The sequence below is a fragment of the Limnohabitans sp. Jir61 genome, assembly GCF_003063545.1.
Classification (GTDB): Bacteria; Pseudomonadota; Gammaproteobacteria; order Burkholderiales; family Burkholderiaceae_C; genus Limnohabitans.
In genome coordinates this window covers 1-230,686 of record NZ_NESD01000003.1, presented here as the reverse complement: position 1 = coordinate 230,686, position 230,686 = coordinate 1, and the positions used below count along the sequence as shown (strand labels likewise).

222 protein-coding genes, 2 pseudogenes and 1 riboswitch are annotated in these 230,686 nt (G+C 54.1%); of the genes and pseudogenes, 120 read left to right on the top strand and 104 right to left on the bottom strand.

Features of this window, described 5'->3' with window-relative positions; all coding sequences use genetic code 11:
* Positions 1-99: 99 nt before the first annotated feature.
* The 12 genes from B9Z35_RS10920 to B9Z35_RS10865 all read left to right on the top strand — a co-directional run bounded on the left by B9Z35_RS10920 (position 100) and on the right by B9Z35_RS10865 (position 10,708).
* On the top strand, positions 100-1,056 hold the full coding sequence (locus B9Z35_RS10920; RefSeq protein WP_108283726.1) for a 2-hydroxyacid dehydrogenase: 957 nt from the start codon (positions 100-102) through the stop codon (positions 1,054-1,056).
* A 101-nt stretch (positions 1,057-1,157) separates the two neighbouring features.
* Positions 1,158-2,540 (top strand): ABC transporter substrate-binding protein, encoded by a 1,383-nt coding sequence (locus B9Z35_RS10915; RefSeq protein WP_108283725.1) that lies wholly within the window; start codon positions 1,158-1,160, stop codon positions 2,538-2,540.
* Positions 2,541-2,655: 115 nt separating this feature from the next.
* On the top strand, positions 2,656-3,516 hold the full coding sequence (locus tag B9Z35_RS10910) for a carbohydrate ABC transporter permease (RefSeq protein WP_108283724.1): 861 nt from the start codon (positions 2,656-2,658) through the stop codon (positions 3,514-3,516).
* Positions 3,513-4,355 (top strand): carbohydrate ABC transporter permease, encoded by an 843-nt coding sequence (locus B9Z35_RS10905; RefSeq protein ID WP_108283723.1) that lies wholly within the window; start codon positions 3,513-3,515, stop codon positions 4,353-4,355. The genes B9Z35_RS10910 and B9Z35_RS10905 overlap by 4 nt, the downstream gene beginning before the upstream one ends.
* 12 nt (positions 4,356-4,367) lie before the next feature.
* Positions 4,368-5,423: an ABC transporter ATP-binding protein gene (locus B9Z35_RS10900; protein WP_108283722.1), complete on the top strand. Its 1,056-nt coding sequence runs from the start codon at positions 4,368-4,370 to the stop codon at positions 5,421-5,423.
* A gap of 2 nt (positions 5,424-5,425) precedes the next feature.
* A complete protein-coding gene (locus B9Z35_RS10895; RefSeq protein WP_108283721.1) occupies positions 5,426-5,935 on the top strand; it encodes a gluconokinase in 510 nt (169 codons plus the stop codon).
* Positions 5,932-6,702 carry a glucose 1-dehydrogenase gene (locus B9Z35_RS10890; RefSeq protein WP_108283720.1) on the top strand — a complete coding sequence of 257 codons (771 nt, stop codon included), beginning with the start codon at positions 5,932-5,934 and terminating at the stop codon, positions 6,700-6,702. The genes B9Z35_RS10895 and B9Z35_RS10890 overlap by 4 nt, the downstream gene beginning before the upstream one ends.
* Positions 6,703-6,712: 10 nt before the next feature.
* Positions 6,713-7,768, top strand: a complete 1,056-nt coding sequence (locus tag B9Z35_RS10885; protein ID WP_108283719.1) for an L-idonate 5-dehydrogenase — start codon at positions 6,713-6,715, stop codon at positions 7,766-7,768.
* Complete coding sequence (locus tag B9Z35_RS10880) at positions 7,765-8,148, top strand: hypothetical protein (RefSeq protein ID WP_108283718.1); 384 nt, start codon at positions 7,765-7,767, stop codon at positions 8,146-8,148. The genes B9Z35_RS10885 and B9Z35_RS10880 overlap by 4 nt, the downstream gene beginning before the upstream one ends.
* 2 nt (positions 8,149-8,150) lie before the next feature.
* Positions 8,151-8,918 carry a FadR/GntR family transcriptional regulator gene (locus tag B9Z35_RS10875; protein WP_108283717.1) on the top strand — a complete coding sequence of 256 codons (768 nt, stop codon included), beginning with the start codon at positions 8,151-8,153 and terminating at the stop codon, positions 8,916-8,918.
* A gap of 21 nt (positions 8,919-8,939) precedes the next feature.
* Complete coding sequence (gene denD, locus B9Z35_RS10870) at positions 8,940-9,959, top strand: D-erythronate dehydrogenase (RefSeq protein ID WP_108283716.1); 1,020 nt, start codon at positions 8,940-8,942, stop codon at positions 9,957-9,959.
* Positions 9,956-10,708 carry an SDR family NAD(P)-dependent oxidoreductase gene (locus B9Z35_RS10865; RefSeq protein ID WP_108283715.1) on the top strand — a complete coding sequence of 251 codons (753 nt, stop codon included), beginning with the start codon at positions 9,956-9,958 and terminating at the stop codon, positions 10,706-10,708. The genes denD and B9Z35_RS10865 overlap by 4 nt, the downstream gene beginning before the upstream one ends.
* 12 nt (positions 10,709-10,720) lie before the next feature.
* On the opposite strand, the gene B9Z35_RS10860 is transcribed toward B9Z35_RS10865, so the two are convergent.
* From B9Z35_RS10860 to def, 4 genes are read right to left on the bottom strand one after another with little or no spacing between them, the layout of a single operon-like run.
* Entirely contained in the window at positions 10,721-11,059 is a 339-nt protein-coding gene (locus B9Z35_RS10860) for an AzlD domain-containing protein (protein ID WP_108283833.1), read from the bottom strand.
* Positions 11,060-11,064: 5 nt separating this feature from the next.
* Entirely contained in the window at positions 11,065-11,802 is a 738-nt protein-coding gene (locus tag B9Z35_RS10855) for an AzlC family ABC transporter permease (RefSeq protein WP_108283714.1), read from the bottom strand.
* Positions 11,803-11,811: 9 nt separating this feature from the next.
* Complete coding sequence (fmt, locus tag B9Z35_RS10850; RefSeq protein ID WP_108283832.1) at positions 11,812-12,780, bottom strand: methionyl-tRNA formyltransferase; 969 nt, start codon at positions 12,778-12,780, stop codon at positions 11,812-11,814.
* Positions 12,781-12,806: 26 nt separating this feature from the next.
* On the bottom strand, positions 12,807-13,313 hold the full coding sequence (gene def / locus B9Z35_RS10845) for a peptide deformylase (protein WP_108283713.1): 507 nt from the start codon (positions 13,311-13,313) through the stop codon (positions 12,807-12,809).
* Between the two features lie 74 nt (positions 13,314-13,387).
* Between def and B9Z35_RS10840 the strand changes: the two genes are divergently transcribed.
* The 3 genes from B9Z35_RS10840 to B9Z35_RS10830 all read left to right on the top strand — a co-directional run bounded on the left by B9Z35_RS10840 (position 13,388) and on the right by B9Z35_RS10830 (position 15,684).
* A complete protein-coding gene (locus B9Z35_RS10840) occupies positions 13,388-13,891 on the top strand; it encodes a DUF6803 family protein (RefSeq protein WP_199219813.1) in 504 nt (167 codons plus the stop codon).
* 106 nt (positions 13,892-13,997) lie between these two features.
* Entirely contained in the window at positions 13,998-15,140 is a 1,143-nt protein-coding gene (gene dprA / locus B9Z35_RS10835) for a DNA-processing protein DprA (protein ID WP_108283831.1), read from the top strand.
* A gap of 61 nt (positions 15,141-15,201) precedes the next feature.
* Positions 15,202-15,684, top strand: coding sequence for a DUF494 domain-containing protein (locus tag B9Z35_RS10830; RefSeq protein ID WP_108283830.1), 483 nt, complete (start codon positions 15,202-15,204; stop codon positions 15,682-15,684).
* Positions 15,685-15,699: 15 nt separating this feature from the next.
* Here B9Z35_RS10830 and B9Z35_RS10825 read toward each other — a convergent pair whose 3' ends face one another.
* From B9Z35_RS10825 to B9Z35_RS10755, 15 genes are all read right to left on the bottom strand, one after another.
* Positions 15,700-16,617, bottom strand: a complete 918-nt coding sequence (locus B9Z35_RS10825; RefSeq protein WP_108283711.1) for a branched-chain amino acid ABC transporter permease — start codon at positions 16,615-16,617, stop codon at positions 15,700-15,702.
* The gene (locus B9Z35_RS10820; RefSeq protein ID WP_108283710.1) at positions 16,617-17,504 is read right to left on the bottom strand and encodes a branched-chain amino acid ABC transporter permease; all 888 of its coding nucleotides are present in this window, start codon (positions 17,502-17,504) and stop codon (positions 16,617-16,619) included. Before B9Z35_RS10820 ends, B9Z35_RS10825 begins: the two co-directional genes overlap by 1 nt.
* 51 nt (positions 17,505-17,555) lie before the next feature.
* Entirely contained in the window at positions 17,556-18,788 is a 1,233-nt protein-coding gene (locus tag B9Z35_RS10815; RefSeq protein ID WP_108283709.1) for an ABC transporter substrate-binding protein, read from the bottom strand.
* 24 nt (positions 18,789-18,812) lie between these two features.
* Entirely contained in the window at positions 18,813-19,517 is a 705-nt protein-coding gene (locus B9Z35_RS10810; RefSeq protein ID WP_108283708.1) for an ABC transporter ATP-binding protein, read from the bottom strand.
* Entirely contained in the window at positions 19,514-20,278 is a 765-nt protein-coding gene (locus tag B9Z35_RS10805) for an ABC transporter ATP-binding protein (RefSeq protein ID WP_108283829.1), read from the bottom strand. Before B9Z35_RS10805 ends, B9Z35_RS10810 begins: the two co-directional genes overlap by 4 nt.
* 190 nt (positions 20,279-20,468) lie before the next feature.
* Positions 20,469-21,425: a protein translocase subunit SecF gene (gene secF, locus B9Z35_RS10800; RefSeq protein ID WP_108283707.1), complete on the bottom strand. Its 957-nt coding sequence runs from the start codon at positions 21,423-21,425 to the stop codon at positions 20,469-20,471.
* Between the two features lie 12 nt (positions 21,426-21,437).
* Positions 21,438-23,291: a protein translocase subunit SecD gene (gene secD, locus B9Z35_RS10795; RefSeq protein ID WP_108283706.1), complete on the bottom strand. Its 1,854-nt coding sequence runs from the start codon at positions 23,289-23,291 to the stop codon at positions 21,438-21,440.
* A 28-nt stretch (positions 23,292-23,319) separates the two neighbouring features.
* Positions 23,320-23,649: a preprotein translocase subunit YajC gene (yajC, locus tag B9Z35_RS10790; RefSeq protein ID WP_108283828.1), complete on the bottom strand. Its 330-nt coding sequence runs from the start codon at positions 23,647-23,649 to the stop codon at positions 23,320-23,322.
* A gap of 86 nt (positions 23,650-23,735) precedes the next feature.
* Positions 23,736-27,275 (bottom strand): indolepyruvate ferredoxin oxidoreductase family protein, encoded by a 3,540-nt coding sequence (locus B9Z35_RS10785; RefSeq protein ID WP_108283705.1) that lies wholly within the window; start codon positions 27,273-27,275, stop codon positions 23,736-23,738.
* Between the two features lie 127 nt (positions 27,276-27,402).
* Positions 27,403-27,690 (bottom strand): Bor family protein, encoded by a 288-nt coding sequence (locus B9Z35_RS13145; protein WP_108283704.1) that lies wholly within the window; start codon positions 27,688-27,690, stop codon positions 27,403-27,405.
* 16 nt (positions 27,691-27,706) lie between these two features.
* Positions 27,707-27,994, bottom strand: coding sequence for a Bor family protein (locus B9Z35_RS10775; RefSeq protein WP_108283703.1), 288 nt, complete (start codon positions 27,992-27,994; stop codon positions 27,707-27,709).
* Positions 27,995-28,051: 57 nt separating this feature from the next.
* Positions 28,052-29,245 (bottom strand): murein transglycosylase A, encoded by a 1,194-nt coding sequence (locus B9Z35_RS10770; RefSeq protein WP_108283702.1) that lies wholly within the window; start codon positions 29,243-29,245, stop codon positions 28,052-28,054.
* An 82-nt stretch (positions 29,246-29,327) separates the two neighbouring features.
* On the bottom strand, positions 29,328-29,963 hold the full coding sequence (locus tag B9Z35_RS10765) for a response regulator transcription factor (protein ID WP_108283701.1): 636 nt from the start codon (positions 29,961-29,963) through the stop codon (positions 29,328-29,330).
* Positions 29,964-29,967: 4 nt separating this feature from the next.
* The gene (locus tag B9Z35_RS10760) at positions 29,968-31,968 is read right to left on the bottom strand and encodes a nitrogen regulation protein NR(II) (protein ID WP_233246553.1); all 2,001 of its coding nucleotides are present in this window, start codon (positions 31,966-31,968) and stop codon (positions 29,968-29,970) included.
* Entirely contained in the window at positions 31,968-36,017 is a 4,050-nt protein-coding gene (locus tag B9Z35_RS10755) for a YhdP family protein (protein ID WP_233246552.1), read from the bottom strand. The genes B9Z35_RS10760 and B9Z35_RS10755 overlap by 1 nt, the downstream gene beginning before the upstream one ends.
* Here B9Z35_RS10755 and glnE point away from each other — a divergent pair, their 5' ends adjacent.
* The gene (gene glnE / locus B9Z35_RS10750; protein WP_108283827.1) at positions 36,018-38,762 is read left to right on the top strand and encodes a bifunctional [glutamate--ammonia ligase]-adenylyl-L-tyrosine phosphorylase/[glutamate--ammonia-ligase] adenylyltransferase; all 2,745 of its coding nucleotides are present in this window, start codon (positions 36,018-36,020) and stop codon (positions 38,760-38,762) included.
* On the opposite strand, the gene rfaE2 is transcribed toward glnE, so the two are convergent.
* Positions 38,763-39,269: a D-glycero-beta-D-manno-heptose 1-phosphate adenylyltransferase gene (gene rfaE2 / locus B9Z35_RS10745; RefSeq protein ID WP_108283698.1), complete on the bottom strand. Its 507-nt coding sequence runs from the start codon at positions 39,267-39,269 to the stop codon at positions 38,763-38,765.
* Positions 39,270-39,281: 12 nt separating this feature from the next.
* Positions 39,282-40,229 carry a cobalamin-dependent protein gene (locus tag B9Z35_RS10740; RefSeq protein ID WP_108283697.1) on the bottom strand — a complete coding sequence of 316 codons (948 nt, stop codon included), beginning with the start codon at positions 40,227-40,229 and terminating at the stop codon, positions 39,282-39,284.
* An 86-nt stretch (positions 40,230-40,315) separates the two neighbouring features.
* On the opposite strand from B9Z35_RS10740, the gene B9Z35_RS10735 reads away from it, so the two are divergent.
* The 6 genes from B9Z35_RS10735 to B9Z35_RS10710 are packed head-to-tail and all read left to right on the top strand — an operon-like array spanning position 40,316 to position 45,534.
* Positions 40,316-40,912 (top strand): glutathione peroxidase, encoded by a 597-nt coding sequence (locus B9Z35_RS10735; protein WP_199219812.1) that lies wholly within the window; start codon positions 40,316-40,318, stop codon positions 40,910-40,912.
* Complete coding sequence (locus B9Z35_RS10730; RefSeq protein WP_108283695.1) at positions 40,909-42,201, top strand: NAD(P)/FAD-dependent oxidoreductase; 1,293 nt, start codon at positions 40,909-40,911, stop codon at positions 42,199-42,201. Before B9Z35_RS10735 ends, B9Z35_RS10730 begins: the two co-directional genes overlap by 4 nt.
* A 4-nt stretch (positions 42,202-42,205) precedes the next feature.
* Complete coding sequence (locus B9Z35_RS10725) at positions 42,206-43,006, top strand: DUF1365 domain-containing protein (protein WP_108283694.1); 801 nt, start codon at positions 42,206-42,208, stop codon at positions 43,004-43,006.
* A 19-nt stretch (positions 43,007-43,025) separates the two neighbouring features.
* The gene (locus B9Z35_RS10720) at positions 43,026-44,255 is read left to right on the top strand and encodes a cyclopropane-fatty-acyl-phospholipid synthase family protein (protein ID WP_108283693.1); all 1,230 of its coding nucleotides are present in this window, start codon (positions 43,026-43,028) and stop codon (positions 44,253-44,255) included.
* 17 nt (positions 44,256-44,272) lie between these two features.
* Positions 44,273-45,058, top strand: a complete 786-nt coding sequence (locus B9Z35_RS10715) for an SDR family oxidoreductase (RefSeq protein WP_108283692.1) — start codon at positions 44,273-44,275, stop codon at positions 45,056-45,058.
* 26 nt (positions 45,059-45,084) lie between these two features.
* A complete protein-coding gene (locus B9Z35_RS10710; protein WP_108283826.1) occupies positions 45,085-45,534 on the top strand; it encodes a nuclear transport factor 2 family protein in 450 nt (149 codons plus the stop codon).
* A gap of 87 nt (positions 45,535-45,621) precedes the next feature.
* Here the strand turns inward: B9Z35_RS10710 and B9Z35_RS10705 are convergent, their stop codons facing one another.
* Positions 45,622-46,236, bottom strand: a complete 615-nt coding sequence (locus B9Z35_RS10705; protein ID WP_108283691.1) for a glutathione S-transferase family protein — start codon at positions 46,234-46,236, stop codon at positions 45,622-45,624.
* Positions 46,237-46,319: 83 nt separating this feature from the next.
* On the opposite strand from B9Z35_RS10705, the gene purB reads away from it, so the two are divergent.
* Positions 46,320-47,723 (top strand): adenylosuccinate lyase, encoded by a 1,404-nt coding sequence (gene purB / locus B9Z35_RS10700; RefSeq protein WP_108283690.1) that lies wholly within the window; start codon positions 46,320-46,322, stop codon positions 47,721-47,723.
* 4 nt (positions 47,724-47,727) lie between these two features.
* Positions 47,728-48,288: a YaeQ family protein gene (locus B9Z35_RS10695; RefSeq protein WP_108283689.1), complete on the top strand. Its 561-nt coding sequence runs from the start codon at positions 47,728-47,730 to the stop codon at positions 48,286-48,288.
* 45 nt (positions 48,289-48,333) lie between these two features.
* Here the strand turns inward: B9Z35_RS10695 and B9Z35_RS10690 are convergent, their stop codons facing one another.
* A complete protein-coding gene (locus tag B9Z35_RS10690) occupies positions 48,334-48,795 on the bottom strand; it encodes a DUF3717 domain-containing protein (RefSeq protein WP_108283688.1) in 462 nt (153 codons plus the stop codon).
* Between the two features lie 79 nt (positions 48,796-48,874).
* Between B9Z35_RS10690 and B9Z35_RS10685 the strand changes: the two genes are divergently transcribed.
* Positions 48,875-49,234, top strand: coding sequence for a phage holin family protein (locus tag B9Z35_RS10685; RefSeq protein ID WP_108283687.1), 360 nt, complete (start codon positions 48,875-48,877; stop codon positions 49,232-49,234).
* Here B9Z35_RS10685 and B9Z35_RS10680 read toward each other — a convergent pair.
* Entirely contained in the window at positions 49,187-50,788 is a 1,602-nt protein-coding gene (locus B9Z35_RS10680) for a M48 family metalloprotease (RefSeq protein ID WP_233246549.1), read from the bottom strand. The two genes, B9Z35_RS10685 and B9Z35_RS10680, sit on opposite strands and share 48 nt — an antisense overlap.
* Before the next feature lie 46 nt (positions 50,789-50,834).
* Here B9Z35_RS10680 and moaC point away from each other — a divergent pair, with 46 nt between their 5' ends.
* Positions 50,835-51,311, top strand: a complete 477-nt coding sequence (gene moaC, locus B9Z35_RS10675; protein ID WP_108283686.1) for a cyclic pyranopterin monophosphate synthase MoaC — start codon at positions 50,835-50,837, stop codon at positions 51,309-51,311.
* An 11-nt stretch (positions 51,312-51,322) separates the two neighbouring features.
* On the opposite strand, the gene B9Z35_RS10670 is transcribed toward moaC, so the two are convergent.
* From B9Z35_RS10670 to sucC, 5 genes are all read right to left on the bottom strand, one after another.
* Entirely contained in the window at positions 51,323-52,105 is a 783-nt protein-coding gene (locus B9Z35_RS10670; RefSeq protein WP_108283685.1) for a glycosyltransferase family 2 protein, read from the bottom strand.
* 14 nt (positions 52,106-52,119) lie between these two features.
* Positions 52,120-53,793, bottom strand: coding sequence for a PglL family O-oligosaccharyltransferase (locus tag B9Z35_RS10665; RefSeq protein ID WP_108283684.1), 1,674 nt, complete (start codon positions 53,791-53,793; stop codon positions 52,120-52,122).
* Between the two features lie 77 nt (positions 53,794-53,870).
* Positions 53,871-54,383, bottom strand: coding sequence for a pilin (locus B9Z35_RS10660; protein ID WP_108283683.1), 513 nt, complete (start codon positions 54,381-54,383; stop codon positions 53,871-53,873).
* Positions 54,384-54,510: 127 nt separating this feature from the next.
* On the bottom strand, positions 54,511-55,407 hold the full coding sequence (gene sucD, locus B9Z35_RS10655; RefSeq protein WP_108283682.1) for a succinate--CoA ligase subunit alpha: 897 nt from the start codon (positions 55,405-55,407) through the stop codon (positions 54,511-54,513).
* 10 nt (positions 55,408-55,417) lie between these two features.
* A complete protein-coding gene (sucC, locus tag B9Z35_RS10650) occupies positions 55,418-56,578 on the bottom strand; it encodes an ADP-forming succinate--CoA ligase subunit beta (protein WP_108283681.1) in 1,161 nt (386 codons plus the stop codon).
* Positions 56,579-56,750: 172 nt separating this feature from the next.
* Between sucC and argC the strand changes: the two genes are divergently transcribed.
* Positions 56,751-57,668 carry an N-acetyl-gamma-glutamyl-phosphate reductase gene (gene argC / locus B9Z35_RS10645; protein ID WP_108283680.1) on the top strand — a complete coding sequence of 306 codons (918 nt, stop codon included), beginning with the start codon at positions 56,751-56,753 and terminating at the stop codon, positions 57,666-57,668.
* Between the two features lie 50 nt (positions 57,669-57,718).
* On the opposite strand, the gene B9Z35_RS10640 is transcribed toward argC, so the two are convergent.
* From B9Z35_RS10640 to recA, 3 genes are read right to left on the bottom strand one after another with little or no spacing between them, the layout of a single operon-like run.
* Positions 57,719-58,264, bottom strand: a complete 546-nt coding sequence (locus B9Z35_RS10640; RefSeq protein ID WP_108283679.1) for a hypothetical protein — start codon at positions 58,262-58,264, stop codon at positions 57,719-57,721.
* Between the two features lie 56 nt (positions 58,265-58,320).
* Entirely contained in the window at positions 58,321-58,824 is a 504-nt protein-coding gene (gene recX, locus B9Z35_RS10635; protein WP_233246548.1) for a recombination regulator RecX, read from the bottom strand.
* Positions 58,825-58,846: 22 nt separating this feature from the next.
* Positions 58,847-59,968: a recombinase RecA gene (recA, locus tag B9Z35_RS10630; protein WP_108283678.1), complete on the bottom strand. Its 1,122-nt coding sequence runs from the start codon at positions 59,966-59,968 to the stop codon at positions 58,847-58,849.
* Between the two features lie 141 nt (positions 59,969-60,109).
* Here recA and B9Z35_RS10625 point away from each other — a divergent pair, with 141 nt between their 5' ends.
* The 5 genes from B9Z35_RS10625 to ahpF all read left to right on the top strand — a co-directional run bounded on the left by B9Z35_RS10625 (position 60,110) and on the right by ahpF (position 65,251).
* Positions 60,110-60,619, top strand: a complete 510-nt coding sequence (locus B9Z35_RS10625; RefSeq protein WP_108283677.1) for a MarR family winged helix-turn-helix transcriptional regulator — start codon at positions 60,110-60,112, stop codon at positions 60,617-60,619.
* Positions 60,620-60,654: 35 nt separating this feature from the next.
* On the top strand, positions 60,655-61,329 hold the full coding sequence (locus tag B9Z35_RS10620; protein ID WP_108283676.1) for a response regulator transcription factor: 675 nt from the start codon (positions 60,655-60,657) through the stop codon (positions 61,327-61,329).
* Positions 61,330-61,344: 15 nt separating this feature from the next.
* On the top strand, positions 61,345-62,787 hold the full coding sequence (locus tag B9Z35_RS10615) for a sensor histidine kinase (protein WP_108283675.1): 1,443 nt from the start codon (positions 61,345-61,347) through the stop codon (positions 62,785-62,787).
* Positions 62,788-62,925: 138 nt separating this feature from the next.
* On the top strand, positions 62,926-63,489 hold the full coding sequence (ahpC, locus tag B9Z35_RS10610; RefSeq protein ID WP_104796950.1) for an alkyl hydroperoxide reductase subunit C: 564 nt from the start codon (positions 62,926-62,928) through the stop codon (positions 63,487-63,489).
* 196 nt (positions 63,490-63,685) lie between these two features.
* A complete protein-coding gene (ahpF, locus tag B9Z35_RS10605) occupies positions 63,686-65,251 on the top strand; it encodes an alkyl hydroperoxide reductase subunit F (RefSeq protein WP_108283674.1) in 1,566 nt (521 codons plus the stop codon).
* A 60-nt stretch (positions 65,252-65,311) separates the two neighbouring features.
* Here the strand turns inward: ahpF and B9Z35_RS10600 are convergent, their stop codons facing one another.
* Genes B9Z35_RS10600 through B9Z35_RS10590 form a run of 3 tightly spaced genes read right to left on the bottom strand, consistent with a single transcriptional unit; the run spans position 65,312 to position 66,961 of the window.
* Positions 65,312-65,509 (bottom strand): hypothetical protein, encoded by a 198-nt coding sequence (locus B9Z35_RS10600; protein ID WP_108283673.1) that lies wholly within the window; start codon positions 65,507-65,509, stop codon positions 65,312-65,314.
* A 28-nt stretch (positions 65,510-65,537) separates the two neighbouring features.
* Positions 65,538-66,338 carry a biotin--[acetyl-CoA-carboxylase] ligase gene (locus B9Z35_RS10595; protein WP_108283672.1) on the bottom strand — a complete coding sequence of 267 codons (801 nt, stop codon included), beginning with the start codon at positions 66,336-66,338 and terminating at the stop codon, positions 65,538-65,540.
* A 5-nt stretch (positions 66,339-66,343) separates the two neighbouring features.
* Positions 66,344-66,961: an SET domain-containing protein gene (locus B9Z35_RS10590; RefSeq protein WP_199219811.1), complete on the bottom strand. Its 618-nt coding sequence runs from the start codon at positions 66,959-66,961 to the stop codon at positions 66,344-66,346.
* A 109-nt stretch (positions 66,962-67,070) separates the two neighbouring features.
* Here B9Z35_RS10590 and B9Z35_RS10585 point away from each other — a divergent pair, with 109 nt between their 5' ends.
* The 3 genes from B9Z35_RS10585 to metW are packed head-to-tail and all read left to right on the top strand — an operon-like array spanning position 67,071 to position 71,809.
* Positions 67,071-70,028 (top strand): DNA topoisomerase III, encoded by a 2,958-nt coding sequence (locus B9Z35_RS10585; RefSeq protein WP_108283671.1) that lies wholly within the window; start codon positions 67,071-67,073, stop codon positions 70,026-70,028.
* Positions 70,029-70,034: 6 nt separating this feature from the next.
* Entirely contained in the window at positions 70,035-71,231 is a 1,197-nt protein-coding gene (locus tag B9Z35_RS10580; protein WP_233246547.1) for a homoserine O-acetyltransferase, read from the top strand.
* Positions 71,228-71,809 (top strand): methionine biosynthesis protein MetW, encoded by a 582-nt coding sequence (gene metW / locus B9Z35_RS10575; protein WP_108283670.1) that lies wholly within the window; start codon positions 71,228-71,230, stop codon positions 71,807-71,809. Before B9Z35_RS10580 ends, metW begins: the two co-directional genes overlap by 4 nt.
* An 84-nt stretch (positions 71,810-71,893) precedes the next feature.
* Here the strand turns inward: metW and B9Z35_RS10570 are convergent, their stop codons facing one another.
* Together B9Z35_RS10570 and B9Z35_RS10565 are read right to left on the bottom strand one after the other, a co-directional pair.
* The gene (locus B9Z35_RS10570; RefSeq protein WP_108283669.1) at positions 71,894-72,637 is read right to left on the bottom strand and encodes a 16S rRNA (uracil(1498)-N(3))-methyltransferase; all 744 of its coding nucleotides are present in this window, start codon (positions 72,635-72,637) and stop codon (positions 71,894-71,896) included.
* 2 nt (positions 72,638-72,639) lie between these two features.
* Positions 72,640-73,779, bottom strand: a complete 1,140-nt coding sequence (locus tag B9Z35_RS10565) for an aminoglycoside phosphotransferase family protein (RefSeq protein WP_370444126.1) — start codon at positions 73,777-73,779, stop codon at positions 72,640-72,642.
* A gap of 93 nt (positions 73,780-73,872) precedes the next feature.
* Here B9Z35_RS10565 and B9Z35_RS10560 point away from each other — a divergent pair, with 93 nt between their 5' ends.
* The 3 genes from B9Z35_RS10560 to rsmA are packed head-to-tail and all read left to right on the top strand — an operon-like array spanning position 73,873 to position 78,434.
* On the top strand, positions 73,873-76,341 hold the full coding sequence (locus B9Z35_RS10560; protein WP_233246546.1) for an LPS-assembly protein LptD: 2,469 nt from the start codon (positions 73,873-73,875) through the stop codon (positions 76,339-76,341).
* 8 nt (positions 76,342-76,349) lie between these two features.
* Positions 76,350-77,663: a peptidylprolyl isomerase gene (locus tag B9Z35_RS10555; RefSeq protein WP_158268142.1), complete on the top strand. Its 1,314-nt coding sequence runs from the start codon at positions 76,350-76,352 to the stop codon at positions 77,661-77,663.
* Positions 77,664-77,675: 12 nt separating this feature from the next.
* Positions 77,676-78,434, top strand: coding sequence for a 16S rRNA (adenine(1518)-N(6)/adenine(1519)-N(6))-dimethyltransferase RsmA (rsmA, locus tag B9Z35_RS10550; protein WP_108283667.1), 759 nt, complete (start codon positions 77,676-77,678; stop codon positions 78,432-78,434).
* A gap of 251 nt (positions 78,435-78,685) precedes the next feature.
* On the opposite strand, the pseudogene B9Z35_RS10545 reads toward rsmA, so the two are convergent.
* The 7 genes and pseudogenes from B9Z35_RS10545 to B9Z35_RS10515 all read right to left on the bottom strand — a co-directional run.
* Positions 78,686-79,075: pseudogene (locus B9Z35_RS10545) on the bottom strand (barstar family protein); the annotation flags it as partial.
* Positions 79,076-79,252: 177 nt separating this feature from the next.
* Complete coding sequence (locus B9Z35_RS10540; protein ID WP_108283665.1) at positions 79,253-81,562, bottom strand: NADP-dependent malic enzyme; 2,310 nt, start codon at positions 81,560-81,562, stop codon at positions 79,253-79,255.
* Positions 81,563-81,713: 151 nt separating this feature from the next.
* Positions 81,714-82,844, bottom strand: coding sequence for an FAD-dependent oxidoreductase (locus B9Z35_RS10535; RefSeq protein ID WP_233246545.1), 1,131 nt, complete (start codon positions 82,842-82,844; stop codon positions 81,714-81,716).
* Between the two features lie 48 nt (positions 82,845-82,892).
* Positions 82,893-83,072, bottom strand: a complete 180-nt coding sequence (locus tag B9Z35_RS10530; protein ID WP_108283663.1) for a rubredoxin — start codon at positions 83,070-83,072, stop codon at positions 82,893-82,895.
* A 33-nt stretch (positions 83,073-83,105) separates the two neighbouring features.
* Complete coding sequence (locus tag B9Z35_RS10525) at positions 83,106-83,594, bottom strand: rubrerythrin family protein (protein WP_108283662.1); 489 nt, start codon at positions 83,592-83,594, stop codon at positions 83,106-83,108.
* 400 nt (positions 83,595-83,994) lie between these two features.
* The gene (locus tag B9Z35_RS10520) at positions 83,995-85,395 is read right to left on the bottom strand and encodes an aminopeptidase P N-terminal domain-containing protein (RefSeq protein ID WP_108283661.1); all 1,401 of its coding nucleotides are present in this window, start codon (positions 85,393-85,395) and stop codon (positions 83,995-83,997) included.
* 16 nt (positions 85,396-85,411) lie between these two features.
* Complete coding sequence (locus tag B9Z35_RS10515) at positions 85,412-86,197, bottom strand: nucleotidyltransferase family protein (RefSeq protein ID WP_199219810.1); 786 nt, start codon at positions 86,195-86,197, stop codon at positions 85,412-85,414.
* Positions 86,198-86,325: 128 nt separating this feature from the next.
* Between B9Z35_RS10515 and tkt the strand changes: the two genes are divergently transcribed.
* The 3 genes from tkt to gap (B9Z35_RS10500) all read left to right on the top strand — a co-directional run bounded on the left by tkt (position 86,326) and on the right by gap (B9Z35_RS10500) (position 90,664).
* Positions 86,326-88,398, top strand: coding sequence for a transketolase (gene tkt / locus B9Z35_RS10510; RefSeq protein WP_108283660.1), 2,073 nt, complete (start codon positions 86,326-86,328; stop codon positions 88,396-88,398).
* A 118-nt stretch (positions 88,399-88,516) separates the two neighbouring features.
* A complete protein-coding gene (gap, locus tag B9Z35_RS10505; RefSeq protein WP_108283659.1) occupies positions 88,517-89,524 on the top strand; it encodes a type I glyceraldehyde-3-phosphate dehydrogenase in 1,008 nt (335 codons plus the stop codon).
* Between the two features lie 141 nt (positions 89,525-89,665).
* A complete protein-coding gene (gene gap, locus B9Z35_RS10500; RefSeq protein WP_108283658.1) occupies positions 89,666-90,664 on the top strand; it encodes a type I glyceraldehyde-3-phosphate dehydrogenase in 999 nt (332 codons plus the stop codon).
* Positions 90,665-90,851: 187 nt separating this feature from the next.
* On the opposite strand, the pseudogene B9Z35_RS10495 reads toward gap (B9Z35_RS10500), so the two are convergent.
* A pseudogene (locus tag B9Z35_RS10495) lies at positions 90,852-91,403 on the bottom strand (TMEM165/GDT1 family protein); the annotation flags it as partial.
* A 188-nt stretch (positions 91,404-91,591) separates the two neighbouring features.
* Here B9Z35_RS10495 and B9Z35_RS10490 point away from each other — a divergent pair.
* Positions 91,592-92,794, top strand: a complete 1,203-nt coding sequence (locus B9Z35_RS10490; protein ID WP_108283656.1) for an ammonium transporter — start codon at positions 91,592-91,594, stop codon at positions 92,792-92,794.
* 193 nt (positions 92,795-92,987) lie between these two features.
* Entirely contained in the window at positions 92,988-93,461 is a 474-nt protein-coding gene (locus B9Z35_RS10485) for an RNA-binding protein (RefSeq protein ID WP_108283655.1), read from the top strand.
* A gap of 46 nt (positions 93,462-93,507) precedes the next feature.
* On the opposite strand, the gene lptC is transcribed toward B9Z35_RS10485, so the two are convergent.
* The 8 genes from lptC to rpmH form a co-directional block, all read right to left on the bottom strand.
* Entirely contained in the window at positions 93,508-94,164 is a 657-nt protein-coding gene (lptC, locus tag B9Z35_RS10480; RefSeq protein WP_233246544.1) for an LPS export ABC transporter periplasmic protein LptC, read from the bottom strand.
* Positions 94,161-94,715, bottom strand: a complete 555-nt coding sequence (locus tag B9Z35_RS10475) for an HAD family hydrolase (protein WP_108283654.1) — start codon at positions 94,713-94,715, stop codon at positions 94,161-94,163. Before B9Z35_RS10475 ends, lptC begins: the two co-directional genes overlap by 4 nt.
* Positions 94,715-95,728: an SIS domain-containing protein gene (locus B9Z35_RS10470; RefSeq protein WP_108283653.1), complete on the bottom strand. Its 1,014-nt coding sequence runs from the start codon at positions 95,726-95,728 to the stop codon at positions 94,715-94,717. The genes B9Z35_RS10475 and B9Z35_RS10470 overlap by 1 nt, the downstream gene beginning before the upstream one ends.
* Before the next feature lie 25 nt (positions 95,729-95,753).
* A complete protein-coding gene (gene mnmE / locus B9Z35_RS10465) occupies positions 95,754-97,193 on the bottom strand; it encodes a tRNA uridine-5-carboxymethylaminomethyl(34) synthesis GTPase MnmE (protein ID WP_108283817.1) in 1,440 nt (479 codons plus the stop codon).
* Positions 97,194-97,260: 67 nt separating this feature from the next.
* Complete coding sequence (yidC, locus tag B9Z35_RS10460; RefSeq protein WP_108283652.1) at positions 97,261-98,970, bottom strand: membrane protein insertase YidC; 1,710 nt, start codon at positions 98,968-98,970, stop codon at positions 97,261-97,263.
* Positions 98,967-99,230, bottom strand: coding sequence for a membrane protein insertion efficiency factor YidD (gene yidD / locus B9Z35_RS10455; protein ID WP_108283651.1), 264 nt, complete (start codon positions 99,228-99,230; stop codon positions 98,967-98,969). The genes yidC and yidD overlap by 4 nt, the downstream gene beginning before the upstream one ends.
* The gene (locus B9Z35_RS10450) at positions 99,227-99,628 is read right to left on the bottom strand and encodes a ribonuclease P protein component (RefSeq protein WP_108283816.1); all 402 of its coding nucleotides are present in this window, start codon (positions 99,626-99,628) and stop codon (positions 99,227-99,229) included. The genes yidD and B9Z35_RS10450 overlap by 4 nt, the downstream gene beginning before the upstream one ends.
* Positions 99,629-99,664: 36 nt before the next feature.
* Positions 99,665-99,799, bottom strand: a complete 135-nt coding sequence (rpmH, locus tag B9Z35_RS10445) for a 50S ribosomal protein L34 (protein WP_005798102.1) — start codon at positions 99,797-99,799, stop codon at positions 99,665-99,667.
* Positions 99,800-100,002: 203 nt separating this feature from the next.
* Here rpmH and dnaA point away from each other — a divergent pair, with 203 nt between their 5' ends.
* The 3 genes from dnaA to gyrB all read left to right on the top strand — a co-directional run bounded on the left by dnaA (position 100,003) and on the right by gyrB (position 105,388).
* Complete coding sequence (gene dnaA / locus B9Z35_RS10440) at positions 100,003-101,415, top strand: chromosomal replication initiator protein DnaA (RefSeq protein WP_108283650.1); 1,413 nt, start codon at positions 100,003-100,005, stop codon at positions 101,413-101,415.
* A gap of 232 nt (positions 101,416-101,647) precedes the next feature.
* Positions 101,648-102,754 carry a DNA polymerase III subunit beta gene (gene dnaN, locus B9Z35_RS10435; protein ID WP_108283649.1) on the top strand — a complete coding sequence of 369 codons (1,107 nt, stop codon included), beginning with the start codon at positions 101,648-101,650 and terminating at the stop codon, positions 102,752-102,754.
* Between the two features lie 69 nt (positions 102,755-102,823).
* Positions 102,824-105,388, top strand: a complete 2,565-nt coding sequence (gyrB, locus tag B9Z35_RS10430; RefSeq protein ID WP_108283648.1) for a DNA topoisomerase (ATP-hydrolyzing) subunit B — start codon at positions 102,824-102,826, stop codon at positions 105,386-105,388.
* Here the strand turns inward: gyrB and B9Z35_RS10425 are convergent.
* From B9Z35_RS10425 to B9Z35_RS10415, 3 genes are all read right to left on the bottom strand, one after another.
* Positions 105,385-105,870 carry a Spy/CpxP family protein refolding chaperone gene (locus tag B9Z35_RS10425; protein WP_108283647.1) on the bottom strand — a complete coding sequence of 162 codons (486 nt, stop codon included), beginning with the start codon at positions 105,868-105,870 and terminating at the stop codon, positions 105,385-105,387. The two genes, gyrB and B9Z35_RS10425, sit on opposite strands and share 4 nt — an antisense overlap.
* Before the next feature lie 114 nt (positions 105,871-105,984).
* The gene (locus B9Z35_RS10420) at positions 105,985-106,848 is read right to left on the bottom strand and encodes a pirin family protein (RefSeq protein WP_108283646.1); all 864 of its coding nucleotides are present in this window, start codon (positions 106,846-106,848) and stop codon (positions 105,985-105,987) included.
* Positions 106,845-107,039, bottom strand: a complete 195-nt coding sequence (locus B9Z35_RS10415; RefSeq protein WP_108283645.1) for a cation transporter — start codon at positions 107,037-107,039, stop codon at positions 106,845-106,847. The genes B9Z35_RS10420 and B9Z35_RS10415 overlap by 4 nt, the downstream gene beginning before the upstream one ends.
* A 33-nt stretch (positions 107,040-107,072) precedes the next feature.
* Here B9Z35_RS10415 and B9Z35_RS10410 point away from each other — a divergent pair, with 33 nt between their 5' ends.
* From B9Z35_RS10410 to B9Z35_RS10370, 9 genes are all read left to right on the top strand, one after another.
* Positions 107,073-109,382 (top strand): cation-translocating P-type ATPase, encoded by a 2,310-nt coding sequence (locus tag B9Z35_RS10410; protein WP_233246542.1) that lies wholly within the window; start codon positions 107,073-107,075, stop codon positions 109,380-109,382.
* 166 nt (positions 109,383-109,548) lie between these two features.
* Entirely contained in the window at positions 109,549-111,588 is a 2,040-nt protein-coding gene (gene mnmG, locus B9Z35_RS10405; protein ID WP_108283643.1) for a tRNA uridine-5-carboxymethylaminomethyl(34) synthesis enzyme MnmG, read from the top strand.
* 89 nt (positions 111,589-111,677) lie between these two features.
* Positions 111,678-112,298: a 16S rRNA (guanine(527)-N(7))-methyltransferase RsmG gene (gene rsmG, locus B9Z35_RS10400; RefSeq protein ID WP_370444129.1), complete on the top strand. Its 621-nt coding sequence runs from the start codon at positions 111,678-111,680 to the stop codon at positions 112,296-112,298.
* A gap of 30 nt (positions 112,299-112,328) precedes the next feature.
* The gene (locus tag B9Z35_RS10395) at positions 112,329-112,943 is read left to right on the top strand and encodes a LysE family translocator (RefSeq protein ID WP_108283641.1); all 615 of its coding nucleotides are present in this window, start codon (positions 112,329-112,331) and stop codon (positions 112,941-112,943) included.
* A 27-nt stretch (positions 112,944-112,970) separates the two neighbouring features.
* Positions 112,971-113,768: a ParA family protein gene (locus B9Z35_RS10390; RefSeq protein ID WP_108283640.1), complete on the top strand. Its 798-nt coding sequence runs from the start codon at positions 112,971-112,973 to the stop codon at positions 113,766-113,768.
* Between the two features lie 44 nt (positions 113,769-113,812).
* Positions 113,813-114,364: an alpha/beta hydrolase gene (locus B9Z35_RS10385; RefSeq protein WP_108283815.1), complete on the top strand. Its 552-nt coding sequence runs from the start codon at positions 113,813-113,815 to the stop codon at positions 114,362-114,364.
* Complete coding sequence (locus B9Z35_RS10380; RefSeq protein WP_108283639.1) at positions 114,354-115,274, top strand: ParB/RepB/Spo0J family partition protein; 921 nt, start codon at positions 114,354-114,356, stop codon at positions 115,272-115,274. The genes B9Z35_RS10385 and B9Z35_RS10380 overlap by 11 nt, the downstream gene beginning before the upstream one ends.
* Before the next feature lie 5 nt (positions 115,275-115,279).
* Positions 115,280-117,034 (top strand): ATP-binding protein, encoded by a 1,755-nt coding sequence (locus tag B9Z35_RS10375; protein WP_108283638.1) that lies wholly within the window; start codon positions 115,280-115,282, stop codon positions 117,032-117,034.
* A complete protein-coding gene (locus B9Z35_RS10370) occupies positions 117,031-118,794 on the top strand; it encodes an ATP-binding protein (RefSeq protein ID WP_108283637.1) in 1,764 nt (587 codons plus the stop codon). The genes B9Z35_RS10375 and B9Z35_RS10370 overlap by 4 nt, the downstream gene beginning before the upstream one ends.
* Here the strand turns inward: B9Z35_RS10370 and B9Z35_RS10365 are convergent.
* Complete coding sequence (locus B9Z35_RS10365) at positions 118,763-120,190, bottom strand: FAD-binding oxidoreductase (RefSeq protein ID WP_108283636.1); 1,428 nt, start codon at positions 120,188-120,190, stop codon at positions 118,763-118,765. The genes B9Z35_RS10370 and B9Z35_RS10365 overlap by 32 nt on opposite strands.
* A gap of 107 nt (positions 120,191-120,297) precedes the next feature.
* On the opposite strand from B9Z35_RS10365, the gene B9Z35_RS10360 reads away from it, so the two are divergent.
* Positions 120,298-120,861, top strand: a complete 564-nt coding sequence (locus B9Z35_RS10360; protein WP_108283635.1) for a cob(I)yrinic acid a,c-diamide adenosyltransferase — start codon at positions 120,298-120,300, stop codon at positions 120,859-120,861.
* A 622-nt stretch (positions 120,862-121,483) separates the two neighbouring features.
* On the opposite strand, the gene B9Z35_RS13165 is transcribed toward B9Z35_RS10360, so the two are convergent.
* The gene (locus B9Z35_RS13165) at positions 121,484-121,702 is read right to left on the bottom strand and encodes a PDZ domain-containing protein (protein WP_108283634.1); all 219 of its coding nucleotides are present in this window, start codon (positions 121,700-121,702) and stop codon (positions 121,484-121,486) included.
* Between the two features lie 131 nt (positions 121,703-121,833).
* Between B9Z35_RS13165 and B9Z35_RS10350 the strand changes: the two genes are divergently transcribed.
* A complete protein-coding gene (locus B9Z35_RS10350; RefSeq protein ID WP_108283633.1) occupies positions 121,834-123,324 on the top strand; it encodes a hypothetical protein in 1,491 nt (496 codons plus the stop codon).
* Positions 123,325-123,385: 61 nt separating this feature from the next.
* On the opposite strand, the gene B9Z35_RS10345 is transcribed toward B9Z35_RS10350, so the two are convergent.
* A complete protein-coding gene (locus B9Z35_RS10345) occupies positions 123,386-123,757 on the bottom strand; it encodes a hypothetical protein (RefSeq protein ID WP_108283632.1) in 372 nt (123 codons plus the stop codon).
* Positions 123,758-123,903: 146 nt separating this feature from the next.
* The gene (locus tag B9Z35_RS10340; RefSeq protein ID WP_108283631.1) at positions 123,904-124,260 is read right to left on the bottom strand and encodes a hypothetical protein; all 357 of its coding nucleotides are present in this window, start codon (positions 124,258-124,260) and stop codon (positions 123,904-123,906) included.
* A gap of 250 nt (positions 124,261-124,510) precedes the next feature.
* On the opposite strand from B9Z35_RS10340, the gene B9Z35_RS10335 reads away from it, so the two are divergent.
* Entirely contained in the window at positions 124,511-125,698 is a 1,188-nt protein-coding gene (locus B9Z35_RS10335) for a hypothetical protein (RefSeq protein ID WP_108283630.1), read from the top strand.
* Between the two features lie 457 nt (positions 125,699-126,155).
* Here the strand turns inward: B9Z35_RS10335 and B9Z35_RS10330 are convergent, their stop codons facing one another.
* On the bottom strand, positions 126,156-127,367 hold the full coding sequence (locus tag B9Z35_RS10330) for an integrase arm-type DNA-binding domain-containing protein (protein WP_108283629.1): 1,212 nt from the start codon (positions 127,365-127,367) through the stop codon (positions 126,156-126,158).
* A 119-nt stretch (positions 127,368-127,486) separates the two neighbouring features.
* Between B9Z35_RS10330 and B9Z35_RS10325 the strand changes: the two genes are divergently transcribed.
* From B9Z35_RS10325 to B9Z35_RS10310, 4 genes are read left to right on the top strand one after another with little or no spacing between them, the layout of a single operon-like run.
* A complete protein-coding gene (locus B9Z35_RS10325; protein ID WP_146178987.1) occupies positions 127,487-127,741 on the top strand; it encodes a hypothetical protein in 255 nt (84 codons plus the stop codon).
* 2 nt (positions 127,742-127,743) lie between these two features.
* Positions 127,744-129,024, top strand: coding sequence for an HlyD family type I secretion periplasmic adaptor subunit (locus B9Z35_RS10320; protein WP_199219809.1), 1,281 nt, complete (start codon positions 127,744-127,746; stop codon positions 129,022-129,024).
* Positions 129,025-129,074: 50 nt separating this feature from the next.
* Positions 129,075-130,487 carry a coniferyl aldehyde dehydrogenase gene (locus B9Z35_RS10315; RefSeq protein WP_108283627.1) on the top strand — a complete coding sequence of 471 codons (1,413 nt, stop codon included), beginning with the start codon at positions 129,075-129,077 and terminating at the stop codon, positions 130,485-130,487.
* The gene (locus B9Z35_RS10310) at positions 130,484-132,040 is read left to right on the top strand and encodes an alkaline phosphatase (RefSeq protein WP_108283626.1); all 1,557 of its coding nucleotides are present in this window, start codon (positions 130,484-130,486) and stop codon (positions 132,038-132,040) included. The genes B9Z35_RS10315 and B9Z35_RS10310 overlap by 4 nt, the downstream gene beginning before the upstream one ends.
* Before the next feature lie 3 nt (positions 132,041-132,043).
* Here B9Z35_RS10310 and B9Z35_RS10305 read toward each other — a convergent pair whose 3' ends face one another.
* The 4 genes from B9Z35_RS10305 to B9Z35_RS10290 all read right to left on the bottom strand — a co-directional run bounded on the left by B9Z35_RS10305 (position 132,044) and on the right by B9Z35_RS10290 (position 136,735).
* A complete protein-coding gene (locus tag B9Z35_RS10305; protein WP_108283625.1) occupies positions 132,044-132,724 on the bottom strand; it encodes an ABC transporter ATP-binding protein in 681 nt (226 codons plus the stop codon).
* On the bottom strand, positions 132,721-133,515 hold the full coding sequence (locus B9Z35_RS10300) for an ABC transporter ATP-binding protein (RefSeq protein ID WP_108283624.1): 795 nt from the start codon (positions 133,513-133,515) through the stop codon (positions 132,721-132,723). The genes B9Z35_RS10305 and B9Z35_RS10300 overlap by 4 nt, the downstream gene beginning before the upstream one ends.
* On the bottom strand, positions 133,512-135,461 hold the full coding sequence (locus tag B9Z35_RS10295) for an ABC transporter permease (protein ID WP_108283623.1): 1,950 nt from the start codon (positions 135,459-135,461) through the stop codon (positions 133,512-133,514). Before B9Z35_RS10295 ends, B9Z35_RS10300 begins: the two co-directional genes overlap by 4 nt.
* A 68-nt stretch (positions 135,462-135,529) precedes the next feature.
* On the bottom strand, positions 135,530-136,735 hold the full coding sequence (locus tag B9Z35_RS10290) for an ABC transporter substrate-binding protein (protein ID WP_370444125.1): 1,206 nt from the start codon (positions 136,733-136,735) through the stop codon (positions 135,530-135,532).
* A gap of 140 nt (positions 136,736-136,875) precedes the next feature.
* On the opposite strand from B9Z35_RS10290, the gene B9Z35_RS10285 reads away from it, so the two are divergent.
* From B9Z35_RS10285 to B9Z35_RS10270, 4 genes are all read left to right on the top strand, one after another.
* Positions 136,876-138,432, top strand: coding sequence for a DUF4118 domain-containing protein (locus tag B9Z35_RS10285; RefSeq protein WP_108283622.1), 1,557 nt, complete (start codon positions 136,876-136,878; stop codon positions 138,430-138,432).
* A gap of 5 nt (positions 138,433-138,437) precedes the next feature.
* Positions 138,438-139,136: a response regulator gene (locus B9Z35_RS10280; protein WP_108283621.1), complete on the top strand. Its 699-nt coding sequence runs from the start codon at positions 138,438-138,440 to the stop codon at positions 139,134-139,136.
* Between the two features lie 85 nt (positions 139,137-139,221).
* A complete protein-coding gene (locus B9Z35_RS10275; RefSeq protein ID WP_108283620.1) occupies positions 139,222-141,123 on the top strand; it encodes a potassium transporter Kup in 1,902 nt (633 codons plus the stop codon).
* Positions 141,120-141,386 (top strand): HPr family phosphocarrier protein, encoded by a 267-nt coding sequence (locus B9Z35_RS10270; protein WP_108283619.1) that lies wholly within the window; start codon positions 141,120-141,122, stop codon positions 141,384-141,386. Before B9Z35_RS10275 ends, B9Z35_RS10270 begins: the two co-directional genes overlap by 4 nt.
* 92 nt (positions 141,387-141,478) lie before the next feature.
* Here the strand turns inward: B9Z35_RS10270 and B9Z35_RS10265 are convergent, their stop codons facing one another.
* Complete coding sequence (locus B9Z35_RS10265) at positions 141,479-143,326, bottom strand: phosphoenolpyruvate carboxykinase (GTP) (RefSeq protein ID WP_108283618.1); 1,848 nt, start codon at positions 143,324-143,326, stop codon at positions 141,479-141,481.
* Between the two features lie 212 nt (positions 143,327-143,538).
* Entirely contained in the window at positions 143,539-145,476 is a 1,938-nt protein-coding gene (recQ, locus tag B9Z35_RS10260; RefSeq protein WP_108283617.1) for a DNA helicase RecQ, read from the bottom strand.
* Between the two features lie 34 nt (positions 145,477-145,510).
* Between recQ and B9Z35_RS10255 the strand changes: the two genes are divergently transcribed.
* The 3 genes from B9Z35_RS10255 (at position 145,511) to B9Z35_RS10245 (ending at position 148,298) form a co-directional block, all read left to right on the top strand.
* Positions 145,511-146,554 (top strand): homocysteine S-methyltransferase family protein, encoded by a 1,044-nt coding sequence (locus B9Z35_RS10255; protein ID WP_108283616.1) that lies wholly within the window; start codon positions 145,511-145,513, stop codon positions 146,552-146,554.
* Between the two features lie 74 nt (positions 146,555-146,628).
* Entirely contained in the window at positions 146,629-147,930 is a 1,302-nt protein-coding gene (locus B9Z35_RS10250) for an amidase (protein WP_108283615.1), read from the top strand.
* Between the two features lie 122 nt (positions 147,931-148,052).
* Positions 148,053-148,298, top strand: coding sequence for a hypothetical protein (locus tag B9Z35_RS10245; protein ID WP_108283614.1), 246 nt, complete (start codon positions 148,053-148,055; stop codon positions 148,296-148,298).
* Here B9Z35_RS10245 and B9Z35_RS10240 read toward each other — a convergent pair.
* Positions 148,292-148,750 carry a DUF4377 domain-containing protein gene (locus tag B9Z35_RS10240; RefSeq protein ID WP_108283613.1) on the bottom strand — a complete coding sequence of 153 codons (459 nt, stop codon included), beginning with the start codon at positions 148,748-148,750 and terminating at the stop codon, positions 148,292-148,294. The two genes, B9Z35_RS10245 and B9Z35_RS10240, sit on opposite strands and share 7 nt — an antisense overlap.
* 58 nt (positions 148,751-148,808) lie before the next feature.
* A riboswitch (S-adenosyl-L-homocysteine riboswitch) is annotated at positions 148,809-148,903 on the top strand.
* Between the two features lie 50 nt (positions 148,904-148,953).
* Here B9Z35_RS10240 and metH point away from each other — a divergent pair.
* Positions 148,954-151,677 carry a methionine synthase gene (gene metH, locus B9Z35_RS10235; RefSeq protein WP_370444128.1) on the top strand — a complete coding sequence of 908 codons (2,724 nt, stop codon included), beginning with the start codon at positions 148,954-148,956 and terminating at the stop codon, positions 151,675-151,677.
* Positions 151,678-151,732: 55 nt separating this feature from the next.
* Here the strand turns inward: metH and B9Z35_RS10230 are convergent, their stop codons facing one another.
* Positions 151,733-152,374 (bottom strand): NrsF family protein, encoded by a 642-nt coding sequence (locus B9Z35_RS10230; protein WP_108283611.1) that lies wholly within the window; start codon positions 152,372-152,374, stop codon positions 151,733-151,735.
* Positions 152,371-152,925 (bottom strand): sigma-70 family RNA polymerase sigma factor, encoded by a 555-nt coding sequence (locus B9Z35_RS10225; protein ID WP_255416692.1) that lies wholly within the window; start codon positions 152,923-152,925, stop codon positions 152,371-152,373. The genes B9Z35_RS10230 and B9Z35_RS10225 overlap by 4 nt, the downstream gene beginning before the upstream one ends.
* Before the next feature lie 142 nt (positions 152,926-153,067).
* Between B9Z35_RS10225 and B9Z35_RS10220 the strand changes: the two genes are divergently transcribed.
* The 6 genes from B9Z35_RS10220 to B9Z35_RS10195 all read left to right on the top strand — a co-directional run bounded on the left by B9Z35_RS10220 (position 153,068) and on the right by B9Z35_RS10195 (position 157,047).
* Positions 153,068-153,313, top strand: a complete 246-nt coding sequence (locus B9Z35_RS10220) for a hypothetical protein (RefSeq protein WP_108283609.1) — start codon at positions 153,068-153,070, stop codon at positions 153,311-153,313.
* A gap of 27 nt (positions 153,314-153,340) precedes the next feature.
* The gene (locus tag B9Z35_RS10215) at positions 153,341-154,186 is read left to right on the top strand and encodes a DUF692 domain-containing protein (protein WP_108283608.1); all 846 of its coding nucleotides are present in this window, start codon (positions 153,341-153,343) and stop codon (positions 154,184-154,186) included.
* Positions 154,165-154,836 (top strand): DUF2063 domain-containing protein, encoded by a 672-nt coding sequence (locus B9Z35_RS10210; protein WP_199219808.1) that lies wholly within the window; start codon positions 154,165-154,167, stop codon positions 154,834-154,836. Before B9Z35_RS10215 ends, B9Z35_RS10210 begins: the two co-directional genes overlap by 22 nt.
* A gap of 86 nt (positions 154,837-154,922) precedes the next feature.
* Positions 154,923-155,438 carry a DoxX family protein gene (locus B9Z35_RS10205; RefSeq protein ID WP_199219807.1) on the top strand — a complete coding sequence of 172 codons (516 nt, stop codon included), beginning with the start codon at positions 154,923-154,925 and terminating at the stop codon, positions 155,436-155,438.
* Positions 155,439-155,587: 149 nt separating this feature from the next.
* On the top strand, positions 155,588-156,313 hold the full coding sequence (locus B9Z35_RS10200) for a DUF692 family multinuclear iron-containing protein (protein ID WP_108283607.1): 726 nt from the start codon (positions 155,588-155,590) through the stop codon (positions 156,311-156,313).
* A complete protein-coding gene (locus B9Z35_RS10195; protein WP_108283606.1) occupies positions 156,307-157,047 on the top strand; it encodes a DUF2063 domain-containing protein in 741 nt (246 codons plus the stop codon). The genes B9Z35_RS10200 and B9Z35_RS10195 overlap by 7 nt, the downstream gene beginning before the upstream one ends.
* Here B9Z35_RS10195 and B9Z35_RS10190 read toward each other — a convergent pair.
* Positions 157,041-158,612, bottom strand: coding sequence for a YifB family Mg chelatase-like AAA ATPase (locus tag B9Z35_RS10190; protein ID WP_108283605.1), 1,572 nt, complete (start codon positions 158,610-158,612; stop codon positions 157,041-157,043). The genes B9Z35_RS10195 and B9Z35_RS10190 overlap by 7 nt on opposite strands.
* A gap of 210 nt (positions 158,613-158,822) precedes the next feature.
* On the opposite strand from B9Z35_RS10190, the gene B9Z35_RS10185 reads away from it, so the two are divergent.
* The 5 genes from B9Z35_RS10185 (at position 158,823) to glcF (ending at position 163,980) form a co-directional block, all read left to right on the top strand.
* Entirely contained in the window at positions 158,823-159,599 is a 777-nt protein-coding gene (locus B9Z35_RS10185; protein WP_108283604.1) for a TorF family putative porin, read from the top strand.
* Between the two features lie 30 nt (positions 159,600-159,629).
* The gene (locus tag B9Z35_RS10180; RefSeq protein ID WP_100133666.1) at positions 159,630-159,968 is read left to right on the top strand and encodes a P-II family nitrogen regulator; all 339 of its coding nucleotides are present in this window, start codon (positions 159,630-159,632) and stop codon (positions 159,966-159,968) included.
* Between the two features lie 14 nt (positions 159,969-159,982).
* Positions 159,983-161,380, top strand: a complete 1,398-nt coding sequence (locus B9Z35_RS10175; protein WP_108283603.1) for an ammonium transporter — start codon at positions 159,983-159,985, stop codon at positions 161,378-161,380.
* Between the two features lie 176 nt (positions 161,381-161,556).
* Positions 161,557-162,720 carry a glycolate oxidase subunit GlcE gene (gene glcE, locus B9Z35_RS10170; RefSeq protein WP_108283811.1) on the top strand — a complete coding sequence of 388 codons (1,164 nt, stop codon included), beginning with the start codon at positions 161,557-161,559 and terminating at the stop codon, positions 162,718-162,720.
* Between the two features lie 15 nt (positions 162,721-162,735).
* On the top strand, positions 162,736-163,980 hold the full coding sequence (glcF, locus tag B9Z35_RS10165; protein ID WP_108283602.1) for a glycolate oxidase subunit GlcF: 1,245 nt from the start codon (positions 162,736-162,738) through the stop codon (positions 163,978-163,980).
* Positions 163,981-164,021: 41 nt separating this feature from the next.
* Here glcF and B9Z35_RS10160 read toward each other — a convergent pair whose 3' ends face one another.
* The 3 genes from B9Z35_RS10160 to lplT are packed head-to-tail and all read right to left on the bottom strand — an operon-like array spanning position 164,022 to position 166,733.
* Positions 164,022-164,507, bottom strand: coding sequence for a glutathione peroxidase (locus B9Z35_RS10160; protein ID WP_108283601.1), 486 nt, complete (start codon positions 164,505-164,507; stop codon positions 164,022-164,024).
* Entirely contained in the window at positions 164,504-165,421 is a 918-nt protein-coding gene (locus tag B9Z35_RS10155) for a DMT family transporter (protein ID WP_108283600.1), read from the bottom strand. The genes B9Z35_RS10160 and B9Z35_RS10155 overlap by 4 nt, the downstream gene beginning before the upstream one ends.
* Before the next feature lie 4 nt (positions 165,422-165,425).
* Entirely contained in the window at positions 165,426-166,733 is a 1,308-nt protein-coding gene (lplT, locus tag B9Z35_RS10150; protein WP_108283599.1) for a lysophospholipid transporter LplT, read from the bottom strand.
* Positions 166,734-166,833: 100 nt separating this feature from the next.
* Between lplT and alr the strand changes: the two genes are divergently transcribed.
* Positions 166,834-167,940, top strand: a complete 1,107-nt coding sequence (gene alr, locus B9Z35_RS10145) for an alanine racemase (RefSeq protein WP_108283598.1) — start codon at positions 166,834-166,836, stop codon at positions 167,938-167,940.
* Between the two features lie 27 nt (positions 167,941-167,967).
* Here alr and B9Z35_RS13105 read toward each other — a convergent pair whose 3' ends face one another.
* Positions 167,968-168,105 carry an aldolase/citrate lyase family protein gene (locus B9Z35_RS13105; protein WP_255416693.1) on the bottom strand — a complete coding sequence of 46 codons (138 nt, stop codon included), beginning with the start codon at positions 168,103-168,105 and terminating at the stop codon, positions 167,968-167,970.
* A 307-nt stretch (positions 168,106-168,412) separates the two neighbouring features.
* Here B9Z35_RS13105 and B9Z35_RS10135 point away from each other — a divergent pair, with 307 nt between their 5' ends.
* The 7 genes from B9Z35_RS10135 to B9Z35_RS10105 all read left to right on the top strand — a co-directional run bounded on the left by B9Z35_RS10135 (position 168,413) and on the right by B9Z35_RS10105 (position 176,179).
* Positions 168,413-171,103: a response regulator gene (locus B9Z35_RS10135; protein ID WP_158268141.1), complete on the top strand. Its 2,691-nt coding sequence runs from the start codon at positions 168,413-168,415 to the stop codon at positions 171,101-171,103.
* A 40-nt stretch (positions 171,104-171,143) separates the two neighbouring features.
* Positions 171,144-172,520: a DNA repair protein RadA gene (gene radA / locus B9Z35_RS10130; RefSeq protein WP_108283596.1), complete on the top strand. Its 1,377-nt coding sequence runs from the start codon at positions 171,144-171,146 to the stop codon at positions 172,518-172,520.
* Positions 172,521-172,579: 59 nt separating this feature from the next.
* Complete coding sequence (locus tag B9Z35_RS10125) at positions 172,580-173,011, top strand: glycerate kinase (protein ID WP_108283595.1); 432 nt, start codon at positions 172,580-172,582, stop codon at positions 173,009-173,011.
* A gap of 87 nt (positions 173,012-173,098) precedes the next feature.
* Positions 173,099-174,040 carry a branched-chain amino acid transaminase gene (locus B9Z35_RS10120; RefSeq protein WP_108283594.1) on the top strand — a complete coding sequence of 314 codons (942 nt, stop codon included), beginning with the start codon at positions 173,099-173,101 and terminating at the stop codon, positions 174,038-174,040.
* A gap of 45 nt (positions 174,041-174,085) precedes the next feature.
* A complete protein-coding gene (locus tag B9Z35_RS10115; protein ID WP_108283593.1) occupies positions 174,086-174,289 on the top strand; it encodes a zinc-finger domain-containing protein in 204 nt (67 codons plus the stop codon).
* On the top strand, positions 174,273-175,334 hold the full coding sequence (waaF, locus tag B9Z35_RS10110; protein ID WP_255416690.1) for a lipopolysaccharide heptosyltransferase II: 1,062 nt from the start codon (positions 174,273-174,275) through the stop codon (positions 175,332-175,334). The genes B9Z35_RS10115 and waaF overlap by 17 nt, the downstream gene beginning before the upstream one ends.
* Before the next feature lie 17 nt (positions 175,335-175,351).
* Complete coding sequence (locus B9Z35_RS10105) at positions 175,352-176,179, top strand: glycosyltransferase family 2 protein (protein ID WP_108283591.1); 828 nt, start codon at positions 175,352-175,354, stop codon at positions 176,177-176,179.
* 2 nt (positions 176,180-176,181) lie between these two features.
* Here B9Z35_RS10105 and B9Z35_RS10100 read toward each other — a convergent pair whose 3' ends face one another.
* The 5 genes from B9Z35_RS10100 to B9Z35_RS10080 form a co-directional block, all read right to left on the bottom strand.
* On the bottom strand, positions 176,182-177,195 hold the full coding sequence (locus B9Z35_RS10100; protein ID WP_108283590.1) for a glycosyltransferase family 9 protein: 1,014 nt from the start codon (positions 177,193-177,195) through the stop codon (positions 176,182-176,184).
* An 8-nt stretch (positions 177,196-177,203) separates the two neighbouring features.
* Positions 177,204-178,208, bottom strand: coding sequence for a nitronate monooxygenase family protein (locus B9Z35_RS10095; RefSeq protein WP_108283589.1), 1,005 nt, complete (start codon positions 178,206-178,208; stop codon positions 177,204-177,206).
* A gap of 19 nt (positions 178,209-178,227) precedes the next feature.
* Positions 178,228-179,466, bottom strand: coding sequence for a HAMP domain-containing sensor histidine kinase (locus tag B9Z35_RS10090; RefSeq protein ID WP_108283588.1), 1,239 nt, complete (start codon positions 179,464-179,466; stop codon positions 178,228-178,230).
* A gap of 4 nt (positions 179,467-179,470) precedes the next feature.
* Entirely contained in the window at positions 179,471-180,178 is a 708-nt protein-coding gene (locus B9Z35_RS10085; protein ID WP_108283587.1) for a response regulator, read from the bottom strand.
* Between the two features lie 63 nt (positions 180,179-180,241).
* Positions 180,242-181,615, bottom strand: coding sequence for an MFS transporter (locus tag B9Z35_RS10080; RefSeq protein WP_108283586.1), 1,374 nt, complete (start codon positions 181,613-181,615; stop codon positions 180,242-180,244).
* A 35-nt stretch (positions 181,616-181,650) separates the two neighbouring features.
* Between B9Z35_RS10080 and B9Z35_RS10075 the strand changes: the two genes are divergently transcribed.
* The gene (locus B9Z35_RS10075; protein ID WP_108283585.1) at positions 181,651-182,478 is read left to right on the top strand and encodes a M48 family metallopeptidase; all 828 of its coding nucleotides are present in this window, start codon (positions 181,651-181,653) and stop codon (positions 182,476-182,478) included.
* Positions 182,479-182,846: 368 nt separating this feature from the next.
* Here B9Z35_RS10075 and B9Z35_RS10070 read toward each other — a convergent pair whose 3' ends face one another.
* The gene (locus B9Z35_RS10070; RefSeq protein ID WP_108283810.1) at positions 182,847-183,485 is read right to left on the bottom strand and encodes an MBL fold metallo-hydrolase; all 639 of its coding nucleotides are present in this window, start codon (positions 183,483-183,485) and stop codon (positions 182,847-182,849) included.
* 49 nt (positions 183,486-183,534) lie between these two features.
* On the opposite strand from B9Z35_RS10070, the gene B9Z35_RS10065 reads away from it, so the two are divergent.
* From B9Z35_RS10065 to B9Z35_RS10050, 4 genes are all read left to right on the top strand, one after another.
* Entirely contained in the window at positions 183,535-184,287 is a 753-nt protein-coding gene (locus B9Z35_RS10065; protein ID WP_108283584.1) for a MipA/OmpV family protein, read from the top strand.
* A 40-nt stretch (positions 184,288-184,327) separates the two neighbouring features.
* On the top strand, positions 184,328-184,885 hold the full coding sequence (locus B9Z35_RS10060; RefSeq protein ID WP_108283583.1) for a hypothetical protein: 558 nt from the start codon (positions 184,328-184,330) through the stop codon (positions 184,883-184,885).
* Between the two features lie 5 nt (positions 184,886-184,890).
* Positions 184,891-185,817, top strand: a complete 927-nt coding sequence (locus B9Z35_RS10055) for a hypothetical protein (RefSeq protein WP_108283582.1) — start codon at positions 184,891-184,893, stop codon at positions 185,815-185,817.
* A gap of 83 nt (positions 185,818-185,900) precedes the next feature.
* Entirely contained in the window at positions 185,901-186,290 is a 390-nt protein-coding gene (locus tag B9Z35_RS10050; RefSeq protein ID WP_108283581.1) for a hypothetical protein, read from the top strand.
* Between the two features lie 29 nt (positions 186,291-186,319).
* Here the strand turns inward: B9Z35_RS10050 and B9Z35_RS10045 are convergent, their stop codons facing one another.
* The 9 genes from B9Z35_RS10045 to B9Z35_RS10010 all read right to left on the bottom strand — a co-directional run bounded on the left by B9Z35_RS10045 (position 186,320) and on the right by B9Z35_RS10010 (position 194,163).
* Complete coding sequence (locus B9Z35_RS10045) at positions 186,320-188,125, bottom strand: hybrid sensor histidine kinase/response regulator (RefSeq protein WP_108283580.1); 1,806 nt, start codon at positions 188,123-188,125, stop codon at positions 186,320-186,322.
* A 15-nt stretch (positions 188,126-188,140) separates the two neighbouring features.
* Positions 188,141-188,782 carry a response regulator transcription factor gene (locus B9Z35_RS10040; protein ID WP_108283579.1) on the bottom strand — a complete coding sequence of 214 codons (642 nt, stop codon included), beginning with the start codon at positions 188,780-188,782 and terminating at the stop codon, positions 188,141-188,143.
* A gap of 104 nt (positions 188,783-188,886) precedes the next feature.
* Positions 188,887-189,207: a winged helix-turn-helix domain-containing protein gene (locus B9Z35_RS10035; RefSeq protein WP_158268140.1), complete on the bottom strand. Its 321-nt coding sequence runs from the start codon at positions 189,205-189,207 to the stop codon at positions 188,887-188,889.
* Between the two features lie 193 nt (positions 189,208-189,400).
* Entirely contained in the window at positions 189,401-189,631 is a 231-nt protein-coding gene (locus B9Z35_RS10030) for a hypothetical protein (protein WP_108283577.1), read from the bottom strand.
* An 81-nt stretch (positions 189,632-189,712) separates the two neighbouring features.
* On the bottom strand, positions 189,713-190,057 hold the full coding sequence (locus tag B9Z35_RS12930) for a hypothetical protein (protein WP_146178986.1): 345 nt from the start codon (positions 190,055-190,057) through the stop codon (positions 189,713-189,715).
* Positions 190,058-190,311: 254 nt separating this feature from the next.
* Positions 190,312-190,494, bottom strand: a complete 183-nt coding sequence (locus B9Z35_RS10025; protein ID WP_108283576.1) for a hypothetical protein — start codon at positions 190,492-190,494, stop codon at positions 190,312-190,314.
* Positions 190,495-190,803: 309 nt separating this feature from the next.
* Positions 190,804-192,327 (bottom strand): hypothetical protein, encoded by a 1,524-nt coding sequence (locus tag B9Z35_RS10020; protein ID WP_108283575.1) that lies wholly within the window; start codon positions 192,325-192,327, stop codon positions 190,804-190,806.
* 69 nt (positions 192,328-192,396) lie between these two features.
* Complete coding sequence (gene panD, locus B9Z35_RS10015; RefSeq protein WP_108283574.1) at positions 192,397-192,801, bottom strand: aspartate 1-decarboxylase; 405 nt, start codon at positions 192,799-192,801, stop codon at positions 192,397-192,399.
* A gap of 81 nt (positions 192,802-192,882) precedes the next feature.
* Positions 192,883-194,163, bottom strand: a complete 1,281-nt coding sequence (locus B9Z35_RS10010) for a TIGR03862 family flavoprotein (RefSeq protein WP_255416689.1) — start codon at positions 194,161-194,163, stop codon at positions 192,883-192,885.
* A 50-nt stretch (positions 194,164-194,213) separates the two neighbouring features.
* Between B9Z35_RS10010 and B9Z35_RS10005 the strand changes: the two genes are divergently transcribed.
* The 9 genes from B9Z35_RS10005 (at position 194,214) to B9Z35_RS09970 (ending at position 200,493) form a co-directional block, all read left to right on the top strand.
* Positions 194,214-195,047: an urease accessory protein UreD gene (locus B9Z35_RS10005; protein ID WP_108283573.1), complete on the top strand. Its 834-nt coding sequence runs from the start codon at positions 194,214-194,216 to the stop codon at positions 195,045-195,047.
* Positions 195,048-195,193: 146 nt separating this feature from the next.
* The gene (locus B9Z35_RS10000) at positions 195,194-195,496 is read left to right on the top strand and encodes an urease subunit gamma (protein WP_108283572.1); all 303 of its coding nucleotides are present in this window, start codon (positions 195,194-195,196) and stop codon (positions 195,494-195,496) included.
* A gap of 5 nt (positions 195,497-195,501) precedes the next feature.
* Positions 195,502-195,666 (top strand): hypothetical protein, encoded by a 165-nt coding sequence (locus B9Z35_RS12990; protein WP_158268139.1) that lies wholly within the window; start codon positions 195,502-195,504, stop codon positions 195,664-195,666.
* 12 nt (positions 195,667-195,678) lie between these two features.
* Positions 195,679-196,014, top strand: coding sequence for an urease subunit beta (locus B9Z35_RS09995; RefSeq protein ID WP_108283571.1), 336 nt, complete (start codon positions 195,679-195,681; stop codon positions 196,012-196,014).
* Positions 196,014-197,756 carry an urease subunit alpha gene (ureC, locus tag B9Z35_RS09990; RefSeq protein ID WP_108283570.1) on the top strand — a complete coding sequence of 581 codons (1,743 nt, stop codon included), beginning with the start codon at positions 196,014-196,016 and terminating at the stop codon, positions 197,754-197,756. Before B9Z35_RS09995 ends, ureC begins: the two co-directional genes overlap by 1 nt.
* Before the next feature lie 9 nt (positions 197,757-197,765).
* Complete coding sequence (gene ureE, locus B9Z35_RS09985; RefSeq protein ID WP_108283569.1) at positions 197,766-198,323, top strand: urease accessory protein UreE; 558 nt, start codon at positions 197,766-197,768, stop codon at positions 198,321-198,323.
* Positions 198,295-199,020 carry an urease accessory protein UreF gene (locus tag B9Z35_RS09980; protein ID WP_233246541.1) on the top strand — a complete coding sequence of 242 codons (726 nt, stop codon included), beginning with the start codon at positions 198,295-198,297 and terminating at the stop codon, positions 199,018-199,020. Before ureE ends, B9Z35_RS09980 begins: the two co-directional genes overlap by 29 nt.
* Positions 199,017-199,670, top strand: a complete 654-nt coding sequence (ureG, locus tag B9Z35_RS09975) for an urease accessory protein UreG (RefSeq protein ID WP_370444124.1) — start codon at positions 199,017-199,019, stop codon at positions 199,668-199,670. Before B9Z35_RS09980 ends, ureG begins: the two co-directional genes overlap by 4 nt.
* A 46-nt stretch (positions 199,671-199,716) precedes the next feature.
* Positions 199,717-200,493 (top strand): hypothetical protein, encoded by a 777-nt coding sequence (locus tag B9Z35_RS09970; protein WP_108283567.1) that lies wholly within the window; start codon positions 199,717-199,719, stop codon positions 200,491-200,493.
* A 5-nt stretch (positions 200,494-200,498) separates the two neighbouring features.
* Here the strand turns inward: B9Z35_RS09970 and B9Z35_RS12985 are convergent, their stop codons facing one another.
* The 3 genes from B9Z35_RS12985 to B9Z35_RS09960 are packed head-to-tail and all read right to left on the bottom strand — an operon-like array spanning position 200,499 to position 201,828.
* Positions 200,499-200,669 (bottom strand): hypothetical protein, encoded by a 171-nt coding sequence (locus B9Z35_RS12985; protein ID WP_158268138.1) that lies wholly within the window; start codon positions 200,667-200,669, stop codon positions 200,499-200,501.
* A 38-nt stretch (positions 200,670-200,707) separates the two neighbouring features.
* A complete protein-coding gene (locus tag B9Z35_RS09965; protein WP_108283566.1) occupies positions 200,708-201,028 on the bottom strand; it encodes a hypothetical protein in 321 nt (106 codons plus the stop codon).
* Positions 201,029-201,036: 8 nt separating this feature from the next.
* Positions 201,037-201,828, bottom strand: a complete 792-nt coding sequence (locus B9Z35_RS09960; protein WP_108283565.1) for an exodeoxyribonuclease III — start codon at positions 201,826-201,828, stop codon at positions 201,037-201,039.
* An 11-nt stretch (positions 201,829-201,839) separates the two neighbouring features.
* On the opposite strand from B9Z35_RS09960, the gene pyrE reads away from it, so the two are divergent.
* Positions 201,840-202,535 carry an orotate phosphoribosyltransferase gene (gene pyrE, locus B9Z35_RS09955; protein ID WP_108283564.1) on the top strand — a complete coding sequence of 232 codons (696 nt, stop codon included), beginning with the start codon at positions 201,840-201,842 and terminating at the stop codon, positions 202,533-202,535.
* Positions 202,536-202,610: 75 nt separating this feature from the next.
* Positions 202,611-203,948, top strand: a complete 1,338-nt coding sequence (locus B9Z35_RS09950; RefSeq protein ID WP_108283563.1) for a HEAT repeat domain-containing protein — start codon at positions 202,611-202,613, stop codon at positions 203,946-203,948.
* A gap of 107 nt (positions 203,949-204,055) precedes the next feature.
* On the opposite strand, the gene B9Z35_RS09945 is transcribed toward B9Z35_RS09950, so the two are convergent.
* The 6 genes from B9Z35_RS09945 to gatC are packed head-to-tail and all read right to left on the bottom strand — an operon-like array spanning position 204,056 to position 210,162.
* The gene (locus tag B9Z35_RS09945; protein ID WP_108283562.1) at positions 204,056-205,363 is read right to left on the bottom strand and encodes a TRAP transporter large permease; all 1,308 of its coding nucleotides are present in this window, start codon (positions 205,361-205,363) and stop codon (positions 204,056-204,058) included.
* Positions 205,360-205,836 (bottom strand): TRAP transporter small permease, encoded by a 477-nt coding sequence (locus B9Z35_RS09940; RefSeq protein ID WP_108283561.1) that lies wholly within the window; start codon positions 205,834-205,836, stop codon positions 205,360-205,362. Before B9Z35_RS09940 ends, B9Z35_RS09945 begins: the two co-directional genes overlap by 4 nt.
* A gap of 2 nt (positions 205,837-205,838) precedes the next feature.
* Positions 205,839-206,861, bottom strand: coding sequence for a sialic acid TRAP transporter substrate-binding protein SiaP (locus B9Z35_RS09935; protein ID WP_108283560.1), 1,023 nt, complete (start codon positions 206,859-206,861; stop codon positions 205,839-205,841).
* 26 nt (positions 206,862-206,887) lie between these two features.
* Positions 206,888-208,363, bottom strand: a complete 1,476-nt coding sequence (gene gatB, locus B9Z35_RS09930) for an Asp-tRNA(Asn)/Glu-tRNA(Gln) amidotransferase subunit GatB (protein ID WP_108283559.1) — start codon at positions 208,361-208,363, stop codon at positions 206,888-206,890.
* Between the two features lies 1 nt (position 208,364).
* On the bottom strand, positions 208,365-209,846 hold the full coding sequence (gene gatA, locus B9Z35_RS09925; RefSeq protein WP_108283558.1) for an Asp-tRNA(Asn)/Glu-tRNA(Gln) amidotransferase subunit GatA: 1,482 nt from the start codon (positions 209,844-209,846) through the stop codon (positions 208,365-208,367).
* A 10-nt stretch (positions 209,847-209,856) separates the two neighbouring features.
* Positions 209,857-210,162, bottom strand: a complete 306-nt coding sequence (gatC, locus tag B9Z35_RS09920; RefSeq protein WP_108283557.1) for an Asp-tRNA(Asn)/Glu-tRNA(Gln) amidotransferase subunit GatC — start codon at positions 210,160-210,162, stop codon at positions 209,857-209,859.
* 92 nt (positions 210,163-210,254) lie between these two features.
* On the opposite strand from gatC, the gene B9Z35_RS09915 reads away from it, so the two are divergent.
* From B9Z35_RS09915 to mrdA, 4 genes are read left to right on the top strand one after another with little or no spacing between them, the layout of a single operon-like run.
* Positions 210,255-211,298 carry a rod shape-determining protein gene (locus tag B9Z35_RS09915; RefSeq protein WP_108283556.1) on the top strand — a complete coding sequence of 348 codons (1,044 nt, stop codon included), beginning with the start codon at positions 210,255-210,257 and terminating at the stop codon, positions 211,296-211,298.
* A 4-nt stretch (positions 211,299-211,302) separates the two neighbouring features.
* Entirely contained in the window at positions 211,303-212,223 is a 921-nt protein-coding gene (mreC, locus tag B9Z35_RS09910) for a rod shape-determining protein MreC (protein WP_108283555.1), read from the top strand.
* Positions 212,220-212,750 (top strand): rod shape-determining protein MreD, encoded by a 531-nt coding sequence (gene mreD, locus B9Z35_RS09905; protein WP_108283554.1) that lies wholly within the window; start codon positions 212,220-212,222, stop codon positions 212,748-212,750. Before mreC ends, mreD begins: the two co-directional genes overlap by 4 nt.
* A complete protein-coding gene (mrdA, locus tag B9Z35_RS09900) occupies positions 212,747-214,840 on the top strand; it encodes a penicillin-binding protein 2 (RefSeq protein ID WP_108283553.1) in 2,094 nt (697 codons plus the stop codon). The genes mreD and mrdA overlap by 4 nt, the downstream gene beginning before the upstream one ends.
* A 31-nt stretch (positions 214,841-214,871) precedes the next feature.
* Here the strand turns inward: mrdA and B9Z35_RS09895 are convergent, their stop codons facing one another.
* The 3 genes from B9Z35_RS09895 to B9Z35_RS09885 all read right to left on the bottom strand — a co-directional run bounded on the left by B9Z35_RS09895 (position 214,872) and on the right by B9Z35_RS09885 (position 219,471).
* On the bottom strand, positions 214,872-215,630 hold the full coding sequence (locus B9Z35_RS09895; protein WP_108283552.1) for a TSUP family transporter: 759 nt from the start codon (positions 215,628-215,630) through the stop codon (positions 214,872-214,874).
* Between the two features lie 226 nt (positions 215,631-215,856).
* Positions 215,857-217,578 carry a GMC family oxidoreductase gene (locus B9Z35_RS09890; RefSeq protein ID WP_108283551.1) on the bottom strand — a complete coding sequence of 574 codons (1,722 nt, stop codon included), beginning with the start codon at positions 217,576-217,578 and terminating at the stop codon, positions 215,857-215,859.
* Positions 217,579-217,959: 381 nt separating this feature from the next.
* Complete coding sequence (locus tag B9Z35_RS09885; RefSeq protein WP_108283550.1) at positions 217,960-219,471, bottom strand: CoA-acylating methylmalonate-semialdehyde dehydrogenase; 1,512 nt, start codon at positions 219,469-219,471, stop codon at positions 217,960-217,962.
* Between the two features lie 106 nt (positions 219,472-219,577).
* Here B9Z35_RS09885 and B9Z35_RS09880 point away from each other — a divergent pair, with 106 nt between their 5' ends.
* A complete protein-coding gene (locus B9Z35_RS09880) occupies positions 219,578-220,528 on the top strand; it encodes a LysR family transcriptional regulator (protein ID WP_108283549.1) in 951 nt (316 codons plus the stop codon).
* Between the two features lie 12 nt (positions 220,529-220,540).
* On the opposite strand, the gene B9Z35_RS09875 is transcribed toward B9Z35_RS09880, so the two are convergent.
* Positions 220,541-221,287, bottom strand: coding sequence for an SDR family oxidoreductase (locus B9Z35_RS09875; RefSeq protein ID WP_108283548.1), 747 nt, complete (start codon positions 221,285-221,287; stop codon positions 220,541-220,543).
* Positions 221,288-221,402: 115 nt separating this feature from the next.
* Here B9Z35_RS09875 and B9Z35_RS09870 point away from each other — a divergent pair, with 115 nt between their 5' ends.
* A complete protein-coding gene (locus B9Z35_RS09870; RefSeq protein WP_108283547.1) occupies positions 221,403-222,086 on the top strand; it encodes a dienelactone hydrolase family protein in 684 nt (227 codons plus the stop codon).
* A 38-nt stretch (positions 222,087-222,124) separates the two neighbouring features.
* On the opposite strand, the gene hemB is transcribed toward B9Z35_RS09870, so the two are convergent.
* Positions 222,125-223,135 (bottom strand): porphobilinogen synthase, encoded by a 1,011-nt coding sequence (gene hemB / locus B9Z35_RS09865; protein WP_108283546.1) that lies wholly within the window; start codon positions 223,133-223,135, stop codon positions 222,125-222,127.
* 212 nt (positions 223,136-223,347) lie between these two features.
* Here hemB and B9Z35_RS09860 point away from each other — a divergent pair, with 212 nt between their 5' ends.
* The 9 genes from B9Z35_RS09860 to B9Z35_RS09820 form a co-directional block, all read left to right on the top strand.
* Positions 223,348-223,779 (top strand): CopD family protein, encoded by a 432-nt coding sequence (locus B9Z35_RS09860; protein WP_108283545.1) that lies wholly within the window; start codon positions 223,348-223,350, stop codon positions 223,777-223,779.
* A gap of 15 nt (positions 223,780-223,794) precedes the next feature.
* A complete protein-coding gene (locus B9Z35_RS09855; protein WP_108283544.1) occupies positions 223,795-224,892 on the top strand; it encodes a VanZ family protein in 1,098 nt (365 codons plus the stop codon).
* Positions 224,893-224,901: 9 nt separating this feature from the next.
* Positions 224,902-225,237, top strand: a complete 336-nt coding sequence (locus B9Z35_RS09850; protein WP_108283543.1) for a ferredoxin — start codon at positions 224,902-224,904, stop codon at positions 225,235-225,237.
* 3 nt (positions 225,238-225,240) lie between these two features.
* Complete coding sequence (locus B9Z35_RS09845) at positions 225,241-225,864, top strand: alpha/beta hydrolase (protein ID WP_108283542.1); 624 nt, start codon at positions 225,241-225,243, stop codon at positions 225,862-225,864.
* Positions 225,865-225,979: 115 nt separating this feature from the next.
* A complete protein-coding gene (locus tag B9Z35_RS09840) occupies positions 225,980-227,104 on the top strand; it encodes a D-alanyl-D-alanine carboxypeptidase family protein (protein ID WP_233246561.1) in 1,125 nt (374 codons plus the stop codon).
* A 129-nt stretch (positions 227,105-227,233) separates the two neighbouring features.
* A complete protein-coding gene (gene rpsL / locus B9Z35_RS09835) occupies positions 227,234-227,611 on the top strand; it encodes a 30S ribosomal protein S12 (RefSeq protein ID WP_057674148.1) in 378 nt (125 codons plus the stop codon).
* Between the two features lie 194 nt (positions 227,612-227,805).
* Positions 227,806-228,276 carry a 30S ribosomal protein S7 gene (gene rpsG / locus B9Z35_RS09830; RefSeq protein WP_108283540.1) on the top strand — a complete coding sequence of 157 codons (471 nt, stop codon included), beginning with the start codon at positions 227,806-227,808 and terminating at the stop codon, positions 228,274-228,276.
* A gap of 15 nt (positions 228,277-228,291) precedes the next feature.
* Positions 228,292-230,394 (top strand): elongation factor G, encoded by a 2,103-nt coding sequence (fusA, locus tag B9Z35_RS09825; RefSeq protein ID WP_108283539.1) that lies wholly within the window; start codon positions 228,292-228,294, stop codon positions 230,392-230,394.
* 132 nt (positions 230,395-230,526) lie between these two features.
* A partial coding sequence (locus tag B9Z35_RS09820) for a GTP-binding protein (protein ID WP_233246560.1) occupies positions 230,527-230,686 on the top strand: 160 nt, incomplete at its 3' end.

The window sequence follows — 230,686 nt, the reverse complement described above, 5'->3', positions numbered from 1 at the left end:
TCGCTGTTACTGGTTTCCCCGAGTTAGCTCTCAGGCTTAGCGAGCATATTATGGTATGACGATTGAATCTCAACCCCGTGAAAGCCCTAGGAGCCTACCTTGTCCCACATTGACGTGTTGTCTGTCACCAAACTCTCGCCACTGCTTGAGCCCCAACTGCGCGCTGTTTTCAATTTGCACGACCGTGTGCACGAAACCGATCCCGCCGCCTTCGCCAAAATTGCACCCAGCATTCGCGGCATTGCAGCCAGTGGCGAATCCAAAGTACCCGCCAGTCTGATTGCGCAATTGCCAGCACTGGAAATCATTTCCGTCTTCGGCGTGGGCTACGACGGCGTAGATGTGGCGGCCGCCAAGGCCCGCAATGTCATGGTCACGCACACACCAAATGTGCTCAACGACGATGTGGCTGACTTAGCCATCGGCCTCATGCTGGCCGCTGCGCGCCAACTGCCTGCGGCAGATCGCTATGTCAAAGAAGGGCAATGGCCCAACGGCCCCATGCCATTGGCGCGCAAGGTCTCGGGCGCACGACTGGGCATCGTGGGCATGGGCCGCATTGGGCAAGCCATCGCACAGCGAGGCTTGGCGTTCAATATGTCCATCGCCTACACCGCACGCAGCGCCAAGGCCGACATCCCGTATCAATATTTCCCCAACCCCACCGCCCTGGCTGCAGAGTGCGATTACTTGGTGGTCATCACACCTGGGGGCGCTGCCACTCGCAAGCTCATCAATGCAGAAGTGTTGCAAGCCTTGGGCACCAAAGGTATTTTGGTCAACGTGGCGCGAGGTTCAGTGGTGGATGAAGCTGCATTGATTGAGGCGCTACAAAACGGCGTGATTGGTGGTGCAGGCTTGGATGTGTTTGAGTCAGAACCCCATGTGCCCGAAGCGCTGCGTGCTTTCCCACATGTGGTGCTGGCGCCGCATATTGGCAGCGCCACCAGCCAAACGCGCCAAGCCATGGCTGACTTGGCATTTAACAACCTGAAGTCCCATTTTGAAGGCCATGCGGTATACACGCCTGTGCCTGAATGCGCACACAAGGGTTAACCCAAAACATGCGGGTAAATCCGCATTTTTGGATCATCCAATCATCATACGATAGCACCAAGGTCATACGAACCTTGTCCTAAAAACTCAGGAGACAAACGATGAAATTGAAAACTTGGCTGACAGGCGCAATGGTCGCTGCAGGCTTGGTGACGGCCGTTGGCCCAGCCATGGCTCAAGAGAAATTGACGGTTTGGTGGGTGAAAGGCTTCTACAAAGCGGAAGACGACGCTTTGTTCGTGGCCATCAAAAAGTTTGAAGAGAAAAACAAGGGCATCAAGATCGAACTCTCGCAGTACCCGATCCAAGACATGATTCCCAAAACCGTGGCTGCGCTGGACTCAGGCAACCCACCTGATGTGGCCTACGCAGACGTATACGACTTCCAAGTGACCGCGAAATGGGCCTACGACGGCAAGCTCGAAGATGTGTCGAGCATCCTCGACAAAATCACCAACAAGTTCGAGCCTAACGCGCTGTCGACCACCTTCTTGTACAACAACCAAACCAAGACGCGTGCTTACTATGCTTACCCCATCAAGCAGCAGACCATGCACATTGAGTATTGGAAAGACATGCTGGCCGATGCAGGCTACAAAGAGAGCGACATCCCCACCGACTGGAAAGGTTACTGGGACTTCTGGTGCTCCAAAGTACAAACGGGCTACCGCCAAAAAACAGGCAAGCGCGCATTTGGCACAGGCTTCCCAATGGGCGTGGACTCGAGTGACTCGTTCTTCTCGTTCCTCACCTTCATGGATGCATACAACGTGAAGCTGGTCAGCGACTCTGGCAAGCTGTTGGTCGATGATCCTTCAGTTCGCGCAGGCTTGATCAATGCCTTGAACGACTACACCGCGGTGTACGGCAAGGGTTGCACACCACCGTCCTCCACCAGCTGGAAAGATCCGGACAACAACGTGGCGTTCCACAACAAGACCACCGTCTTGACCCACAACGCCACTATTTCTATCGCTGCCAAGTGGTTGGACGATATGAACAATGAGGCATTGACGGCCGATCAACGGGCGATTGCGAAAAAGAACTACACCGAACTGATTGCCACCTCTGGTTTCCCAATGAAACCCGATGGCACAAAGATGGTGTATCGCAGCGCTGTGAAGACTGGCGTGATCTTCAAGGACGCTAAGCACAAAGATGCGGCCAAGAAGTTTGTGGCATTTTTGCTGGATGAGTCCAACTTGACACCGTATGTTGAAGGCTCATTGGGTCGTTGGTTCCCTGTGACCAAAGCAGCGCAGCAACGTCCGTTCTGGAAAGCAGACCCACATCGTTTGGCCGTGTACAACCAGTACATGTCTGGGACTGTGCCGTTTGAGTTCACCAAGAACTACAAGTTCACCGTACTCAACAACGAGAACGTGTGGGCCAAAGCGATGAACCGCATCATCAACGAGAAAGTACCGACTGAAAAAGCTGTGGACGAGATGATCGCCCGCATCAAGGAAGTCGCTGGCAACTAAGCGCCGCACACGGTGACTTGGCCATCCAGGTCACCGTGTTTTTTCCCTACGTGTTATTTGTTTAAAACGGGTCGGTCTTGCGCAAGCGAGACATGCCCTTAGGCTTCTGTCGCCCATGAATACCCAAGCTGTTCACCCACTCACACCGCCGACGGCTCGATTGAGCACGTGGGAATTCTGGGGTCGCCTGATGGTGGCGCCCTACATCGCGGTGTTCTTTATTTTTGTGCTCTACCCCGTGTGCTACGGCCTGTGGTTAGCACGTCATCCACAAAGCTATGTGGACTTGTTCAACGACCCCATTTTCTTTCGCAGTGCTGTTAACACCTTGGTGTTTTTAGTCGTCGCCATCAACATCAAGATGGTGGTGGCCCTGGCGCTGTCTGGCTTTTTTGTGCTGGAGCGCTGGTGGGTCAAGATTGTGGCCGCCTTGTTCATCTTGCCATGGGCGGTGCCGTCGATTCCGACCATCTTGTCGGTGCGCTTCATGCTCAATCCTGAGTGGGGCATCATCAACAGCGCCATCTTCCGCTGGACAGGACTAGACGGCCCCAACTGGTTGAACGACCCCACCTTGGCGCTGAGCTTTTCCATGCTCATGCACATTTGGAAATCGCTGCCGTTTTGGACCCTGATCTTGGTGGCAGCACGTTTGGCCATTCCTACGGAGCAATACGAAGCTGCTTCGGTAGACGGCGCCACACGCTGGCAAAAGTTCAAGTTCATCACATGGCCATCCATGCGCTCGCTCTACCTCACCTCCACCATCTTGTCGATGATTTGGACCTTGGGTGACTTCAACAGCGTGTACCTGCTCACAGGCGGTGGACCTGCTGACATGACGCACGTATTGGCCACCTTGGGCATTCGCTACCTGCGCTTGGACCAAGTGGACTTAGCCATGGCCTCCATCGTCGTCGCACTGCCGTTTGTGTTGCCCCTGGTTTACTTCATGATGAAGAGGCTGTCGAAATGAGTTTGAAAAAAATCGCTGCAGAAGCCAAGCTGCTTTTGATTGGCATTCCCGTTTTGCTATGGACCTTGTTTCCGGTCTACCACATGATCTTGTTTGCCATCTCGCCCCGCGACACGGCAACCTCGGGGGCCTTGTGGCCAGAACATCCCACGCTGCAGAACTTCGAAATTGTCTTCAAGAGACAGCACTTCTACTTGGACCACTTTTGGGCACAACTGGGTAATTCGTTCATCATTGCGCTGACAGTGGGTGCGCTGACTTTGTTGGTGGCCACCACCTCGGCCTTTGCCATCAGTCGTCTGAAAATTCGTGGCGGGCAAACGGTGATGAACTTGGCCTTGTTCACCTACTTCATCCCTGCCGCATTCTTGGCCGTACCCATGTACAAAACCATGGGCTTGTATGGCTTGCTGAACAACCAATGGTCCTTGATCTTGGCCATGGTGACCATCGCTTCGCCTTATTGCATTTGGGTACTCAAACAAGCCAGCGACAAACTGCCTTACGAATTGGACGAAGCCGCACGCATTGATGGTGCAACACCCTTGCAGTTGTTCTGGATGGTTTACTTGCCCTTGATGGTCCCATCGCTGGTCGCCGTTGGCACCTATGCCTTGCTACTGGCTTGGAACGAATACCTCTATGCGTTCTTGCTGTTGTCCAACGACCAAGACGTGACGCTGGCGGTGGCCTTGGGCAACTTCTTGTCGGCTGACGATTCCCCATGGGAGTTGCTCATGGCCACGGGTTTGATTTACGCCCTGCCACCCGCTGCAATTTATTACACATTCAAACGTTACATGGTGTCTGGCCTGACCGCCGGCGCAGTCAAGAGCTAAGGAAGAAAAAAGATGGCATCCGTTTCATTCAATAACGTTCAAAAAACATACGGCAACCACGTCAAGGTCATCCACGGCATCACCTTTGAAATTCAAAACGGCGAGTTCGTGGTGCTGGTCGGGCCTTCGGGTTGTGGCAAGTCCACGCTATTGCGCATGCTGGCTGGTTTAGAAGAAATTTCAGGCGGCGAGATCAGCATTGACCACACCGTCATCAACGACCTGGAGTCCAAAGACCGCGACATCGCAATGGTGTTCCAAAGCTACGCGCTGTATCCACATATGACGGTGCGCGAGAACATGGCCTTCTCATTGCGTTTGCGCAAAGCCGATGCCAAGACCACTGAAGAGCGCGTGGCGCACGCCGCCAGCATCTTGAACTTGGGCGCATTGCTGGACCGCTATCCTCGCGAGCTGTCGGGCGGTCAACGTCAACGTGTGGCGATGGGCCGCGCGATTGTGCGTGACCCCAAAGTGTTCTTGTTTGACGAACCCTTGTCTAACCTTGACGCCAAGCTGCGCGTGGCGATGCGTGCCGAAATCAAAGCGCTGCACCAACGCCTCAAAACGACCACTGTGTATGTGACGCACGACCAAATCGAAGCCATGACCATGGCTGATCGCATTGTGGTGATGCACGATGGCATCGTCGAACAAATCGGCACTCCGCTTGAATTGTTTGACCACCCCGGTAATTTATTTGTGGCGCAGTTCATCGGCTCTCCTGCGATGAACGTGTTCAAAGGCACCGTCCATCAAGGCAGCGTCTCTGCACTGGGCGCGCAGTGGCCTTTGCCACCCGATGTGACGCAAGTGGCCGATGGCACCAGCGTGCATTACGGCATACGCCCTGGCGACTTGGAGTTGGCCGACAGCGGCATTGCGGCTCAAGTGGTCGTGGTCGAGCCCACAGGCGCTGAGACCGAGTTGCTGCTGCAAGTGGGTGAACAAAAATTCGTCTTGGTCATGCACGGACGCACGCAAGTGCAGCCCAATGACACGGTGTATCTGAAATTTGATGCTGCCAAAGCCCACGTGTTTGACGGCACCACCGAGCAACGCCTCTGACCATGACACCTCCTCGCCTCATCATCATGGGTGTGAGCGGTTGCGGCAAAAGCACCGTAGGCCAGCGCTTGGCGCAGCGCCTTGGTGTGGCCTTCTTAGAAGGTGATGACCTGCACCCGCCACGCAACGTTGCCCTGATGGCGGCGGGCACACCCCTGACAGATGCAGACCGCGCAGATTGGCTCGATGCCATTGCAGCTCGGCTATCGGGTCTGGGCGCGGATGAGGGCTTGGTTGTATCTTGCTCGGCACTCAAACACATGTACCGCGAACGCTTACGTGCAGCCACCGCCGATGTGCGCTTTGTCCACTTGCATGGTGACCCCACCTTGTTGGCCTCACGTTTGAACCAACGCCAAGGCCACTACATGCCGCCCACATTGCTGGCCAGCCAGCTCAATACTTTAGAAATTCCTAGCCCCGACGAGGCTGTGCTCAGCCTTGACATTGCTCAGCCAGCTGACCATTTGGTGGCCCAGATTGAACAACAGTTGCATTTGAACCCCGCATGATCACCGCACAAACATTTCGCCTTGATGGCCGCGTGGCCTTTGTCACCGGATCCTCTGCTGGCATTGGCTTAGGGCTCGCACGAGGTTTGGCACAAGCCGGCGCAAGCTTGGTCTTGAACGGCCGCGACGATGCCAAGCTGCAAGCCACCGCCAAAACCTTACGCACTGAAGGATTCGACGTCCACACCCGCGCCTTTGATGTGACCGACGCAGACGCCGTCAAAGCCAACGTGGATGGCATTGAGCATGAGATTGGTCCGATCGACATCTTGATCAACAACGCAGGCATCCAACGCCGCGCGCCTTTGCATGAGTTCTCGCACCAAGACTGGCATGACTTGATGCAAACCAACTTGGACAGTGTGTTCTTCGTGGGCCAAGCGGTGGCGCAGCACATGATCAAACGTCACAAAGGCCGCATCATCAACATCTGTTCGGTGCAAAGCGAATTGGGTCGCCCTGGCATTTCGCCCTACATGGCCAGCAAAGGCGCACTCAAGATGTTGACCAAAGGCATGGCGATTGACTGGGGCCCACTTGGCCTGAACGTCAACGGCATTGGCCCTGGGTATTTCAAAACTGAATTGAATGAAAAGCTGGTGAATGACGTGACCTTCAGTGCTTGGCTGACCAACAGAACACCGAGCCGCCGCTGGGGAGACGTGGAAGAGTTGGCAGGTGCTGCCGTGTTCTTGGCCAGTGATGCCTCAACTTTTGTGAACGGACACATTCTGTATGTGGACGGCGGCGTGACAGCGCAGCTGTAAAAGGATTGATATGAGTAAAGCCATTGTTTGCCACGCCCCCGAAGACCTACGCTTAGACACGTTTGAAACCGAAGCCTTGGGCTCACACCAGCTCGCAGTGCGTGTTGCCTATGGCGGCATATGCGGCTCCGATTTGCACTACTTCCGTCATGGCGGCTTTGGCACGGTTCGCATCAAAGAGCCGATGGTGTTGGGTCATGAAGTCTCTGGCATCGTCAGCGCCGTGGGGTCAGCGGTCACAGGTATTGCAGCAGGACAGCGCATTGCCATTTCGCCATCACGGCCATGCGGTCAATGTCAGTACTGCCAAAAAGGGCATCACAACCATTGCTTGGACATGCGCTTTTACGGCAGCGCCATGCGCTTTCCGCACATCCAAGGCGCGTTCCGCGAATCGTTGGTGATTGACGCCTCACAAGCGCACAAACTCAACGACACGCTGAGCTTGTCGTTAGCCGCTTTGGCCGAACCTTTGTCAGTGGGCTTGCATGCCATTCAACGTGCGGGCTCAGTGTTTGGCAAACAGGTGTTGGTCACTGGTTGTGGCCCGATTGGGGTGCTGCTCATTGCAGGCTTACGCCGCGCGGGTGCTGCGCGCATCGTGGCGGTGGACGTGGCCGATGCACCCCTGGTCTGCGCCCGTGCCATGGGCGCAGATGAAACCATCAACCTCAGCACCTCGCCCGACGGCTTGGCGCCCTTTGCTGCCAACAAAGGCGTCTTCGATGTGATGTTTGAAGCATCGGGCAATGACAAAGCGCTGCGTAGCGGATTAGATGTGGTGACACCACGCGGCGTCATTGTCAGCATCGGTTTGGGTGGCGACTCCACCTTGCCCTTGAACCAACTGGTGGGCAAAGAGTTGGAGCTGCGCGGCACCTTCCGCTTCCATGAAGAATTCGCTGTGGCGGTGCGTTTTTTGAACGAGGGTTTGATCGATGGTCGCCCTGTCATTTCACATGTGATTGACTTTGATCAAGCCACCCACGCCTTTGAGTTGGCTGGCGACAAAAGCCAAGCCATGAAGGTTCAAATCAACTTTGGCGCGGATAAAGTAAGTACATGACCACATTTCATAAAACCATTCTTTTCACCGACACCGACGGCTGTGCGCGCTTTCGCGAAGAACCCGTCGAGTTGACCGAAGGCAAGCCGCAAGCCCGCTTGTCGCAACTCATGACCAGCGGCGGCTACCAACTGCGTCACAGCCCGGTTGGATTTCGCAGCACCTTTCATTGCAGCGATCACGCGCAGTGGGTGTTCATCTTGAGCGGCCACATGGAGATTGGCTTGCAAGATGGCAGCTCTCGCGTATTCAGTCCAGGCGAACATTTTTATTCCACCGACTTGCTGCCAGCAGATGCCACCTTTGATGAGAAGGTCCATGGCCACTGGAGTCGTCAAGTGGGCAGCACGCCCTTGGTTACCTTGTTTGTGCGTGGGTAAAGATGGCCATAAAAAACATGCTCGGCCACACGCTCGACTTGTTGGGCGAGGCCATTGTGTCGGGGCACTATCCCCCCGGTAGCTCTATCCCGCCCGAAACAATTTTGTGTACCGAATATGGCGTGAGCCGCACGGTGATTCGCGAAGCCATCAAGTCCTTGGTGGCCAAAGGCTTGGTAAGTACCGGCCCCAAGGTAGGCACACGTGTGCTGCCCAACGAACAATGGAATTGGTTTGACCCCGACGTGGTGGCATGGCAATCCAAGATGGGTTTGACACGCGAATTTTTGCGCGATTTGCAAGACCTGCGCCGCGTAGTCGAACCCGCCGCCGTTCGCCTAGCCGCAGAACGCGCCACTGAACAAGACTTGGCCGACATTGAACAAGCCTATGCAGGCATGAAGCACGCCATTGAGTTTGGCGGCGACTACGTGACGCACGATTTGTTGTTTCACCAAGGCTTGCTGCGCGCCTGTCATAACCGCATGGTGGCGCAAATGAGTAAGGCCATTGGCGCTTTGCTTCGCACCAGCTTTGAGATCACCACCACCAAGCCAAACGGTCCCGCCATTTCATTGCCGCTGCACCGCGCGGTGCTCGATGCCGTGATTGCGCGCTCTCCCGATAAGGCCGAACGCGCGGTGCTCAAACTGATTGACAGCGCGCGCGATGACATTGAGATGGTGCTGGTGTCAAAGAAAAAACTGCCATCCCTGTCACACCCTGCGCCATCGTTGCGTGCCCCACGCGGTGCGCGCGCAACTTTGTGATTTCATACAAGGACTTCTAACATGCGTTTGCTCATCACTGGCGGTGCCGGTTTCATTGGATCTCGTTTGGCCCGCACCCTGTTGGCACGTGGGCAACTGCAAGGCCAAGCGATTGAGCAAATCATCTTGGCCGATCAATTTCCTGCTCCCGCTGACTTAGCCGCCGACCCACGTGTGTTGGTCAAGACTGGCCCATTGCTTGACCATTGCCAAGCCTTGGCACACGAAGCAGTAGATGGCGTGTTTCACCTCGCCTCAGCCGTATCTGGCGAATGCGAGGCTGATTTTGATTTGGGCTTGCGCTCCAACTTAGACAGCACACGCGCCTTGCTCGATGCCTTGCGTGCGCGCCACCAAGGTGGGGCAGCGCCTGCACGTTTGGTGTTCTCTAGCTCGGTGGCTGTGTTTGGTCCCGACGACGCAGTGCCAATGCCTGAGCGTGTGGCCGATGACACCTTGCCCACGCCGCAAACCTCGTATGGCATTCACAAACACATCTGCGAACATTTGGTGGCGGACTACACCCGCAAGGGCTACATCGATGGCCGAAGCGCCCGCTTGATGACCGTCACCGTACGCCCAGGCAAACCCAATGGTGCGGCTTCCGCTTTCTTCAGCGGCATCATTCGCGAACCCTTGGCGGGCGAGCCTTCGGTCTGCCCGGTGTCGTTGGATGTGTCGCACCCTGTGTCTTCACCCCGCGCGACGGTGGAAGGGCTGATAGCCATTTACGAATGCACCCGCGAAGCCTATGGCGGTCGCACCGCCATGAACTTGCCAGCGCTCAATGTGACGGTGAAAGACATGCTGGACGCTCTCGAACGTGTGGCTGGCCCTGCTGCCCGTGCGCGTGTGAGCTTTGAGCGCAACGACACCATTGCTGGCATCGTGTCTCGTTGGCCCAAAGGCGCCACCGCCAAACGCGCCAACCAACTTGGGCTACACGCAGAAAAATCATTTGACGACATCATTCGCCAATACATCGCTGACACCCAAGCATCCCCCCATGCAGCACTCGCTTTGAAAGGCTACACCCCATGAACCAAATCGATTTAAAAGGTCGCGTTGCCGTCGTCACAGGCGGGGCACAAGGCATTGGTTATGCCACTTCGCAGCGCTTGCTGAGTTCAGGTGCTGCTGTGGTGATGTGGGACATTGATGCTGCCAAATTAGATGAAGCCAAAGCATCGCTCAGCCAATACGGCTCTGTCAGTGGCTACGTGGTGGAACTCACCTCCGATGCCGCCGTGGCTGCCACCACTGCACAAACCATCAAAGACCTCGGACACATTGACATCTTGGTCAACAACGCTGGCATCACGGGTGGCAACGCCCCCACTTGGGAGCTAGACCCCGACGTATGGCGTCGCGTGTTTGAGGTCAATCTGATTGCGCCTTACCTCACCTGCCGCGCCGTCACACCGCACATGACGGCACGTGGCTGGGGCCGCATCATCAACGTCGCTTCGGTCGCCGGCAAAGAAGGCAACCCCAACGCCAGCCACTACAGCGCGTCTAAGGCGGGTGTGATTGCTCTCACCAAATCCCTCGCCAAAGAAGTGGCCACTAAAGGGGTGTTGGTCAATGCCGTGGCGCCTGCCGTGGCACGTACCGCCATGTTTGCGCAAATGACCGAGGCGCACATTGCCTACATGCTGGGCAAAATTCCAATGGGCCGCTTTGTAGAGGTGGAAGAAATTGCCGCCATGATCGCGTGGCTCTCGAGTGAAGACTGCTCATTCACTACCGGCTCGGTGTTTGACATCACCGGCGGGCGCTCTACGTACTAAGCAGCTGGGCTGCTACCAGCCCAGCGCCAAATGCAGCGGCAGGTACACCGCCATGCCGCCCAAAATAGTGAGCAACACATTGCGCTTGGCAAAGTAAATCGCCACGCCCGCAGCAGCTGCAAACAAACGGGCATCTTGCCAAGTAGTGATCAGTTCCCCTTGGCTCATCACAATCTCTGGCACCACCACCGCCGACAAAGCTGCGATGGGTGCGTATTGCAAACCCCGTTGTGCCCAATGCGGTAACTGCCAAGGCTTGCTAGAGATAAAGAAAAAACTGCGTGACACCACCGTCACCACGGCCAGCCCCACGATGACCCACAGTGTCCATGCATCCGTACCATTGAACATGTCGCTCATGCATGACCTCCGCTGGCAGGTGGAGGTTGGAAACGCTCAACCGTCAAACACAAGACCACCGCGATCGCAATGGCCACCACGATGTTGAGCTTGAGTGGCAAGGCATAGGCCATCACCGCTGCCACACCGGCCACCGCCGAAGCCACCATGCGCATGCGCGAACTGGCCAACGAGCACTGAATACCGAGCAAACACAAAATGCCTGCAAAACCCAAACCCCACGCAGGCGGAATGAAATTCGCCAGCGCAATGCCCACCAAGCTGGCCACCATCCAACTGCTCCAGTTCAAACAGTCACTGCCCGCCAAATAAGCCTCTTGCGCCAGCAGTTGCTCAGGCGTGTGGCCCGGCTGATGAAAGCGGCGGGTGAACAACACGTAGCTGATGTCTGCTGTCACATACGCGTGTGTCATGCGCTCCCAACGCGGCAAGTGAATGAGGTAAGGGCGCAAATGCAAACTGAACACCACAAAGCGCAGATTGACGCAAAAGCCCGTGGCCAAAATCACCCAAGCAGGTGCGCCCGCTACGATGAGTGGAATGGATGCCAACTGCGAACTACCGGCAAACACCAGCAGCGTCATGAAGAGCGACTCAAACACACTCATGCCTGACTTGACCATCGCCACGCCCGTCATCAAACCCCAAGCAGCAACACCTGGTGCCTGAGGCGCTAATTCAAGCAAGCCCAGTTTGAATTCAGGGTGTCGAAACAACTTCGGCTTGAAGAACATGAAGGTGGCCTAGTGCGATGTGTGGGCGTTAAAGCATTGGCCTGCCGCCAACGCAAAGCCACGCAAAAAGTCAGCCGCGTTCAAGCGCTTGCCGCCAGCGCGTTGCAGCTCGGTCACGCACAACACGCCTTGGCCACAGGCCACGCGCACGCCGTGCTCGTCTGCACTGATCACCGTGCCTGCTGGTTTGTTGTGTGCGGTGTTTTCTACTGTGGCACGCCACAGTTTGATGACGTCTGCACCCAGCTGCGCCGATGCGGCGGGGAAAGGGTTGAACGCACGCACGCGTCGGCCAATCGCATCCGCAGACTGTTGCCAGTCCACCGCGGCTTCGGCTTTTTCAATTTTTTGGGCGTAGGTAATGCCAGCTTCAGGCTGCTTCACAGGCTGCAACTTACCCGCTTGTGCATCAGCCAACGCACGCACCACCAATGCACCGCCCATGTCGGCCAAGCGGTCGTGCAGACTGGCGGTGGTATCGTCTGCGGCGATGTCGAGCACGTCGGTCAGCAGCATGTCGCCGGTGTCGAGGCCTGCGTCCATCTGCATGATGACCACGCCGGTTTGCGCGTCACCCGCTTCAATGGCGCGGTGAATGGGTGCTGCACCACGCCAGCGTGGCAAGAGCGACGCATGAATGTTCAGGCAGCCCAAGCGTGGCGCATCCAGCGTCCACTGCGGCAGGATGAGGCCGTAGGCCGCCACCACCATCACATCGGCTTTGGCTTCAGCAATGGCCGCTTGTGCAGCGGCTGCATCGTCTGGGTATTTGCCGTCTAAACGCAGGCTCAAAGGCTGTGCCACGGGGATGTTGTGTTGCACGGCCAGTTGTTTGACGGCCGAGGCTTGCAGCTTCATGCCACGACCAGCGGGGCGGTCGGGCTGAGTCAGCACCAAGGGCACGGTGTGGCCAGCGGCCAAAATTTTGGCCAAAGCCTCGGCCGCAAATTCGGGTGTGCCGGCAAAGATGACGCGCAACGAATCACTCATATTGGAAGACGCATTTATTCGTCATCGCGCAAAGCTTTGAGCAATTTGGTTTTGATGCGGTTGCGCTTCAAGGGCGAGAGGTATTCCACAAACACTTTGCCCAGCAAGTGGTCGAGCTCATGCTGAATACAAACAGCCAACAAACCAACGGCCTCGATGGTGCGCTCTTTGCCGTGCTCGTCGAGGGCTTTCACCTTCACATGCGTGGCGCGTTCCACGCCGTCGTAGATGCCGGGGACCGACAAGCAGCCTTCGTCGCCTTTGACGCGCTCGTCACCCATCCAAGTGATTTCGGGGTTGATGAGCACCATGGGCTCGTCGCGCTCTTCGGAGGTGTCAATCACCACCAAGCGCTCGTGCACATCCACTTGCGTGGCGGCCAAGCCGATGCCATTGGCGTCGTACATGGTTTCCAGCATGTCGGCAATCAGGGTCTTGATGCGCGCGTCAATTTCTTTGACGGGCTTGGCGACGGTGTGGAGCTTGGGGTCGGGGAATCGGAGGATGTCTAACTTGGGCATGGCTGTATTGTAAAAGGCAGGCCTAGAATGAACTCGATTAGGGTTGTTTCCCTGTGAGTTAGGAACTTATGAACATGACGCATTACATGGAACTGCTCGCGGTCAACCAACCGTGGAACCTGTTAATTTTTATGGCCATCCCCGTGGTACTGGCCGAGACACTGGCCATTACCGAGTTGTACTTGCTCTTCACCCGCAACTTCACGGGTTGGGTGCACAGCCTTAATCGTGCAGCGGGCATCACGGTGGGCATTTATTTTGTGGGCGTCATCGCTTACCTGATGAACACGGCCGTGCTGCCCATCACCCAAGCGGGCGAATGGCGCACCATCATTGATGTGATTGCCGTGGGTTGCTATTTGATTGGCGGTTTGCCACTCATCTACATCGCACTGCTAGAGCTGGGCTTGGTCAACGCAGGCGCATCAGCCGAGGACAAACGCAAAGTTCACGCCATTTGCGTGGCCTTGTTCTTGGTGTTTGGCCACATCGCCATGATTGCAGGCATGTTGGACCCATCACTGCTGGGCCCCGGCGCTGATGCGACCACCGAAATGCCGATGATGCACAACCACTAAACCCATCGTGGTCGCAAGCTGACCGCGAGTTTTTATGAATCAAATGTAAAAACTCGCCGGTCGGTTTGCGCATAGCGTTAAGCCCATCCACATGCAGGAGGGGCTGATGAACAAAGACGAGTTACGCGCATGGTTGCGCCTGAGCATGACAGATGGCGTGGGCAATGACGCAGCGCGCAAACTGCTGGGCTGCTTTGGCAGCCCGCAAGCTGTGTTTGAACAAACCGAAACTGCGTTGTGCCAAGTGGTCACACCCAAGCAAGCACAAGCATTGATGACGGTACCCAACGAACTGGCCGTGCAATGCGTGCGCACCCATCAGTGGCTGATGTACCAACCCGACACGCATAACCATGCATTGTGGACATTGGGCGACCCACACTACCCTGCCGAACTGCTGCAGCTGGCCGACCCACCATTGATGGTTTACGTGTCAGGCCAAACAGAGCGCACGCTGGGCAACGCCATCGCCATTGTGGGTAGCCGTAACCCCACGCCACAAGGCGCGCAAACGGCTGAGCAGTTTGGTGAATCACTCAGTGCCTCCGGCTTGTGTGTGGTGTCGGGCCTCGCACTAGGTGTGGATGGGGCCGCACACAAAGGTGCCTTGCGCGGTGGCACGGCAGCAGCGTACTGGCACACCGTGGCTGTGGTGGGCACAGGCCTAGACCGCGTATACCCCCGCCAGCACCAAACACTGGCGGGGCAAATTGAGCTGCACGGGTTGCTGATGAGTGAATACCACTTGGGTACTGCGCCACTCGCGCACCACTTTCCCAAGCGCAACCGCATCATCGCGGCGTTGGGCCTAGGCACGCTGGTGGTGGAGGCTGCGCTGAAATCGGGCTCGCTCATCACCGCCAAGATGGCGCTGGATTTGAACCGCGAGGTGCTGGCCATTCCGGGCTCAATACACGCCACGCAATCACACGGGTGCCATGCGCTGATTCGCCAAGGCGCAAAGTTGGTGGAAAACGCAAACGACGTGTTGGAAGAGTTGCAGCTTGCGCCGCAACAACAAGTCAACTTGTTTGCAGAAGCTTTGGACGGCGCAGATGATGTGGGCTCGTCAGCCGATGAACATCCGCTGCTCAAACACATGGGCTTTGTGCCTGTGAGTCTCGATGCATTGCAAGCCCGTTGCGGGCTAGACACCGCCAAGCTACAAGCGCAACTGCTCACGCTAGAACTGGATGGTGCTGTGGGCCGTTTACCCGGAGGGTTGTTTCAACGATTGACCTTGGTTTGATTAGGGGAGAACACCAATGCTTATGAAATTTGCACACGCAAAAAACATGTATATTGGCCCCATGTTTGAAGTGCTCGTATTCGTCTATGAAAACTATTGGCGAGGCGATGCGTGCCCTGAGCTGGAGCAGCTGGGCCGCAAACTGAACGCTGCTGGTTTTGAACTAGAAGACATCCAACAAGCTTTGTCGTGGCTCGACGAGCTGAACTTGGCTTCGCACAAAACCGAGCTGATCGACATCAGCCAAGCCAAGCGTGAACACCACACCGAATCAGCCCACAGCATGCGCGTTTACTCGGTGGCCGAGCAAGACCATTTGGGTAGCGCCTGCTTAGGCTTCATCAACTTTCTTGAGTCTGCCGATGTGCTGTCGCCTCACATGCGTGAAATCGTGCTGGACCGCGCCATGGCCATCCCCGGCCACCCCATGCATTTGGACGACCTCAAGATCATTGTGTTGATGGTCTACTGGAGCATCGGCTTAGAGCCCGATGCCCTGGTGCTCGATGAGCTGTGCGACGACGCAGACCGCGTCGCGCACTAACCAGCTTTCTACTGCTTAGCCCTTGCGGCCAAAGCGGTGCTCAATCTCTCCCACGATACCGCGACGGAAGACCAGCACGCACGTCACAAACGTGCAGCCCATGATGATCGTGACCCACGAGCCCAAGCTGGCCAAATAGTTCTCCATCGTGATGATGACGGCCGCGCCCACAGCAGGCCCAATGAGCGTACCTATGCCGCCCAGCAAAGTCATCAACACCACCTCACCCGACATTTGCCAACCCACGTCGGTGAGCGTGGCCAAGCCAAAGGCTATTGCTTTGGTCGCACCGGCCAAACCAGCCAATGCGGCTGACAACACAAAGGCCACCAGTTTGTAGTGATCCACGTTGTAGCCCAAAGACAACGCACGTTGCTCGTTCTCACGGATGGACTTCAACACTTGTCCGAATGGCGAATGCACCACGCGATAGATCAGCGCAAACGCCGCCACAAAGATGGCGAGCACCATGTAGTACATGGTGGTGTCGCTGCTCATGTCCAACACACCGAACAGCTTGCCGCGTGGGATGCTTTGAATACCGTCCTCGGCATAGGTGAACGGTGACTGCACGCAGATGAAGTAAATCATTTGCGCCAAAGCCAAGGTGACCATCGCAAAGTAAATGCCTTGGCGTCGCACAGCCAACCAACCTGTGAACAAGCCAATGCACGCCGCAGCCAACGTGCCAGCCAGCACAGCCACTTCAGGTGTTAAGCCCCACACCTTGGCGGCGTGTCCTGACACATAGGCGGCAAAGCCAAAAAACATGGCGTGGCCAAACGACAACAAGCCGGTGAAACCAATCAGCAAATTGAAAGCGCAGGCGAACAAGCCGAAGCACAACACCTTCATCAAGAACATGGGGTAGCCGACAAAGGGGGCTACCAACAAGGCGAGCAACAAGCTGCCATAAATCAAACGTTTGCTCATCACTTCTCCCGCCCGAACAAACCTGCTGGTCGGATCAACAACACAATCGCCATGATGACAAACACCACCGTGGTCGAAGCTTCTGGAAAGAACACCTTGGTCAATCCTTCAATCAGTCCCAATGCCAAACCCGTGATGATGGCGCCCAAGATCGAACCCATGCCGCCAATCACCACCACCGCAAACACCACGATGATGATGTTCGAACCCATCAATGGGCTCACTTGGTAAATCGGCGCGGCCATCACGCCCGCCAAACCAGCCAAGCCCACGCCAAAAGCGTAGGTGAGCGTGACCATCAAAGGCACGTTGATGCCAAAGGCTTTGACCATGTTGGGGTTTTCGGTGCCCGCGCGCAGGTAAGCGCCGAGCTTGGTTTTTTCAATCACAAACCATGTGGCAAAGCACAACACGATGGACACCACAATGACCCACACGCGGTACTTGGGCAGCATCATGAAGCCCAAGTCAAACACACCGCGGAACACCTCGGGTAATTCATAGGGCAAGCCCGATGAACCATAAAACTCTCGGAAGATGCCTTCCAAAATCAGCGCCAAGCCGAAGGTGAGTAACAAGCCATACAAATGGTCGAGTTGATGCAACCAACGCAGCATGGTTTTCTCAATCACCACACCAATCAAACCCACGCCAATGGGGGCAATGATCAAAGCCATCCAATAATTGATGCCTGCATAGTTGAGCAGCATCCACGCAAAAAAAGCGCCCGCCATGTAGAGCGCGCCATGCGCAAAGTTGACGATGTTGAGCATGCCGAAAATCACGGCCAAGCCCAGTGACAAGATGGCATAGAAAGAGCCATTCACCAAACCAAGCATGAGTTGCCCCATCAACGCTTGTATGGGTACGCCAAATATTTCAGTCATAAATCCGGTTCAATGAGACGGACCGCACATGCGGCCCGTCGTGTCAGCACATTACTTCTTCACAAACGCTGGGCAACGGCTTTGGGCCAAAGGCTGGAATGCCTCTTCGCCTTTGATCGTGCCCTTCAAGTTGTAGTAGTCCCATGCGCCTTTGGACTCAGAAGGCTTCTTCACTTGGAACAAGTACATGTCGTGCACCATGCGACCATCAGGACGCAGCTTGCCGTTCTTGGCAAACATGTCGTTGATCGGCGTCTCTTGCATCTTCTTCATCACGGCTGCGGTGTCATCCGTGCCTGCTGCTTGCACAGCCTTGAGGTAATGCATGGTCGATGAATAGACGGAAGCGTGGTTGGAGTTGGGCTTCTTCTTCATCTCAGCTTCGTACTTTTGTGACCAGGCGCGTGTCTCGGGGTTCAAGTCCCAATACCAGCCTTCGGTCAAATACAAGCCTTGTGCAGTGTTCAAGCCAATGGCGTGCACGTCGGTGATCAACATCAACAAGGCGGCCAAGTTTTGTTTCTTGGTCAAACCAAATTCAGCAGCAGCTTTGATGCTGTTCACAGTATCGCCACCAGCGTTAGCGAGGCCCACCACTTTGGCGCCTGAGCTTTGCGCTTGCAGCAAGAAGGAAGAGAAGTCACCGGTAGACAGTGGGTGACGCACAGCGCCTTTCACTGTGCCGCCTGCGGCCTTGACCACATCGCCTGTGTCTTTCTCTAACGAGTGACCAAACGCATAGTCAGCGGTCAAGAAGAACCAGCTGTCGCCGCCGTCTTTCACAATGGCTTTACCCACCACGTTGCTCAAAGCAATCGTGTCCATGAGGTAGTGAACGCCTGTGCCTGGTGCGCAGTCTTCGTTCGTCATACGTGCAGTTGCCGCGCCAGTGACGATGGTGATTTTATTTTTCTCTTTGCCCAAAGCTTGCACAGTCAGTGCCACAGCAGAGTTCAAGTTCTCCACGGTCATGTCCACGCCATCGCGGTCAAACCATTGCTGCGTCACGTTCTTGGCGATGTCGGGTTTGTTTTGGTGGTCAGCGTTGACCACTTCAATCGGCTTGCCAAACATCTTGCCGCCAAAGTCTTTCACCGCCATCTTGGCAGCAGCCACAGCGCCGGGGCCGCCGTAGTCGGCGTACACGCCTGACATGTCGGTCAACACACCGATCTTCACGCTATCGCCAGACAGCTTGCCTTGGGCCATAGCGCCGGTGGAAACACCTGCCAAAAATACCACCGTCGCTGCTGCGATGGCTGAGGTCACGAAAGTACGCTTCATAGTTTGCTCCTGTTGAAAAAGGGCTTAGACGCCCAGATACTCGTTCAGCATTTGCGCTTTGTTATCGAGCTCATTCTTGTGAACGGTGGCCACGAGCTGGCCATGTTCCATCACGTAGTGCCGATCTGCCAACGGTGCGGCAAAGCGGAAGTTTTGTTCGACCAACACAATGGTCAAGCCCTTGGCTTTGAGTTCGCGAATCACGCGGCCCAGTGTTTGCACAATCACAGGTGCAAGACCTTCGGTGATTTCGTCCAACAACAAAATGCGTGCGCCGGAGCGCAGGATGCGCGCCATGGCCAACATCTGTTGCTCGCCACCCGACAGGCGTGTACCTTGGCTGTGGCGACGCTCTTTGAGGTTGGGGAACATCTCGTAAATTTCTTCCACCGACATGCCGCCTGGACCCACCTTGGGTGGCAACATGAGGTTTTCTTCGCAGCTCAGCGTTGAAAAAATGCCGCGCTCTTCAGGGCAGTAGCCCAAACCCAAACGCGCGATTTGGTTGGTCTGCATGCCAATGGTTTCAACACCATCAATTTGCACAGAGCCTGTGCGACGACCGGTCAAACCCAAAATGGATTTGATGGTGGTCGAACGACCGGCACCATTACGACCCAGCAAAGTGACCAACTCGCCTTCGTGAATTTCAAAATTCACACCATGCAAGATGTGTGATTCACCGTACCAAGAATCCAGGCCGGCGACTTTCAAGAGGGGCTTGCTCATGCGGCCTCCTCAGCAGTGCCCACGTAGGCTTCGAGCACGCGCGGGTCTTTGGACACCTGCGCGTATGGACCTTCGGCCAACACCGAACCACGCGCCAGCACGGTGATCGTGTCGGACAAATCAGAAATCACATTCATGTTGTGCTCCACCATCAACACGGTGCGGTTGGCAGAGACTTTACGAATCAAGTCCACCACACGGCCCACGTCTTCGTGGCCCATGCCTTGGGTGGGTTCGTCCAGCAACATCAGCTCGGGGTCAAGCGCCAAAGTGGTAGCAATCTCCAACGCACGTTTGCGACCATAAGGCAACTCCACCGTTTGCGTTTGCGCAAAGCTGGCCAAGTCCACCTGCTCTAACAAGTGCATGGCCTGCTCGTTCAAGCTGTTGAGGCTGTCTTCTGATTTCCAAAAATGAAAGCTGGTGCCGAGCTTGCGCTGCAAACCGATGCGCACGTTTTCCAACACACTCAAGTGTGGAAACACGGCAGAAATTTGGAACGAACGCACCATGCCCATGCGCGCCACCTCGGCGGCTTTGAGCGCGGTGATGTCTTGGCCGTTGTAAAAAATCTGGCCTGAGCTCACGGGCAAAAACTTGGTGAGCAAGTTGAACACCGTGGTCTTGCCCGCGCCATTGGGGCCAATCAAAGCATGGATGGAGCCGCGCTTGATTTGCAGGTTCACGCCATCCACGGCAATGAAGCCTTTGAATTCGCGCGTGAGCTGCTTGGTTTCTAAGATAAAGTCGTTGCTTGTCAAACCTGTAGCCTCAGTGAGTGTCCGTCTGTCTAGGACGCGGATGCTAAGCACCGAACGCTTCAGTTGCAAAGGGGTAAACCCGTTTTCAAGTCACATGCAAGACAAAGCACTGGCGTTGCGGGCCTTGGCTGTCACATAGGCGAAAAAAAGCCGGTTCAAAAACCGGCTTTTCCTTATGAAGCTTAGGGGCTTAAACCACAGCGCCTGAGTTTTCATCATCCGGATCACCCACCACTTTGTTGGCGTTGTGCTTGATTAAGTCTTCGCGGCGAATGCCCAACCACATGGCGATGGCCGCAGCCACAAACACGGATGAGTAAATGCCAAAGCAAATGCCAATGGTCAGCGCCAGCGCAAAGTAGTGCAGGGTTGCGCCACCGAACAACAACATGGACAACACCATGAGCTGCGTGCAACCGTGGGTGATGATGGTGCGGCTGATGGTGGAGGTGATGGCGTTGTCGATGATCTCGACCGTGTCCATCTTGCGATAGCGGCGGAAGTTTTCGCGGATACGGTCAAAGATCACAACCGATTCGTTGACGGAGTAACCAAGCACCGCGAGCACCGCCGCCAACACGGGCAACGAGAACTCCCACTGGAAGAACGCGAAGAAGCCCAAGATGATGACCACGTCATGCAAGTTCGCAATGATGGCCGCCACGGCAAACTTCCACTCGAAGCGCATGGCCAAATAAATCATGATGCCCACCACCACAAAGGCCAAGGCTTTGAGGCCGTCAGCAGCCAGCTCATCGCCCACTTGCGGGCCGACAAACTCGGTGCGACGCAACTGCACATTGGCATCGGTGGTTTTAAGTGCGGTCAGTACTTGCTCGCTTTGTTGCGCAGAGCTTTGGCCTTTGACGGCAGGCATGCGAATCATCACATCGCGGGCCGTACCAAAGTTTTGCACTTGCACGTCGGACAAACCCAGCTTGGCGATTTGGTCGCGCACGGCATTCAGGTCTGCAGGCTGGCTGTAGCTGACTTCCATCAGCGTGCCGCCCGTGAACTCGACCGACAAATGCAAACCACGGCTGAACAAGAAGAACACCGCCGCCACAAACGTGATGAACGAGATGGCGTTGAACGCCACCGCATGCTTCATGAACGGGATGTCTTTTTTAATCTTAAAAAATTCCACGATGTATTCCTTTTAAGCGCGCCACACAGTGCCAATAGACACGCTTTGCAATTTCTTCTTGCGGCCATACCAAACGTTGACCAAACCGCGCGAGAAGAACACCGCAGAGAACATGCTGGTCAAAATACCCAAGCAATGCACCACGGCAAAGCCGCGCACAGGACCAGAACCAAAGGCCAACAAGGCCAAGCCCGCAATCAGGGTGGTGACGTTTGAGTCAAGAATGGTGGCCCAAGCGCGGTCGTAACCGGCGTGGATGGCCGACTGTGCGGATGCGCCGTTGCGTAACTCTTCACGCACGCGTTCGTTGATCAGCACGTTGGCGTCAATCGCCATGCCCAACACCAAGGCCATCGCGGCCATGCCGGGCAAGGTGAGTGTGGCTTGCAACATGGAGAGCACAGCCACCAAGAGCAACAAGTTCACCGCCAGCGACACGCTAGAGAACACGCCGAACAACATGTAATAGATACACATGAAGGCGGTCACGGCCACAAAGCCCCAAGTGACGGAGTTAAAACCTTTGGCGATGTTTTCAGCACCGAGGCTTGGACCAATGGTGCGTTCTTCAATGATTTCCATCGGCGCAGCGAGCGAGCCAGCGCGCAACAGCAAGGCCGTGTCGTTGGCTTCCACGGTGCTCATGCGACCCGAAATTTGTACGCGACCGCCGCCGATTTCGCTGCGAATCACAGGCGCAGTCACAACTTCGCCCTTGCCTTTTTCAAACAACAAGATGGCCATGCGTTTGCCCACGCTCTCACGCGTCACGTCTTTGAAGATGCGGGCGCCTTTGGCGTCGAGCGTCAGGTGCACGGCGGCTTCTTGGTTTTGCGTGTCAAAGCCGGGCTGCGCGTCGGTGAGGTTTTCGCCCGTCAGGATGACTTGCTTTTTCACAATCACAGCTTGGCCGTTGCGGTCCATGAATCGTTCTGTGCCAAACGGCACAGGGCCGTTGCCAAACTCTGCACTGCGGGCTTCGGCGCTGTCGTCGACCATGCGGATTTCCAACGTGGCGGTGCGGCCCAAAATGTCTTTGGCTTTGGCCGTGTCTTGCACGCCAGGCAGTTGCACCACGATGCGGTCGGTGCCTTGCTGTTGAATCACAGGTTCGGCCACGCCCAACTCGTTGATACGGTTGTGCAAGGTGGTGATGTTTTGTTTGATGGCTTGCTCTTGCACGCGCTTGGCAGCCACAGGGTTGATCACCGCTGTGAGCTTGAAGTCTGCGCCATCGGGGGCGCTGGTGGTTTGCAAATCCAAGAATTGGTCTTGAATCACACGTTGTGCGGCTTCGAGGGTTTCCATGTCACGGAAACGGATTTCGATGGTTTGGTTGTTGCGGCTGATGCCGCTGTGGCGCACGTTCTTTTCACGCAAGCCAGTGCGAATGTCACCGGCCAAAGACTCGGCTTTTTTGGTGAGGGCCGCAGGCATGTCGACTTGCAACATGAAGTGAACGCCACCGCGCAAGTCCAAACCCAAATACATGGGCGCAGCGTTGAGTGAGGTCAACCACGCGGGTGAGCGGGCCAACAAATTGAGCGCGACAACATACGAGGCGTCGTTGGCGTCGGGCACCAAGGCTTGCTGGATGGCGTCCTTGGCTTTGAGTTGTTTGTCGGTGCTGTCAAAGCGCACTTTGAGCGAGCCGTTGTCCAGCGCCACCACATCGGGGGCAAGGTTGGCAGCGGCCAAGGCAGCTTGCACACGCTCTTGCACAGCCAGGTCAACCTTGACAGATGACTTGGCGGCCGACACCTGCACCGCAGGCGCTTCGCCAAAAAAGTTAGGCAGCGTGTAGAGGCTGCCAACCAACAAAGCGATCACGATGATCGCGTACTTCCAAAGGGGGTAACGGTTCATGATCGCTTCGTCGTCTCGTGGCTGATATTTACAGAGTGCCTTTAGGAAGCACTTGCACCACGGCTTGGCGTTGCAATTGCACTTCCACGCCAGCAGCGATTTCGACACTGACAGTGCCTTCAGACAATTTGGTCACTTTGCCGAGCAAGCCACCAGCCGTTGCGATTTCGTCGCCTTTGGCGAGTGCGTCGATCATGGCTTTGTGTTCTTTTTGACGCTTCATCTGTGGGCGAATCATCACGAAATACAAGACCACAAACATCAACACCAAGGGCAACATGCCTTGCAAAGAAGACATCAGGTCACCACCGGCAGCAGCGGCAGGTGCGGTTTGGGCAAAAGCAGAAGAAATCAACACGGTCAAACTCCAATTTGAGGGACTGCTGCTGGGTGCAAAACGCCCCAGCAGACCAACCGCGGATTGTATGCGGCTGGCTCAGTGCCTCAGTTGGGGGCGGACCACTGTGCTTTCAAGCTGTTCCACTTCTCACGCGCTGCCGCCAAATTGCGGGCTTTGACGTGGCCAAAGCCTTTGATTTGTTCAGGTATTCGCGCCATCTCCACCGCCAACGCATGGTTGCTCGCGTTGAGTTGGCCCAGCAAGGTGTCGACGCTGCTTTGGTACTGTGCAATGAGGGCGCGTTCAGATTGACGCTCTTCGGTGTAACCAAACACATCGAGTGGCGTGCCCCTGAGCACCTTCAAGTGCTTGAGCAGCTTGAAACCCGTGAGCATGAACGGCCCAAACTTTTGCTTTTGCAACTCGCCTTTGGCGTTGGTCTTGGCAATGAGCGGCGGGGCCAAGTGGTAGTTGAGGGTGTAGTCGCCCTCGAACATGCCCTCTATCTTTTGCAAGAAGGCTTTGTCTGTGTGCAAACGCGCTACCTCGTACTCGTCCTTGTAGGCCATGAGTTTGAACAAGTTGCGAGCCACGGCTTCGGTCAGCGTGGTTTTGTTGAACAACGCTTCAGCAGAGCGCACACGCTCCACCACTGAACGGTAGCGATTGGCATACGCCGCGTTTTGGTAGTCCGTGAGAAAAGCCAAACGCTTGGTAATGAGTGCGTCCACACCCTCCGGTTTGTGAAACTGCACCACTTGCGCAGGTGCTAATAAGGCTTGCACTTCAGGCCAATGCGCTGCGCAATGGCGGCCCCATTCAAATGCGACCTTGTTTTGCGCCACGGCCATGTCGTTGAGTTCCATCGCCCGCATCAAAGCTTCCAGCCCCAGCGGTACCCAACCCTTTTGCCATGCAAAGCCCAAGACCATCGGGTTCACAAAAATGCTGTCGCCCAGCACTTGGGTGGCTACCTGGTCTGCATCAAAGACACTTACATCATTTACGCCTACGGCACTCGCGATGATGGCTACACATTCTTCGCCTGGGTTTTGCCAGTTGCCATTGCGCACAAAAGCTGCCGTAGGTGTGCTGTGCGCATTGAGCGCCACATGGGTACGACCCACTCGCATGCGTTGCAAAGTTTCTTTGCCCGCCGCAACGATGGGGTCGCAACCGATGACGAGGTCTGCCGCCGCAGTGCCCACGCGCGTGGTGCGAATGTCCTCTTGCTGGTTGGCAATCAGCACATGGCTCCAAGTGGCCCCGCCTTTTTGCGCAAGGCCCGCCGCGTCTTGCGTGACGATGCCTTTACCCTCGATGTGTGCGGCCATGCCCAACAGCTGGCCAATGGTGATGACGCCCGTGCCACCCACACCCGCCACCACCATGCCCCAGGCTTGAGTGGTGTCAGGCAAAGTGGGCTGTGGCAATTCCAGCGCGGGCAACTCGATGCGTGACACACCCTTGGCTTTTTTCTTCAGCTGCCCACCTTCCACCGTGACGAAGCTCGGGCAAAAGCCTTTGACGCAGCTGATGTCTTTGTTGCAGGTGCTTTGGTTAATGCTGCGTTTGCGGCCGAATTCGGTTTCCAGTGGCTCCACGCTCAAACAGTTGCTTTTCACGCCACAGTCGCCACAGCCTTCGCATACCAGCTCATTGATGAGCACACGCGTGGCAGGGTCAGGCATGGTGCCGCGTTTGCGACGGCGGCGTTTTTCGGTGGCACAGGTTTGGTCATAAATGATCACCGTGCAACCTTTGATGTCGCGCATCTCGCGCTGGATACGGTCCAGCTCGTCGCGGTGGAACACGGCCACACCCTCGACCAAGCCCGCGCCTTCGTATTTCTCAGGCTCGTCCGTCACCACGGTGATGCGTTGTGCGCCTTCGGCTTTCATGCTTTGGGCGATTTGCAAAACACTGTGGCCTTCGGGCCGTTCGCCCACGCGTTGACCGCCCGTCATTGCCACCGCATCGTTGTAGAGCAGCTTGTAGGTGATGTTCACGCCGGCCGCAATGCTTTGGCGAATGGCCAAAATGCCGCTGTGAAAGTAAGTGCCATCGCCCAAGTTGGCGAAGATGTGTTGGTCGTTCACAAACGGTTGTTGGCCCACCCAAGGCACGCCCTCGCCGCCCATTTGCGTGAAGCCACTGGTACTGCGGTCCATCCACAGGGCCATGAAGTGACAGCCAATGCCGGCCATCGCACGCGAACCCTCCGGCACTTTGGTGGAGGTGTTGTGCGGGCAGCCTGAGCAGAACCAAGGCATGCGGTCCGCCTTGAGCGTGACGGTTTGCATTTGCGTTTCTTTGGCGCTGATGATGGCCAACTGGGCGTTGATGCGTGCGGTGGTATCGGCATCCACGCCGAGCTTGAGCACACGCTGTGCAATGGCTTTGGCAATGAGCGCGGGGTTCAGGTCGGCATTGGCGCGCAACAAGTTGTTGGCACTGGGGTTGGGCATGGACCATTCACCGCCGCTGTGGTCCTCCCCCACCTCGTTGAACTTACCCAACACATTGGGTCGCACATCCGCGCGCCAGTTGTAGAGCTCTTCTTTCAGCTGGTATTCAATGACTTGGCGTTTCTCTTCAATCACCAAAATCTCTTGCAAACCCGTGGCGAAATCGCGCGTGAGCTGCGCGTCCAGCGGCCACACAACGGCCACCTTGTGCAAACGAATGCCAAGGCGACGACATGTGGCGTCGTCCAGCCCCAAGTCCAACAAGGCTTGGCGCGTGTCGTTGAAGGCTTTGCCGCTGACGATCAAACCCAGTCGATCGTTCGGACCCTCAATGACGTTGTGGTTCAAACGGTTGGCACGCACATAGGCGAGTGCGGCGTACCACTTGTAGTCAAACAAGCGGGCCTCTTGCTCAAGCGCGCTATCAGGCCAGCGGATGTGCAGGCCACCCACGGGCATTTCAAACTCAGGGATGACGATGTTCACGCGGTGCGGGTCGATCACCGCAGTGGAGCTGGACTCCACAATTTCTTGAATCGTCTTCATGCCCGACCACACGCCGCTGAAGCGACTCATGGCGATGGCGTGCAAACCCAAATCCAAAATTTCTTGCACATTGCTGGGGAAGAACACGGGCGTGCCGCAGGCTTTGAAGATGTGGTCGCTTTGGTGTGCAGCTGTCGAGCTCTTGGCCACATGGTCGTCACCCGCCACGGCCAACACGCCGCCCCACGGGGTGGTGCCAGCCATGTTGGCGTGCTTGAACACATCGGCGCATCTGTCCACGCCCGGGCCCTTGCCATACCAAATGCCAAACACACCATCAAACTTGTTGCTGCCCGCAGGCGCAAAGCCGAGTTGCTGCGTGCCCCACAACGCAGTGGCTGCCAGCTCTTCGTTCACCCCCGGTTGAAAGACGATGTTTTGCGCTTCTAGATAAGGCTTAGCTCTCCATAGCGATTGGTCATAGGTGCCAAGTGGTGAGCCGCGATAGCCGCTGATGAAGCCCGCGGTGTTTTTGCCTTGTAAGGCATCGCGTTGGCGCTGCAACATGGGCAGCTTGACCAAGGCTTGCACGCCGCTCATGAAAGCGCGGCCCGTTTCGAGGCTGTATTTGTCGTCCAGCGTCACGGTGTCGAGTGCGCGGCGAATATGCTCGGGCAGGGGGGCGTTCATGGCTTGCTCCTAAGTCAGCGGCGGTGCGCTTTGAGTTTAGGCCGCAATTCAAAGGCTTGCAGGAACTTGAGCGACATGAAAAAAGCCCTGGCCGGTCGGGCAGGGCTTTGTCGGGACCGAGTTGGCTTTAACTTTGGCAGTAGACCTTCGCATCGTATGGCGTGTAGATACCACTGGTCAACAAACCCAGGATACCGTTCAGGAATGAGGTTTGACGTTCAACCTTGACAACCTTGTTTGCACCACCGCACACGGCAGCAGCGTCAACTGTTTGTGTTTGGCCCAAGCCGCTGACAAAGAAGGTTTGCATGTCTTCTTTGCCCAGTTTGCCTGTCTGACCGTTGATATACGCGGTCTGTGTCGAGCAAGCTGCCAATGTTGCAACCAAAATTAAGGGAAGAATAATTTTTTTCATGATGTGGTCCTAACGATTAACGGGTGCAATAAACACGAACTTGACGTGGGGAATAAATACCCAAAGTCAAAATAGTCAGGCCCACGTTGCCAGCGGTCATTTGTGTTTCAACTCGTTGCACATTAGATGCATTGCCACAAACTTTGGCAGCATCAATGTCTACGCTTTGGCCAATGCCATAAACCCAGAAAGTTTGTGAGTTGTCATGTGTGGGGGCGTTTTGTGTTTCGGGACGCACATCAAAACGCTGTACGGCACAGCCAGTCAAGCCGAGCACGATGGCTGCAATTGCTAGTTTTTTCATTTGAAAACACCTAATAGTTGGAAGATTTTCAAATTCTATCAATAAAAAGTATTCAAATCATCGCGGCCATAACACCCATAACCGCAAGCTTTGCTTCATACGGCCCGCAAAATCACCAGCTTCTGGACCTGTGCCCGCAAAGTAATCCGCGCGCACGGCACCTACGATGGCACTGCCCGTGTCTTGTGCAAACACCAATCGCTGCAAATTACCGTTAGGGCCTGCGCTGGCTAACCACACAGGTGTGCCGTAAGGAATGGAATCTTTGTCGACCGCAATGGATCGACCTGGCGTGAGGGGGACACCCTGAGCACCTCGAGGCCCAAGATCGGCGTCTGCAGGGCTACGCGCCTCTTCACGAAAAAACACATAGCGCGGGTTGCTCCACAGCATCTCTTGCACCAAACGTGGATTGGTTTGCTGGTTACTCATAATCCATGCTTTGATGCCTAGCCACGAAGCATCTTTGATCAAACCACGGTCAAGCAGCCAACGACCCACACTTTGATATGGTTGCTCATTCGAACCCGCAAAGGCCAAGCGCACGATGCGCGTGGTGCCATCGGAATTGGTGATCCGCACACGCCCTGAGCCTTGGATATGCAACACCAACGCATCGATGGGGTCAGCCAGCCACGCCACTTCACGACCACGTAACGCATCACGCGCTTGTGGACTTGTGTCGATCTCTTGGCGACTAAACCAGGGGCGGCCTAAGCGACGCGCCTCGGCCAAGCCTTCGGGCGGCGCATACAACGGCACTTCAAAGCCGGGGCGCATTTGCACCGAGGCGTCAAACATCGGTTCGTAATAACTGGTGAGCAATCCGTCTACTGCGCCGTCTAACGACTCCACGCGGAATGGCTGCAAGTGACTCATCATCCATAGGCGACGGTCGTCGTCACTGCCGAGCATGAGTTGTCGAACGTCTCGGCACAACGGGGCAAACAAGGGGCCCGGGCGTTCGCAGTTTTGCAACCACGCATTCCATGCGTCTTGCAATTGGTCGTTTTGCCAGCCAGGTACATCGTTCCATGACGTAGCGACCCAGCGGCTACGGAAACTCTGTTGAGGGCTAGGTGTGCCTGGAGTGCCTGCCAAACTGCCAGTCGAGCGCGGCGCATCCGTTGGCACGCGTGCTGCAGGATAAGGCTTCGCATAATCGTTGACAGCGGCGCGATGCGTGGAAACGCAAGCACCTAAGCTTCCTGCAACCAGGACCCATATCAAACGCCACAGGATTTGTCTCATGCTGTTAATTTTGCTAGAAAAGCTAAGGCATGAAGTGTGCACAAGACAACAGAGGCACGGCCTCAAACGAAGGGCAAACAACTCACTCGTTGCGCAACAAGTTTGCCAATTCAACGGCCGACTTCACATTCATTTTGTCGAATACGCGTGCACGATGCACTTCCACAGTACGAACACTTATTGCGAGCTGATCTGCAATCAATTTATTGGGCAAGCCCTCAACGACCAAACGCATCACATCACGCTCACGCTCCGTCAAGTCAGCGAGGTGATGCTCTAAATTTTGTTTGCTTGACATGTTTTGCAATGTTTGGGCAGAACGCGCCAAGGCTTGCTCAATGCGGTCAACCAATGCATTGTCAGAAAACGGTTTTTCACAGAAGTCGAATGCGCCACGTTTGACCGCGTCTACCGCCGTGGGCACATCGGCATGGCCGGTTAAGAAGATCACAGGCAATACGTCTAGCAACTGTCGCTCAATGAGTTGTTCAAATAAGGCCAACCCACTCATGCCTGGCATTCGCACATCCAGCAGCAAGCAACCTGGTTGCCGTGGCTGCCAGACGCACTGACCGTCTTGGAAAAAGCTCGCAAATTCGTCTGCACTTTCAAACGACTGACTGGGCAAACGACGCGAACGCAACAGCCAAGCAAGTGCCTCGCGTACACCTGCATCATCATCAACTATAAATACCAAAGCGTCTTGTGTGGGTTGCATCTGATCAAGCCTCTAATGAGGATTGTGGCAGAGTGAAACTGAACACTGTGCCAGATGGAACGTTGGCGTGATGACTCAAAAAACCCCCATGCTGTTCGACCACAGTTCGGCACAAACTCAGTCCCAAACCCATGCCTTCTGCCTTTGTCGTAAAGAAGGGTGTAAAGAGTTTTTCCGATACGCCCTCAGGAATACCTTGACCCACATCTGCCACCGTAAATTCCATCCATCGATTGGTGGCATTGGATGCGGCAGGTCGCACACTCAATGTCAGCAACTTGTGGGTCGTATCGCTAGTCATGGCTTGCATTCCATTGCGTGTTAAGTTCAACAACACTTGCTCAACCATGGTGCGGTCACACAACACCGCTGGCAAATCAGCCGCGCAATTGACCACCACACGCACCCCCAGTTTTCGAGCTTGCAAACTCACCAAGGGCATGACATCGTCCAGCAAAGCCCGCGGCGTCACGGCTTCTCGCGCTTGATCGCGACGGCGCACAAAGTCGTGGACGCTTTTGATCACCTTACCTGCGCGCTCAGCTTGCTGGCCAATACGCTGAATGGCGCTTCCTAAACTTTCTACCAGATGCGGATCTGTTTTTGCAGCGTCTTGCAATAGATTGAGGCTGCCCGTGGCATAGCTTGAAATTGCAGCCAAAGGCTGGTTGAGTTCGTGACTGAGCAACGACGCCATCTCACCAACCGTGGCCAAACGTGCCGTCGCCTGTAAGCGCTCTTGGCTCGCACGAGACACCTCCTCGACACGACGCTGTTCACTCACATCAAGTACGGCACCCATCCAACCCGTTTGCTCACCCAAGGCATTGATCAGAGGGGCTTCAAAAATCATCACTGGGAAACGCTCACCATTCTTTCGCATGAAGACCGACTCCGCACCCAATCGCGGTGGCGCATTGCCAGCCAATCGCAAGGCTTGGCGTTGACCGTATTCATCCACCATCTCAGGGGGCCAATACGGTGCAGGTACGCCACGGCCAATGAGCTCTTGCGCTTCAAAACCTACCATTTCACAAAAAGCTGGATTGACGTAGGTGATCTTGCCTTGCTTGTCGCGTGCGCGCAGGCCCGTCACCAGCGAATCCTCCATAGCCTTACGAAATGCCAATGCGTTGGCCAGATCTAGCTCTACGCGCTGGCGACGACGCATGTCGCGCGCAAGCATGACCAACACGGTGACCAAGGCAATGGCCATGGCTGTGACCAAGGCTGTTAAGACGTTAGGAAATAAATCAGGTGCGCCACGCCAGCTATCCATGCGCAAGACCATGGTGTGGCCAGGCAAGTCCAACAGTTGCTTGGCAATGAACACCCGCGAGCCACGAAGCGCTGTGCCGTGCATCGCTAAGCGTGTGCCGTCCGACTCCGTGAATGAGACCTCTTGTCGTCGCGTCAATTGCTGCCCCACCATATTGACCAACATCTCTGCCAATGAGTAGGTTGCAACGGTGTAGCCCGTGAGCTTGCCATCAATGATGACGGGCAAACACAAGTCCATCACTTCGACGCCCAAACCATCCGCTTGTGGCACATAGGCGCTTGCACCATAGCCAGGACCCGCCTGTCGAGTTGCAACACCGCAAGCATGCACAACTTCCGGCTGATTGACATCACGCCCAAAGCGATTGAAGACTGGCGAGCGAAACGGTGAATCTGCGCTTTTAAGAATACGTAAGTCAGTATCACGCAACTCTAATCGCATCCATTCGCGATGCTCACGCAAAAGGACCTGTGCATCTTGCGTCCAAGGAATAGCGCCGCGATCTGCATACTGCAAGGCTTGCAAACTTTGAACATTACGGGTGAGCGCCGTGCGAATGTCACTCACGGCATCTGCCGCATCCCGCTCAATGCGGCTTTGTACTTGAGTGACCTCATAGCGGCCAGCCAGCCATACCAAGGTACTGAGCATGGTCAACACCAACACGACCAGAAGCCCCCAGAGCATCCAGCGACGCATTTGAGGCACGAAGGAAGTCAGCATCATTCGACTTTGGTTACACGTGGATCAGACCAAGTGCCGTCTATACGAAACTCCGAGGTACCTGCACGCACCAAAGGCTTGCTCAGCACCATTTGAGCCAGATAACTTGTCAAACCAATCAAAGGGTTAATCGTGGCCATGTAAAGCGAGGCTGTACCTGCATTAATTTCAGGAACCACCACCACTTTCAGGTTTTGCGTTTCACGCACGAGATCGGCACTTCCTTCGATCAAGGCACCAGCCACCACGCCCTTCATTTGAAGGTTATTGGTTGAGGCAACGCCTTGATCAATGACCACATCACCTCGAACAAAGTCAAACGCAAAGCCATCGCTGAAGATGTCGTTGAAATCCAGAGTCAACCGACGCGGCAGAGCCTGCAAATTTAAGACGCCTAATAGACGAGCCGCCCCTGGCTCGGTTTTTAGAAACTGTCCTTTTTCTACCGAAAGATTCATCTTGCCTGACATGCTTGCATAGTCAACGGTCATGGGTGAACCTTGCCATGTCACTTGACCTTCCAACTTGCCTTCGCCGTGCCGAATGGCATCTGGCGTACCTAAACGTGACAGTAACTCACCACTGTCGCGCAACGTCAACGCAAAGCTCAATTGGGTACGTCGTGACCTCGGGCCATCGGCCATCCAACTGCCATTTGCTGTCAGATTGGCCTCTGGCAACGTGACATTGAATTTATTCAAACGCCACTCACGCGCAGACTTGATTCCGACGCGATTTACGGCCTCAATTTCTAAGCGCCCCATTTTCTTGCCGCGCAAAGTCAAGTCATTGACGACGATGTCTAAAGTAGGAATGCTGCTGGGTTGGTCGCTCAAAAGTCGTTCCATGTCGGGCACAGAACTTGGCGGAATATTCAGATAGGCCAAACGGACATAAAGCTGCGCTGGTGCGTTGTCTTTGGGCGGGCGTATTTCAATTGCGCCATTGAGCTCTTCTGCGCTGATATTGCAACGCCATAAGTCACCTTGACGTGTGCCACCGACCACAACTTTATGAATGATTCGATCAGACACTTTAATTTGTGTTGCCTGAGCCGCGGCGAAAGTTGGCATGTAGTCTTGCGCATCATCGCCACTGGCTTCGCTACCAATAGCTTGTGGTGCAGATGACTTTCGCTTCAGCGGTGAAACACCCGTGATTTGCGTGAAGGCGATGTTCCAAGCATCTAAGTCCAACGCTGGCAGTTGTAAATTCAAACTCACCGCGTTATCTCGCATGGGAACAGCATCCACGACCGACTGTCCCACCGCAATGCCGCCACGCACAACACGTGGTCGTGGCCCATTGAGATCGCGAACATACGTCACGCTCAACAAGCGATCCAACGTGACTTTGATTTGATCTTGCAGCACACGCGATTTGAGCTGCAGGGATTCACGTGTCAGTTGTGTCTCTATGCGCAATGGCAAAACTGTATTTGCAGTTTTATTCAAGGGTGCCGGCAACGTCAAGGCCAAGCCTTTGAGATCACTGTTGATCTGCAACTCCGGTTGTCCGCGTCGCAAACCTAGCGTTGCGTTGTAGGTTGTGTTGCCAGTGGCGCGAATTGCCAGTTTAGAGACAAAGCCGAGTTCTCTGGCTTGACGCAGGCCTTCCGCCGTTAAGTCGCCTTTGATTTTGAGTTGCAAAGGAGATTGCTCGGCTTTGGCTACAAAAGACAAGCCACCATCCAACGTGGCATCACCCCCCAGTAGTTGCGCTTGCACTGACTTGAGCTGAAAACCTTGTTCGCTGAACTGCAAGGCGCCACGCGTGCGCTTCAGCACTGGAGTTCCGGGAATGACCTGCAAAGCGTTATCTGCAAAAGCAACAGAGCCCTGTACCTTTGTGTTTTCCAACTTATCAATTGGCAAGCTCAGTGCCAATTTGTAATTGGCAACGCCAGTGGCCTCACTTTTGCTTAGCACCCCACCAGTCAAGTCATTCAGTGCTGACTTGGCCACCATGTTCAACACTTGTTGGAGTGGACCTTGCGCCTCACCCGTCACATTGACCACCGCTTGCGCTAAGTTTGGTATGTGAGCCTCGACTTTTTGCCATCTCACATCTGGCGCACCCGCCAACTGAGTGCCGCCCTTGAAGTGCATCGCTTGGCGATCAAACACCAATTCGCCAGTGATCTCATGCAAAGCTGGCCAAGCGGGTGTTGGTGATGTTTTATTCTTGGTCGCCTCAGGTGGTACATACGCATATTTGCCTTGACCAACTTGGGCGACGATGCGAAATTCACCTTGCTTTGGATTTTCAAAAGGCATGTCGCGCAAATCACCTCGCAAGCGCAAAGTCACATGATTGGCTTCGCCCGATTGAACGGCATCACGCACATAAGCTCTTACACCCGTAGGTAGCATATTTGGCAAATACCGGTGCACTTGCGCCATATTGGCTCGACTGATGCTTGCCGTTAAATCCAATACGCCCGGCAAGCGCGCAGCACCCTCGCCAGTTTTCCAGTTACCGTTGAACTCACCGCTCAGATCGTCATTGACCACACGCCCTTGTGTGAACTGCAGCGAAAGATCATGGCCCTTGATTTGCCAAGCCACCTGCGCCGAGGCATCTTGCAAAACGATGAACGGCTCATCTAGACCCAATGGCAAAGTGACGCTGCCATTGGTCACGCTCACGCGTGCTTTGCCACTTTGCTGGTTCAAGTCAAATTCAAGTTGTGCGCCTTGCATGCCTGGCATATTTGCCAGTGGGCTATCTGCTTGCGCATCACGCAACAGCGAGAGTTGTCGTACTTGGCCATGAACTGTGTAAATCAGCGGCGCGCCTTGATCATGTTGCCAAGTTGCTTTGAGTTGGTTGACTTGACCTTGTGGTTGAACGTGCGACAAGATGCCACGCGTTTGCTCTGACAACGGTAAACGCTGCGAAACCTGAACCAAAGCATCTAAGTCCAAGCGATCCGCATTCAACGCGCCGGACTCAAAGTCATCGCCACGCCAGCTCATCCGCAAGACGCCACCAGGCCAGTGTTCGCCCTCTTGCGTGTCAAACACCAAATCTTGACTGCTGATCTCCACCTCATCATCTGCCCACTGTGCACCAATGCGTCCTTGCACATGTCGCAAACTGAGTGGCAAAAGATCTTTACCCAAGCGGACATCTACTGCATCAAGCGCCACGTCAGCGGTGACACTCACTGGCAAGCCCTGCTTCACATCGCTCCACAACCTGAGAGCACCGCGCCCTTCTTGCAACGACAGACCCTTGTCCATGGCAACCCATTGACGCAATGAAGCCAAGTTCACATCAGGCAAATCGGCAAATATTTCGCCTGACCATTGCGTAAAGTCTGCACTTCTGCCCAGTGGCAACTGCATGAACTTGCCACTCAAACTCAATGGTTTTCCAAAAGCTTGTGGGGGAGTCAGCTCAACACGCAATTCGTGCCGCAACCAAGGATGGCGCATCGAAACTGCGACGTCTTTCAAAGTCAAGACAGGCGCGGCTTTTTGCGTCTGATCCGCTCGACTTTCATCTCGCCAATGCACTACCCCTTGGCGAACAACAAATTCTGGTTGTGAAAAGAACCAATCGGCGCCATTGCCATTACCCGCCATGCTGGTGTCAATGCCCGCAACCCATACATGGCCATGTGCATCGCGACGAATTTCCAGTTCTGGTTGATCGATGGTCAATTGCTCAAACTGCCCCATCAACACAGAGCTTGGCGATATTGCGGCCAACACACGCGGCAAACGCAACGCCTCTCGACCCTCACGATCAAATAGCCGAACATCTGTGACCTCAAACCACGGGACCAACCAACCGCCTTGCGCACTGACGCTACCAATTTCCAAACGCATCCCCATGGCGCGTGAGGCTTGTTGTTGAAGCACCTCACGGTAATCGCCAATTCGCGGCACAATGAAAATGTGCAAAGCACTCCAAGCTATCAGCACAGCGATCCATGCAAACACCACGACACCCAATGCCCAATAGACCGCACGTTGCCACACTGATTTGCAGTTCAAATCATTGCGCGGCGTTTCAGGGGTGGGGTTTACAGAATCAGACAAATGTTTCATGGGACTAGCAACGTGTCGGCAATTATCTCCTCCCCCATGCAGAATCTGAGTACTTATTCGCGCTTTGTGCAACGCATTCGCCGTCGCTACGCCAATGAGTTGCATTTATTACCTGTCGGTGCGCCGGAGATGTCGGCTCTGCAGACTTGCTTTGACGCCTTGCGACAGTTATACAGCTGCGCAGACGCCTTGCGTGTGTTACGCCAGCTGGTGCTAGAACGTTTGGTGGTGCTGGATTGTGAGCAAGGGGCGGAGCTCAGCGTGGTCATGCGCGCCATGACTGATTTGGGTGAATTCGCGCTCAACGCCGCTTTTCATGAAGCCCAAATCCAACTCGACGCCAGCTATGGCATGCCCACTACACCAAGCGGTGAACGGGCCACCTTGTGGATCATTGGGATGGGTAAATTTGGTGCCAGAGAGCTGAATGTCTCGAGCGACATTGATCTGATTTATGTGTACAACGAAGACGGTGAAACAACCGGTTTGCCTGATGGCCGAGGTCGTATCAGCAACCACGACTATTTCGCCAAAGTAGTCAAACTAATTTACACCTTCATTGGTGACACCAGCGACCATGGATTTGTGTTTCGCATGGACTTGGCTCTTCGTCCAAACGGCAACTCGGGTCCCAGCGTGGTGTCACTTGCGTCCTTAGAGGCGTATTTTTTAGTTCAAGGACGCGAATGGGAACGCTTTGCATGGCTCAAGAGCCGAATGGTTGCGCCTTTCAGCGCCAACGCGAATGCGCATGAGCTCCGTGACACTGTCTTGCCTTTTGTGTTTCGCCGCTATTTAGACTACAACGTGTTTGAGTCGCTTCGTGGCCTTCACCAGCAAATCCGAAAGCATTCAGCCTCTCGGAGTGCAGGCCACCCTGAACGTGCCAATGACGTCAAGCTTTCACGCGGTGGCATTCGTGAAATTGAATTCACCGTACAACTACTGCAAGTTGTTCGCGGTGGTCAGTTCCCAGAATTGCGCACACGTCCTACATTGCAAGCCTTGCAACGTATCAGCCTAGCCAATTTGATGCCAGCGTCCGCGGCAGATGCATTGGCCAAAGCGTATGTGTTTTTACGTCAAGTTGAACACCGTATCCAATACTTGGACGACCAACAAACCCATATCATTCCCACCAACGACGAAGATTTGAATTGGATCGCGCTGACCTTAGGCTTTGGCGATGCGTGCGACTTCTTGACACAACTCGACAGTCACCGTGAATTGGTGGCTGATGAATTTGATCGACTTTTGGGCTTAGGCGAAAAAACAGAAACTACGCACAACGATGATTGCAAAGGTTGCGGGCAAAACAACCACAGTGCGATCCTAGATCTGCCGTCTTTACTCCCGAACCTTACACCTCGCCTGCGTGAACGCGTGGCGCAATGGTCTGAACATCCGCGCATTCGCGCACTGCGAGATGAAGGCCTTCAAAGACTGCTCAAACTATTGCAACGCACCCATATGTGGATCAGCGAAGGGCGCGTCTCTGAGGAGTCCGCTCTGCGATGGAGTGATTGGCTCGAACCATTGCTGCGTCGCGAAAGTTATTTAGCGCTGCTGATCGAGCGACCCCATGTCCATGAACAGCTCATGCGATTACTGGGACTGGCACGTTGGCCCGCCAAGTATTTACAACAGCATCCGGGTGTGATTGACGAACTCGCCAGCGAAGCCTTGATGGCTGAACGTTTTGTCCCCTTTGAATTTGAAAAAGAGCTTGAAAGACGATTTGAATCCTTGCAGTCCACGGGGCAAGCTGACGAAGAAACCTTGCTCAACTTACTGCGCCGAGCTCACCACGCAGAAGTTTTCAGAACCTTAGCGCGTGATGTGGAAGGACGCATTACCGTCGAGCAAGTGGCAGATGATCTGAGCGCTTTGGCTGACACTGTCCTCAATGTCACCAGCCGCTGGGTGTGGCAAAACTTCAAACAACGTCATCGTGAAGAACCCCAATTCGCCATCATTGCTTATGGCAAATTGGGCGGCAAAGAGCTTGGCTACGGCAGCGACCTTGACATCGTATTCGTGTACGAAGATGACCACGAACGTGCTGGTGAAATTTATGCAGCCTATGTGCGCAAACTCATCAATTGGCTAACCGTTAAAACGGGTGATGGTGATTTGTACGAAATTGACACTGCTTTGCGCCCCAACGGCAACTCTGGTTTACTTGTTTCTACCTTCGACGCCTACGCAAATTACCAATGCCAGCGGGGCGAAAACACCGCATGGACGTGGGAACACCAAGCCATGACGCGCGCACGCTTTTGCTTGGGCACCTCCGAGCTCAAAGCACGTTTTGACACTGTGCGTGCAAAGGTCATCAATTCACAGCGTGACCATGTTGGGTTGCGTCACGAGATCATCGCGATGCGGGAAAAACTGCATGCAGCCCACACCGCCAAGCCTGGCTTATTCGATGTCAAGCACAGCTCGGGGGGCATGATGGATGTAGAGTTCACTGTGCAGTTCATGGTGCTAGCGCATGCAGCACAACATCCTGATTTGCTTCTCAACGTTGGCAACATCGCGCTGCTGCTGAGCGCAGAGAGAGCGGGGCTGCTACCGCTGGGCATTGGTGCTGCGGCTGGCACGGCATACCGAGAGTTACGCCGGGTGCAGCACCGCGCGCGTTTAAATGAGCTTCCTACACAAGTACCAATGGCAGAACTGGCCCAAGAGCGAGCAGCCATTCAAGCCTTGTGGCATGTGGTGTTTGACTGATTAGCCTTGACGTATTTTTTTAACCAGTGCCGTGGTTGAATAACCGTCCACAAAAGGTATCGCTTGCGCGCGACCGCCATAAGCCAACACCACTTGTGTCTCTGCCAGCTTGTTCATGTCGTAGTCACCACCTTTGACCAATACATCGGGGCGCAACTCTGTGATCAGCTCTAAGGGCGTATCCTCGTCAAACCAAGTGACCAAACTCACCGATTCCAATGCGGCCATCAAGGCGGCACGATCTAACTCGTTGTTCAGTGGACGGTCTGGGCCCTTACCCAGACGTCGTGCAGATGCGTCGCTGTTCAAGGCCACGACCAAACTCCCACCCAAGCTTCGCGCTTGAGCCAAATACGATGCATGTCCTCGGTGAAGCACATCAAACACACCATTGGTAAATACAACGGGACCAATTGCGCGCAAGGTTGCTACACGCGCGATGGCCTCTTGACGCGATGAGAGCTTAGAAAGAAATGCCGGGGGATGCAAAGTGGTGGTGTCTGTCATGGTGGGCTGATTTTAGGCAACCAACCCTGCATGATGACGCCACTCATTGACAGCATTTGAAATGGATGCCAAATCATTCATCACCACCACGCCCTCAATTTGCCTGCGCTTGAGCGCGGGAGATTGACCGCCAGCCCAAACCTTGACGCCTTGAGGCAGCAAGGCCATCAACTCTTTCAATCCATCGATCACGTGATTCACGTTCATGCTCACGCTAAAGCTCAAAGCCACCACATCGGCTTTTCGCAGGGTCGCAGCTTGAGCAATGTCACGCAATGGCGTTTGTGTACCCAATGACACGCAGCGGCAGCCCTGAAGCGCCAACAAACTTTCCACCATCAACAAACCCAAGCCATGCGCTTCTTGTGGGAACGTGGTCAATAAAACGGAGGGCGTGGTGCCATTGGCTGCTTTAGGAATGGCTGAAATGGCTTGACGCAGCAAGGTTGCGACACATTCGGTGTACAGATGCTCTTCATGAACCGCCAGGTCACCGCGAGCCCAAGTTTCACCCACCAAGCTTGTCAAGGGAGCGACCATGTGGGTTACAAAAGTTTGCAAACCCGTCTTTGCCAAAGACGCGTGCAATGTTGCACGCAAACCTTCATCGTCATGCGCCTGGATCATGGCGATCAGGGCGGCCAAATCTTCACGCACCATGGTATGCGCAGCCGACGCGCTATGACCCCCTAAATCTGCACGCGTGAGATGGAGCAATGCCTGGATGGGTTGTGCCACGATGCGTCCGGGTCGATGACCTTGGTCCATCAGCCGCTTGATGACGCGTAATTTCTCTACTTGCGCTGCTGGATAGACGCGCTCACCGTGCTCATCACGATTGGGCTGAGGAAAGCCATACCGACGCTCCCAAACTCGCAGTGTGTCTTTGCCGATCCCTGTATCGCGCTCCACCGCCGCAATCGGCAAAGAAACGGAAATTTGCGAGTCAGAAGCGTTCATAAGCAGGTTTTAAAACAAGTCAGAATGGGGGTTATTTTATTGTCGTGGACAAGATATCCAAATTTGGGCAATCATAAGGAATCATGATGAACAACATCCCCCTGTTTACCCGCAAATTTCTGCTCGGAAGTGCACTCTTGCTGGCAGCATGTGCTGCAAATGCAGCATCTGAGCTCTCGTCGGCCAGCACCTGCCCTCGTGTGCTCCAACACACGGTGGCGCGCCTGCAAGATGAAAAACCACAAAACCTGTGTCAGTACGCAGGCCAAGTGGTCGTGGTCGTGAACACCGCCAGCTTTTGTGGCTTTACCCCGCAATACAAAGGCCTCGAAGCGCTTTACGCCAAATACAAAGACCAAGGCTTGGTTGTGCTTGGATTTCCCAGCAACGACTTTTCGCAAGAACCCGACAGCAACGCCAAGATCGCCGACTTTTGCGAAAACACCTTTGGCGTGAAGTTCCCGATGTTTGTGAAAACCACTGTTCGTGGCAACGACGCATTGCCCTTGTTCAAGCAGCTATCAGAGCAAACCGGCACAAGCCCGAAGTGGAACTTTTACAAATATGTGATCGGCCGCGATGGCAAAAGCGTCAAAAGCTTCAGCAGCATGACGGGGCCACAAGACAAGAGCTTTGTGCAAGAAGTTGAAAAGCAATTGGCTGTGAAAGGCATGGCGCAATGAAACCACGCATCGCCATTGTGGGTTCGGGCATTTCCGGTCTTTCTGCCGCACACCATTTGCATGGCGAAGCCGACATCACCTTGTTAGAAGCGGGTCACTATTTCGGCGGTCACACCCACACCGTCGACGTGACGTTGCCCACCCGCAAGGGCTTACAAACGCATGGCGTGGACACAGGGTTTTTGGTCTACAACGAACGCACCTATCCTGGCCTGATTGCGTTGTTTGAAGAACTGCAGGTGGCCACCGTCAAATCGGACATGTCGTTTTCGGTGCAAGTGCCCAACAAAAATGGCCGTGGCGCACTGGAGTGGAACGGCGCCAACCTCAACACCGTGTTTGCCCAACGCAGCAACCTGTTCAAGCCCAGCTTCATCAAAATGCTGCGCGATGTGGTTCGTTTCAACACCTTGGCCACCGAACTGGCCGAGCGTAACCAAGACCACGAGCTCGCTCAGCCCTTGAGCGGATTTTTGATCTCGCACAAATTCAGCGACGCGTTTCGTGATTGGTATTTGTTGCCCATGCTAGGTTGCATTTGGAGTTGCCCGACCGACCAAATGCTCAAGTTTCCTGTGGCCACCATGATTCGGTTTTGCCATAACCACGGCCTCATTCAAGTCAACAACCGGCCACAGTGGTACACGGTAGCCGGTGGCGCACGCCACTATGTCGAGAAGATTTTGGCGGGCATTCCAGACAAGCGTCTGAACACGCCCGTGTTGCGCATCGGGCGCGATGCACACAGCGTGACGCTGCAAACGTACAACGGCTCCGAACGATTTGATCAAGTGATCCTGGCAACCCACGCTGACCAATCGCTGGCAATGTTGGCTGAACCCACGGCACAGGAGCACATCGCTTTGGGCGCTATCCGCTACCACCCGAATCGCGCCGTGCTGCACACCGACGCCTCGGTGATGCCCAAGAAAAAACTTGCGTGGGCCGCATGGAACTACGAACGTGCAGCACACGACAGCACCGAGTCCACGCGCGTTTGTTTGCACTATTGGCTCAACTTGCTGCAACCGCTGCCATTTAGCCAAGATGTGATCGTGTCACTCAACCCCGTGCACGACATTGACCCTGCACACATCCTTGGCGAATACGAATACGCGCACCCCGTGTTTGACTTACCCGCCATTCAAGCGCAAGCGCAGATGCCGCAACTGCAAGGCCAGCAACACACATGGTTTGCAGGTGCTTGGATGGGTTACGGTTTTCATGAAGACGGATTCAAATCTGGGCGCGCTGCCGCACAGAACTTATTGACCAGCTTGGCAAGATAACGGCATGACGCAGAGCACCACGCCAACGCCCTACACATTGGCAAGCGGCACACCGCAAGCCATGATTGGTTTTGGCCAAGTGCGGCACACGCGCTTACGCCCCAAGCACCATGCGTTCGCTTACAACACTTTCTTTTTGATGTTGCCCATGCGATCGCTCAAAGTCTCTGGCGATGCAGTGCTGCCCATCAACCGCGCAGGCGCCATCAGCTTTCATGATGTCGACCACGGCGATGGCCGTGGCATGGCGGCAGGTGGTGCACTGGCTTGGCTCGATGAGTTGCTGCACAGCGAAGGTATTCTTGATGCCACAGGTGAGGTCTGGTTGCATTGCTATCCGCGCGTGCTCGGCTACACCTTCAAGCCTGTGAGCTTTTGGTATTGCCTTGCCGCAGATAACAGCCTGCGCGCCATCGTGGTGGAAGTGAACAACACCTTTGGTGAGCGCCATTGCTATTTGCTAGACCAACCTCGCTATGGCGTTGAGCAACGCGCGAGCAAAGTGTTTCATGTGTCGCCGTTTTGCGCCGTACAGGGCGACTACCGCTTTCGCTTCATGCGTACGGAAGACCACACGGTAGCCAGCGTGGACCACGACGATGCACACGGCCCCTTGATTGAAACCAGCGTGAGCGGCCAGCTTCAACCCATCACGCACCTTGTCCTACGCCATGCGCTGTGGGGCTACCCATTGATGACCCTGATGGTGATGACACGCATCCATTGGCAGGCGCTGAAGCTTTGGCTAAAACGAGTGCCATTTTTTACAAAACCAACACCCCCACAAGATTTTGTGACCCGCTGACGCAGAGAAGAGCATTGCCATGAACCCCACCACGACCTCGGCCCCTGTGAACACCTCTACCCAAGCCATGCCTACAGCTGTGCGACGCGTGGTCAGTCTGCTCCAACGCCTGCAACACGGCACGCTGCATGTGCAATGGCCTGATGGACGCGTTGAGCAGTTTGGCTCGACCAACAGTGAAGGGCTCAATGCCACCTTGCATTTACACAGCTATGCGCCGCTGACACAGGCCATGAAGTCGGGTGACATCGGCTTTGCAGAAAGTTTCATCGCCGGTGAATGGACCACCAACAACTTGGCCGAGTTGCTTCAACTGCTGGTGGCGAATCGCCGCGACATGGAAGAGCTGATTTACGGCAACTGGTTGGGCCGTTTGTTCTACCGTGTGCGCCACTTGTTGCATCGCAACACACGTAGCAACAGCAAGAAAAACATCCACGCGCATTACGACTTGGGCAACGCGTTTTACGAGCTGTGGCTAGACCCCACAATGAACTATTCATCGGCTTGGTTTGACAACGACCGCTCAAAGCCGATGGCCCAAGCGCAAACCGCCAAAGTACGCCGTGCCCTGCGTATGGTCGACGCCAAAGCGGGCGACCGCATTCTGGAAATCGGTTGCGGCTGGGGAGCTTTGGTCGAGTTGGGCGGTCAAGAGTTTGGCGCACACATGAGCGGCGTGACACTGAGCCACGAGCAACTGGCCTTCGCCAACCAACGCATGCAAACCCAAGGTTTGGCCGCCACCAGCAATCTGCGCCTGCAAGACTACCGCGACATTGACGACGCCCCTTACGACGCGATTTGCTCCATCGAAATGCTAGAGGCCGTGGGCCAGGAATATTGGCCCACGTATTTCGAGAGCGTGTCACGCTTGCTCAAATCGGGCGGCAAGGCTTGTGTGCAAACCATCGTCATCGATGACAGCTTGTTTGACCGCTATGTGAAGAGCACCGACTTCATTCAGCAATACATCTTCCCCGGCGGTTGCTTGCCCTGCCCACGCGAGTTCCGCGCGCACGCAGAACGTGCTGGCTTGAAGGTGATCGACGAGCTGGCCTTTGGGTTGGACTACGCCGAAACCCTGCGCCGCTGGCGTCACCAGTTCATGGCGGACAAAGCGCAGGTGTTGCAGCTGGGCTTTGACGAACGCTTCATCCGCATTTGGGAGTTCTACCTCGCTTATTGCGAGGCGGCATTCGAGCAACACAACACGGACGTGGTTCAATACACTTTGGTCAAACCTTAATCTGTTGCACGCCACCTATGTCGCTCTTCTTCAAACCCATGAACACACCCATCACCGACTGGCAGGGTCGAAGTGTGTGGTTGATTGGCGCATCCAGCGGCATTGGTTTGGCAACCGCCAAAGCCCTGCATGCCGCAGGCGCTCGGGTGGTGGTATCAGCTCGCAATGCCGAGTTGCTGCAACAATTTGTCGATGCACACCCTGGTGCGCAAGCTGTGGTGCTCGATGTAGCAGACGCCGCGGCCATCACCGCTGCAGCCCGTTACGTGCAAGCACAACAAGGCTTAGATGTGGTGATGTACTGCGCAGGCTACTACCTACCGCAACGCGCCACCTCGTATTCGCTGCCAGAAATGTTGCGCCACCTCGACATCAACTACACAGGCGCCTTACGTGTGCTGGACGCCGTGTTGCCTGAATTGCTGCCCAACCAAAAGGGGCACCTCAGCTTCATTTCCAGCGTGGCAGGGTTTCGCGGCTTGCCGCAAAGCTTGGCGTATGGCCCAACCAAAGCAGCCCTCATCAATTTGGCCGAGGCCTTGTATTACGACTTGTCCCCACATGGCATTGGCGTGAGTGTGATCAACCCTGGCTTTGTAGAGACGCCTCTGGTGGCTGGCAACGACTTCCCCATGCCTGCACTCATCACGCCGGCGAAAGCGGCACAAGAAATTTTGAAGGGATGGCGCCAGGGTGCGTTTCATATTCACTTTCCAAAACGCTTCACACGCATGCTAATGTTGCTTCGCTTACTACCCTACCGCTGGTACTTTGCCTTGGTGCGTCGCAGCACGGGTATGTAAGATCAGCAATGCCTTTGCTCGAATCAATGGTTGACACGCCTGAGACTGCATTGCAGCGGCTGGTACATTTTTTTGAGCACATGCAGCCCAGCGATCTGGCACACCTTGCCAACATCTACACCGCGGATGCGCAGTTCAAAGATCCGTTCAACGAAGTACAAGGCATCCCAGCCATCGAGCGCATCTTTGCCCACATGTTTGAAGCATTGCATGCACCACGCTTTGTGATCACCACACAAGTGCTCCAAAGCTCACAATGCTTTGTGACTTGGGATTTTTTGTTTGGCATGCCACGGATGGACAACGGCGCAACTCAAACCATTCGAGGGGCCACCCACTTTGTGTTCCGTGAAGACGCAGGCGTGTGGCGCGTTGCTATGCACCGTGACTACTGGGATGCTGCAGAAGAGTTGTATGAAAAACTCCCCGTTTTAGGCAGCTTGATGCGCTGGCTGAAGCAGCGCGCCAACAGCTAAACGCACAACACGCATCACAAGGCCTAGCCCACTACGCCAAAGGAAAGCCCTTCAACGAAGGGCTTTCCTCGTTCAGACGACTTGGGCTTATGTTGGCAAGGTGTCTTTGAAGCTTTGGCGTTGTGACAACCGCTCGTACAAAGCGGCCAAGTTGGGATGCTGACCACGCCAATCGATGTTTGGGAAACGGAAATCTAAGTACCCCACCGCCACGCCCGCAGCAATATCCGCCAAACTCAAATGAATACCGACACAGTTGCTACGCTCAGCCAAAGCAAGGTCCATGGCAATCAAGCTGTCGTCGATTTTTTTCAATTGACGATCAATCCACATCTGGCTGCGTTCGCCTTCTTTGCGTCCTGACCATGTGGCCTCGAGCCGCGCAAGAATAGCGGCATCGAGCAGGCCATCAGACAAGGCCTCCCATGTTTTGACTTCGGCACGCTCTCGCCCAGCGCTAGGAATGAGCTTACCGACTGGAGACAAAGTGTCCACATATTCAACGATGACACGCGAGTCAAATAAAGCCTCACCGCCTTCCATCACCAAGCAAGGCACTTTGCCCAAAGGATTGGAAGCAGAAATATTGGTATCAGCCGCCCACACGTCCTCGGACACAAACTGATAGTCCAGTTTTTTCTCGGCCATGACGATGCGCACTTTGCGCACATAAGGGCTGGTGAGTGAGCCAATCAGTTTCATAAAGTTTTCGTTGATTTAATGAAGTTCTAGTTTATCTATCTTGCGTATACATGCCACTGGAGCGCAGCACCTAAAATTGCAGAATGAGCACAACAAACCACACTTCCCAAGCCATTTCCCAAGTCACCGCCCTGTCGCCCCTAGACGGCCGGTATGCAGGCAAAGTCGCCGCCCTGCGCCCCTTGATGAGCGAGCAAGGTTATATGCATCGCCGCGTGCAGGTGGAAATTGCGTGGTTCATTGCATTGAGCGATGCTGGGTTTGCCGAATTCAAACCTTTGAGCGCTGAGTCACGCGCTTATCTGATCAGCTTGGTGACCAACTTCAGCACCGAGGATGCCTTGGCCATCAAGGATGAAGAGAAAGTCACGAACCACGATGTGAAGGCCGTGGAGTACTGGATCAAGAAGAAATTCAAAGGCCATGCAGAGCTAGAAGCTTCTGCGGAGTTTGTGCACTTTGCTTGCACGAGCGAAGACATCAACAACACCAGCCACGCCTTGCAACTCCAAGCAGGCCGCGATGAGGTGATCTTGCCCGGCATTGATGGCTTGATCGCCAAGCTGCGCGAGATGGCCCACGCTTTTGCCGACGTGCCCATGCTCAGCCGCACCCACGGCCAAACTGCCAGCCCCACCACCGTGGGCAAAGAAGTGGCCAACGTGGTGATGCGTTTGAAACAAGTGCGCGAACGCATTGCCGGCGTGCACATCATGGCCAAGATGAACGGCGCGGTAGGCAACTACAACGCCCACCTCAGCGCTTGGCCAGATTTCGACTGGGAAGCCTTCAGCCGCAAAGTGGTAGAAACACCCGCACCTCTGGGCCTGGGCCTGACCTTCCAGCCCTACAGCATCCAAATCGAACACCACGACTACATGGCTGAGTTGTTTGACGCTGTGGCACGCGCCAACACCATCTTGATTGACTGGTCGCGCGATGTATGGGGCTATGTGTCGTTGGGCTACTTCAAACAGCGTTTGAAAGCTGGCGAAATTGGCTCGTCCACCATGCCGCACAAAGTCAACCCAATTGACTTTGAAAACGCCGAAGGCAATTTGGGTTTGGCAAACGCCGTGCTCAAACACCTCAGTGAAAAGCTACCCATCAGCCGCTGGCAGCGTGACCTGACTGACTCCACGGTGCTGCGCAACATGGGCGTGGCCTTGGGCTATACCGCGTTGGCGTATCAGTCGATGATGGTGGGCTTGAACAAGCTCGAACTCAACGAAGAAGCCTTGGCCGCCGATCTTGACGCAGCTTGGGAAGTGCTGGCCGAACCGATTCAAACCGTCATGCGCCGCTACGGCGTGCAAGGTGCTTACGAGCAGCTCAAAGAAGTCACGCGTGGCAAAACGGTGACGGCTGAAGCGCTGCATGGTTTGATTGCTTCACTGCAAATACCGCAAGCGGACATTGACCGCTTGCTGGCCATGACGCCTGGCAGCTACGTGGGCAAAGCCGCCGAACTCGCGCGCCGCGTTTAATCAGATGGCGATCAAATCCACCATCTTCAAAGCGAACGTCCAAATCGCGGACATTGACCACAGCTACTACGCCGACCACGCGCTGACCTTGGCGCGCCACCCCAGCGAGACGGACGAACGCATGATGGTGCGTTTAGTCGCACTGTCATTGCAAGCACATCAGCTGCAAGACGTTTGTAACGGCGATGGCGTGTTGGCCTTTGGCGCAGGCCTATCTGACCCTGACGAACCCGATGTGATGTTGACCGATTTCACCGGCCGCAAACGCTTGTGGATTGAAGTGGGTCAGCCTGAAGAAAAGCCACTGCTTAAAGCCTGCAGCAAGGCCGACCAAGTCATGTTGTATGTGTTCTCCAGCTCTGGCGATGTCTGGTGGAAGAACATGCAAAACAAACTTATCAAGCCCACGTCGCTGCAGGTCTGGCGCATTCCTAGCAGCGCGTCGCAAGACTTGGCCAAGCTGGCTGAGCGCAGCATGCAACTGCAAGCCACGGTTCAAGAGGGTGTGGTGATGATGAGCAACGGAAAAACGACCGTTGACATTGAGTGCGAACGCTGGAAATAAGCGCCGCCACTTCAACTGAAAAAGCGCACTCAAGGTGCGCTTTTTTTATGCGCCGGCCTTAGCTTCGCCTTCAGTTGTAGGCTCGCCCACATCGATGGATGAACTCACCAGCGCACGCTCGGCGTATTTGTTAAAACGCCAAGACGTGCCAATCATGGTGATACGTCGCCAAGTGCTGCGCTTTTCGCCTGGCGACATTTCTGGCCAGTACTGCACCTCTTCAAAGGTGCGACCGCAGCCTTTGCACTCTTCGTCGCCTTGGCTGGTGGAACAAATGGCAATACAGGGCGCATCAGGTGTGGTGTTGTACCAACCCAGCCATGCTTCATAGGCCTTTTTAGGAAAGCCTTTTTCTGCCGCTTCTTCATGATGGTAATAAATCATCAAGGCATAGACTTCGGCTAACGCACGAATTTCGGGCGCGAGTGTGACGCCATCGGGTGAGGGCTTTTGTTCGCGCCAATAGTTGATGGCCGCTTCAATGTCGGTGATGTGAATGCCAGCCATCGCGTTAGAGTTTGTTACCTAAAAAGCAGGGTGAAAGTCGGGGGATGGATGATAACGGGAATGCTATGCTGATACCGCAATGAAACTACTTTTAACTTGGGTACTCCACGCCACCGCTTTGATAGCTTTGGCGCACCTTTACAGCGGCGTTGAGGTCACCAGCTTTGGTGCGGCTATGACGGCCGCCTTGGTGATCGGAATTTTTAACCTAATCGTGCGCCCTGCTTTGGTCGTATTGACCTTGCCTGTGACGTTTTTGACACTGGGCCTGTTTTTGTTTGTCATCAACGCCTTCATGTTTTGGGCCGCAGCAGGTTTGCTTGAAGGCTTTTGGGTGCGCGGATTTGGCTCGGCGCTGTTGGGCTCGCTGATTTACTCAGCATTTGGCGTGTTAATTGATGCCGCGCTCGAGCGACTGTTCCCGCCGCAACCGCTCTAATTCACGCAAACGGGCATCAATGATCGATGCCTCCATGTGACCACTGCGGTCTAACTTGCCAGCGCTGTCCATTTGATGCGCCAATGTTTGTGCTGCCTTGAATCGATCTAGTGCAGCACCATAGTCCAGCTCCATCGCCCGTGCTTCCGCTTGTGAACGCAACGCACGCAGCGCATCACCTTGCAGTTCATATGCTGAAGATTGAATCAGCCATGCCGTGGCATCACGCGGATGCTGGTTTAACCACAAAGACAAATCACTTGCAGCCGCTTTGCCTTGCGCAATTTTGCGCGTCGCGATACGGCTTTGCGCCAACTGAATGCGGGTCGCGCGGTCGTTGGTTGCCAATACTGTGGATTTGGTTTCTAGCATCGCCACAGACTGTGCTGCATCTCCCGCGGCCAAAGCCAATTCGGCTGCAAACAAACGAATCACCCTCTGAGCACTCAAATCTAAGTTGCCCATAGACTGCAAACGCGTCAAATATTGACGGGCTTCGGGGTAGTTGCGTTGCTTCATCTCTGCCATGGCTGCGCCATACAGGATGCCAGCTTGCTTTGCCTTGGTCGCGGCTGCTAACGTTGTTGGATTGACTTGACCGACAATGCTTCGCAACACATCGATACCTGGATTCACCAACACCTGTGCACGAGCACCCATCATGGCATGCGTGGCGGTGGTTGGTACTGCACCCTTCGCAGGCAACAACTGCTGACGTGCTTGCGCATCGGCAATCCGCTCCGTCGTCATCGGGTGGCTACGCAGATAAGGGAACGAACCGTTGTCATTCAAGCGGGCTGCCTGCTGCAGCTTTTCAAACATCGTGACAAAGCCTTGGGCTTCATAACCGGCCTCTGTCATCACGCCATAGCCCACACGGTCGGCTTCGCGCTCCATGTCTCTTGAAAAATTCAATTGGCTCTGTATCGCTGCAGCTTGGCCACCCACCATGACTGCATTGGCCGCACTCATGCTGCTTGCGCTGGGTGTTCGGCTGGCAGCCAACATGCCCAAGATCATGGCGCCCATCACCATCGGACCTTGACGCCCTTGCTGCGCGATCATGCGCGCAATATGCCGCTGTGTGACATGACTCAATTCATGAGCGAGCACCGACGCCAGCTCATCTGCACTGTTGACGGCTGAAATCAAACCCAAGTGCACGCCCAAATAACCACCGGGTAGCGCAAACGCGTTAATGCTGCGGTCGCGAATCAACGCAACTTCCCATGCAAATTGCTGCTCTAGCTCTGGCGTGAGTTCGCCACGTTGACGCGCAGACGCCATGAGCGTTTGCCAAATACCTTGCAAATAATCACCTAAGACCGGGTCATCTAAATAATCCGGATCACGATAAATTTCACGCGCGATGCTTTCACCCAATCGCCGCTCAACACCCAACGGCACTTCCGCGCCATCTCCCAAATTTGGCAACCTATTGCCACTCAATTGCGCTTGCACGGGCGCAACAGGCAACAACAAACTCACGCAGATTCCTAAGACGCCCAAACGACGTAAGGATTGCGGCGGTAACGAAGATGGCATGGTATTCATGGGCCGTATGATGCTGCTTTGATGTTAACCCGTTGTAAATTTCAGCATGTCTTCACTCACACATTTTGATGCACAAGGCCAAGCCCACATGGTGGACGTAGCAGACAAAGCCCATACCAAACGCGTGGGCGTGGCCACTGGCCGCATCGTCATGCAGCCAGTCACATTGGCGTTGATTCAAAGTGGCACAGCTAAAAAAGGCGATGTACTGGGCATTGCGCGTATTGCGGGTATTCAAGCCGCTAAAAAAACAAGTGACTTGATTCCTTTGTGTCACCCGCTCGCCCTCACGCGCGTTGCCGTTGAATTTGCGATAGATGAATCAACGCACAGCGTGCAATGCACCGCGACGGTGGAAACCGTGGGACAAACAGGTGTGGAAATGGAAGCGCTGACAGCGGTTCAAGTAGCACTACTCACCATCTACGACATGTGCAAAGCCGTGGATCGTGGTATGACGATGACCGATGTGCGCTTGCTTGAAAAACACGGCGGCAAATCGGGTAGTTACGTGGCGGCCTGATTTCGACTCGCTCAGTTAGCAGCCGATTCTTCAGCCTGCTGCATCTGCCAAAGCTTCAAATACTTGTAGTAACTGGTCTCGGCGTTAGAAATAGACAACGCTAAACCATGTGCGCCGTCCATAAAACCGCGGCGTACGACATAGGTGCGAAAAAATGCCCACGCACCATGGCCCAACGCACCCGCCACAGATGAACGCTTACCGCGCGCATAAGCTTGCTTAGCTGATGCCGTGGAATAGGCATCGACTTTTGACAGCACCTGCGAAAAATTCAAATAGCTGTAGTGCAGCAAATGGTTTTGCAAGGCAACCACAAACTGCTCAGTCACCACGCGTTCATGAACCAAATCATCCGAGAACTTGGCCGTGCCACGTTTGAACAAGCGCAACACGTAATCAGGCTGCCAGCCTGCATGGTGAATGAACTTGCCGCAATATGACGACAAACGAGGTAATTTGTAGGCAGCAGTCGTGCGGCCTGTTTGCAGCACATGTTTCATTTCAGCTGCCAACTCAGGTGTCACACGCTCGTCGGCATCGATTGAAAACACCCAGTCGCAGGTAGCCATATCTAGCGCGCGATTCTTTTGCGGACCAAAGCCAGGCCAATCTGCAGGCTGAGCCACTTTTGCGCCATGCTGCTGGGCAATGGCCACTGTGGCATCCGTACTTTGGCTATCAACCACGATGATTTCATCCACCAGCCCGTGCATGGACTGCAAACAATCATCCAAGTTGTGGGCTTCGTTACGCGTGATGACAATAGCCGAGAGAGTAGAGCGAGTTTGGGTCATGGTTAAAGAAGAGTTTAGCGTGGCGTGTTTTGCTTCACATCTTCCAATCGGTCCGCCAGCATTTGCGCTTGTTCTCGCTCACCCAGCCATTGACTCGCATCGATGACGCGCTGCACCACGCGTGCTTCGGGGGAGTAGTGCATCAACCGCATGGCTTGCGGGTATAACTCCGCTGCGTTATCAGCGGTGACCGTTTGTGTCGTCAACTCCGCAAAATCCGCTTGATTTTTAAACAACCATGACTGCTTTGCATGGTGCAAGGGGTTGTCTTTGTACGCCGCATCCCGCGACGCCGCTTGTCGGTAGATTTGGCCTACGCGGTTGAAATCCCACATGGCATACAAGCATCCAATAAAAACAATGGCCGCGATCAACATTGGTAACTCTTGAGCTACTTCTTTACTTTGTGCCTTTGGTTCGCCCCATAACAAGCCCATCGCAAAACCCAAAGTCATTTGGAATGGCCCGTACCAAAGCGGATATTCCAGCAAGCTATGCAACCCCAACACCACCAACAGGCACCACGCCATGACACGCCAGGCATTTGACTCCTTCCAAGGTTGACGTCGCAGCACCCATGCCGCGATGCAAGTCATCACAATCAAAGCGAATGGGACCCCAAACTCCAAAGCCACATGCAATGGAAAGTCGTGTGCGTTGTCCAGCATGTCGCAAAAACGCATGCTGCTATAACGGGTCATGAAATGTGCGTAGTCTGTTTCACCCCAACCCCATCCCAGCCATGGGTGCTGCGCGATCAGTGACAACACATTCGTCCACAGCACGCGGCGTCCTCCACACGCGGCATAGTCCTGTGCTTGGCCAGTGACGCGCAAAATCATGCTTGCGCCCCATTCACCTGTCGTCTGCAAGGACAGCCACGGCATCACAATTGACCAAATTGCTACTAGGATTGGTCCGATTAGCGCCAAACTAATCAGGCCGGTGCGTTGATCTTTGTCTAAAGTTTTCCACGCCCAGACACTGACCAATCCACTCACTAGCATCCACTGCATCGCGCCAGTGCGTGACACAGAACAAGCAACGCCTGCTGCCATGATGTTGATCAGCACGCAAGACACTCCCCATCCCACCCGTGACATATGCGCTGCTTTGACTTGTGCCAACACCATTCCCAAAAGTGCAGCGAAGCCAAGACTTGTTAGCGATGCGAACTGATTGCGCTGCCGCAAGTTAGCAAAAGCATCACCCTTTAAAGGTTGGTTCACCCATGGTGACAACTCGCGCGCAAGACCCAAGTACTGCAACACGCCCAAAACACTGCTGATCACGGCCGCTGCAAGCAAAGCCACGACCAAGCAACGCAGAACATCGTCGTTTGCAGCGGCTCGCCTTCCGACCGACACCATCAACCCAATACTTAGCAATGAAGCCAGCAAACCAAATGTCAATGCACGGTCAACCACTTGTGGCACCCATAGCAATGATACGCATAGACAGGCGCCTAGCAGCGCAGCAAACAAGCGATCACGCATGGCCCATGCCGCTTCTACCAGCGACAACTCCACCACAGCAAGTAATGCACAAGCTGCCATCATCCAACTTAGCAACAATGGGACCACCGCTGTCGATGGGCTGCTAGCAAATGGATTGAGCCATGGCAATGCGACGCACAAAGCCAAAATGATGTTGCGCGCAAGAGTGCTGTTTTGCGTTGAAGAATTCATTCGCTGATTTTCCGACAGTTCCAGCCCTCAAAACATAAAGGCGCTCATAGGCGCCTTTATCTCATGGTGCTGAGCGCTTATTTACATTCGCTCGGGACATACTTCTTGTCCAACGCATCCGTAGGCACCGACACGCCCACAAACGCAGCTGCGTCCTTGGCCATGCACTTCCATTGCACCGCACCTTCAATGGTCACGCTGGTCGCTGTGGGCGCTGGTAGCGCTGAATCTGTTGTGCCGCTTTTGGTGAAGGGCACCAACAGCAAGCTACCGCCACCCGCTGCCGCTGTGGTCGTGATGGTGATCACGCCTGTACTCGCGGCAATGTCAATGCTGGTGATGTTCTTAGTAGCACCACCCCATGTGTAACCCGTTTTGTAGCCACTCGTTGCCGTGGCGATGTTGCCGCTGTTAACTACATCCAGCACATTGGTTTTGGCGGCAGACGCCAACCCAAGTCCCTCGCTCACACGCGCACGAACCATGTAATCTTGGTAAGCGGGCAAAGCCACCGAGGCCAGCACGCCAGTGATGGCCACCACGATCATGAGTTCGATCAAGGTGAAGCCGCGTTGCAGAGTGTGTTTCATAGCGAGTCCTTTGAAAGTTGGGCAGGAATTCTAGGCAGCGCTTGTCTTCGGGTTGACGATGCGCAAGTTCAAAAAAAAGCGAGCGGTAAACACCGCTCGCTTTAATCTTGGTAAGTCCCGAAGGAAGTTACTTCAACTGAGCCTTGAGCAATTTGCCCAATTCAGATGGGTTACGAGTGATGGTAAAACCACACTCTTCCATGATGGCGAGCTTGGCATCAGCCGTGTCAGCACCACCAGAGATCAAGGCACCTGCATGGCCCATGCGCTTGCCGGGAGGGGCAGTCACACCAGCGATGAAGCCAACGATTGGCTTCTTCATGTTGGCCTTGCACCACTGTGCCGCTTCAGCTTCGTCTGGACCACCGATTTCACCGATCATGATGACGGCGTCTGTGTCTGGATCGTCGTTGAAAGCCTTCATCACGTCGATGTGCTTCAAACCGTTGATGGGGTCACCACCGATACCGACGGCGCTGGATTGGCCCAAGCCCACTTCGGTCAACATCGCCACGGCTTCGTAGGTCAATGTGCCTGAACGAGACACAACGCCGATACGACCTTTACGGTGGATGTGACCGGGCATGATGCCGATCTTGATTTCGTCAGGCGTGATCAAACCAGGGCAGTTAGGGCCGAGCAACAAGGTTTTCTTGCCGCCAGCTGCTTCCTTGGCTTTCATCTTGTTACGGACTTCGAGCATGTCGCGGACTGGAATGCCTTCAGTGATACAGATGGCCAAGTCGAGGTCAGCTTCAACGGCTTCCCAAATGGCAGCAGCAGCGCCAGCTGGTGGCACGTAGATCACAGACACGGTTGCGCCAGTTTCTTTGGCAGCGTCTTTGACGGTCGAGAAAATTGGCACGCCGAAGATGGACTCGCCAGCCTTCTTGGGGTTCACACCAGCCACGAAACAGTTTTTACCGTTTGCGTATTCGATGCACTTCTCAGTGTGGAACTGACCGGTTTTGCCGGTGATACCTTGGGTGATGACCTTGGTGTTTTTATTGATGTAGATGGACATGTTGTTTCCCTTACTTCACGGCAGCAACAATAGATGTTGCAGCTTCGGCCATGGTGTCGGCAGAGATGATTGGCAGACCAGATTCGGCCAAGATTTTCTTGCCCAACTCGTCGTTGGTGCCCTTCATGCGCACAACCAGTGGCACTGACAAGTTCACGGCTTTACAAGCTGTGACCACGCCGTTGGCGATGGTGTCGCACTTCATGATGCCGCCGAAGATGTTGACCAAAATGCCTTTGACATGTGGGTTCTTCAACATGATCTTGAAAGCTTCAGTGACCTTCTCGGCTGTAGCGCCGCCGCCCACGTCCAAGAAGTTGGCTGGCTCACCGCCGAACAACTTGATGGTGTCCATGGTGGCCATGGCCAAGCCAGCACCGTTGACCAAGCAACCGATGTTGCCGTCCAAGGAGATGTAGGCCAAGTCAAACTTAGAAGCTTCCACTTCAGCAGGATCTTCTTCGTCCAAATCGCGGTAAGCCACGATTTCCGGGTGACGGAACAAAGCGTTGGCATCGAAGTTGAACTTCGCGTCCAAAGCCATCACGTTGCCTTTGCTGTCGCGGTTCAGTGGGTTGATTTCCACCAAAGATGCGTCAGTTTCCATGTAGCACTGGTACAGCTTCTTGAAGATGTCCACGGCTTGAGCGGTGGAGTCAGCAGGCATGCCAATGGCGTCTGCAATCTTCTTAGCTTGTGCATCGCCCAAACCTGTCAACGGGTCGATGAACTCGGTGATGATTTTTTCTGGGGTGCTGTGGGCAACTTCTTCAATGTCCATGCCGCCTTCGCTGGAAGCGATGAAAGCAATCTTTTGAGTTGCACGGTCAGTCACGACTGACACGTAATATTCTTTGTTGATGTCAGCGCCGTCTTCGATGTAGAGGCGTCGGACTTTTTGGCCTTCTGGGCCAGTTTGGTGGGTCTTGAGCTGCATGCCCAAGATTTCGCCGGCGATGCGTTTGACATCATCAATGGTCTTAGCCACTTTGACGCCGCCGCCTTTGCCGCGGCCACCCGCGTGGATTTGAGCTTTCACAACCCAAACTGGGCCGCCCAACTTTTGCGCGGCTTCCACCGCTTCTTGTACCGTGAACGCAGGGATACCGCGTGGCACTGGCACACCAAATTGACGCAAGATTTCCTTGCCTTGGTACTCGTGAATCTTCATGAGATCTCTCTTAGTAATCGGTGGATTTGTAACGTTTTCTGCAGTGAACGACACCGAAGAGCCGCACCGCACAAAGCCTTAAGACTGTATCATGCTGCATCGCGTCAAACTTTTAACTGGCTTACAACAGCTTAGCGACGCCCAATTTTTTTTGTACTTTTTGGCGACATCCATGTCTAAAGTCTTCATCGACGGCGAAGCCGGCACCACAGGTCTACAAATTCGCGAGCGCTTGGCCCTCATGCCAGCGGTTCAGGTGGTCAGCATTGACCCCGCCAAACGCAAAGACCCCGAAGCCAAACGCGAGCTCATGGCTGGCGTCGACATGGTCATCCTCTGTCTGCACGACGACCACGCCCGTGAATCAGTCGCCATGATCGACAGCCTGAGCGGCAAGAAACCCAAAATCATCGACGCCTCCACCGCGCACCGCGTGGCACCTGGCTGGGTCTATGGTTTCCCCGAGTTGGCCACTGGCCAGCGCGATGCCGTGGTCAACGCCGACCGTGTGGCCAACCCCGGTTGCTACGCCACCGGCGCGATTGCTTTGCTGCGCCCCTTGATTGACGCTGGCTTGGTGCCTGCCGATTTCCCCGTGGCCCTACCTTCGGTCAGCGGTTACTCGGGTGGCGGGCGCACCATGATTGAAGACTACGAAGCGGGTAAAGCGCCGCTGTTTGAGGCCTATGCACTTGGCCTTGAGCACAAACACATTCCAGAAATCATGGCCTACACCGGCCTCACACGTCGGCCTTTGTTTGTGCCATCGGTAGGTAACTTCCGCCAAGGCATGTTGGTGCAACTGCCCATTCATTTAGACATGTTGCCGGGCAAGCCCAAGGCAGCGGACTTGCATGACGCACTGGTCAAGCACTACGGTCAACACCCAGACGGCTGGGTGAGCGTGCATCCCGCCACCGACAACGGCAAGCTGGACGCCACCGCGCTGAACGACACCAACAAATTAGAAATTCGCGTCTTCGCGAACGAAACCCATCGTCATGCTGTTTTGATGGCGCGTTTGGATAACTTGGGCAAGGGCGCTAGTGGCGCTGCGGTGCAGAACTTGCAACTGATGTTGGGTGTTTAAGCCCAAACAACGCCTAGATGAGCATCCGTTAGATCAGTTGTCGCTTTTCATTACCAGCGCCACCACTCTTGATTGCTGAGTGGATTTGTTTTATGCGGAACTGTTTTCGGTGGCGACCCTGCCACTATTCCGCAATTGGACCAATACACAGTGGGTTTAATTAGCTTTGTAATTGGTGACTTATCTTTCAACCGTTTCCAAAAGTCATGATCGTATGTAAGTACGAAATCTAAGCCCAACTCCTCTGCCTCTGCGAGGATTCGGCAGTCTCTTCCTCTAGGATGAAATTCAGCTAACTCATCCGCTCGTTTCTGTACTGCATATTGATCCTTAACTGGATGATCGAGCATCAGGGTTCTACTAAAACTCTCATGAAACTCTCTACGTACCGAATCTCGAATTGCGCGAACTTCTTCGAGAACTGTTGCAGTCAGCGTAAATGCAAAGTGATTCGACCTATAAAACCATGTCCGCAATAGTGCCTTCTTTTCATCAGCCAAGATGTCTGTTGGTTCATCTACGCCTGAAATTGCATCCAGCAAATACGAAAGACATTGCGAATCAAGTCCTATCTGCAACCCACGAGAACGCCCCATTTAAATTAGCTTTCATTTGAAATTATTGGATGGGAAAATTCAATTCCCTTTTCGTTTTATTCCAGATCATCAGCGCCAGCCACTACGCGCTTGACGACTTCCGGTGCAAAGCCACGGCTCACTAAAAACCGCACTTGCTTGACCCGCCCCGCTTGATCGACTGGCGGCTCGCCAAATTTCTTTCGCCAAACTTCACGGGCTCGCTCTAGCTCGGTGCTGCGCATCTCTTGCACGGCTTCAGCGATGGCCTCCACAGGCAACCCCTTGGCTTGCAATTCTTGACGCACCCGGGATGCACCGAGCTTGCGAGAACGACTGTTAACGACTGACTCCACCACGCGCTGCTCGTTGATGAAGTCTTTGGCCTGCAAAAAATCCAAGGCCTCGGCCAGCTCGCCCGGCGTTTCTTCAAACGGTTTGAGCTTGCGCTCTAGCTCAAAGCGCGAGTGCTCGCGTTGCGAGAGCAAACGCAAGGCTCGGCCTTTGAGCGAGATTTGAAACCCCTTGGCCCTTTTCGCCTTGGGTTTCAAATCTTCGTTTGAATCGACGTCGTGTGTCACGAAGCTGGCTGTTGGTTAAGGCTTAGGCCACCACGCCATCGGCGTCAGGGACCTTTGGCTCTTTCGCGGCTTTGGCTGCCTTGGGTGCTTTTTCTTCTTTGGCAGCAGGTGCTTCCACGCCACCGGCCAACAGAGGAATGCCCAAAGATTCGCGCACTTTGTTTTCGATCTCGAAAGCCAAGGCTTCGTTTTCGCGCAAAAACTCACGGGCGTTGTCGCGGCCTTGGCCAATCTTTTCGCCTTGGTAGGCGTACCAAGCGCCGGACTTTTCGATGACTTTGGCGTTCACACCCATGTCAATGATTTCGCCTTGGCGGCTGATGCCTTCGCCAAACAAGATGTCGAACTCGGCCGTCTTGAACGGAGGCGCGACTTTGTTTTTCACCACTTTGACTTTGGTCTCGTTACCCACCGCTTCGTCACCACGCTTGATGGTGCCGGTGCGGCGAATGTCCAAACGCACAGAGGCGTAGAACTTGAGCGCATTACCACCCGTAGTGGTTTCGGGTGAACCAAACATCACACCAATCTTCATGCGGATTTGGTTAATGAAGATGACCGTGCAATTGGTCTTCTTGATGGAAGCCGTCAATTTGCGCAGCGCTTGGCTCATCAAGCGGGCTTGCAGGCCTGGCAATGAATCACCCATGTCGCCTTCGAGTTCGGCCTTGGGGGTCAACGCAGCGACCGAGTCAACAACCACGAGGTCAACCGCACCTGAACGCACCAAACTGTCGACCACTTCGAGGGCTTGTTCGCCGGTGTCGGGCTGGCTGATGAGCAAGTCTTGCAAGTTCACGCCGAGCTTTTGGGCGTATTGCGAATCCAGTGCGTGCTCGGCATCCACAAACGCGCAAGTGCCGCCTTGCTTTTGCATCTCAGCGATGACTTGCAAGGTGAGGGTGGTTTTGCCCGATGACTCTGGGCCGTAGATTTCGATCACGCGGCCACGGGGCAAACCGCCCACGCCTAAAGCGATGTCCAAACCCAATGAACCGGTGGACACGACTTGGATGTCGTCAATGATTTCGCCTTCGCCCAAGCGCATGATGGTGCCCTTGCCGAATTGTTTTTCGATTTGCGCCAAGGCGGCTTGGAGGGCTTTGGCTTTTTCGCTGTCAGCGACGATGGGTTTGTTGTTCATGAGATATCTCCGTTAAATCAAGGGCTTACCGAGAATGTCCAGTTACTGTGTTTAACAACAACTGGATGCTTGACCAGTACTTTACCGCAAAGTCAAAACTTGTAAACACTTTTTTTAGTCAGTTTGCCTTACCATATAGAAATGGCTTCTGCACCCACCTTTTCTACCCAGCAAGACTGGCGACAAATCCACCTCGGCCGTTTGCTAGGCCACGCCATGCGACGCTTTGATGCGCGTGTACTGCACCTGATGGCGCACAACGAAGATGTGCCTTTGGCACTCTCCAACCTTGCCGCCCGCACCCAAGTGAGCGCAGCGCACATTCACATCACACGCCACCTGAGCCTGGAAGGCTCGCGCCTGATCGACCTCGCCGCAAGTGCCGGCATGACCAAACAGGCCATGGGCGACCTCGTTACCCAGTGCGAAGCATGGGGCTTGGTGCAACGTACGCCCGACCCACAAGACGCGCGCGCGCGTCGCATTGTGTTCACCGAAACAGGCCTCGCATGGCTACGCGCTTTCGAACAAGCGGTGGCGCAAACCGAAGCGGAATTCAAACTAGAAGTGGGTGCAGACGTGGCTACGGTGGTAAGTCTTGGGCTGGAAGCCTATGCAGGCGGCTACTCCAGCCTAGAATCTCCTCCCTGACACATCTCAAAACGCGAAGAAGCTGGAGACAACACATGCGCATCCTGATTGCAGAAGACGACTTGGTCTTGGCCGACGGCCTGTTGCGCACCTTGCGTGCGTCGGGCGCCGCAGCTGACCATGTGGCCAGTGGCTCTGAAGCCGACGCCGCCCTCATGACCACCGATGAGTTTGACTTGCTCATCTTGGATTTGGGCCTCCCCAAAATGCACGGCCTTGAAGTGCTCAAGCGCTTGCGCTCACGCGGCTCATCTATTCCTGTGCTCATCCTCACCGCTGCTGACGGTGTGGAAGAGCGCGTCAAAGGTTTGGACTACGGCGCTGACGACTACATGGCCAAACCCTTCAGCTTGCAAGAGCTTGAAGCCCGCGTGCGCGCCCTCACGCGCCGCGGCATGGGTGGCACTTCGTCGTCCATCAAACACGGCCCACTGGTGTACGACCAAACCGGCCGCGTCGCCACCATTGACGGCAAGATGGTCGAGCTGTCTGCACGTGAACTCGGTTTGCTCGAAGTGCTGTTGCAACGCAGCGGCCGTTTGGTCAGCAAAGACCAGTTGGTCGAACGCCTGTGCGAATGGGGCGAAGAGGTCAGCAACAACGCCATTGAGGTGTACATCCACCGCCTGCGCAAGAAGATTGAAAAAGGCCCCATCCGCATTGCCACCGTGCGCGGCTTAGGCTACTGCCTCGAGAAAATTCCGGGCTAAACACGGCGCACTTGCATGGCAAAGCTGTTTAGGCGCGAGCAACACTCGCTATTTGGCGAGATCCTGGATTGGATGCTCACGCCGCTGTTGCTGCTGTGGCCAGTCAGCTTGGCGCTCACTTGGCTGGTGGCGCAAAACATTGCGGGCCGCCCGTTTGACCGTGGTTTGGAATACAACGTGCAGGCCCTCGCGCAGCTCGTCAAGAGCGACCAAACGCGCATGTATTTCAACTTGCCATTGCCTGCACGCGAAATTTTGCGTGCCGACGAAGCAGACTTGATTTACTACCAAGTGCTGGGTACGCGCGGCGAGTTTGTCAGTGGAGAGCGCGACTTTCCGCTGCCCCCAGACGAAGAACAACCCCTGCCAGGCGAAGTGCGCATTCGCGACGACGAAATGCGCGGCGCAGATGTGCGCGTGGCCTACACCTGGGTGCGCGTGGACATGCCCGGAGCAAAACCCGTACTGGTGCAAGTAGGTGAAACGCTTGAGAAGCGCTCCGTGCTGGCGACTGAAATTATCAAAGGCGTCATGCTGCCGCAGTTCGTCATCTTGCCGCTTGCGGTGTTGTTGGTGTGGCTCGCTTTGGCACGCGGTATCCGCCCGCTCAACAAACTCGAAGAGCGCATTCGCCTGCGCAAGCCCGATGACCTGAGCCCCCTCGACGAATCAGCCGTGCCGCAAGAAGTAGCGCCACTCGTGGCCTCCATCAACGACTTGCTCACACGACTCAAAGAATCCATCGCCACACAAAAACGCTTTTTGGCTGATGCAGCGCATCAACTGAAAACGCCACTGGCCGGATTGCGCATGCAGGCCGATTTGGCGCAACGCGCAGACTCGAGTGCGGATGAGCTGAAGCAATCGCTCAAGCTGATTGGCCGGGCCAGCATTCGCGCCACACACACGGTCAACCAACTGCTGTCTTTGGCCCGGGCCGAAAGCGGCAGCACCAACATTGCACGCAGCCCTTGCGATTTGGTCGAGTTGGTGAGCGATGTGATTCAAGACTCGCTGCCTCGCGCAATGGATAAATACATTGACCTTGGCTATGAAGGGGTCGAGTCAGGCAGCACGGGCGTGCGAGTGATGGGCAACCCCACGCTGCTCAAAGAAATGGTGCGCAACTTGGTGGACAACGCCATCAACTACACCCCGTCCTCGGAAGACAACCCCGGCGTGATCACCGTGCGGTTGTTGGCTGACAAATTTGGCAAAGTGGTGGTGTTGCAAGTCGAGGATTCTGGCCCTGGCATTCCAGAGGCCGAGCGCGACTTGGTATTCCAGCCCTTCTACCGTGCCTTGGGCACAGAGGCGGATGGCTCGGGACTGGGCCTACCCATCGTGTTGGAAATTGCGCATCAGCATGCGGCGGTGGTCACGTTGGAAGACGCTAGCCCCGGCAAACCGCTGCCCGGCGCACGCTTTTCAGTGCGTTTCTCCAACACACAAGCCTAAAGCCGAGCCTGCGCGCAAGGCTGTCTCAATCGGTCTCATTGAGACAAACAATCACCATCCTGAGAAATCTTGTCTATCATTCATGTCAATGAGTTTTTCTCATTCGATAGTTTTTATCAACCACCCAAAGGAAACCACATGTCTTTGATCAATACCCAAATCCAACCGTTCAAGAACCAAGCCTTCCACAACGGTAAGTTCGTTGAAATCACCGAAGCCACGCTCAAAGGCAAGTGGAACGTGTTCATCTTCATGCCAGCCGCTTTCACTTTCAACTGCCCAACAGAAATCGAAGACGCAGCTGACAACTATGCAGCGTTCCAAAAAGCCGGCGCTGAGGTGTACATCATCACCACCGACACTCACTTCTCACACAAAGTGTGGCACGAGACTTCTCCAGCCGTGGGCAAAGCTAAGTTCCCATTGATCGGTGACCCAACACACAAGTTGACACGCGCTTTTGGCGTGCACATCGAAGAAGACGGCCTGGCATTGCGCGGCACTTTCGTGATCAACCCAGAAGGCATGATCAAGACCATGGAAATCCATTCCAACGAAATCGCTCGTGACGTGTCTGAAACACTGCGCAAGTTGACGGCTGCTCAATACACAGCCGCTAACCCAGGCCAAGTGTGCCCAGCGAAATGGAAAGAAGGCGCGAAGACTTTGGCTCCTTCCATCGACTTGGTCGGCAAGATCTAATTTTTGCCCCAGTTAAACCCTGCTGACGCAGGGCGATGATTGACAACACCTGCTAGCGCAGGTCGTTGAGCGCAGCGCACATTGGTACACCAGCGTGCGTTGTACTCAGCGAATCACCCCCCAACCTTTTAACCCACTAGGACAGCGCCATAAGCGCATGACCTTGAGTTAATGCACCCCGAAATAGGAGAACACCATGCTCGACGACGCACTCAAAGCACAACTTCAACAATACCTTGGCATGTTGCGCCAGCCCATCCGCTTGATCGCCTCACTCGACGACAGCGAAACCGGCAAAGACATGGGCGAGCTGCTCAGCACCATCGTTGGCTTGTCTGACAAAGTCACGCTCGACACCTCGGGTACCGATGCACGCAAGCCTTCGTTTGCTGTGGTTCGCGAAGGCGAAACTCAAGGCGTGCGCTTTGCTGGCTTGCCTCTCGGCCATGAGTTCACCTCGTTGGTGTTGGCCCTGTTGTGGACCGGCGGCCATCCACCCAAGGTGGAACAAGATGTGATTGACAGCATCAAGGCCCTTGATTCTGCGGATGGTGGCGACTTCAACTTTGAGGTCTACATGTCCCTGAGCTGCCACAACTGCCCAGACGTGGTGCAAGCACTCTCGCTCATGGCCATCGTCAACCCCAAGGTCAAGACCGTGGTGATCGAAGGCGGCGCATTCCAGAAGGAAGTGGAAGATCGCCAAATCATGGCCGTGCCCATGGTGTTCTTGAACGGCCAAGTGTTTGGCTCAGGTCGCATGAGTGTGGAAGAAATCGTGGCCAAGCTCGACACCAACGCCGCAGCACGCGACGCCGTGAAGATGAGCGAGAAAGCCCCTTACGACGTGTTGATCGTTGGCGGTGGCCCAGCCGGTGCAGCCGCCGCTGTGTATGCAGCCCGCAAAGGCATCCGCGTCGGCATCGCTGCTGAGCGCTTTGGCGGTCAGCTGAACGACACCATGTCGATTGAAAACTACATCTCAGTGCTCGAGACCAACGGTCCCAAACTCGCCGCTGACCTTGAAGCCCAAGTGCAGCACTACGGCGTGGACATCATGAACATGCAACGCGCCAGCAAAATTGTCTCTGCTGAACAAACCGGCGGCATGACCGAAGTGCACTTAGAAAACGGCGGCGTGCTCAAAGCCAAGAGCGTCATCTTGTCTACTGGCGCACGTTGGCGCAATGTGAACGTGCCCGGTGAAGCCGAGTACAAAAACAAAGGCGTGGCCTACTGCCCGCATTGCGATGGCCCCTTGTTCAAAGGCAAGCGCGTGTCCGTGATCGGCGGCGGTAACTCAGGCGTGGAAGCCGCCATTGATTTGGCTGGCCTCGTCGAACACGTGACGCTCATTGAATTTGCCGACCAGCTCAAAGCTGATGCCGTGTTGGTGAACAAGCTCAAGAGCTTGCCCAACGTGACCATCCATGCCAACGCACAAACCACCGAAATCACAGGCGCAGGCGGCAAGGTCAATGGCCTGAGCTACAAAGACCGCGCCACCGATGTGGTGCACCACATTGAGTTGGAAGGTGTGTTCGTGCAAATCGGTTTGGTGCCCAACACCGAGTTCTTGAAAGGCTCGTTGGAGCTGAGCAAGTTTGGCGAAATCGTGGTGGATGCCAAAGGCCACACCAGCATGCCCGGTGTGTTTGCTGCGGGTGACTGCACGACCGTGCCTTACAAGCAAATCATCATTGCAGCGGGCGAGGGTGCGAAGGCGGCTTTGTCAGCGTTTGATCACTTGATTCGCAACTGATCGTTAAGTCAGCTGCCAAGCCCAATGCATGTGTGTGCGTTGGGCTTTTTTATTTATGCATTAACGGGTCGCCTCAGACGCAGCTGGCTTGATGGTCAACAGATCTGGGTCCACTTGGTTTTCTACGCGATGCGGTTCCTGCACGGGCTTTGGACCTAAGCCTAAAAATCGCAAGCCACCATCGTTCCACAACCAGAACAAAAGGTTGATCGCGGCCAGGGCGTAGACCACGTTGCGCAGCAAGAATTTCGATTTCATAAAACCACCTTCGTTTGTTGAATTGGCACTAAACCGGCCGCACGCTCACCTCTGAGCTGCTGATGGCCTCTTGGCCTTGTTCGGTGTGCACCAGCATTGCGCCGGTGGCATCCACACCCCTTGCCACGCCGTGACGGCCATCGCTCAGGGTGACGTTCAAGTTGCTCAGTGCATCGCGGGCATTGAAAGCATTTTGCAGTGGTGCAAAGCCTGTGCGTTCAAACGCCAGCAAGGTGGCTAACAAGGGCTCTGCCACCTTCATCAAAGCTTCGGGTGCGGTGATGCCACTTTGCAGGTCTTGCAGGCCCAAGGGCGCGGTGGACAAGTCGTCAGCCACCGGCGGGGCGATGTTGATGCCTACGCCCACCACGCAATAACGACCTTGCTCACCGTTGTAGCTCATGCCCGTGGGCAAAGCCGTCTCGATCAAGATGCCCACCAACTTGCCCCAGCCCGTGGGGGTATCAGGGCGCTTCACCCACAAGTCGTTGGGCCACTTCAGGCGCACGCCTAGCTCACCCTGCGGATCTAGGCTCCGCGCCAGAGATAGGCCCACGGCCAAGGACAGGCCAGACCAATCGGTAGGTTTGAGCATCATCCCCAGCGAAAACATCAGTGAATGCCCAGCTTCACCGTGCCATTGGCGGCCTAAGCGGCCGCGGCCTGCGGTTTGGGTTTCGGCCACCAGCAGCACGGGTTCGGTTTGGCCAGCGCGTGCGCGGCGCATGAGCTCGGTGTTGGTGGAATCAATCTCTGGCAGCACCTCGACCGTCAAGCCTGGCTGCAAAGCAACCATCGCAAGCCAGAGGTCTTCAGCGGGCCAGATCATGCGGCTCAGGCCTTTTTAGATTTGGCCTTGTCGGCTTTCTTGGCCGACTTCTTTTTGTCGTCCTTATCTTTGGCATTAGCTGGTTTGCTTTTGGGCTTGTCTGCCTTTTTTGCCTTGTGCTTGTCGTCCTTCGGGAACTCCGAGGTGGAAGACAACAAAGTGCCACGGCACTTTTTCGCGCCACACCAGCAGGGGTATTCGAGCTTGAGCTCTTTGGTCATGGGCGCGTCGATGACCAAGCCGTAGTCGTAGTTCAGTTCTTCGCCGGCCTTGATGTCGCGGATGGCTTTGATGAACACGCGGCCGTTTTCTTCATCTGGCTCGCAGCTGGGCTTGCATGAGTGGTTGATCCAACGCGACGAGTTGCCGCCGTACTTGGCGTCAATCACATGCTTTTCATCGATGTGAAAGTAAAACGTGTGGTTGGGGTCGGTGGGATCGTGCGGGTGGCGGCGCAGCGCCTCTTTCCAGCTGATGATCTCGCCCACGTACTCAATGATGGTCTCGCCTTTGGCGAAGTCTGTCAGTGCGAAAACGCCCTTGCCATGCACGCCTGAGCGACGGGTTTGAATGCGACGGCCTTGGATGGGCGCGGGGGCTTGGGCAAGAGATTTTTTGGACACTGAATTTTTCTGTTAACTTTAATACGTACGCATGTGCGTGCGCGCGCATGGGCGCGCGTGCGCACGCGAGAGAACGAATTGTAGTGGTCAGTTTTTAAGGAACTTTGAAATGAGCAAAACCCTCGTGATTGCCGAAAAACCTTCGGTCGCGCAAGACATCGTGCGCGCACTCACGCCTGTGGCGGGGAAGTTCGAAAAACACGACGATCACTTTGAGAGCGACACCTATGTCGTCTCCAGTGCCGTGGGCCATTTGGTGGAAATCCAAGCGCCCGAAGAATTCGACGTCAAGCGCGGCAAGTGGAGCTTTGCCAACCTGCCCGTGATCCCACCCTTCTTCGACTTGAAGCCCGTCGAGAAAACCAAGAGCCGCTTGAACGCGGTGGTGAAGCTGGCCAAGCGCAAAGACGTGACTGCCCTCATCAATGCCTGTGACGCGGGCCGCGAAGGTGAATTGATCTTCCGTTTGATCGAGCAGTACGCAGGCGGCAAAAAGCCACTCGACAAACCTGTGAAGCGCCTGTGGTTGCAGTCGATGACGCCGCAAGCCATTCGTGATGGTTTTGACTCTTTACGGACCCAACAACAAATGCAAGGCTTGGCCGACGCAGCACGCAGCCGTTCGGAAGCCGACTGGCTGGTGGGTATCAACGGCACGCGTGCCTTGACTGCCTTCAACTCACGCGAGGGTGGCTTCTTCTTGACCACCGTGGGCCGTGTGCAAACGCCTACGCTGTCGGTGGTGGTGGAGCGCGAAGAACAAATTCGCAAGTTCATCAGCCGCGACTATTGGGAAATTCACGCGTCATTCCAAGTTGCTGCAGGCGCTTACCCCGCCAAGTGGTTCAACCCCGAGCACAAAAAAGACGCCGAAGACGGCGAGAAAAAACACGACCGCGTGTGGAGCGAAGCCGAAGCCTTGGCCATTGCTGACGCCGTGCGCAACCAGCAAGCCACCGTCACCGAAGAGAGCAAACCCACCACCAAAGCCAGCCCCGGTTTGTTTGACCTGACCTCGCTACAACGCGAAGCCAACGGCCGCTTTGGCTTCTCTGCCAAAACCACTTTGGCCCTCGCGCAAAGTTTGTACGAGCGCCACAAAGCGCTGACCTACCCTCGTACCGATTCACGCCACTTGCCTGAAGACTACGTGTCGGTAGTGAAAGACACCTTCACCATGTTGGCCGACAGTGGCATGAAGCACCTCGAACAACACGCCACCGTCGCGCTGAACAACAACTACGTGCGCAAACTGCCACGCGTGTTTGACAACAAAAAGGTCAGTGATCACTTTGCGATCATCCCCACCTTGCAAGCGCCTAGCGGTTTGTCTGAAGCCGAACAAAAGCTGTACGACTTGGTGGTGCGCCGCTTCATGGCGGTGTTCTTCCCGAGTGCTGAATACATGGTGACCACACGCATCAGCACAGTCAAAGCCGCTGGCAAAGAGCACAACTTCCGCACCGAAGGCAAAGTGTTGGTCAACGCCGGATGGATGGCCGTGTACGGCAAAGACGCCGCGCAAGAGGCCTCTGACAACGAAGAAGACGGCAAAACCCTCGTCGCTTTGAAAGCAGGCGAAGCGGCTAAGAACGAATCAGCCGACGCCAAAGGCCTGAAAACCCGCCCACCTGCCCGCTACAGCGAAGCCACGTTGCTGGGCGCGATGGAAGGCGCAGGCAAACTGGTGGAAGACGACGAGTTCCGCGAAGCCATGCAAGAAAAAGGCTTGGGCACACCCGCCACACGTGCGGCCATCATCGAAGGCTTGTTGAATGAGAAATACATCATCCGCGATGGCCGCGAGATGATTCCCACCGCCAAAGCCTTCCAGCTGTTCACGCTGCTGCGTGGCTTGGGCGTGGAAGAGTTGTCCAAGCCCGAACTCACAGGCGGCTGGGAACACAAACTCTCGCTCATGGAACACGGCCAACTCAGCCGCGAAGAATTCATGCGCGAAATTGCCGAGATGACTGAGCACATCGTCAAGAAGGCCAAAGAGTTTGACCGCGACACCATCCCCGGTGACTACGCCACCCTCAAAACACCCTGCCCCAAGTGCGGCGGCGTGGTGAAAGAAAACTACCGTCGATACGCCTGCGTAGGCAAAGACGGCAGCGCGTCTGACTCGGGCGAAAACGGCGCAGGTTGTGGCTTCTCCATCAGCAAAATTCCGGGCGGCCGCACGTTTGATGCGGCTGAAGTGGAAGAATTTTTGACCAACAAAAAGATTGGCCCACTTGATGGCTTTCGCTCCAAAGCGGGCTGGCCGTTCACGGCTGAGATCGCCCTCAAGTACAGCGAGGAAGACCAAAACTGGAAACTCGAATTCGACTTCGGTGATGACGGCGCAGACTCCGGCGAAATCGTGGAGTTCAGTGATGCACCCGCTTTGGGCAACTGCCCCAAGTGCGGCAGCCCCGTTCACGAACACGGCAGCAATTACGTGTGTAGCAAGGCTGTGCCCACGCACGCACAAGCCACACCGAGCTGCGACTTTAAGAGTGGCAAGATCATCTTGCAGCAGCCCGTCGAGCGTGAGCAAATGACCAAGCTGTTGTCTGAGGGCAAAACCGACTTGCTCGACAAGTTTGTGTCCATGCGCACACGCCGTTCGTTCAAGGCCTTCTTGCAATGGGATGCCGAAGCCGGCAAGGTGAACTTTGCGTTTGAACCCCGCGTGAGCAAGTACCCGCCCAAGGGCGGCAAGACGCCCACGACCAACGCGCTCATCAAAGCGGCTGGTAAAAAAGTACCCGCTAAAACGACTAAGGCCACCAAAGCAAAAGCCGAAAAAGTAGCCAAGCCCAAAGCACCACGCAAAGTCACCGCGGGCTATCTGCCCAGCGCTGACCTAGCCAACGTGATTGGCGCAGAAGCCGTGGCCCGCACCGAGGTGATCAAAAAGCTGTGGGACTACATCAAGGCCAACGGCTTGCAAGACGCCACCAACAAACGCGCCATCAACGCGGACGCCAAACTCAAACCCGTGTTCGGCAAAGACCAAGTCACCATGTTTGAACTGGCAGGCATTGCTGGCAAACACCTGCGACCCATCGGCGAGTAATTGAGCATGACCGTCCACGCCAAACCCATGATTGCCACGCCGCAAGCGATGCACTTTGCGGAAGCCTTGCAGCTGCAAAGTGGCGCAAGTGTGCGCGACTACACGCTGGCCTACGAGACCTACGGCACGCTCAATGCTGACCGCTCCAACGCGGTGCTGGTGTGCCACGCGCTTAACGCCTCGCACCACGTCGCTGGTGTGTACGAAGGCCAAGACAAGAGCGAAGGCTGGTGGGACAACATGATTGGCCCAGGCAAGCCTGTGGACACCAACCACTTCTTTGTGATTGGCGTGAACAACCTTGGCTCTTGCTTTGGTTCGACCGGCCCCATGCACACCCACCCCGACACGGGCAAGGTGTACGGCGCGGACTTCCCCGTGGTGACGGTGGAAGACTGGGTGAACGCACAAGCCTTGTTGCTCGACCGATTGGGCATCACCCAACTCGCCGCCGTTTTGGGTGGCAGCTTGGGCGGCATGCAAGCGCTGAGTTGGACGCTGCAATACCCAGACCGCGTGCGACACGCCGTGGTGGTGGCAAGTGCGCCCAACCTGACGGCTGAGAACATCGCCTTCAACGAAGTGGCGCGTCGCGCCATCGTGACCGACCCTGACTTTCATGGCGGCCACTTTTATGAGCACGGCGTTGTGCCGCAACGCGGCTTGCGCATCGCCCGCATGGTGGGCCACATCACGTATCTGAGCGACGATGTGATGAACGAGAAATTCGGTAGAGAGTTACGTGATGCAGTCGTTGGCAGCGCCACGGGCTACAAGTACTCCACGCAAGACGTGGAGTTTCAAATCGAAAGCTACCTGCGCTACCAAGGCGACAAGTTCAGCGAGTACTTTGATGCCAACACCTATTTGCTCATCACCCGTGCGCTGGACTACTTTGACCCTGCACGCACCTACGGCGGCGATTTGTCGGCAGCATTTGCGCGCACAGCCGCTAAGTTTCTGTTGGTGAGCTTCACCACCGATTGGCGCTTCTCACCCGCACGCAGCCGCGAGATGGTGCAAGCCTTGCTCAACAACCAACGCGATGTGAGCTACGCCGAAATTGACGCGCCGCATGGCCACGATGCGTTCTTGCTGGACGACGCCCGCTACATGAATGTGGTGCGCTCTTACTTCACGCGCATCAACGATGAACTGGCCACGCCAGTGGCTCAAATCGCACACACCGGAGTTGCCGCATGACCCACGACAACTTGAAAGCCATTGCCGCCCTCGTGCCCCAAGGCAGCCGCGTGCTCGACCTCGGCTGTGGCGACGGCGCTTTGCTGGCCCACTTGCAACAACACAAAGGCTGCACCGGTTACGGCGTGGAGCTAGACGACACCAATGTGCACGCCTGCGTGCAACGTGGCGTGAACGTGCTGCAACTCAACCTCGATTTGGGCTTGAGCGTGTTTGCCGACCAATCGTTTGATGTGGTGCTGCAAATCGACACCTTACAACACTTGCGCAACGCCGAAACCATGCTGCGCGAAACCGCACGCGTGGGCAAAACCGGTATCGTCGCCTTCCCCAACTTTGGCCACTGGCCCAACCGCCTGAGCATTTTGCAAGGGCGCATGCCCGTGACCAAGCGCTTGCCCTACCAGTGGTACGACACGCCCAATATCCGTGTTGGCACGTTCAAAGACTTTGAAGTGCTGGCTGAGAAAAATGGTTTGCAAGTGACGCGCGCCTTTGGCCTGCAAGATGGCCAACGCGTGGATATGTGGCCAAACTTGATGGCAGGGACGGCCGTGTTTAAGTTTGAGCGCTCATAAACGTCTATTTACCTAGCGGCCTCCTACACAGGCCACAACCACAGCGCCTTCGCAGCCTTGGGACGCTAGGGCCGTGGGACGCTTCTAGCTAACGCTAGGCTGCGCCAAAGTCAGCAGGGTCAAAGCACCTAGAGCGGCTGTTTCAGCGCGTAGCACGCGGTCGCCCAAACTTAACGCCACAAAGCCTTTGGCACGGGCTGCGGCATCTTCTGCATCGGTCAAGCCACCCTCTGGGCCGTTCAGCAGCACCCAAGTCTTGGCAGCAACTGCTCCACCGTGCATGGTGGTCAAAGGCTGCGTACTCGCGTGCAGCGACAACACCCCATGCACCCTATCCGCCTGAGCGGTTTGTCGCGCCAACCAAGCCTCTAAACGCTCAGGCGCGTCAATCACAGGCACACGATTGCGGCCACACTGCTCGCTCGCGCTTGCAGCCACAGCCTGCCAATGTGCTTGTTTCTTCTCCGCGCGTTCGCCCGTCAGGCGAATCACGCTGCGCTCGGTCATCAAGGGGGTGATGCGATGCACGCCCAGCTCGGTGGCTTTTTCCACCAGCCAATCCATGCGCTCATTGGCAGGCATACCCACGGCGAGGTGCACTTGGCACACGGCTTCGCACTCCACGTCTCGGTGCTCGCCCACGACCACACGCACATCACTGCGGCCCATGTGTTGCACTTCGGCGCTGAACTCGCCGCCTTCGCCGTTGAACAGGGTCAAGGTATGGCCGGGCTGCATGCGCAGCACTTGCACATGACGGGCAGCCGTCGGTGGCAAATCCACCACTTGGCCAGACACCAAAGGCAGCGGGCAATAAAAGCGGGCCATCCTTAGCCCCGCCCGCCGGGCGTGAGGCGTGGGAAGGCCAAGCTGATGGCGGGCTCTGTGCCTTCAATCTTGTCAATCAAACGCAGCAGGGGCGTCAGCTCTGTGTAGCGGCTGGCGGTGGAACGGATGTAGTTGATGAAGCGCGGCGCATCGGCCAAGTACTTGGGCTTGCCGTCGCGTAAGGTGAGGCGCGCAAAGATGCCAGCCACTTTGAGGTGGCGTTGCAGGCCCATCCACTCTACGGCGCGGTAGAACGCACCGAAATCGTTGTGCCAGTCTTCAAAGTCCATCAGGCCGAGTTTGCGGGCACGTTCCCAATAGCGAATGGTCACGTCCAAAACCACGTCTTCTTCCCACGTCAAAAACGCGTCGCGCATGAGGCTGGCGATGTCGTAGGTCACGGGGCCATAGACCGCGTCTTGGAAGTCGAGCACGCCCAAGCGTTGCTCAGCTGGGTCATGCGGCATCATCAAATTTCGCGGCATGAAGTCGCGGTGCACGTACACACTGGGTGCGGCCAGGTTGCGTTGCACGATGGTTTGGAAGGTTTTGTCCAACATTTCGCGCTGGGTACTGTCGATTTGCAGTTGGCGGTGCTGGGTGAGGTACCAGTCAGGGAACAGCGACAGTTCGCGCTGCAACAAGGCCTCGTCATACGCAGGCAACACGCCGGGGCGGCTACTTTGTTGCAGCATCAACAGCGCATCCACCGCACGCATGTACAAGCCGTGGTTGGCTTGCGGGTCGTCACGGTTGATGACGTCCATCATGGTTTGCGAGCCAATGTCGTCCAGCAACATGAAGCCCTGGGGCTCATCCCACGCCAAGATGCGCGGGGCATACAAGCCTGCGTCGAGCATCAGGCGGGCGATGCGTACAAAGGGCTCGCAATTTTCTTTATCGGGCGGCGCATCCATCACGATGCACGAACCTTGAGCTGTATCGACACGGAAATAGCGCCGAAAGCTGGCATCTGCCGAGGCGGCTCGCACAGTGACGGGCAGCACGCCGTGGGCGCTGGCTTGGGCTTCTAGCCATTGATGAAAGGCGGCTTGGCGTTCGGGCTGAGCCCATTCGATGGGAGGATGCAAAGACATGTGGGGAGATGTGGCCAAAGGCTCGGAAATAGTGGGTGTGCTCATGGATAATCTAAATTCTACAAACCGCCCCAAGTGCCCCGACTTTTCGGGCTTCGCTACTTTCTGGGTCGTTCAATCGAAGGTCTTTCCCTTTTCATGCAGTTGCCTGATTTTCACCGCCAAATTTATGCCTTGTCATGGCTGGTGATGAGCGTGCTCAGTGGCAATGCTGTCGCGCAAAGCCAAGTATCCGGTACACCGCCCCTCGTGCTTCGTTCGAGCAGCTTATTGGAAGAGGCGTTCCCACAAGCGTCGCGCAAAGAACTCCCAACATTTTTGCAAAGTGACTCGCTGAATGAGCGCACCAACCAGCAAACCTTACTTAATGGACAAGTGGTCTTACGACGTGGCGAGCTTTTGTTAAAAGCCGACAAAGTCGATTACAACCAAGTGAGCGACCTTGCCAAAGCCAGAGGTAATGTTTACATCAACTTATCTGGAAACGTTTACCAAGGGCCTGCGCTTGATTTGAATTTGGATGCATTTGAAGGATTCTTCACTCAACCCAACTACAAACTCTTAAAGAACAGCGCTTACGGCTCGGCGGACCGTATCGACTTTATTGACGAGGCGCATACGGTGATGCACAACGCCAACTTCACCACTTGTCAGCGCAAACCTGGCCCAGACTGGGTACCCGATTGGTTCTTCAAAGGCGACAAAATTTCCATTGATACAGACCGTAACACGGGTCTCGTTGAAGGGGCTTCCGTTCGATTCAAAGGCGTGCCCATCCTCCCTGTTCCAGAAATGGAATTTCCGCTCAATGATGAGCGTAAATCAGGTTTGCTGCCTCCCAACATTGGTGTGGACAACATTGGTGGTCTCGAATACACGCAGCCTTACTACTGGAATCTCGCCCCCAACCGCGACATCACTTTCACGCCCACCTACTGGAGCAAACGTGGCGTTAATTTAAGTACCGAGCTGCGTTATTTAGAAGGCATGCCTCCACTCCCACCATTCCAGGGCGTGATGCGCTTTGACTACATGGAGAAAGACTCACTTCGTGACGACGCCCGTCGCTGGGGCATGAATTACGCGCATACTGGGTTGATCAACCCTTTCGTTGCTGGCGGCGGCCTAACTTTGAACCTCAACGTCAACCGAGTCAGCGACGACAACTATTGGAAAGACTTTTCACTCAGCAACTCTGCAGGCGCGCAACGCTTGCTTTCAAGCGATGCAGGTCTAACTTGGACCGATGGGTTTGTCACCACAGGCATTCGCGCGCAAAAATGGCAAACCTTGCAAGACTTGGCAAACACCAGCAACCGAATCACACCGCCGTTTGATCGTTTGCCACAGCTAACTGCTCGACTTCAGCGCTACAACCTAGCTGGTGGATTTGACTTCAGCGTAGACGGAGATTTCACACGCTTTTCCTCTGCGCGAGACATTGATTGCACAACTGCCTCCGCCAACAGCTCTAGCAAACTGTTTTACAACTGCGCCCCAAACGCAGATCGGGCCGTTTCATTGGTGCAACTCAGCAGACCTTTCGTGACACCTTACGGTTATGTCACACCAAAAATGCAAGTTCATAGTCGAAGCTATCAGTTCGACGGTGGCTTGAAGAACACGCTTTTTTACGATGGCCATCAAGGTCAAACCTCGGCAAGCGTCACCACGCCCACATTCAGTTTGGACGCAGGGATGGCCTTTGAGCGCAGCCAACGACTTTTCAGTCGAAATTGGACACAAACCCTTGAACCGCGTATTTTTTACGTCAATACACCTTATCGCGACCAAAACTACCTGCCCAACTATGACTCGGGTAGCAACGCATTTAACTTCGCCAGCATCTTTACAGAAAATGCATTCGGCGGTAACGACCGTATTTCTGACAGCAAATTGCTCACCGTGGGCGCAACGTCTCGCTTCATTGATCCCGAAACTGGCGCAGAGGGTGCGCGTTTCGGGTTAGCGCAGCGCTTGCGCATGCAAGAGCAAAAAGTTGTCATGCCTGATGATCCAACTGCCAAGGCTGGTCTGAGCGACATTTTGGCTGGAGCCTCACTGAACTTGTCTAGAGCTTGGGCCGTTGATTCAACTGTTCAATACAACCCGCATACCGATAACTATTTACGACGCGTCGTTGGCGGGCATTACAACCCTGGGTCCTATCGCGTCATCAATGCCGCCTGGCGAACAGAGAATGACGAATCTTCTAACGTTGTCTCCAAACAACTCGATCTGGGTTGGCAATGGCCGTTGCACGATTTATGGCGTGGCGTAGACAGCGATGACGGGCAAGGTCGCGGCCTAGGCGAAGGGCGCTGGTACAGCGTTGCGCGCATGAACTACGATTTAGTGACCAAGTCGGCCATTCAGTCTATCGTCGGTTTCGAATACGATGCAGGTTGCTGGCTGAGTCGAACTGTCATCGAACGCTTGCAAATTGCAGATGGCCTAGCGCGACAACGAATCTTGTTCCAGTTGGAGTTTGTTGGGTTTTCGCGTGCTGGCTTTAACGCATTAGGATCCTTACGTACCAACGTGCCCCGCTACCAACCTTTGCGTCAGCCAACGATGAACCCTAGCCGCTTTGGCAATTACGATTGATGTTGACCATGATATTGACACACACACGCTCTTACCTGACGGCAGTCATCCTGCTGTGCGCACTATCAGTCGGCGCTCAAACCCTGACCGAGGCAAAAATTGACGGGCGTGACTTCATCGTTGCCGTGGTTGACTCCGTTCCGATTACCAATCATGACGTACGCACGAGAGCGCCTCAATTGCGAGAGCAACTTAAGCAACAGGGACGTGCCATTCCCGAAGGCGAAGCTTTGTTGAAAGCTGCACTTGACCGTTTGATTGTTGAAAAGGCACTATTGCAGTTTGCAAAGGAAACTGGCGTCACCATTGAAGATGAAGCCGTCAGCCAAGCCGAACAGCGTCTTGCCGCGCAAAGTCAAATCACTGTCGCACAGCTCCATAAAAAGGCCATCACTGAAGGCTCAAGCGTCGATCGTCTCCAACAAAACTTACGCGACCAGCTCACGCTCCAACGACTAACGGAACGCAATGTACCAAGCCGCATCAAAATCAGTGACTCAGAAATTGATCAAGCGGTCCGCGAACGCCTGAATGCAAGTATGGGTACAAATCCAGACATAGAACTGGGTCATATTTTGATCGCAGTCCCTGAAAAAGCCAGCGATAGTGAGGTTGCTGCACTACAAAGCAAGGCCCAAACTGTTCTCGCTAATGCAAAGCGCGGTGATGATTTTGCGCGCTTGGCCAAAGATTTTTCCGACAGCCCTGACCGTGAAAAAGGTGGTCTCATGGGTCTGCGACCTGCAAGTCGCTACCCCACCCTCTTTGTTGAAGCCACAAACAAATTGGCAGTAGGTGACATCACCCTGATTCGTTCCGGCGCCGGCTTTCATGTTTTAAAACTGGTGACCAAGCGTGCAAGTAGTGTCGTCACTATTACACAAACACATGCACGCCATATTTTGCTTCGCCCAGGCGGCCAACTTAGCCAAACAACGGCGCGCGCGCAATTGGCTGATTACAAACGCCAAATCGAAGCGAGCAAGGCTGACTTTGCCAAACTTGCCCGCGAGCACTCGCAAGACGCCAGCGGTCCTGATGGCGGCGACTTAGGCTGGGTCTCGCCTGGCATGTTTGTGCCCGAATTTGAAGAGGTGATGAATAAGCTGCAACTAGGTCAAATCGCTGACCCCGTGATTTCGCGATTCGGTGTGCACTTGATACAAGTGCTCGAACGCCGTGAAGCACCGATCAGTGAACGTGAATTACGCGACATGGCTCGCGGTAGCCTGCGTGAAAAGAAATTCGAAGAAACCTACCAACTGTGGGCCCAAGAAGTGCGTGGCCGCGCCTATGTGGAATACCGCGACGCACCGCAATAAGCCGAGCCCACTTTGAAACACATTGCTCGCAAACGCTTCGGCCAACACTTTTTAACCGACGGCGCCATCATTGAAGGCATCGTTGACGCCATCAACCCGCAACCAAACGACCCTATGGTCGAAATTGGCCCAGGTCTAGCCGCCCTCACGCAGCCCTTGGTGGAGCGCTTAGGCAAGCTCAACGTCATTGAGCTCGACCGCGACTTGGCCGTTCGCCTGCGCGAGCACCCGCATCTCAATGTGATTGAGTCTGACGTGCTGCGCGTGGACTTCACACAATTAGCGACCACCCTTAACGTGCCCAAGCTGCGCGTGGTGGGCAACCTGCCGTACAACATCTCCTCGCCCATCCTCTTTCATTTACTTGAGCATGTGGCCGTGGTGCAAGACCAGCACTTCATGCTGCAAAAAGAGGTGATTGACCGCATGGTGGCCAAGCCCAGCACCAGCGACTACAGCCGCTTAAGCGTGATGCTGCAATGGCGCTACGACATGGAAGACGTGTTGTTTGTGCCACCCGAATCGTTTGACCCACCACCTCGCGTGGACAGTGCTGTGGTGCGCATGGTACCTGTGGCTCAGCCGCCGCAGATAGATGTCAAGCTGATGGAAGAAATGGTGAAAACCGCCTTCAGCCAACGGCGCAAACTGCTCCGCCACACCTTGGGCCGCTGGTTGGAAGGTCGCAACTTTGCGGGCAGCTTCGATGTACAACGCCGCGCAGAAGAAGTGCCTGTCGCTGAATACGTGGCACTGGTGCAAAGCCTTTAATTCATCGAACACCCAATAAAAAACCCGTCAGCAGCTGCCTGCGACGGGTTTTATTTTTGCGCTGCGCTGTAGCAGCGAACCCATTAGGCTGCTGTTTGCCAGTAGCCCGCATTGAACGGGCTACTCATGCGCAAAGCCATAGGCGACACGTCCACCAACTTGTCGGTTGGCATTTTTTCGCCTTCTTCCATCAACTCGATACCTTCAGCAGCCACACCCGCTTTTTCGGCAGAAGGTGCACGCGCTACAGAGAAAGAGTAGAAGCAACGGAACGCCACTTTGCGATCAGACCAGTAGTCTGCCGCTTCGCGGAAAATGTCTAACAGCTGTTCGCGGGCTTCTTTGTCGAACTTGGCATGCGCTGGAATGTGCTCCAACACCAAAATAAAGCCGGGCTGTGGGCCAGACTTGTGCAGCGGGTCGGTCATGCCGTCGTACAACGAGTCAAAGTTTTTGCTGGCAGTGGCTGCCAAATTGAACTCTTTGGAGATGATGTCCAAAATGTCTTGTTTGCTTTGGGCTTGAGCCAAATTCACATACAAAAAGTGGTGACCAAGGCCTTGAGCAGCCTCTTGCAAATCAGGCACGCGAAAAGCGCGGATGGACTGAACGATATTGGTTTTGACGGTACGCAAAGGCATGGAAATTAGCCGTTCTTAAAGCTTCTAAAGATTCAATGAATCTTCGGGTAAACCCGAAAATTTGGAAGCGCAAGTGTCTTCGAATTGAAACAAAAAAGCAAGGGGCCCACCAATTCTGAGGGCCCCTTAAAGGGTTATTTAATTAAAAATAACTAATTTTGATAGGAAAAACCTGTTTTATCTTGCTGCACTAGCGTCCGCCACAGTCAAAGCGGTCATGTTGACGATGCGGCGCACAGTGGTGCTCGCAGTCAAGATATGCACCGGCTTGGCTGCACCTAACAGCACTGGGCCAATGGCAATGTTGCCGCCAGCTGCTGTTTTGAGCAGGTTGTAGGCAATGTTGGCCGAGTCCAAATTAGGCAAGACCAGCAAATTGGCGTCGCCAATCAGCGTGGTGTCGGCCATCTGCGCTTCGCGTGCGTGGCCATCCAAGGCCACATCGCCATGCATTTCGCCATCAATCTCAAGCCACGGCGCTTTTTTCTTGACCAAGGCCAAGGTTTCGCGCATCTTGATGGCGGATGGCTGGTCGCTGCTACCGAAGTTGGAGTGCGACAGCAGGGCTGCCTTGGGCTGAATACCAAAGCGACGCATTTCTTCAGCCGCCATGACCGTGATTTCGGCCAATTGCTCAGCGGTTGGGTCGTAATTGATGTGTGTGTCGACCAAGAAAACTTGGCGATCAGGCAGGATGAGGCCGTTCATGGCCGCATAGGTACTCACCCCTTTGCGGTTGCCAATAACTTCGTTGACGTACTTCAAGTGGGTCAGTGGTGTACTCCACGTGCCGCAGATCAGCCCGTCGACCTCGCCTTTATGCAACATCATCGTGCCGATGAGCGAGAGACGGCGACGCATGTCGATCTTGGCCAATTGCTCGGTCACACCTTTGCGGGCGGTCATCTTGTAATAGGTTTGCCAAAAATCGCGGTAGCGGTGGTCTTGCTCAACGTTGACCACTTGGTAGTCAACGCCTTCTTTAAGGCGCAAGCCAAATTTCTCGATGCGCTGAGCAATTACCGCAGGACGACCGATCAAAGTGGGCTGGGCTAAGCCCTCGTCCACCACGATTTGCACCGCGCGCAACACGCGCTCTTCTTCGCCTTCGGCGAAACACACGCGCTTCTTAGTGGCGCGCTTGGCCGCTGCATAAATGGGTTTCATGATGGAACCCGAGGCATACACAAAACCTTGCAGCTTTTCAATGTAGGCTTCCATGTCTTGGATGGGGCGCGTGGCCACGCCGCTGTCTGCAGCAGCCTTAGCCACTGCAGGGGCAATCTTCATCATCAAGCGTGGGTCAAACGGTTTGGGGATGAGGTATTCAGGGCCAAAGGCCAGCGTCTCACCCGCGTAGGCAGCAGCCACCACTTCGCTTTGCTCAGCTTGTGCCAATTCAGCAATCGCATACACCGCGGCAATTTCCATCTCGTCGGTAATGGTGGACGCACCTGCATCCAAGGCACCGCGAAAGATGTAGGGGAAGCACAGGACGTTGTTCACTTGGTTGTGATAGTCGCTGCGACCCGTCGCGATGATGGCATCGTCACGCACCGCCTTCACTTCTTCGGGCGTGATCTCTGGATTGGGGTTGGCCAAAGCCATGATGATGGGGCTGGATGCCATCTTTTTCACCATGTCTGGTTTCAACACGCCACCTGCTGACAGACCCAAGAACACATCCGCGCCGTCGATGATGTCGCTCAAGGTGCGCGCATCGGTTTTTTGGGCGAATTGAATTTTGTCTTCGTCCATCAACTCGGTGCGGCCCTCATAGACCACGCCAGCCAAGTCGGTGACATAAATGTTTTTGCGAGGCATGCCCATTTTGAGCAACAAGCCCAAACAAGCCAAGGCCGCAGCGCCAGCGCCCGAGGTGACGAGCTTGACAGTTTTGATGTCTTTGCCAGCCACCTTGAGGCCGTTCAAAATCGCTGCGCCCACAGTAATAGCCGTGCCGTGTTGGTCATCGTGGAAGACTGGAATCTTCATGCGCTCGCGGAGCTTGCGCTCAACGTAGAAGCAGTCAGGCGCCTTGATGTCTTCAAGGTTGATGCCGCCGAAAGTGGGCTCGAGTGACGCAATGATGTCGACCAACTTGTCGAGGTTCTTTTCGTCAATTTCCAAGTCAAACACGTCGATGCCGGCAAACTTCTTAAACAGAACGCCTTTACCCTCCATCACGGGCTTAGAGGCCAATGGGCCAATGTCGCCCAAGCCCAACACGGCCGTGCCGTTGGTGATAACAGCCACCAAGTTGCCGCGACTGGTGTACTTGAAAGCGTTGTTGGGGTCTTTGACAATTTCTTCGCAAGGTGCAGCCACACCAGGGGAGTAAGCCAGCGCCAAATCGTGTTGGTTCACCAACTGCTTGGTTGCTTGAATCGACACTTTGCCTGGGGTGGGGAACTCGTGATACTCAAGTGCGGCTCGGCGTAATTCGGCGCGCGCTTCGGCGCTGTTGTGAGAGGCGTTGGAACTCATTGAAATCTCCTTGTGATGCAAAAGGCGGCATGCTTTGCAAAAGCACGCCGCCTGAGCTTGTGATTTCATTTTAGGCCTGTGTCTAGGGCGGTTTATGCGTGGATGTGCTTATGCAGGTGGCAATGGTTTTTACTTATTCGCAAAAGCAAACTTAAGCGGTCACCAACTTGGCTTGTTCGGCGCGACGTGAGGTTTGCGCACCACTCAAAATAAAGCCACGCACTTGGCCATGCACATCTATATATTGCCAGATACCGTCTTGCACGTTGACCCAGGCGCCTTGTATGCCAGGCAGTGCGGGGGCAACCAACAACGGTAAAGCTGGCGTTTTAATCGCCACTGGCATCAATGCAAATTGGACATCGGTGGGCGTGCCTGTCAATGTTTGGGCCAAGGCTCTGGCAGCCGCCATAATGGGCATCACATAGGGCATGGTGCGCGACACACCCGCGCTGGCACTGGCGTACTGCGTGTTGTCCCCCAAGGCATACACATACGGGGTACTGGTTTGCAACTGCGCGTTCACCACAATGCCGCGCTCAGTGGCCAAGCCCGCGGCTTGTGCCAAAGTCATGTCGGCACGCAGGCCCACCGCGCTCAACACCACATCCACCACAGCCGTTTGACCGCTGGCGAACGCCACCACATAGTCATCATTGACACGGTCAATCGACGAGGCCGATGTGCCAAAGTGCCAACGCACGCCTAGCGCTTCCAGTGATTCGCGCAGTTGAGTGCTCGCTTTGAGGGGCAAGAGAGACGCCAAAGGTGAAGCACCTGGATCCACCACCTCAACGACATAACCAGAGGCTGCCAAGTCATTGGCAAACTCGCAGCCAATCAGGCCCGCGCCAATGATGAGCACGCGAGCCTGCGGTTTGAGCTTGGCACGAAAGGTGGCGTAGTCGTCCAACGAATTGACCGACAGCACCTCAGTCGCGGCATTACCTGTGAAGCTCAAGCGGATCGCTTTTGCACCGGTCGCGAGAACCAATTGGCGGTAACCAAATGAACCCTTGCTTTGTGTGTGGACCTCTTGGGTCTGCACATCTATGCCGGTGACGTGTGTGTGTTGTAGCAGAGTAACGCCTAAGGTGGCCACCATTTTTTCGGCGTGTGTAGTGACCAACTGAGCGGCGGCTTTGCCTTGCACGAGCGCGTTGGAGAGCGTGGGTTTGGCATAAAAGTCGCCCGCATCCGCGGTGATCATCAATACTGGCGTGATGCTGTCAAGCTTGCGAAACTCGCGCACCGCCGACCAACCGGCGAGGCCCGAGCCCACGACCACCACTGGGCCATCTGGGTGACGTTGTGCAGTAATGGTGCGTCCTTAAAACTCAACCGCTTCAAAGTCAGCCTTGGCCACGCCGCAGTCTGGGCAGGCCCAGTCTTCGGGCACGTCTGCCCACTTGGTGCCCGACGCGATGCCGTCTTCAGGACGGCCGGCTTCTTCGCTGTACACAAAACCGCAAACAATGCAGATGAAAGATTTGAAATTGGCGTTACTCATGAGTGTTCCTTTTTGAAGTGAATGGTGTGTGGCTTAGGCAGCAGCCTTAACTTTGTTGAGCTGAGCTTGGTAATGGTTGGCGTGACGCTCTTCCACTTTGGCCAACGCAGCAAATCGCTTTTGGGCTTTCAACAACGTGGCGGTGAACTGCGCGGCGTGCGCTTTGGAATCTTCAATTTGTTCGTTCATCTCGGCCACCGCTGCCGCATGGCCTTCGGCCTCGGCAGTTTTGCGGAAGGTGGGGTACATCTCTGTGTACTCGTAGGTTTCACCGTCAATCGCAATTTGCAAAGCTTTGGCGGGCGTCATCTCTGCTTTTGGATAAAGCAAGTCAAGGTGACCAAAGGCATGCATGACTTCTTGATCGGCTGTTTCTTCAAATGTGCGGGCGGTTTCTTCGTCACCCATCTCGCGAGCCAACTTGGCAAAGTAGCGGTACTTGATATGAGCCATCGATTCGCCAGCAAAGGCCGCTTCGAGATTGGCCATGGTTTTGATTTCGGGGCGGGTTTGTGCAGTCATTTGAATTTCCTTCAGTTAACGAAATTAATCGGGACAGGAGGAATGATAGGTACAGTTAATTGATTTGGCCAATTGAGATTTCCTAAATCATTGATAGGGGCTATCGAGGGGTCTTGTCTGTCTTGCCCTGAAAGATGCGTTGCCACTTCGTTTGTCGAAGCCATTTGCCTTTGCTGCCGCTTGGCTGCGAGGCGGCACGCACTAGGGCTCGCTGTCGCTGCGCGCCAGAATATCGCCTACGCGCGCACCGCCCCACAGCCAAGCTAGAAAGCAAGGTTTGAAAGGCCTCGCGTGAACTAGAGGTGTGGGTGGGGTGAGCCCGGCCGACGCAATCGAGGCGTAAGACTCTGAGGAGGGCGGGCTCACCCCACCCGCACCTCGCCGCCCGTGCAAAGAGAACTCAAGAACGCATCAACGCTTCAATTTCAGAAGCAATTACAGGCACACCACGAGAAATCAACTCGCAGCCACCAGCCGTGACGATGGCATCGTCCTCAATGCGAATGCCAATGTTCCAAAACGCCTCTGGCACATCCGGCCCGGGGCGCACATACAGGCCTGGCTCAATGGTCAGCACCATGCCCTCGCGCAAGATACGACTGGGCCGGTTGACGATGGTTTCGCCCGACAGCGGGTCTTTGCGCTCGCTGGTTTGACCCAACTCAGACGGCTCCACATAGCTGCCGCAATCGTGCACATCCATACCCAGCCAATGGCTGGTGCGGTGCATGTAAAACGGAAAGTAGGCACGCTTTTCAATCACGTCTTGCGCGTTGCCATGCTTGGCTTTTTTTAACAACCCAAGGTCTAACAAGCCTTGCGCCAACACTTTGACGGTTGCGTCGTGCGGATCTACAAATCGCGCACCTGCCTTTGTCGCCTCCACGGCTGCGTCTTGGCTAGCCAGCACCAAGTTGTACAAGTCCCGCTGCGGGCCTGTGAACTTACCGTTAGCCGGAAAGGTGCGGGTGATGTCGGAGGCATAGCCATCCAACTCGCAACCCGCGTCAATCAACACCAATTCACCATCTCGCACAGGTGCGGCATCGGCGCGGTAGTGCAACACGCAGGCATTGGCGCCCGCCGCCACGATGGAGGTGTACGCGGAAAACTGCGAGCCGTGCATACGGAACTCGTGCAGCAATTCAGCATCCAAGAGGTACTCACGCACATCTTGGCCTGCACGCAACATGCGTGCGCTGGTTTGCATGGCGCGGATGTGGGCGCATGCGCTGATGGCGCTGGCATGACGCATCACGTCTTGTTCGTGGGCGTCTTTGATGAGGCGCATCTCATCCAGCGGGCCGCAAGCATCGCGCTGTTGCGCAGGGCATTGCGCACCAAAGCGCACGCGTGCTCGCACAGCATTGAGCCAACCGTCTACGCGGGTTTCCAACCCTTTGTGTGTGGCGAACGGATACCAAACCGTGTGTTGGTTCTCCAGCAATTTAGGCAGTTGCTTGTCCAGCTCAGCCACCGATAGGGCGGCGGTCACGCCCAGCACGGCCACGGCGGCGTCTGGCCCCAGACGGTAACCATCCCAAATTTCGCGTTCCAAGTCTTTGGGCTGGCAAAACATTGTGCTGCGACCTGTGGCGTCGAGCACCAACCACGCATTGGGTTCAGTAAAACCAGTCAGGTAATAAAAGTAGCTGTCGTGGCGATACGGAAAATCGCTGTCGCGATTACGCGCGTGTTCTGGCGCAGTGGGAATGATGGCCACGCCACCTTCGCCCAACTGTTCCGCCAAACGGGCGCGACGTGCGGCATAAATCTGGGCGTGTGCAATCGGGTGTGTCATGTCTTACCTTGTGTGTTCAGGCGGCGTTGAGTTGCGCCAATCGCTCGGGCGTGCCCACATCGGTCCACGCGCCTGAGTAGAGCGACGCACTCACCGCGCCATTGTCCATGGCGGCGCGCAGCATGGCGGCGAGTGGGGCCTTCACGCCAGCGGGGTTGCCTGCGGGAATGGGGCACCACGCTGCCTCAAAGAAGGTGCGTTTGTAAAGGGCGATGGTGCTGAAGGTGTAGCGCAGTTGCTCTGTGCCAGCCGCAGGCGAAGTCAACTTGGGCAAATTCAAAGCCAAGCCCTCGGCGGACAAACCAAAGTCGCCGCCCAAGTTGTGTTCGGGATTAGGCACCAACCAAATGTGGGCGAGCTGCGAACTGGCCTTGAAGCGCTCATAGGCCTCGGGGGCAAATACAAAATCTGGCGCAAACACATCGCCCGCAGCTACCCAAAACACATCAGCCAGCTGGGGCAGGGCACGGGCGATGCCGCCTGCGGTTTCTAGTGCACCACCGAAGTCCACGCCTTCTTGCGAGTAATGCAAGTGCATGGGCGCGAGGCCTTCCGTGTCAAACGCTGCGCCAAAGTGCTGAGGAATTTGCTCACCCAGCCAAGCGGTGTTAATGACCAAGCGTTCTACACCGCCGCGCTGCAGGCCCTGCATGGCCCATTGCATGAGGGGTCGTCCGCGCACAGGCAACAGGGGCTTGGGCGTGTGGTCGGTCAGCGGGCGCATGCGCTCGCCGCGTCCTGCGGCCAGAAGCAGGGCGGTGGCCAAGGCTGGTGAAGAGGCGTAAACAAGGGGTTTTGTCATCACGTGTCAGTGTAGCCAGCCAGCGATGCGGTCTATTTGCAAAACATCTGTCGCTTGCGGTCAGCCAAAGGGGGGGCAGGCTCGCTAAAATCGTGGTTTTCCCTCATTACCCACCGGAGTCGCCTGACATGGCAAACACCCAACAAATGGCCAGCGCAATTCGCGCCTTGGCAATGGACGCTGTACAACAAGCCAACTCAGGACACCCCGGCGCGCCGATGGGCATGGCCGACATGGCCGTCGCTTTATGGGGCGACCACCTGCGCCACAACCCCAAGAACCCCCATTGGTTGAACCGCGACCGTTTTGTGCTGTCCAACGGCCACGGCTCGATGTTGATTTACGCCTTGTTGCACCTCACCGGCTACGACTTGCCGATGGACGAGTTGAAAAACTTCCGCGTGCTGCACAGCAAAACCGCCGGACATCCTGAAGTGGGTGTGACGCCAGGCGTCGAGACAACAACGGGCCCCTTGGGTCAAGGCATCACCAACGCAGTGGGCATGGCATTGGCCGAAAAATTGTTGGCTTCTGAGTTCAACCGCGAAGGCCACAACGTGGTGGACCACCACACCTACGCCTTCATGGGCGACGGTTGTTTGATGGAAGGCATCAGCCACGAAGCCTGCTCATTGGCAGGCGCATGGAAGCTGAACAAACTCATTGCCTTGTACGACGACAACGGCATCTCCATCGACGGCCAAGTGGCCCCTTGGTTTGTCGACAACACACCCGAACGCTTCAAAGCCTACGGCTGGAACGTGATTGGCCCCATCAACGGACACGACGCCGCGGTGGTGAGCCAAGCCATTGCATCCGCCAAGCTGAGCACTGACAAGCCCACACTCATCGTTTGCAAAACCAGCATCGGCAAAGGCAGCCCCAACCGCGCTGACACGGCCAAGGCCCACGGCGAACCTTTGGGCGCTGAAGAAATTGCGCTCACACGCGCAGCTATCGGTTGGAACCACGCGCCGTTTGAAATGCCCAAAGAGGTTTACGCTGATTGGAGCGCTGCAGCCAAAGGCAAGGCTCAAGAAGCAGAGTGGAAAACAGCTTTCGCCGCTTACAAAGCCGCTCACCCCGGCTTGGCCAAAGAGCTGCTGCGCCGCATGGCCGGCGAATTACCCAAGAACTTTGCACAAACCGTGGTCGACACGGTCATTGATGCACACACAAAAGCCGAAACGGTTGCCAGTCGCAAGGCCAGTCAGTTGGCACTGGAACACTTCACCGCTGCACTGCCCGAGCTCTTGGGTGGCAGCGCCGACTTGACCGGCTCTAACCTGACCAACACCAAATCCACGCCCAACCTGCGCTTTGATGCAGCGGGCCATGTGGTGAAAAACGAAGCTGGCCAAGGTGGCCGCCACATCAACTACGGCGTGCGCGAATTCGGCATGGCCGCCATCATGAACGGCGTGGCTTTGCACGGTGGTTTCATCCCTTACGGCGGCACGTTCCTGACGTTCAGCGACTACTCACGCAATGCCATCCGCATGGCCGCGCTGATGAAGCAACGCGTGGTGCACGTGTTCACCCATGATTCGATTGGCTTGGGCGAAGACGGCCCGACCCACCAGTCCATCGAGCACGCAGCTTCTTTACGCCTGATTCCTAACCTCGACGTGTGGCGTCCTGCTGACACCGCCGAAACCGCTGTGGCTTGGGCCGTGGCATTGCAAAACACCAACCGCCCAACCGCACTGTTGTTGAGCCGCCAAAACCTCCCGTACCTGCCAAAAGGCGATGCCGCTCCTCACAAAACTGCTGGTGACATCTCTGGCCTCGATGCCATCAACAAAGGTGCTTACGTGTTGGCTGAGCCGAGCGAAGTGGGCATCAAGAAAAAGGCGCAAGCTGTTTTGATGGCCACGGGCTCAGAAGTGCAGCTGGCCATGAAAGCGCAAGCCTTGTTGGCCGAGCGCAAGATCGCCGTGCGCGTGGTGTCTGTGCCCAGCACGACCACCTTTGACCGCCAAAGCGTTGCTTACAAATCTGCCGTGTTACCCGCAGGCGTACCTCGCATTGCGGTGGAAATGGGCTCCACTGACGGCTGGTGGAAATACGGTGTGTCTGCCGTCGTGGGTATCGACACCTACGGCGAATCTGCCCCTGCCCCCGTCTTGTTCAAACATTTCGGTTTCACGCCAGAAAACGTGGCCGACACGGTTCAAGCTGCACTACAAAAGTTCGCTTAAACCGACGACCAGCGGGATGGCTTCTGTGGAGGGGCCGTCCCAAGATCAGCCTCGTGAAAGGCGAATGATCTACAAACTGGTCTATTAAAAGTTTCTAACTTCCTCCTGAGGCATTCACATGACCATCAAATTAGGTATCAACGGTTTCGGCCGTATCGGTCGCTTGGCTTTGCGCGCTGCGTTGAAGCACGGCTACACCGACATCCAAGTTGTCGGTATCAACGACCCCAAGCCCGCCGACTACTTGGCTTACATGCTGAAGTACGACAGTGTGCATGGCCGCTTTGATGGCACGGTGGACTTCACCGACGACGCGCTGATCGTCAACGGCAAAAAAATCAAGCTCAGCCACGAGCGAGACGCACACAACCTCAAGTGGGGTGAAATGGGCGTTCACACCGTGCTCGAATGCACAGGCCATTACCTGACCGAACCCACTAGCCAAATGCATATCGCTGCAGGCGCTAAAAAGGTTGTCATTTCTGCACCTTCCAAAGACAGCGTGCCCATGTTTGTCTACGGCGTGAACCACAAAAAATACGCGGGCGAGGCCATCGTGTCGAACGCGTCTTGCACCACCAACTGTTTAGCCCCTGTGGTCAAAGTGTTGAACGACAAATGGGGCATCAAGCGCGGCCTCATGACCACCGTGCACGCAGCCACTGCCAGCCAAGCCACCGTGGATAGCTCGTCTCGCAAAGATTGGCGCGGCGGCCGCGGTATTTTGGAAAACATCATCCCGTCCAGCACAGGCGCAGCAAAAGCGGTGGGCGTAGTGATTCCAGAAATCAAAGGCAAGATCACCGGCATGGCTTTCCGCGTGCCAACGTCTGATGTGTCTGTGATCGACCTGACGGTTGAGCTGACCAACGAAGCCAGCTACGCCGAAATTTGCGCTGAGATGAAAGCACAAAGCGAAGGCGCCATGAAGGGCGTGCTTGGCTACACCGACGAAAAAGTGGTGTCCACCGACTTCCGTGGCGAGCCATGTGCCAGCGTGTTCGACGCGACAGCCGGCATCGCTTTGGACAAGAACTTCGTCAAGATCGTCGCTTGGTACGACAACGAATGGGGCTATGCCAAGCAGTGCTTGGAGATGGTTCGCGTGGTGGCTAAGAAGAAGTAATCTTCACCGCCTACCCACAACATAGCGCCCTCGGGCGCTATTTTTTTCGTCTGTACTTTCAGCTTGGTAAAAAAAATACGTGAATTTACTTGAAATCATGTAACAAAGTTTCATAGAATTGAGCCATCTAAGGAGACTGACATGACCATCAAAATTGGTATCAACGGCTTTGGCCGCATCGGCCGCATGGTATTTCGCGCTGCCATTCAAAACTTCAACGACATCGAAGTTGTCGGTATCAACGACTTGCTAGAGCCCGACTACTTGGCATACATGCTCAAGTTCGACAGTGTGCACGGCCGCTTTCAAGGCGAGGTGACTGTGGATAACGGCCACTTGGTGGTCAACGGCAAAAAGATTCGCCTGACCCAAGAGCGCGACCCTGTGGCGTTGAAATGGAACGAGATTGGCGCTGACGTGGTGGTGGAAGCCACCGGCCTGTTCCTCGACCAAGCCACCGCGGAGAAACACTTAACCGCAGGCGCCAAAAAAGTGCTTCTGTCTGCCCCCTCCAAAGACGATACGCCCATGTTTGTGTACGGCGTGAACCACACCACTTACGCTGGCCAAGCCATCGTCTCGAATGCCTCATGCACCACCAACTGCTTGGCACCGATTGCCAAAGTGTTGAACGACAAATGGGGCATCAAGCGCGGCCTGATGACCACCGTGCACGCCACCACTGCCACCCAAAAAACCGTGGACGGCCCGAGCAACAAAGACTGGCGCGGTGGACGCGGCATTTTGGAAAACATCATCCCCTCTAGCACCGGCGCAGCTAAGGCCGTAGGCGTAGTGATTCCAGAAGTCAAAGGCAAACTCACAGGCATGGCGTTTCGCGTGCCCACCTCTGACGTGTCGGTCGTGGACCTGACCGTGGAGCTCAACAGCGAAGCCACTTACAAAGAAATCTGCGCCGAGATGAAAGCGCAAAGCTTGGGCGCGCTGAAAGGTGTATTGGGTTACACCGAAGAAAAAGTGGTGTCCACCGACTTCCGCGGCGAACCATGCACCTCGGTGTTCGATGCCGATGCGGGCTTGGCCTTAGACAGCACTTTCATCAAAATCGTCAGCTGGTACGACAACGAATGGGGCTACTCCAACAAGTGTTTGGAGATGGTGCGCGTCATCGCTAAATAAGCAACACTGGCACTTGATGTGCCTTGTGGTTCATACAACGCCAGCGCCAAAACGCTGGCGTTTTTTATTGCGCAACTGAAGCAGCGGGTGCTGTCACCACAGATGCCGAAGTCGCTGGCTCGCTAGGGGCGACGACTTGTGCAGCAGCATTGTGCGTTTGGCCATGCGTCTCTGGAGCTTCACCGCCGAACAACACCAAAAGCCCCAACACCACAAACACCGCCGCGCTGATGCGGTGCACCCAAGTGAGCGGCACCAAACGCGTGATGCGCTCGCCAAACCACACCACTGGCGCATTGGCCAACATCATGCCCAAGGTGGTACCCGCCACCACCCAAAACCATGATTTGTATTCAGCGGCCAACATCACCGTGGCGATTTGTGTTTTGTCGCCCATCTCGGCCAAGAAGAAGGCAATGACTGTTGTGCCAAAGACGCCAAACTTTGGCGCGACATCCGCATCTTCGTCATCTAACTTATCGGGCACCAACATCCAAGCCGCCATCGCCAAGAACGACGCGCCCAGAACCCAGCGCAACACGGTGGGGCCCATGAAACTGGTGATCCATGCACCAAAACCACCGGCTAAAGCGTGATTGGCCAACGTGGCCACCAAGATACCCCACACGATGGGCCAAGGTTTACGAAAACGTGCGGCGAGCACGAGCGATAAAAGTTGCGTCTTGTCGCCCATTTCGGCGAGGGCGACGATGCCCGTTGAGATCAAAAATGCTTCCATCAATTGATCCTACCGCGGCACATGGCAAACATAGCAATTACCCTGATGTAGTTCAAAAGAACGCAATAGAATCTGTTTCATTTTAAGTTATCGTTAGATTTGGTGCATTTTTTGCTTATATCTGGTGCGATTCGATAAAACAGGTGCAATACGCACCAAATAAGTTCAATTTTCCAAGGATACGATTTATGGATGCACACAAACAGGGCGCGGATGCTTTGTTCATTCTGCTGGGAGCCATCATGGTGCTTGCCATGCATGCTGGCTTCGCATTTTTAGAACTGGGTACAGTTCGCCGCAAGAACCAAGTCAATGCATTGGTCAAAATTTTGGTGGACTTCTGTGTGTCCACCCTCGCCTACTTTGTGGTGGGTTACGGCGTGGCTTATGGCGCAAGCTTCATGATCGGTGCTGAATCATTGGCCGATAAAAACGGCTATGAGCTGGTGAAGTTCTTTTTCTTGTTGACCTTTGCTGCAGCCATCCCCGCCATCATCTCCGGAGGCATTGCTGAACGCGCTAAGTTTTGGCCACAGCTGATTGCCACAGGCGTCATTGTTGGTTTTGTTTATCCCTTCTTCGAAGGCATTGCTTGGAACCAACATTTCGGTTTTCAGGCTTGGCTCAAAGAATTGACCGGTGATGAATTCCACGACTTCGCTGGCTCTGTGGTGGTGCACGCCGTAGGCGGCTGGATTGCTTTGCCTGCGGTGTTGTTGCTCGGTGCACGTAGCAACCGCTACCGCAAAGATGGCGCCATTTCTGCGCACCCACCTTCGAGCATTCCGTTCCTCGCTTTGGGCGCTTGGATTTTGATCGTGGGCTGGTTTGGCTTCAACGTGATGAGCGCACAAACCCTCGACAAGATCTCTGGCCTCGTGGCCGTCAACTCGTTGATGGCCATGGTGGGCGGCACCTTGGTGGCACTGATCGCTGGCAAGAATGACCCTGGCTTTGTGCACAACGGCCCCTTGGCTGGCTTGGTCGCGGTATGCGCAGGCTCTGACTTGATGCACCCCATGGGCGCATTGGTCGTGGGCGCTGTGGCTGGCGGCATTTTTGTGGTGATGTTCACGCTCACTCAAAACAAGTGGCGCATCGACGACGTTTTGGGCGTGTGGCCATTGCATGGTTTGTGCGGCACTTGGGGCGGTATTGCCGCTGGCATTTTTGGCACACAGGCTTTGGGCGGCATTGGCGGCATCAACCTCACTGCGCAATTGGCCGGCACGGCACTGGGTGTGGTGTGGGCGCTGGTCGGTGGCTTTGTGGTTTACGGCGTACTCAAAATGACCATGGGCTTGCGCATGAGCCAAGAAGAGGAATTCGAAGGTGCCGACCTCACCATTCACAAAATCACAGCGTCTCCTGACCGTGAAGTGAGCTGGTAAAACTCTCCAACTGTGGTTTTTCGGGCATGAGTCAGCTTAAATACAGGTAAACGCTTGGATTTTTTTCTAACTTGTGCTCCATAATGATTGCGACTTTATAAATGCAAGTCATTTATGAGGTTGTGTTTGGTGATCGGTCAGTTTCGGTTCGGGACTCCATCGCTTTGTTTTTGTGTTTTAAGGAGTCCCTTTCATGGGCAACAAACTGTACGTCGGCAATTTGCCATATTCAGTGCGCGACAGCGATCTCGAGCAGTCATTTGGACAGTTCGGTACTGTGACCAGCGCGAAAGTCATGATGGAGCGTGACACCGGCCGCTCTAAAGGTTTTGGTTTTGTCGAGATGGGCAGCGATGCCGAAGCTCTGGCAGCAGTTGAAGGCATGAACGGCGCACCTTTGGGTGGTCGTAGCCTGGTGGTGAACGAAGCTCGTCCCATGGAGCCACGTCCTCCCCGCTCAGGCGGTTTTGGTGGTGGCGGTGGCTACGGTGGTGGTGGCCGTGAAGGCGGCGGTGGCGGCTACGGTGGTGGCGGTCGCGAAGGTGGTGGTGGCGGTTTCCGTAGCCCCTACGGCGGCGGCGGTGCTGGTGGCGGTCGTCGTGAAGGCGGCGGCGGTCGTGGCGACGGCGGTGGCCGCGGCGGTTTCGGTGGTGGCAACAACTACTGATCGAACTGCTTCACTGCATATCAAAAGGCTCCCGCGGGAGCCTTTTTTATTTCTTATCTTTATCTTTCGGCGGTAGCAAGGTGCCTCGTACTCGGCCTGTGAGTTGCATCACGCGGTCTAGATTGTCATAGTCGATGCCATCTTGCGATGTAAAGCGGTCGCCCGCCCCGCGCACCAACACAACCGGCAAATGCGATCGCACCTGTTCGGTATTGGCAAACAAATGCAAGAAGTCACTGTGCATTTCGCTGCGCGGTGTAAACAAGCCCTTTTCGTCCGTACTGGCCTCGCGCACCACGACTGCTTTGTCAAACAGCTGCGCTTCTGAGCCATCTGCATTAATTAAGCCTCGTGCGGCAACTGCAGTTGTCACACGCCCCTCAGCGCCCAATATGCGTATGCGCGGCTGATCAATTTCTAATGTGTCGGTGTCCGGGTAGTGGCGCCCTTCTGTGCCTACCATTTCACTTTTTAAGTGACCATCTTCGGCAAACACCTTGACCGAGAAATCGCGCATGAAATAGTCAGGCACGTGACGTGGTGCGGCTTCTAACTCAGCCTCACCCATAACGGGGGTATTGCGAACCAGCCAGTAAGTGGTCATGGCCATCAGCCCCATAAGTAACAGTGGCAAGTAAACCGCTAAGCGATCAAACACGCGCCGCACACGCATCAGCAGCGACAAAGGCGTCGCAATAATCATGCGAGATAACCTCGCAAAAGTTCAGCGTAGCGACCACTCGCAACCAGCAACAAATCGCAAAACTCACGCGCTGCGCCATGACCGCCCGCGCGATCTGTCACGTAATGCGAAATGGCTTTGACTTCGATGTGCGCGTTGCTCGGAGCACAAGCAAATGCAGCACGGGTCATCACCGCCATGTCTGGCCAATCGTCGCCCATGTGTGCGGCTTGCGACCAGTCAAGACCCAGTTCGTTCAAAATTTCTTGTGCGGCGGGTGCCTTGTCTTCGGTGTCGTAACGCACATGCGTGATGCCCAACGCTTTGAGGCGTGCACGCAATGGTGCACTGTCGCGCCCTGTGATGACAGCGGGTGTGATGCCTGCTTTTTGCAGCATCTTCAATCCATGGCCATCGAGCGTACAAAAGCGTTTGATGGTTTCACCGCTTTCAGTGAACAGCAACCCGCCATCGGTGAGCACGCCATCTACGTCAAAGAACGCCACGCGCACGTTTTGCGCGCGCAACAGAATGGCTGGGTCTATGTTCAACGCGGGTGTATGAGTGCTCATCAGATGACTTTCGCGCGCATGAGGTCGTTGGTGTTGAGTGCACCACACAGTGTGCCTTGCTCGTCCACGACCAGCACGCTGGTGATGCGATGCAACTCCATCAGCTCTGCCGCTTCAGCGGCTAATGCGCCAGAGCGGACAGTGCGTGGGTTGGCGTGCATGACTTGTTGCGCAGTTAGCTGACGCATGTCTGTGCCGGTTTCGATCAAGCGGCGCAAGTCACCATCGGTGAAGATGCCCAACACTTGTTTATTGGCATCCACAACCGCCGATGCGCCCAAGCCTTTGGCGCTCATCTCACGCATTAAGTCGCTGAAACTGACTGTTGGTAAAACGCTTGGCACAGCATCGCCGCTACGCATGACATCGCTCACATGCGTTAGTAAGCGGCGGCCCAACGCGCCCCCTGGGTGTGAGCGGGCAAAGTCTTCGGCTCTGAAACCACGTGCGTCTAGCAACGCAACTGCCAATGCATCGCCCATCGCCATCTGTGCGGTGGTACTGGCGGTGGGGGCCAAGTTGAGAGGGCAAGCTTCTTTCAGCACGCCGGTATTGAGCACGATGTCGGCGTGATTCGCCAAGGTTGAATCTGCACCACCTGTGAGTGCCACCAATGGAACGCCTTGACGCTTGAGCACCGGCAAAATCGCAGCGAGCTCGTCGCTTTCACCGCTGTTAGAAATAGCAATGACCAAGTCGGTGTCTTTCACCATGCCCAAGTCGCCATGGCTGGCTTCGGCCGGATGAACAAACATGGCGGGGGTTCCGGTTGAAGCAAGTGTGGCAGTTATCTTGCGACCCACATGGCCGCTTTTGCCCATGCCCATCACGACCACACGGCCTTTAACTTTGAGAATGGCGTGCACAGCTTGCACAAAGCTTGGCGACAAACCATTGCGCAAGTGACGCACGGCATCGGCCTCAATGTCGAGCGTGTCATGAGCGAGTTGCAAAATGCGCTGGTCATCCAACAGCGACTGTGTGACTGTGGTGTGTGCGTGGTTTTGGGTCATCGCTTCATTTTATCGGTGGGGTGGCTTATTTGCCGATGCAAAAGCTGGAGAAGATCACGCCTAACAAATCATCTGGTGAGAATTCGCCCGTGATGGTGTTGAGTGCGTTTTGGCTCAGTCGCAGCTCTTCGGCCAGCAAGTCGAGCGCTGGGACCTGCGCTTGCAAGCTAGCGTTGGCCAGCATGAGATGTTCATCGACCTCGTGCAAAGCTTGTACGTGGCGCTCGCGGGCCATGAACATGCCCTCGGCGCTCCCGCCTTGCCAACCCACCACATTCAGCAGCTGTTGGCGCAGGGCCGGTAAGCCATCGCCAGTTTTGGCCGACAAGGTGATGTGTGTGGATGTTGTCGTGCCAGCTTGGTTGGGCACGGTTGCGACTATGCTGTTTGCATCCGCTTTGTTCCACAGATGCAAAACGGGCACATGGGTATCTAACTTATCTTGCAAGGTTTGTTCTATTTGCAGGTCAGCTTCAGCATATGCGGCTTCATCTTTGCGCGTGAGGTCATGCAAAAACAGCACAGCATCAGCTTGGCCAATTTGATCCCATGCACGGGCAATGCCAATGCGTTCGACCTCATCTACATCTGGATGCTCGCGCAAACCTGCCGTGTCCACCACATGCAAGGGCACGCCTTCTATCTGGATTGTTTGCTGCACCACATCACGTGTGGTGCCGGCAATAGGCGTGACGATGGCCAACTCTGCGCCCGCTAAGGCATTAAGCAAGGAGCTTTTACCTGCATTGGGCTGGCCTGCAATGACCACTCGAATGCCCTCTCGCAGCAACGCGCCTTGCTTCGTTTGTGCCATCACGCGTGCCAAGTTTTGTTGCAAACGCGTTAACTGGCCTTGAGCATCGGCTTGCTTTAAAAAATCGATGTCTTCTTCGGGAAAATCCAGTGTCGCCTCGACCAACATGCGCAGGTGAATTAGCGCATCACGCAACTGGTGAATTTCATTCGAGAACGCCCCCGCTAACGAACGGCTCGCACCGCGTGCTGCAGCTTCGGTACTGGCATCGATCAAATCGGCCACGGCTTCGGCTTGGGCTAAATCAAGCTTGTGATTCAAGAAAGCACGTTGCGTGAACTCACCTGGCTGGGCCAAGCGAAGGCCACTGAGCAATGGTTTGTTCTGCTCATTTAACGTTGCCCCCACCTGCAAACAACGGGCCAAGATGAGCTGCAACACCACAGGGCCACCATGGGCCTGCAGCTCCAACACGTCTTCGCCTGTGTAGCTATTGGGGCCTGGAAAGTGCAGCGCCAACACATGGTCTATTGGTGCACCTGTTTCGTCTGGCAAAGGCAAATACGTGGCTTCGCGTGGCTTCAGTGCTCGGCCACACAGTGCTTCTATCAATGCGCCTAAGTTTTTTCCGCTGACGCGCACGATGCCCACGGCTCCACGACCGGGGGCGGTGGCAATGGCAATGATGGGGGCGTCGTGTTGAGAAAGCATGGGTAGATTGTCCAGAAAAAAACCCGCCATCCGAAGATGGCGGGTTTTTGAATGCCAATTTTCTAAATCAGAACTTGGGCAAGTTGAATTGTGGTGGCACGCCCATGCGCGTGTTGATGAGCCACTGCTGAGTGATTGACAACACGTTGTTGGTGATCCAGTAGAGCACCAAGCCGGCAGGGAAGAAGAAGAACATCACGCTGAAGGCCAGCGGCATGATCCACATCATTTTGGCTTGCATAGGATCTGGTGGCGCGGGGTTCAATGCTGTTTGCAACATTGTGGTCAGCGTCATGAAGATGGGCAAAATGAAGTACGGGTCCGGCGCTGACAGGTCGTGAATCCAGCCCATCCAAGGTGCGTTGCGAATTTCAACTGTCGACAACAACACCCAATACAAGGCAATGAACACCGGAATTTGAAGCGCGATAGGAACGCAACCACCCATGGGGTTGACCTTTTCTTCGCGGTAAATCTTCATCATCTCCATTTGCATTTGTTGCGGATTGTCTTTGAGACGTTCGCGCATTTCCATGATTTTTGGATTGATGGCTTTCATCTTGGCCATGCTTTGGTAAGCGTGTGCATTCAACCAATAGAACGCCGCTTTGAGCAAGACCACCAAGCTGACGATAGACCAGCCCCAGTTTCCCAAAATGTTGTTGAGTTGGTGCAACAACCAAAACAAAGGCTTGGCCAAAATGGTCAACCAGCCGTAGTCTTTGACCAACTCCAACCCTGGGTAAAGAGCTTCGAGTTTTTTCTCTTCTTGTGGGCCAGCGTACAAGGTGGCAGCAATGCTCTTTGTCTGACCCGGTTTGATAGCCTCCAAAGGAGAAATCATCGTCACGCGGTAGCAGCAATCGGGCATGGTGGAACCAATATCCACGGCATCGATTGAAATGTCACGGCTCATGCCCTCGGGCAAGATCCAAGCGCTGGCAAAGTAATGCTGCACCATGGCGATGTAGCCTGTGGTGGATTGCTTTTCAACATCTACTTTTTTCTTTTTGATGTCAGCAAATTCCACCTTTTGATATTTCTTGGCTTCTGTGTAAATCGCAGGGCCAGTGAAGGTGGAGTAAAACGAAGATTCGCCAGTAGGCTTGTTGCCGTCACGCACCAATTGGAAATACAACTGAGGCGCCACATCTTGTGCGCCTGTGTTCACGATGTCGTGCTTCACAACCATGTCGTAAGCGCCGCGCTTGACGGTGTAGGTCTTTACCAGTTTCACGCCACCTTGTGCCGCAGATTCAAACGTAATGGACAACTCGTTGTCACCCTCTTTGAGTTGGCGTGCGCCTGGGCGGACCGTCATCACTGATTTATGTGTAGGCAATGCCACGCCGGGAACGCTGGAAATCAAACCCGTTTGTGCGGTATAGATGCGGTCTTTGCTGTCATCCAGCAACACCACATTGCTGCCATGCTTGTGTTCATCCGCATGCTTCAACAACTCAAGACGCACCAAGGTGCCGCCTTCTGTGTCAAAACTGATTTTGGCAACGTCTGTTTCGATTTGCACCAACTCTTTGGTAGCTGCACGCGTTTCAACCGAAGGAACTGCTGCTGCGGTGCCTTGTGGCAAAACTGCCGCTGGTACGCCTGCCGCTTGCGGTAAGGCAGAAGCAGCATCTGGCGCTACTTTGGCTTGCTGTGCAGGCGTTGGGAAAAACGTGGCCTTGTTTCCGTTGTGAACTTGCCATTGGTCCCACAAAAGAACCATGGAGAAACCAAAGATCACCCACAAAATGGTGCGGCGAATGTCATTCATGAAGTTTTCTTTCCTGAGTTGGAAGAGGTCAAAGAGCTAAACAAAGCAGGTGGAACAGGATCATTCCCGCCAACACACCAAGGATGACAACGTGCCAAACGGTGCAAAGTCAAATAGCTACCCCGTGCGGCACCATGAAGCTCTAAAGCTTGCAGCGAATACACGGAACACGTAGGTTCAAACCGACACGACGAACCTAGCCACGGGCTGAGCAGCAAACGATAACCACGCACCAATGTCATCAAAATTGACTGCATCATGCGGTGCTCACTCGGCCAAACAATTGTTTGAGCTCTTCTCGAACCGTTTGTTTCAGCGCATCCGAGGATGCACTCACAAACTTTTTCGGGTTAAACGTTGCTCGCAAGCGAACCACATAGGCGGTCGGCATCAAGCCTTTTTCAAACTCACGCGAAACCGCGTGAACTTGTCGTCGAATTAAGTTGCGCGTAACGGCACGCTTGGCCCACCGTTTTGGGGTGAGTGCGCCCATCATCAACACACCATCGACAAACAGGGTCGGGGTTTGTTCAAACCCAGACCCTGTTGAGGCTTTGGCAGATGGTTGCCACTGGTGCAACACAAAATGCGGCGTACGTGCCACAGATCCTGCCGACATGACGGCCTGAAATTCTGACCACTGTTTCAGACGTTCCACGGCGCTTGGGTCGCGGGCCTGTTCAGCGGTCAAAAATTAGACAGCCAGACGTTTGCGACCTTTGGCGCGGCGTGCGTTGATCACAGCGCGGCCACCGCGTGTTTTCATGCGGACCAAAAAGCCATGGGTACGGGCGCGACGGGTTTTAGAAGGCTGGTAAGTGCGTTTCATGATTTTTCCAAAAAGCTAAGCCCTGAGATCAGGGAAACCAATGATTATCTCAAACTTTTGGGGCACTTGCAGACTTTTATCCACACTCTTTTTAGCTTGGCTTTTTTAAAAGACTTACAAATTTGTGCGCCCTGTGGATAATTTTTTGATAAAGTGCTCTATTGCCTGTCTTTTAAAGGCAGCTATCCACAGAAAAATATCTCATGAATCAGGGTCTACCTTCCTCTGCCGCTGACGGCCTACCACCCCCATCAGGTGACGGTTTGTGGCAAGCTTGCGTTGATCAATTGGCGCAAGAACTGCCGGAACAACAGTTCAACACGTGGATTAAACCGCTCGTTGCCAACGTGGCTGACGACTTAAGCAAAGTCGTTATTTTTGTTGGTAACCGCTTTAAATTGGATTGGATCCGTGCCCAATATGCTAACCGCGTAGCGGGTTTGCTGCAGCAACTCCATGGCCAGCCAATTCAAGTTGAGTTAGCGATCACTCCCAAAGAAACTCCCGTCAGAATTAAGCCTGTCTCGTTTTCTCAAGAACTCGAATCCTTACCTGAAAGCTTTGTTGGCTTAGAAGAAGGCATCCCCAGCGGCCCACGTACACGCCTCAACACTGCGCTGACCTTTGACACTTTGGTTGAAGGTACGGCTAACCGAATGGCTCGTGCTGCGGCCATGCATGTGGCTACCATGCCAGGGCAGTTGTACAACCCTTTGTTCATTTACGGTGGTGTGGGTTTAGGTAAAACTCATTTGATGCACGCGGTGGGTAATAAGCTCTTGTCAGAACGCCCTGAAGCCAAAGTTCTCTACATCCATGCCGAACAGTTTGTTTCGGATGTGGTTAAAGCTTACCAACGCAAAACTTTTGATGAATTCAAAGAGCGTTATCACTCGCTCGACTTGCTTTTGATTGATGATGTTCAGTTCTTTGCCAACAAAGAGCGTACGCAAGAAGAGTTTTTCAACGCGTTTGAAGCGCTGCTAGCCAAAAAGTCCCACATCATCATGACGAGTGACACCTATCCAAAGGGTCTCACCGACATCCATGAGCGTTTGGTCTCTCGCTTTGATGCAGGCTTGACCGTGGCCATCGAGCCGCCTGAACTTGAAATGCGTGTGGCGATTTTGATTAGCAAGTCACGCGCAGAAGGCTCTGAAATGCCAGAAGAAGTGGCATTTTTCGTGGCCAAGAACGTGCGCTCTAACGTGCGTGAATTAGAAGGTGCGCTACGCAAAATCTTGGCTTACTCGCGGTTCAATCAGAAAGAAATTTCAATTCAGCTAGCTCGCGATGCTCTGCGTGATTTGCTTTCTATCCAAAACCGCCAAATTTCCGTAGAGAACATCCAAAAAACTGTCGCTGACTATTACAAGATCAAAGTAGCAGACATGTACTCTAAGAAGCGTCCAGCGTCGATTGCAAGGCCTCGCCAAATTGCTATGTATCTTGCGAAAGAACTCACACAAAAGAGTCTTCCAGAGATCGGTGAGCTGTTTGGAGGCCGTGATCACACAACTGTGCTCCACGCAGTGCGCAAAATTACCGCCGAACGGCAGCAAATGGCTGATTTAAACCAACAGCTGCATGTTCTTGAACAAACACTCAAGGGCTAAACAGCTAAAACAACAACCTTGTGGATAGTTTCTGGACAACACCAGAGTTATCCACAGAAAAGTAGGAATTAAGAAGTTATCCCCTTTTGAACGACAGCAGAAAAGCAAGCTTGCCAACACCTTAAGGGTGAGTCCAAGTACTTGAAAAAAAAGAGGAAAATGCTGTTGTCCACAGAAAGATGCTTTGCTTATCTACTACTACTAATTTAAATAAAGAAAACAAGAGGAAGAGATGATCGTACTGAAAGCAACACAAGACAAAGTTTTGTCAGTTCTGCAATCTGTTGCAGGTATCGTTGAACGTCGCCATACATTGCCAATCTTGGCAAACGTGTTGATTCGCAAAACAGGCAGTTCGTTACAACTGACCACGAGTGATTTAGAAATTCAAATTCGCACGACTGCAGAGCTCGATGGTGATGCCGGCAACTTCACAACGACAGTTGGTGCACGTAAGCTGATTGATATCTTGCGCACCATGCCTTCAGATCAAACGGTAAGTTTGGAATCAAACCAAAACAAATTGATTTTGAAAGGTGGCAAAAGCCGCTTTACTTTGCAAAGCTTGCCAGCTGAAGACTTTCCATTGGTGCAAGAGGCTGCCAACTTTGGTCCTTCTTTCAGCGTGCCGCAAAAGACTTTGAAAGAGTTGTTGCACCAGGTGTCATTCGCCATGGCAGTGCATGACATTCGTTACTACTTGAACGGTATTCTGTTTGTTGCTGAAGGCAAGCAGCTCAGCTTGGTTGCTACGGATGGCCATCGTTTGGCCTTTTCATCAGCAACACTGGATGTAGAAGTCCCACGCCAAGAAGTCATCTTGCCGCGCAAAACAGTGCTCGAAATGCAGCGCTTGTTGAGCGACAAAGAAGGTGCAATTGAAATGCAGTTTGCTGGTAATCAAGCAAAGTTCACATTCGATGGAATGGAGTTTGTTACCAAGTTGGTTGAAGGCAAGTTCCCTGACTACAACCGTGTGATTCCAAAGAACCACAAAAACACCATCACCATGGGTCGTACGGCTTTGCTCGCTACCTTGCAGCGCACAGCGATTTTGACCAGCGAAAAGTTCAAAGGCGTTCGCCTGAACTTAGAACCTGGTGTTTTGCGCGTCGCATCAAGCAATGCTGAGCAAGAAGAAGCTGTCGACGAACTTGAAATTGATTACAACGGCGACGCCATTGAAATTGGTTTCAACGTCACGTACTTGATCGATGCTTTGACCAATATGGACCAAGACATGGTGCAGGTTGACTTGGCTGATTCCAATAGTTCAGCACTCATCACCATCCCAGAAAACACCACCTTTAAATACGTGGTGATGCCAATGCGTATCTAACGCGTTGCTGTTTCCTTTTTTACTGATTGAAATCGTGGGGCGCTTGTGCCTCACGCACGAAGACTTGCTATGACCGAACCCACTCAAACTCCTGAAACCCCAGTTACGCCTCCAGCCGGTGAAGGCTATGGTGAAGGGTCAATTCAAATTTTGGAAGGCCTTGAGGCGGTTCGTAAGCGTCCTGGCATGTATATCGGTGATACATCAGACGGTTCAGGTTTGCACCACTTGGTGTTTGAGGTGGTTGACAACTCTATTGACGAAGCCTTGGCTGGTCATTGCGATGACATCGTGGTCACGATTCACAGTGATAACTCGATCAGCGTGACTGATAACGGTCGTGGCATTCCTACAGGCGTGAAGATGGATGACAAGCATGAGCCTAAGCGCAGTGCTGCAGAAATCGCGTTGACCGAGTTACATGCGGGTGGCAAGTTCAACCAGAACAGCTACAAGGTGTCTGGTGGTTTGCACGGTGTGGGCGTGTCTTGTGTGAATGCATTGTCTAAGTCATTGCGTTTGATCGTTCGCCGCGACGGCAAAGTGCACACCTTGGAATTTTCCAAGGGCTTTGTGCAAAACCGTTTGATTGAAGTAGTGAATGGCGTTGAAGTTTCTCCAATGCGAATTACGGGCGATACAGAAAAGCGCGGCACAGAAGTTCACTTCTTGCCCGACACAGAAATCTTTACTCAAAACACTGATTTTCACTATGAAATTTTGAGCAAACGTTTGCGCGAACTCAGCTTCTTGAACAACGGTGTACGTATCCGTTTGTTGGACGAACGCACAGGCAAAGAAGACGATTTTTCTGGCGCAGGTGGTGTGAAGGGCTTTGTGGACTTCATCAACTCGGGCAAGAAGGTATTGCACCCCAATGCCTTTTATGCCGAAGGTGACCGTCCTGCTGATACTTACGGTGGCATTCCAGGCACCAGCATTGGTGTTGAAGTGTCCATGCAGTGGAACGATGGCTACAACGAAAACGTTTTGTGCTTCACCAACAACATCCCACAGCGTGATGGCGGTACCCACTTAACGGGTTTGCGTGCTGCGATGACGCGTGTCATCAACAAGTACATTGAAGAAAACGAATTTGCCAAGAAGGCCAAGGTTGAAGTGACGGGCGACGACATGCGCGAAGGTTTGTGCTGCGTGTTGTCTGTCAAAGTGCCTGAACCAAAGTTCAGCAGTCAGACCAAAGACAAGTTGGTTTCTAGCGAGGTGCGTGCCCCCGTGGAAGACATCGTTGCCAAAACACTGACCGACTATTTGCAAGAGCGCCCCAACGATGCCAAGATCATTTGCGGCAAGATTGTGGAAGCCGCACGTGCCCGCGAAGCTGCCCGTAAAGCCCGTGAAATGACTCGCCGCAAAGGTGTGTTGGATGGAATGGGCTTGCCAGGGAAGCTGGCCGACTGCCAAGAAAAAGACCCGTCCCTGTGCGAAATCTACATCGTGGAGGGTGACTCTGCCGGTGGTTCAGCCAAGCAAGGCCGTGACCGTAAATTCCAAGCGATCTTGCCTTTGCGTGGCAAGATTTTGAACGTTGAAAAAGCACGTTACGAAAAGCTGTTGACCAGTAACGAAATCTTGACGCTCATCACTGCGTTGGGTACCGGCATTGGCAAAGCAAGTGCTGAGTCTGGCAAGTCTGCTACCGATGACTTCAATGTAGACAAGTTGCGTTATCACCGCATCATCATCATGACCGACGCCGACGTTGACGGAGCACATATTCGTACTTTGTTGTTGACCTTCTTCTACCGCCAAATGCCAGAGTTGGTCGAGCGCGGCCACATCTACATCGCTCAGCCACCGTTGTACAAAGTGAAGGCGGGTAAAGAAGAGCTGTACCTCAAAGATGCATCTGCTTTGGATGGTTTCTTGCTGCGCATTGCGATGAAAGACGCCAGCATCACCACTGGTGGTGCTAATTCTCAAGTTTTGAGTGGCGATACGTTGAATGAATTGGCCCGCAAACACCAAGTGGCCGAAGCGGTGATTGCTCGCTTGAGCGGTTTTATGGATGCTGAGGCCTTGCGTGCCATGGCTGACGGCGTATCCGTCAATCTTGACACCGTGGCTGATGCTGAAAAGTCTGCTGTGGCGATGCAAGAAAAATTGCGCGAACTCGGTAGCGGTTCAGAAGCCACTGGCGAGTTTGACGAGCGCACAGACAAACCCATTTTGCGTATCAGCCGTCGCCACCATGGCAACGTCAAGAGCAGTGTGATTACCCAAGACTTCGTGCACGGGGCCGATTACGCAGCATTGGCTGAAGCCGCTCAAACCTTCCGTGATTTGGTGGGTGAGGGCTCTAAGGTGCATCGCGGTGAAGGCGAAAAAGCCAAAGAAGAAAAAGTATCCGATTTCCGTCAAGCTATGAAGTGGTTGATTGGCCAAGCTGAAAACGCCACCGCTCGTCAACGCTACAAAGGCTTGGGCGAGATGAACCCAGCACAGCTATGGGAAACCACGATGGACCCCACTGTGCGTCGTTTGTTGCGTGTGCAAATTGACGATGCCATCGAAGCCGACCGCGTGTTCACTATGTTGATGGGCGACGAGGTGGAGCCTCGCCGCAACTTCATCGAAAGCAACGCCTTGCGCGCTGGCAATATCGATATTTAATTCGCTTTGCTCTTCCAGCGTGAATGCTCTGGAAGGGTTTCAGCGTCAAACACTTTTTGTTGTTCGACGCTCAGTTGGTTGTAAAACGTTCGCGTAGCTTCTGTGCGTTGCTTGACGTGTGCTTGCATGGTTGCCAAGTTGACTTCGTGCAGTGCATTCATCTTATCCATGCGCTCAGGCGTGCTGAGTTTGGCCAAGGCCTCTCGGTCTATGGGGTGCACTAGGCGGTTGGCTGGCACTTTCATGCTTTGCACAAAGGCCATCCATGCAGGCTCTTGTGCTCCAGCCAAATGCAACTTGGCTTTCAATTCAGCCTGACGTTTTTCCCAATGCTTGACCATGCGCTCATGCATGCGACCCTCATCGTGTTGCATACCCATCTCGCCCATCATGGGTTGGGCTTGTGCGGGTAAAAGGGCTGTTAGGGCTGTACCAGCCAACAATACAGAAAGCGCAAATCGGGTGGTGATCAAACGGTTCATCTAAGCTCCTTGAAGTCAGTGGCGAGGTGCCTCTGTCAAGTTCCTACTGTGAACCGCCTGTGTATCGCGTCTGTGCGCTGCTGCACAAGTTACGTAAAGTTTTGTAGCAGGACCTTAGCCCATCAAGCCTGCACGAAAGTCGTCCACGGCTTGCACCAGCTCTTCGCGTGTGTTCATCACGAAGGGGCCGTATTGTGCAATGGGCTCGTTCAATGGTTTGCCTGCAATGACGATGGCCCGTGTGTTGGCTTGCGCACGCAGCACCAAACCATCTCCATTGCTGGTGAGCACGGCCATGCGCTTGATAGGCACAGTGGTGCTTGCTTCTCCTTGCACCACATCTACACCACCACGATACACATACACAAACGCGTTATGTGTCGTTGGCAATGGCTGCTCAAACACAACACCGTCCGTCGCAGGAAAGAGTAGGTCTAAATACAAAGGTTCGGTGTGTTCGCGTTGCACCGCACCCTTCGTGCCGTGTGAGCTGCCTGCAATTACACGCAGCAACACGCCTTCTTCGGTGGTGACTTCAGGGATATCTTCACTTTGAATATCGCGGTACCAAGGCTCGCACAGTTTGTTTTTGGCGGGCAAGTTCAGCCATAGCTGAAAGCCTTCCATCACGCCTTCTTCTTGCTCGGGCATTTCGCTGTGTGTCAGGCCTCGTCCTGCAGTCATCCATTGCACACCGCCGTTTTGCAAAAGCCCTTCATGGCCACCGCTGTCTTTGTGGCGCATGCGACCCGCAATCATGTAGGTCACGGTCTCAAAGCCTCGGTGAGGGTGGTTGGGGAAGCCTGCAATGTAGTCGCCGGGGTTGTCGCTGCCAAACGCATCAAGCATCAAAAACGGGTCTAAGCGTTCTTGCAAATCATGGCTCAGTACGCGGGTCAGTCGTACGCCCGCACCGTCTTGGGTGTCTTGACCTTGGACCAAGCGCTCGACACCGCGTGCGTGTGTGATGCTGCTCATGCGACTTGGTAACCTTCGTCAGCAATGGCGTGCGCAATGTCCTCACGCGCCTTGTTGCTGTGCACATCGACCTTGCCAGCGCTGCGGTCAATCTCAACTTTGGCCTCAGGGTCTAAGCGTGCAATGGCTTTCTTGACGGCCATTTCGCAGTGGCCGCAAGTCATGCCTTGAACTTGAAACGTGTTATCCATCATTTGCTCCTTATAAAGCGGTAACCTTAACGTATGTCTGAATTGTCCTGCGATATTGGTATTGGTGGAATGACCTGTGCATCGTGCGTAGCCCGTGTGGAACGCGCGATTGCCAAACTGCCCGGCGTTGAATCGGTGAGTGTGAATTTAGCCACTGAATCCGCGCGTGTGACGTGGGCCCCTTCGCAAGTAGAAGAGGAAGACCAAACCCAACAAGCCCGCTTGCGCCGAGCTGTGCGTGACGCAGGTTACGAGCCACTCGCCGCAGAACATTTAGAACATGCGCCAGAGGGCGCATGGGTAGGCTTCATGCCCGTGGCCATGGGCCTCATGCTTAGCGCCCCTTTGGTCTTGCCCATGTTGGGTGATGTCTTGGGTCAGCACTGTATGCTGCCCGCGTTGTGGCAGTTTGTGTTGGCCACGCCTGTGCAGTTTGTGCTCGGTGCACGTTTTTACAAAGCAGGGTGGCACGCTTTGTTGGCCGGCAGCGGCAACATGGATCTGTTAGTCGCTTTGGGCACCAGCGCTGGTTGGGCTTTGTCGGTGTGGTTGTGGCTCAGTGCGCCTGCAGGCGCAATGGCGCATTTGTATTTTGAAGGCTCGGCGGTTGTCATTACCTTGGTGTTGATGGGCAAGTGGCTAGAGGCCCGCGCCAAGCGACAAACCACCGATGCCATTCGCGCTCTGCACGCTTTGCGCCCTGCACGTGCGCGCGTCATCACGTTGGATGGTGAGGTGGAAATTCCGATAGAAGAGTTGTTGGTGGGCGACCGTTTGGTGGTCTTGCCTGGCGAACGTTTCGCGGCTGATGGCGTGGTGCTTGAGGGTGAAACACAAGTAGACGAAGCCATGCTCACGGGTGAGCCCTTACCGGTGCACAAGGCTGTGGATTCACGCGTGACGGGTGGCAGCATCAATGGTGAGGGCCGTGTGGTGGCCCGTGTGAGCGCCACAGGCACCGCCACGGTGCTGGCCAACATCATCCGCTTGGTCGAAGACGCGCAGGCAGCTAAGGCGCCAATTCAACGCATGGTCGATCAAGTGTCTGCCGTGTTTGTGCCCGTGGTCTTGGTGTTGGCTTTGTCAACCTTGTTGGCTTGGTGGCTCACTGGCCACAGCTTAGAGGTGTCGCTCATCCATTGCGTGGCTGTCTTGGTCATTGCGTGTCCTTGCGCCTTGGGCTTGGCCACACCCGCGGCCATCATGGCGGGTACAGGTGTGGCGGCCAAGCACGGCATTCTCATCAAAGATGCGCAAGCACTTGAGGTGGCTCACATGGTGGACACGGTCGCCTTTGACAAGACGGGCACGCTCACTTTGGGCCAGCCGCGCTTGTTGTCGTTGTTCGCAGTCGATGACGTTGGGACGCTTCAACGTCCGTTGAGTCCGTTCTCACTGGGTCAGGCCGCAATGACAGACCCATCCATTGCGCATTCCTCCGCGCAGTCGCTGCTCACTTTGGCGGCCAGCTTGCAACGCGGTAGTGAACATCCTTTGGCCCATGCCGTGGTGCAGGCGGCCAAAGCACAGGGTCTTAGCTTGGCGCCGCCAGAAGGCGTCAAAGCCTTGCCTGGCTTTGGCAGTGAAGGCTTAGTCCAAGGCCGCCAGTTGCTGTTGGGCAGCTTGCGTTGGATGACCAAGCTTCAGTTGGGTTTCGGCGAATGGCAGGCGCATGCGGAGGCTTTGCAAGCGAAGGGTGCCACTGTATCGGTTCTGGCCGAACGCACGCCGCAAGGGGTGGTTGCGCTTGCCGTGTTGGCTTTTGGTGACGAGCCAAAGCCTGGTGTGCAAGACGCTCTCGCCAAACTGCGTGCCCGTGGTCTGCGGTTGGTCATGATTTCTGGCGACAACGCAGGTGCGGCCCAAGCCATGGCCGCGCGCTTAGGGTTACACGCAGACGAAGTGCATGCTGAAGTCATGCCCGGTGACAAAGCGGCTTTGGTCAAAAGCTTGCAAGTCAACCCACACGGCGCACCACGTGTGGTGGCTTTTGTTGGTGACGGCATCAACGACGCACCTGCTTTGGCCGCCGCCGATGTGGGCTTGGCCATGGCCAACCTCAACGCCGATGGTCAACGCGGCGGCACCGATGTTGCTATGCAAGCGGCGGGCATCACACTGATGCGCGGCGATGTGGCTTTGGTTGCGGGGGCTTTGGATATTTCAGCGCTCACCGTGGCCAAGATTCGACAAAACTTGTTTTGGGCCTTCGCCTACAACGCTGCCGGTATTCCTCTTGCTGCGATGGGCTACTTGAGCCCCGTCGTCGCTGGTGCTGCGATGGCGCTGAGTTCTGTGAGCGTGATGACCAACGCCTTGTTGCTCAAGCGCTGGATGCCTTGAGCTACTGACATACGTACGTGCATTCGTCGACATTCGTGTTGCTTTTTCTTGTAAAAACCGCACATTCTGTGTTGAACAGGACACCCTAGTAAAATCGCCCGCTGCTAAGCAGGGCGGCAGACAGCCCCTGCTCTTACGTGCTTAGGCACACCCAAAGGTTGGTTTTATGTTGTACCCCAAAGAGTTTGATGTCATCGTGGTTGGCGGTGGTCATGCTGGCACTGAAGCCGCATTGGCCGCGGCACGCATGGGCGCTAAAACTTTACTCTTAAGTCACAACATCGAAACCTTGGGCCAGATGAGCTGCAACCCTTCCATCGGTGGCATTGGCAAAGGCCATTTGGTCAAAGAGGTAGACGCTTTGGGCGGGGCGATGGCCTTGGCTACGGATGAGTCAGGCATTCAGTTTCGGATTCTTAACAGCTCTAAAGGGCCGGCCGTGCGTGCCACCCGTGCACAAGCCGACCGCATTTTGTACAAAGCGGCCATCCGCCGCATGCTCGAAAACCAGCCCAACTTGTGGCTGTTTCAGCAAGCCGTGGATGACTTGATGGTGGAGGGCGACCGTGTGGTGGGTGCTTGCACTCAAGCGGGTATTCGCTTTCGCAGCCGAACCGTGGTGCTGACGGCCGGCACGTTCTTAGATGGCAAGATTCACGTTGGCTTGAACAACTACGCCGGTGGCCGTGCGGGCGACCCACCTGCCTTGAGCCTGTCGGCCCGACTCAAAGAACTCAAGTTGCCACAGGGCCGTTTGAAAACCGGCACACCCCCGCGCATCGATGGACGCACGATTGACTTTAGCCAATGCACTGAGCAACCGGGTGACGGTGTGGCGAACCAAACTGAAAACGGAGCACGCTCGGCAGGCGTGCTGGGTGAGGTGCCGGTGTTCAGTTTCATGGGCCGTGCGTCCATGCATCCGCAACACATGCCTTGCTGGATCACCCATACCAACCAACGTACCCACGACATCATCCGTTCCGGTTTTGACCGAAGCCCCATGTTTACCGGCAAGATCGAAGGTGTGGGTCCACGCTACTGTCCGAGCGTAGAAGACAAGATCAACCGCTTCGCCGACAAAGACAGTCACCAAATTTTCTTAGAGCCCGAAGGCCTGACCACGCACGAGTACTACCCCAATGGCATCAGCACCAGTTTGCCGTTTGACATTCAATACGACTTGGTTCGCTCTATGAAGGGTTTGGAAAACGCTCACATCATTCGCCCTGGGTACGCCATCGAGTACGACTACTTTGACCCACGTGAGCTCAAACGTAGTTTTGAAACCCGCGCCATCGGTGGCCTGTTCTTCGCTGGACAAATCAACGGCACGACTGGCTATGAAGAAGCGGCGGCTCAAGGTTTGTTCGCCGGTATCAATGCTGCACTTCAATGCCGCAGCTTGGCCGGCGCGGCCAATGACTTTGGCGGCGCATGGACGCCTGGCCGCGACCAAGCCTACTTGGGCGTGTTGGTCGACGACCTCACCACCAAGGGCGTGACCGAGCCGTATCGCATGTTCACCAGTCGAGCCGAGTTCCGCTTGCAGCTGCGCGAAGACAACGCCGACGTGCGTCTGACAGAAATTGGCCGCCAAATGGGTCTGGTCGACGATGCGCGATGGGAGGCCTTCAGCCGCAAACAAGAAGCTGTTTCACGTGAAACAGAGCGGCTCAAATCCATCTGGGTCAGCCCCCGCAACTTACCTGCTGCCGAATCTGAGCGCGTCTTGGGTAAAGTCATTGACCGCGAATACAACTTGGCAGATTTGCTCCGCCGACCCGATGTGAGCTACCAAGGCTTGATGTCTCTGGATGGTGCCAAGCATCAAAACCAAGAGGTGGCCGATGGCTTTGCGGGCGACGATGTTTCACGTGAAACCACCCGAGCCATCATTGAGCAGATTGAGATCGCGGCCAAGTACTCGGGTTACATCGACCGCCAACGCGACGAAGTAGAGCGTGCCGCGCATTATGAAAACCTAAAGTTGCCTGAAGACTTGGACTACAACCAAGTCTCGGCCCTGTCCATTGAGGTGCGTCAGCGACTCAGCCGCCAGCGACCAGAAACTTTGGGTCAGGCCTCGCGCATGTCTGGCATCACGCCAGCGGCCATCTCTTTGTTGCTGATTCACCTCAAGCGCTCGCGCGTCAAAGGCTTTGCCCAAGAGGCAGCGGCCAGCAGTTCAACCGAGGCGATCTGATGCATCCGTTTTTGCCTACTTTGCAAAAAGGCATCGATGGTTTGGGCTTGGTTCTGGCCGAAGATCAACAGACCCAGTTGTTGGCCTACATGGATTTGATTGGCAAATGGACCAAGGTTTACAACCTGACCGCCGTCCGTGATGCTAACGAAATGCTCACACACCATTTGCTGGACAGCTTGGCGGTCATCGCGCCGCTGCGTCGGGAGTTGGTGAAGCTAAGTTTGCCGAGCGCGAGTTTGGTGGCTGCGTCTGACGGCGGCGAGAGGCAGGTCGTGGCCAAGTTGCCCCAAGCCAAATTTAGCTTGCTCGATGTCGGTGCGGGTGCGGGCCTGCCGGGCATCGTCATCGCTATCACTTGCCCCGACGTTTCGGTGACGTGTGTGGACACGGTGGCTAAAAAAGCGGCCTTCATCCAACAGGTGGCCGCAACGTTGCGGCTGCCCAACCTCAAGGGCTTGCACGCCCGCGTTGAGAGTTTGACCCAACCCTATGACGTGGTGTGTTCCCGTGCCTTCGCCTCGTTGATCGACTTCACCACTTGGTCCAAGTCTGCCTTGGCAGATCAAGGTGTGTGGATGGCGATGAAGGGCAAACACCCAGACCAAGAGCTGGCTGTGTTGCCAGAAAGCGTCAAAGTGTTTCACGTGGAACAGCTTCAGGTGCCCGGCTTGGATGCCGAGCGCTGCATCATCTGGATGCGCGGTTAAACTTCCCTCAGTTATAAATCTGAGATTTCTATGTTCGGTATCGCGGACTACGGCGCATTCGTCGTGGCCATCATTGTTTTTCTGGCCATTCCCGGCCCCGGTAATTTGGCTTTGCTCACGGCAACAGGCAAGGGCGGTGTGCGTTCGGGCTTGGCCGCAACGCTGGGTGTGATTACCGGCGATCAGGTGTTGTTGTGGTTGGCTGTGGCAGGTTTGTCTGCGCTGCTTATCAATTACCCCACCTTGTACAGCTCCATTCAATGGGCGGGTGCGGCGTATTTGATTGGTTTGGGCTATTCGCTTTTCAATGCCAAACCTGGTGATGCGCCGGTGCTGAACATGAAGCCTGATCACTATTTCCGCCAAGCCCTTTTCATCACGGTTCTTAACCCAAAGGCTATTGTGTTTTACATGGCGTTCTTTCCTTTGTTTGTCGATCCTGCGATTCACTTAGGGCTACTTACTTTTGCAGTGATGGCTGCCACCATCGCGGCGCTCACATTCGCATATGGTTTGGTGGTTGTGTTTTTGGCGCATCATTTGGCTGAACGTGTACGAGCCAATCCCTTGGTGGGCGTGATGCTTAACAAAACTGCGGGTACGTTGCTCATTTGTTTTGGCCTCAAGTTGGCCTTGTTTAAATAATTTTTACGTCTCTTTCGAAAGTTCTGTATGGCCAAAATTTTTTGCGTTGCTAACCAAAAAGGTGGCGTTGGCAAAACCACCACCACCGTCAACTTGGCCGCTGGTTTGGCATTTGTGGGTCAGCGCGTGTTGATGATTGACTTAGACCCACAAGGCAATGCCACCATGAGTTCGGGCGTCGACAAGCGCGAGATGGAGTTATCGGTTTACGACGTGCTATTGGAAGAGGCCACCATTGCGGAAGCCCGCATTCGCAGCAACTGGGGCACCGATGGTGTGCGCAGCAAAATTCCGACCTACGACGTCTTGGGCGCTAATCGCGACTTGGCCGGTGCCGAGGTGGAGCTGGTGTCCTTAGAGCGCCGAGAAAACCGCCTCAAGCAAGCCTTGGCCGTGGTGGATGCTGAGTACGACTTTGTGCTTATTGATTGCCCCCCCTCCTTGTCGATGCTCACGCTTAACGGGTTGTGTGCAGCGCATGGTGTGATCGTGCCCATGCAGTGCGAATACTTTGCACTCGAAGGGTTGACCGACTTGGTTAACACCATCAAACAAGTGCATGCAAACCTAAACCGAGAACTCAAAATTATTGGCTTGTTGCGCGTCATGTTTGACCCTCGCATTACGTTGCAGCAACAAGTGAGCGACCAATTGCGTGACCACTTTGGTGACAAAGTGTTCAGCGCCGTGATCCCACGTAACGTGCGCCTAGCCGAAGCGCCTAGCTACGGCTTGCCAGGCGTGGTGTTTGATCCGTCCGCCAAAGGCAGCCACGCGTTTGTGGACTTTGCGCAAGAAATGGTCGAGCGCGTGAAGATGATCTAAGCTAATTAGAAATAAGTCATGCTTTTTACTCTGACGTGCACGACGTGATCAACTCCGTTTTAATTCTCCCCGGTTGGCATAACAGCGGCCCCGACCACTGGCAAAGCCTGTGGCAGGAGCGGTATGGCTATTTGCGCATAGAACAACACAACTGGGATTTCCCGTTGCGTGGCGACTGGATGATTCGGCTCGAAGAAGCTGTGCTGGCCAATCCCAATGCAGTTTTGGTGGCGCACAGTTTGGGTTGTGTTCTCGTCTCTGCTTGGGCTACGCATTCGATGAACGCAGACAAAGTCAAAGGCGCATTGTTGGTTGCGCCTGCAGATGTTGAGCGCCCAGAAATGCAACATATGCTGCACAGCTGGAGCCCTATCGTGCGGGAGCGATTGCCGTTTCCCAGCATCGTCGCCGCGAGTCGAAACGATGCTTATTGCAGCCTATTGCGTGCCAGTGGTTTGGCGCATGCGTGGGGCTCGCGCTTGGTTGACTGTGGCATGAGTGGACACATCAACACTGATTCGCGCTTGGGCGATTGGCCTGAAGGATTTGCCCTCTTACAAGATTTACTGAAAGAAGAAGTACCTTATGGTCACTAAAAAAACAAAAGGCCTAGGCCGTGGACTCGAAGCTTTACTCGGTCCTAAAGTTGATGACAGTGTCGCCGCACAAGCGGCGGCAGCAGAAGGCTTGCCAAGCACTTTGCCGCTGAGTCAAATGGTGGCCGGCATGTATCAGCCGCGTACACGCATGGACGAGGGGGCGTTGTATGAATTGGCCGAAAGCATCAAGGCACAAGGGATCATGCAGCCCATCCTTGTGCGTCAATTGCACGACGGCCCCAATGCTGGCAAGTATGAAATCATTGCAGGTGAACGTCGCAGTCGCGCTGCCAAATTAGCAGGTCTCGACACCGTACCCGTACTCGTGCGCAACGTGCCCAACGAGGCCGCCGCCGCCATGGCGCTGATTGAAAACATTCAGCGCGAAGACCTCAACCCGCTTGAAGAAGCCCAAGGTCTGCAGCGTCTCATCAAGGAGTTTGGTCTCACGCATGAGTTGGCCGCACAAGCCGTTGGCCGTTCCCGCAGTGCTGCCAGCAACTTGCTGCGCTTGCTCAACTTAGCGGAGCCTGTGCAATCCATGCTCATGGCGGGGGACATCGACATGGGACATGCCCGTGCGCTGTTGGCTTTAGACCGCGCCACACAAATTACCGCAGCGAACCAAATCAGCGCCAAAAAAATGTCGGTACGGGAAGCTGAGAGTTTGGTGAAAAAACTAAGCGCTGAATTTAATCTCGTGCCTCAAAAACCTAAAAGTGAAAAGTCGCGCGATATCAAACGCATTGAAGAAGAGCTGTCAGATTTGCTGACCGCACAAGTTGAAGTGCGTGTGAAGAAGCGCGTCAAGCGCCATGGCCGAGTGGAAGAGTTGGGAGAGCTGTCGATTCAGTTTGGCTCATTGGATGAGTTGAATGGGCTGATCGACAAGTTGCGAAAGTCGTAAAGACGATGTTGCAATGGCTACAAAAGATCGTATTACCAGAGAGCATTTTTAAAGGCTCTCACGACGATCGTCGTCGCAGTTTGTTGAAATACATTTTGCTGCTGGTAGGTGCTTGTTCGTTGCCTTTTTATTTTATTAACCATCCAGACTACGACCATACTTCTAATCTCATAGGAACAGCTGGATTCTGGTCGTTGCTACTACTTTTATTGCTGCGCGTTCCTTATCTGCTCATTGCGCACGCGACGTTGCTGTGGTCCATAACTTATGTCGCTTATTTGGCATCAATGACAGGTGGAATTAATTCGCCAGTTTTGGTTTGGATCACTGCCGCCACATTACCTGCAGTGTTGCTTTTAAGCCGCATGGCCGCGTTGAGCTGGGTCATCGTTGCTTTTTCAACCAACATGATTTTGTTGATCATCAGCAAATATGGGTTGGTCAATAGTGACATCAACATGGCTAATGAGGTCATGGCGTGGACCGTTGCCAATAAATTATTTGTCAGTGGTTTGGCAATGTACGTGGTGTTTGTGACTGAGCGAATGCACCGCATACAAGTTGCAGAGATGGACCAAAGTAATGCTGAGTTGGAGCAAACCCATCAAGCACTGTTACGTGCACAAGCCCATAAAGACGAGTTCATCGCGGCAGTGGGTCACGAATTGCGCACGCCGATGAATGCAATTCTTGGGCTCAATGGTATTTTGCGAACTGAGTTATCTGCGAATGCAGAAGACGCAAAGGTGGTCGATCACATCCGACGGTCGACAGAACAGTTGCTTCAAGTTGTCAATGATATTTTGGATTTTTCTCAATTGCAGGCGGGACGACTTTCGCTGCATGAAGACGAGTTTGCGTTACGCGAAACCTTGGCTAAATTGCTATCTGACTATGAATCAAAAGCGCAGATCAAAGGATTGACGATTCATCTAGAAGCCGCGGCCGTACACCACATGTGGGTCAAGGGGGATAGGCAGCGTCTCTTGCAAGTGCTTAGGAATTTGCTAGACAACGCATTGAAATTTACGGCGACCGGGCATATCGATGTTCGAGCACAACCCGTTGGCGGCGGCGTCTTGTTTGAAGTGCAGGATACGGGCATAGGGATTGCAGCAGATCGTCACAAACAAATTTTTAACGGTTTTGAGCATGCAGATGTACAAACGAATCGCCAATATGGCGGGACGGGACTAGGCCTGTCGATCTGTGAGCGGTTAGTGAGTTTGCAGGGCGGCACGATTGGGGTGAGTAGCGTTCAGGGTAAGGGCTCGCGGTTTTGGTTTCAGCTGCCATTGCGAAGTGTTGCGATGAAAGAAGCGCGAGCTGCAGCAGAGATGATGCGCATATTGGCAGATAAGCCGATACAGGTTTTATTGGTAGACGATAACGCAGTCAACTTATTGGTTGCGCGGATGATGCTCAAAAAATGTTTTCCGAAGGCAAACATTGTCGAGGCCAGCAGTGGGGCAGATGCTTTAGAAAAATTAAATGCTCAGATATTCGACTTGGCACTCATGGACATGATCATGCCGGAGATGGACGGCATGCAAGTGACGCAAGCATTACGGACCACCTTTCCTGCGCCGATTTGTGACATTCCCGTTCTTGCGCTCACAGCAAGCGCCAATCCGGTAGATCATGATCGCTGCTTGGCATCAGGTATGAATGATGTGGTCAACAAGCCACTGGATGAACAACAATTGATGGCCAAGATTTCAAATGCGCTCTCTTCACATGCGATGCGGAGTCAAGCATGAGTCAATACATGTTTGATGATTTTGCGGCATGGGCAATTCCGCGGTTACCGAAGCGTTTCAGAGAGGGGCGACTTCCATATTTGTTTGCAGTGGTTTGGTTGTTGATCGTTGTTATGGTCATCTTGGCGATCATTACCCCTTACCCCAACGGCGTTCCAGTTCCTCTCGCGTTCGCTTTTGTATTGGTAATTCTTCAGCTTTTATTCATATGGGGTTTGCCATTTCGGACATCCGTGAATATCGGCTTGTTGGCAGGGCTGATGCAGGTGTCTTATGCCGCTTGGATGTCCGGGGGTATTTTTTCGCCGCGTATGGCGTGGATGACGGCGATTCCCTTAATTCCCTTTTACGCCATCAGTCGCTTAGCAGGCCTTCTTTGGTTGATGGTTGTGGTTGTCGTAGAAATGGGAATGGCATATCTGACATGGCATGGATTGCTTCCGGAAAATCCAACCTTAGGCACGGCACAGGTGATGTCCTCATTTGCAAGTTATACGGTTGTGACTTTGATTGTGATCACGGTTCCGTTTTTATATGACAGTTTGTTTCGTAACGCCTACAACGCAAGTTTGCAGCGTAATGTTGAGCTCGAAGAAAAACGACAAGAGTTATTGCGTACGGCGGCACTGCGCGAGCTTTTTATCGCGACAGTTAGCCATGAGTTACGTACGCCTATGAACGCTATTCTTGGTTTTAACAATATGCTTCTAGAGCGAGTGGCCAACAATCCTCAAGCTAGCAAAATTTTGAACCACACGCGGCAGTCAGCCGATCACTTGCTGACCGTGATTAACGACGTTCTTGACTATTCACAGTTGCAAGCGGGCAAAATCAATGTGCAAGCCGAAACATTCGCTTTGCGTGAAACAGTCAGTACAGCATTTGATCTTTTTGCACAGCGCGTAGAAAGCATGCATTTGCAGTACACCTGTACGATCGATGACAACGTGCCTCATTGGGTGCGTGCAGATCGACACAGGCTGATGCAGATCTTGGTTAATTTATTAGGCAATGCCATCAAGTTCACCCACCAGGGAAATGTCACCTTGCGCGTCCGAAGGCAACCGTTGTGTGTGCACTTCTCCGTCAAAGACAGCGGCATTGGCATACCAGAAGCTCAGCAGCCAAAAATCTTCCAGCGCTTTGTACAGGCAGATGAAGAAATTCAATCACGTTATGGCGGTAACGGGTTGGGCTTATCAATCACACAACGCTTGGTTGAGTTGATGGGCGGACATATTGGCTTTGAAAGCAAGTCCGGACAAGGGTCCACGTTTTGGTTTACCTTGCCACTGGTTGAAGTTGATGCGCCTAAAGAAGACATCAAGAAACCAGAAATCCCTTTAGCCGAGACCAACGCTGCGCAGCGATTTTTGGTGGTTGATGATCATCCAATCAATCGCTTGTTAGTCCGTCAAATTCTGAAAAATCATTGGAAGAATTGCGAACTAGTCGAGGCAGACAATGGCATCAAAGCTTTAGAGGCTTTGCGTGCTCATAGTTTTGATGTGGTTTTGATGGACATGGTGATGCCCGAAATGGATGGCATTGAAGCCACAACCGCCTTGCGCCAGACTTTTGATTTACCTATGCGTGACACCCCTGTTCTAGGATTGACAGCCAATGTCAATCCGCATGACCTAGAGCGCTTTTCTGCTGCTGGAGTGAATGCGGTTGTGCTTAAGCCGTTTGATGCAGCGAAGGTGTGCGCACAAGTCGAAGCAATGCTTATAGCGAAAAGATCTTCCCTGGGTTCATGATGTTGTGCGGGTCGAGTGCCCGCTTGATCGTGCGCATCATGTCCACCGCGCCTTCGCCCGTTTCGGTTCGTAAGAAATCCATCTTGTGCAAACCAATCCCGTGTTCGCCCGTGCACGTGCCGCCTAGCTTCAAAGCACGTGTCACCAGTTTGTGATTCAAGTCTTCAGCGGTTGCGCATTCATGCGCGTTGTTGGGATCAATCAAATAGCCGAAGTGGAAGTTGCCATCACCCACATGGCCGACCAAGAAATAGGGAATGCCAGTGGCATCCGCTTCCACGATTGAATCCAATAAACAATCGGCCAGCTTGCTGATTGGCACACACGTGTCAGTGCTGATCGCACGACATCCGGGTTTGCTTTGAATAGCAGCAAAGTAAGCGTTGTGTCGTGCTGTCCAAAGTCGCGTGCGCTCTTCGGGTGTGGTGGCCCATTCAAACGATTGACCCCCATATTCAGCTGCAATCTCTTGCACCGTTTCCGCCTGTTCCTTCACACCTGCGGGTGATCCGTGAAACTCCATCAACAGCATGGGCGTCTCGGCCAGTCCCAATTTGGCGTAGTTGTTCACAATGCGAATGGTGTTGCCGTCAATCAACTCCACACGCGCAATCGGTACGCCCATTTGAATGGTGGCAATAGTGGTGTGCACCGCAGCTTCAATGCTGGGGAACGAGCAAATGGCGGCAGACACCGCCTCGGGCAAGGGGTAAATGCGTAGCGTAATCTCTGTCATCACACCCAGCGTGCCCTCGCTGCCCACAAACAAACGCGTTAAGTCATAACCCGCCGCCGACTTCTTTGCGCGTGTACCCGTGCGAATCACCTCGCCACTCGCGGTTACCACTTCCAACGTCAACACGTTCTCACGCATCGTGCCGTAACGCACCGCGTTGGTCCCGCTTGCGCGTGTGGCGCACATGCCGCCAAGCGACGCATCGGCACCGGGGTCGATCGGAAAAAACAAACCCGTACTCTTGATCTCTTCGTTCAACTGCTTGCGCGTCACACCTGGCTGCACCGTCACCGTCAAATCTTCGGCGTTGATGCTCAGCACCTTGTTCATGCGGCTCACATCCACACTGATGCCGCCTTGCACTGCCAACAAATGGCCCTCAAGCGACGAGCCCACACCAAACGGAATCACCGGCACCTTGTACTGCGCCGCCAACTTCACCGCATCCGCCACATCCTGCGTGCACTCGGCAAACACCACCGCCGCCGGTGGCGGCACATGCACAAACGGCGACTCATCACGCCCGTGCTGCTCACGAATGACCAAGGCCGTCGAGCAATTCGCCCCAAACCGCGCCTGCAACGCAGCAATCATTTCGGCGGGCACCTCGCGTTGGGTCACAGCGGGTGTCAGATGTTGGGGGTGGGTGGGGGCGTTCATGCGTGTCTCCAAAGCGATCAGTCATTCTAAGAACATGTCCCCGTCAGCCAAAAGCCCCTGCGCGACAGGCAAAATAGGCCCCAACCACATTGACGAGGCAACGGCACATGGGCAACCGACTTTCACAAATCGCCACACGCACCGGCGACGCTGGCACCACCGGTTTGGGCAACAACCAACGGGTGTCTAAAAATAGCTTGCGCGTTCACGCCATGGGCGAGGTAGATGAACTCAACTCCAACATCGGCGTCTTACTTTGCGAAGACATGCCCCAAGACGTGTGCGACATCTTGGTTGAAATCCAACACCAACTCTTCAACCTCGGTGGCGAACTCTCCATCCCCGGCTTTGAACTGCTCAAACAAGAAGCCGTGCAAGCCCTAGACACTGCGCTAGAAACCTACAACGCCAAGCTCCCCAAGCTTGAAGAATTCATCTTGCCCGCAGGCACGCGCGGCGCTGCACATGCACACATCTGCCGCACCGTGGCACGTCGTGCCGAACGCGCCGTGGTCGCCTTGGGCAACGAAGAAGCCATTGGCGACGCACCCCGCCAATACCTCAACCGCCTGAGCGACCTCATGTTTGTCCTCGCCCGTGTTCTCAACCGCATGAACGGCGGCGACGACGTGTACTGGAAGAGCGAACGCATGAAACGCAGCGACGCATAAAAAATACCTCTCGCTCACACGCCAAACAAGTCGCACTCAAAAACATTGAAAAACCGTTGAAAAACAACGCGTATACGCCAATTAGCGTATTCACCAAACAGGGAAAACCCGAGACAATCATTTTTGTCAAATTTGCCAATTAGATCAGCGGATTTAATGTTTCTTCCGGTTTTTGCGTTTGTGGTGGGCGCATCTGCTAACTTCCTTGAATGTGGCTGCATAGGCAAAGAAATTTAGAACAGTTACCACAAGTGTTACCACGATGTTCGCCTAGGTCGCTTCTCTTTATGAGATTACCAACGCACCCCTAACGACACCTCAGAATCATCTTTACTGATAGTTGATGGGGGGGATACCTGTACAGATTGCTTTTGGTGATGAGTACCTGCCTAGATACACAAAAAGGAGCTACAGAGATCTGCTGACACTAGTAATGCTTACCTACTTACCACTACCAGTTGTTACTTCTTATCAATCCTTGTCTTAACTCCGTCTTTGACATGCTTCATCCATTGAACATACATCTGCTCTCTTAACCAGTCTTCATGATCAACTGTTGTAATGAACGAATCGTGTACAGGAAGGACAGGGATATCAAAAATGATTAGATGTAATTATTGAGTCAATGCGCAAGGGAAAGCTTACAAAAGAGAACTTCTTGACCCCGTAAAAACTTTATCTCTACCTGTCCATTAGCTTCATGTTTAGATATTTCATCGAACATGTGTGTGGGATTTTTTACTTGCACATTTGCGACCTCTAAGATCACATCACCAAAACGAAACCCACTTAAAAAAGCGTTTGAATTTTCTAGTACTGCATCAACGTGAACACCTATCATTTATTTTCTCCATTTCATTGAGAGATTGATTTTTGCTAGTAAGTCTAGCCTCAATGTTATTTACTCAAGTTAAGGTCCATGATCTTAAAAGGCTGCTGGCTGCTATGACTGATGCTAGATAAAATAAATGTATGGTTGATGAGAATTTTTCTGGCATCGTACGTAGTGGCTCTTCCCACAGCATTAGCGTGTCCGAACATACGGGCAATGCCAAAACTCCTAAGAACATTGTTCGCTCTGATGCAGATGATCCAGATGCAAAAAAAATTGCACTTGAAAAGAAAAAAGCGGCACTAATTCAAGCAAAGCAAGCATTAGCTGCGGCAGTTGATCAACACGTGGAGAACATTGCTGCCGGTGGCTCATCTGCCCCAAACATTCAAAGCGTAGATTCAGGCGCACTAGAGTCGAATAAACAAAAGCTTGCGGCAGACAAAGGCGCCAATGAAAATCGGCAAGCAATTGATGCCGATGCAGCAAACAAAGCCAACATTCAAGGCGTCAATACCGACAGCATTGCTTCCAATATGCAATCTGTTGAAACTGACAACATTCCTGCCAATCTACAAAATATTCACCAAGGCAAAGGCATTGCAACTAATCTTCAGGGCATTGGTACTGATGCAATCTCAGCTAATAACCAGAATGTTGGAAGTGGCAACATTGCAGCCAATTTGCAGAATGTCGGCAATGGCAATATGGCTGCAAATATGCAAGACCTTGCCAATGGCAAATCAATTCAAGATAACGTTCAAGGTATACCCAATGACGCAGTCGCCAAGAACAATCAAGCTTTCACTACCGACAAAATCGCGCCCAACGTTCAAGGCGTTGACAAAGGCAATATCGCTAGTAACAAACAAGATGTTGGGATTGCCAGCATTGCGCCAAACAATCAAGACGTTGGCCAAGGGAACATCGCTGGAAACACGCAAGACATTGCTAACGGCAAAGGCCTAGCAGCTAACGTTCAGGGGATCCCGGTGGATCGCTATGCCGCAAATCAGCAACCCATTGAACAATCTCTTACAGAGCCGAATAACCAATCGGTACCAAAAGATAAAGCGGATCGAAACGGTCAAGGCCTTCCCTCAGAGGCGAATGATGACAATCACCAACCTTTGTTGAATGGTGACTCAGCTTCAAATGATGCTAAGACAGCCAAGCTTGTTTATAAAGACGACAATCAAGGCGTTGGTGAAAACTCGTTAGATACCAATCGTCAGCCCATAGATAGCAGTGTTCCCTCATTGAACATGCAAGGCGCTCCTGAAGATGGACCTGCGGGAGTGAATCGACAGCCAACTGAAAAAGAAAATCTCGAAGACCGCTTTGTGGTTTTACCTTCGGACAATATTGAAAGAGGACAAGTTGACTTTGGTGACTCAGTTTCCCATAGCAACGTTGTTTCACAGCAGCCATCATCAACTGGAAAAGTTAAGAAGCAAGCTGTCAATTTAAGTGTCAAACCAACACCTAAGGCCCTCCCGTTGACTGTTCAACAAGCAGCAAAACTTAGGCACGATAAGTTTGTAGAGGAATTTCACGGCCGCCTAGCCGGTATCAAGCATGACGTTGATTCGTTAAATACCAAACTCGATCGTCTTGAGAAAAGAAAATAGGTGTTAAAAGTTTCCTGTGGATGTTGCGCAAGTTCTTGCTTCATTTAGTCGACAAGTTGAATCAAATACTACGCACTCGTAACATCATATTTTTTGCAACGCGGCAAACACTCTCAGCACTGTCGGCAGGAGAACCTCCTAGTCCGCTCTCGCTACCAACTTTGCACAGGGATTTTTTGCTATCAAGATGAATAATTATTTTGTGTTCTTGTTTTTTCAGCTTAACAATAACCTTAATGCGTGGAGACTTGCGATGAAACACTGACTCAAACACTACTCGAGCGTCTTGTTTATGTAGCTCGTTTTCTAAATCTGCAGCGAGTCTGGGTAGCTGGTGATCCAGTAAGGTGTTCGCCAATTGCTGGCGTTCCGGAGTGTCCAGCATGCTGATAAACGTCAATCTTTCCTGTTTATGTTCACTGTTAAATAGCATTTCAAAATTGTAAAGTTATGGACCTTGGTGCGGCAATTAGCCACTTGGCGTACACCACGGAGCGTATGTTTGTGTCGTGCCTAATCAAAAAATATATATGGCTCAATTTACGGTGATGCGATACTAAAATTTTGGATACTTAGATATTATCCAGATGCTATAGTTAAACCATTAATTTTCATTAACAGATAGATGTACTGAAGTTCGGCCTTCTCGCAGTCTGGACCTCCGACCCAACGAGCTAATGAGTGGGCTGGAATTTGCAAGTGCTTTCCCTCTATTTCAACTTCTACGCGGAAATAGCAGGGACTGAATTCTCGAAATGCAATGACTGTGCCCCAGCGGCCTATTGGCCAAGGTTTGCGTATTACGACAACTTGCTTCCCGGGACGAGCAAGGCAATCTAAGTTGTCCTCAAAGGCTTGTTGGATTTCAACGCTAGAAGTTTTTGCACTAGCTTTTGCAAAATCGTTAGCAGATTCGATAAATTGTTCGGCGTTCATACCTACAGAATCGACTTAGGGCTGTTGTTCCTTTAATAGCTTCTTACTTTTCTTCTCTGAATCGAGCTGAATTCTGGCTAATCAGGTCTTACATTGAAAGAATGAGTTAAAAATTATTATTAATAGAGCCGCAGTGACTTAGCACTCGCAGACTGTTTAAATGCTAATTTTGTATACAAAACATAAGAAGTAAGAGGCGAAGTGGGACCACCTAAGATGTGAATTAATTCACTTTATATGGTGCATTTCTATGAATTTCTTTGTTGCGCAACCTGAAGATCTTGAGTACTCCATGCCACTTGAGCCTATGCGCTTAGAGGTGGTTGGCGAGCAAGAAATAGCCCTTAAAAGTCTACTTTCATCTTTGGTAGTCAGCCATCCGAAAAAGCTAACAAAAGACCAACGACACAAGTTTAGGGACTGCTACAGGGTCATCTTGCTGAATGTTATTTACAACAGCATTAGAGGCACGTATACCGGCATTTCTCTAGCTAACAGGGCATATGACAAGGGAAATTACTGGCATAGCCTAGGCCTTACTTATAAGTTTACCAAAGCAGCTATCGAGCGCTTAAATGCAGATGGCTACATCACCGTTTTTAAGGGGTTTTACAACCATGTTGGGGGCTTCGGTCGGATAACCCGTATCTATGGAACTGAGAAGCTATCAGAGGCTGTAGAAGCGCCATTAATCGGTGATCATTTGCAAGCTGTCGACGATACAGAGGTCATCGTTTTAAAAGGCTTTTTATACGGCCCAGAGGAGCTTCCTGATAATCACCATGACCTTGTTCGCCTGAGAGCCATAAACACCTTTTTAGAGGGCTTTAAATGGCCTCAGAAGGGCCCTATGAAACTTGTCTACTCTGGAGGTCCAGTTCGTGGCGGTCGAGTCTTTTCTCGCTTCCAGAACATGCCTAGGAACATTAGGGCAGAGCTAACAATCAATAGGCAACCAACGGTAGAGCTTGATTACAAATCCAACCATCTGATGATGCTACTTGCTGGCCATGTTGATCCTCTACCAAATGACCCCTACACGGACATCGCCTTACTTGCATCAACAACAAGGGAGAAGGTCAAAGAGTTCATGACTGCATCGTTAGGGGCAGACAATGAAGACACGGCTTTCAATGCTTTGAAACGTAGACGTGTAAATCGAGAGCGGTTCAATGCACTCAAGGAGGCTACGCTTACTGCTTTTCCTTCAATAAAAGGAGCCTTGTTCAAAGATATGGGGGCTATGCTGCAAAGCCTTGAAGGTCAGATAGCTTTGGACATCATGTACGAAGGTGTTATGGCTGATATCCCTGTCCTTCCTGTACACGATTCGTTCATTACAACAGTTGATCATGAAGACTGGTTAAGAGAGCAGATGTATGTTCAATGGATGAAGCATGTCAAAGACGGAGTTAAGACAAGGATTGATAAGAAGTAACAACTGGTAGTGGTAAGTAGGTAAGCATTACTAGTGTCAGCAGATCTCTGTAGCTCCTTTTTGTGTATCTAGGCAGGTACTCATCACCAAAAGCAATCTGTACAGGTATCCCCCCCATCAACTATCAGTAAAGATGATTCTGAGGTGTCGTTAGGGGTGCGTTGGTAATCTCATAAAGAGAAGCGACCTAGGCGAACATCGTGGTAACACTTGTGGTAACTGTTCTAAATTTCTTTGCCTATGCAGCCACATTCAAGGAAGTTAGCAGATGCGCCCACTGTGAGTGGTGGTTGGAAGTGGTAACCAATGAGGTAAAGTAAAGGTTGCGAGACAAGTAATGTGAGTGGATCCAGGTGTTGCCATCCATGTTGGCGGTAGGTTCGACAGTGGGTTCATGGGAAATCATCAAGGCCAAATAGAGATCCCAGCGTTACTTTCGCTCTGCACATCAAAGTCTTTAAACGTCAGTGAATCCATCATTTGCAAGATTCTTGGCGTCTACGCGAGAAAAGCAGTACTTAGCCCAGTCGTTCATTAGAAGCTTGCGTTTTTCCAGTAACTTGCCTCTGCGGTAAGCGGCTTCAACTTTATTCTTAATTGCATGTGCCAGTGCCATTTCAGCTACTTCAGGACTGTGGTTTGTCTCTTCAGAAACCCAGTCTCTAAAGCTGCTCCTGAAACCATGTGTAGTCATAGAAGGTTGAAACTGTTGCACAAGTCTTATCATATAAAGCGAGTGAAAACGGTGACCTTCCAAGCAGAACAAAAAGGGCCCTCCTGATGTCAACAATGATGCCTTTTCAATAAGTAATAGCGACTTATTGGCTAGTGGAATTTGATGTTCAACTCGTGCTTTCATTTTTTCGGCAGGAATAGTCCAAATATCACGCTCGATTTGTGACGTTTTTGCTTGAATTACCTCGCCAGCCCTGCAACAGTTCAAAACAGCAAACTGAAGAGCTAGAGAGGGCAAGGTATTAATCTGTGAAAGGTAGAAGAAAAAATCAGGAATCTTGTCATATGGAAGTGCATTGTGATGAGTTGCCGGTTTTTTTATGTTGGGCAGTAAGTTTTCAAGGTGGTTTTTCCATGTTGCAGGATTGGGTGACGATCTGTAGCCAGTAGTTATGGATGCAGAAATAATTTTTTCGATTCGTCCTCGCAGTCTAGTGGCGGTAACAAACTTGGTATTCCACATTGGAGTCAAGATCTGAATTATGTGATTTGTGGTAATCGCCTCCATTTCTAACATGCCAATTACAGGGTTTGCGAATTGTTCAATGGTCATTAGCCAGTTATGTTCATATTTTGAAGAACTCCACTTGGGCGCCATTCGATGTATGTAGTCGGCTGAAAAAGCTTTGAAAGTTATTTTTTTCTTTGAAGAAGTCTTTTCCTTTTTCTCGATTTGTCTAAGTAATGAAGGGTTCTCATCATTGAAGAGTTGCCCACGAAATTTCAACGATTTCTTTTTGGCGGCGGAGAGTCCAACCGCGGGAAAACTACCAAGACTCATGTCATGACGTCGACCTTCAAAAGTGAACCTAAATATCCAATATTTTTTTAGGTCCGAGCGCACCCATAGATGCAAACCACGCATTTCTGGAATGGAATATCTTGCAGGTTTCGATAGATTGTTGAGAGTTCGCCAATGTGTAGATTTTTTCATTTTGAGATACAAAAAAGTTACCACGCGTAGACGCCAAGAATCTTGCAAATGATGGATTCACTGACGTTTAAAGACTTTGATGTGCAGAGCGAAAGTAACGCTGGGATTTCTATTTGGCCTTGATGATTTCCCATGAACCCACTGTCGAACCTACCGCCAACATGGATGGCAACACTGAGGCGCATGTGATTGCGGTACTTAAAGAGTGGTTGAAAGGACGATCATTGTTGATGTCAACGCATCGCCCTCAGTTATTGGAATGGGCAGATGTGGTCGCCGTTATCGAGGCTGGCCAATGTGTGATGGCTGGCCCAAAACAAGAAATGATTGAAAAGCTATCGCGCGGCATTGACGTGAAGACAGGCGGAGCATGAGCATGAAAGAAAAACTAATGGCCTATTGGACAAAGGTTCAGTCCGTATGGCACAAACTTCAAGAGCTGTGGCAAGACGATAAAAAAGTAGCCGGTTTTGGCGTGCGTACGGTCGAAGATGATGAGCGTGATGCAAGTCGAATGTTGGTATGGGTCACCGCAGCTACGTTGTTGTTGGGTTTGATTTGGGCTGGCTTTTTTAGCCTAGATGAAATCACGCGAGGCCAAGGAAAAATCATCCCTTCGAGTCGTGAGCAAGTGATTCAAAGTTTAGATTCAGGCATCTTGCGCGAAATGCTGGTGCGAGAAGGTGACGTGGTTGAAAAAGAACAAATACTGTTGCAAATGGATGACGCGCGCTCAGGTGCGGGCTATCGCGAAGCAAATGAAAAGTATTTGTCGTTGTTAGCCATTGCCGCGCGTTTGCGAGCTGAGTCAAGTGACTCTGCATTGAAATTCCCGCCAGAGTTGAAAGATGAAACGCAACTCATCAAACAAGAAACACAAGCCTACAAGGCGCGTAAAAAAGCGTTGATGGAGTCACTCGAGGCAGTCGACGCATCTTTGGCTGCCATCACCCGTGAAATCACACTTACCGCACCATTGGTGAAAGGTGGCGTGATGTCTGAAGTCGAACTGCTACGTTTAAAGCGTCAGCAAGCCGACCTCATGGGCCAGCGAGCCGAGCGTAAGAACCGCTACATCACAGACGCCAACACTGAATTAACGCGCGTCTCTTCTGAGTTGTCACAAACAAAAGAGAGTGCTTCAGCCCGTGAAGATGCCTATTTGCACACCACCATCAAATCGCCCATGAAGGGTGTTGTGAAGAATGTGCAAGTAACCACGGTAGGTGGTGTGATTCAGGCTGGCCAGCCGATTCTTGAGATCGTGCCAACGGAAGATGAAATGCTGGTGGAAGCCTATGTCAAACCATCTGAAGTTGCTTTTTTGAAAGTCGGACAAAAAGCCGTTGTCAAGTTGACTTCCTATGACTTCAACAAGTATGGTGGCTTAGATGGCGAGCTCGAGCACTTAAGCCCCGACACATTGAAAGACGAGCGTCAACAACGCAAGCCAGGCGCAACGCCAGCCGATATGGAAGAGGGCTTTTATCGAATTTTGGTACGCATCAAAGATCCTAACCTTGTGCGTAAAGGCTTGAAGATCGAACCTACGCCAGGCATGACCGCAACTGTTGAGATTCGCACGGGTCAAAAAACAGTGCTGGAATACCTCTTCCGCCCACTGCAAAACGTATCGCAAGCATTGCGAGAGCGTTGATTTAGGATTGGCGTCAGACAAAAACCTACGCCACCTAAATATCGCTTCTTATGACGCAACAAGATCCCGCACATTTAGAGCAAGTCTTGCAGAATCAACGTGATGCACATATGTTGCATCCGTACCCCAGTCTGGCTGAGCGTCGCCAAGACTTGTTTCAGTTGAAAGCCTTTGTGCGAGACAACGCAGAAGCTATAGCTGATGCTATTCATGCAGATTACGGGCATCGTTCACGCCATGAAACCATGTTTGCTGATGTTGCGCCGGTGATTCAAGGCGTTAAGCACGCGCTCAAACATCTCGCTAATTGGATGCGTCCTCAAAGACGCGGCGTAGACTGGTTGAATTTTTTTGGTGCAAAAAATCGTGTTTTCCCTCAGCCGTTAGGCGTGATCGGCATCATCGTTCCGTGGAATTTTCCAGTTAACTTGAGTTTCATGGTGTTGATTGACGCATTTGCAGCTGGCAATTGCGCAATGGTCAAGATGTCAGAGAACTCACGTCATTTGACAAAGCTGTTGATCGAAAAGTCACCCCAGTATTTTTCAAAAGACAAGCTGATATTTATTGAAGAAACAGGCGGTGTAGGCGAGGTTTTTTCACAGCTTAAATTTGATCATCTGGTTTTCACGGGTTCATCACAAACAGGGCGAGCGGTGATGGCAGCGGCCGCACAAAATTTATGCCCGGTGACATTGGAGTTAGGTGGAAAGTCGCCAGCTGTGGTGTGTGAAGATTTCTCATTACGCCAAGCGGCTGAACGAATTTTGTTTGTCAAATGCTTTAACGCAGGACAAATTTGTACCAACGTAGATCACCTTTACTTGCCTAGGCATCACATCGGTGAATTTGTTGAGATAGCCAAAGAAATTGTTCAAAGACGTTACACGTCATTAGAGAGTTTGGATTACTCCAGCATCATTGATGCCCGATCGTTCCAACGGTTGATCGACGGACTACAAGAAGCAAAAGCGCGAGGTGCAACGCTCGTCCCCTTGTTGGATGGAAAACCGTGGGATGAAGAAACGCGCAAGATCGCACCGCATTTGGTGCTAAACATGCCACTAGGTTGTGCTCTTCAAGTGCGAGAAATATTTGGCCCTATCTTGCCAGTGATTGGATATGCCACGTTGGATGAAGTTGTGCAAGGGATCAACAGCACGCCGACACCACTGGCGTTTTATGCGTTCAGTCATGACGATCGCGTGGTGGATGATTTGGTTCGTCGTACACGCTCTGGTGGTGTAGCGATTAACGATTCACTATTTCATACCGCGCAGCACAGTTTGCCATTTGGAGGTCTGGGCGAAAGTGGCATGGGTCATTACCATGGCTACGATGGCTTTGTTACTTTTTCAAAAATGCGTCCGATCTTTTACCAAGCGCGCATCAGTGGCATGCGCTTCATGTGGCCACCGTATGGCAAGCTTGCAACCAAATATCTAGGCTACTTACTCAAATGAAACGTCGCGATTTTCACCAGCTGCTTCAAGGCAGTGCTATGGCCTTAGCGCTCTCACCATGGATGAAGGACGTAGCAGCAACAGAGTCCAAATTGCACGCATGGCGCGCCAATCCTTTTGCATTGGGTATCGCAAGTGGTCGTCCTCGTGCGGATTCAATTGTGCTGTGGACGCGCTTGCTTTTCAGCCAAGAAGATCGGGCCGTAGAGACCGAAGCATTGCGTGTCGATGTGGAGGTATTTGCCGATGCCAATCTCAAGCGCCGTGTGCAAAAAGCAGAGGTGTTCACAGATGCCTATCGCGCCCACAGCGTGCATTTGCATGTGCAGCATTTAAAACCCAGTACAGACTATTGGTATCGTTTTCGACAAGGCGATGCCTATAGCCCCGTCGGCCATACGCGCACAGCGCCGGCATTGAATGCTGATGTGCGTGAGCTGAGAATCGCACTGTCGTCATGCCAGCACTATGAGCAAGGGCAATACATTGCGCACGCAGAGATTGCCAAACAAAAGCTCGACTTCGTCCTGTTCATGGGTGACTACATCTATGAAAGCAGCAATCCGCAATACGCCATTCGCAAACACAGCGGCGAAGAACCCAAAACACTGGCGCAATACCGTGAGCGCTACGAGCAATACAAACGCGACCCCATGTTGCAAGCGGCTCATGCCGCCCACCCTTGGGTGCTGATGTGGGACGACCACGAAGTGGTGAACGACTACGCCAACGACCAAGACCGCCAATACACCGATCCACAGCAAATGCTACTGCGTCGCGCAGCGGCGTATCAAGCTTACTTTGAGCACCAGCCCGTGCTGTTGGGGCCCGACAAAGACAACCCCGCCAACATGCGTTTGTATGAACAACTGAGCTGGGGAAAGTTGGCCGATGTATGGACCCTCGATTGCCGCCAATACCGCAGCGCCCAAGCTTGCCGCGACCCAGTGCGTGGCGGTGGCCGAATGGTGGTGCAGTGTGATGAGCTGAGTGACTCCACACGCACGATGCTGGGCAATGAACAAGAGCGCTGGATCACGGACAGCTTGAGCCAATCCAAACGCCAATGGAAGCTAGTGGCCCAAGCCACACAAATCAGCTCCACCAGTATCCCCGCGCCCGTGGGCCGTAGCTACTGGAACGATGCCTGGGATGGTTACCCCGAAGCACGCAAGCGCCTGTTGCAAACCGTGGTGGATGCCAAGTTGAGCAACGTTGTTACCTTAGGCGGCGATGTGCACTGCAACGTGGCCGCCAACTTGCGTCTTGAGCCCAATAACCCACAGTCCCCCATCGTGGCCAGCGAGTTTGTGACCACCTCCATCACCTCACGCGGTTTGGGCGACAAGCCTGCAGCGCTGATTCGTGAAAGCAATTCCGACTTGTTGCACTACCGCTCAGACGAGCGCGGCTACGGCTTGATCACCGTCACGTCTAAAGAAGCGCGTTGTGATTTCAGAGCTACCAAGTTTCCTGCGGGAAGTGAAGCTGGGCTGAAAACGCAGGCGAGTTATGTGGTGAAGAGCGGCAAACCAGGTCCGCAAGCGGTTTAACGCTTAGGCAGATAGCACGCCACGGTCTAGCGTGTAACTGCGGTCACTCACCCACTGTGCAAAGTGCGTGTTTTGCTCAGACAGCAACACGCTCACACCTTGGCGCTTGAGCGCCAAAATCATTTCACCCATTTGCTCGACGATGACGGGGGCCACGCCTTCTGACGGTTCGTCGAGCAGCACCATCAGCGGGTTGCCCATGAGGGTGCGCGCCACGGTGAGCATTTGTTGCTCGCCCCCGCTCATGTGGCTGGCAGGGCGTTGCTGCATGTCGGCGAGGTTGGGGAACAAAGCAAAGATTTGTTCGAGTGACCATTGCGGGGCAACCGTGTCGTCTGCAAAACGACGCGCAGCTTGCACACCGAGTTGCAAGTTTTCCAGTACGGTCAGGTCGGTGAAGATGCGGCGGTCTTCGGGCACATAGCCCAAGCCGAAGCGTGCGGCTTGGTAGGGTTCGGCGTTGGAGATGTCATGGCTCGCAAACACCACGCTGCCAGTGCGTCGGGGCATGAGGCCCATGATGGCTTTGAGCGTGCTCGATTTGCCCGCGCCGTTGCGCCCAATGAGTGCTACCACTTCGCCGCGCTGCACATGCAGCTGTGCGTTGAACAGCACTTGCGCTGCGCCGTACCAAGCATTTAAACCTCGGACGTTCAGCAACGAGGGGGTGGGTGCTTGTGTCATGCCTGAGCCTCTGTTGTTGAAGCACCAAAGGTTTTGCCGCTGCCAAAGTACACCGCCTGCACCTGTGGATCTGCCTGCACTTGCGCAGGCGTGCCTTGCGCGAAGAGTGCGCCACGCGCCATCACCAGCACGCGATCGGCGTGTTCAAACACCACGTCCATGCTGTGCTCGGTAAACAGCACGGCCACGCCGCGTTGGTTGACTAAGCTACGTGTGAGTGCCATCAGTGCGTGTCGTTCGTCGGGGGCCATGCCTGCGGTGGGTTCGTCCATCAGCAGCAAGCGCGGTTCGTTGGCCAGTGCCATCGCTAGCTCAAGGCGCTTCACATCGCCGTAGGCGAGTGCGCTGCAAGGGCGGTTGGCTTGAGTGTCCAGCTGCACTTGCTCAAGCAGTTGCAGCGCATCTGCACGGCGGTAGTGGGTGGCGCGTTGCCAAGGCGCGAGGGATTTGCCATCAGCTGACAGCAATGCCATTTGCACGTTCTCAGCCACGGTGAGCGAGCCAAAAGTTTGTGCAATTTGAAAGGTGCGGCTCACGCCCATGCGCCACAGCTCGTTTGGCTTGCGACCAAGAAGCGACACACCATCCAAGGTGATGCTGCCGCTGTCAGGCGAGAGTTGGCCGTTGACCAAATTGAAAGTGGTGGATTTGCCTGCGCCGTTAGGGCCGATCAGGGCCAGCAGTTCGCCCGCTTGCAAATTGAACGACACATCGTTCACGGCTTGGTTGCCGCCGAAGGCTTTGTGCAAATGTTGAACGCTCAGAAGCGTGGTTTTGTGGTGCGTGCTCATGCATCACCTCGCACTTTGGATGAGCGCACACGCAGCCACAGCGCTTGCACCGACCCTGCAATGCCCTGCGGAAATACCAGCACCAGCAGCAACATGCTGCCACCCAACACGGCACGCCAGTAGTCGGTGCTGCGGGCCAAGCTGTCTTGCAGCGCCGTAAACGTCACCGCGCCTACGAGTGGGCCGACGAGCGTGTGCACGCCGCCTAGCATGACCATGACCAAACCATCGACCGACTTGCTCACGCCCAACACATCAGGCGAGATGCTGCCTTTAGAAAATGCAAACAACGCGCCCGCCAAACCCGCAAAGCCAGCGGCCACCACAAAGCCCAACCATTGCACATGCGCCACGTTCAGGCCCATCGCTTCTGCGCGGCCCACCGAGTCGCGGCTGGCACGCAATGCGTAGCCAAGCGGCGACATCAACACGCGGCGCAGTGCGTACACGCTTGCAGCAACTAAGCCAAGCGTGAGCCAGTAGTAAGCAGCTTTGCTTTGCAACCAATCGCTAGGCCACGCACCCGTGATGCCGTTGCTGCCACCCGTGAAGTCGTCCCACTGAAAACAAATGGACCACACAATTTGTGCAAACGCCAAAGTCAGCATGGCCAAGTACACGCCCGATAAGCGCACCGCAAACCACGCAATGGGTGCAGCCACCAACGCACTGACGAGGGGGGCCAACAACAAGGCTGCTTCGCTAGACACACCCGCCCGCAACACCAGCAGCGCGGCGGCATACGCACCCACACCAAAGTAAGCCGCGTGGCCAAATGAATGCATGCCTGCTGGCCCCGTGATGAAGTGAAGACTAGCCGCGAACAAGGCAGCAATAAGAAGGTCAATACCCAACACCAGTGTGTAGGGCGAGTCCGTGGTGAACAACGGCAGTGCCAACAATGCAGCACCGACGCACAGCCATACCCATTGCGAGTGAACGCTGCCTAAAGTAAACGGTGCTTCTTGCTCGGTGCTGATGCGCGGCGCACTTTGTGGCTTGCCCAGCAAACCCCAAGGACGGACCATCAACACCACAGCCATCACCAAAAATTCGACCACGAGCGTGAGTTTAGAAAAAGCAAACGACACGCCCAAAATGTTTACCGTGCCCACAGCGATGCACAGCGCTTTGATTTCGGCAATCAACAAGGCCGCCACAAACGCGCCGGGGATAGAACCCATGCCGCCCACCACGACCACCACAAACGCATCACCAATGGTGGCCATGTCCAGCCCCAAGTGCGGGGGCTCGCGGGGCAGTTGCAGCGCACCACCCAAGCCTGCCAAAGCGCAGCCCAGCGCAAACACTGCGGTAAACAAGTGGCGCGGGTTCAATCCCAAAGCGCCTAACATCTCGCGGTCTTGCGTGGCGGCGCGCACCAACACGCCAAAGCGCGTGCGCTGCAAGCACCACCACAACACCGCCAACACCAGTGGGCCAATGGCGATCAGAAACAAGTCATAGGTCGGAAAGCGACGGCCCAAGATATCCACAGCACCGCTCAGCCCCGGTGCGCGCGGTCCCAGCAAATCTTCAGCGCCCCAAAGCCACAACGTGCCGTCTTGAATGACGAGCACCAAGGCAAAGGTAGCAAGCAACTGAAACAACTCAGGCGCTTTGTAAATGCGGCGCAGCAACAGCACTTCCACCAACGCACCCAACAAACCCGTGACGAGTGCGGCGCAAAGTAACAACAAGAAGTAGGCAGTGGTTTGACCAGCAGCGTCACCTAGCACCACACTCAAAGCGGCGGACACAGCCGGCGCAGCATGCAACACAAGCGAGTACGCCACATACACACCCAGCATGAAGAACGAGCCATGCGCAAAGTTGACGATGCGCGTCACGCCAAAGATGAGCGACAAACCTGCAGCCACCAAGAACAAAGACGATGCAGCAGCCAGCCCGTTGAGGGCTTGTACGAAGAGGCTGGCGGCGTCCATCAAGGTGTGTGGCTTTGAAATTAAAACGCCCGCAAGAGGCGGGCGTTGTGTTTGGGTTCGAGTGGCGTTTAGTTGCTCGGTCTGAGTTTTTTCACAACGTCATCGCTGGGTTGCACGCTGGCTCCGTCGATGTAGCGGTAGTCTACCAACACGCCCTTGCCGCCTTCATTTTTTGTACGACCCAAGAACGCGCCCAAGGTGGACTGGTTGTCTTGCTTGCGGAACACCACGGGACCATAAGGCGTGCTGAATTTCAAACCGCTAAAGGCAGTGACCAGCTTTTCTGTCTCAGTGCTCTTGGCCTTGGTGATGCCTGCAGCCAAAGCGTGAATCATGCTGTAGCCCACGACCGAGCCCAAGCGGGGGTGGTCGTTGTATTTGCGGTGGTAGGCCAAGTAGAAGGCTTTGTGCTCAGGTGTTTGCACGCCGTACCAAGGGTAGCCCGTGACGATCCAACCGTTGGGGGTTTCGTCTTTGAGCGGCTCCAAATATTCGGGCTCGCCGGTCAAGAGGCTCACCACCTCGCGGCCTTGGAACACACCGCGTGTGTTGCCTTCGCGCACAAACTTGGCGAGGTCTGTGGCAAACAACACGTTGAAGATGGCATCGGGCTTGGCATCGGCAATGGCTTGCGTCACAGAGCCTGCGTCGATCTTGCCCAGCGTGGGCGCTTGCTCGGCCACAAACTCCACATCGGGTTGTGCAGCCTTCAGTAATTGTTTGAACGTGGCTGCAGCTGACTGGCCGTATTCGTAGTTGGGGTACACCACGGCCCAGCGTTTTTTCTTGAGTTTGGCGGCTTCGGGCACGAGCATCGCCACTTGCATGTAGGTGCTGGCGCGCAGGCGGTAGGTATAGCGGTTGCCGTTTTGCCAAACCATTTTGTCGGTCAGCGGCTCGCCAGCGAGGAAGAACACTTTGCGTTGTTTTGCAAAGTCGCCCAGCGCCAAACCAATGTGCGAGAGGAAAGCACCAGACAGCACATCTACCTTTTCGCGGCTTAGCAGCTCTTCGGCGGCACGCACGGCGTCGCCGGGCGAGGCGTTGTCGTCACGGGTGATGAGCTGAAGCTGTTTGCCGTTCACGCCACCTGCGGCGTTGATTTCTTCCACGGCCAACTCCATGCCTTTTTTGTAGGGGTCGAGGAAAGCGGGCTGGGCCTTGTAGCTGTTGATCTCGCCAATCTTGATAAGGTTTTGGGCGAAGGCTGGTAGAGCTGCCACGCTGAATGCGAGGGCTACGGTGCGCAGGGCGGATGCAAGTGTGGTGTTCACGAAAGAAGCCTTTGAGAGCAAATGCTGGCCACGTGCGGCAAGCACCTAAAAATTGTGAAGCTTCAATTGTCTTGCAAACCCGAAACACAGTTGCATACGTTTTCGAAAGTCCACAGAAAGACCTGTGCTAGCCTTTGGCCATGCCGTTATCGCGCCGTTTATCTGCCCCTAAGTTTGAAGCCCGCTGGCCTGCCGTGGTGATTTGGCTATGCGCGTGGGGCTTGCTTTGGGGCTTGGATGGGGTGCTCAACTTGGGTAACTTGGCCTTGTTGTTGGTGTTGGCTAGTGCCATTTCAGGGGTGTGGTTGTCAGCTCTTGCATCGATAGGTGCGAGCGCTGTTTTTGTGCTCATGTTCAATTGGTTCTTCATCGAGCCGCGTTACACCTTCAACGTGCATGTGCATCAAGATTTGTTGCTGTTGGTCACCATGATGGGTGTGAGTGTGGTGGTGAGCTATTTAATGGCGCGTCTACGCGCAGCGGCCGAGCTAGAAAGCCAACATGCCCAAGCGTCTGAACTGTTGCGCGAGCTGAGCGATCAGTTCCGCGAGACACGCGACATGCAGCTGCAAGGCCAGCGCCTGCAAACGTTGATGGCGCAAGAGGCGGCATGCGAGGTGTCGGTGTTGTTGCTCCAAGACGGCGCATCAGACGAGGGGGTGGGCCAAAGTCAATTGATTGGCCAAGCCAAAGGCCAAGACCTGCAAGGTTTGCTGGCCTGTGCACAAAACTTTGCAGCGATGGGGCCAGGCACAGGTCGTCATGAAAATCAAACCACCGTGTTTTTGCCTTTACGTGGCCGTTCTCGCGCCTATGGCGCAGCGGCTTTGCATGCGAATGGCGCAAAAGGGCTGACTGCGCTTCAACGAGAGATGCTGCAGCAAGCCGGCGATTTATTGGGTTTGGATATCGAACGCGCACAAACACTGCGCCTAGCCCAACAAGCCAAAGACGATGCACAAAGCCAAAGCCTGCGCAACACCTTGCTCACCTCTATCTCGCACGACTACCGCACGCCGCTGGCCAACTTGATGGGCGCAGCCTCGGCGATTCACGACCAAGCGGCGCGCTTGAGCACCGATAAAGTAGCCGCATTAGCGCAGACAGTGATTGACGAAGCGCAGCACCTTAACCGCATGACCACCAACACCTTGCAGCTGGCGCGCTTAGACGCTGCACCGTTGCAAATCAAAAAGGATTGGGAGTCGTTGCAAGAAATTTTGGGATCGGTGTTGGCCAAATCGCGTCAGCGCCATCCCCAGCGTGACATCGTGGTGGTAGTGCCTGATGGCTTGCCGCTTATCTATTGCGATGCGATTTTGTTGGTTCAACTTTTTGACAACTTGATTGAAAACGCCATCAAGTACAGCCATGACGACACACCCATCGACATCCAAGTGCAACCCAAACCCAGTGCACTCGAGGTGCGCGTGATGGACCAAGGCACAGGCATTGCCGATGCTTGGAAAGGCAAAGTGTTTCAAGCTTTCGAGCGTGTCCATGCAGATACCGCGCAAGCCGATGCGACAGAGGCCACTCAATTACGCCGCGGCATGGGCGTGGGCTTGGCTGTGTGCAAAGCCATTGCCAAAGTGCATGACGCCAAGCTTTGGGTCGAAGACCGTGCGCCTCATGGCGCGGTGATGTGTTTGCAACTGCCTGTGCTGCAACAACCCAATGTGGTGATGGAGGCGTAACGCGCATGGCCCTCAAAGTATTGTTGGTCGAAGACGACCGTGATTTACGTCAAACTTTACGCGACGCATTGAGCGTGGAAGGCTATGAGGTGGTGGCCAGCGGCAGCTCGGCAGATGCCAGTGCGGTTTTGCGCAACACGATGGCCTCAGGCAGTCCGCTAGATCTACTGGTGCTTGACTTGGGGTTGCCTGATGGCGATGGTGGCGACTTGCTGCGAAGTGTCCGTGCGCAATATGCATTGCCCATTCTGATCATTTCGGCGCGACATGACGATGCCAACAAGGTGGCTTTGCTCGATGCAGGCGCAGACGATTATTTGGTCAAGCCTTTCAGCATCAGTGAATTGCTCGCGCGCATGCGTGTCACGTTGCGCCACCGTGGCACGGTGGTCTTAGCCCCGCAAACCCAATACAACTGCGGCGCTTTAGACATTGACCTTCCCAAACACACCGTGTTCAAGGCTGGCGAAGCGGTGCATCTCACGCCCACCGAGTTCAAACTGTTGGCGCGCTTGGTCCGTCAAGCGGGGCAAGTGGTGACACACCGTCAACTGCTGGTGGATGTGTGGGGCGCTGAGCATGTGGACCAAACGCAATACCTGCGCTTGTACATGGGCCAGCTACGTGCCAAGCTAGAGCCCAACCCAACAGAGCCCGCTTTGCTGTTGACCGAGCCTGGCGTTGGCTATCGCTTAGCTGAATAGTTCACATTTATTGGCGCATAGGCGGACACTTATGCTTTCCTAATGCCGATGCTGGCAACCTTGAGGCACTTAGATAGGAGTCCTCATGTCAGCCATTGATTCAGACAACCCCTCGGCGCACATCAAGCGCCAGTCAACCGCCGCGTTGACCTTGGGTGCCATTGGTGTGGTGTACGGCGATATTGGCACCAGCCCGCTGTACACGGTCAAAGAAGTGTTCTTGCCCGCCACAGGCGTCGCGCTCACGCCTGAAAACTTGATCGGTGCCGTGTCCGCCATTTTTTGGGCCTTGATGCTCATCGTCACGCTCAAATACGTGATCTTGATTTTGCGTGCTGACAACCGCGGCGAAGGCGGCGCCTTAGCCCTTACTGCTTTGGCGGCCAATGCAGTCAAGCACAAGCCACGGCTGCGTCACTTCTTGTTGCTGTTGGGGCTTTTTGGCGCCACCTTGTTTTATGGTGACAGTGTCATCACACCGGCCATCTCGGTGTTGGGGGCGGTGGAAGGTTTAGAAATCGCCACCCCATTGCTGCAGCCTTATGTGGTGCCCATTGCCTTGGCGGTGTTGGTGCTGCTGTTTTTCATGCAGCGCTGGGGCACCAACTTTGTAGGCAAGTTTTTTGGCCCCATCATCGTGGTGTGGTTTCTCATTCTCGGCTACACCGGCATTGAGCAAATTGTGCAAACGCCAGAAATTTTGGCGGCCTTGAATCCACTGCACGGCATCAACTTTTTGATGGACCGTGGCCCCTTTGTGTTGGCGGCTGTTGGTGCGATTGTGTTGGCGCTCACGGGTGCTGAAGCCTTGTATGCCGACATGGGGCACTTTGGCCGCAAACCGATTCAAATTGCGTGGATGGGTTTGGTCATGCCGAGCTTGGCGCTGCACTACATGGGCCAAGGCGCGTTGCTCATGCACGACGCCACCGCGATTGAAAATCCTTTCTTTCGCATGTTCTCCGAAGACTGGTTGATCCCAGCGGTGTTGTTGGCAACGGTGGCAGCCATCATTGCTTCTCAAGCGGTGATCTCGGGTGCGTACTCGATGACCAAACAAGCGATTTTGTTGGGCTTCTTGCCTCGCATGGACATCAAGTACACCTCGGAGCAAGAGGTGGGTCAAATCTACATGCCTGGCGTGAACTGGATCTTGTTAGCGGGTGTGGTGCTGGCGGTGTTGGCATTTAGAAGCTCTTCTGCCTTGGCCGGTGCGTATGGCATTGCAGTGACGTTGACCATGGTCATCACCACCATCATGACGTTCTTTGTGGTGCACGATGCATGGAAGATGCCTACGCCTTTGGCGATTGGCGCAACGCTGTTCTTTCTCGCCATTGATTCGTTCTTGTTTGCAGGCTGCATCATCAAGTTCTTTGATGGTGGTTGGTTGCCACTCGCCATGGGTTTGACCCTGTACTTGGTCATGACCACTTGGTCACGCGGCCGTGAGCTGGTGGTTGACACAATCCGTCGTGACGGATTGGACTTGAATACCTTCATTCAGCACATTGATTCGGGCCACACCCACTTGGCCAAACGTACCGCCATTTATGCGGTGGCCAATCCTGAGACCGTGCCGCAAGCTTTGTTGCACAACATGAAGCACAACCAAGTGCTGCACGAGAAAAATGTCATCCTCACGGTGGAGTTCGACAACGTGCCTTGGGTGTCAGACAAGCAACGCGTGCGCGTGGAGCGCTTGAGTGAACACTTCTGGCAAGTGTGGGTGAAGTTTGGTTTCATGAACACGCCTGATGTGCCAAAGGCTTTGAAGCATTGCGAGCCTCTGGGGTTGGAGATTCCCGTCTTTGAAACCTCGTATTTCTTAAGCCGCGAAACGGTGATCTCGACACCGGGCGGCGGCATGGCGCAGTGGCGAGAAAAACTGTTCTCTGCCATGACGCGCAATTCAGGTGGCGTGGTTGAGTTTTTCAACCTGCCAGATAACTCAGTTGTAGAACTTGGAACACGGGTGCAAATATGATCGAACACACATTACCTGTCACGCTCAAACTCACAGGCAAAGCGGGCCTTGACCCTCGGGTGGCCGCGGAGTTTGCAATGGCCGCCGCGCAGTTTGATGGCGATATCACCGTCATGTGTCATGGCAGAACCGTCAATGCCAAATCGGTGGCCCAAGTCATGGCTTTGGGCGCGACTCACAACGATTTGGTGGAGCTGCATGCCGATGGCGAACATGCGCAACAAGCGGTGAATGCTTTGATTGCGGTGATTCAAAAAGGCTAAGCGCTTCCTCAAACAAAAGCCCCGCCAGCTTTGCAGCTGACGGGGCTCTTGTTTTGACGCTTGTTACACGCGACGAGCGCGTGTGCTGAAACTTAAGCAGTTTCCAAACGTGCTTCCAAAGCTTTGAGCGTATCGCTCATGGCCTTAGGCAGGTTGTGGGCCAGCTTGCTGAAGTGCTCTTCGTGCAATTTGAACTCTTCGGCCCAAGCGGCTTTGTCGATGCTGGTCACTTTGGCGAAGTCGTCGGCGCTGAACTCGATGCCAGACCAGTTGATTTCGCTGTAGTTCGGGGCCACACCAAACATGGTGTCGTGGCCTTGGGCTTTGCCTTCCAAGCGGTCGATGATCCACTTCAACACGCGCATGTTGTCGCCGTAGCCTGGCCACACGAACGAGCCAGACTCGTCTTTGCGGAACCAGTTGACGCAGTACAACGCGGGCAGCTTGTAGCCAGCAGCGGCTTGTTTAGCGCCGATGTCCAACCAGTGTTGGAAGTAGTCGCTCATGTTGTAGCCGCAGAAAGGCAACATGGCGAACGGGTCACGGCGCACCACGCCTTGTGCGCCAAAGGCGGCAGCGGTGGTTTCAGAGCCCATGGTTGCAGCCATGTACACGCCTTCGGTCCAGTTGCGTGCTTCGGTGACGAGTGGTACGGTGGTGGAGCGGCGGCCACCAAACATCATGGCGTCGATGGCTACGCCATTGGCGTCGTCCCACTGTGGGTCGAGTGCTGGGTTGTTGGTGGCAGCCACGGTGAAGCGGGCGTTGGGGTGAGCCGCCTTGGTGCCTTTTTCTTTAGCAATGGTAGGTGTCCAGTCGTTGCCTTGCCAGTCGATCAAGTGGTCGGGCAGCTTGCCTGTGTCTTTTTCCATACCTTCCCACCACACGTCGCCGTCGTCGGTCAAAGCGACGTTCGTGAAGATCACGTCTTTGTGCAGGCTCAACATGCAGTTGGGGTTGGTTTTCATGTTGGTGCCGGGGGCGACGCCAAAGTAGCCAGCTTCTGGGTTGATGGCGTACATCTTGCCGTCGGCGTGTGGCTTGATCCAAGCAATGTCGTCACCGATGGTGGTGACTTTCCAGCCGTTGAAGGCTGCAGGTGGCACCAACATAGAGAAGTTGGTTTTGCCGCAAGCGCTAGGGAACGCAGCTGCCACGTGGTACTTTTTGCCCTCAGGGCTGGTCACGCCCAAGATGAGCATGTGCTCAGCCAACCAACCTTGGTCGCGGCCCATGTTGGATGCGATGCGCAAAGCAAAGCACTTCTTGCCCAACAAAGCGTTGCCGCCGTAGCCCGAACCGTAAGACCAGATTTCGCGGGTCTCTGGGTAGTGCACGATGTACTTGGTTTTGGGGTTGCAAGGCCAGGTGGTTTTGTCTTTTTCGCCAGCAGCCAAAGGCGCGCCCACGGTGTGCACGCAAGGCACGAAGGGGCCGTCAGTGCCGATCACTTCGTAAACGGCTTTGCCCATGCGGGTCATGAGTTTTTGGTTCACCACCACGTAGGCGCTGTCAGACAGCTCAATGCCAACGTGGGCAATGTGTGAACCCAAAGGGCCCATGCTGAATGGAATCACGTACATGGTGCGGCCCTTCATGCAGCCGTCGAACAGAGGGTTCAACGTGGCGCGCATCTGGGCGGGTTCCATCCAGTTGTTGGTGGGGCCGGCGTTTTCTTTTTTCGCTGAGCAGATGTAGGTGCTGTCTTCTACGCGAGCCACGTCAGATGGGTCGGTGATGGCGAGGAAAGAGTTGGCGCGCTTGGCGGGGTTGAGCTTCTTGAAGGTACCGGCGGCGACCAATTCGGCGCACAAGCGGTCGTACTCTTCCTGGCTGCCGTCACACCAGTAGACGGTGTCTGGCTTGCACAAGGCGGCCATTTCGGCAACCCAAGCAACCAGCTTGGTGTTCTTCACATACGCGGGGGCGTTGATGTTCATAAAAAGCTCCTAAGTCAAAAAATTGAGGTCAGAGCCCAGCTAACTAAAGCGCGAGGCTCTGACCTCAATTCATTGCCACTGACCTACACCAGCGGGATGGCTATTTTATGAAACTCTGCCCTTCCTGAAGCTTGCAAAACCCCTATGAGTTACATGAAAACCCCGAAAAGTATTACTTTTGAGGCTGATTTATGTAATTTCTAGGGTAAGGCCTAGGCAGAAGTTACAACGCGAAGCACCTCGCCGCCATAGGCTTCGAGCTTTTTAGCGCCAATGCCCGCGATGCCTTGCAGGGCTTCGAGGTCTTGCGGCTCGGCCTGCGCAATGGCGGCCAACGTGGCGTCATGGAAGATGACGTAAGCGGGCAAGTTGTGCGAACGCGCCACTTCGGCACGCCAAGCTTTGAGTGCGTCGTAGCGTTGTTGGCCTGCGTCGTCCAGCGCTATGGGCGCAGGTTTGGCGGCGCCGCTGGCCAAACGTTTGCCTTTTCGGTCGGCAGGTGTGGAAACCGAGGCGCGCAGACGCACCGTGACTTCGCCTTTGAGCACTGCACGTGAGGCCTCGGTCAAATACAAGGTGTTGAAGGCTTGGGCGTCCACGCCCAACGCGCCCAGCGCGATGAGCTGGCGCAACACGCCGCGCAGTTGCACCTCGGTGAAGTGCGCGCCAATACCAAAGGTGCTGAGCTTGTCGTGGCCGTATTGGCTCACCTTTTCGGTGGTCTTGCCCCGCAAGATGTCCATCATGTGGCCCGCGCCAAACGACATGCCGCTTTGCTGCTTCACGCGGTAGATGGTGGACAGCAGCATGCGGGCGGCTTCTGTGCCGTCCCAAATTTCGGGTGGGTTCAAACAGTTGTCGCAGTTGCCACAAGTGAGTCTTACCTGCCCGTCTTCGGCAGATTTGTAGGTCTCGTCGAAATACCCCAGCAACCGCACCCGTCGGCAATCGGTCGCCTCGGCCAAAGCCAACAGTGCATCGAGCTTGCCGCGCATGACTTGTTTGAACTCTTCGCCTGCTGGGCTTTCGTCAATCATGCGGCGCTGGTTCACCACGTCGTTCAGGCCATAGGCCATCCACGCGTGCGCGGCTTGGGCGTCGCGGCCGCCACGGCCGGTTTCTTGGTAATAGCCTTCGATGTTTTTGGGCATGTCCAAGTGCGCCACAAAGCGCACATCGGGTTTGTCGATGCCCATGCCAAATGCGATGGTTGCAACCATCACCAAACCCTCTTCACGCAAAAAACGGTTCTGGTGCTTTTGACGAATGGCGCTGTCTAAGCCCGCGTGATACGGCAGTGCAGCAATGCCGGCGTCGCACAAGTTCTTGGCCACCTCTTCCACGCGCTTGCGAGATTGGCAATAGACGATGCCGCTGTCTTGCCAGTCTGGGCCTGTGTGCTCGCGCTGGATGAAGCGCAGCAGTTGCAGCGAGGCGTCTTTTTTCTCGACGATGGTGTAGCGGATGTTCGGGCGGTCAAAGCTGCTGACGAACTGTTGCGCGTCTTCGAGCTGCAAGCGCTCCACGATGTCGGCACGTGTCAGCGCATCGGCAGTGGCAGTCAGCGCCATGCGCGGCACGCCCGCGTAGCGCTCGTGCAATACCGTCAAAGCGCGGTATTCGGGGCGGAAGTCGTGGCCCCATTGGCTCACGCAATGCGCTTCGTCAATGGCAAACAGGCTGAGCTGGCCTTGCTCATGCAGCATGTCCAGCTGCGCCAAAAAGCGCGGAGTGGTGATGCGCTCGGGCGCGGCGTACAGCAGGGTGATATCGCCACGGCGCAGGCGTTGCTCCACCGCATTGGCTTCTTCGCCACTCAGGCTGGAGTTTAAAAACGCAGCCTCAACACCCGCCTCGTGCAGCGCACCCACTTGGTCGTGCATGAGCGCAATGAGCGGCGACACCACGATGGTGATGCCGCGCCCAGCCCGTTGGCGGGCAATGGCCGGAATTTGGTAGCAGAGCGATTTGCCGCCGCCCGTGGGCATGAGCACCAGCGCATCGCCGCCGTTGCACACGTGGTTGACGATGGCTTCTTGTGGGCCGCGAAAGGCGTTGTAGCCAAAGACTTCGCGCAAGATGTTTTGCGGATTCGCATCGGCCACGGGTGTGTCTGTGGTGTTGGAGGCGTGGGGCAAAACGTGCGGCATGGGGCGGTATTGTCGCCCTTCTTACAATAGAGGGATGACTCAAGCCTACACACGCGCAAAAGAATTACCCGCCATCTTGGCCAAACGCATCGCCATCCTTGATGGCGCGATGGGCACCATGATTCAGCGCTTCAAGCTGAACGAAGAGCAATATCGTGGCGAGCGCTTCAAAGACTTTCATAAAGATGTGAAAGGCAACAACGAGTTGCTCAGCCTCACACGCCCCGACGTGATTCGCGACATCCACGAGCGTTACTTGGCCGCTGGCGCTGACTTGATCGAGACCAACACCTTTGGCGCGACCACCATCGCGCAGGCCGATTACGACATGGCCGACTTGGCCTACGAGATGAACTTGGCCTCAGCCCGCATCGCCCGCGAAGCCTGCGACAAATACAGCACGCCCGACAAACCCCGATTTGTGGCGGGCGCAGTAGGCCCCACACCCAAAACCGCCAGCATCAGCCCCGATGTGAACGACGCGGGCGCACGCAATGTGAACTTCGAAGAACTGCGTGCCGCTTATTACGACCAAGTGAAAGCGTTGGTTGAAGGCGGATCAGACGTGTTGTTGGTCGAAACAATCTTTGACACCCTCAACGCCAAAGCCGCGTTGTTTGCGATTGAAGAATTCTTTGAAGCCTCGGGCGAGCGCCTGCCCATCATCATCAGCGGCACGGTGACTGACGCTTCGGGCCGCATCTTGAGCGGCCAAACCGTGACTGCGTTCTGGCACAGTGTGCGCCACTCGCAGCCGCTGGCCATTGGTCTGAACTGCGCCTTGGGTGCGACGCTGATGCGCCCTTACATCCAAGAACTCAACAAGGTCGCGGGCGACACCTTCATCAGCTGCTACCCCAACGCTGGCTTGCCGAACCCCATGAGCGACACCGGCTTTGACGAAACGCCAGATGTGACCAGCCGCTTGCTCCACGAGTTTGCAGCCGAAGGTTTGGTCAACATCGTAGGTGGCTGTTGCGGCACCACGCCCGAGCACATCGCGGCCATTGGCAACGCGGTGGCAGATCAAAAAGCGCGTGCGCTGAGCGCGGGGCCTTTTTACCGCGAAGCGGCGTAAACGCACGTGACTGCGGCTGAACGCCAGCCGTAACAGAATGGGGTTTTGTTTGCGTTGAACCGGAGACTCACCCCATGTCAAAGCTTCCCTTGAGCGCCTGCGAGGCCGCCCACCAACTGGCCCAACGCAGTTTGCGTGCCGAAGATTTGGTCCGCGATTGCCTAGAACGCATCGACGCCCGCGAGACGCAAGTGCAAGCTTGGACCCATGTGGCGCGTGAGGCTGCCCTAGCCAGGGCCAAAGCTTTGGACCAAGGCGCGCATCAAGGCTTGCTGCATGGCTTGCCCATCGCCGTGAAAGACCTCATTGCCACCGCCGACATGCCTACGGCTTATGGCTCGCCCATTTACGCCGGCCATCAACCCGCGAATGACGCCACCTGCGTGGCCTTTGCGCGAGAGGCAGGCGCTGTGGTGTTGGGCAAAACCGTGACCACCGAATTCGCCACGTTTCAGCCCAACCAAACGCGTAACCCACACAACCTAGCGTACACGCCAGGTGGTTCGTCCTCAGGCTCGGCCGCTGCGGTGGCCGACGGCATGGTGCCGCTGGCGCTGGGCACGCAAACCGCAGGCTCGCTCATGCGCCCTGCGGCTTATTGTGGTGTGGTGGGCTTCAAACCAAGCTTTGGCGGTATCAACCGCGCGGGCGTCAAGCCTTTGTCTGACACCTTGGACACCGTGGGCACCATTGCCCGCAATGTGCCCGATGCGGCTTTGTTTGCGGCCGCATTAAGTGGCCGCACGTCATGGCTGGTGTGCCCCTTGGCTGACCATGTGTCTCGCCCTTTGCATGTGGGCATGTGCCACACCTACGAGTGGGCGCAGGCATTGCCCGAAACGCATGCCGCTATGCAAAACGCGGCTCATGCCATTCGGGCCAATGCAGGCATGGTGCTGCGAGACGTGCAGTTGCCCGTGGATTACCAACAGTTGGCGCAAGCGCAAACCTTCATTCAATTGGCGGAGCAAGCGCAGTGTTTTGCATACGAGCGTTTGAACCATTGGGCGCAACTCAGCCCCCGCTTGCAGGGCATCGCGCAGGCAGGTTTGGCTGTGACGATTGAGCAATACGACCAAGCCCAAGCGATGGTGGCGCGATGCCGTGCGCAGTTGGCCGAGGTGTTTCAAGACGTCGACGTACTGCTTGCGCCCAGTGCGCCTGGTGCTGCGCCGTTAGGACTAGACAACACGGGCGACCCTGTGTTTTGCCGCATTTGGACGGTGTTACACACGCCCACCGTCAACATTCCTGCTGGCTTTGCGCCGAATGGCATGCCTGTGGGCTTGCAGGTGGTGGGTCCGGTAGGGGCAGATGGGTTTACTTTGACGGCCGCGCATGCTTTGCATGCCAGTTTGGACATGTTGCAGAAGTGAGGAGAGTTTGTTTTTAACTTACAAAAAATGTGAGTTAAAAGATGCCCGCATACGCCAATCGGAGGATTTACAAGGCATGTTCGAATCATCAAAATTAACGTAATTAAGAAATTTGTTACGTTATGCCAAATCAAGCTTTTATCGAAACCCCCGCTGGCCGCCATCTGAAAAGCCGAGTAGACGCCGTTATGGCCATTTACAAAGAACACGGCCATGTGAACCGTTCCTTGATTTCAGAAAAATTGGAATTGACCAAACGTCAATCCAGCCAGCTCTTGCGTGAATTTTTAAGCGCTCATGCACCCGTTTTAGAGTGGGATGATTTTAAAAACGGGTATCGCGCGCACGGTAAGTTCAAAACTCACTGAGCAGGTTTGCGCGACAAAACTCGCACCAGTTCATACCGCGTGTCGGATGAATCCATGGGGGGATTCGTAATAGGTGTGGAACGCACCAACAACACGAACTCGACCCCCGGCGTAAAGGTGAAGCCCTCAATTGGGCTGTAAAAGTTAAGCCACTTCTGTCCTTTTTTCTCTTTCACTTGCAAGCAGCGCATAGGCGCAGCAGCAACGCACGCCTCATCGTGACCCGCGACGGTGAGTGTGATGTCCTTGGCTTTTGCGTTGACTCGGCTTGAAGGGCATTCACCATCAGACAGCCAAGCAGCTCCTGCATCTTTCATCATGCAGCGGTTTGAAAACGTTTGGGTCTGTTGCGGCAGTTGGCCGCAGACCGGGGCGTATTCGCGGGTGCAGATGCCGGCTTGAGCGCCTGCCGCAAAACAAAAAATTGAAATAGCCAGTAGATTTTTTCGCATGGTTTGTATTTTCGGTGATGAACCCAAGCTCGGAAAACGCAGCGGTTAAAATAATGGCTTCCCCAAGGAGCGTTGCAGCTTCACCCGTCCTTTAAGGACTCGCGCGTGAAGTCAGGCTTGGGGCCGAATCTTTTGCAACGACGCTCACCTGTATTGATAGCCCCCAGGTGAGTACCCCCATGAATTCCACTGCAGTTGCCCCCATGAAGCTGTCTGGCCTTGAGCCGGTGTCTATTGGCGAGGGCAGTTTGTTCGTCAACGTCGGCGAGCGCACCAACGTGACCGGCTCCAAAGCCTTTGCGCGCATGATTTTGAACGGCGAGTACGAGCAAGCGTTGGCCGTGGCGCGTCAGCAAGTGGAAAACGGTGCGCAGGTGATCGACGTCAACATGGACGAAGCCATGTTGGACAGCCAAGCCGCCATGGTGCGTTTCCTCAACCTGATGGCGGGCGAGCCCGACATTGCGCGCGTGCCTGTGATGGTGGACTCATCGAAGTGGTCGGTCATCGAAGCGGGCTTGCGTTGCATTCAAGGCAAAGGCATCGTCAACTCGATCAGCATGAAAGAAGGCTTGGACGAGTTCAAGCGCCAAGCCACCTTGGTCAAGCGTTACGGCGCAGCTGCGGTGGTGATGGCGTTTGACGAAAAAGGTCAAGCTGACACCTACGCACGCAAGATTGAAATTTGCGAACGCGCTTACCGCGTGTTGGTGGACGAAGTGGGCTTTCCACCTGAAGACATCATCTTTGACCCCAACATCTTCGCCATTGCAACCGGCATTGAAGAACACGACAACTACGCGGTGGATTTCATCGAAGCCACGCGTTGGATCAAGCAAAACCTGCCCGGCGCAAAGGTGAGCGGCGGCGTGTCGAACGTGAGCTTTTCATTTCGCGGCAACGACCCTGTGCGCGAAGCGATTCACACCGTGTTTCTGTACCACGCCATCAAAGCAGGCATGGACATGGGCATCGTCAACGCGGGCATGGTGGGCGTGTATGACGACCTCGAGCCCGTTCTGCGCGAGCGCGTAGAAGATGTGGTGCTGAATCGTGTGCCCCAATACAAAGAAGGCGAAGCGCACCTGACTCCAGGCGAGCGCCTGATTGAAGTAGCCGAAACTGCCAAAGGCGCAGCCAAAGATGACAGTCAAAAGCTGGCATGGCGCGGCACCCCTGATGCGCCAGTTAGCGTGGCGCAGCGCTTAAGCCATTCGCTTGTGCACGGCATCACCGACTTCATCAACGACGACACCGAAGAGGCCTACCGCGAAATTTTGGCCAAGGCGGGCCGCCCGTTGCACGTCATTGAAGGCCCGTTGATGGACGGCATGAACGTGGTGGGTGACTTGTTTGGCCAAGGCAAGATGTTCTTGCCGCAAGTGGTCAAAAGCGCCCGCGTAATGAAGCAAGCCGTGGCGCATTTGCTGCCCTACATCGAAGCTGAAAAACTGGCGCAAGAAGCCGCCGGAGAAGACGTCAAAGCCAAAGGCAAGATGGTCATCGCCACGGTCAAGGGAGACGTGCACGACATTGGCAAAAACATCGTCACCGTGGTCTTGCAGTGCAACAACTACGAAGTGGTGAACATGGGCGTGATGGTGCCTTGCCATGAAATTTTGGCCAAGGCCAAAGAAGAAAACGCAGACATCATTGGCTTGTCGGGCCTCATCACCCCGTCGCTGGAAGAAATGCAATACGTGGCCAGCGAGATGGAAAAAGACCCGTATTTCCGTGACCGTCAAATGCCATTGCTGATTGGTGGCGCCACTTGCAGTCGCGTCCACACCGCTGTGAAGATTGCCCCGAATTACAGCGGCCCCGTGGTGTACGTGCCCGATGCCTCGCGCAGCGTGAGCGTGGCGCAAGGTTTGTTGTCAGACCAAGCCGCCAAATACATTGCCGAGCTGAACGCCGACTACGCCAATGTGCGCGAGCAGCACGCCAACAAAAAGCAAACACCCTTGGTCACGCTGGCCCAAGCGCGTGCCAATGCAACGCCTGTGAGCTTTGACAACTACAAACCTGCCAAGCCAAAGTTCATTGGCCGCCGTGTGTTCAAAAACTTCGACCTCGCCGAGCTTGAAAAGTACATCGACTGGGCGCCGTTCTTCCAGACTTGGGATTTGGCTGGCCCATTCCCCGCCATCCTTGATGACGCCGTTGTGGGCGTGGAAGCCAAAAAGGTGTACGCCGACGGCCAAGCGATGTTGAAAAAAATCATCGCCAACCGCTGGCTCACTGCCAACGCGGTGGTGGGCTTGTACCCAGCGCAGCGTGTGGGCGACGACATTGTTTTGTATGCCGACGAAACCCGCCAGCAACAGGTGATGACGTGGCGCGGCTTGCGCCAACAGACGGTGAAGCCAAACAACAATCCCAACCGTTGCTTGGCCGATTTCGTGGCTGACCAAACCCAAGCAGCTGACTATGTGGGTCTATTTGCCGTGACCGCAGGCTTAGGCGCGGAGAAACAAGAAAAACGTTTCATCGAGGCGCATGACGACTACTCAGCCATTTTGTTCAAAGCGTTGGCTGACCGTTTGGCTGAAGCCTTTGCCGAGTGCATGCACCATCGCGTGCGCACCGACTTGTGGGGCTATTCCGCAGACGAAGCGCTGAGCAACGAAGACCTCATCAAAGAAAAATACCAAGGCATTCGCCCCGCGCCTGGCTACCCTGCGTGCCCCGACCATAGCGCGAAGCAAGACATGTTTGCCTTGTTGCAGTGCGAAGACATCGACATGGGCCTGACCAGTAGCTTGGCCATGACACCCGCAGCCAGCGTGAGCGGTTTTTACTTGGCGCACCCCGAGGCCACCTACTTCAACGTGGGCCGCATTGGCGAAGACCAAGTACACGACTTGGCGCAACGCCAAGGTGTGGCGGTGAAAGACTTAGAGCGTTTGCTAGCGCCTAACCTGTAAAAGCAAAAAGGCTCCGTTGATACGGAGCCTTTTTTGTTTGTGAGCGGTGAGCGCTTTACCAACGCAATAAGCGTAAGCCCATCAAAGCGCCAATACCAGCCATCACGGCGATGCCTGCCACATACCAAACCGCCACAAACGCATAGGCTGTTTCGGTGCAGTGCAGTGAATAAACCAAACTCGCCAAAGTGCCCGCCATCAAGCCCGCGCTTGCACCCGCCAGTGCGGGGCGTGTGGGTGCCATGTCGCGCAGCATCCAGAGCAAAGCCGCCAACAACGGCACAGACAGCGCCGCAATGCTGGCGCTGCACTCTTGCCACGAATGGCCAAGCATCAGCTGCATACCCGTGTCCGCGTCCACAGTTGCGACTTGCATCAAGGCCAGCAGGGCCATGCCCGCAAGCGCGGCAGCGATGCCCCACACGCCTCGGCCAGCGGCAACGCCTGGTCGAGCTAAGTGCATCACCACAGGCGCGGCGAATGTGCAGGTGAGCACCAGCCACACCACCTTCACCCAAAACGCTTGCGTGTGGGCGAGGGCATTCAGCTCGGGGTTCAAGCCCCACAGTGTCAGCACCAGTGCCAAGCTAATGGCTGCGCCAGCAGCAGTGGCTTGTGCGCAGCGGCGCAAGGGCGAGGCAGTTGGTGTGGCGCTAGCTTCAGTCGCGAGCATGGCAATGAGATCGTTGGTTTTCATGGTGTGACTCCAAACTTTTGGGCCAAGGCTTTGAGCCCGCGGTGGATGTTGACTTTGACAGCGGCTTCGCTCTGTCCCGTGAGTTGAGCAGACTCAGCAATCGACAAGCCTTGCAGCTTGGTGTGCTCGATAGGCAGGCGTTGTTTGTCGGGCAGTTCAGACAACAGCTGGTGCACATCGCGCTGCGCATCGCTTGCTTGTGCGTCATCGTTAGCCCACAACTGTTCTGCCCAATCGTCGATGTCGTCGTGCTTGCTTTCACGGCGCGAATGAGCGCGCAAGTGGTCAATCAACTTGTAGCGCGCAATCGCATACACCCACGCCGTCAGCGGTTGATCGCTTTGGTAGGTGTGACGCTTTTGATGAATAGCCAACAAGGTCTCTTGCACGAGGTCCTCCACGTCTTGTGGGCGTGAATACAAACGGCGTTTCAAGAAAGCGCGCAAGTGCCCGCTGATGGCTGACAGCGCTTTTGCATAGCTAGGCGCGTGGCCTGCTAACGCTTGCATCCATGTGGCGTGCAGTGAGGTTTCTAAGGTTTGTAAATCCACGGTCACATGAGTTCGTCGCAGGGCGATGAAAAGTTACAAAGAAAAATTTATTTAAATGTTTGTAACCAATTTGAAGGCGGCGGCGAATTAATCCTAGACCGCTGGTCACGATTATCAACTCACCCTTCAAAGGACTTTCATCATGAAAAAGCAACAACTTCTCTCTTTGGCTTTGGGCTCTGCATTTGCTCTTGCCTCCATCAGCCCCGCTATCGCAGCCAACCCATTTGAGACCAGCAAGCTCGACAGTGGCTACCAATTGGCTCAAGCCGACATGAAGCAAAAAGACGGCAAATGCGGCGAAGCCAAGTGCGGCGCTGACAAGAAAAAAGAAGCTTCATGCGGCGGCGATAAAAAGAAAGATGCTTCTTGCGGCGCTAAGAAGTAATCAACATCTTTCGTATGGAGTGACGCCATGTCTCATCGAATGCCTTCTGGTGCTGGCCTAGGTTTCAGACGCGAGTTGATTCAGCCGCTCAAGCAGAGCGTGCCATCGGCCATCGACTTCTTTGAAGTTGCGCCCGAAAACTGGGCTGGCTTGGGAGGCCGATCGGCCAAAGATTTGCGTCACTTCACCGAGCGTTACCCGTTTGTGTGCCACGGCTTGTCCCTCTCTTTGGGTGGGCCTGCGCCGTTGGACACACAACTGCTGCACAAAACCAAAGCCTTCATGAAGGCTCATGGCATGCAGCTCTTCACCGAGCATTTGTCATGGTGTTCTGATGAATCGCACCTGTACGACTTGCTGCCTATCCCATGCACACAAGATGCGGTGATGTGGACAGCCAAGCGCATCAAGCAAGCGCAAGACATTTTGGAAATGCGCATAGGCATTGAAAACGCATCCACCTACATTGCCCCACCCGGCGCGGAAATGAGCGAAGCCGAATTTGTGGCGGCAGTGGTGAAAGAGGCAGATTGCCTGCTGCATTTGGATGTGAACAATATTTACGTCAACAGCCAAAACTTTGGCTTTGACGCCCTGGACTATCTCAATACCTTGCCGCTTGAGCGCACGTGCTATGTGCATGTGGCCGGCCACTATGTAGAGCCTGATGGCCTGCTGATCGACACACATGGCGCAGAGGTGGTTGACCCCGTGTGGCATTTGTTGCTGGCGGCGTACGAGCGCATGGGCGGCGATGTGCCCACCTGCTTAGAACGTGATTTCAATTTGCCCAGCTTGAGCGAACTGACGGCCGAAGTCATGCAAATTGCACACTTGCAGGCGCAAGCGCCATGCATGAAGAAGGTGGCGTGATGACGACTTTGCGCAGAAGTTTCCAGCAAGACATGGCGCGCCACTTGCGCGACCCGCATCACACCATGCGTCCCGCAGGCGTGCCCGCACGGCGCATGGCGGTGTACAACGAGATGCTGTTCAACAACGTGTGCGGCTTCATCGACACCTGCATGCCGCTGAGCCGCAAGTTGCTGGGTGACACCGCATGGCGACGTTTGTGCCGTACTTTTTACCGTGATTGGCCTTTGCACACACCATGGTTTCGAGACATTCCACGCGAGTTTGTGCGCTATTTGCAAGAGGGCCAACCCAAGCAACCTTTGCCACGTTGGCTACCTGACCTGGCGCATTACGAATGGGCTGAGCTGGCGGTAGATGTGATGGACGTGACGCGCCCAGCAGCCAACGCACAAGGCGACCTGATGGCAGAAATCGTGGTGCTCAATCCCGCACGCATGGACTTGCACTACGACTGGGCCGTACATCGCATTGGTGAGAAACACAAACCACGCAAACCGGTTGATACACATTTGGTGGTGTACCGCGATGCAGACGATGCGGTGCAATTCACCGAAGTGAATGCCGCTGCCGCACATGTGCTGGCGTTGCTAGACGCGCAGCCCATGACCGGCACACAAGTGATGCAGCTCATCGCCGAACAAATGTAACACCCGAAGCCCGAGCTGCTGGTGGCATTTGGTGCCACTTTGCTCAAGCAACTACAAGAACAAGACATTATTTTGGGAACACAGCCATGAGCCACAACATCCATCACGTGTGTATGAAAACACGCCTCAACCAATACCTAGGAACGTTCGACGCTTTGGGCTTATGGGTAGGCCTACTCAGCCTGCGCTTGATTTTGGGCTGGGACTTCTTTGAATCCGGTTTAGAAAAATTCAACGGCGAAAACTGGTTTGCAGACATACAAGATCAGTTTCCATTTCCCTTTAACCTCGTGCCCCCAAACATCAGTTGGCAAATGGCCACTTGGTTTGAATTGGTTGGTGGCATCGCTTTGGTCGTCGGGCTTGGCACGCGCTTTTTCTCTGTGTCTTTGCTGGTGCTGAGTGTGGTGGCCATTGCCAGCGTGCATTGGCCAGAGGCTTGGCGCACATGGGGCGAGTTGGCACAAGGCTATGTGTTTACCGACAAAGGCTTTGGTAATTTCAAGTACCCCGTGGTGCTGATGGGCATGTTGTGGACCCTGCTGTGGATGGGGCCAGGGCGTTTGTCGCTGGACCATATGCTGCGCCGTCAAATGGGCTGAGTTTTTAGAGTTTTACCCGCGTTTTTTTAGAGAGTTACGGGCCGTAATTACAAAGATAAATATTTGCATATTCGTTTGCTCAGGTTCTGGGTGGGTGTGACGAAGTAGACGCTGAGGCCAAGGGTTGGCCGATTCTTAAACAGGCATCTATGAAACATCACATCCTTCAAGGCGCGGGCTTGGCTTTGCGCCCCGCGTTGTTAGCGCCGTTGAAAAACGGGGCGCCCAATAACTTGCAGTTTTTAGAACTCACCCCGCCCGACTGGATAGGTCTGGGTGGTAGCGTGGGGGCTGATTTGAAACAACTCACCCAGCATTACCCCAGTGTGTGCCTGAGCCAGAGCTTGTCTCTCGGTGGGCCCAGTCAGCTTGACAAAGAAGTGTTGCGCGATTTGCGAGCCTTCATTGCCGAGCACGACGTTCAAGTGTTTTCAGAAGCCCTGGCTTGGAGTGCCGACGATGCGCCCCTGTTCATCAACTTGCCCATTCCCAGCACACGCGCAGCGGTGGCTTGGACGGTGGACCGCATTGCACAGGTGCAAGACGCTTTGGGTTTGCGCATTGGCATTCGCAACGTGGCTCACCGCATGGCCCCGCCACAAATAGAAATGAATGAGGCGCAGTTCATCAGCGCTGTGGTCGATAAATCTGGTTGCAGCATGCATTTGGATTTGCATGCGCTGGCCGCCAATGGTTTACGTTTTGGGTTTGATCCCCACGCATTTTTGCAAGCGCTGCCATTGGCCAGCATCGACTACGTGCGCGTGGGCCATGAGTACCCTTTGTTGGGCGAAGTGTTGGCGCGCACGCACCGCCGTGTGGCGCGCTGCGTAGACGATGTGAAACAACTGAATGTGGAGGCACTGACATGCTGAACGATTTCCGCCAAACCCAATTTGCACTCGCTCGCCACTTGCGTGACCCTTTGAGCGTACCTTTGCCTGACGGCGTGAACGCGACCGATGCCAGCGCTTGTTCGCAAGAGATGGTCGACCACTTGTGCGACATCTTGGCACCCGCGTTTCCCGTCACTCATGCTTTGCTGGGCGACGACATATGGGGCCTGACCGTGCGCTTGTTTCTCAAAGACGCGCCGTGCCATGAGCCATGGGCCACTGCGGTTCAGCGTGCGTTTGTAACGCATGTGTGCGCCAGCGCAGAGATGCATCACTTGCCCGCTTGGTTACAAGATTTGGCCCATTTCGAATGGCTGCAAAGTGCGGTCAGCACCACGCCGGTGGTATGGCCCACATTCGATGCATCCGGTGACACCATGCACCACGCGGTGGTGTTGAACCCGACACATGTGGAGGCTGCCTACGAGTGGCCCGTGCACGGCATCGACACCGATCACAAGCCCGACGACATGCAAAGCACGTATGTCACGATGCTACGTGATCCGCAAGACGAACTGCATGTGCTGGAAAGCAGCGTGTTTCGTGGCCAGTTGATTGACCTGCTCCGCGAAGGCCAAACGGGTGAGCAAGCGTTCATGGTCTTGGCCATGTGGCTGTCACACCCCGAACCCGAAGTCTTTGTGCGCGAAGGCGCACAGGTGATGGCTCAGCTGCAACGCGAAGGCGTGGTGTTGGGCACACGCCTTCAGTGATTGACCAGCACGCGTCGGTATTGCAGCGCTTCGGCCACGTGTGCCACTTGCACAGTGGCGCTGTCAGCCAGGTCTGCGATGGTGCGAGCCACCCGCAACGCACGGTGTGTACTGCGGCTAGACCAACCTAATTTGGTCGCCGCGTTTTGTAGAAACGTAGCTGCTGCGGCATCGAGGTGCATGTGCGCTTCTAGTGCTTGACCTTGCAAGCCTTGGTTGGGTGCGCCTTGTCGTGCCAGTGCTTTGGCGTGTGCGGCCAAACAGCGTGTGCGCACCGTAGAGGTGGATTCACCGGGCACGCTTTGCATCAACACATCCGCTGCCAACGTGGGCACTTCCACTTGCAAATCAATTCGGTCTAGCAAGGGACCGCTGAGCTTGCCTTGGTAGCGTGCCACTTGATCAGGCGTGCACCGACAGGCTTTGATGGATGAGCCTAAATAGCCACAGGGGCAAGGGTTCATGGCTGCGATCAGTTGAAAGCGCGCCGGAAACTTGGCCTGCGTGGCCGCGCGTGAGATGGTGATGTGGCCATTCTCTAAAGGTTCACGCAAAGCTTCCAAGGCGCTGCGCTTGACTTCTGCCAATTCATCTAAGAACAGCACACCGTTGTGTGCCAGCGATATTTCACCTGGACGCGGCGGTGTGCCGCCACCAACTAAGGCGACAGAGGTGGCAGTGTGGTGTGGGCTTCGCGTAGCCCGCTGCATCCATTGGTTCAACTCAAACCGGCCTGCGAGGCTGGCAATCGCCGCACTCTCTAACGCTTCATCCAATGTCATGTCGGGCAGCAAAGCCGCGAAGCGTTGGGCCAACATGGACTTGCCAGTGCCTGGTGGACCTACTAATAGAAGAGAGTGCCCACCCGCTGCTGCAATCTCTAGGGCGCGACGTGGACCGGCCTGGCATTTGACATCGGCCAAATCAGGACCGTGCTTAGTACTTGTTGCGGGCAAGGTTGATGCTTCAATGCGGCACCAACCGTCGGTGGTGTGCAAGTGTTGCGTGGTGCCTTCTTCGCGTTTGGCCACCAAGCCTTTCACCTCTGGTTTGGCAAAGTGCGCCACTACATCACTCAAGTGCTGGGCGCGATACACCTCTGCTGTTGGTACCAAGGCAGCTTCTTCTGCGCTAATCGGCGGCAACACCAAACGTGTGCGCACACCTGCACCGCGCAAAGCCAGCCCCATGGCCAGCGCACCACGCACCGGACGCAACTCGCCCGACAGCGACAGCTCACCTGCAAACTCATGCAGTGCCAAAGCGGATTCATCAAGTTGGCCGTTCGCCGCCAAGATACCCAAGGCAATGGGTAAATCAAACCGGCCTGAGTCTTTGGGCAGGTCCGCGGGGGCCAAGTTGACGGTGATCCTTTTATTGGTAGGGAAGTCGAGCCCCGCGTTTTGGATGGCGCAGCGCACGCGTTCACGGGCTTCTTTCACCTCGGTATCTGCCAAGCCAACCAAGGTGAAACTAGGCAGACCATTGGCTAAGTGCACCTCAACAGTTACTGCTGGTGCAGCTAACCCTAAAAGCGCGCGGCTGTGGATTAATGAAAGCGTCATGAAAGTTCTCTTTTTGAGGCTTTATCCCCAAGGCGGTGCTTGTAAGACAAAGTAATGCACCAGAAATGTGCACGAAAATAGCTGAGTAGTCAGACTACTGCATCACTTTGGGTCTTGGTTCTAGTGAAGATGGCACTTTTGTGGATTTCAACGCTGGCACGGACCCTGCTAAGTAGGTGTATCCCTCTTTATTTTTCAACGGAGAAAACTATGAACCTCAAGTCCAAACTTTTGCTGGCTCTCTTGGCCACATCTTCTGCCGCTTTTGCGCAAACAGCGCCTGCTGCTGAAACGCCAGAAGTCACTTACAACGTTGGTGTTGTGAGCCAATACCGTTACCGCGGTCTCGCTCAAACTAAGGGCGACGCAGCTTTGCAAGGCGGCGTTGACTACGCAAATGCCAATGGCTTCTATGCTGGCGCTTGGGGTTCGACCATCAAGTGGATTAAAGAAACAGGCACTGCAAACAGTATCGATGCAAAAGGCCCAGTTGAACTCGATTTGTACGGTGGCTACAAATTTGAAGCCGCTGGCTTGGCTTATGACGTTGGTTACCTGCGTTACCAATATGTTGGCAACACATACAACAAGATCGGTGCAGACTATTCAAATGCAAACACTGATGAAGTTTATGGCGCTGCTACCTATGGTGTGTTGACCGCTAAATACTCTTACACACTGTCGGATATCTTTGGCCAGCACGCAAATGGTGGTTCTAAGCACAGCGGCTATTTTGATTTGACAGCCAACTTTGATTTGGGCGAAGGCTATACCTTGGCACCACACGCAGGTCGTCAAACTGTCGCAAACAACTCTGGCTACAGCTACACAGATTACGCGCTGACATTGGGTAAAGATCTCGGCGATGGTTTGTCAGCTAGCGTTGCAGCAATTGCTACAACCGGCAAAAACAACATTAACCTCACAACAAACGGCTACAACACAGCCAAAAATACTGTGGTTGTTGGCGTCAAGTACGCGTTCTAAACCAACGCACTGTCTTCTCTAGGAGCAACCATGAAACTCATCACCGCCATCATCAAGCCGTTCAAGTTGGATGAGGTCCGCGAGGCCCTCTCCCAAATTGGCGTGCAAGGCATCACTGTTACTGAAGTCAAAGGCTTCGGCCGTCAGAAAGGCCACACCGAGTTGTATCGCGGTGCTGAGTACGTGGTTGACTTCTTGCCAAAGGTCAAGATCGAAGCCGCGGTTGACGCTGAACACGTCGACCGCGCGATCGAAGCCATCGAAGGTGCAGCACGCACTGGAAAAATCGGCGACGGCAAGATTTTTGTTTACGACCTCGAACAAGTCGTCCGCATCCGTACCGGCGAGACCGGTCCAGAAGCGCTTTAAGAAAGAAGACCATCATGAAAAAATTTCTAAGTTCTCTCACTCTAGGCTTGGGCCTATTGCTCTGCGGCGCTGTCGCGATGGCAGCCGATGCAGTTGTGCCTGTGCCTAACAAAGGCGATACAGCCTTTATGACGATTTCGACGGTGTTGGTCATCTTGATGACCATCCCAGGTTTGGCTTTGTTCTACGGCGGTTTGGTTCGCAGCAAGAACATGTTGTCTGTGTTGATGCAAGTCTTCGTGGTCAGCTCAGCCATCTACGTGTTGTGGGTCATCTATGGCTACACGGTGGCATTCAGCGGCGGCTCACCATTCTTTGGTGGCTTCGACAAGTTGTTCTTCAAAGGCATCACGCCTGACTCTATTGCTGCCACGTTTAGCAAGGGTGTTGTGATTCCTGAGTTCACCTTCGCTGCTTTCCAAGCTACTTTCGCTGCCATCACTTGCACCTTGATCGTGGGTTCATTCGCTGAGCGCGCCAAGTTCTCTGCTGTGTTGTTGTTCTGCGTGTTGTGGTTCACATTCAGCTACCTGCCTGTTGCACACATGGTTTGGTATTGGGACGGCCCAGATGCGATCACTGACGCTGCTTCTTTGGAAACTGTGACTGCCGCTGCTGGCTGGTTGTGGGCTAAGGGTGCGTTGGACTTCGCTGGCGGTACTGTGGTGCACATCAACGCAGCGGTGGCTGGTTTGGTTGGTGCTTATGTGATTGGCAAGCGCGTTGGTTACGGCAAAGAGTCGATGGCTCCTCACAGCTTGACATTGACCATGGTCGGTGCCTCTCTCTTGTGGGTGGGTTGGTTCGGTTTCAACGCCGGCTCTAACCTCGAAGCCAACGGTGTCGCTGCTCTCGCTTTCGTGAACACTTTGGTGGCAACTGCTGCTGCGACTCTGGCTTGGATTGCTGGTGAAGCATTGGCCAAAGGCAAAGCTTCTATGTTGGGCGCTGCCTCTGGTGCAGTGGCTGGATTGGTGGCGATCACCCCAGCTTGCGGTTTTGTGGGCCCTATGGGTGCCATCGCCATCGGCGTGGCTGGCGGCTTCTTGGGCCTGTGGGGTGTGAATGGTTTGAAACGCCTCTTGGGCGCTGACGACTCACTCGACGTGTTCGGTGTGCACGGTGTCTGCGGTATCGTGGGTGCTCTGTTGACTGGCGTGTTTGCTGCTCCTTCACTCGGCGGTACAGGCGTGTTCGACTACGTGACCAACGCTGTGAACCCTGACTACTCCATCGTGGATCAAGTGATCATCCAAGCAACTGCGATTGGTACCACCATCGTTTGGTCTGCAGTGGTTTCATTCATTGCCTACAAACTGGTTGACATCGTGTTGGGTCTGCGTGTGACGGAAGAAGAAGAGCGCGAAGGCCTCGACATCAGCTCACACGGCGAAACGGCCTACCACCGTTAATTTTCAAGAACTTCAAGTTTTCCTTGGACTTTACAGCCCGCCTCACGGCGGGCTTTTTTATGGGCACTCGTTTTGTGTGAACGACTTGTCTCCTGTGTGCCATCCGTAAACGATTTTGACGGGGCTGTGCAAAAAATTCAAAGTCAGTGCCAGCCCTAACGGCTACCATGATGCCCATGCAAGACACCCTGCAACACATCACCGACCGCATTCTTCAAGCTTCCAAGACGGGCCAGCCTTTGCGCTTTCGAGGCGGCGGGACCAAAGACTTTTTAGGTCAATCGCTGCAAGGCGAGGTGTTGGACACCACTCCCTACAGCGGCATCTTGAGCTACGAACCGAGTGAGCTGGTCATCACAGTGCGATGCGGCACACCACTTGCCGAGGTCGAAGCCGCCTTGGCGCAAAAAGGCCAATGCTTTGCATTTGAGCCGCCACACTTTGGCAAAGGTGCCACGATTGGTGGCATGGTGGCAGCGGGCTTAAGCGGTCCTGCGCGAGCCAGCGTGGGCACGGTGCGTGACTTTGTGTTGGGCGCTCGCGTGATCAACGGCAAAGGCGAGCACCTCACCTTTGGTGGCCAAGTGATGAAGAACGTGGCGGGCTACGACGTGTCGCGTTTGCTTGCGGGTAGCTGGGGCCAGTTGGGTCTGATCACCGAAGTGTCATTAAAAGTGTTGCCAGTCGCCCCAGGCGAAGCCACCTTGGTGTGCGCGGGTGTGACGCAAGCGCAAGCATTGAAGTTGATTAACCAATGGGGCGGCCAGCCGTTGCCTTTGAACGCTAGCGCATGGGTGCATGACACCAGCGCAACGCCCGCGCAAGATTTCTTTTTTATACGCTTGCGAGGTGCAGTAGCAGCGGTGGACGCAGCCGTGGTCAAGATGACTACCGATGTTCAGGCCTTGGGTGCTGAGGTGACGCGTATGAGTGCAGACGATGCGTCTGACGACTGGAAAGCCAGTGGCGAACAAACCTTGGAGTTTTTCCAAGCACCCACTGAACTAGATTGTTTGTGGCGATTGAGCGTTCCGCAAACTGCGCCTGTGTTGGATGTGCGCGTGAACGGCGCGGCATGTCCGCAATACGTCGAATGGCATGGCGCGCAACGCTGGCTATGGGCGCCTGCCTCTGCTGCATCACTTGTACGCGAAGCCGCAGTGAAGGTCGGCGGCCACGCCACTTTGTTTCGCACCAGTGCTGCCAGTCAACAAACTTTGGGCGATGTGGACAAGCAAGCGGGCGTTTACACGCCTCTCAACGCCGTGCAACAGCGCATTCAAAACGAACTCAAAAAACAGTTTGATTCAGCGGGCATCTTCAACCCCGGTCGCGCTTAAAACTGAGAGCCTCACATGCAAACCAACCTGGCCCCCCAATACCTCGGCACGCCTGAAGGCGAACAAGCCGAAGCCATCTTGCGCAAGTGCGTGCACTGCGGTTTTTGTACAGCAACGTGCCCTACCTATCAACTGTTGGGCGACGAGCTAGACGGACCTCGCGGGCGTATCTATTTAATGAAACAAGTGTTTGAAGGTGCAACGCCTACTCGCGCTACGCAGCAGCATTTAGACCGCTGCCTCACGTGCCGCAACTGCGAAAGCACTTGCCCCAGTGGCGTGCAATACGGCCACTTGGTGGACGTAGGCCGCAAAGTGGTGGACGCGCAAGTTCAGCGCCCCTTGGGTGAGCGCCTGATGCGTTGGGCTTTGAAAGAAGGCTTGACCTCTGCTGCGTTTGCGCCCGCTATGAAGCTGGGCCAAGCTGTGCGAGGCATCTTGCCCGCGCACCTCAAGGCCAAAGTGCCCGCGCCACAAACGGCAGAGCGCAACGGCGTGGTGTGGCCCAAGGCGCAACACGCTCGCAAAGTGCTCATGCTTGCAGGCTGTGTGCAGCCCGCGATGTTGCCCAACATCAACACCGCCACCGCGCGCGTGCTGGACGCGGCAGGTATTCAAACCATCGTCGCGCCGAAGGCGGGGTGCTGTGGCGCGGTGAAATTCCACTTGAACGACCAAGACGGCAGCATGGTGCAAATTCGCGCCAACATCGACGCCTGGTGGCCGTTTGTCGAGCAAGGTGTGGAAGCGATTGTGATGAACGCCTCAGGCTGTGGCGTGATGGTGAAAGACTACGGCCATGTGCTGCAACACGATGCTGCTTACGCAGCAAAAGCCAAACGCATCAGCGACCTGACTCAAGACTTGAGCGAGTTGCTGCCAGACTTGGTGCCCGTGCTTAAACCCAAACTCAATGCAGCGGCGGTTGCAGCAGCAGGCGCTCAGGCCTATCACCCACCTTGCACCTTGCAACACGGCCAAAAGCTCAAAGGTGGTGTTGAGCAACACATGGCGGCTTTGGGCTTCTCGATTCAGGTTGCCAACAACGAATCACACCTGTGTTGCGGCTCTGCCGGTACGTACAGCGTGCTCAATCCAGACATCAGCTACACCCTGCGTGACCGCAAGCTGGGCAACTTGGATGCGCTCAAACCCAAAGCCATCCTGAGTGCCAACGTGGGTTGCATCACCCATTTGCAAAGTGGCACGGATGTGCCGGTGAAGCATTGGGTGGAAGTGCTGGACGCCGCGTTGAACTAAACCCACGAAGCAAGCAAACCTAGTTTGGCCTACTTTACGGATTAGGCGGCGAGGGCGGCCTCAATGTCTTTCGCCAATTTCGCTGGCGCATCCATCGACGCATAACGCTTGAGCACGTGTCCGTCTTTGCCCACTAAGAATTTGGTGAAATTCCATTTGATGGCTTCGCTGCCTAACAGGCCTGGCTCCTCTGCTTTGAGCCACTTGAAGATTGGGTGCGCAGCGTCGCCATTCACATCTACTTTTTCCATCATCGCAAAGCTTACGCCGTAGTTGCGTTGGCAAAACGCGCCAATCTCTTCGTTGGTTCCTGAGTCTTGCGCGCCAAACTGGTTACACGGAAAACCGATGACGGCTAAGCCTTTGTCGGCGTAGGTTTTGTGTAGTGTTTCTAATCCTTCAAACTGCGGTGTGAATCCGCACGCACTGGCGGTGTTCACGATCAGCAGCGCCTTGCCTTGGAGGTCGGCGAATGAGATGGGGGTGCCGTCAATGCGTTTGGCTGTGAAGTCGTTGAGTGTGGTCATGGTGTGGTGTCTTTCGTTGTCTGCGCTTGTGAGGCTAAAAGTGCGGCCAACACAATCATGCCCCCACCCAGGCCAATACGCCATGACAACGTGGATGCCCCTAATGCCACGGAGGACACGCTGGCAAACACCACCTCCGACATCATCACCATCGCGGTGGCGTGTGCGCTCAAACGTGCGGCGCCATATTGCAGGGCAAAGTTTGAGATCAAAAATGCAGCACTTAGACCCAGCACCCACGGCAACCATGCCAACAGCTGAGAGGCGTTGGCACCGTCAACCGTGATTGCAACTATTGCCGGAATGATGCCAGTGCAGGTCGCTAATGCTGCACAAGTAACGGCCATGAATGCGCCGCCACCAAACATGGCGACCATGCGTGCTGACTCAGGTGCGTGCTGCAAACGCAGCAGCCAAATGTTGGTCAATGCAAAACAAAAGCCGGCTAGGAGTGCCAGTACATCGGGCAAATCTTGCGGAAGTGGCCACGATGACTCTGGTGTTTTCAAAACCAGAATGACGCCCAGCAATGCCAACCCTAAGCGTGCTAAGGCACCGCGCGTCGGTCTTTCCCCCAGCAACCACCAAGCCAGCAAGAGCGACCATGTGGGCATGAGATAAAACAGCAAGACTACACGCACCACATCACCCGTTGTCACGGCCCAGTTAAAACCGATGTTGGTAAATCCTGAGGCGGCCATGAGCCACCAAAGCTGAGGGTGTTGTTTGAAATATTGCCAGCCAGATGGGCTGATAAAGCTCAGTACGAGCGTGGCAAAGGTGAACACAAAGGCGGTGGCCCAAAGGGGGTGAAGGCCTAGGCCATCCAGTTGGCGCAATGGCCACCAAGATAATCCCCAAACCAAAGCGTTGAGTGCCAAGGCCGAAACGGCGAGCACGGGACGCGGGCTCATGGCCTTAACCGTGTAAGTCGTCGTTTCGGGCAATGTGCATCAAACGTGCAAGTTCTTCACGATGATGCAAGTGGTTGTGCTCGTGCCAAAGTTTGATGAGCCACATCACATAACCGACCAATGCGCCAAAGGCCGTGATCGCACCAAAGGCACTCATGCCCATGCCCGTGCTGAAGGTGTATAAAAAACCGAGGCCTAAGATGCACAGCTGTTCGTTTAGGTTTTGCACGGCAATGGAGCGACCTGCACCCATGAGGTTGTGGCCACGGTGCTGCAAAAGTGCATTCATTGGTACGACCAAGAAGCCGCCTAAGCCGCCCAAAATAATCAGGAATGGCACAGCCACCCAGAGGTTGTCGATGAAGTTCATCGCCACCACGAAGCAACCCATAGCAATGCCTAAAGGCATAAGGCGCGTGGCATGATCGAGCTTCATCTTCAAGGAGGCGACCACCGCACCCACAGCAGTGCCAATAGCCACGACGCCGACCAAGCTAGAGGCTTGTGTGGTGGTGTAGCCCAAAGCGGCCGCGCTCCAAGCGAGCACGATATAGCGCAGGTTTCCGCTCACGCCCCAAAACAAGGTGGTGGTGGCCAATGAAATTTGGCCCAACTTGTCTTGCCAAAGGCGTTGGTTGCAATGCCAAAAATCGGGCACCAGCGCAAGCAGGTTGCGCGTCATGCTCTTTTCAGGGTCAAGACGCATTGGAATCAAGGCTGCGCCAGTGTAGGGAATGCGTTTGTTGAACCACGCAGCCAAGGCGTAAAGAGGAATCAGCAAACAAATGGCAGCTTCGGCGGATGTGTCCACGCCGGTAGAAACAAAGGGCAGGTCAAACGACAACAAAAAGCTAGACAAATTTGGCCCCACCAATTGACCACCCAACAACACACCCAAGATGATGGAGGTGATGGTCAGGCCTTCAATCCAGCCATTGGCTTTGACCAGCTGTGACGCGGGCAGCAGCTCGGTCAAGATGCCGTATTTCGCAGGTGAGTATGCGGCAGCGCCCAAGCCGACGACCGCATAGGCGAGCAAAGGGTGCACACCAAACAGCATCATCAAGCAACCCACGACCTTGATGGTGTTGCTCATGAGCATGACTTCGCCCTTTGGTCGCGAGTCAGCAAACGCGCCAACAAATGGCGCAAGAACGACGTAGAAAAGGGCAAACATAGGCACCAGAGCGGCGCGTTGCCACTCGGGAGCACCGTCTGTTTTCAGTAATTCAACGGCTGTCACAAACAGTGCGTTGTCGGCCAACGAACTGAAAAATTGGGCCGACATGATGGTGTAAAAACCGCGCTTCATGGATAGGTTTGGCAGGCACGCAGACGGCTGCAGGCCTGTTGATTCTTCTTTCTTCTGTGTCTACCCGAGGTTATATCACGCGAGTGCCACAATATTGACTATGCCCCGTCCGATTCAAGCCTTTGTTCACACCGACGCTTTGCGTCACAACTTGGCGCGCATGCGTGCCGCTGCACCCGATACACGTGTTTGGGCTGTGGTCAAAGCCAACGCCTATGGACACGGCGTTGAACGTGTGTTTGAAGGTTTGCGTGGCGCGGATGGTTTTGCACTGCTCGACTTAGAAGAAGCGCAACGCATACGAAGCCTCGGTTGGCGCGGGCCAGTATTGCTACTTGAGGGCGTGTTTGAGGCGCGTGACCTTGAGCTGTGTTCACGCTTGGACCTTTGGCACACGGTGCATTGCGACGAGCAAATTGACATGCTCAGCCGCCACAAGACACAAGTGCCGCATCGCATCTTCCTCAAAATGAACAGCGGAATGAACCGTTTGGGTTTCACGCCCACACGCTTTCGTTCGGCCTGGACACGCTTGAACCAGTTGCCGCAAGTGGACGAAATTTCATTGGTCACCCACTTCAGTGATGCAGATGGCGCCAAAGGCATTGCAGAGCAAATCGCCTTATTTAACAAAACCACGGCAGATTTGCCAGGTGAGCGAAGCACCTGCAACAGTGCAGGCTTGTTGCGCCATGCCAGTGATGAGACTGTTGCTGCAGATTGGGTGCGCCCAGGTATTGCGCTTTACGGCAGTGCGCCAGATTTCCCTGAGCGCAACATCGCGCAATGGGATTTGCAGCCCTCTATGAGTTTGCGCAGCCGCATCATCGCGACACAAGAATTGAACGTGGGTGATACCGTGGGCTATGGCTCATCGTTCACTGCCAATGTCTCCATGCGCATCGGCATCGTGGCTTGCGGTTATGCAGACGGTTACCCGCGCCATTGCGCAACGGGCACGTCTGTGCTGGTGGATGGTGTGCGGACACGTACTTTAGGTCGCGTGAGCATGGACATGATTGCGGTGGACCTCACGCCTTGCACCGCCGCAGGTCATGAGGTGGGCTTTGGCAGCGAAGTCACGCTATGGGGCAAGGCCAGCAACGGCACGGTGCTGCCAATTGATGAAGTCGCGCAAGCCGCAGGCACAGTGGGTTACGAGCTGATGTGTGCTGTATCCAATCGCGTGGGATTCACGCAAGACTGATCGCGAATCGTGGGTGGCCTGATGCGTTCAACGTCGCTTCGTACGCGCCTTTGCAGGGCCGATGAATACGCCGCCTACCCCAGAGGTGGATGCAATTGTGACTAAATTGGCGATGCCTTCACGCGTTTCCATTTGTATCAGCACAAACACTTGTGCGTTAGCTATTTGGGCGTCGTTGGGTTAGCGGCCCCAGCGTTAGGCGCGAGAGCCAGCCATGCCGCGAATGCCACCTTGACCATCAACTTGTGGATAACGGCAAGTTTTCAGAATGGCAGCGGCTTGCTAGGCGGTCTCCATCATGGGCATCAGTTAAATAAATTGATGGGTGTTTTCATTCGATTGCCTGTGAGTCATCAATTCATTTATGAACATTTAGAGACTAATTAAATGAATTAAATAGAGTAAATAATAAAGTAAAGTATTACTAAATTAAATGCACCGATTGTTTTCAACAAGAAAACGCGCAGGCACTATGAAACACCTCAGTATCAAACTACAGCTCACACTAAGCGCCATAGCTTTGGGGATGGCGCTTTTGCTTGCCCAGTTGGTTTTGCAGTTTCAGGTCTTGCGATCAGATATCGTGCATCGGATTGAGAAAAACGAATTTCGACAGCTCACCGAATTTGCCAAAAATTTAGACGACCGCCTAGAAGACAGCGTAGCCATGTTGAGCAGCGTGGGTATGAATTTACCTGCAGAGGACATGACAGATTTACGCAAGTTAGAAAAGCTTTTGCAGCGTGAGCATGCGTTACTCAATGTCTACGATGACCTTTACATCTTCGATTTGAAAGGTGTTTTACTAGTGGATTGGCCGGTGAAAACTGGGCGACGGTCGCTAGATATGTCATCGAGAGACTACATCCAAGGTGTGTTGCGAACACATGAGCCTGTGATTTCAAAGCCCATCTTGGGCAAAGCGACCAAGCAACCGATTGTGGTGGTTGCAGTACCTATTCTGGATAAAAACAACCACATGATTGGCATCATGGGAGGGGTTCTTAATTTATACAAACCCAATTTGTTGGGTGCAATTGCAGCCAAGAAAAATGGGCAAGATGGTTATTACTTCTTGGTGACCAAAGATCGTATGAGGATTGCGCATCCCGACCCGAGCTTGGTGTTTAAGGTTGTCCCAGAACGTAGTTCCAATCTGCCGTTTGAAAATGCACTTCAAGGCTTTGAGGGCACGCAGGAGGGTTTCAACACGCGAGGCCTCAAAGCCTTGTTCACGTTCAAGCGAATGGAGATCACCGACTGGATCTTAGGCTCAGTGATACCTTCCTCAGAAGCTTTTTCGCCGATTGATGATTTGTATCAGCGTATGTTGATCGTCACGGCGCTGCTAATGCTGGTGATCATTCCTTTGTTGTGGGGGTTTGTTGCAAAGCTGGTAAGTCCTTTGGGTCAGCTGGCCCAAGCCATGCACGACAAAGCGATGCAAATGCGCGATGGCAAACACGCAACGCCTATTGATGAAATTGGCGGTAAAGAAATTAAGACCGTCGTACACGCATTCAATGAGTTCATGGTGGCACGGCTTAAGGCAGAAAAGGATTTGTCTATCGCCCGTGATGCCGCCCAAGCGGCGAATGAATCCAAAAGCAATTTTTTGGCAAACATGAGTCATGAAATTCGCACACCCATGAACGGTATTTTGGGGATGACAGAGCTGTGTTTACAAACCCAAATGACCGAGGAACAGCGCAGCTACTTAGAGATGGTTTCTGTATCCGCGAACTCGTTGTTGGTGGTCATTAACGACATCTTGGATTTTTCAAAAATTGAAGCACGAAAGCTCTACCTTGATCCGCATGAGTTTTCGCTACATGGGCTGATTCGTCAGGCTACACGAACGCTCTCTTTGCGTGCATCTGAAAAAGAGCTGGAGCTCGTTTGCGATATTGCGGCAGACGTGCCAGATAGGGTCGTGGGGGACCCTTTGCGTTTACAACAAGTGATCAGTAACTTGTTGGGAAACGCCATCAAGTTCACGGCACAAGGTGAAATCATGCTTACCGTGGAGAACATGCCGTCTGCACCGACATCCGAAGGTGTTTGGTTGGTCGTACGCATCAAAGACACAGGGATTGGCATTTCGCAAGACAAGCAAGCCATGATCTTCGATGTGTTTACACAGGCTGACTCTAGTACGGCCAGACGTTATGGCGGTTCAGGATTGGGGCTGGCCATCAGTCGCAGCTTGGTTGAAATGATGGGTGGAGAAATTCAGGTCCATAGCCAGATGGGCAAGGGCAGCACATTTACTTTCACGACACATTTGCAGCAAGTGAACGTAGCAGCCGTTTCGAGTCCACAACTTCAGTCAGAGCTGCTAGGTAAGACAGTTTTGGTCGTGGATGACGTTGCCAGCAGCAGGCGTGTACTTGCCAACCGTTTGACAAGCATTGGTTTGCACCCCGTGGTCTGTGATGGTGCAGCGCAAACCATGCATTCGCCTCAGTTGGTTCAGGCCAAACTTGCACTGATTGATGCCAACATGCCTGATATCGATGGTTATGCATTGGTGGCGCAGTTGCGTAATTTGTACTCATCACAGCAATTGCCGATCATTTTGGTGGGCGCATTGAGCGAACAAATTAGTCAAGAGCAGCTGACACAGCTCGACATACAGGGCTTTTTAATCAAGCCCATTGATGTGGCCGAGCTCATCACGCTCTGTAATCGCTTATTGAGTCATTCGACCGTGCCGCAGCGTGTTGGACACACTCTGAGTTCAGAGCAGGAGTTGACTCACGTTTCGCGACCCGTTTTGCTGGTGGAAGACATGCCGATCAATCAAACTTTGCAGTCTATTTTGCTCACACGAATGGGCTACGAAGTGACACTGGCCAATAACGGTGTGGAAGGGCTAGATGCATTTATGAACGCTGAATTTGATTTCATCTTGATGGACATTCAAATGCCGGAAATGGGAGGTATCGAAGCCACGCAGCGCATCAGAGAATTGGAACAAGCTCGTTACTTGAAGCGTACGCCCATCATCGCAGTCACGGCCAATGCACTAGTCGGCGATCGAGAGTTGTATTTCAACTCAGGAATGGATGGTTATGTGTCAAAGCCATTGACGCTAGAGGCTTTAAAAACTGAAATACAAACAGTCTTAACGCATGCCAAGCTAAAAGAGTTGGCCTGTTAAAACACCACAACACTGGCTATTTATCCAGTAATATCTGGGCATGGCCAAAGAAAAAACTCAATACACCTGCACCGACTGTGGAGGCATCACTGCCAAGTGGTTAGGCAAATGCCCGAGCTGTAATGCTTGGAACACGCTGATTGAAACCGCTGTCGACAGCAGCGGCCCCACCAAAAATCGCTACGCCGGCATGGCTGCCTTAGCTCCCGCATCCGAAGTGGCGATTCTCTCCGACATCGAAGCGCAAGACGTGGCGCGCACACCCACGGGCCAAGAAGAACTCGACCGTGTGTTGGGCGGCGGCATGGTTGAGGGGGGTGTGGTGCTGATTGGCGGAGACCCTGGCATCGGCAAATCGACTTTGATTTTGCAAGCCATGGACGGCCTGCAACGCAGCGGCATGAGCACCTTGTATGTGACTGGGGAAGAGTCAGCCTCGCAGGTGGCTTTGCGCTCGCGGCGCTTAGGGCTGGAACACAGCCAAGTGCAAGTGGTGGCGGAAACACAGCTTGAAAAAATACTCGCTACCGTGGACAAGCTACAACCTGCGGTGGTGGTGATGGACTCCATACAAACCGTGTACTCCGACCAGCTAACCAGTGCCCCAGGTTCTGTGGCGCAGGTGCGCGAATGTGCCTCACACCTCACACGCATGGCCAAGTCCACCGGCACGGCGGTGGTGTTGGTGGGTCACGTCACCAAAGAGGGTGCTTTGGCTGGCCCTCGCGTGCTGGAGCACATGGTGGATACGGTGTTGTACTTTGAAGGCGACACGCATTCAACATACCGACTCGTGCGTGCTATCAAAAACCGTTTTGGCGCAGTGAATGAAATTGGCGTCTTTGCCATGACCGAAAAAGGTTTGAAGGGTGTGAGCAACCCGAGCGCCATTTTCTTGAGTCAACATTCCGAGCCCGTGCCCGGCAGCTGTGTGCTGGTCACGCTTGAAGGCACGCGGCCAATGTTGGTAGAAATTCAAGCCTTGGTGGACAGCGGTGGCCCATCACCCCGTAGATTGAGCGTGGGCTTAGATCGCGACCGCTTGGCCATGCTGCTGGCCGTATTGCACCGCCATGCGGGTGTGGCGTGTATGGACCAAGACGTGTTTGTCAACGCCGTGGGCGGTGTGCGCATCAGCGAACCCGCGGCTGACTTGGCAGTGTTGCTGTCCATCCAAAGCAGCTTGCGTGGCAAGCCACTACCGCAAGGCTTTATTGCTTTTGGTGAAGTTGGCTTGGCTGGCGAAGTGCGCCCTGCACCTCGTGGGCAAGAGCGACTGAAAGAAGCGGCCAAGCTGGGTTTTACGGTTGCTGTCATTCCTAAAGCCAACGCACCCAAGAAGCCCATTCCCGGCATGACCGTACATGCGGTGGAACGGGTAGACGAGGCCATGGGCTTGGTACGTGAGTTGGGTTAATCGCTAACGCGGCTAGGACGTCGCGTTTGGGTGACTCAAGAGGCTGAGACAATAAGCGTATGAACTTTCAACGATATCTGGTGCCGATTGGCACAGTGGGCTTTACCGCTTGGGCCTGGCAAAGCTGGGGCTGGATGGGCATTGCCATGGTGGTGACGGGCGGTGTTATGTGGTTGTTGCTGTATTTCACGCGCTTGGTGCAAATCATGAAGCGTGCAAGCAAGCGCCCGATTGGCTTTGTGGATAGCGCCGTCATGCTCAATGCCAAGCTCAAAGCGGGTGTGAGTCTGATGCACGTCATTGCCATGACACGTGCTTTGGGTCAGCCGGAAACCGAAAAGGGCGCCCAGCCTGAGGTGTTCAGCTGGCGCGATGGCAGCCAATCGGTGGTGCGTGCGGTGTTTGTGCAAGGCAAGCTGCAAAGCTGGACCTTGGACCGCCCTTTCCAAGCCACTGATGTCGACCCCGTGAGTCACGCGGCCAACGACTAAGTGCATTGAATTAGCGGTACTTAGGCCCGCTAAAATGAGCTATTACGCCGAAATAGGCGACAACAACATCAGTCCAAAGGAAATCCCATGAGCGTCGTGATCCCATCATCCATGTCTGACCGTGACGGCAAAATCTGGATGGACGGCCAGATGGTCGATTGGCGCGATGCCAAGATCCACGTGTTGAGCCACACCCTGCACTACGGTTGCGGCGCCTTTGAAGGCGTGCGCGCTTACAAAACAGAGCAAGGCACTGCCATCTTCCGTTTGCAAGAGCATACAGACCGACTGTTCAACAGCGCCAAGATCTTGCGTATGGCCATCCCGTTCACCAAAGATCAAGTGAACCAAGCCCAACGAGACGTGGTCCGTGAGAACAAATTGGAGTCGGGCTATATCCGTCCCCTCACTTGGATTGGCGACAAAAAATTGGGCGTGAGCCCCAAAGGCAACACCATCCACTTGATGGTCGCCGCTTGGACTTGGGGTGCGTACCTGGGCGAAGAAGGTATGAAGCGCGGCATCCGCGTGAAGACTTCGAGCTACACACGCCACCACGTCAACATCACGATGACGCAAGCCAAAGCGGTGAGCAACTACACCAACTCCATCTTGGCCAACATGGAAGTGACCGACGAAGGTTACGACGAAGCTCTGTTGCTTGACACTTCAGGCTTTGTGTCTGAAGGCGCTGGTGAAAACATTTTCGTGGTCAAAGACGGCGTGATCTACACCCCTGATTTGTCGGCTGGCGCTTTGAACGGCATCACCCGCAACACCGTGTTCCACATCGCCAAAGACCTCGGTCTTGAGATTGTGCAAAAGCGCATCACGCGTGATGAGGTCTACATCGCTGATGAAGCCTTCTTCACAGGTACGGCCGCTGAAGTCACACCAATTCGCGAACTCGACCGCATCCAATTGGGTGAAGGCAGTCGCGGCCCGATCACAGAAAAAATCCAAACTGCGTTCTTTGACATCGTCAACGGTCGCAATCCCAAGTACGCACACTGGCTCACCAAAGTCTAAGTAACAAGGTTTGAGCCCCTGTCTGAACTTTTAGGAATTACAAAAATGAGCAACTCAGTTGAACTCTTGGCCAAAGATTTGAACGGCCATGGCGGCGTGTACTGCCCCAGCGACAAAGCCGACATGAAACTCTGGAACACCCACCCCAAGGTCTACTTGGATGTGGCCAGCACGGGCGTTGCCAAGTGCCCTTACTGCGGCACCGAGTACAAACTCAAAGCCGGCGAACACGTTGGCCACGGCCACTAAAAACGCGCTCATCATTGCGCCCCAATGGATTGGGGATGCGGTGATGACCGAACCCTTGCTGCGCCGCTTGGCTGCGCGCGGCGAGCGCCTCACTGTCGCAGCCTTGCCTTGGATTGCACCGGTTTACCGCGTGATGCCGGGCGTGGCCGAAGTGATTGAGATGCCGTTCAAACACGGCGGCTTGCAACTGATGGGTCGAATCAAATTGGCCAACCATTTGCGCGGCAAATTTGATGTGGCCTATGTGTGCCCCAACTCCCTCAAGAGCGCCTTGCTGCCATGGATGGCAGGCATCGCCAAGCGTGTGGGCTATACCGGCGAAATGCGTTTTGGTTTGCTGACCGACCGCTTAGACAACCCAGACACAGAAGAACGCCCGCCGATGGTGGAGTGGTATGCGGCGTTGAGTCTGGTGGGCCAGACCCGTTCTGGCCCTATGAAACTCGTGGGTGATTTGCGCCCTGTGCTCAAAGCTGGTGTGGGCTTGCTCGACGAGGCGCTCGAAGAGTTGGCCACCAACATGCCCACACTGCCTACCTTGGCGAAGCACAGCTTTGTTGTGTTTGCGCCGGGTGCGGAATACGGCCCTGCCAAGCGCTGGCCTGCCAAACATTTCGCTGAGTTGGCAGCAAAGATAGATCGCCCCGTGTTCTTATTAGGCTCCAACAAAGAATTCGACATCTGCCAAGAAATTGCGACGACAGCTAACGCGACGAAGCCCGGTCATTGTTTCAACTTGGCGGGGCAAACCAACTTGATGCAGGCTTTTGCGCTCATTGCTTATGCGCATCGCATGGTCAGCAATGACTCTGGGCTGATGCATGTAGCCGCTGCGTTTGGCGTGCCGCAAGTGGCGGTGTATGGTTCCTCTAGCCCCGAGCACACCCCGCCACTGAATGACCGCGCTCGTGTCGTGTGGCTTCGTGTGGATGCCAGCTACCAACCGCCCTTGGCTTGCGCACCTTGCTATCAGCGAAGCTGTCCTTTGGGACATATGCGTTGCTTAGAAGATGTGTCAGCCGATCGCGTGTTTCGTTTGCTCTGAAACTTAATCGCCGCACCATGACCGAACAAAAGCCAAAACTCAGCATCATCACAGCGGTTTACAACCAGCTGCCGATGAACCAGATTTACTGGGAAAACTTGGTGAAGAACACCAAGCATTCCTTTGAGCTGATCGTCATCGACAACGCATCAACCGATGCCAGCGCTGATTTTTTTGAGTCAGTGGGCGTGCAAGTCATTCGCAACCCAGGCAACTATTCGTATCCCGTGTCTCAGAACCAGGGCATTGCGATCGCCAAAGGCAAATGGTTGGCATTTTTAAACAACGACATCATCGTTAGCAAAGACTGGGACGAAACACTCATTGCCAATGCCGAACACAATCAGCTGGATGTGATCACCTCTTGCGGCATAGAGCGCATCGAAAGCAAAGCTGCAACCAAGAGGCTGCGTCGCCGTTGGAACCGTATCCGCGGCTTGGTAGGTTTGTTTGGTACTGGCCGCAACAGCTTGTTGCTCATGCACAAGTGGATGTACGGCAACTGGACGACGTTTTGTCAAAACCGTCGTGACAAGTTCAAGCACCAAGCGGTGGAAGGTTTTGTGGGCAACACGGTGATGTTTTCGCGTCGAGCCTTAGACCTTTTGGGGCCTTGGGACGAAACCCAACAAGCCGCAGACTTCGATTTGTTTTTGCGAACCGCTATGCGCGCTCGCGAAGTGGGCGATATACGCCCCATGCATATTGCGCTGGATTGCTTCAACCACCACTACATTCGCCTGACCATGAAGGGCGGATACCCACCTTTTGTTGACAAGGACAAGCTCATTCCGCTCGAGCAAAAGTGGACTGCAGAGCAAAGGGCGCTGCTTGTCGAAAATTGAGCTCAGTTCAAGAACGCGCGCGCGCGTGACTTCGGCGTGGCCAGCAAATGCGCCAATGCTTCCATCACCACCGGCACAGCAATATCGCTCACAGCTTTGTCAGTTGGCGCAATGATCTGGGCGTAAGTGTCAGACAGTGGCTCCCAAGAATCCACCGATAACACACTGGGTTCATACAGTGCGATCACGGGTTTGTTCCATGCACTAGCGGCGTGAACTGCATAAGTGTCGGGTGTGACCACCAAATCAGCAGATTGAATCGCGGCGAGTGAGGGCGTCACGGTGGGTGCAAATGGGCTGATCGACACGCGATCCATCAGCGTGCCAAACATGTCATGCATGGCTGCTTCAAGCGCTGGACTTGCGCTGAGCAGTTGCATATGTATGTGGGGTTGCTGCGTATAAACGGCATTCACAAACTCATTCAGCCAGGGCAATGAGAACGATTTGTTGGCCGCGCTGCTTTGGCTGTTGATGACCATCCATAAGCCATTGCCTTGATTAGGTAAAGCGCCTTCGGCAGAGCCTAAATGAATATCGTAAGCATAGGGGGCAGGTGTTATTCCCAGAGTTTCTAAAAACCGTATGTGGCGCGCCGAGTAATGTTGCGCTTTGGTATTTGGACTGTAGCCCCAATCACCCGCCATCACGACATCGTTTGGCAAAGGCTTGGTGGGATGCTTTAAAAACAAAAAGCGCTGCTTGGCGTTCACCAAGTTCAGCACAATTTGAACAGAGGGGTTGGCGAGATCTAAGCCAAAGTGCACGACCATGTCATAGCCTATGAAACGTGCTTTCAAACTGGCCCACATGCGCGCAAACACATTGCGACTGCTGGACATATGCAGCCATTTCACATCAGGATGGAAGCGATACAAGGCTGCATTGCTGCCGCCGCACAATACGCCAATTTCGCAGTCGGGCCACAACGCGCGTAAGGGTTTGAATAAACCTGTGACCACAATCGCGTCACCAATTTTGTTGTCGTGCGACAAGATGAGAATACGTTTTTTCATAGGTGTCGTCACTTAACAAGCAAGGCATGAGCTTGTTGCGTTATGCGAGCGATCAGGTCGTGCGCGAGAGGGATGTCAGCAATCAAACCCACGCTCTCACCCACGGTGGCGTGAGCGCGTGTGAAATCGCCCGCTTTCACGCCTGCGTCGTAGTCGGCACGCGCCAGGTCTGGGTTGGCGCGTAGCGCAGCGATGTCGCTTTCGAGTTGGCGATGCAAGTCGTTGCGAATAGCTCGGAAGTCATAAGGAGTGGGCCAATTCTTTCGGCGCAAGATGTCAAACACAGCACTGCGCGCTGTGCCATCACCTGTGGTTTGCACGGCTTGCGCCTTCGCACCAGAGGCGGCCAAGCTCTCCGTGGTAGCCCACAAGCGAGAACCAATCAATGCACCATCAGCACCTAGCATGAGTGCAGCTGCCAGTCCACGCCCATCGCTGATGCCGCCTGCAGCGAGCAACAAAGTATTGGGTGCGTGGTTTATTAAATAATCAGCAATTTCAGGAACCAGCGTGAAGGTGCTGCGTCCTTCCAACGCATTGGCACCATGACCGCCAGCTTCCACACCTTGCGCGACGATCACGGATGCGCCGGCTTCGATGGCAACTGGCACTTGGTCCATGCGTTGCACTTGACAAATCAGTTGTGCGCCTGAAGCTTGAATGCGTGCGGCATACGTTCGAGGGTCACCAAACGACAGCATGATGGCGCTGGGTTTCTCTGTCAAAACCCAATCTAATGCTTCTGCATTTTCGTCAAGCTTCCAAGTGATGAAGCCGCAACCCAAGCGTGCGTGACTGCTTGCATCATCTTTCAGCAGCGTCGTGGCTAAGGCGTATTCACGCTGCGTCCAAGCCAAGTCGCCATACCCGCCGCCTACCAAGCCCAATGCACCAGCTTGGGCACACGTCGCAGCAAGCACGCCACCTGAAGCGAGCGCCATCGGTGCCAAAGCAATTGGCGTCTTGAGTTGGAAACGCTGCGCGAAACGTGTGTTCAGGGCCGAGTATGTCATGCCCAATATTGTGACGCGATTAATGAGCAGGCAACATCACCACAAATTGAGCGCCACCGCCTTCGCGGTCTTCGCAGCGCACACTGCCACCATGGCGTTGCACAATTGAGCGTACGAGTGACAGGCCAAGGCCTACGCCGCCTTCACGCTCGCTGGCGCCGGGCAATCGGTAGAACGCTTCAAAAATTCGCTCTCGCAATTCGGCTGGAACGCCAGGACCACGGTCACACACGGATAGGCGAACCCAAGCTTCGCCATCTTGCATCATGCTGGCAAGCTGAACCTCGATGTCTGAGGTGCCGTAGCGGCGTGCGTTCTCCAGCAAATTACGCAACATGCGACGCAGTAGTTTGGCAATACCAGGAGCCACGATGCTTTTAGGGCTGAACCCAAGTTCTAGGCGTGCATCCACACGCGCGCACTCTTCACTGGCAAGGCCCGTTAAGTCCACTAGTTCCACTGTGCCGAGGTCTGCTTCTTTGGCATCCAAGCGGCTGGCCAGCAAAATTTCATCAATCAACTGGTCCAGCTCACCCACACTACGCGAGATTTCAGCCTTCATCGCGGGGGAGGGAGAGTTACCCATCAATTCGAGCCCCATGCGGATCCGCGTGAGTGGCGAGCGCAACTCATGTGATGCGTTAGCCAGCAAGGATTTGTGCGAGGTGACCAGTTGCTCAACTTGCGATGCTGCATGATTGAAACGCTGGGCAAGGTAAGCCACTTCGTCATTGCCTTGTTCAGCTACGCGTGCAGATAAGTTCCCCGTGCCCCATTGTTCGACACCTTTTTGCAAGTTTTCTAAACGACGTGTGAGGCGGCGTACGATGGGGTAGGTGCCCAGCGCCACCGCGAGGGCAACAAGTCCCAGTGTCCAAGCAAAACCAAAAGGCGGGCGCGACCAAAAATTGTGCGGTGGTCGAGGCAAATGCACGTGCATAAGCTCTCCGTTGTGCATGCGCACCATGAACTCGGGGCCTGATCCAAAGTGGCCTGGTGGATGTGGCATGTCCGGCTCATCTAAAGGGGGGGCCTCGACGGGTAATCCGTCAGGTAACCGCAAACGAGCTTTGCCCTCGCCCACCAGTTGACCTGCCACGTTGCGCACCATCACTTCACGCAAGGGTGGTTCTGCTGTCATCCGCATCACCCAACCTGTGAGTAACGTCAGCACTGCAACGGCTAACACCACTGCCAGCCATATGCGAACGTACAAAGGCAGGTGAAGTGAACGGCTCGGGTTGGCAGGGGTAGGCATCGCGTTAGTCTTGTTGTTTGGCGAACACGTAGCCCACACCACGTACGGTCAAGATACGTTTGGGCACTTTGGCATCGTCTTCAATGGCGGCACGAATACGCCCCATGTGCACGTCAATGGAGCGATCGAACGCCTCAAGCTCTTTGCCGCGCACAGCCTCCATGATTTGGTCGCGTGACAACACGCGACCCGCGCGTTCGGCGAGAACCCACAACAGGTCAAATTGGTACGCGGTAAGGTCACATACGTGTCCGCGCACGCTGACTGTTCGGGCGTCCCGGTCAAGTTCGAGGGAGCCAAATTTAAGTGTCTGATGAGTTGCGTCAGCAGCGTCACCTGGTGCATGGCGGCGCAAAACAGCGCGAATACGAGCCAGCAATTCACGTGGTTCAAATGGCTTGGGCAAATAGTCGTCTGCACCCAACTCTAAGCCTACGATGCGATCCATGGGGTCGCCTTTGGCTGTGAGCATCAACACGGGCGTTTGTGCCAAAGCACCGGGCAAAGCACGAATGCGCTTGCACACCTCTAGGCCATCGATGTCAGGCAGCATCAAGTCGAGCAGCACCATGGCAGGTGCAGTGTCTTGCAAGGCCTTGAGACCATCTAACCCGTTGGCGGCATGTTTAACAGAAAAACCAGATTGTTCAAGGTACTCGCTTACCATATTGGCGAGGCGATGGTCATCTTCGATCAGGAGCAAGGTATTCATGGTGTATTCATCATGCCTTGCCAAATGTATGTTTCTCTAAAGCAACGGTAAAGACGAGGTAAATCAGAGGTGTTTCTCTGGTGCGTTGTGACCATGCGCTACAGGCAAGACTCGCGAGGCCAACCACACCAGAAATAGCACAGGCGCCCCAAGCAGTGCAGTGCTGGTGAAAAATGCTTCATAACCATGCGCGTCTACATACACGCCTGAGAAACCAGCCAGCCACTTAGGTGCAAGCAACATCATGGAGCTAAACAATGCGTATTGCGTGGCTGAGTAGTTCACGTTCGTGAGGCTAGACAAGTAGGCAATGAAGGCCGCAGACGCAATGCCACTGGCCAAGTTGTCGGCGGAGATGACCCAGACCAAAGCGGTGAGATCATGCCCACGCGTAGCCAGCCAAGCAAACAACAAATTGGTGAGCGCGCTCAGTGCTGCGCCCAACATCAGAATGCGCATGACCCCCAAACGCATGGAGAGAACGCCACCAATAAAAGCGCCCAACAACGTCATGATGACGCCAAACACTTTCGTCACCGCAGCCACTTCATCTTTCGTGTAACCCATGTCCACATAAAACGGGTTGGCCATGATGCCCATCACTACATCGCTGATGCGGTAGACCGCAATCAGTCCAAGGATGAGTGCTGCTTGCCAGCGGTAGCGGTGGATGAATTCCACAAAAGGTTCGATCAAAGCACCTTGCAGCCACTCACGCGCATTGCGCGCGGGGGGCATTACGCGCTGTGCAGGCTCGGGTGACAGCAATACGGTCAAAACGCCCAAACTCATGGATGCGGCCATGACCAAATACGCGGCTTGCCATGCAGCATGCTGGTAAACCGTTTCATCAGCGTCTGATGCGCGGGCTGCCACCCACAATACCCCAGCGCCCGCCCAAATCATGGCCAAGCGGTAACCCGTTTGATAGGTCGCAGCCAAAGCTGCTTGGTGTTGCACATTGGCAGACTCAATACGAAACGCATCAAGCGCAATGTCCTGCGTGGCCGAACCAAAAGCAACGACGACGGCGCACCACACAATCGGCTCTAGCGCAACTTTCGGATCAAGCAGCGCCATACCCACCAAGCCTGCCATGACGATGAATTGAGCCAAAAGCAGCCAACTGCGGCGACGGCCCAGCAGGCGTGTGAGCAGTGGCAAAGGCATGCGATCTACCAAGGGTGACCACACCCACTTGAAGCCATAGGCCAAACCTACCCAGCTTAAAAAGCCAATCGTGCTGCGATCAATGCCCGCTTCACGCAGACGAAAACTCAAAGTGCCAAGTACCAGCAGCAGCGGTAGACCTGCAGAAAAACCAAGGCACAACATGCGCCAAGATGCGGGTTCTAGGTACACATGCAGCGCTGCTAGCCAACCTATTTTGCTAGAGGTGGCCTTGTGCGTGGAGGCTGGACTTGTTGTATCGTTCATGTTTGTATTTTCAGGCTTTCTTAAAGAGAATTTTGATGCTTACCAAACGTGCTTTTCTTTACGGTTGTGTTGGCTGCGCTTGCGGCCTAGGTGGTGCTGTGGCGTTGGCTCGCGATGGTGTGGATGTGAACAGAGAAGCCTCGGTGTTTGCAGGCCTCGTGCCAGCCGCTGAAGTGGAGCAATCAGCCCACAAACAATACAGCGACATGATGAAAGAAGCTGCCAGCAAAAACGCATTGGGGCCAGACAATCACCCTGAAGTCATTCGCTTGCGTCGCATCGCCAAAGAGCTGATTCCTCACAGCTATGACTGGAACCCGCGTGCCAAAGAGTGGCGCTGGGAAGTCAACCTCGTAGGTTCCAACCAAATCAATGCGTTTTGTATGCCGGGCGGCAAAATCGCTTTTTATAGCGGCATCTTGACGCAACTCAAGCTCACTGACGATGAGGTGGCGATGGTCATGGGCCACGAAATTGCCCATGCCTTGCGCGAGCACGCGCGTGAGCGCATGGGTAAAGCCGCTGCCACCAATGGTGTAGCTACTATTGGTAGCACCGTGGCTTCGGTGTTCTTTGGCGTCAGCCCACAAATTACCGACTTGGTAGCCAAGCAAGGTGCCAATTTGCTCACCCTTAAATTCAGTCGCGATGACGAAACCGAAGCTGACTTGGTAGGCATGGAAATCGCCGCACGTTCGGGATATGACCCGCGCTCAGGCGTGACGTTGTGGGAAAAAATGAGTGCAGCCAACAAAGGTGCACCTCCTCAATGGCTCAGCACCCATCCTTCAGGTAACACACGCATTGAAGAAATCCAAGCCAACTTGCCCAAGGTCATGCCGTTATACGAGCGTAGCAAATAAAAATACGCTTGAGGGCGTACACCCTCAAGCGAATAGATTTTGGACGCTGAAAAAATTAACATTGCTACTAATTTCAGCAAATTAGTAGCAGCCGTGACTTCCACCACACACATTTCTAGCGCACCCGCAGGGCCTCGCCTTGACCGTTTTCACAACCAGCAGCGTCGTGCAGAGCGACTCAACTACGTCGCCATCGCGATAGGAAGCTTGATCGTTCTCTATGTACTGGTCACGATCATTCGACCACTCTTTGCAAGCACGCGGCCCGGGCAGATCACACAGGATTTCGGTTGTGTGTCAAAGTCTTCCGTGGGTGACTGCGCAATGAGTGTGCACTGACAAATACGTTGCAATCCCCTGCCCACGTTTCAGGTCCCACCCACATAAGGGTTGGTCTTGCGTTCACGGCCAAACGTACTTTCAGGGCCGTGACCCGGAATGAACACCGTATCGTCACCCATTGGCCAAAGTCGTTGCGTGATGCTATTGATTAAGTCCTCGTGGTTACCACGAGGAAAGTCTGTCCGTCCAATGCTGCCAGCGAACAGCACATCACCCACAAACGCACGTTTAATTTCTGGCGAATAAAACACCACATGGCCGGGCGTATGACCAGGACAGTGGCGAACCTGCAAGGTATGCCCACCAAGTGTGACGGTGTCTCCATCATGCAACCAGCGTGTTGGTTTAAAAGGACGAGCTGGCGGGAAGTGGTAATTGGCTGCAGCCTGAGGCAACCCATCTATCCAAAATTGGTCATCTTCATGTGGCCCCATGATCGGTAAATTGAGCTTCTCTGCCAAATCGGCTGTTGCACCTGCGTGGTCAATATGCGCGTGCGTGATCCAGATTTGCTCCAGTGTCACGCCAAGCTCTTTGCAAGCGGCTTCCAACACAGGCAAATCGCCGCCTGGATCAATCACTGCGGCTTTCATCGTCGCATCGCACCAGACGATGGAACAATTTTGTTGGAAAGGGGTCACGGGAACGGTTTCGTACTGGAGCATGAGGTAAATGGTAGCGTTAAATAACGGCTGTAAGCGATAACATTGCTTCATGACCAAGTCAAAGATCCCCAAAAAGTTATTAGGCGCGCTGTGTATCAGTGCCTCAGTTTTTACACCCTTCTGTTGGGCGCAAGACGCATACACATTGCAAGGGGATGTCGGTGGCGCTGTGTACCGCACACCCGCTATCACTCGCACTGCAGACAGCACCAATGCGCTACTACCTTACGCTTACGCTGACTATGGCCCTTTCTATGCACGCATCAATACCTTAGGCTACAAAGTTATGCCACTAGGGGCGGGGCACATGGAAATATCAGCAAGGGTCACACTCGAAGGTTACAAGTCTGCACTGGCAGGCATCCGTGATCGCGCAAACCCTTTGCCAATCGGTGTCGGCACATTCCAGTCAACTGAGTACGGTGCATTTTTTGCTTATGATTTTTATGATCCGACATCTGGTGGCAATTTGTTGGACTTGATGTACGCCGCTAAATTTTCCTTGGGCGGCGTCAGTTTTTATCCCCAGTTGGGTTTGGAGCGAAGAAGCGCTAAGTATGTGCAGCATCTATATGGCATCAGTTCGACAGAATCGACCAACAGCGGCCTCAGCACATACTCAGGCAAAACATCGACAACTCCCAATTTTGGTCTGACAGCCGAATATCCATTAGTTAAAGATTTAAGTTTGGTGTATCAAGTTAGAAAAAAATGGTTCGACAGCGCCATCACTGACAGTCCTTTGGTGCAAACTAAAAACCAGATCTCTAGTTATCTAGCAGTCACCAAAAGCTTTCATTGATAACGTGACGTACTTGTAAACCTCGCATTATGAGAAAGCTATGGAGTTAAAAAACTTTTATACCGCTTTAGCCGCCGGAATTATTTTTGCGGTTTCATTTCGAGTGAATCAAATCTTTGATCAGTACTTTGTTTACTCTGCAGGCATCAGCCTTTTATTTATTCCGGCGGGCGTCAAGCTGCTATTGTTACTAGTTGGGCGAATGCCAGCATATGTTGGTTTGTTAGTCTCAGGTGTGTATTTAGGCTGGGGCATTTGGCCAGACAAGGAACTAGTGTCCGTGTTTCTATTTGCATTCAATGGGCTGACATGCTATGCGCTGGTAGCGTATGGGCTTATGAAGGTGCTGCGCATTAGGAGAACTTTAGATAATTTGCGTTATGGGCATATCGTGTTGTTATCTGCAGTTGCTAGTGCATCGAATGGCTTTGTACATACGATGTTATACATTGCAGACGGGGTGGTCATTACAGAAGAATATTGGAACAAATCGCTCGCGATGACATTTGGCGACTTCATGGGCTGCTTTGTCACCGTGAGTTTGTTTCATACAGCAGTCATTGTGTTTAAGTCATTGAAAGTGCAGAAGTATCAATAAGCATCATGAGCATTGCAGTTACTAGAGTATTTTTCCTTTTATTGATTGGATGTGCGAGCACTGGGCATGTGATTGCGCAGGCCTTGTACCTGCCCAGCGTCTATAAGGCTAGCTTTGGCGATGGATTCAAAACGGATAAATACAAAACAGGTTATTACGATCGCTATCAAGATGCCGACAACTTAGTTGGTGTGGAATACAGTCGCAATCACTTCCAAATGGGCGATTGGTATAGCAAGGGCAATCAAGTTTCTGTTGTCTCGAAAAATACGGATCAGTCAGGGACGACTAAAAATCTAACAGTCGGATACAACACACTCGAAACCGTCAATGCACTGTGGACTGCAGATGCCAGCTATTCAAAGCGATTGCATGAAAAAACGACTGCAGAAATTACCTATAACCGAGATCGCGTAGAAGTTCAGCAGTCACTCATGACAAGGGTTGTGGCGAATAACTACAACGTGAGTGTCGAACAGGCGATCCTCGCTGCGATGAAGATGCAGTTCACACTCGGCGAAACAAGGTATACAGACGGTAATCACAGGCCGCTAGCAAAAATAAAAATGACATACGACGTCTTGCCAGAGCAAGGTGTTAATTTGCAATTACGCAGTCGATATTTCAAAAATACAGATACCGGTGTTACCAGTGGTTATTTCAACCCATACCGTTTCGTCGAAAATATCGCAGCGATAGAGTTCAATCGCGCGGTATCGAGCTGGAATCTCAGTGCGAACGTGGGTTATGGTCGTCAAGCAGGAGGGGATGACGCCAAAACACTTGCAAAAGCATTTGAATTTTCGGCGACCAAGCCCATTGCGAACCGTATTTACATCAAGGCCAAGGCGGGCTACTTTAGATCGCTGGGTTACAACGGCCCAGACTTCATTTACCGATACGTCAGCGAAGATGTGATCGTGGTGTTTTAAGCGCGCTTTGGGTCGATGAAATGACTTGCAAAACAAGTCCATATTGAGCTATATTTTTGTATGCCAATGGAGGGTTTGCAGCTGTGAACAGCGTCAGCGTAACTTCGATCAACATTCCTACAACAGCCAGTGTGTCTGCGCAAATCTCAGCGCGGCCAAATAAAGTCGCCGGAAACGCGACGCCTCAAATTGCAGGGCTAGGAAAAGACGCACTCGAGATCAAACAACAAGCGAAGCCCGACTTATTGGCTAGCCTCAAGGCAATAGAAGCACAAATTGCCGCCCGCGCAAAAGAGGCGTCTAACGTTAATTTGCTAGATATTTCATACAACAAAAAACAGGCCTTGCTATCGGTCAAAGTAGAGCAGCAACAAACAGGCAACCTAATTCGTGAGCTTCAATTTAAAGACTACAAAGCTCAGGCTTACTCACCACATGGCTATAAAGGGTCATATGTTGATATCGCTGCTTAAAGGCGGCCAGATGCAGTCTCGGTTCGCTTTTAGGATTCAACGAGGTCTTTAATGGCATGGACGACAGCTTGAAAGCTAATAGGCTTGTGCATGACTTGTACGTTTAAGCTGGCAAATAAATTGATATGCGAGGGTGATGTATCGGCCGTCACGATGATGGCGGGAATTTCCTCGTTGTAGTTTTCCCGAATTTTTTGAATCAACACATCTCCTGTGGTGCGACTTAATCTGTAGTCGCTGAGGATGCAGTCAATGGAGTCAATATTTTCAAGTTGTTCGTCTAGTGCTGTCTCAGATTCGGACAAAACGTGAACGTAGGCCCCTTCGTTCGCTAAGGTTTGCTTGTAGGCATCCACAATGACAGGATTGTCTTCAATCACTGCAATGTATTTGCCTTGCAAAATCCGGTGTTTTTTGAGGGATTTAGTTTGTGTTGTTGCTAGCTCTAGGGCTTCATGACTTGTGGATGTCACGTAAGGTGTTGTGATCACAAATTTAGAGCCCATGTCGGGTTGAGAACTGAGATGCACGGTAGCGCCAATGAGGTCGGACAAGCGCTGTACGATGGACAGTCCCAGTCCAAGCCCATCATGCAATGAGCGAGTTCGATCTGCGCGATAAAACTCACCGAAGATGTGTAACTGTTCTGATTCCTCTACCCCGCATCCGGTGTCAATCACTTCAACGACCAAACAGCCAATCTGTTCAGTGAGATTCACATCTACGCTGCCAGTCTCGGTGTATTGAATCGCATTTGAGATGAGATTGCTAATGATTTGTTGCAAAAGCAATTTATCACCGCAAACATTTAAATTCGGATTTGAAATTTTGAATGTCAATCCTTTCGCAGCTGCGCGTGTGGCATTCAAGTCGCGAAGCGTATTGGCTAGTTCTTGCAAACTGAAAATACGATTGTTAACGGGTGTGACAAGGGCATCTAACTTGCTAATGTTGAGCAACGAATCAAACATTGAGTTAAGCGAAGTGATGCTACTTTTGATTTTGCTCAGCAACAGTTTGTCTTGCTCAGGAAATTTGTCTGCATCAAAGATGTCTAGATAGACGTTCACCGCGTGCATTGGTTGACGCAAGTCGTGACTAGCCACTGCAATAAATTTAGATTTCGCAACATTCGCAGCAATCGATTGATCTCGTTCGTTGGCTAGTTCTTTGTAGAGGTGTTCATTCCTAAATCTAAGGCGAAGTGAATCTTCAAATGTTCTAGAAAAATTCTTAGAAATGCCGAGAACAACAAGATATAAAGTGGCCAGACCAACTGAAAAAGTCCAGGGCAAAATATCTATTGACCATATCGCTGTGCTGAGCGATGGGATGATGATGGGCAGTGTGAATGAATAAAAAGTAGGCTTGTGCACGCTATAAGCAAACATACTTGAAATCATTGCAGCTGTGATCATGTAAACATAAATGATGCGATTGACCATCTGCAAATCAGGCGCCATCAATACCCAGCCTAAACCCCACCCTAAGCCCACGATGCCGACAGCTAATGAGGCCATTTTCAAATCACGCTGCGGATTGCTAATGTCTTCTACTTTGTCTTTAAGCTTAAAAAATATCCATGTTCGGATCACGACAACGACGAACATGTAAGTCAGCCAAATACCCAAATACTTTGGATTGACTTCACCACTAAATGCAGGGATACAAAGTAGGGGGGCTAATATGTTCGCAGGCGTGGCTGATCTAGCGGCCTTGATGATGTGTACGGCTTTTTCACGCAATAGATACAACTGACTTGCTTCATCTTCAGCAAGACGCGCATTATTAGCCTTGATCGTTGCGGGTTTGAGTCGTGCTGTGTTGCTAGGCATAAGCGTTTTAGAAAATCACTTTGACCTTGTTTCAAGAAGCAAGTGATGTTTTTGTGCTTTGATCATTGCCTGCGTTCTGTTGAAAACACGCAGTTCTTTAAAGATCTGATTGATGTGAATCTTGACAGTTTGTTCACTGATATCAAGGTAATCTGCGATGACTTTATTTGGATGGCCTTGAGCAATCAAGTCAAGAACTTCAAGCTGTCTTTGGGTGAGTCGAAATTCTTTGGGTTCAAGATTGACGTCAGTGGCAACATAGTCCGGATCAATGGCGAACAAGGGCTTGAGTTTCAGAATAATGAAATCAGCCGTGCTGTCTTTTGAGAGAAATAGCGACGCACCAGCCGATGCGGTTTTAGGTTCCCAAGAGTTCACATCCAGCCCAGAAATGGAGACAACATGTTCGACATTTGGAATTTTTTTGAAAACTTTGATGCCTGCAAGTCCACTGAGCCCGGGCATCTGCACATCAAGCAAAACGATCCACTGATGATTAGATTGCTCTAAAAGCGATAAGCCATCATTAGCGTTGCTCGCAACCGCAACTTCAATTCCATCACCAGAAAAGACATGGCTTAATTTTTCTCGCAGTGCATCGCGATACACCGGATGGTCATCAATGATTAAAAGAGATTTTTTGTAAATTGCATCCATGAGAAAGTAATACTAGCCAGTAGCCTTGTGTAGATCAACTGAATTTTGGTTGTATATGGGTTTTAACCGAGAGCTTATTAGGTGTAAGTAATTACAAATAATTGCTAGTGCGTTGCCAGATGCATAGTGCGGGAGTTTTTTAAAACAGAAACGCACTTTTCGACCCGATTTTTAATATGAGCGATTTGAAGCGCTAGGTCAATCTCTGTTTTAGATACTTCCTCGAGAAATTGCATCGCTTCTGGTGTCAAGGCTGCGCCTTTGCTTGTTCTGCCCCAAACGATGAGGTTAGTGTTCAGCTCGGATTCCCAACGTTTTAACTCGCCCCAAACATAGCGGTATGACAGCCCCAGGTGCTTGGCGGCCTTGTTGATAGATCCAGTTTCGTTGACACTTTCAAGCAAAACTAGAAGTGGGTGTTCCAACCTGTTGCTTGTAGGTTTGTTCGAGAATTTGTACTCAATGGACAAATGAAGCATTTGGTTATTCAGTCAGACTGAGTTTGGCGATACGTAAAGAGCTTGTTCACCAGATCATGCTAGGCAGACGAAGCTGTTCATTCAATATGCAATCAGTTCTAGAACCAATGGGCTAGGCGCTTGAGTTAATAAGGTGGATTCAAAAAGCGCTAATGGTCACTTCATCAGGTTTCTTCATCAATTCAATGTGGGCGTTGGAGTAGTCACGAGAAATATTTTCAACTTTAAGTGAATTTGGTAATTCAGAGAATTGATTGCTCGCAAAAGTGCGTGGCGCCACATTGTGATTTTCAGAATAGACAGACATCGCACAACTAAGCGCTGCCAAGACTATGAGACCAGAGATAGGCTTTTTGAAGTTGAATTGCATATGACCTCTTCAAGAAAAATGAGTAAGGTCATTAGAGAGGCGACGCATAACGATCTCAATAGCAAATAGGTTCTAGAACATTCAATCAAACTTTGAACCATTTGCGATATCAGCCAATTCATGGCAAACGCGCACAACCATTTTTTTAGGAGCCGCATTGGTCTTGACGGAGCCTTTACCTGCTGGGCCATCAAAGTCATAAAACGCTTGCGTTAAACCGTCAATATCCATTTGGTATGCGTGAATGCGATAAGCATCGCCATTCGGACAGAGCCCTGTAAAAATAAAATCTTGTTCATCGTTCCCAAATGCAATGGGAGTAGTTTTTGACAAGTCAGCCCTTGCAAATACAGCCGAAAAAGAAGCAATGTTTGCAACGAAGCAAGTGATAAGAAAAAGCCGAGAAGATATGAAGGTTTTAGACATGTGTAAATGCTATTTTTAAAAGGAATCAGCAAGCCATAGCAAGATGGTTCTAGAGCCAATTTCGTATAGAGACAGAAACGTGTTGCAGATAAGATTTTTATAACGTCAAGTGTTTTGACGCACAAAGAAATGGACGTGCAACTATGTTGAAAAAATAACTTTCTTGATCTGCCAATTTTTAGTGCGTGCTGGAACGCGCAAGGCATTGACAAGCATTAGGCACAACTACAGCCACTGACAGCCTAAGCGATCGATTAATTGCGGGTTGTGCTAGCAGGTGAGCCAGCTTCAGAACCCTCGCCCCATTTGATTTCTATTGAAGATTGAGGCGCAAATTTTTTTGCAGATGATTGAGGTGCGGTGTGCCAAAAAAGAATCGCTGCCGAGCTGATACTCGTAATTGAGAGAAGCACCGCGATGATGAAACTGAGCTTCATAACTTAGCTACCTTGGCCCCATGAAATTTCAGTACTCATCTCAGAGGCCGGGTTGTAGTTCTGAACTGCTGGATACAACCAAGAAAGAACGGTGATTGAAATTGCGCTGACGACAGTGATGAGCAGAGCGGAGATGGAAGACGTGACGATTGCGAATCTCATGTGTGTGTGAATGGTTGATCAAATAACAACCAAAAATCTTAGATTGACCCAGACACAAATTCAATAACAAATACGCTCTAGAACCTATGCTTTAGGGGAGCAATTGAATTGGTTCGGTAAGTGTGTAAATGGCGTGCAAGCAGTTCATCAACGACATTCATAAACGGAGAAGAACGCGCCTATGTATTGAGGTCGGTAGTGATCATGAAACGCATTTCTTGTCACTTCAGAAAAAAGTGGCTGATCCGTGTAAAAGTTCACGATTGAAAATGGTGCCCCACTGTTAGGCATAGCAATGTACTTGTACTTACAGTGTTCGAGTTCTGTCGCAAATAGTTTGTCTGAAACACCTGAATAGTTCAAATCCATGAACCCAGCAAATTCAAATTGAGAAGCTGTGGGCTTAACCAAGTAGGGCCTTAAAAATGTCAGGCGGTAGTTGTCATTTTCTTTGTCTGTGACGCCCATCAACAAGTTTGGAAATTTCTCATTGAGTATTTGAATTTCCTGCTTCGCTTGAAATTGAGACTCAATCACTGCATTACTTTTGATTTCTGACTCATAAATATTTTTCCAAACAAAGGAAAGTACGTAAAGAGCCAAAATTACAAATCCGATTTTGATGGATGAAAACTTAACGTCAGTGCTATGAATTTGTCGTAATTGGATGTCGTATAGAAACGAATTCAAAACGACAATAGGAATCAGATGGTGAACACCTGCGCCAGGTTTTGAACCAGCAATGACAACTAGGATCTCAATAAAAACAACGCCAAACCATCTGTATGCATCGAACTTTGATGTGGTGGTGTATTTGAACGTTAGTGCAATGGGCACCCATGTCAGCAAAAGAAAAAACAGATTCTTTTCGAAGTACGCAAAAGAAATGCCGTGCATTGTTGCCAATTTCAAATATTCAAAATATTGAAGCAGTGATGTTTGGCGATCTAAGAAAAAGCTTAGACATATCAAGCTAAATGCGATAGCGAATTGGACACTGTGACGAAAAGAATAGTTGCAAAAGAAAATTAAGAAGGGCAGGATGTACAAAATTCCATGAGCTTTAAAAGAGCTCGCAAGACCTGCCAATACACCTAGCAACAGTGCTTGGGATTTGGGTTGTTGCTCAATAACAAAAACAGCCAACGCGACCAGTAAGACGAAGTAAGGTTCCGCGCGATTCCAAAAAAGAATCAGGTTAAAAGGGAGCAATAAAAGCAAATACGCTCTAGATAGTGCATTCTTATAACTGTAAAAAAGTAGACAGCAAGCCGCGTTGAAAGCAAGCACGCTAGGTAATTTGGAGCTTAGGATGAGATCGTTGCTAATTGCTAGAAATGGATATTGAACCCAATAAAGCGCCGGGCCATAGAGAAGACCGTGCTTGGATGGGGCGTCTATTGGTGGATACAAGTCGCCACCCTGCATCCATATCAAAGTGATTTGCGTGATGGTGGGTTCTAGATGATCAATGAAGTTCGGGTAGAACAAATACAAAATAGAACATGACGCAGTAAAAATGAAGGCAGCGTAAGTCAGCGGCTTTGAAAGCGTATGAATGAGTCCAGCGTATCGAATGGGAATCAGTAGAGAAACCATCCCTCCTAACAGGAGTGAAATTCCAACGCCATACATACCTAGAAAAAGTAGATAGTGTTTAAGCATTCCCATTTCTAGACCTCACAGATGTTGAAAAACAAAACCCGCTTACGAGCGGGTTTGTTGATTTGCTGCGTTAACTCAACATTCATCCGTTCCATGCCCAGGCGCAGCCTGGGTCGGCACATGGTGGCGCAAGCTCACTTGCTGGTTCTTCTCATCCACAAACACCAGCTGAGGTTCATGGCCAGCCACTTGGTCTTCATGCACTTGCGCGAATGACGCAATGATCAACAAGTCACCCACACTGGCACGACGTGCGGCTGAACCGTTGACCGAAATCATGCCCGAGCCGCGCTCGCCTTTGATGGCGTAGGTGATGAAGCGTTCGCCGTTGTTGATGTTCCATATGTGGACTTGTTCGTTCTCACAAATGTTGGCGGCGTCCAGCAGGTTTTCGTCGATGGCGCAGGAGCCTTCGTAATGGAGCTCGCACTGTGTTGTGGCAACGCGGTGGATCTTCGACTTGAGGAGGGTGCGGAACATGGTGAGAAAGATTTAAAAACTAAGCAATGCCCTAATCATAGAGCCCGAAACTGAGCCTTGGCTAACAAGGCTCAGCTCATATCAAGCACCTAAAAGCTTTGCTGCGCCTAGGCCAGCCACACGGCCACTGGCCAAGCAAGCGCTAAGTAGGTAGCCGCCTGTGGATGCTTCCCAGTCCAACATTTCACCCGCCACAAACAAGCCGGGTAAGGCCGTGGCCATGAGGTGTGCGTCCAGTGTTTCAAGGCGAACGCCACCTGCGCTGCTGATGGCTTCATCGATGGGGCGCGTCGCAGTCAGTGTGATGGGCAGATGCTTGATGGCCGCTGCCAATTGGACCGAGTTGTTCATCGCTTCTTTGCTCAGAACTTCGTGCAACAAGCCCAAATGCAAAGCGGTGAGGTTGAGGCGGCTTTTCAAATGACTGCTGAGCGAGCGTGTGCCACGCGGGTGCGAGACCTCAGCCAACACGCGCTCGGGCGTGAAGTCAGGTTTGAGGTCAAGCTGCAAGGTGGCAGAGCCATTGCGTGCAATTTCGTCGCGTAACAGTGCAGACGCGGCATAAACCAAACTGCCTTCCAGGCCCGTGGCGGTAACCACAAATTCACCTCGACGGCTAAAGGTGAGGCCCGCACTGTCGGTGAACGACAAAGCCACAGATTTGAGCGGTGTGCCTGCAAACTGGCCCGACAAGTGGCTGCTCCATCCAGTCTGACCATCACGGCCTTGCACATCAAAACCGCAGTTACTGGGGCGCAGTGGTGACACGTCAATGCCCAATGCGCCCAGCCAAGGTTGCCATGCTCCGTCTGAGCCCAGCTTGGCCCAACTGCCGCCGCCCAATGCCAACAGCACGGCATCGGCTTGTGTGCTGTGTGTGCCTTGGGCGGTGTCGAAGCTGAGCGTGAACTTGTTAGCCGCGTGCTGCAAGGCACCGTTCCAACGGTGGCGCATATGAAACGTCACAGGAACACCTTGCGCTGGGTGGCGCAAGCGGTGTAACCACGCACGCAGCAGCGGTGCGGCTTTCATGTCTGTGGGGAAGATGCGCTGCGAGCTGCCCACAAACGTGTCAAGGCCAAGGCCCTTGACCCATTCGCAAATAGCAGCCGCATCAAATGTTTTAAGCCAAGCCGCGCAAGCCTCGCTGCGCTCGGCGTAGCGGGTGGTGAAGATATCAAAAGGCTCTGCGTGTGTGAGGTTGAGTCCACCCAGGCCTGCGAGTAAAAATTTGCGGCCGACGGAGGGCATGGCGTCATACACATGCACATGAACGCCTGCTGCGCTGAGCACTTCAGCAGCCATGAGGCCGGAGGGGCCCGCGCCAATGATGGCGATTTGTTTGTTGGAATTTGTAGTCACCTGCTAAGTGTAGGCGGCGAATACGCTGCATCGTGAGCGAAAATTAGCGCATGACTGGTTGGCAAGCACATCTCAAACTTAACTACACACGTGCCGATCAGCGCACGGTGGCGAAATTCGAACACGAAGGCCCGCTGCGTGTATTGCAAAGTCTTTACCCAGAAGGTGACGCGGTGTGCCACAACGTGCTGGTGCACCCGCCCAGTGGCTTGGTCAGCGGCGACTTGTTGGACATTCAGTTGAACTTGGGCGCGGGCACACATGCGTTGTTGACCACACCCGGCGCGACACGCTTTTACAGAAGCGAGCAAGGTTTGGCTACGCAACAAGTCAAAGCCCATTTGGGCGATGGCGCTCGCTTAGAGTGGCTGCCACTCGAAACCATTGCCTACAACGGCTGCCACGGTTTGAACCATGCTGTGTTTGACCTTTCACCCAGCGCCGAGATGATGGCGTGGGACATCACGGCGTTGGGTTTACCAAATGCCAATTTACCTTTTGAGCGCGGACAGTTGCAGCAGCACATGGAAGTGTCGGGTGTGTGGCTAGAGCGGGGCTTGATTGATGCACAAGACACACGTTTGATGGATGGGCCTTTGGGTTTGGCCAAGCGCCGATGCATGGCCACGTTGGTGTTTGCGTGCGGCGCAGATTTGCCGCGCGAGCGACGCGATTTGGCTTTGGCCTTAGCGCGTGAGTTGGCGGAGGCTGCACCAGTGGGTTTGTTAGCGGGCGTGACATCACCACATCCGCGCATTGTGGTGATGCGCACCTTGTCCCCATTGGTGGAGCCAGCGCAGAATTTGTTGCGTGGGGTTTGGGCGGCTTGGCGGCGTGGGCTGTGGGCGATGGGGGACAAGCCGCCGCGTATTTGGTCTATGTAATTCGACTTGATCCGCAATAGATCTTCAAGATTGAGCATCATGCACAGAAATGGCGCATGTGATCTGCAGTTACGCACCAACGCAGACATCTGGAGAGAACAAAACTGTGCAAAAAAGGGCACGCATGTTGCATACTTCGAATCACTATGGAACTCACCCCTCGCGAAAAAGACAAGCTCTTGATCTTCACTGCCGCCTTGTTGGCCGAGCGCCGACAAGCACGTGGCTTGAAGCTCAACTACCCCGAGGCCGTAGCCCTCATCAGCGCCGCCGTGATGGAAGGTGCGCGCGACGGCAAAACCGTGGCGCAATTGATGAGCGATGGCCGCAATGTGCTGACCCGTGCCGACGTAATGGACGGCGTAGCCGAGATGATTCCGGACATCCAAGTTGAAGCTACCTTCCCCGACGGCACTAAGCTTGTGACCGTTCACCAACCCATTGTTTGAATGCTATGAAGACACTTTTCTCTCTCGTCACGCTCTTACCAATTTTGGCCTTCGCGCACGAAGGCCATGGCATGGAAGGCGCTTCGCACTACCACGCCACAGATGCTTGGGGGTTTTTGGCTGCGCTTGCCATCATCGCCGCCATGTGGTGGATGGGTCGTGGCAAATAAAGCGAGGCATATATGACACCCGGTGAACTGTTGCTCGATGAGGGCGAACACATCCTCAACCCAGGGCGACGCACGCACACACTCGTCGTAAAAAACGCCAGCGACCGCCCCATCCAAGTGGGCTCGCACTACCACTTTGCAGAAACGAATGCTGGCTTGAGTTTTGATCGCGTTGCCGCACACGGCATGCGATTAAACATTGCATCAGGCACCGCGGTGCGGTTTGAACCAGGCCAACAACGCACGGTCGAGTTGGTGGACCTGAGTGGCGACCGCCAAGTGTTTGGCTTTCGCGGTTTGGTGAATGGTGCGATTGATCAAGGCGCAGCCGATAAAGGACACAAGTAATGGCAACCATCGGCAAACGCGCCTACGCTGAAATGTTTGGCCCCACCGTGGGCGACCGCTTGCACTTGGCAGACACCAACTTGGTGGTTGAGGTTGAAAAAGACTTCACGCTGCAAGCGGGTGGCTACGGCGAAGAGGTGAAGTTCGGCGGCGGCAAAACCATTCGCGATGGCATGGCGCAATCACAGCGCACACGTGACGGTGCAGGCACGGGCCCGCAAGCGGGCGGTGCCGTGGACACCGTGATGACCAACGCGCTCATCATCGACCACTGGGGAATTGTCAAAGCCGACATTGGTTTGAAAGGTGGCCGCATTGTGGCCATTGGCAAAGCGGGCAACCCAGACACACAACCGGGCGTAGACATCGTCATTGGCCCAGGCACCGAGGTGATCAGCTGCGAAGGCAACATCGTCACCGCGGGTGGTGTCGATACACACATCCACTTCATCGCACCTCAGCAAATTGAAGAAGCGTTGACGAGCGGCGTGACCACCATGCTTGGCGGCGGCACAGGTCCAGCCACTGGCACGTTTGCCACCACCTGCACACCCGGCGCTTGGAACATTGAACGCATGCTGCAAGCGGCAGATGCATTCCCCATGAACCTCGGTTTCTTGGGCAAAGGCAATGCCGCTCTGCCCGATTCGCTGCACGAGCAGATCAACGCAGGCGCGATTGGTTTGAAGCTGCACGAAGACTGGGGCACCACACCTGCCGCGATTGACAACTGTTTGAACGTGGCCGAAGCCACCGACACACAAGTGGCCATCCACACCGACACGCTCAATGAGTCGGGCTTTGTGGAAGACACGGTGGCCGCCTTCAAAGGCCGCACCATCCACACCTTCCACACCGAAGGTGCGGGTGGTGGTCACGCGCCCGATATTTTGAAAGTGGTGGGCGAGGCCAATGTGTTGCCCAGCTCGACTAACCCCACGCGTCCTTACACGGTGAACACCCTTGACGAGCATGTGGACATGCTCATGGTGTGTCATCACCTCGACCCTGCAATTGCAGAAGACCTCGCCTTTGCCGAAAGCCGCATTCGCCGCGAGACGATTGCGGCTGAAGACATCTTGCACGACCTAGGCGCCATCAGCATGATGAGCAGCGACAGCCAAGCCATGGGTCGTGTGGGTGAGGTGATCATTCGCACGTGGCAAACCGCACACAAGATGAAAGCGCAGCGCGGCTTACTGCCAGGGGACACCGACCGTCACGACAACGCACGCGTGAAGCGCTACATCGCCAAGTACACCATCAACCCATCGATTGCCCACGGCATCAGCCACGAAGTGGGCAGTGTGGAGGTGGGCAAGTGGGCCGACTTGGTGGTGTGGAAGCCTGCGTTCTTTGGCATCAAGCCCAGCATTATTTTGAAAGGTGGTTTCATTGCCATGGCTGCGATGGGTGACCCCAATGCGTCTATTCCCACGCCTCAGCCCGTGCACTACCGGCCCATGTTTGGCGCGTATGGCGGTGCACTGCACCGTGGCTCGCTCACTTTCGTGTCGCAAGCTGGCTTAGCTGCAGGCATTGGAAAAAAGTTTGGTTTGCATAAAACCTTGAGTGCTGTGAAGAACATTCGCAACGTTGGAAAACGTGACATGATTCACAACGACTACGCGCCGCGCATGGAAGTGGATGCACAAACCTATGCAGTGCGTGCCGATGGTCATTTGCTCACCTGCGAACCCGCGGTGAGTTTGCCCATGACCCAACGTTATTTCTTGTTTTAAATTTCTCTGATGCTCACTTGTTCTAAATTAATCGCGGGCGGCCAAGGCTTGGCCGCGGCACTGGTCAAACGCGCCGCCACCGTGGAGCTGGACTGGGACGTGCGCCAAAAAAGCCGCTTTGATGCGACTGATTCAAATGGCCGTGCCTTTGGTGTGTTTCTGGCACGTGGCACCTTGGTGCGCGGCGGCGATGTGCTGGTGTTGGAAGATGGCTCACTCGTGCGCGTGCAAGCTGCACCGCAAGAAGTGCTGCGCATCACCGCGTGTGCCGAACACGGCTCGTCGTTTGATTTGACACGTGCTGCCTATCACTTGGGTAACCGCCATGTGCCGATTGAGTTACAACCCGACCATTTGAAAATTGAGCCCGACCACGTACTAGCCGACATGCTGCGCGCTATGCACATGACGGTGGTGACTGTGCAAGAAGCGTTCGAGCCTGAAGGCGGTGCCTACAGCAGCCACGGACATGCGCAAGGTCATGGGCACTCGCACGATCACGGCCACTCTCACACAGATCATGCACATGGCCACGTGCATGGACCCAACAGCAAGCATGACCATTGATGCGGCAATTTCAGTGTCGTCTTCTACGCCAGCGCTGATTCAACTCATTTGGCTCGCGTCACCCGCGCTGCCGATTGGAGGCTTCTCGTATTCCGAAGGCTTAGAGGGTGCGATCGACCACGGCTTGGTGCATGACGAGTACAGCGCTGCTGATTGGTTGGTGGATCAACTACACCTCACGCAATCGCGTGGAGACATGTCGGTGCTCGGTCAAATGATCGTCGCATGGCAAGCCTTGGATCACGAACGCTTAGAGGTCTTGAGCCAATGGGTGCACGCCACACGCGAAAGCGCCGAGCTACGTTTGCAGAGTGAACAAATGGGTCGCTCGATGTTGGAGTGGCTGCGCAACCAAGATGCCATCGATGCAGACACCATCGCGATGTGTAACCGATGGGTGCCCACCTATCCACTGATGTTTGCGTTGGCTTTGTCGCGCACTGGCGCATCGTTAGAGCAATGCCTGCAAGCCTACGCTTTTGGTTGGGCAGAAAACATGGTTCAAGCTGCTATCAAATCGGTGCCACTTGGACAAAACTCCGGGCAGCGTATCTTGACGAAACTTGCGCAGCACATTGCACGTGCCGTCAGTCACGCACTGCAAGTAACAGACGGCACGCGTCAAGCCTTTTCACCCATGCTGGCCATTCTCTCGGCCCAACACGAAACCCAATACTCACGACTGTTCCGATCATGAAGCACCTACACAACATCGCACACCGCTCCAAAAAATTGCCGCCCTTGCGGGTGGGCATAGGCGGCCCTGTTGGCTCTGGTAAAACAACTTTACTGGAAATGCTGTGCAAAGCCATGCGTGACAAATACGATCTTGTGGCCATTACCAATGACATCTACACCAAGGAGGACCAGCGCTTGCTCACAATTAGTGGTGCATTGCCCGCGGAGCGCATCATGGGCGTGGAGACGGGTGGCTGTCCGCACACCGCAATTCGTGAAGATGCATCCATTAACCTTGAAGCCATCGACCGCATGTTGGTCGAGTTTCCAGATGCCGACGTGGTCTTCATTGAGAGTGGTGGTGACAATTTGGCTGCCACTTTCAGCCCCGAGTTGAGTGACTTGACGATTTACGTTATCGACGTGGCGGCCGGCGAAAAAATTCCACGCAAAGGTGGGCCTGGCATCACCAAGAGCGATTTGTTCATCATCAATAAAACTGATCTTGCGCCCCACGTCGGTGCTAATTTGGATGTTATGGAAGCCGACACCATTCGCATGCGCACCAATGTGAGTGGTTTGAGGCCTTTTGTGATGACCAATTTGCGAACCCTCGATGGTTTGCAAGAAGTGGTGAAGTTCATTGAGACCAAAGGCATGTTGTTGTAATCAGGCGAGAATAGGGGTTGTTTCCCCATACATTTGCGCATCATCCATGTCTAAAGTATTTCGATTTTTCTTGTCATTGGCAGTGATGGCTGCGTGCGTGCAGACCGCACATGCGTCGCTTCAAGACGAAATTCAGGTTTACACCGATGACATTAATCAACCGGGTGAATTGGGCTTGGAGTTGCACATCAACACCACACCCAAAGGCGTGACAACGCCTAGCTATCCCGGTGAAGTCTTGAATCATCATGGCCTGCGTGTGACGCCTGAAATTTCTTGGGGGTTGACCAAGACGGTCGATGTCGGCCTCTACATTCCCACGGTGCGAAGTGGGGATGGTCATTACTATGCAGCTGGCGCCAAAGCGCGTATCAAATGGCTGCCTATTCAGCCCAACGAAAACAGCGGCTGGTTCAGCGGGTTGAACTTAGAAGTGGGGCAAGTCAAGTCGCAGTTTTCAGAGTCCATACGAAGCACTGAAGTGCGGACCATCGCGGGTTGGAAAAACAAAGATTGGTTGTTGGCCGTGAACCCAATTTTTGGGTGGGATATTTCTAGCGGCTACACACATGGATCGCCTGATTTCACACTCGCGACCAAGGTGGCGAGGAAGGTCTCAGAGTCTGTCGCATTGGGCCTAGAGCATTACAACGGCAAAGGCCGATTGAACAGCATCTTGCCGAATGATCAACAAGAAAAATCAACGTATGTGGTGATGGACTACGAAGGCGAACCGTTTGATTTCAACTTTGGTGTGGGCAAAGGCACAACCTCAGTCACCGATACTTGGACAGTTAAGGCAATCGTGAGTTACCCGTTTTAAGTTGATCAATCTTTGTATTTAGAAACCATCACGGCCAGAGGCAGCAGTCCAAGCGAAAACAGAATCGCGCCAAGATTCATCAGCGTGTCTGTTTGCATCAGGCAAAACCCCAAAATAGACACGCCCACCGCAAATGGCGTCAACTGATTCAATTCAATTTTCGGCAGCTTTTTCATGCTTTGTATCTTAATGTGTATCGGGATTTTTGCAAAAATTAGTTCTGCCACACCCCGTAGCCCAGTTTTTGCAGTCTGATCGCTAAGTCAACTTCCATGTATTGGGCATCTCCATAGGGCATGGGATTGAGCTTTTCATAGATCTCAGGCATCAACCGTATGCCGTATTTCATGGCGTACTTGTTGGATTTGATGCCCGCTTTGTGTTGGTCGAAGCGATGATCTGGGTCGTGGCCCGTCATGCCCACGTAGACGCAGGGCTTGCCAGTGACGTAATCGGGATTGGCTTTTTTGAACTTGGCTTCGTACAAGACGTCCTTGTCCAACTCAATCACGTAGACGTTGTGACGCTCACGCATGTCCGTCTTTAAATCAAACCCTCATAGGCAATCGTGTGCGGCGCATGGTCACTGAATTTGATGTCTTTGAAAGTGTTCGTTTCCCTGGCTTTGGCCGCGAGTGCTGGCGTGGCCAAGTGGTAGTCCAAACGCCAACCCACGTTGTTCGCATAGGCTTGGCCGCGGTTGCTCCACCAGGTGTAGGCGGCGTCGGTGGCGTCCGGCTCTAGCTGTCGGTAAACATCCACAATGCCGCCTTCGGTGGTGAGCTTGGTCATCCACGCACGTTCTTCGGGCAAGAAGCCGCTGTTCTTTTGGTTGCCTTTCCAGTTCTTCAAGTCAGCTTCTTTGTGGGCGATGTTGATATCGCCGCAGAGCACAAACTCGCGGCCGTTCTTCAAAGCTTGCAGGTGTGGATACATGGCATCTAAGAAACGGTACTTGGCTTCTTGGCGCTCAGGGCCGGATGATCCGCTGGGAAAGTAGCTGCTGATGATGGACAGTTTTTGTGTGGGCGTGTCAAAACGCAGCTCGATGTAGCGGCCTTCGGCATCGAACTCGCCGCCGTCAAAACCCACGATCACATCGCTGGGCTCGTGCTTGGTGTACACGCCCACGCCCGAGTAGCCTTTTTTCTGGGCGTAGTGAAAGTGGCCTTTCAAACCGGCCAAGGTGTCGAAGCTACCCACGACATCGGAGGCTTGGGCTTTGATTTCTTGGACGCAAATACAATCAGGGCTGGCTTTTTCGAGCCAAGCTTCCACGCCCTTGCGGGCGGCCGAACGAATGCCGTTGAGGTTGAGGCTGGTTAGTTTGAACAAGGAATTTCCCCATGAGTCAGAGTGTGGCTGCCAACGATGCGTTGGCACAAGAATTTGTGCAATTTTCGCTGGATTGTGGCGTACTGAAATTTGGGGAGTTCAAAACCAAAGCGGGCCGCATGAGCCCTTACTTCTTCAATGCCGGTTTGTTTGACGATGGCGCGAAATTGGGCAAGCTCGCCAGCTTTTACGCGCAACGCTTGGTACAAAGCGGCATCGAGTTCGACATGATTTTTGGCCCCGCCTACAAAGGCATTCCTTTGGGCGCAGCTGTGGCGATTGAGCTGGCCCGTTTGGGCAAGAACGTGCCCTTTGCCTACAACCGCAAAGAAGCCAAAGACCACGGCGAAGGCGGCAGCTTGGTGGGTGCGCCACTCAAAGGTCGCGTGTTGATCGTGGACGACGTGATGAGCGCAGGCACTGCGGCTCGTGAATCCATCGCCCTGATCAAAGCCGCAGGTGCCACACCACACGCTGTGGCGATTGCGCTGGATCGCCAAGAAATGGCCACTGAAAAACAAGCCGATGGCTCGACAAAAGACGTGCCTTACAGTGCCGTGCAATACGTGCGTGAGCAAGTCGGGCTGCAGGTGTGTGCAATTGCAGAGCTGAGTGACTTGTTGACTTATTTGAGCGCGCATGCCACGGGCGATATGGCCGAACATTTAGACCGCACGCAAACCTATCGAGAGCGTTACGGCGTGTGATCTGAACCGAGACATGCACCTTTGTCGAGGCATCTATTTTCAAATAGGTGTTTTCAAAATAGACAGGGGACGCATATGGGGTTTCAATCCATTGCCACATTGGGTCGCACAGCCTGGGCTGTTGGCGTTGCATCATTGCTGAGTGCTTGTGTGGCGACTCAGCCTTTGGTGTATTCAGAGACATCTGGCGTGTCGCATCCAGTCAAGGTGCAGGTGTACCGGGCTGCAGACCAGAGTATCAGTCATTACGACCTAGCAGAGGTGCAGGCTGTATTGTCAGGCGTTCAGCAAACTTTGCGTGATCGAGGCATCGACATTCAATTTGATGTGCTGCCCAACATACAAATCAGCGACAACTGGGAAGACTTGTACTCGCAAGACATCTTACGCATGAGCAGCCGTATACGCAGCGAAAACAACAAACAGCTGCGCCTGTTCATCACCAATAAAATTTGGAGCTGCGGCAATCACACTGTCGAAACCACCGTGATATTAGGGTGCACGCCGGTTGGTAGTCCAACCGTTGTGGTTCAAGGCACAGTGGATGGAGCATCTAGCAACTACGGAACAACAGACCATATCTTGTGGCTGCATGAAATGGGGCATTCGGTGCAATTAGGGCATGCCAATGATTTGCATCGCGTGATGACACCCACTCCGCAGCCTTACTCTACCGAACTCGAACGTTATGAGGTACGCCAATATGGCAACTTAGGCGAATCGCTTCAGCCGAAAGTGGTGCAGGCTGCGGTGACAGCTCAGTTGCCTGCGTTGCGAACGCAACCGATGGCTGCAACAGATGTGGCGACACAGGTGCGTCATGCAGGTTTGCATGGTTTGGATTTGAGTCCATTCAAAACACTCAGCGATGCAGAGTTGTTGCCTTTGGCTCAGCTTCTCAATGATCAGGAGTCGCCAAGCGTGCAAGCCAATGCTTTGGCCGTGTTAGGTCAATTAGGTGGTACGCAATCAGCAGCGGTTGTGATGACTTATGCACAGCAAAGGCCAGCCAGCCATTTGCGTGAGATGAAAGAGATAGCCATCATTGCGTTGGCGAAAAATGAAACACCAGATGTGACAGATCAAGCCACGGCTATGGTGATTCGGGCGACACGCCCTAGCTTTTGGTGTGCGAGCGGCGCTGGTGCAGATGAGCTGAAAGCATGTCAAAGATTGGCGCATATGGGCATAGGCGCTTTGGCACAGAGTCCGAACGCGCAAGCCAGAGCTTATTTAACGGAACTGGCCCTGTCAGGATTCCAAGCGACGCAATTTGAACCAAATGGCATTTCTGCTGGTGCTGTGGGACGAAAACCTGAACGGATTGCAGCTCAGAAAATCGATGTTGATTGGGCGACTGAATCGAGTAAAGCGGCAGCAAAATTTTTGCGCAAAAGGGCAGACATACCGTAACAGTTATTGAATTTGGTCAGCGCACCATGCGCACGAAGAGCGATGCGCCTGCGCTAGTTTCAACAATTGACCAGGCAAATGGACGATCGGCTTGAGCCTTCAAAAAATCATGTGGCAGCCACGCCGTAGCCCATGGTGCGTGGCAACCAAAGTACCAGCTCCGGGAGAAACGTCAGGGCAAGTAACAAGCCCAACAGCATCACCAAAAACATCCAGCCTTCGCGCATCATCTCGCCAATAGGAATGCCGGTGAGGGCTTTGGTGACAAACAGCAGCATGCCAAAGGGTGGATGAATCAGGCCAATCATCATGTTGAGCACGACCAAGACGCCAAAGTGAACGAGGTCAATACCCAGAACATTCACAGCAGGCAAGAGCATGGGCACAAACACCAGCAGCAGCACCGACACGTCAAGAAAGCAGCCTAGCACCAAGAACAGCACGTTGACCATCAGTAAGAACTGAATGCGGCTGAGCTGCATGCTGTCCACCCACGCGGCCATGTGTTGCGGCACCTGCTCAGCGGTGAAGGCGTAGTTCAAGATGAATGAGCCTGCCAAGATGATAGTGATGACCGCACTCGCCCGCGTGGACTCCATCACCACGCCCCAAAAGCTGCGCCAAGTCAACGCGCGGTACACCACAGTAGACAAAATCAGCGCGTGCAATGCGGCAACAGCTGCAGCCTCAGTGGGCGTGAACGCGCCCGAGTAAATGCCCCCAAGCAACACGATGGGCATAGACAGAGGCAACGCGCCGCGAAACAGAATGCTGGGCCATTCGTGCATGGGAATAGGCTCTTCGCGTGGCATGTTGCGTTTGGTGGCAATGAAGTGCACCACGCACATCATGAGCACCGTCATCAACAAACCTGGCACTACGCCGCCTAAGAACAAAGCGCCAACGGATGCGCCTGAAACCAGCGCGTAAATCACCATAGGGATGGACGGTGGAATGATGGGGCCCAGCGTGGCGCTGGCCACCACCACCGCACCCGCAAAGCCGCGTGTGTATTCGGGCTTCTTGAGCATCTGGCGAATCGTCACGAGGCCTGGGCCCGCGGCATCGGCAATGGCGCTGCCACTCATGCCTGAGAAGATGACGCTGACCAAAATATCCACCTGCGCCAACCCACCGCGCATGCGGCCTACCAAGATGCGGCAGAAATCAAAAATGCGTTCGCTCACGGTGCCTGCGTTCATCAAGTTGGCAGCAAACACAAACAGGGGTACGGCCAGCAGCACATAACTGTTGTACAGCCCGTTGCTCACTTGCTCGGCCACCAATCCTAAGTCTTGGCCTTTGGTGATGAGGTAAGCCACACCGGACATGAGCATGGAAAAACCAATGGGCATACGAAGCAACATACCCAGCACCAACACGGCGGCGAGGGCGCTGAGGGGCGTCATCGTCATGGCTTGACCTCGTGAATATCTGAGTCGCGGTTGTTCATGGCTTGCACCAAGCCGTGCCAGCTGCGTGCTGCCAATGACACCAGTAGCAACACGAAAGGCAGAAACACCCATTCAAACGACAGACCTAGCACTGCTGTTTTTTCGCGTGCCATGAAGTGCACATATTCCCAACTGGCAGGAATCGCCGCGATAGACAAACCGCCGATGAGTGTGTGGCCAACCATGCGCATCAGTCGACGTGTAGAGGGGTTGACGCTGTTCCATACCAAATCGAACATGACATGTTCTTTTTCGGGAACAACAAATGCGCAGGCCCACAAGATGACCCACAAATACAAGATGACGGCCAGCTCGTCGCTCCAAGGCAAAGGCTGGTTAAAAATAAATCGCGCAATGATTTGCACAAGAAAAGTGAAGAACAGTGCGAGGAAGAGCAAGCCTCCCACAGCATTTGCGATTTTTCGCAAGAGCATTTTTATTTGCTTGCGTTGATGCGCTCAATCAAGCCCTTGGGCCAGCTTTGCGCCATTTCAGATTTGTCGTAGGCTGCTTGAACGGTTTGTCTGAAAGCCTCTTCGTGCGGCTTGTTCACTTTCAAGCCTTGCTTTTTGAAGAAATCCAAAATTTGCGCTTCTTCCTTGATCCGGTTCTCGTTGTTGAACTTAGCAGCCGCTTGCGCAGCAGCTTTGAGATTCTTTTGTTCTGAAGCGGAGAGGCTGTTCCAAGTTTTGTTGGATACAGCAATGAACAAACTATCCACCAAATGGTTGGTCAACACGATTTGCTGCGTGACTTCATAAAACTTGGCTGCGCGCACGGTAGGTAGTGGGTTGTCTTGGCCGTCAATGGTGCCGGTTTTGAGGCCCATGTACACCTCGCCAAATGCAAGTGGTGTGGCAGTAGCGCCCAGTGAGTCTCCTAAAAACAACCACTCTTTGGAGCCGGGCATGCGCAACTTCACACCTTTGAGGTCGGCGGGCGTGTTGACTTTGCGCGTGTCGCGCAAGTTGAGTTGACGCGTACCCAAATAGGCGGTGGCAAGGATGGTGACATCCATTTTTTCAGACGCTGCTTTGAACAACTCTTCGCCGATGGGTCCGTTGAATACCTTTTGTTGGTGCTTTGGATCGCGGATGACATAGCCCGCTGTGAAGATAGAAAACTCAGGGACTAGCTTGGCAATGTCAAACGCTGAGATAGAGGCCAACTCCAAATTGCCACGCGCCATCGCGGCGGGCTCTGTACCTTGCTTGAACAAAGCACCGTTGAGGTTGATTTGCACGTCGTACTGGTTAGGCGCTGACTTGTTGAGCGACTCCTTGAGCACATCCCACATCTTCCCGTGCCAATCGTCTGGCACTGCAGGGCTAGAGATCCGCAATAGGGTTTTGGTGCCCGCTGCATTTTGAGCCCATACGACTGTTGTGCTCGCTGTCATCAGTGCAGAAGCTGCAGCCAAGCCCAGCAGTGTGCGACGAAGCAAAGTGGATGTGTGCATTGTTGTCTCCTCAATATCGGCTGTGATCAGCTCAGTTTTTTCATCAAGAGTTCATTGACCTGCGCAGGGTTTGCCTTGCCTTTGCTGGCCTTCATGATGGGTCCGACCAAACCGTTCAAGGCTTTGGCGTTGCCCGCTTTGAACTCTTCCACGTTCTTGGGGTTGGCGGCCAGCACTTCATCGATGATGGCTTCCAACGCGCCCGTGTCGTTGATTTGTTTGAGGCCTTTGGCTTCGATGAGTGCGTCGACATCGCCTTCGCCGCTACCGGAGGGGCTTTCTTTATTCCACAAACCTTCAAACACTTGGCGTGCAGCGCTGTTACTGATGGTGTTGTCGCTGATACGGCTGATCAATGCGCCCAGTTGTGCGGCGCTGACAGGGATGTTGTCAAACGTCACCTCACCGCTGTTCAAGCGGCGAGAGACTTCACCCATGATCCAGTTGCTTGCCAATTTGGGTTGGCCGCAGGCTTTGGCTGCGGCTTCGAAGTAAGCGGCAGTGGCTTTGCTTTGTGTGAGCAAAGTGGCGTCGTATTCGGGCAATGCGTAGTCTTTGACAAAGCGTTCAGCCATGACGCGCGGTAGCTCGGCCATTTCGCTTCTCACGCGCTCAACCCAATCGCGACCAATGACTAACGGTGGCAGGTCTGGGTCTGGGAAATAGCGGTAGTCAGCGGCGTCTTCCTTGGTGCGCATGGCGCGTGTTTCACCCGTGTCAGGGTCAAACAACACCGTTGCTTGTTCGATGGCGTGACCGTCTTCGATTTGGTCGATTTGCCAGCGCACTTCATAGTCGATGGCTTGTTGCATGAACTTGAAGCTGTTCAAGTTCTTGATTTCGCGGCGAGTTCCCAACGGTTGCCCGGGCTTGCGCACCGAAACGTTGGCGTCGCAACGGAACGAGCCTTCTTGCATATTGCCGTCGCAAATGCCAATCCACGTGACGATTTTGTGCAGTTCTTTGGCATAGGCCACAGCTTCTTCGCTAGAGCGCATGTCGGGTTGCGTGACGATTTCTAGCAGTGGTGTGCCCGCACGGTTCAAGTCGATGCCTGATTGCCCAATGAAATCTTCGTGTAACGATTTGCCCGCGTCTTCTTCGAGGTGGGCACGCTCTAGGCGCACAGTTTTGTGCACGGTCTCTTTGCCAACTTCCAAGAAGAACGACACCTCGCCACCTTGCACCACTGGAATTTCAAACTGGCTGATTTGGTAGCCCTTGGGCAGGTCGGGGTAGAAGTAGTTTTTGCGAGCAAAGATGCTGCGCTCGGCAATGTGTGCGTTGACGCCCAAGCCAAACTCAATGGCGCGTTCGACTGCGCCGATGTTCATCACGGGCAGCGTGCCTGGCAGGGCCATGTCCACCGCGCAAGCTTGCGTATTGGGCTCTGCGCCGAACGCCACTGAGGCACGGCTGAAAATTTTGCTCTTGGTGGAGAGTTGAGCGTGTGTTTCGAAGCCAATGACGACTTCGTAGCCTTGAACTAATTTAGCTGTCATTTCAAATGCCCTCCGGTTGTTGGAGGTGATGGTCAGTGGCCAATTGGTACTGGTGTGCGACGTTCAACAAGCGCGCTTCTTGCAAATAGTTGCCAATCAGCTGCATGCCCACAGGCATATGGCCCTTGCCGAAACCCACGGGCATGCTCATGCCGGGCAAGCCAGCCAATGAGGCTGGCAGTGTGAAGATGTCGGCTAAGTAGTCAGCCAACGGGTCGCTGGCGTTGTTGCCCAATTTCCATGCGACGGAGGGGGCCACGGGGCCGGCAATCACATCGCACTCAGCAAAGGCGCTTTGAAAGTCGTCTGCGATCATGCGGCGAATTTTTTGCGCTTGCAGGTAGTACGCGTCGTAGTAGCCGTGGCTCAACACATAAGCGCCGGTCATGATGCGGCGTTTGACCTCTTCGCCAAAGCCTTCGGCGCGTGTCTTTTTGTACATGTTCACGAGGTCGGTGTAGTCCTTGGCGCGGTGGCCAAACTTCACGCCATCAAAGCGGCTCAGGTTCGAGCTGGCTTCGGCGGGCGCGATGATGTAGTACACAGGAATGGCCAGCTCAGTGCGCGGCAAAGTGATGGGCACGAGCTTGGCACCTTGGGCTTCGAGCGTTTTGAGCGCTGCGTCAATCGTCGTGCGTACGTCGGCGGCGAGGCCTTCGCCAAAGAACTCTTTGGGAATGCCAATACGCAGGCCAGTTAAGCTGTCGCCGAGCTTGGCCGAGAAGTTCTCGGCAGGCACGTCTAGCGAAGTTGAATCGCGGTCCAAATCAGCACCGCACATGGCAGACAGCAGTAACGCACAGTCTTCGGCGGTGCGAGCCATGGGGCCTGCTTGGTCAAGGCTTGATGCGTAGGCAATCATGCCGTAGCGACTGGCGCGGCCATAGGTTGGCTTGATGCCGGTGATGCCGCAAAAGCTGGCCGGTTGGCGAATCGAGCCACCGGTGTCAGTGCCTGTGGCAGCGGGCGCCAAGCGTGCGGCCACTGCAGCAGCGCTGCCGCCGGAGGAGCCGCCAGGTACGCGCGAGGTGTCCCAAGGGTTGGTCACTGGGCCGTAGGCAGAGTTTTCGTTGGCTGAGCCCATGGCGAACTCGTCGCAGTTGACTTTGCCCAAGCTCACCATGCCGGCGCCGTTTTGGTCGTTCACGCCAGCGCCTAGCTTTTGAACCACGGTGGCATCAAATGGTGAGCGGTAGCCGCTCAGAATTTTGGAGCCAGCGGTTGTGGCGAAATCGCGGGTGACAAACACGTCTTTGTGCGCAATCGGTACGCCCTCCAAAGCGCCTGCTGTGCCAGCGGCAATGCGGGCATCGCTGGCCTGGGCTTGAGCCAGCGTCACTTCGCTGTTGATGTCCAAAAACGCGTTGTGCGGGTTGCCGCCCGCGCGTGCCAAAAAGGCCGTGGCCACTTCGACAGCGCTGGCTTGCTTGGTTTGGAGTGTTTGGGCCAGTTGGGCCACGGTCATGTTGTGCAATTGGGTCATGGTTTAAGCCTTACTCAATCACTTTGGGAACCAAGAACAAACCACGCTCCACGGCTGGGGCACTTTGTTGGTTCAGGTCGCGTTGGTTGGGCTCGCTGGCCACGTCTGGGCGCAGGCGCAGTTCGATATGCGCGCCTTGCATGGCGTCCACGGGATGGGCCATGGGCACGACGCCCGTGGTGTCCACGGCGCGGATTTGTTCGACGATGCCGAAGAAATCGTTGATTTTGCTGAGCATGCGGGCCTGTTCATCAGGCTGGAGCTCTAGCCGGGCCAGGTTGGCAATGCGGCTGATGTCTTGGTCGTTCAGGGACATACTTTTGTAATGGGATAAACCCGTGGTTTACGGGCGATGCGGTATTATCCTGTCTTTGTGTCCGCGCCCGCGGGCTAGCTTTGAGGACAGACATGTTTGGATCTTTTCGTCGGTATTTCTCCACCGATTTGGCGATTGACCTCGGTACCGCCAACACCCTGATTTATGTGCGCGACAAAGGTATCGTGTTGGACGAGCCATCGGTTGTATCAATTCGCCACGAAGGCGGCCCCCAAGGTAAGAAGACCATTCAAGCCGTGGGCCACGAAGCCAAGGCCATGTTGGGTAAAGTGCCCGGCAACATCGAAGCGATTCGCCCCATGAAAGACGGCGTGATCGCCGACTTCACCGTGACTGAGCAAATGCTCAAGCAATTTATCAAGATGGTGCACCCACGCTCAGTGTTGAAGCCCAGCCCTCGCATCATCATTTGCGTGCCTTGCGGTTCTACCCAAGTGGAGCGTCGTGCGATTCGCGAATCGGCTTTGGGTGCTGGTGCCTCTGAGGTGTACTTGATTGAAGAACCCATGGCCGCAGCCATCGGCGCAGGTTTGCCTGTGTCTGAGGCTTCGGGTTCGATGGTGGTCGACATCGGTGGTGGTACCACTGAAGTGGGCGTGATCTCTTTGGGCGGCATGGTCTACAAAGGCAGCGTGCGCGTGGGTGGCGACAAGTTTGACGAAGCCATCATCAACTACATCCGTCGCAACTACGGCATGTTGATTGGCGAGCCAACGGCTGAAGCCATCAAGAAAGAAATCGGTTCTGCATTCCCAGGCTCTGAAGTCAAGGAAATGGAAGTCAAAGGTCGCAACCTCTCTGAAGGTGTGCCACGTTCTTTCACCATCTCTTCCAACGAAATCTTGGAAGCGTTGACAGACCCACTGAACAACATCGTCTCCGCCGTGAAAAACGCGCTGGAGCAAACGCCTCCCGAACTGGGCGCAGACATTGCCGAGCGCGGCATGATGCTCACCGGTGGTGGCGCGTTGTTGCGTGACCTCGATCGCTTGCTGGCCGAAGAGACTGGCTTGCCAGTGTTGGTGGCCGAAGATCCACTTACCTGCGTGGTGCGTGGTTGTGGCTTGGCCCTTGAGCGCATGGAGCGTTTGGGCTCCATCTTCACGAGCGAATAATTAAGTGCCACTGGGCACCCTCGACCGCTCCCCCCCGGCCTTCTTCAAGCAAGGCCCTTCAGCCGTCTCTAAATTACTTTTCTTCAGCGCCTTGTCGGTGCTGTTGATGGTGGCTGACGTGCGGTTTGGTGTGACCCAGCCTTTGCGTGCCACCTTGTCGGTGGCGTTGTACCCCGTGCAGTGGTTGGCCATGCGCCCGCAAGTGTTCATGGAGTACACGGGCGAATACATGCAAGAGCGCGATGTGGCGCAAGCCTCTGAGCGGGAGGCGCGCCAGCAACTGCTGGTGCAGGCCCGTCGCTCGGGACAAGTCGAGCAGCTGGCGCTTGAAAACAAACAACTTCGCGAGTTGTTGAACTTGAGCAAGCGTTTAGAAACAAAGGGGCAAACGGCAGAGGTGTTATATGACGCAGCCGACCCCTTCACGCGGAAACTGATCATTGACAAAGGCATGGTCAATGGCATCAAACCTAGTTCTCCAGTCATGGACGAACATGGCATCTTGGGTCAAGTGACGCACGTGTTGCCATTGCTGAGTGAAGTGACGTTGGTTACCGATCGCGAACACTCCATTCCCGTGCTCAACACTCGCACTGGCGCGCGTGGCGTGGCTTACGGCGAATCTGGCGGCGCACCTTTGCTTGAGCTGCGATTCATGGCGACCAATGCGGACATTGAAGTGGGTGACATGTTGTCAACCAGCGGTGTGGATGGCATTTATCCAGCTGGTGTTTTGGTAGGAAAAGTATCCAAGGTCGAGCGCCGAGCAGAAACCGCATTTGCGCGCATCTTGTGCGAGCCCGTGGGTCGCGTACAAGGCGCACGCCATGTGATGGTGCTGGAGCCTTTGAGCGATCAACTGCCAGCGCGCCCACAAATTGAAAAAGTACAGCCCGTGGCCTCGCAGAAAGGTGGTCGCAAATGATCATGCCTCGCGGCCAACAGCTGTTATTACCCGCCAATCCCTTGTTTGTATTGAGCACGCTGATTGCAGCTTTGTTCACCAATATGGTGGCCAATATCAGCTTGGTGGGTAATGCAGCTTGGATGCCTGACTTTTTGGCTTTGGTCTTGGTGTTTTGGTGCGTACATCAACCACGCTTGGTCGGCATTGGCGTCGCTTTTTTCTTTGGCGTGGCAACCGATGTGCACCAATCGGCGCTGCTGGGTCAGCATGCATTGACTTATACCGCCTTGGGTTTCATGGCGGTTTTAATGCATCGTCGTTTGCTTTGGTTCACTGTGCCTTCGCAAGCCATGCAAGTGTTGCCAATGTTTGTTGCCGCACACGCCTTAGAGTTGACGGTTCGCATCATGTCTGGTGCCCTGTTTCCTGGCTGGACTATCTTTTTGGCGCCATTGCTTGAGGCTTTGTTGTGGCCTGTGGTCAGCGTGTTTTTGTTGGCGCCTCAACGTCGCGCACCGAACCCAGACGCGAACCGACCGCTATGAGGGTGATTCGCGACATCGAGTCCGACCTGCGACGCTTCAGGTCGCGTATGGTGGTGGTGACGGGCTCTATCTTGGTGTTGTTTGGGTTGCTTTCTGTGCGCTTGTTTTATTTGCAGGTGGTGCGCTATGACGACCTGAACGCGCAAGCTGAAAACAACCGAACGGCCATCGTGCCCATCGTGCCTAACCGTGGTGTCATCATGGACCGCAACGGCATTGTGTTGGCCACCAACTACTCGGCCTACACGCTTGAAATTACCGCATCCAGAGTTGTCGCGCCTCTTGAAGAGGTGATTGAGCAGCTGTCGAGTGTGATTGACATTCAGGCGCGCGATAAACGCCGCTTTAAAAAGCAATTGGGTGAATCGAAGAGCTTCGAATCAGTGCCCATCCGCAACCGTTTGACGGATGAAGAGGTGGCCCGATTTGCTGCGCAGCGCTATCGTTTCCCCGGCGTTGAAATTCGTGCGCGTTTGTTCCGTAACTACCCATACAACCAATTGGCCAGCCATGTGATTGGTTACATCGGGCGTATCAATCAAGCCGAAAAAGGCAAGATTGAAGAGTCGGAAGATTCAGGCAACTACCGCGGCACCGACTACATCGGCAAGCTTGGCGTTGAGCAAAGTTACGAAAAGCAATTGCATGGCACTACTGGCGTGCAAGAGATGGAAACTTCGGCCGGTGGCCGCGCGGTGCGACGCCTTAACAGCAGCCAAGCCATTCCCGGCAACAGCGTGGTGCTCTCGATCGACATCAAGCTGCAAAAGCTGGTCGAAGACCTGTACGGCAAACGTCGTGGCGCGCTCGTTGCGCTTGATCCAAAAACGGGCGAAGTGCTGGCCTTTGTGAGCAAGCCCACGTTTGACCCCAACTTGTTTGTGGATGGCATTGACGCTGAAAACTGGGCTGCACTGAACGAGTCGATTGACAAGCCTTTGCTCAATCGTGCATTGCGCGGAACTTATCCGCCGGGGTCGACTTATAAGCCATTTATGGCGCTGGCTGCCTTGCAAACTGGCAAGCGCGCAGAGAAAACCATCATCTCTGATCCCGGCTTTTTCATGTTTGGTAACCACCGTTTCCGCGATGACAAAGAAGGTGGTCATGGCTCGGTCGATATGTACAAGTCCATCGTCGAGTCGTGCGACACCTATTACTACACGTTGGCACGTGACATGGGCGTGGACTTGATGCACGATCAAATGAAGCCCTTGGGCTTTGGACAAATCACGGGCATCGATATTTTGGGTGAGTCGCGTGGTGTTTTACCTTCGACAGAGTGGAAGCGCACTACCTATAAAAAGCCAGAGCAGCAGCGCTGGTACTCCGGCGAAACCATTTCGCTAGGCATTGGTCAGGGCTACAACAACTTCACCATGCTGCAAATTGCACAAGCCATGGGCACGGTGGCTAACAACGGTTTGAAGATGCGACCGCACTTGGTTCGCGAAGTGTTGGATGTGGAAACCAAAGCCTCTACCGCTGTGGCCAAAGAACCTGTCGAACAGTTGGCTTTGACGCCCGAGAACTTAGAGGTGATCAAAAAAGGCATGGTTGGCGTGAACATTGAAGGTACGTCGGCCACCAGCTTTGTGGGCGCGCAGTATGTGAGCGCAGGTAAGACTGGCACAGCGCAGGTCTACACCGTGAAGCAAAACGAAAAGTACAACGCCGCCACCATCGATGAGCGCATGCGCGACCATGCCTTGTTTGTGGCCTTTGCGCCAGCGGATGATCCCAAGGTGGCTTTGGCGATGGTCGTAGAAAACTCAGGCTTTGGTGCGCAAAATGCGGCACCTATTGCACGCCGTGTGTTTGATTTTGTGATCATGGGGCAATACCCCTCGCAAGAAGACATTGAGGCTGTGCAAAAGGGACAAGCGACCCGACCCATTGGCAAGCCTCGTGCCGTGGCCAATGTGCCTTGGCCTCCCAAGGCGGCGGAGTTGGCGGTAGAGGAGCCCATTGCTGCTGCATCTGCCGCTGAAAGAGCTGCGGCAACGGCTGAGAAGGCTGCATCGGCAGCTGCCAAGCCGACACCTGTGCCAGCCCTTGTGCAAAAGTCAGCGGCTAGCGGGGTTCGCTAAGTCGCCAAAGTTTGATGGCCTCTGTAGCGATTTAACGCAAGAAAGCGTCGTAGCTGGTTTTACAGATCAGCGCACTCACCACCACCAGGAACATGCCGCGGACAAAGCCCGCGCCGTGCTGCAGCGCCATGCGCGTCCCTAACAAACTGCCTGCCACATTGGCCATCGCCAATGGCAGCGCCATGTGCCACCAAACGTGGCCTTTCAGGGTGAACAAGGTCAGTGCAGCAATGTTGCTAGAGAGGTTAAGCAGCTTGGCTGCGACCGAGGCGTTAAGGAAGTCATAGCCCAACCAACGCACCATTAAAAACACAAAGAAGCTGCCCGTACCTGGACCAAAGAAACCATCGTAAAAACCAATCGTTAATCCGATTGCGGATGTTGCCAACAGCTCGGCACGACCTTGAAAACGCGGTGTGTGGTGTCGACCCATATCTTTGCGCATGAGGGTGTAGATGAGCACCACCAGCAACACAGCAGGTAGCAAGCGGCGTAAAAACTCGGGGGACACCAAAGTGACCAACCATGCCCCCGCAAATGCGGCCACCATGGTTGTGGCAGCTGCTGGCAGCAAAGCACACCAGCTCACCTGGATGCGTCGGCTGTACTGCCAAGTGGCAAAGGCCGTGCCCCACACTGAGGCGCTTTTGTTAGTGCCAAACAAAGTGGCTGGGGTGGTGGTCGGGTAGACCGCAAACAAGGCCGGTAGCAAGATGAGGCCACCGCCGCCCACGATCGAATCTACAAAGCCAGCCAAGGCTGAGGCGAAGGTGGTGAAAAAAAGTTCCATGCAAGGGATTGTGTCGTGAATTAAGACGCGACCATAAAGCAAAAGGCACCGGGGTGACCGGTGCCTTTTCGGGGTGACGTTCCTGTGGAAGCGTCTGTTGTGTATGTCTCCTCAGACCCTCGTGATCACAGCGTTACCACTGCATCGAGTGACATGACTGTAATTGCGGCTATGTCGGGTTTTGCCTAGGACATTCCCTTGAGGGCTAACCCTAGGTTTGTCGTCATCAGCATTGCTCGGCCTCATGTGCAAGCCATTGCGCAGCCTTCTCGGCCATCATCAATGTTGGACTGTTGGTGTTGCCGCTGGTGATGGTGGGCATCACACTGGCATCCACTACACGCAGGCCTCGCACAACGCCGCCGCGTCCATCGCGTAAACGCAATTCAGGGTCCACCACAGCCAGCGGATCGTCGATGCGACCCATACGCGCCGTGCCTACGGGGTGGAAGATGGTGGTAGCAATGTCGCCCGCCAAACGCGCCAAGTCTTCGTCGGTTTGGTACTGCACGCCTGGTTTGTATTCAACAGGCTTGTACTTAGCGAGTGCTGGTTGGGCTGCAATGCGGCGTGTGACGCGTAATGAATCGGCAGCGACTTTGCGGTCAGCTTCGGTGCTCAGATAGTTGGGAGCAATTTTGGGTGCATCGGTAAAGTTGGCGCTGGTGATGTTGACCGTGCCACGGCTGGTCGGGTTCAAGTTGCACACACTGGCGGTGAACGCGGGGAAGCTGTGCAGCGGGTCGCCGAACGCATCAAGGCTCAACGGTTGCACGTGGTATTCAATGTTTGGGTAAGGCTGATCGGGGCTGCTTCGGGTGAAAGCACCGAGCTGAGAAGGCGCCATGCTCATGGGGCCGCTGCGCTTGAACGCGTATTCCAAACCAATCTTGGCTTTGCCCCACCAACTGCTGGCCAAGGTGTTGAGGGTTTGCACACCCTCAACTTTGAACACGGAGCGAATTTGCAAATGGTCTTGCAAGTTGGCGCCAACGCCAGGCAAATCAATGACCGGCTCAATGCCGTGCTGCTTGAGTAGTTCTGCAGGGCCAAGGCCAGAGAGCTGCAAAATTTGAGGCGTGCCAATCGCACCAGCGCTCAGCACCACTGATTGTTTGGCAGTGACGGTGGTGTAACTATGGCCCGTCCACACTTCCACACCTGTGCAACGCTGTGTGCCATCGGCATCGGTGCTCATCACGAGTTTGGCGACTTGTGCGGATGACCACAGTTCAAAGTTAGGACGTGCGTAGCAAGTGGGGCGAATGAAGGCCTTCGCTGTGTTCCAACGCCAGCCGCTTTTTTGGTTGACCTCAAAGTAGCCCACACCTTCGTTGCTGCCGCGGTTGAAGTCGTCGGTGGCGGGAATGCCCGCTTCTACAGCCGCTTGTGCAAATGCGTCGAGCACATCCCAGCGCAAGCGTTGTTTCTCGACGCGCCATTCACCGCCCGCGATGTGGTGGCGCAAGGTTTCGCCGTACACCGTGTTGTCGGCCAGCAGCACATCACTGCGCTCACCTTTGGCGCCGTGCATGGCATTGGCACCGAGGTAGTGGTCTTCGTGGAGTTTGAAATAGGGCAGGGCGTTGTCCCAGCGCCAGCGGGAATCGCCCGTGATGTCGGCCCATTGGTCGTAGTCACGCGCTTGACCACGCATGTAAATCATGCCGTTGATGCTGGAGCAGCCGCCAAGCACCTTGCCGCGTGGGTAGCGCAAGCTGCGGCCATTCAGGCCTGCATCGGGGGCTGTGTTGTAGAGCCAGTCAGTGCGGGGATTGCCAATGCAATATAGGTAGCCAACAGGAATGTGCACCCAGTGGTAATCGTCTTTGCGACCGGCTTCGATGAGCAAGACACGTTTGCTGGCGTTAGCGCTCAAGCGGTTGGCGAGCAAGCAGCCGGCTGTGCCTGCGCCGACGATGATGTAGTCAAATTGGGTGTCGCTCATGCCAATGTCTCAAGTCTTTGTGTTTATGTGATGGATGGTAGCTTGCTTGTGTGCGTTCGTTGTTGTAGTTGTCAGAGCAGGGGCGAGCTGGGCAGTGTGTTTTGCTCCTCGTCTGCTGCGCATCCGAATGTCGCTGCAACACACCGCCCAGCCCGCCCCTTCTCTGACAACATGGGCCTCGCTGCTGATGCAGCATTGGTCCATGCATGTCGTCTGTGCCTGTACCTGTACCCGTGTACGTTAGAGCGCCCTTGCGTGTACAGCGGTAGATTGGGGTGGCATGTTGCCGCGACATTCGGATGCGCAGCAGACGAGGAGCAAAACATGCCGCCCCAAGCTGCCGATGCACGCGCAACAGCGCCATACCTCAAAGAGAAAAAGTTACTTAGATGTTGGCATGACGAACTCAGCGCCCTTGCCAATGCTCTCAGGCCAGCGTTGCATGACGCTCTTTTGCTTCGTGTAGAAACGCACACCTTCTTCGCCGTAAGCGTGCATGTCGCCAAACAAGCTCTTCTTCCAGCCACCAAAACCGTGCCACGCCATGGGCACTGGGATTGGCACGTTGATGCCGACCATGCCCACTTGGATGTGGCGCGCAAACTCGCGGGCCACGTTGCCGTCGCGGGTGAAGCAGCTCACGCCATTGCCAAACTCGTGGTCGTTGATGATTTGCACAGCCTTCGCAAAGTCGGGCACGCGCACGCAAGACAACACGGGACCAAAGATTTCTTCTTTGTAGATCTTCATGTCGGTGGTGACGTGGTCAAACAAAGTGCCGCCCAACCAGAAGCCGTTGTCGCAACCTTTGCCCGCTTTGGCGCCTGCAAACTCACGACCGTCGACCAGCAACTGCGCGCCTTCGGCCACGCCCGCGTCGATGTAGCCTTTGATGCGTTGGCGAGCAACGTCGGTCACTATAGGGCCCATCTCGGCGGCAAGGTTTTCGCCGTCTAGCACTTGCAAAGACTTGGTGCGTTCGATGAGTTTAGGAATGACTTTGTCAGCCACATCACCCACCAGCACTGCCACGCTGATGGCCATGCAGCGCTCGCCTGCTGAGCCATAAGCTGCGCCGATCAAAGCGTCGACCACTTGGTCGATGTCGGCATCGGGCATGACCACCATGTGGTTTTTCGCGCCGCCCAAGGCTTGCACGCGTTTGCCGTGGTGTGCACCAGTTTCATAGATGTAGTTGGCGATGGGTGTGGAGCCTACAAAGCTGACCGCTTTCACGTCGGGGTGAACCAACAAAGCATCCACAGCTTCTTTGTCGCCTTGAACCACGTTGAACACGCCGTCTGGCAAACCAGCTTGCTTGAGCAATTCAGCCATGAAGAGTGCAGGTGTTGGGTCAATCGGGCTTGGCTTCAACACAAACGTGTTGCCAGCGGCGATGGCGACAGGGAACATCCACGCAGGAACCATGACGGGGAAGTTGAACGGGGTGATGCCTGCCACCACGCCGAGGGGTTGGCGCATGGTCCAGTTGTCGATGCCGGTGGACACTTGCTCGGTGTAGTCGCCCTTGAGCAACTGAGGAATGCCAGTGGCGAACTCGACGATGTCGATGCCACGGCTGACTTCGCCTTGGGCATCTGTGAACACCTTGCCGTGCTCAGCGGTAATCATGTGAGCCAGCTTGTCTTTGTTTTGGTTGATGAGTTCCAAGAACTTGAACATCACGCGGGCGCGGCGCAAAGGTGGGGTGTCTGCCCATGCGGGGAAAGCTTTTTGTGCAGCGGCAACGGCTGCGTTCACATCGGCCACGTTGGCCAAGCTCACATTACCAGTGACCGCGCCTGTGGCGGGGTTGTAGACAGGTTGTGTGCGCGTGCTGCTGCCGTTGGCAACTGCGCCGTTGATGTAATGCGCGATGTGGGCTTGTGTCATGGTGTGTCTCGTTGTGTGGAAAAGATGACGCAGTGTAGGCAGGGCTTGTGCATCCAACAAGGGTTAAACCTTGAATTTATTGTTCAAAATAGTGAACAATCGAGGTATGAATGATCAAAAAATCAGCGAACTCTGGCACCATCTGCATTGGCTCAGTGTGTTGGCGCAGCAAGGTAGCTACACCGCTGCAGCCACACGCTTGGGAGTGAGCAAGGCCGCCATGAGCCAACGCATTGCCGAGCTCGAGAGTGCTGCGCGCGTGCCACTGGTGCAGCGCACCACGCGCAGCGTGCGATTGACCGAGGCAGGGCAGCGGTTGGTGGATGACACGCGTGCCTCTTTTGAGCAAATCGAACACAGTTTTGCGCAAGTGCGCGATTTGGCCGGGGTGCCAAGCGGCTTGTTGCGCGTGACAGCCCCCGTGGCCTTTGCGCGTCAGCAGCTGACTCCGCGTTTGGCGGACTTTTTGCGCGACTACCCAGACGTGCGTTTGCAGTTGGACATGTCGGACCGGCTCAGCAGCTTGGCCACGGAAGGGTTTGACTTAGCCATCCGTCATACGGCACGACCACCCGACACACATGTGGCGTGGACTTTGTGCAGCACACATTCGGTGTTGGTGGCCAGCAAAACCTATTTGCGCCGTGCGGGTACGCCGCAAACCCCCGTTGATTTGCAAGACCACAACTGCCTGCACTACTTGCGCGCGCAAGACACGCCCACATGGACGCTGGCGCGTGCGAAGCCCAAAGCAAAAGACAAAGCGAATGATGAACGCATCACCGTGCCGGTAACAGGACAGCTTGCGGCGAACAACAGCGAGGCGTTAAGGGAGGCCGCTTTAACGGGGTTGGGTATTGCACTGTTGCCAGACTTCAGCGCGCAAGCGGCCTTGCAACAAGGCAAGCTCGTACAGGTGTTGCCAGACTGGCAACCCGTGGGCGCGTTTGCTGAGCAGCTCTATGCCATTCGCCCGTATTCACCCCATGTGCCGCGAGCGGTAACTGCATTTGTGGACTATTTGCGCAAAACTTTGGCCGAAGGCTTTGCCGCTTAGTGGCCCGTAGGGTCAGCGGCCGCCCGAAGCTTCGATGAATGTCATGGTGGTGTAGCTGGCAGCATCGCTCAGCAGCCATACGATGGCTTGAGCCACTTCTTCCGCCGTGCCGCCGCGTTGCATGGGGACCAAGTGCGACAAGTCGCGCACGCGGTCGGGCAGGCCGCCCGAGGCATGGATGTCGGTGTCAATCAAGCCCGGCCGTACGGCGTTGACGCGAATGCCCTCGTTGGCCACCTCTTTGGCCAGACCGATGGTGAAGGCATCAATCGCGCTCTTGGAGGCGGCGTAATCCACGTATTGCCCAGGCGCGCCTAGACGAGCAGCAGCACTCGACACATTCACGATGCTGCCGCCCGAACCGCCGTGAGCAGTGCTCATGCGTTTGACAGCTTCACGCGCGCAGGCAAACGAGCCCAGCACATTGATGCGCATCATGCGTTCCCATCGTGACCAGCTTTGAGCTTCCACTTTGGCGGTCACATCCACCACGCCCGCGTTGTTGACGAGACCTGAAATACGCCCAAGTTTGTTGTCGACCTCAGCGAACATGCGCAAGATTTGCGCTTCGTCGCCCACATCGGCTTGCACGGCGATCGCCGTGCCGCCCGCAGCTTGAATTTGCTGCACTAAGCTATGAGCAGCCGAGGCGTTGCTGGCGTAATTCACGGCCACCGCCCAACCTTGTTGAGCTGCCAACAAGGCGGTGGCAGCGCCAATACCGCGGCTAGCGCCAGTGATTAAGAGAACGGGTTTCATATCTGTCTCCTGTGTGCGTGCTTTGCAAGCTGATGGGCGGCACGATACACCGAAGGTTTTGAAAACCGAGTAACCTGTTTGATAGTGATTTCAGAAAAACTTAAGAGAGGCATTTATGACTGTTCGACTCCACGCCACCGATGGCTTTGAATTTTCAGCTTATGTGGCCCAGCCCAAGGGTGCACCGAAAGGCGCCATCGTGGTGCTGCAAGAGATTTTTGGTGTCAACGCGCACATCCGCGAAGTGGCGGATGGTTATGCAGCTCAGGGCTACTTGGCGGTTGCACCTGCCACCTTCCACCGCGCCAAGCATGGTGTGGAGTTGGGCTACACGCCAGACGACATGCAAGCCGGCATGGCTTTGAAAGCAGCAATTGAGGCTATGCCCGCTCCAGGCGTTATGGCTGACATTCAAGCCGCCGTGGATTACGCCGCCAAGACCAGTGGTTGCAAGGTGGGCATCGTTGGGTATTGCTGGGGTGGCTTGCTCACATGGCGTGCAGCGGCGTTGGTCAAGGGGCTTAGCGCGGCAGTGCCTTACTACGGCGGTGGTTCAACCACAGACGAAGAAATTGCGCGTCATCCAGACTGCCCTGTGCTGGCGCATTACGCCGAGCAAGACCATTGGATTCCTTTGGAAACCGTGGAGAAGTTCAAGCACGCTCACCCCGAGGTGGAGGTGCATTTGTATCCAGCTGACCACGGCTTTAACTGTGACCACCGAGGTGCATACCAAGAGGCGTCAGCCAAGATGGCTTTGCACCGCACCTTGGCGTTTTTTGCCAAGCACGTTGGCTAAGGACCGGCCCACGCACGCGCAGTGACCCGCGCTGCGCTTCAGGCTAGGCCGTGTAGTTTCTTTGCGGCGTCGATGGCGAAGTAGGTGAGCACACCATCTGCACCAGCGCGTTTGAAGGCCAGCAAGCTTTCCATCATCACAGCGTCGTGGTCGAGCCAGCCGTTGACGGCGGCTGCTTTGAGCATGGCGTATTCGCCGCTGACTTGATAGGCGAAGGTGGGCACTTTGAATTCGTCTTTCACGCGACGCACCACATCGAGGTAAGGCATGCCGGGTTTGACCATGACCATGTCTGCGCCTTCGGCGATGTCCAGCGCCACTTCGCGTAGGGCTTCGTCGGTGTTGCCGGGGTCCATTTGGTAAACCTTTTTGTCGGCCTTGCCCAAGTTAGAGGCAGAGCCGACCGCATCACGAAACGGGCCGTAAAACGCGCTGGCGTATTTAGCGCTGTAAGCCATGATGCGCGTATGAATCGCGCCACGTGATTCGAGCGCTGCTCGAATCGCTCCAATTCTGCCGTCCATCATGTCACTGGGCGCCACGATGTCCACGCCAGCATCGGCTTGCGTTAACGCTTGCTTGACCAGCATCTCTGTGGTGACGTCATTCAAGATGTAACCAGTGTCATCCAGCAAGCCGTCTTGGCCATGGCTGGTGAAAGGGTCAAGCGCCACATCGGTCATCACGCCCAGCTCTGGGAAATTCTTTTTCAGCTCACGCACCACGTGGGGCACGAGGCCGTCGGGGTTGGTGGCTTCAATGCCATCGGGTGTTTTGAGGTGTGCACTGATAACGGGGAACAGCGCCATCACAGGAATGCCCAGCTTCACACATTGCTCGGCCACGGGCAACAACAAGTCCAAGCTCAGACGCTCAACACCCGGCATCGAGCCCACGGCTTCGCGGCGTTTCTCGCCTTCGAGCACGAAGACGGGGTAAATCAAATCGTTCACGCTCAACGCGTGTTCGCGCACCAAGCGGCGGGTGAAGTCGTCACGGCGCAAACGGCGAGGGCGGTTGGCGGGGAAGGAGGCGAATGGGTGTTGCATGGGTGAAATTGTGCCTGTTTATCGGTGTCGCCAAGGTGCAAAAAGCGGTGTTTGCCCCATTGAGCCCCAAGAAATGCTTTGCTAGATTGCCCTTGGGCAGCTTGCTGCTCCCCGCTTTTCCTCCCTAAGCGGGCGTCTGACGTGTCAAAGCGCTCGGATGACTTCGCCCGACCTCGTGTCGGGCTTTTTTTGACCGCGGCTAAACTGCAGCCATGCTTTGGATCAAATCTTTTCACATCATCTTCGTCGCCAGCTGGTTTGCGGGCCTGTTTTACCTGCCGCGGATTTTTGTGAATTTGGCTTCTGTGCCTGAAGGATCAGAAGCCGAAGAAGCCCGTTTACTGTTGATGGCTCGTAAGCTGATGCGTTTCACGACTTTGTTGATGCTGCCAGCGGTAGGCTTAGGCATGGTGCTTTGGCTCTATTACGGCATTGGTTTAGTGGGCGTGGGTAATGGTTGGATGCATGCCAAGCTCACCATCGTGTTGTTGGCGTTGGGCTATCACCACGGTTGTGGACGTTTGCTGCGCAAGTTCGAAGCGCGCACCAACACGCGCGGTCACGTTTGGTACCGCTGGTTCAATGAGATTCCCGTCGTCTTGCTGACCATCGCGGTGATCTTGGTGGTCGTCAAACCTTTCTAAAACAGCGGCTGGACCATGCGTAAAACCTCCGCTTGGCCCCTCTCGCAAATATGCGTGGCGTTGATCGTCTACGCCAGCCTTTATCCGTTTGATCATTGGCGTGACCAAGGTATTTGGACTTGGTCTTTCCTCGCTGCGCCCTGGCCCAAATATTGGTTGGGCTTTGATGTGGTGGCCAATGTGCTGGGCTACGCACCGCTGGGTTTCTTCTTGACCTTGAGTGCCATGCGCATGGGCTGGCAAACGCGAGAGGTGTTGCTCTCCACGCTGGCTGCTGCTTTGCTGTCATTGACGATGGAAGGTTTGCAAAGCTATTTGCCAGCGCGCGTGCCTTCGTTGCCAGATTTCTTACTCAATACCTTGGGTGCATTTATTGGTGCGGTGTTGGCCAACTCACTTGAACACCTTGGGTTGCTACGCCGCTGGAGCCAGTTCCGTGAACGTTGGTTTGTGCGCGATGCCTATATGGCGTTGGTGTTGATGGCAGTGTGGCCTGCGGCCCTGTTGTTCCCAGTGGCCGTGCCGTTGGGGTTGGGCCAAGTGTGGGAGCGTGTGGAAGACACCTTGACCAGTGCCTTCGAAGCCACGCCGTTTGAAGACTGGATTCCGCTGCGTGCCTTTGAATTAGAACCGTTACTGCCAGGCGCTGAGTTGATGTGCGTGATGCTGGGCTTGCTTGTGCCGTGCTTGTTGGGTTTTGGTGTGATTCGCCAGGTGGGGCAAAGATTCTTGTACTTGCTGGCCGTGCTGGCCATGGCGATGGGCATGAGTGCTTTGTCTGCTGCGCTGAGTTATGGGCCTGTGCATGCATGGACGTGGCTTGATTTGCCTGTGATGTTGGGTTTGATTTTTGGTTGTGTGGTGGCCTTGGTTTTTCTACCGCTGTCGGCACGCATCGCATGGACTTTTCTGTTGTTGGCGGTCTTGGTCCAGCAAAGCGTGCTCAACCAATCGCCAGAGAGCGCCTATTTCGCTCAAACCTTGCAAACGTGGGAGCAGGGGCAATTTGTGCGTTTTCACGGCTTGGTGCAATGGCTCGGTTGGCTTTGGCCTTACGCTGTGATGATGCTGGCGCTGGTGCGCTTGTCGCGCGAGCGCAGCACACAAAACTAAAATCTCTTCATGACACAAACCTCTTATTACAAACACCACATTTTTTTCTGCCTGAATCAGCGTGATAACGGCCAAGATTGCTGTGCAAACCATGGCGTACAAGAGTCGTTTGACCATTGCAAAGCTCAAGTGAAAGCTGCGGGACTTGCAGGTGTTGGCGGTGTGCGCGTGAACAAAGCTGGTTGCCTTGACCGCTGTGCGGGTGGTCCCGTGGCAGTGGTTTACCCAGAGGGTGTTTGGTACACCGTGATGGACAAGAACGATGTGAACGAGATTGTGGAAAGCCATTTGAAGAATGGCCAAGTGGTCGAACGCTTGGTAGTGCCCGCCAACGTGGGGCGCTGAGCCATGAATTCGCAGACCCAAAAAATCACACTGCAAGGCGAAGCCGGCGTTATCGAAGCTTTGCGCGACGAGCCTGAAGGTGCATCACGCGGCGTGGCCATCGTGGCCCACCCACACCCGCTGTTTGGCGGCACGATGGACAACAAAGTGGTGCAAACACTGGCGCGTGCTTTTGTGCAATGTGGCTGGACCGTGGTGCGTTTTAACTTTCGTGGCGTGGGTGGTTCAGCGGGTGAGCATGATGCTGGTGTAGGCGAAGCGTGCGACTTTTTGAGTGTGGTCGAACAAGTCGCGCCGAATGGCGCATTGGCGATTGCAGGTTTTTCGTTTGGTTCGTTTGTGGCCAGCCATGCCTTGGCTGAACTTCAGGCGCATCGCCAGATTGAGAAAGTGGCATTCGTGGGCACGGCTGCACAGCGTTTCACGGTGGCCCCCATTGCGGCCGAGTTGCACGACAAAACCTTGGTGGTACACGGCGAGCAAGACGATACGGTGTCATTGGCCTCGGTGATGGACTGGGCGCGTCCGCAAAGTCTGCCTGTGACGGTGGTGCCAGGTGGCGGTCATTTCTTTCATGGACAATTGCCACTTCTCAAGAATTTAGTGGTGCGGCATCTTCAGGGTTAAGCCCGGCCCGTGACCACGCAGCGTTTGCATCCCAGACGCGTCAATTCTTTGATTCATTTTTCATCAGAAGACAGCAATGACACGATTCCTGCGCACCACTTTCATCGGCATTTTGATGGGCTTGACTTGTGTGTTTCAGGCGCAAGCCCAAGTGCCGCAGCCGCCTGAAATTGCTGCCCGTGCGTATTTACTGGTGGATTTGACGGCTCAGCAAACCTTGGCGGAGTTGGATGCAGACAAGCCCATTGAGCCCGCATCATTGACCAAGCTGATGACGGCTTACATCGTGTTTGATGCGCTCAAGGCGAAGAAGATTAGCTTGCAACAAACCTTTGGCGTGAGTGAGCGCGCTTGGAAGATGCCCGGCTCTCGCATGTTCATCGATCCCAAGATGAAAGTGCCAGTCGAAGACTTGATCAAAGGCATGATTGTTCAATCGGGCAATGACGCCACCATGGCGCTGGCAGAAGGCGTGGGCGGCACAGTGGAGCATTTTGTGCAAATGATGAACGCGCAAGCCAAAGTCTTGGGCATGAAATCTACCGGTTACAAAAACCCAGAAGGCTTAACTGAGCCAGGCCACACCACCACAGCGCGCGACCTAAGCATCTTGGCCGGACGTTTGATGCAAGACTTTCCTGATTACGTGGGTTATTACGCGATCAAAAAATACCGCTACCCAGGCACACCTGCCGCCAACGAAAACAACCGCAATTTGTTGTTGTTCCGTGACCCCAGTGTGGACGGTTTGAAAACAGGCCACACCGATGCCGCCGGTTTTTGCTTGATTGCCACCGCCAAGCGTGATGCGCCTGGCGTGGGGCAACGTCGCTTGTTGTCGATCGTCTTGGGTGCTTCCAGTGAGAACGCGCGCGCCACCGAGTCGCAAAAACTGTTGAATTGGGGTTACACCGCGTTTGATGCCATTAAGTTGTTTGATGCCAACCAAGCCGTTGTGACCCCCAATGTTTGGAAAGGCCAAGGCGGCCAAGTCAAGCTGGGCCGCTTTGCACCCATCGTGGTGGCGGTGCCAGCTGGCGCTGCTGGCCGCATCCAAACCCAAGTGGCGCGTCCCGAGCCTTTGCTGGCGCCCCTCAACCGCGGCCAAGCGGTGGGTGCTTTGAAGGTGACTTTGGACCAAAAGCCGCTTGTGGATGTGCCTTTGCTGGTGCTAGAAACCGTAGAGCAAGCCGGTTTTGTGGGCCGCGCATGGGACACCGTGCGGTTGTGGGTGAAATAAGCCCTTTTTGAGGCATTTCGGACTAGATTTGCCTCCCACCCTTGTTGCTGATACACTAGAAGGCTTTTCGGAATTTCCGAAGGGATTCACGTTTTCTTTTAATTTCAACGTTTAGGGACGTTACAAACAATGCCAACCATCAATCAATTGGTGCGTCAGGGGCGCGAGGTCGAAACGATCAAGTCCAAAAGCCCTGCGATGCAAAACTCTCCACAACGCCGTGGCGTGTGCACCCGTGTGTACACCACGACGCCTAAGAAGCCAAACTCTGCGCTGCGTAAAGTTGCCAAAGTTCGCTTGACCAACGGTTTCGAAGTCATTTCGTACATCGGCGGTGAAGGCCACAACTTGCAAGAACACAGCGTTGTGCTCGTGCGCGGCGGTCGTGTCAAAGACTTGCCAGGTGTGCGTTATCACATCGTGCGCGGTTCGCTCGATTTGCAAGGTGTTAAAGACCGTAAGCAATCGCGTTCTAAGTACGGTGCAAAGCGTCCTAAGAAGGCTTAATTGCTCTCTAGGCCTAATGGCCATCAGCCTTAGCGAGGCTTAATTCGTCAAATCGGTGTTTTGGTCGTCAGGCAGACGATGCAAAACGAAGTGGCCCGAAGCATCCATGTTGGGTGTGGGTCGAGTAAGTGGAAGTCATGATGACTTTCCGGGCTCTCGAAAGAGTGCCAACTGAAGCAATATGAGGTGAAACAATGCCACGTCGTCGCGAAGTCCCTAAACGTGAAATCTTGCCGGATCCAAAGTTCGGTAATGTTGAGCTGTCCAAATTCATGAACGTGATCATGGAAGGCGGCAAGAAAGCTGTTGCCGAGCGCATCATTTACGGTGCCTTGGAGCAAATCGAACAAAAATCGGGCAAAGATCCGCTCGAGTTGTTCACTGTGGCCATCAACAACGTCAAGCCCATGGTGGAAGTTAAATCCCGCCGCGTGGGTGGTGCTAACTACCAAGTGCCCGTTGAAGTTCGTCCAGTCCGTCGCTTGGCTTTGTCCATGCGCTGGTTGAAAGAAGCCGCTCGCAAGCGCGGTGAAAAGTCCATGGCTTTGCGCTTGGCCAACGAATTGTTGGAAGCGTCTGAAGGTCGTGGCGGTGCCATGAAAAAGCGTGACGAAGTTCACCGCATGGCCGAAGCCAACAAGGCGTTCAGCCACTTCCGCTTCTAAATTCAAAGGTAAAACATGGCCCGCAATACCCCCATTGAGCGCTATCGCAACATTGGTATTTCAGCGCACATTGACGCTGGTAAAACCACAACGACAGAGCGTATTCTTTATTACACCGGTGTGAACCACAAGATTGGTGAAGTGCATGATGGCGCTGCCACCATGGACTGGATGGAGCAAGAGCAAGAGCGTGGCATCACGATCACTTCTGCTGCGACCACTTGTTTTTGGAAGGGCATGGATGGCTCTTTCGCTGACCACCGCATCAACATCATTGACACCCCTGGTCACGTTGACTTCACGATTGAAGTTGAGCGTTCCATGCGCGTGCTCGACGGTGCTTGCATGGTTTACTGTGCTGTGGGTGGCGTGCAACCCCAGTCTGAAACCGTGTGGCGTCAAGCCAACAAGTACAAAGTGCCACGTTTGGCCTTTGTGAACAAGATGGACCGTACAGGTGCCAACTTCTTCAAGGTCGTGGACCAGATGAAATTGCGCTTGAAGGCCAATCCTGTGCCAATCGTGATCCCAATCGGCGCTGAAGATAACTTCACAGGCGTGGTTGATTTGCGCAAGATGAAAGCCATCATTTGGGACGAAGCGTCTCAAGGTATGAAGTTCACCTTCGAAGAGATCCCAGCTGACCTCGTGGCAGTGGCCAAAGAGTGGCGTGAGAAGATGGTTGAAGCTGCGGCTGAAGCCTCTGAAGAGCTGATGAACAAGTACCTCGAAGAGGGTGACTTGTCTGAAGAAGAAATCACACACGGCTTGCGCGTTCGCACCATCAACAGCGAAATTCAACCAATGTTGTGCGGCACAGCGTTCAAGAACAAAGGCGTTCAACGTATGTTGGATGCAGTGCTTGAATTGATGCCTTCTCCTCTCGACGTGAAAGCCATCAAGGGCTTTGACGAAGACGAAAAAGAAGTGATCCGCAAGGCTGACGATGACGAGAAATTCTCTGCGTTGGCGTTCAAGTTGATGACCGATCCATTTGTGGGTCAGTTGACATTCGTGCGTGTTTACTCTGGCGTTCTGAAAAAGGGCGACACGGTTTACAACTCGGTGCGCGGTAAGAAAGAGCGTATCGGTCGTATCGTGCAAATGCACGCCAACAACCGTGAAGAAGTGGACGAAATCCGTGCGGGCGACATCGCTGCTTGCGTGGGCTTGAAAGACGTGACCACAGGCGAAACCTTGTGCGATCCAAACGCAGTGATCACTTTGGAGCGCATGGTGTTCCCTGATTCCGTGATTCGCCAAGCTGTTGAACCAAAGACAAAAGCTGACCAAGAAAAAATGGGCATGGCTTTGTCACGTTTGGCTGCAGAAGATCCTTCTTTCCGCGTGCAAACTGACGAAGAATCTGGCCAGACCATCATTGGTGGTCAAGGCGAATTGCACTTGGAAATTATTGTCGACCGCATGAAGCGTGAATTCGGCGTTGAAGCCAACGTTGGCAAGCCTCAAGTGGCTTACCGCGAAACCATCCGCAAGACTGTCGAAGAAGCCGAAGGCAAATTCGTTCGTCAATCCGGTGGTAAGGGTCAATACGGTCACGTGGTGCTCAAGGTTGAGCCTCAAGAAGCTGGCAAAGGCTTTGAATTCGTTGACGCTATTAAAGGCGGCGTGGTTCCTCGCGAATACATCCCTGCAGTAGAAAAAGGCGTGATCGAAGCGTTGAGCCAAGGCGTGTTGGCTGGTTACCCAGTCGTTGACGTCAAGGTCACATTGCACTTCGGTTCGTACCACGATGTGGACTCGAACGAAATGGCGTTCAAGATGGCAGCTATCTTTGGTTTCAAAGAAGGTTGCCGCAAAGCTCAGCCAGTCATTCTGGAGCCCATGATGGCTGTGGAAGTTGAGACACCTGAAGACTACGCTGGTAGCGTGATGGGCGATTTGTCCTCACGTCGCGGCATGGTGCAAGGTATGGACGACATGGTCGGTGGCGGTAAAGCAATTAAAGCTGAAGTGCCATTGTCTGAAATGTTCGGTTACTCAACCACCCTGCGTTCGATGTCACAAGGTCGCGCAACTTACACGATGGAATTCAAGCACTACGCTGAAGCTCCACGTAACGTTGCAGAAGCCATCGTGGCCGCTCGCGCTAAATAAAAAAACCCCATGGGGCTGCGCAAGTGGCCCCTGTCTGCGACGATGCGCCGCCCTGTCACCCGTGCGGGGCGAATCAGCAGCATCGTGCAGACATAAAACCTGTACACGGGCACTGCTCTTTGGAGAAAAGAAATGGCAAAAGGAAAATTCGAACGTACCAAGCCACACGTGAACGTTGGCACCATTGGTCACGTTGACCACGGTAAAACAACTTTGACAGCTGCGATCACCACGATCCTGTCTTTGAAGTTCGGCGGCGAAGCTAAGGCTTACGACCAAATTGACGCGGCTC

Coding starts and splice junctions, on each gene's coding strand:
- B9Z35_RS10915 (WP_108283725.1), top strand. CDS start 1,158: ATGAAATTGAAAACTTGGCTGACAGGCGCAATGGTCGCTGCAGGCTTG.
- B9Z35_RS10910 (WP_108283724.1), top strand. CDS start 2,656: ATGAATACCCAAGCTGTTCACCCACTCACACCGCCGACGGCTCGATTG.
- B9Z35_RS10905 (WP_108283723.1), top strand. CDS start 3,513: ATGAGTTTGAAAAAAATCGCTGCAGAAGCCAAGCTGCTTTTGATTGGC.
- B9Z35_RS10900 (WP_108283722.1), top strand. CDS start 4,368: ATGGCATCCGTTTCATTCAATAACGTTCAAAAAACATACGGCAACCAC.
- B9Z35_RS10895 (WP_108283721.1), top strand. CDS start 5,426: ATGACACCTCCTCGCCTCATCATCATGGGTGTGAGCGGTTGCGGCAAA.
- B9Z35_RS10890 (WP_108283720.1), top strand. CDS start 5,932: ATGATCACCGCACAAACATTTCGCCTTGATGGCCGCGTGGCCTTTGTC.
- B9Z35_RS10885 (WP_108283719.1), top strand. CDS start 6,713: ATGAGTAAAGCCATTGTTTGCCACGCCCCCGAAGACCTACGCTTAGAC.
- B9Z35_RS10880 (WP_108283718.1), top strand. CDS start 7,765: ATGACCACATTTCATAAAACCATTCTTTTCACCGACACCGACGGCTGT.
- B9Z35_RS10875 (WP_108283717.1), top strand. CDS start 8,151: ATGGCCATAAAAAACATGCTCGGCCACACGCTCGACTTGTTGGGCGAG.
- denD (WP_108283716.1), top strand. CDS start 8,940: ATGCGTTTGCTCATCACTGGCGGTGCCGGTTTCATTGGATCTCGTTTG.
- B9Z35_RS10865 (WP_108283715.1), top strand. CDS start 9,956: ATGAACCAAATCGATTTAAAAGGTCGCGTTGCCGTCGTCACAGGCGGG.
- B9Z35_RS10860 (WP_108283833.1), bottom strand. CDS start 11,059: ATGTTCAATGGTACGGATGCATGGACACTGTGGGTCATCGTGGGGCTG.
- B9Z35_RS10855 (WP_108283714.1), bottom strand. CDS start 11,802: ATGTTCTTCAAGCCGAAGTTGTTTCGACACCCTGAATTCAAACTGGGC.
- def (WP_108283713.1), bottom strand. CDS start 13,313: ATGCCCAAGTTAGACATCCTCCGATTCCCCGACCCCAAGCTCCACACC.
- B9Z35_RS10840 (WP_199219813.1), top strand. CDS start 13,388: ATGACGCATTACATGGAACTGCTCGCGGTCAACCAACCGTGGAACCTG.
- dprA (WP_108283831.1), top strand. CDS start 13,998: ATGAACAAAGACGAGTTACGCGCATGGTTGCGCCTGAGCATGACAGAT.
- B9Z35_RS10830 (WP_108283830.1), top strand. CDS start 15,202: ATGTTTGAAGTGCTCGTATTCGTCTATGAAAACTATTGGCGAGGCGAT.
- B9Z35_RS10825 (WP_108283711.1), bottom strand. CDS start 16,617: ATGAGCAAACGTTTGATTTATGGCAGCTTGTTGCTCGCCTTGTTGGTA.
- B9Z35_RS10820 (WP_108283710.1), bottom strand. CDS start 17,504: ATGACTGAAATATTTGGCGTACCCATACAAGCGTTGATGGGGCAACTC.
- B9Z35_RS10815 (WP_108283709.1), bottom strand. CDS start 18,788: ATGAAGCGTACTTTCGTGACCTCAGCCATCGCAGCAGCGACGGTGGTA.
- B9Z35_RS10810 (WP_108283708.1), bottom strand. CDS start 19,517: ATGAGCAAGCCCCTCTTGAAAGTCGCCGGCCTGGATTCTTGGTACGGT.
- secD (WP_108283706.1), bottom strand. CDS start 23,291: ATGAACCGTTACCCCCTTTGGAAGTACGCGATCATCGTGATCGCTTTG.
- B9Z35_RS10785 (WP_108283705.1), bottom strand. CDS start 27,275: ATGAACGCCCCCCTGCCCGAGCATATTCGCCGCGCACTCGACACCGTG.
- B9Z35_RS13145 (WP_108283704.1), bottom strand. CDS start 27,690: ATGAAAAAAATTATTCTTCCCTTAATTTTGGTTGCAACATTGGCAGCT.
- B9Z35_RS10775 (WP_108283703.1), bottom strand. CDS start 27,994: ATGAAAAAACTAGCAATTGCAGCCATCGTGCTCGGCTTGACTGGCTGT.
- B9Z35_RS10770 (WP_108283702.1), bottom strand. CDS start 29,245: ATGAGACAAATCCTGTGGCGTTTGATATGGGTCCTGGTTGCAGGAAGC.
- B9Z35_RS10765 (WP_108283701.1), bottom strand. CDS start 29,963: ATGCAACCCACACAAGACGCTTTGGTATTTATAGTTGATGATGATGCA.
- B9Z35_RS10760 (WP_233246553.1), bottom strand. CDS start 31,968: ATGCTGACTTCCTTCGTGCCTCAAATGCGTCGCTGGATGCTCTGGGGG.
- glnE (WP_108283827.1), top strand. CDS start 36,018: ATGTTTCATGGGACTAGCAACGTGTCGGCAATTATCTCCTCCCCCATG.
- rfaE2 (WP_108283698.1), bottom strand. CDS start 39,269: ATGACAGACACCACCACTTTGCATCCCCCGGCATTTCTTTCTAAGCTC.
- B9Z35_RS10740 (WP_108283697.1), bottom strand. CDS start 40,229: ATGAACGCTTCTGACTCGCAAATTTCCGTTTCTTTGCCGATTGCGGCG.
- B9Z35_RS10735 (WP_199219812.1), top strand. CDS start 40,316: ATGAACAACATCCCCCTGTTTACCCGCAAATTTCTGCTCGGAAGTGCA.
- B9Z35_RS10730 (WP_108283695.1), top strand. CDS start 40,909: ATGAAACCACGCATCGCCATTGTGGGTTCGGGCATTTCCGGTCTTTCT.
- B9Z35_RS10725 (WP_108283694.1), top strand. CDS start 42,206: ATGACGCAGAGCACCACGCCAACGCCCTACACATTGGCAAGCGGCACA.
- B9Z35_RS10720 (WP_108283693.1), top strand. CDS start 43,026: ATGAACCCCACCACGACCTCGGCCCCTGTGAACACCTCTACCCAAGCC.
- B9Z35_RS10715 (WP_108283692.1), top strand. CDS start 44,273: ATGTCGCTCTTCTTCAAACCCATGAACACACCCATCACCGACTGGCAG.
- B9Z35_RS10710 (WP_108283826.1), top strand. CDS start 45,085: ATGGTTGACACGCCTGAGACTGCATTGCAGCGGCTGGTACATTTTTTT.
- B9Z35_RS10705 (WP_108283691.1), bottom strand. CDS start 46,236: ATGAAACTGATTGGCTCACTCACCAGCCCTTATGTGCGCAAAGTGCGC.
- purB (WP_108283690.1), top strand. CDS start 46,320: ATGAGCACAACAAACCACACTTCCCAAGCCATTTCCCAAGTCACCGCC.
- B9Z35_RS10695 (WP_108283689.1), top strand. CDS start 47,728: ATGGCGATCAAATCCACCATCTTCAAAGCGAACGTCCAAATCGCGGAC.
- B9Z35_RS10690 (WP_108283688.1), bottom strand. CDS start 48,795: ATGGCTGGCATTCACATCACCGACATTGAAGCGGCCATCAACTATTGG.
- B9Z35_RS10685 (WP_108283687.1), top strand. CDS start 48,875: ATGAAACTACTTTTAACTTGGGTACTCCACGCCACCGCTTTGATAGCT.
- B9Z35_RS10680 (WP_233246549.1), bottom strand. CDS start 50,788: ATGAATACCATGCCATCTTCGTTACCGCCGCAATCCTTACGTCGTTTG.
- moaC (WP_108283686.1), top strand. CDS start 50,835: ATGTCTTCACTCACACATTTTGATGCACAAGGCCAAGCCCACATGGTG.
- B9Z35_RS10670 (WP_108283685.1), bottom strand. CDS start 52,105: ATGACCCAAACTCGCTCTACTCTCTCGGCTATTGTCATCACGCGTAAC.
- B9Z35_RS10665 (WP_108283684.1), bottom strand. CDS start 53,793: ATGAATTCTTCAACGCAAAACAGCACTCTTGCGCGCAACATCATTTTG.
- B9Z35_RS10660 (WP_108283683.1), bottom strand. CDS start 54,383: ATGAAACACACTCTGCAACGCGGCTTCACCTTGATCGAACTCATGATC.
- sucD (WP_108283682.1), bottom strand. CDS start 55,407: ATGTCCATCTACATCAATAAAAACACCAAGGTCATCACCCAAGGTATC.
- sucC (WP_108283681.1), bottom strand. CDS start 56,578: ATGAAGATTCACGAGTACCAAGGCAAGGAAATCTTGCGTCAATTTGGT.
- argC (WP_108283680.1), top strand. CDS start 56,751: ATGTCTAAAGTCTTCATCGACGGCGAAGCCGGCACCACAGGTCTACAA.
- B9Z35_RS10640 (WP_108283679.1), bottom strand. CDS start 58,264: ATGGGGCGTTCTCGTGGGTTGCAGATAGGACTTGATTCGCAATGTCTT.
- recA (WP_108283678.1), bottom strand. CDS start 59,968: ATGAACAACAAACCCATCGTCGCTGACAGCGAAAAAGCCAAAGCCCTC.
- B9Z35_RS10625 (WP_108283677.1), top strand. CDS start 60,110: ATGGCTTCTGCACCCACCTTTTCTACCCAGCAAGACTGGCGACAAATC.
- B9Z35_RS10620 (WP_108283676.1), top strand. CDS start 60,655: ATGCGCATCCTGATTGCAGAAGACGACTTGGTCTTGGCCGACGGCCTG.
- B9Z35_RS10615 (WP_108283675.1), top strand. CDS start 61,345: ATGGCAAAGCTGTTTAGGCGCGAGCAACACTCGCTATTTGGCGAGATC.
- ahpC (WP_104796950.1), top strand. CDS start 62,926: ATGTCTTTGATCAATACCCAAATCCAACCGTTCAAGAACCAAGCCTTC.
- ahpF (WP_108283674.1), top strand. CDS start 63,686: ATGCTCGACGACGCACTCAAAGCACAACTTCAACAATACCTTGGCATG.
- B9Z35_RS10600 (WP_108283673.1), bottom strand. CDS start 65,509: ATGAAATCGAAATTCTTGCTGCGCAACGTGGTCTACGCCCTGGCCGCG.
- B9Z35_RS10595 (WP_108283672.1), bottom strand. CDS start 66,338: ATGATCTGGCCCGCTGAAGACCTCTGGCTTGCGATGGTTGCTTTGCAG.
- B9Z35_RS10585 (WP_108283671.1), top strand. CDS start 67,071: ATGAGCAAAACCCTCGTGATTGCCGAAAAACCTTCGGTCGCGCAAGAC.
- B9Z35_RS10580 (WP_233246547.1), top strand. CDS start 70,035: ATGACCGTCCACGCCAAACCCATGATTGCCACGCCGCAAGCGATGCAC.
- metW (WP_108283670.1), top strand. CDS start 71,228: ATGACCCACGACAACTTGAAAGCCATTGCCGCCCTCGTGCCCCAAGGC.
- B9Z35_RS10570 (WP_108283669.1), bottom strand. CDS start 72,637: ATGGCCCGCTTTTATTGCCCGCTGCCTTTGGTGTCTGGCCAAGTGGTG.
- B9Z35_RS10565 (WP_370444126.1), bottom strand. CDS start 73,779: ATGAGCACACCCACTATTTCCGAGCCTTTGGCCACATCTCCCCACATG.
- B9Z35_RS10560 (WP_233246546.1), top strand. CDS start 73,873: ATGCAGTTGCCTGATTTTCACCGCCAAATTTATGCCTTGTCATGGCTG.
- B9Z35_RS10555 (WP_158268142.1), top strand. CDS start 76,350: ATGATATTGACACACACACGCTCTTACCTGACGGCAGTCATCCTGCTG.
- B9Z35_RS10540 (WP_108283665.1), bottom strand. CDS start 81,562: ATGAGTTCCAACGCCTCTCACAACAGCGCCGAAGCGCGCGCCGAATTA.
- B9Z35_RS10530 (WP_108283663.1), bottom strand. CDS start 83,072: ATGAGTAACGCCAATTTCAAATCTTTCATCTGCATTGTTTGCGGTTTT.
- B9Z35_RS10525 (WP_108283662.1), bottom strand. CDS start 83,594: ATGACTGCACAAACCCGCCCCGAAATCAAAACCATGGCCAATCTCGAA.
- B9Z35_RS10520 (WP_108283661.1), bottom strand. CDS start 85,395: ATGACACACCCGATTGCACACGCCCAGATTTATGCCGCACGTCGCGCC.
- B9Z35_RS10515 (WP_199219810.1), bottom strand. CDS start 86,197: ATGACAAAACCCCTTGTTTACGCCTCTTCACCAGCCTTGGCCACCGCC.
- tkt (WP_108283660.1), top strand. CDS start 86,326: ATGGCAAACACCCAACAAATGGCCAGCGCAATTCGCGCCTTGGCAATG.
- gap (WP_108283659.1), top strand. CDS start 88,517: ATGACCATCAAATTAGGTATCAACGGTTTCGGCCGTATCGGTCGCTTG.
- gap (WP_108283658.1), top strand. CDS start 89,666: ATGACCATCAAAATTGGTATCAACGGCTTTGGCCGCATCGGCCGCATG.
- B9Z35_RS10490 (WP_108283656.1), top strand. CDS start 91,592: ATGGATGCACACAAACAGGGCGCGGATGCTTTGTTCATTCTGCTGGGA.
- B9Z35_RS10485 (WP_108283655.1), top strand. CDS start 92,988: ATGGGCAACAAACTGTACGTCGGCAATTTGCCATATTCAGTGCGCGAC.
- lptC (WP_233246544.1), bottom strand. CDS start 94,164: ATGATTATTGCGACGCCTTTGTCGCTGCTGATGCGTGTGCGGCGCGTG.
- B9Z35_RS10475 (WP_108283654.1), bottom strand. CDS start 94,715: ATGAGCACTCATACACCCGCGTTGAACATAGACCCAGCCATTCTGTTG.
- B9Z35_RS10470 (WP_108283653.1), bottom strand. CDS start 95,728: ATGACCCAAAACCACGCACACACCACAGTCACACAGTCGCTGTTGGAT.
- mnmE (WP_108283817.1), bottom strand. CDS start 97,193: ATGCTTTCTCAACACGACGCCCCCATCATTGCCATTGCCACCGCCCCC.
- yidC (WP_108283652.1), bottom strand. CDS start 98,970: ATGAATGACATTCGCCGCACCATTTTGTGGGTGATCTTTGGTTTCTCC.
- yidD (WP_108283651.1), bottom strand. CDS start 99,230: ATGATGCAGTCAATTTTGATGACATTGGTGCGTGGTTATCGTTTGCTG.
- rpmH (WP_005798102.1), bottom strand. CDS start 99,799: ATGAAACGCACTTACCAGCCTTCTAAAACCCGTCGCGCCCGTACCCAT.
- dnaA (WP_108283650.1), top strand. CDS start 100,003: ATGAATCAGGGTCTACCTTCCTCTGCCGCTGACGGCCTACCACCCCCA.
- dnaN (WP_108283649.1), top strand. CDS start 101,648: ATGATCGTACTGAAAGCAACACAAGACAAAGTTTTGTCAGTTCTGCAA.
- gyrB (WP_108283648.1), top strand. CDS start 102,824: ATGACCGAACCCACTCAAACTCCTGAAACCCCAGTTACGCCTCCAGCC.
- B9Z35_RS10425 (WP_108283647.1), bottom strand. CDS start 105,870: ATGAACCGTTTGATCACCACCCGATTTGCGCTTTCTGTATTGTTGGCT.
- B9Z35_RS10420 (WP_108283646.1), bottom strand. CDS start 106,848: ATGAGCAGCATCACACACGCACGCGGTGTCGAGCGCTTGGTCCAAGGT.
- B9Z35_RS10415 (WP_108283645.1), bottom strand. CDS start 107,039: ATGGATAACACGTTTCAAGTTCAAGGCATGACTTGCGGCCACTGCGAA.
- B9Z35_RS10410 (WP_233246542.1), top strand. CDS start 107,073: ATGTCTGAATTGTCCTGCGATATTGGTATTGGTGGAATGACCTGTGCA.
- mnmG (WP_108283643.1), top strand. CDS start 109,549: ATGTTGTACCCCAAAGAGTTTGATGTCATCGTGGTTGGCGGTGGTCAT.
- rsmG (WP_370444129.1), top strand. CDS start 111,678: ATGGATTTGATTGGCAAATGGACCAAGGTTTACAACCTGACCGCCGTC.
- B9Z35_RS10395 (WP_108283641.1), top strand. CDS start 112,329: ATGTTCGGTATCGCGGACTACGGCGCATTCGTCGTGGCCATCATTGTT.
- B9Z35_RS10390 (WP_108283640.1), top strand. CDS start 112,971: ATGGCCAAAATTTTTTGCGTTGCTAACCAAAAAGGTGGCGTTGGCAAA.
- B9Z35_RS10380 (WP_108283639.1), top strand. CDS start 114,354: ATGGTCACTAAAAAAACAAAAGGCCTAGGCCGTGGACTCGAAGCTTTA.
- B9Z35_RS10375 (WP_108283638.1), top strand. CDS start 115,280: ATGTTGCAATGGCTACAAAAGATCGTATTACCAGAGAGCATTTTTAAA.
- B9Z35_RS10370 (WP_108283637.1), top strand. CDS start 117,031: ATGAGTCAATACATGTTTGATGATTTTGCGGCATGGGCAATTCCGCGG.
- B9Z35_RS10365 (WP_108283636.1), bottom strand. CDS start 120,190: ATGAACGCCCCCACCCACCCCCAACATCTGACACCCGCTGTGACCCAA.
- B9Z35_RS10360 (WP_108283635.1), top strand. CDS start 120,298: ATGGGCAACCGACTTTCACAAATCGCCACACGCACCGGCGACGCTGGC.
- B9Z35_RS13165 (WP_108283634.1), bottom strand. CDS start 121,702: ATGATAGGTGTTCACGTTGATGCAGTACTAGAAAATTCAAACGCTTTT.
- B9Z35_RS10350 (WP_108283633.1), top strand. CDS start 121,834: ATGGTTGATGAGAATTTTTCTGGCATCGTACGTAGTGGCTCTTCCCAC.
- B9Z35_RS10345 (WP_108283632.1), bottom strand. CDS start 123,757: ATGCTATTTAACAGTGAACATAAACAGGAAAGATTGACGTTTATCAGC.
- B9Z35_RS10340 (WP_108283631.1), bottom strand. CDS start 124,260: ATGAACGCCGAACAATTTATCGAATCTGCTAACGATTTTGCAAAAGCT.
- B9Z35_RS10335 (WP_108283630.1), top strand. CDS start 124,511: ATGAATTTCTTTGTTGCGCAACCTGAAGATCTTGAGTACTCCATGCCA.
- B9Z35_RS10330 (WP_108283629.1), bottom strand. CDS start 127,367: ATGAAAAAATCTACACATTGGCGAACTCTCAACAATCTATCGAAACCT.
- B9Z35_RS10320 (WP_199219809.1), top strand. CDS start 127,744: ATGAAAGAAAAACTAATGGCCTATTGGACAAAGGTTCAGTCCGTATGG.
- B9Z35_RS10315 (WP_108283627.1), top strand. CDS start 129,075: ATGACGCAACAAGATCCCGCACATTTAGAGCAAGTCTTGCAGAATCAA.
- B9Z35_RS10310 (WP_108283626.1), top strand. CDS start 130,484: ATGAAACGTCGCGATTTTCACCAGCTGCTTCAAGGCAGTGCTATGGCC.
- B9Z35_RS10305 (WP_108283625.1), bottom strand. CDS start 132,724: ATGACACAAGCACCCACCCCCTCGTTGCTGAACGTCCGAGGTTTAAAT.
- B9Z35_RS10300 (WP_108283624.1), bottom strand. CDS start 133,515: ATGAGCACGCACCACAAAACCACGCTTCTGAGCGTTCAACATTTGCAC.
- B9Z35_RS10295 (WP_108283623.1), bottom strand. CDS start 135,461: ATGGACGCCGCCAGCCTCTTCGTACAAGCCCTCAACGGGCTGGCTGCT.
- B9Z35_RS10285 (WP_108283622.1), top strand. CDS start 136,876: ATGCCGTTATCGCGCCGTTTATCTGCCCCTAAGTTTGAAGCCCGCTGG.
- B9Z35_RS10280 (WP_108283621.1), top strand. CDS start 138,438: ATGGCCCTCAAAGTATTGTTGGTCGAAGACGACCGTGATTTACGTCAA.
- B9Z35_RS10275 (WP_108283620.1), top strand. CDS start 139,222: ATGTCAGCCATTGATTCAGACAACCCCTCGGCGCACATCAAGCGCCAG.
- B9Z35_RS10270 (WP_108283619.1), top strand. CDS start 141,120: ATGATCGAACACACATTACCTGTCACGCTCAAACTCACAGGCAAAGCG.
- B9Z35_RS10265 (WP_108283618.1), bottom strand. CDS start 143,326: ATGAACATCAACGCCCCCGCGTATGTGAAGAACACCAAGCTGGTTGCT.
- recQ (WP_108283617.1), bottom strand. CDS start 145,476: ATGCCGCACGTTTTGCCCCACGCCTCCAACACCACAGACACACCCGTG.
- B9Z35_RS10255 (WP_108283616.1), top strand. CDS start 145,511: ATGACTCAAGCCTACACACGCGCAAAAGAATTACCCGCCATCTTGGCC.
- B9Z35_RS10250 (WP_108283615.1), top strand. CDS start 146,629: ATGTCAAAGCTTCCCTTGAGCGCCTGCGAGGCCGCCCACCAACTGGCC.
- B9Z35_RS10245 (WP_108283614.1), top strand. CDS start 148,053: ATGCCAAATCAAGCTTTTATCGAAACCCCCGCTGGCCGCCATCTGAAA.
- B9Z35_RS10240 (WP_108283613.1), bottom strand. CDS start 148,750: ATGCGAAAAAATCTACTGGCTATTTCAATTTTTTGTTTTGCGGCAGGC.
- metH (WP_370444128.1), top strand. CDS start 148,954: ATGAAGCTGTCTGGCCTTGAGCCGGTGTCTATTGGCGAGGGCAGTTTG.
- B9Z35_RS10230 (WP_108283611.1), bottom strand. CDS start 152,374: ATGAAAACCAACGATCTCATTGCCATGCTCGCGACTGAAGCTAGCGCC.
- B9Z35_RS10220 (WP_108283609.1), top strand. CDS start 153,068: ATGAAAAAGCAACAACTTCTCTCTTTGGCTTTGGGCTCTGCATTTGCT.
- B9Z35_RS10215 (WP_108283608.1), top strand. CDS start 153,341: ATGTCTCATCGAATGCCTTCTGGTGCTGGCCTAGGTTTCAGACGCGAG.
- B9Z35_RS10210 (WP_199219808.1), top strand. CDS start 154,165: ATGCATGAAGAAGGTGGCGTGATGACGACTTTGCGCAGAAGTTTCCAG.
- B9Z35_RS10205 (WP_199219807.1), top strand. CDS start 154,923: ATGAGCCACAACATCCATCACGTGTGTATGAAAACACGCCTCAACCAA.
- B9Z35_RS10200 (WP_108283607.1), top strand. CDS start 155,588: ATGAAACATCACATCCTTCAAGGCGCGGGCTTGGCTTTGCGCCCCGCG.
- B9Z35_RS10195 (WP_108283606.1), top strand. CDS start 156,307: ATGCTGAACGATTTCCGCCAAACCCAATTTGCACTCGCTCGCCACTTG.
- B9Z35_RS10190 (WP_108283605.1), bottom strand. CDS start 158,612: ATGACGCTTTCATTAATCCACAGCCGCGCGCTTTTAGGGTTAGCTGCA.
- B9Z35_RS10185 (WP_108283604.1), top strand. CDS start 158,823: ATGAACCTCAAGTCCAAACTTTTGCTGGCTCTCTTGGCCACATCTTCT.
- B9Z35_RS10180 (WP_100133666.1), top strand. CDS start 159,630: ATGAAACTCATCACCGCCATCATCAAGCCGTTCAAGTTGGATGAGGTC.
- B9Z35_RS10175 (WP_108283603.1), top strand. CDS start 159,983: ATGAAAAAATTTCTAAGTTCTCTCACTCTAGGCTTGGGCCTATTGCTC.
- glcE (WP_108283811.1), top strand. CDS start 161,557: ATGCAAGACACCCTGCAACACATCACCGACCGCATTCTTCAAGCTTCC.
- glcF (WP_108283602.1), top strand. CDS start 162,736: ATGCAAACCAACCTGGCCCCCCAATACCTCGGCACGCCTGAAGGCGAA.
- B9Z35_RS10160 (WP_108283601.1), bottom strand. CDS start 164,507: ATGACCACACTCAACGACTTCACAGCCAAACGCATTGACGGCACCCCC.
- B9Z35_RS10155 (WP_108283600.1), bottom strand. CDS start 165,421: ATGAGCCCGCGTCCCGTGCTCGCCGTTTCGGCCTTGGCACTCAACGCT.
- lplT (WP_108283599.1), bottom strand. CDS start 166,733: ATGAAGCGCGGTTTTTACACCATCATGTCGGCCCAATTTTTCAGTTCG.
- alr (WP_108283598.1), top strand. CDS start 166,834: ATGCCCCGTCCGATTCAAGCCTTTGTTCACACCGACGCTTTGCGTCAC.
- B9Z35_RS10135 (WP_158268141.1), top strand. CDS start 168,413: ATGAAACACCTCAGTATCAAACTACAGCTCACACTAAGCGCCATAGCT.
- radA (WP_108283596.1), top strand. CDS start 171,144: ATGGCCAAAGAAAAAACTCAATACACCTGCACCGACTGTGGAGGCATC.
- B9Z35_RS10125 (WP_108283595.1), top strand. CDS start 172,580: ATGAACTTTCAACGATATCTGGTGCCGATTGGCACAGTGGGCTTTACC.
- B9Z35_RS10120 (WP_108283594.1), top strand. CDS start 173,099: ATGAGCGTCGTGATCCCATCATCCATGTCTGACCGTGACGGCAAAATC.
- B9Z35_RS10115 (WP_108283593.1), top strand. CDS start 174,086: ATGAGCAACTCAGTTGAACTCTTGGCCAAAGATTTGAACGGCCATGGC.
- B9Z35_RS10105 (WP_108283591.1), top strand. CDS start 175,352: ATGACCGAACAAAAGCCAAAACTCAGCATCATCACAGCGGTTTACAAC.
- B9Z35_RS10100 (WP_108283590.1), bottom strand. CDS start 177,195: ATGAAAAAACGTATTCTCATCTTGTCGCACGACAACAAAATTGGTGAC.
- B9Z35_RS10095 (WP_108283589.1), bottom strand. CDS start 178,208: ATGACATACTCGGCCCTGAACACACGTTTCGCGCAGCGTTTCCAACTC.
- B9Z35_RS10090 (WP_108283588.1), bottom strand. CDS start 179,466: ATGCCTACCCCTGCCAACCCGAGCCGTTCACTTCACCTGCCTTTGTAC.
- B9Z35_RS10085 (WP_108283587.1), bottom strand. CDS start 180,178: ATGAATACCTTGCTCCTGATCGAAGATGACCATCGCCTCGCCAATATG.
- B9Z35_RS10080 (WP_108283586.1), bottom strand. CDS start 181,615: ATGAACGATACAACAAGTCCAGCCTCCACGCACAAGGCCACCTCTAGC.
- B9Z35_RS10075 (WP_108283585.1), top strand. CDS start 181,651: ATGCTTACCAAACGTGCTTTTCTTTACGGTTGTGTTGGCTGCGCTTGC.
- B9Z35_RS10070 (WP_108283810.1), bottom strand. CDS start 183,485: ATGCTCCAGTACGAAACCGTTCCCGTGACCCCTTTCCAACAAAATTGT.
- B9Z35_RS10065 (WP_108283584.1), top strand. CDS start 183,535: ATGACCAAGTCAAAGATCCCCAAAAAGTTATTAGGCGCGCTGTGTATC.
- B9Z35_RS10060 (WP_108283583.1), top strand. CDS start 184,328: ATGGAGTTAAAAAACTTTTATACCGCTTTAGCCGCCGGAATTATTTTT.
- B9Z35_RS10055 (WP_108283582.1), top strand. CDS start 184,891: ATGAGCATTGCAGTTACTAGAGTATTTTTCCTTTTATTGATTGGATGT.
- B9Z35_RS10045 (WP_108283580.1), bottom strand. CDS start 188,125: ATGCCTAGCAACACAGCACGACTCAAACCCGCAACGATCAAGGCTAAT.
- B9Z35_RS10040 (WP_108283579.1), bottom strand. CDS start 188,782: ATGGATGCAATTTACAAAAAATCTCTTTTAATCATTGATGACCATCCG.
- B9Z35_RS10030 (WP_108283577.1), bottom strand. CDS start 189,631: ATGCAATTCAACTTCAAAAAGCCTATCTCTGGTCTCATAGTCTTGGCA.
- B9Z35_RS12930 (WP_146178986.1), bottom strand. CDS start 190,057: ATGTCTAAAACCTTCATATCTTCTCGGCTTTTTCTTATCACTTGCTTC.
- B9Z35_RS10025 (WP_108283576.1), bottom strand. CDS start 190,494: ATGAAGCTCAGTTTCATCATCGCGGTGCTTCTCTCAATTACGAGTATC.
- B9Z35_RS10020 (WP_108283575.1), bottom strand. CDS start 192,327: ATGGGAATGCTTAAACACTATCTACTTTTTCTAGGTATGTATGGCGTT.
- panD (WP_108283574.1), bottom strand. CDS start 192,801: ATGTTCCGCACCCTCCTCAAGTCGAAGATCCACCGCGTTGCCACAACA.
- B9Z35_RS10005 (WP_108283573.1), top strand. CDS start 194,214: ATGACTGGTTGGCAAGCACATCTCAAACTTAACTACACACGTGCCGAT.
- B9Z35_RS10000 (WP_108283572.1), top strand. CDS start 195,194: ATGGAACTCACCCCTCGCGAAAAAGACAAGCTCTTGATCTTCACTGCC.
- B9Z35_RS12990 (WP_158268139.1), top strand. CDS start 195,502: ATGAAGACACTTTTCTCTCTCGTCACGCTCTTACCAATTTTGGCCTTC.
- B9Z35_RS09995 (WP_108283571.1), top strand. CDS start 195,679: ATGACACCCGGTGAACTGTTGCTCGATGAGGGCGAACACATCCTCAAC.
- ureC (WP_108283570.1), top strand. CDS start 196,014: ATGGCAACCATCGGCAAACGCGCCTACGCTGAAATGTTTGGCCCCACC.
- ureE (WP_108283569.1), top strand. CDS start 197,766: ATGCTCACTTGTTCTAAATTAATCGCGGGCGGCCAAGGCTTGGCCGCG.
- B9Z35_RS09980 (WP_233246541.1), top strand. CDS start 198,295: ATGGACCCAACAGCAAGCATGACCATTGATGCGGCAATTTCAGTGTCG.
- ureG (WP_370444124.1), top strand. CDS start 199,017: ATGAAGCACCTACACAACATCGCACACCGCTCCAAAAAATTGCCGCCC.
- B9Z35_RS09970 (WP_108283567.1), top strand. CDS start 199,717: ATGTCTAAAGTATTTCGATTTTTCTTGTCATTGGCAGTGATGGCTGCG.
- B9Z35_RS12985 (WP_158268138.1), bottom strand. CDS start 200,669: ATGAAAAAGCTGCCGAAAATTGAATTGAATCAGTTGACGCCATTTGCG.
- B9Z35_RS09965 (WP_108283566.1), bottom strand. CDS start 201,028: ATGCGTGAGCGTCACAACGTCTACGTGATTGAGTTGGACAAGGACGTC.
- pyrE (WP_108283564.1), top strand. CDS start 201,840: ATGAGTCAGAGTGTGGCTGCCAACGATGCGTTGGCACAAGAATTTGTG.
- B9Z35_RS09950 (WP_108283563.1), top strand. CDS start 202,611: ATGGGGTTTCAATCCATTGCCACATTGGGTCGCACAGCCTGGGCTGTT.
- B9Z35_RS09945 (WP_108283562.1), bottom strand. CDS start 205,363: ATGACGATGACGCCCCTCAGCGCCCTCGCCGCCGTGTTGGTGCTGGGT.
- B9Z35_RS09940 (WP_108283561.1), bottom strand. CDS start 205,836: ATGCTCTTGCGAAAAATCGCAAATGCTGTGGGAGGCTTGCTCTTCCTC.
- B9Z35_RS09935 (WP_108283560.1), bottom strand. CDS start 206,861: ATGCACACATCCACTTTGCTTCGTCGCACACTGCTGGGCTTGGCTGCA.
- gatB (WP_108283559.1), bottom strand. CDS start 208,363: ATGACAGCTAAATTAGTTCAAGGCTACGAAGTCGTCATTGGCTTCGAA.
- gatA (WP_108283558.1), bottom strand. CDS start 209,846: ATGACCCAATTGCACAACATGACCGTGGCCCAACTGGCCCAAACACTC.
- gatC (WP_108283557.1), bottom strand. CDS start 210,162: ATGTCCCTGAACGACCAAGACATCAGCCGCATTGCCAACCTGGCCCGG.
- B9Z35_RS09915 (WP_108283556.1), top strand. CDS start 210,255: ATGTTTGGATCTTTTCGTCGGTATTTCTCCACCGATTTGGCGATTGAC.
- mreD (WP_108283554.1), top strand. CDS start 212,220: ATGATCATGCCTCGCGGCCAACAGCTGTTATTACCCGCCAATCCCTTG.
- mrdA (WP_108283553.1), top strand. CDS start 212,747: ATGAGGGTGATTCGCGACATCGAGTCCGACCTGCGACGCTTCAGGTCG.
- B9Z35_RS09895 (WP_108283552.1), bottom strand. CDS start 215,630: ATGGAACTTTTTTTCACCACCTTCGCCTCAGCCTTGGCTGGCTTTGTA.
- B9Z35_RS09890 (WP_108283551.1), bottom strand. CDS start 217,578: ATGAGCGACACCCAATTTGACTACATCATCGTCGGCGCAGGCACAGCC.
- B9Z35_RS09885 (WP_108283550.1), bottom strand. CDS start 219,471: ATGACACAAGCCCACATCGCGCATTACATCAACGGCGCAGTTGCCAAC.
- B9Z35_RS09880 (WP_108283549.1), top strand. CDS start 219,578: ATGAATGATCAAAAAATCAGCGAACTCTGGCACCATCTGCATTGGCTC.
- B9Z35_RS09875 (WP_108283548.1), bottom strand. CDS start 221,287: ATGAAACCCGTTCTCTTAATCACTGGCGCTAGCCGCGGTATTGGCGCT.
- B9Z35_RS09870 (WP_108283547.1), top strand. CDS start 221,403: ATGACTGTTCGACTCCACGCCACCGATGGCTTTGAATTTTCAGCTTAT.
- hemB (WP_108283546.1), bottom strand. CDS start 223,135: ATGCAACACCCATTCGCCTCCTTCCCCGCCAACCGCCCTCGCCGTTTG.
- B9Z35_RS09860 (WP_108283545.1), top strand. CDS start 223,348: ATGCTTTGGATCAAATCTTTTCACATCATCTTCGTCGCCAGCTGGTTT.
- B9Z35_RS09855 (WP_108283544.1), top strand. CDS start 223,795: ATGCGTAAAACCTCCGCTTGGCCCCTCTCGCAAATATGCGTGGCGTTG.
- B9Z35_RS09850 (WP_108283543.1), top strand. CDS start 224,902: ATGACACAAACCTCTTATTACAAACACCACATTTTTTTCTGCCTGAAT.
- B9Z35_RS09845 (WP_108283542.1), top strand. CDS start 225,241: ATGAATTCGCAGACCCAAAAAATCACACTGCAAGGCGAAGCCGGCGTT.
- B9Z35_RS09840 (WP_233246561.1), top strand. CDS start 225,980: ATGGGCTTGACTTGTGTGTTTCAGGCGCAAGCCCAAGTGCCGCAGCCG.
- rpsL (WP_057674148.1), top strand. CDS start 227,234: ATGCCAACCATCAATCAATTGGTGCGTCAGGGGCGCGAGGTCGAAACG.
- rpsG (WP_108283540.1), top strand. CDS start 227,806: ATGCCACGTCGTCGCGAAGTCCCTAAACGTGAAATCTTGCCGGATCCA.
- fusA (WP_108283539.1), top strand. CDS start 228,292: ATGGCCCGCAATACCCCCATTGAGCGCTATCGCAACATTGGTATTTCA.